104 protein-coding genes, 1 tRNA gene, 2 pseudogenes and 1 riboswitch are annotated in these 183,102 nt (G+C 42.0%); of the genes and pseudogenes, 32 read left to right on the forward strand and 75 right to left on the reverse strand.

The features are described 5' to 3' along the window. Window positions 1-320 (reverse strand): transaldolase family protein (locus tag OCK74_RS13500; protein ID WP_279297575.1); only part of this gene is annotated, 320 nt, incomplete at its 3' end. A 727-nt stretch (window positions 321-1,047) separates the two neighbouring features. Here OCK74_RS13500 and OCK74_RS13505 point away from each other — a divergent pair. After that, complete coding sequence (locus OCK74_RS13505) at window positions 1,048-2,082, forward strand: LacI family DNA-binding transcriptional regulator (RefSeq protein ID WP_279297576.1); 1,035 nt, start codon at window positions 1,048-1,050, stop codon at window positions 2,080-2,082. Between the two features lie 24 nt (window positions 2,083-2,106). On the opposite strand, the gene uxuA is transcribed toward OCK74_RS13505, so the two are convergent. From uxuA to OCK74_RS13520, 3 genes are all read right to left on the reverse strand, one after another. After that, window positions 2,107-3,276 (reverse strand): mannonate dehydratase, encoded by a 1,170-nt coding sequence (gene uxuA, locus OCK74_RS13510; protein ID WP_341483195.1) that lies wholly within the window; start codon window positions 3,274-3,276, stop codon window positions 2,107-2,109. Between the two features lie 398 nt (window positions 3,277-3,674). Further along, the gene (locus tag OCK74_RS13515) at window positions 3,675-5,633 is read right to left on the reverse strand and encodes a RagB/SusD family nutrient uptake outer membrane protein (RefSeq protein WP_279297577.1); all 1,959 of its coding nucleotides are present in this window, start codon (window positions 5,631-5,633) and stop codon (window positions 3,675-3,677) included. A gap of 12 nt (window positions 5,634-5,645) precedes the next feature. Beyond that, the gene (locus OCK74_RS13520; protein ID WP_279297578.1) at window positions 5,646-8,756 is read right to left on the reverse strand and encodes a SusC/RagA family TonB-linked outer membrane protein; all 3,111 of its coding nucleotides are present in this window, start codon (window positions 8,754-8,756) and stop codon (window positions 5,646-5,648) included. A gap of 287 nt (window positions 8,757-9,043) precedes the next feature. On the opposite strand from OCK74_RS13520, the gene OCK74_RS13525 reads away from it, so the two are divergent. From OCK74_RS13525 to OCK74_RS13585, 14 genes are all read left to right on the forward strand, one after another. Then, entirely contained in the window at window positions 9,044-10,072 is a 1,029-nt protein-coding gene (locus OCK74_RS13525; RefSeq protein ID WP_279297579.1) for a LacI family DNA-binding transcriptional regulator, read from the forward strand. Window positions 10,073-10,143: 71 nt separating this feature from the next. After that, complete coding sequence (locus OCK74_RS13530) at window positions 10,144-12,288, forward strand: alpha-glucuronidase family glycosyl hydrolase (RefSeq protein WP_279297580.1); 2,145 nt, start codon at window positions 10,144-10,146, stop codon at window positions 12,286-12,288. A gap of 42 nt (window positions 12,289-12,330) precedes the next feature. Next, complete coding sequence (locus OCK74_RS13535) at window positions 12,331-13,080, forward strand: SDR family NAD(P)-dependent oxidoreductase (protein ID WP_279297581.1); 750 nt, start codon at window positions 12,331-12,333, stop codon at window positions 13,078-13,080. Between the two features lie 53 nt (window positions 13,081-13,133). Beyond that, window positions 13,134-15,710 (forward strand): glycosyl hydrolase 115 family protein, encoded by a 2,577-nt coding sequence (locus tag OCK74_RS13540; protein WP_279297582.1) that lies wholly within the window; start codon window positions 13,134-13,136, stop codon window positions 15,708-15,710. Continuing rightward, window positions 15,707-16,888: an endo-1,4-beta-xylanase gene (locus OCK74_RS13545; RefSeq protein ID WP_279297583.1), complete on the forward strand. Its 1,182-nt coding sequence runs from the start codon at window positions 15,707-15,709 to the stop codon at window positions 16,886-16,888. The genes OCK74_RS13540 and OCK74_RS13545 overlap by 4 nt, the downstream gene beginning before the upstream one ends. A 37-nt stretch (window positions 16,889-16,925) precedes the next feature. After that, entirely contained in the window at window positions 16,926-18,437 is a 1,512-nt protein-coding gene (locus OCK74_RS13550; protein WP_279297584.1) for an MFS transporter, read from the forward strand. 57 nt (window positions 18,438-18,494) lie between these two features. Beyond that, window positions 18,495-19,511 (forward strand): glycoside hydrolase family 43 protein, encoded by a 1,017-nt coding sequence (locus tag OCK74_RS13555; protein ID WP_279297585.1) that lies wholly within the window; start codon window positions 18,495-18,497, stop codon window positions 19,509-19,511. Window positions 19,512-19,524: 13 nt separating this feature from the next. Beyond that, window positions 19,525-21,486 (forward strand): sialate O-acetylesterase, encoded by a 1,962-nt coding sequence (locus tag OCK74_RS13560; protein WP_279297586.1) that lies wholly within the window; start codon window positions 19,525-19,527, stop codon window positions 21,484-21,486. A 37-nt stretch (window positions 21,487-21,523) separates the two neighbouring features. Next, on the forward strand, window positions 21,524-23,722 hold the full coding sequence (locus OCK74_RS13565; RefSeq protein WP_279297587.1) for a polysaccharide deacetylase family protein: 2,199 nt from the start codon (window positions 21,524-21,526) through the stop codon (window positions 23,720-23,722). Beyond that, window positions 23,698-23,775: a hypothetical protein gene (locus OCK74_RS27975; protein ID WP_423803162.1), complete on the forward strand. Its 78-nt coding sequence runs from the start codon at window positions 23,698-23,700 to the stop codon at window positions 23,773-23,775. Before OCK74_RS13565 ends, OCK74_RS27975 begins: the two co-directional genes overlap by 25 nt. Before the next feature lie 46 nt (window positions 23,776-23,821). Continuing rightward, entirely contained in the window at window positions 23,822-26,488 is a 2,667-nt protein-coding gene (locus OCK74_RS13570; protein ID WP_279297588.1) for a glycoside hydrolase family 3 C-terminal domain-containing protein, read from the forward strand. Window positions 26,489-26,630: 142 nt separating this feature from the next. Continuing rightward, window positions 26,631-28,010 (forward strand): putative oxidoreductase C-terminal domain-containing protein, encoded by a 1,380-nt coding sequence (locus tag OCK74_RS13575; RefSeq protein ID WP_279297589.1) that lies wholly within the window; start codon window positions 26,631-26,633, stop codon window positions 28,008-28,010. Next, entirely contained in the window at window positions 28,007-29,095 is a 1,089-nt protein-coding gene (locus tag OCK74_RS13580; protein WP_279297590.1) for an alpha/beta hydrolase, read from the forward strand. The genes OCK74_RS13575 and OCK74_RS13580 overlap by 4 nt, the downstream gene beginning before the upstream one ends. Before the next feature lie 43 nt (window positions 29,096-29,138). Continuing rightward, entirely contained in the window at window positions 29,139-30,092 is a 954-nt protein-coding gene (locus OCK74_RS13585) for an SMP-30/gluconolactonase/LRE family protein (protein ID WP_279297591.1), read from the forward strand. 1 nt (window position 30,093) lies between these two features. On the opposite strand, the gene hxpB is transcribed toward OCK74_RS13585, so the two are convergent. The 8 genes from hxpB to OCK74_RS13625 form a co-directional block, all read right to left on the reverse strand. Beyond that, window positions 30,094-30,759, reverse strand: a complete 666-nt coding sequence (gene hxpB / locus OCK74_RS13590; RefSeq protein ID WP_279297592.1) for a hexitol phosphatase HxpB — start codon at window positions 30,757-30,759, stop codon at window positions 30,094-30,096. Between the two features lie 79 nt (window positions 30,760-30,838). After that, on the reverse strand, window positions 30,839-31,570 hold the full coding sequence (locus tag OCK74_RS13595; protein WP_279297593.1) for an MIP/aquaporin family protein: 732 nt from the start codon (window positions 31,568-31,570) through the stop codon (window positions 30,839-30,841). Between the two features lie 12 nt (window positions 31,571-31,582). Beyond that, window positions 31,583-33,079: a glycerol kinase GlpK gene (gene glpK / locus OCK74_RS13600; RefSeq protein WP_279297594.1), complete on the reverse strand. Its 1,497-nt coding sequence runs from the start codon at window positions 33,077-33,079 to the stop codon at window positions 31,583-31,585. Next, entirely contained in the window at window positions 33,048-34,655 is a 1,608-nt protein-coding gene (locus OCK74_RS13605) for a glycerol-3-phosphate dehydrogenase/oxidase (RefSeq protein ID WP_279297595.1), read from the reverse strand. Before OCK74_RS13605 ends, glpK begins: the two co-directional genes overlap by 32 nt. Window positions 34,656-34,713: 58 nt before the next feature. Next, entirely contained in the window at window positions 34,714-36,945 is a 2,232-nt protein-coding gene (locus OCK74_RS13610) for a glycoside hydrolase family 2 protein (protein ID WP_279297596.1), read from the reverse strand. Window positions 36,946-37,004: 59 nt separating this feature from the next. Then, window positions 37,005-39,767, reverse strand: a complete 2,763-nt coding sequence (locus tag OCK74_RS13615) for an alpha-d-galacturonidase (protein WP_279297597.1) — start codon at window positions 39,765-39,767, stop codon at window positions 37,005-37,007. A 684-nt stretch (window positions 39,768-40,451) separates the two neighbouring features. Continuing rightward, complete coding sequence (locus OCK74_RS13620; protein ID WP_279297598.1) at window positions 40,452-41,978, reverse strand: RagB/SusD family nutrient uptake outer membrane protein; 1,527 nt, start codon at window positions 41,976-41,978, stop codon at window positions 40,452-40,454. A gap of 44 nt (window positions 41,979-42,022) precedes the next feature. Next, window positions 42,023-45,187, reverse strand: a complete 3,165-nt coding sequence (locus OCK74_RS13625) for a SusC/RagA family TonB-linked outer membrane protein (protein WP_279297599.1) — start codon at window positions 45,185-45,187, stop codon at window positions 42,023-42,025. A gap of 509 nt (window positions 45,188-45,696) precedes the next feature. Here OCK74_RS13625 and OCK74_RS13630 point away from each other — a divergent pair. After that, window positions 45,697-49,053, forward strand: coding sequence for a VCBS repeat-containing protein (locus OCK74_RS13630; RefSeq protein WP_279297600.1), 3,357 nt, complete (start codon window positions 45,697-45,699; stop codon window positions 49,051-49,053). 47 nt (window positions 49,054-49,100) lie between these two features. Here the strand turns inward: OCK74_RS13630 and OCK74_RS13635 are convergent, their stop codons facing one another. Both OCK74_RS13635 and OCK74_RS13640 read right to left on the reverse strand, forming a co-directional pair. Continuing rightward, a complete protein-coding gene (locus OCK74_RS13635; RefSeq protein WP_279297601.1) occupies window positions 49,101-50,033 on the reverse strand; it encodes an RraA family protein in 933 nt (310 codons plus the stop codon). A gap of 32 nt (window positions 50,034-50,065) precedes the next feature. Further along, on the reverse strand, window positions 50,066-50,998 hold the full coding sequence (locus OCK74_RS13640; RefSeq protein WP_279297602.1) for an RraA family protein: 933 nt from the start codon (window positions 50,996-50,998) through the stop codon (window positions 50,066-50,068). A 223-nt stretch (window positions 50,999-51,221) separates the two neighbouring features. Between OCK74_RS13640 and OCK74_RS13645 the strand changes: the two genes are divergently transcribed. After that, entirely contained in the window at window positions 51,222-52,340 is a 1,119-nt protein-coding gene (locus tag OCK74_RS13645; protein ID WP_279297603.1) for a Gfo/Idh/MocA family protein, read from the forward strand. 2 nt (window positions 52,341-52,342) lie between these two features. After that, the gene (locus OCK74_RS13650; RefSeq protein ID WP_279297604.1) at window positions 52,343-54,511 is read left to right on the forward strand and encodes a glycoside hydrolase family 20 zincin-like fold domain-containing protein; all 2,169 of its coding nucleotides are present in this window, start codon (window positions 52,343-52,345) and stop codon (window positions 54,509-54,511) included. A gap of 68 nt (window positions 54,512-54,579) precedes the next feature. Here OCK74_RS13650 and OCK74_RS13655 read toward each other — a convergent pair whose 3' ends face one another. The 28 genes from OCK74_RS13655 to OCK74_RS13790 all read right to left on the reverse strand — a co-directional run bounded on the left by OCK74_RS13655 (window position 54,580) and on the right by OCK74_RS13790 (window position 107,537). Further along, window positions 54,580-56,298, reverse strand: a complete 1,719-nt coding sequence (locus OCK74_RS13655) for an IlvD/Edd family dehydratase (protein WP_279297605.1) — start codon at window positions 56,296-56,298, stop codon at window positions 54,580-54,582. Window positions 56,299-56,325: 27 nt separating this feature from the next. Continuing rightward, window positions 56,326-57,903 (reverse strand): aldehyde dehydrogenase (NADP(+)), encoded by a 1,578-nt coding sequence (locus tag OCK74_RS13660; protein WP_279297606.1) that lies wholly within the window; start codon window positions 57,901-57,903, stop codon window positions 56,326-56,328. A gap of 1 nt (window position 57,904) precedes the next feature. Further along, on the reverse strand, window positions 57,905-58,741 hold the full coding sequence (locus OCK74_RS13665) for a fumarylacetoacetate hydrolase family protein (protein WP_279297607.1): 837 nt from the start codon (window positions 58,739-58,741) through the stop codon (window positions 57,905-57,907). Between the two features lie 34 nt (window positions 58,742-58,775). Then, window positions 58,776-60,074: an MFS transporter gene (locus OCK74_RS13670; RefSeq protein ID WP_279297608.1), complete on the reverse strand. Its 1,299-nt coding sequence runs from the start codon at window positions 60,072-60,074 to the stop codon at window positions 58,776-58,778. 26 nt (window positions 60,075-60,100) lie between these two features. Next, window positions 60,101-61,591, reverse strand: a complete 1,491-nt coding sequence (locus OCK74_RS13675; protein ID WP_279297609.1) for a mandelate racemase/muconate lactonizing enzyme family protein — start codon at window positions 61,589-61,591, stop codon at window positions 60,101-60,103. Window positions 61,592-61,869: 278 nt separating this feature from the next. Then, window positions 61,870-64,053 carry a beta-glucosidase family protein gene (locus OCK74_RS13680; RefSeq protein ID WP_279297610.1) on the reverse strand — a complete coding sequence of 728 codons (2,184 nt, stop codon included), beginning with the start codon at window positions 64,051-64,053 and terminating at the stop codon, window positions 61,870-61,872. A gap of 21 nt (window positions 64,054-64,074) precedes the next feature. Beyond that, the gene (locus OCK74_RS13685) at window positions 64,075-66,243 is read right to left on the reverse strand and encodes a glycoside hydrolase family 3 C-terminal domain-containing protein (protein WP_279297611.1); all 2,169 of its coding nucleotides are present in this window, start codon (window positions 66,241-66,243) and stop codon (window positions 64,075-64,077) included. Between the two features lie 2 nt (window positions 66,244-66,245). Beyond that, complete coding sequence (locus tag OCK74_RS13690; RefSeq protein WP_279297612.1) at window positions 66,246-68,618, reverse strand: glycoside hydrolase family 31 protein; 2,373 nt, start codon at window positions 68,616-68,618, stop codon at window positions 66,246-66,248. 25 nt (window positions 68,619-68,643) lie between these two features. Further along, complete coding sequence (locus tag OCK74_RS13695) at window positions 68,644-70,872, reverse strand: glycoside hydrolase family 95 protein (RefSeq protein WP_279297613.1); 2,229 nt, start codon at window positions 70,870-70,872, stop codon at window positions 68,644-68,646. A 235-nt stretch (window positions 70,873-71,107) separates the two neighbouring features. Next, on the reverse strand, window positions 71,108-73,534 hold the full coding sequence (gene galB, locus OCK74_RS13700) for a beta-galactosidase GalB (protein WP_279297614.1): 2,427 nt from the start codon (window positions 73,532-73,534) through the stop codon (window positions 71,108-71,110). Window positions 73,535-73,888: 354 nt separating this feature from the next. Continuing rightward, on the reverse strand, window positions 73,889-76,750 hold the full coding sequence (locus OCK74_RS13705; RefSeq protein WP_279297615.1) for a TIM-barrel domain-containing protein: 2,862 nt from the start codon (window positions 76,748-76,750) through the stop codon (window positions 73,889-73,891). 256 nt (window positions 76,751-77,006) lie between these two features. Continuing rightward, window positions 77,007-77,327 carry an acetylxylan esterase gene (locus tag OCK74_RS13710; protein ID WP_279297616.1) on the reverse strand — a complete coding sequence of 107 codons (321 nt, stop codon included), beginning with the start codon at window positions 77,325-77,327 and terminating at the stop codon, window positions 77,007-77,009. A gap of 73 nt (window positions 77,328-77,400) precedes the next feature. Further along, window positions 77,401-79,215 carry a glycoside hydrolase family 2 protein gene (locus OCK74_RS13715; protein WP_279297617.1) on the reverse strand — a complete coding sequence of 605 codons (1,815 nt, stop codon included), beginning with the start codon at window positions 79,213-79,215 and terminating at the stop codon, window positions 77,401-77,403. A 56-nt stretch (window positions 79,216-79,271) separates the two neighbouring features. Then, window positions 79,272-80,528, reverse strand: coding sequence for a DUF2264 domain-containing protein (locus tag OCK74_RS13720; RefSeq protein WP_279297618.1), 1,257 nt, complete (start codon window positions 80,526-80,528; stop codon window positions 79,272-79,274). Between the two features lie 28 nt (window positions 80,529-80,556). Beyond that, on the reverse strand, window positions 80,557-82,500 hold the full coding sequence (locus tag OCK74_RS13725) for a glycoside hydrolase family 97 protein (RefSeq protein WP_279297619.1): 1,944 nt from the start codon (window positions 82,498-82,500) through the stop codon (window positions 80,557-80,559). 110 nt (window positions 82,501-82,610) lie between these two features. Further along, complete coding sequence (gene lacZ, locus OCK74_RS13730) at window positions 82,611-85,778, reverse strand: beta-galactosidase, LacZ type (protein WP_279297620.1); 3,168 nt, start codon at window positions 85,776-85,778, stop codon at window positions 82,611-82,613. A 28-nt stretch (window positions 85,779-85,806) separates the two neighbouring features. After that, window positions 85,807-86,964 (reverse strand): glycoside hydrolase family 88/105 protein, encoded by a 1,158-nt coding sequence (locus OCK74_RS13735; RefSeq protein WP_279297621.1) that lies wholly within the window; start codon window positions 86,962-86,964, stop codon window positions 85,807-85,809. Between the two features lie 12 nt (window positions 86,965-86,976). Then, window positions 86,977-88,296, reverse strand: a complete 1,320-nt coding sequence (locus tag OCK74_RS13740) for a BNR repeat-containing protein (protein WP_279297622.1) — start codon at window positions 88,294-88,296, stop codon at window positions 86,977-86,979. 104 nt (window positions 88,297-88,400) lie between these two features. Further along, a complete protein-coding gene (locus OCK74_RS13745; RefSeq protein WP_279297623.1) occupies window positions 88,401-90,023 on the reverse strand; it encodes a RagB/SusD family nutrient uptake outer membrane protein in 1,623 nt (540 codons plus the stop codon). Between the two features lie 20 nt (window positions 90,024-90,043). Continuing rightward, window positions 90,044-93,082, reverse strand: a complete 3,039-nt coding sequence (locus OCK74_RS13750) for a SusC/RagA family TonB-linked outer membrane protein (RefSeq protein WP_279297624.1) — start codon at window positions 93,080-93,082, stop codon at window positions 90,044-90,046. A 380-nt stretch (window positions 93,083-93,462) separates the two neighbouring features. Continuing rightward, on the reverse strand, window positions 93,463-94,518 hold the full coding sequence (locus tag OCK74_RS13755) for a UDP-glucose--hexose-1-phosphate uridylyltransferase (protein WP_279297625.1): 1,056 nt from the start codon (window positions 94,516-94,518) through the stop codon (window positions 93,463-93,465). Window positions 94,519-94,560: 42 nt separating this feature from the next. Beyond that, entirely contained in the window at window positions 94,561-95,607 is a 1,047-nt protein-coding gene (locus OCK74_RS13760) for a glycoside hydrolase family 43 protein (protein ID WP_279297626.1), read from the reverse strand. 95 nt (window positions 95,608-95,702) lie between these two features. Further along, a complete protein-coding gene (locus OCK74_RS13765; protein ID WP_279297627.1) occupies window positions 95,703-99,881 on the reverse strand; it encodes a two-component regulator propeller domain-containing protein in 4,179 nt (1,392 codons plus the stop codon). A gap of 69 nt (window positions 99,882-99,950) precedes the next feature. Next, complete coding sequence (locus OCK74_RS13770; RefSeq protein ID WP_279297628.1) at window positions 99,951-100,970, reverse strand: family 43 glycosylhydrolase; 1,020 nt, start codon at window positions 100,968-100,970, stop codon at window positions 99,951-99,953. A 192-nt stretch (window positions 100,971-101,162) separates the two neighbouring features. Further along, window positions 101,163-103,922: an alpha-L-rhamnosidase gene (locus OCK74_RS13775; protein ID WP_279297629.1), complete on the reverse strand. Its 2,760-nt coding sequence runs from the start codon at window positions 103,920-103,922 to the stop codon at window positions 101,163-101,165. Between the two features lie 125 nt (window positions 103,923-104,047). Next, on the reverse strand, window positions 104,048-105,184 hold the full coding sequence (gene ald / locus OCK74_RS13780) for an alanine dehydrogenase (RefSeq protein WP_279297630.1): 1,137 nt from the start codon (window positions 105,182-105,184) through the stop codon (window positions 104,048-104,050). A 79-nt stretch (window positions 105,185-105,263) separates the two neighbouring features. After that, a complete protein-coding gene (kbl, locus tag OCK74_RS13785; RefSeq protein ID WP_279297631.1) occupies window positions 105,264-106,463 on the reverse strand; it encodes a glycine C-acetyltransferase in 1,200 nt (399 codons plus the stop codon). An 81-nt stretch (window positions 106,464-106,544) separates the two neighbouring features. Continuing rightward, window positions 106,545-107,537 carry an NAD-dependent epimerase/dehydratase family protein gene (locus OCK74_RS13790; protein WP_279297632.1) on the reverse strand — a complete coding sequence of 331 codons (993 nt, stop codon included), beginning with the start codon at window positions 107,535-107,537 and terminating at the stop codon, window positions 106,545-106,547. A gap of 284 nt (window positions 107,538-107,821) precedes the next feature. Between OCK74_RS13790 and OCK74_RS13795 the strand changes: the two genes are divergently transcribed. The 11 genes and pseudogenes from OCK74_RS13795 (at window position 107,822) to OCK74_RS27980 (ending at window position 117,531) form a co-directional block, all read left to right on the forward strand. Further along, window positions 107,822-108,424, forward strand: coding sequence for a trimeric intracellular cation channel family protein (locus OCK74_RS13795; protein WP_279297633.1), 603 nt, complete (start codon window positions 107,822-107,824; stop codon window positions 108,422-108,424). 113 nt (window positions 108,425-108,537) lie between these two features. Next, window positions 108,538-108,648, forward strand: a riboswitch (SAM riboswitch). Window positions 108,649-108,770: 122 nt separating this feature from the next. Beyond that, window positions 108,771-110,024, forward strand: a complete 1,254-nt coding sequence (locus tag OCK74_RS13800; protein ID WP_279297634.1) for a homoserine dehydrogenase — start codon at window positions 108,771-108,773, stop codon at window positions 110,022-110,024. 330 nt (window positions 110,025-110,354) lie between these two features. Next, on the forward strand, window positions 110,355-111,068 hold the full coding sequence (locus OCK74_RS13805) for a pirin family protein (protein ID WP_279297635.1): 714 nt from the start codon (window positions 110,355-110,357) through the stop codon (window positions 111,066-111,068). Between the two features lie 21 nt (window positions 111,069-111,089). Continuing rightward, complete coding sequence (locus OCK74_RS13810; protein WP_279297636.1) at window positions 111,090-111,479, forward strand: hypothetical protein; 390 nt, start codon at window positions 111,090-111,092, stop codon at window positions 111,477-111,479. Between the two features lie 55 nt (window positions 111,480-111,534). Beyond that, entirely contained in the window at window positions 111,535-113,820 is a 2,286-nt protein-coding gene (locus tag OCK74_RS13815) for a glycoside hydrolase family 20 protein (RefSeq protein ID WP_279297637.1), read from the forward strand. A gap of 81 nt (window positions 113,821-113,901) precedes the next feature. After that, a complete protein-coding gene (gene nagB / locus OCK74_RS13820) occupies window positions 113,902-115,803 on the forward strand; it encodes a glucosamine-6-phosphate deaminase (RefSeq protein WP_279297638.1) in 1,902 nt (633 codons plus the stop codon). Between the two features lie 159 nt (window positions 115,804-115,962). Then, a tRNA-Arg gene (locus OCK74_RS13825) sits at window positions 115,963-116,036 on the forward strand. A 274-nt stretch (window positions 116,037-116,310) separates the two neighbouring features. Beyond that, window positions 116,311-116,544, forward strand: coding sequence for an Arm DNA-binding domain-containing protein (locus OCK74_RS13830; RefSeq protein ID WP_279297639.1), 234 nt, complete (start codon window positions 116,311-116,313; stop codon window positions 116,542-116,544). Window positions 116,545-116,718: 174 nt separating this feature from the next. Continuing rightward, window positions 116,719-116,997: pseudogene (locus OCK74_RS13835) on the forward strand (phage integrase SAM-like domain-containing protein); the annotation flags it as partial. Window positions 116,998-117,015: 18 nt separating this feature from the next. After that, the gene (locus OCK74_RS13840) at window positions 117,016-117,336 is read left to right on the forward strand and encodes a site-specific integrase (RefSeq protein WP_279297640.1); all 321 of its coding nucleotides are present in this window, start codon (window positions 117,016-117,018) and stop codon (window positions 117,334-117,336) included. Between the two features lie 15 nt (window positions 117,337-117,351). After that, window positions 117,352-117,531, forward strand: coding sequence for a site-specific integrase (locus tag OCK74_RS27980; RefSeq protein WP_423803163.1), 180 nt, complete (start codon window positions 117,352-117,354; stop codon window positions 117,529-117,531). Between the two features lie 70 nt (window positions 117,532-117,601). Here OCK74_RS27980 and OCK74_RS27985 read toward each other — a convergent pair whose 3' ends face one another. Both OCK74_RS27985 and OCK74_RS27990 read right to left on the reverse strand, forming a co-directional pair. Continuing rightward, entirely contained in the window at window positions 117,602-117,739 is a 138-nt protein-coding gene (locus OCK74_RS27985; protein ID WP_423803164.1) for a transposase domain-containing protein, read from the reverse strand. A 59-nt stretch (window positions 117,740-117,798) separates the two neighbouring features. Then, entirely contained in the window at window positions 117,799-117,936 is a 138-nt protein-coding gene (locus OCK74_RS27990) for an IS66 family transposase (RefSeq protein ID WP_423803160.1), read from the reverse strand. A gap of 317 nt (window positions 117,937-118,253) precedes the next feature. Here OCK74_RS27990 and OCK74_RS13845 point away from each other — a divergent pair, with 317 nt between their 5' ends. Further along, window positions 118,254-118,844, forward strand: coding sequence for a dihydrofolate reductase family protein (locus OCK74_RS13845; RefSeq protein ID WP_279297641.1), 591 nt, complete (start codon window positions 118,254-118,256; stop codon window positions 118,842-118,844). Between the two features lie 212 nt (window positions 118,845-119,056). Here OCK74_RS13845 and OCK74_RS13850 read toward each other — a convergent pair whose 3' ends face one another. The 31 genes and pseudogenes from OCK74_RS13850 to OCK74_RS13995 all read right to left on the reverse strand — a co-directional run bounded on the left by OCK74_RS13850 (window position 119,057) and on the right by OCK74_RS13995 (window position 180,344). After that, window positions 119,057-120,478 carry a sialate O-acetylesterase gene (locus tag OCK74_RS13850; protein WP_279297642.1) on the reverse strand — a complete coding sequence of 474 codons (1,422 nt, stop codon included), beginning with the start codon at window positions 120,476-120,478 and terminating at the stop codon, window positions 119,057-119,059. 48 nt (window positions 120,479-120,526) lie between these two features. Next, entirely contained in the window at window positions 120,527-120,652 is a 126-nt protein-coding gene (locus OCK74_RS13855) for a hypothetical protein (protein ID WP_279297643.1), read from the reverse strand. 29 nt (window positions 120,653-120,681) lie between these two features. Beyond that, a complete protein-coding gene (locus tag OCK74_RS13860) occupies window positions 120,682-121,893 on the reverse strand; it encodes a glycoside hydrolase family 27 protein (RefSeq protein WP_279297644.1) in 1,212 nt (403 codons plus the stop codon). A 138-nt stretch (window positions 121,894-122,031) separates the two neighbouring features. After that, window positions 122,032-122,610, reverse strand: a complete 579-nt coding sequence (locus tag OCK74_RS13865; RefSeq protein WP_279297645.1) for a T9SS type A sorting domain-containing protein — start codon at window positions 122,608-122,610, stop codon at window positions 122,032-122,034. Window positions 122,611-122,635: 25 nt separating this feature from the next. Continuing rightward, a complete protein-coding gene (locus tag OCK74_RS13870; RefSeq protein ID WP_279297646.1) occupies window positions 122,636-124,618 on the reverse strand; it encodes a retaining alpha-galactosidase in 1,983 nt (660 codons plus the stop codon). Between the two features lie 304 nt (window positions 124,619-124,922). Continuing rightward, window positions 124,923-129,035 carry a hybrid sensor histidine kinase/response regulator transcription factor gene (locus OCK74_RS13875; protein ID WP_279297647.1) on the reverse strand — a complete coding sequence of 1,371 codons (4,113 nt, stop codon included), beginning with the start codon at window positions 129,033-129,035 and terminating at the stop codon, window positions 124,923-124,925. Window positions 129,036-129,110: 75 nt separating this feature from the next. Beyond that, entirely contained in the window at window positions 129,111-130,964 is a 1,854-nt protein-coding gene (locus tag OCK74_RS13880; RefSeq protein ID WP_279297648.1) for a glycoside hydrolase family 97 protein, read from the reverse strand. Between the two features lie 77 nt (window positions 130,965-131,041). Beyond that, on the reverse strand, window positions 131,042-133,009 hold the full coding sequence (locus tag OCK74_RS13885) for an alpha-L-arabinofuranosidase C-terminal domain-containing protein (RefSeq protein WP_279297649.1): 1,968 nt from the start codon (window positions 133,007-133,009) through the stop codon (window positions 131,042-131,044). Between the two features lie 91 nt (window positions 133,010-133,100). Beyond that, the gene (locus tag OCK74_RS13890; protein ID WP_279297650.1) at window positions 133,101-133,229 is read right to left on the reverse strand and encodes a hypothetical protein; all 129 of its coding nucleotides are present in this window, start codon (window positions 133,227-133,229) and stop codon (window positions 133,101-133,103) included. A 253-nt stretch (window positions 133,230-133,482) separates the two neighbouring features. Beyond that, the gene (locus OCK74_RS13895) at window positions 133,483-136,095 is read right to left on the reverse strand and encodes a glycoside hydrolase family 31 protein (protein ID WP_279297651.1); all 2,613 of its coding nucleotides are present in this window, start codon (window positions 136,093-136,095) and stop codon (window positions 133,483-133,485) included. 35 nt (window positions 136,096-136,130) lie between these two features. Beyond that, complete coding sequence (locus OCK74_RS13900; protein ID WP_279297652.1) at window positions 136,131-138,062, reverse strand: glycoside hydrolase family 97 protein; 1,932 nt, start codon at window positions 138,060-138,062, stop codon at window positions 136,131-136,133. Between the two features lie 25 nt (window positions 138,063-138,087). Further along, window positions 138,088-140,508, reverse strand: coding sequence for a glycoside hydrolase family 31 protein (locus OCK74_RS13905; protein ID WP_279297653.1), 2,421 nt, complete (start codon window positions 140,506-140,508; stop codon window positions 138,088-138,090). 213 nt (window positions 140,509-140,721) lie between these two features. After that, window positions 140,722-141,258: pseudogene (locus tag OCK74_RS13910) on the reverse strand (beta-xylosidase family glycoside hydrolase); the annotation flags it as partial. A gap of 12 nt (window positions 141,259-141,270) precedes the next feature. After that, a complete protein-coding gene (locus OCK74_RS13915) occupies window positions 141,271-142,329 on the reverse strand; it encodes a glycoside hydrolase 43 family protein (protein WP_279297654.1) in 1,059 nt (352 codons plus the stop codon). A 25-nt stretch (window positions 142,330-142,354) separates the two neighbouring features. Further along, window positions 142,355-143,803 carry a family 43 glycosylhydrolase gene (locus tag OCK74_RS13920; protein WP_279297655.1) on the reverse strand — a complete coding sequence of 483 codons (1,449 nt, stop codon included), beginning with the start codon at window positions 143,801-143,803 and terminating at the stop codon, window positions 142,355-142,357. A gap of 68 nt (window positions 143,804-143,871) precedes the next feature. Beyond that, the gene (locus tag OCK74_RS13925; protein WP_279297656.1) at window positions 143,872-148,737 is read right to left on the reverse strand and encodes a glycosyl hydrolase family 95 catalytic domain-containing protein; all 4,866 of its coding nucleotides are present in this window, start codon (window positions 148,735-148,737) and stop codon (window positions 143,872-143,874) included. 23 nt (window positions 148,738-148,760) lie between these two features. Further along, the gene (locus OCK74_RS13930) at window positions 148,761-150,419 is read right to left on the reverse strand and encodes an alpha-L-fucosidase (RefSeq protein ID WP_279297657.1); all 1,659 of its coding nucleotides are present in this window, start codon (window positions 150,417-150,419) and stop codon (window positions 148,761-148,763) included. Between the two features lie 96 nt (window positions 150,420-150,515). After that, the gene (locus OCK74_RS13935) at window positions 150,516-152,060 is read right to left on the reverse strand and encodes a glycosyl hydrolase family 28 protein (protein WP_279297658.1); all 1,545 of its coding nucleotides are present in this window, start codon (window positions 152,058-152,060) and stop codon (window positions 150,516-150,518) included. Between the two features lie 123 nt (window positions 152,061-152,183). After that, window positions 152,184-152,627 (reverse strand): DUF4488 domain-containing protein, encoded by a 444-nt coding sequence (locus tag OCK74_RS13940; protein WP_279297659.1) that lies wholly within the window; start codon window positions 152,625-152,627, stop codon window positions 152,184-152,186. 46 nt (window positions 152,628-152,673) lie between these two features. Further along, window positions 152,674-153,369 carry a DUF4998 domain-containing protein gene (locus OCK74_RS13945; RefSeq protein ID WP_279297660.1) on the reverse strand — a complete coding sequence of 232 codons (696 nt, stop codon included), beginning with the start codon at window positions 153,367-153,369 and terminating at the stop codon, window positions 152,674-152,676. 79 nt (window positions 153,370-153,448) lie between these two features. Then, window positions 153,449-154,648 carry a DUF4959 domain-containing protein gene (locus tag OCK74_RS13950; protein WP_279297661.1) on the reverse strand — a complete coding sequence of 400 codons (1,200 nt, stop codon included), beginning with the start codon at window positions 154,646-154,648 and terminating at the stop codon, window positions 153,449-153,451. 24 nt (window positions 154,649-154,672) lie between these two features. Then, window positions 154,673-156,622 carry a RagB/SusD family nutrient uptake outer membrane protein gene (locus OCK74_RS13955; protein WP_279297662.1) on the reverse strand — a complete coding sequence of 650 codons (1,950 nt, stop codon included), beginning with the start codon at window positions 156,620-156,622 and terminating at the stop codon, window positions 154,673-154,675. A 39-nt stretch (window positions 156,623-156,661) separates the two neighbouring features. Next, window positions 156,662-159,886: a SusC/RagA family TonB-linked outer membrane protein gene (locus tag OCK74_RS13960; RefSeq protein WP_279297663.1), complete on the reverse strand. Its 3,225-nt coding sequence runs from the start codon at window positions 159,884-159,886 to the stop codon at window positions 156,662-156,664. 1,154 nt (window positions 159,887-161,040) lie between these two features. Further along, window positions 161,041-161,466, reverse strand: coding sequence for a response regulator (locus OCK74_RS13965; RefSeq protein ID WP_279297664.1), 426 nt, complete (start codon window positions 161,464-161,466; stop codon window positions 161,041-161,043). 300 nt (window positions 161,467-161,766) lie between these two features. After that, the gene (locus tag OCK74_RS27995) at window positions 161,767-161,976 is read right to left on the reverse strand and encodes an HTH domain-containing protein (RefSeq protein ID WP_423803161.1); all 210 of its coding nucleotides are present in this window, start codon (window positions 161,974-161,976) and stop codon (window positions 161,767-161,769) included. A gap of 145 nt (window positions 161,977-162,121) precedes the next feature. After that, window positions 162,122-168,976 carry a LamG-like jellyroll fold domain-containing protein gene (locus OCK74_RS13970; RefSeq protein WP_279297665.1) on the reverse strand — a complete coding sequence of 2,285 codons (6,855 nt, stop codon included), beginning with the start codon at window positions 168,974-168,976 and terminating at the stop codon, window positions 162,122-162,124. A gap of 105 nt (window positions 168,977-169,081) precedes the next feature. Continuing rightward, the gene (locus tag OCK74_RS13975; RefSeq protein WP_279297666.1) at window positions 169,082-171,124 is read right to left on the reverse strand and encodes an alginate lyase family protein; all 2,043 of its coding nucleotides are present in this window, start codon (window positions 171,122-171,124) and stop codon (window positions 169,082-169,084) included. A 60-nt stretch (window positions 171,125-171,184) separates the two neighbouring features. Further along, a complete protein-coding gene (locus OCK74_RS13980; RefSeq protein WP_279297667.1) occupies window positions 171,185-172,660 on the reverse strand; it encodes a glycosyl hydrolase family 28 protein in 1,476 nt (491 codons plus the stop codon). Between the two features lie 260 nt (window positions 172,661-172,920). Beyond that, window positions 172,921-177,225, reverse strand: coding sequence for a hybrid sensor histidine kinase/response regulator transcription factor (locus tag OCK74_RS13985; protein ID WP_279297668.1), 4,305 nt, complete (start codon window positions 177,223-177,225; stop codon window positions 172,921-172,923). Between the two features lie 34 nt (window positions 177,226-177,259). Further along, complete coding sequence (locus OCK74_RS13990; protein ID WP_279297669.1) at window positions 177,260-178,870, reverse strand: glycoside hydrolase family 43 protein; 1,611 nt, start codon at window positions 178,868-178,870, stop codon at window positions 177,260-177,262. Window positions 178,871-178,892: 22 nt separating this feature from the next. After that, window positions 178,893-180,344, reverse strand: coding sequence for a family 43 glycosylhydrolase (locus tag OCK74_RS13995; RefSeq protein ID WP_279297670.1), 1,452 nt, complete (start codon window positions 180,342-180,344; stop codon window positions 178,893-178,895). Window positions 180,345-180,697: 353 nt separating this feature from the next. Here OCK74_RS13995 and OCK74_RS14000 point away from each other — a divergent pair, with 353 nt between their 5' ends. Together OCK74_RS14000 and OCK74_RS14005 are read left to right on the forward strand one after the other, a co-directional pair. Then, window positions 180,698-181,024 carry a helix-turn-helix domain-containing protein gene (locus OCK74_RS14000; protein WP_279297671.1) on the forward strand — a complete coding sequence of 109 codons (327 nt, stop codon included), beginning with the start codon at window positions 180,698-180,700 and terminating at the stop codon, window positions 181,022-181,024. An 859-nt stretch (window positions 181,025-181,883) separates the two neighbouring features. Continuing rightward, window positions 181,884-182,630 (forward strand): SDR family NAD(P)-dependent oxidoreductase, encoded by a 747-nt coding sequence (locus OCK74_RS14005; RefSeq protein ID WP_279297672.1) that lies wholly within the window; start codon window positions 181,884-181,886, stop codon window positions 182,628-182,630. Window positions 182,631-183,102 lie beyond the last annotated feature (472 nt).

A 183,102-nucleotide genomic window follows, 5' to 3' on the forward strand; every position in this document is an offset into this window, starting at 1 on the left:
TTGATGCCGTTGTCGCTGAAGTATTTGATGGCTTTGATGCCGTCTTTGATCATGGGCACTTTGACTACGATATTAGGGTGAAGGGCCGCCAGGACCTTGCCTTCTTCGATAATGCCCTGGAAGTCTGTGGCAAGCACTTCTGCAGAGATGTCGCCATCCACCAGTTCACAGATGGTTATATAATGCTGTAAGATGGCCTGCTCCCCTTTGATGCCTTCTTTGGCCATCAGCGAAGGATTGGTGGTTACGCCATCTAAGATGCCTAAGGCATTGGCTTCTTCTATCTGGGAGAGATTCGCCGTGTCAATGAAAAACTTCATGTAATTGGTTGTTTTTAGTTATCGATTTTATATATTATTTATCAAGAAACTATTTTCGTCTACTTATAAAGTATATTAATTAAGCGGCTGTATTTTAGAACCGCAAAGAAATAAAATTCAAAGGAAATAGGGTGTATTTATTAATAAGATTGGAAATTCCCGGCATGCTTGATGTAGTTAAACAATTCACTTTGTTAAGCATGAAGCACCCTTGTTGCAACATTATTGATGCAGTTTCCGGCAAAACAATCTTATAATTTTTCAGTAACATTCAATCCCAGCAATTAGTTGATTTTAGAACCTTTCGGTATAAAGGCACACGGCTCATCTATAAAAATTAATCACAAGCATTTGATTCTCAATAAAGTAAAGTTTATCCTTTATATGTACTATCATTACGAACGCTAATTTAAATGTATTTTTTACAATTATAAAAAATATGTAGAAAATTTTATAATTCGACAGTAATTCCAGATTACGATTTTTATTGGAATTTAACCTGTGAGGCAGAGATCTCAAGTAATGAATTCAATTTATGAAAATCAAGTGAGCATTACAGATAGTACCAGGATGTCGGGCAAAGTCACCTTGAGTTAACCCTAATTAATTGTTTTCTTAAGTATATACAACCGATTACATATTTTTTAATTATATTCCATCTATAATTTGTATACCCTACCAGTAAACAGTTTATACTTAATTTGTAAAGTTGTGGGAGCAGTATAATATGAGTACAGAAAAAGAGGTAACTATTTATGACATAGCTCGTAAGCTCAACATTTCAAGTGCCACGGTAAGCAGGGCATTAAATGATGATCCAGTTGTTAGTAAAAAGACCAAACAAAAAATTTTTGACCTTGCTGAACAAATGGGTTACCGTACGAACCTGTTCGCGCGCAACCTTCGAAATAATCGTACCAATACAATTGGCGTAATTATCCCACGTATCAATAGCTTCTTTATGTCCAGTGTCATTTCAGGCATGGAAAAAGTAGCTAATCAAAGTGGATATAATCTTATCATCAGCCAATCATCCGAGTCTGTAGAAAAAGAGATTAAAAATGTCAAAACTTTATACAATAGCCGTGTTGATGGGCTTCTAGTTTCTTTGGCATACGATACTATTGATACTTCTCACTTTGATGTATTTTTTAAAATGCGTCTTCCTCTTATTTTTTTTGACAGAGTAGTTGAACATGAACATGCGACTAATATTATAATTGATAATAGGAAAAAAGCATATGAGGCCACGCAACATTTAATTGACCAGGGTTGCAGGCGGATCTTACATGTAACTGCAATTCCCAGACAAACTGTTTATGTTGAAAGGTTAGCAGGATATAAACAAGCTTTAGCTGATCATAACATTAAGTTTAAAGAAGATTATGTTATCATTAATGATCTGAGCCATAGGGCAGGCATTGAAACGGCAGCTATTATTCAAGCAATGAACACCATGCCTGATGCTGTTTTTGTATCAAATGACGATTGCGCTATCGGTTGTATGATCGCCTTGAAAAAAGCAGGCATCCGCATACCAGATGATATTGCATTTGTTGGGTTCAACAACGACCCTATCAGTACAATTGTTGAACCCAACTTAACGACCATTGATTATCCGGGCTACGAAATGGGGGTTGTGGCTGCAAATAATCTTATTAATCACTTACACTTAAATGGTGTTGCTCCCATCCATACCACCAACACCATTATTATTCGATCGGAGCTCATTATCCGTGCCTCATCTCTAAAAAGGAAATAAGTAACATAACAAATTTTGAGATAGTCAATCTTTCAGACTCCTAGAAATTCCCAACTCCAACCCTCTTAGCTCTGCCAATCCCCTCAACCTTCCAATAGCTGAATATCCCGGGTAAGTGGTCTTCTTCAGGTCATCCAGCATTTGGTGCCCATGATCAGGACGCATGGGAATAGAAAACCCTCTCCTACGCATTACCAAAACGACCTCTTTCACCACTTCGTACATATCTACATCTCCTGCCAGATGGTCTGCTTCGAAAAAATTACCTTCACTATCTCTCTTCGTACTGCGCAGGTGAATGAAATGAATGGAATCGCCCAGTCTTCTCACCATCCCTGGCAGGTCATTGTCAGGCCTCACGCCATATGATCCCGTACAATAACAAAGTCCGTTGGCTGGTGAAGGCGCCGCATCCAGCAATTCTTTGGCATCTTGTTCCGTACTCACAATTCTTGGCAGACCAAGTATGGGATATGGAGGATCGTCCGGATGAATGGCCATCTTTAATCCTACTTCTGCTGCCACCGGAACCACCTCACGCAAAAAGTGAAACAGGTGTTGTTTCAACTTTGCTGCATCGATACCCTCATAGGTCTTTAAAGCCGTCAGGATCTGCTCTTCCGTAAATCTTTCTTCGCTACCCGGCAGCCCAAGCAATGTATTACGGTACAACGTTTCTTTCTCCTCCAAGCTCATGGCTTCCAGCCTAGCCTTCGCCTTTGCTATTTCTTCAGCGGTATAATCTTGTTCTGCCCCCGGCCTCTTCAGCAAGAACAGGTCAAAAGCAATGAAAGCAGCCTTCTCGAAATACAAAGCCTTGCTCTTGTCCGGCATTTCGTAAGAAATATCCGTACGCATCCAGTCCAGTATTGGCATGAAGTTATAGGTAACCACTTGAAGTCCACAAGCAGCCACATTCCTCAGACTTTGCTTGTAGTTTTCAATATATCGCTGATAGTCACCGGTTTGCTTTTTAATATCCTCATGAACAGGCAAACTTTCAATCACCGTCCATGTCATCCCAGCTTCTTCCACCAAAGCTTTTCTTTTATTGATCTCTTCTATTGTCCATACATCGCCCACAGGTATGTGGTGCAATGCAGTAACCACACCGGTACATCCTGCTTGTCTGATATCCCACAGGCTTACCGGGTCATTGGGGCCATACCAGCGCATGGTTTGTTCCATTAACATAGTCTTGTTGTTTATATTAAGATAAAGGTATCTATTGAATGCTCATAAGCTGAGGCTTTTTACGTTTTTTAGTTTTTCTCACTACCTGATTAACTTTTTATTACCCGCTAATAAATTACTAAACAATAAAAGCGCACTTGTCATTTTCTGTTGGGCCTTAGGATTTAAAGATTGAGTGCTCAAATGTGCATAAAGCAATGGCAATTAACCCTTATCATCATTTAAGTTCCTCATAAAGGTTATATCTTGGTCAATACTAATGAAAAATAATAAAAAGGAAGGATGAATAATCATCCTTCCCAAACATGACCTTGAAAAAAAGTTAGTATCTAATACCCAGGAATTTGGGGAAAGAACAACTTTCTGTTACACGATTTATTTCACATTGTGGAATTGATCTAATTATATCCGGGATTCTGATATGCTTTCTTATCCGTTTCATTCAATTGCAAAGCATCCATTTGCCCTTGCGGAATGGGACGTAGATAGAGATATGATTGAATGTTGCGTGTTATTGTTTGCGGCGTATGGTCTCCGTAGTTGCTTCCGCTAATTTGATAAGTAGAAGCGAGTGCAATCCATTTTTGCGTACGTACCAAATCGTACCAGCGATAACCTTCGCCGTAATATTCTCGCGAACGTTCTGCCAAAATATAATCTATATCTATTGATATGGGTGTAGCAGCAGTCATATCTGCACTATGGTCTTCAACTTTGGCGATATTTCCATTATTGTCCCAACGCCATTTTCCAGCACGTGCACGAATCACATTGATCAATTCTCTGGCACTTTTACCAGCTTGCGTAGTTGCACCTTTCGCAGCCGCTTCGGCTGCGATGAAGTAAAGCTCCGAGAATTTGGCAATATTGTAAGGACGTGTACTGGCTGCATTAGGCTGTCCCAATCCGGTTCCATTATCGGTACGGTAAGTGCCAAGCTTCCAAAGCCCTGGATATACGATTCTGCTGATGCCGTTCGGCGATACCACAAAATCGGCTCTTCCGCCTAGGACACCTGCACCTATATTGCTTTTATAAGCTGAATTTGAATAATCAATAGGTGTAGCCGGTTCCTCGTTCAGGAAAGTGAGTATTGCCTCACCTGGTTTAACCTGCATATTGTTTGCATTATACAATATAGTATTAGAAACACCGCCTTTAGGCCAGTTGCCACGGTAAACCGTCACAAAAGTACCATCGTAGCGGGAATCATTGGTTTTGTCGGCGAAGGTGCTTTTAATAACTGCTATAGTGGGACACATACGGGTCCATGGACGTCCCAGATGTTGTTCAGCTTCACGTTGTACAGAACTTACACCCGCCCATGATGTATTGGAAGTACTACTTCTAATATTTGTATAGTTCCACTGCATCATCCAGCCGGCAAAATTTTCCGGAGCTCCGCCATTGCTATATGTAAGGCTGGATGCGTTATAAAGCTCACTTGTCTCCGTGTGGTCGGCAAACAAAAGCAATTCTTTGTTACGGTCGTTTGTCCCCACATTAACGTCATAGAATGTTGGCTGTAAGGTGAAAGGACCTGGATTACTAATGGCTGTTGTTGCCACATCGTATGCCTGCTGAAAATACCACTGAGCATCATGTCCGTCAGGATCAATACGGGCAGTTTCCGGATAAGTAGGAATATTATTTGGATTTTGCAGCCACCAGGCATAAGTCAGGTAAGCTTTTGCCAAATAAAGACGGGCAACTGTTTTAGTTACAGCACCGGTAACACGAGGGTTGTCCGGCAAATCGTTTACTGCAGTCTTCAGATCCGGAAATATAGCTTTAGTGTAGACCTCTGGTAATGTATTACGCACAGAAACTCTTACGGGCGCGGTATTAAACTTCAATACACCAGCCCCTAAATCCAATGGCACACCGCCGAAGGTCTGCACCAGCTGGAAATAATCGAAAGCGCGGAAGAATCTGGCTTCGGCAATCAACGCATTGGAAATAGTTCCTACAGCCGTAGCATTTTCAATGATACCGCTCGCGGTGTTGATGTTAGGGAACGCAGCTCCCCACAATACATCAGCACGGCTGTTAGTGGGCGTAATATTCCCCTGACCAGAAATGTCCATGACCTTAAAGTTTTCATCTGCACTCTGGGCGTACGTAACTTCATCAGTACCAGTTTCGCAGGTGTTATAATAGTAGGCCTGTCCGTATATATACCTTAAGTGGGCGTACAACGAGGTTAGACCTCCATTAACACCATTTTCGGTTTTAAAAAAACCAGGCTCATAAATACTGCGAGGCTGTTCTTCCAAAATTTTAGAACACCCAGCTAAGAATACCATCAGCATTACAATTGCCGATCCTTTAAGTGTCTTTATATATTTACTTTTCATATTATAATGATTTTAGAATGTCAAATTAAGACCAACTACGTAGTTGCGAGTTGAAGGTGAGTTAGTACCTATTGTCAAGATACGACTCTGGTAAGCAGTTGTAACTGCAGCATTTTCATTACCAAGCGAGTTGGTTTCCGGATCCATACCAGATTCTTTATGGTAAGGAGAGATAAGCACAAATGGGTTTTGCACGGTGAAGTACATCCGCATTTTAACATTCTGATTTTTTATCAGACTTTGGTTGAAGTCATACCCAAGTGAGATGGTGCGGATCTTCAGGTATGATGCATCAAAGTAACCCAAGGTACTTCCATACTTTGGATTGTCACCGCTTGCTAAGCCACCAGGCTTTGGATACTTGGCATCTGTGTTCTCCGGAGTCCAATAGTCCACTTTAACATTGCCCCTGCGTCCGCTCATCATATTGAGGTAACCAGAAGATCCGTAAAGGGTGCTGACAAGAATACCACCGCTTTTAAACGCAGCTACAGTACTGAGATCAAATCCTTTATAAGCTACGCGGGTGTTGAAGCCCCCCAGAAAATCAGGATCTACATCCATAACTTGACGGTCGCTGGGTCCTATCGCCCTTGTTGGCTTACCATTGGCATCATAGTCGCCTGTATATTTCACTTTGATCATTCCCACATTTCCACCTGGTTCCAGGACATCACGATACTGATCTTTCTCTTGCCACAATCCTACTTTCTCATAATCATAAATTGCATTAATGTTGTGACCAACAAACCACGCATTGCCTTCATCCCGAGTCTGTCCTGAGGCAAGCGCGACCAGCTTGTTGCGGTTGGTATAAAGATTGACACCGGCGTCCCATGTCCAGCCATTATGGTTGTCCAATATAGTCCCGTTGAGACTGAATTCCCAACCTTTATTTTGGGTTTCGCCAATATTTGCAGTATAGCTAGTCACGCCAGAAGTAGATGGCAGGCTAACTCCCAGAAGAATATCCTTGGTATTTGTCACATAGTATTCTACGGTACCGGACAAGCGATTGTTCAGAACAGCGAAATCCAAACCATAGTTACCAGTAACAGAGTACTCCCATCCTAAATTATCGTTAGGTAATTGAGATACATAATATCCAACGGCATAATTATTAGGGCCAAAGTTGTAAGGTCTGGTGCTCAATCTTCCAAGGGTAGCGTAAGGGGAAATAGCCTGGTTTGAAGTTTGTCCAAAACCTGCACGCAGTTTCAATTTATTGATCACACTGATCCCCTTCATAAATGATTCATTCCCGATATTCCATCCGGCCGACACAGCAGGATAAGTATGCCACTTATGTCCCTCTGCCAACCTGGAAGAGCCATCAGAGCGCAATGTAGCCGAAAGCATATAGCGATTGTCGTATGAGTACATCACACGTCCCATCCATGACATTAAGCCCCACAACTGGTAGTCCTGGTTGTTGGGATCAACAGTAATTTCGCCGGTAGCCTGGCCAAGATTGTAGAATTGGAAAGCATCGGAGGGAATATCCTTTGCCGACATAGAAGACCTGTTGTATTTGTTTTGCTCGGCGGAATACAGGGCAACAACATTCACAGTATGTTTTTGTGCAAAAGTTCGGTCATAGGACAATAGGTTTTCAAGTGTCCAATGATAAGTCTGAGAATTGCTGATACCTGCAGTAGAAGGGGTTGTAGCTGTGGTGCTGTTTATTCCCTTACCTGTATAGTTACCATTATTATTCTGGATGAAATCCAGGCCAAGGTTAGTACGATATTTCAAGCCATCAATCCATGGTATTTTCACTTCTCCATAAATAGCATTGTATGTTGCATATCCTCTAGTTTCGTTTAACCATTGGTCCTGCAAATCTTCTATCCTACTTCTTGTGGATACCCACTGTTCATCTAAAGGCATTTTCACAGTTCTTTTCAATGTGCCATCCGTGTTATAAGGATTAGCAATTGGAGACATACTCAACACACCATACAACCCTACCTGATTGCCTTCACTTATATTATAGTTGTTGTTTGTAGTAAAACCAAAGCGGAAAAATTTACCTACCTGCTGATCTATAGAACCACGTAATGAATAACGTTTGTATTGCTGGGTAGGAATTACACCTTGATTCTGATAGTAACCCATTCCGAAGTTGTAGTTGCCTTGTTGGGTACCACCGGAAAGACCTAAGTCGTGACTTGTTACTGCACCGGTCCTATAAAACATGTCTTGCCAATCAGTATTTATACTATCGGCTTCATCAACCCCGTTTGTGTACTGACCGGCGGCTTTACGGAGCGCAATAAACTCCTGGGCGTTCATCATGGGGTATTTGGCAAAAACAGTTTGCGCGCCATGATAAGCATTGTAAGATATTCTTGGTTTTTGACCTCTTTGTCCCTTATTTGTTGTTACTAATATTACACCGTTAGCACCGCGTGAACCATAAATCGCAGTTGCCGAAGCATCTTTAAGAATCTCAATGCTTTTGATGTCGTTTGGGTTGAGATCCGCTATAGAGCCGGGAAATGGAATCCCATCAAGCACCACCAACGGGTCATTGCTGGCAGTCAGTGACCGTGTTCCACGAATACGAATCTGCATTGACGCACCCGGTTTAGTTGAAGTCTGCGTCATATCAACACCAGCTAAACGTCCTTGCAAGGCTTGTGCAATATTAGGTGCTGGTACATCACGCATCACATCTCCGCCAATTGAAGCAACCGAACCAGTAACGGCTTCTTTCCGCTGTGTACCATAACCAACAACAACCACTTGTTCCAACTCCTTGTTTTCGGCAGTTAGAATAACATTAATTGACGTTCGATTATTAATTTTTACTTCTTGCGAGCTGAACCCCACAGAAGAAATCACCAAAGTAGCGTTGCCAGGAGCCGCAATTTCAAATTGGCCATTGGCATCACTAGTCACACCTTTGGAAGTTCCTTTTACAGAAACAGAAGCCGTAGGTACAGCTTCGCCCTTATTAGAAGTAATTACGCCCCTTACTGTAATATTATTTTGAGCATGAAGGGGCAGGCTCAAAAATGAAATAGATAATAATAAAAAAGCAATCGTGATCAAATTCCCAGGCAAGCGTCCCAGAAAAACTGACCCATGCAGATAACGGCTTGTAACCGATTCTTTCATAAGTGATGGTTTTAAAAGTTTAGACTATAGTTATTAAATGCAGGAATGACAAAAGAATATTGAGAATCTGGAAGGAATAACCGAAATAAAAAAGCAGTCAGTGACTTTTTTTAGGAGCAGTTCCTTATTAAACATAAACAATCGTTTTTAGATGAATGGAGGCAAGTTTTTTTTGCTTTGGCAGTACTAAGATCGTAAGATTTTTTAAAAATGCAACCGATTGCATAATTTTTTTTAAAAAATATTCTACATTAGCATACCAATCAAAGGCAAATGATTGTCAATCGATGGAAAAAGAAGTAACCATATATGACCTTGCGCACAAGCTGGAGATCTCTCCCGCTACCGTGAGCCGCGCCTTACAAGACCACCCGGCCATCAGTAAGAAAACAAAGAAGAAGATATTTGAATTGGCCGAAGAAATGGGCTACCGTACTAACAACTTTGCCCGGAACCTTCGGAATAAGAATACAAATACAATAGGTGTCATTGTTCCCAGGCTGGACAGTTATTTTATGTCCACTGTCATTGCAGGTATTGAAAACACTGCGGGTAATCTTGGCTATCAAATCATTATCAGCCAATCATCAGAACAGGTGAAAAAGGAAGCTTCAAGTGCCAATACACTTTTTAATAGCCGTGTAGATGGGCTATTAGTTTCCCTGGCATATGATACGGAAGACCTTAGTCACTTTGATATTTTTCTTAAGAAAAAGGTACCTATCATATTTTTTGACCGGGTAACAGATTATGACGGCTGTATGAATATTCTTATTGACAACCGCAAAGCGGCCAATGAAGCAACCCGGCATTTGATACAACAAGGATGTCGAAGGCTTGTACATCTTACAGCCATCCCTAAAAGGAACGTTTATATTGATAGGCTGGAAGGATTTAAGCAAGCATTGGAAGAAGCAGGACTTCCTTATAGCGAAGACCAGGTAATAATAGATAACTTAAGCCAGGAAGCTGGCGTGAGAGCCGCAGAAATTATCAGCAAAATGAAGCCGCTTCCTGACGGGGTGTTTGTTTCCAACGATAATTGTGCAACCGTTTGCATGATTACACTCAAAAAAATGGGGATTCGGATACCTGAAGACATTGCTTTCGTCGGTTTTAATAATGACCCTGTATGTAAGGTTGCTGAGCCTAACCTGACAACCATCAATTATCCCGGTTATGAAATGGGACAGGTAGCTGCCCGTAGCCTGATCAGTCATTTAAGTGGTGCAGTAAATATTCATGCCACCACGGCTATTACGTTAAGAGCAGATCTTATTGTCCGTGCATCTTCAATGCGTATCAAATCAAGCTGATCCATATTGAATTTAAAAATCACTGACAATAATAAATTGATCATAAACAACCTTTATTTTTTTCTGCCATTATGAAAAAAGCTGTTCTACTTTTTTATTGCCTTTTTCTTTCATTTGTTGTTTTTGCAGAAGACGGCTACCAGCTTTGGCTCCGCTATTATTTAATAGATAATAAAAATCTTCTAGAGCAATATAGAGCTGCCATTACAGGGATTCAAATCAACGGCAATACACCAGGTTTGGAAGCAGCAAAAGAAGAAATCATAACTGGACTGAGCGGTCTTCTAGGCAAGAAAATTCCCCTTCAAAAAGAATTTACTACTGGAACTCTTTTAATAGGGACACCAGCTTCTTCAAACCAAATCAAATCATTGTCACTGCCACAGTTACAAAAAACTGGTGATGAAGGTTTTTCCATTACTACTTTAAAACGCAACGGCAAGAATATCATTGCAATAGCAGCCAATACCGATGCGGGTGTATTGTATGGTGTTTTCCATTTTTTAAGACTGCTACAAACACACCAGGGCATCCAAAATTTATCTATAGTTTCTGTTCCCAAGGTACGGAACAGAATACTTAACCATTGGGACAACCTAGACAGAACTGTAGAGCGCGGTTATGCAGGATTCTCCATTTGGGATTGGCACAAACTCCCAGATTACATTGATCCTAGGTATAAAGATTATGCAAGAGCTAACGCTTCTATTGGAATCAATGGAACAGTCCTGACCAATGTCAATGCCAATGCTTTAGTATTGACACCTCAGTATTTGGAAAAAGTAGCCGCGTTAGCGAGCATCTTCCGTCCTTATGGCATAAAAGTTTATTTAACTGCACGCTTTAGTGCACCTGTTGAAATAGGGGGATTGAAAACTGCAGACCCTTTAGATCACCAAGTGCAGCAATGGTGGAAGGATAAAGCAAAAGAGATCTATCAATATATTCCTGATTTTGGAGGTTTCCTGGTAAAAGCAAATTCTGAAGGCCAGCCTGGTCCTCAAAACTATGGCCGTAACCATGCTGAAGGAGCCAATATGCTGGCTGATGCCCTGGCTCCGTATAAAGGAATCGTTATGTGGCGAGCGTTTGTCTACAGCGGTGAAACTCCGGAGGACCGCTTCAAGCAGGCCTATTCTGAATTTAAACCCCTGGATGGCAAGTTCAGGCCCAACGTGATGGTTCAAGTGAAAAACGGGCCAATCGATTTCCAGCCGCGTGAACCCTTCCACCCACTGTTTGGAGCCATGCCACAGACACCGCTGATGATGGAATTCCAGTTGACTCAGGAGTACCTGGGTCAAGGGACAAACCTGGTCTATGAAGCACCTATGTTCAAAGAAGTTTTGGATGCAGATACCTACGCTAAAGGCAAAGGGTCAACTGTAGCCAATGTAATAGATGGCAGGCTGGATGGGCATACATTAACAGGCATGGCCGCTGTTTCTAACATTGGTACTGACCGCAACTGGACCGGTCACTTATTTGGACAGGCAAACTGGTATGCGCTGGGAAGGCTGGCGTGGGATCATACGTTGACTTCAGAGAAAATTGCAGATGAATGGGTGCGCCAAACTTTTAGCAATAATACAACCCTGTTGAATTCCATCAAGAGTATAATGCTCTCTTCACATGAAGCGATGGTGAACTATATGACGCCTTTAGGGTTGCATCACATCATGGGGTATAGCCATCACTATGGTCCTGCTCCCTGGTGGGACAAAGCTCCCCGCGCTGACTGGAATCCTGTTTACTTTCACAAAGCTGACTCATTAGGCATTGGTTTTGACAGAACATCCAAGGGAAGTAATGCTTTGGCCCAATATACTCCTGAAGTCCGGAAAAGGTTTGAGGATATTTCAACCTGCCCCGAAGAATACTTGTTGTGGTTTCATCACGTCAGCTGGAAATATAAAATGAAATCAGGCAGAACACTTTGGGAAGAGATGTGCTATAAATACAATGAAGGCGTAAAAGCTGTAAGGGCGATGCAGGCGCAATGGGCCGGGATGGAAAAAGCTATTGATAAAGAACGTTTTGAGCATGTAAAAATGTTGTTGAACATTCAGGAGAAGGAAGCTGTATGGTGGCGCGACGCATGTTTATTGTATTTCCAGACTTTTTCCAAGATGCCCATCCCCGCTCAGTATGAACAACCTGCTCATACTTTGGAATATTATGAAAGCTTAAAGTTCCCAAATGCACCGGGGATATAAAATCATCTGATAGTTCAAACATTCATTTATAAAAAACACATAATGAATTCATTACAAAATAAAGTTGCCATAGTTACCGGAGGGGGTTCAGGCATTGGATTGGCTATTGCTGAAAAATTTGTTGAGCATGGTGCCCGTACCATCATTGTAGGCAGGGACATGCAAAAGCTTAATTCTGCAAAGGAGAAACTGGGAGCACTATGTGAACCTATCAGCTGCAACTTGAACGATCTTGAATCTATTCCTCAATTGGTAGAAGATATCTCTAGTCGATATGGGCATATTGATGTACTGGTAAACAATGCTGGTATCAATATGAAAAAGGAGTTCACAGATGTAACTAATGAAGAGTTCCAGAAGGTCTTACTTACTAATGTTACTGCCGTGTTTGCGATTTCGAAAGAAGTTGTGAAAAACATGCTTCAGAATAATGGCGGTTCCATCATCAACATCAGTTCCATGGCTTCTCAGTATGGTATTCCTAAAGTAATTGCCTATACGGCTTCAAAATCCGCCATAGAAGGCATGACAAAAGCAATGGCAGTTGAATTGTCCCCTAAAGGCATCCGTGTCAATTGCATTGCACCTGGTTTTATAGCAACTGAAATGTCAGCAAAAGCATTAAATAATGATCCTGAAAGAAAGCATAAAGCTCTTTCCAGAACGCCAATGGGAGTATTAGGCCTTCCTTCCGATATAGGTGACTCAGCTGTTTTTCTAGCGTCTGACGCTTCTAAATACATCACTGGTGTCGTACTGCCTGTTGATGGCGGAAATTCAATCGGGTTTTAATGACCATTTGAAGATTCCAAACTTCATTATGCAATCCTTTTGTAATAAGTACAATGATGCAAAAATTTAATCTCACGGTTCTTGCCATATTTTTTTCTGCATTACAACTCTATGCACAAGAGATTGTAACCAATATCAAACAGTCTGGTACTTTTCCGGTTGTAACTGCAACTGTAGCTACTCCTATTTATACTGATGGCAAGGATCATGAATTAGTAATAAAAGCAGCGGCCCTCCTCCAAAATGATATAGAAGCGGTGACTGGCAAAAAGCCAATTATTCGAACTTCATTTCCTATTTCCAATACTCAAGTTATCATCATAGGCTCCCTGGATCATTCATCTCTCATTCAGCAATTGATCAAAGAAAAAAAACTGAATGTAGAAAAGTTACAAAACAAATGGGAAGCATACCAGATACAGGTCGTTAACAAACCATTTAAGGGAGTTGAACAAGCATTGGTAATTGCCGGGAGTGACAGAAGAGGCACTGCATATGGTGTATTTGAACTTTCCCGCCAAATGGGTGTGTCGCCCTGGTACTGGTGGGCAGATGTACCGGTAAAGAAACAGACACAGATCTTCATAAAAAATGGAATATTCACAGATGCACCTAAAGTAAAGTACAGAGGTATCTTTATCAATGATGAAGCCCCAGCTTTATCCAATTGGAGCAAAGAGCAATTTGGAGGTTTTAACCACAAATTTTATGAAAAGGTATTTGAACTCATCCTCCGCCTCAAAGGCAATTACCTTTGGCCTGCCATGTGGGGGAGCGCCTTTTATGATGATGATTCCCTCAACATCAAGATGGCTGATGCCTACGGCATTGTTATCGGCACATCTCACCATGAGCCACTTATGCGTGCACATGATGAGTGGAGAAGATATGGCCAGGGCAAATGGAATTACGACAGCAATGAAGTGCGTCTAAAGGAATTTTGGCGTAGCGGGATGCAGCGTGCAACCAATGAAAAAATTGTCTCTATAGGTATGCGGGGTGATGGCGATGAGCCTATGAGCAGGGAAACGGCTACTGCATTATTAGAAAGAATTGTAAAAGACCAGCGCCAGATCATTGAAGAAGTAACCGGAAAGCCTGCATCTCAGACACCACAACTCTGGGCCTTATACAAGGAAGTACAGGACTACTATGATAAAGGCATGCGGGTGCCTGATGATGTGACACTGCTTTTGTGTGATGACAATTGGGGTAATATCCGTAAACTTCCAAAACTGAATGAAAAGCCTCGTAGTGGCGGCTATGGTATCTATTACCATTTTGATTATGTAGGCGGTCCTAGAAACTACAAATGGATCAATACAAATAACATTGCCCGGGTGTGGGAGCAAATGCACCTAGCCTATGAGTATGATGCCCGCCAGATATGGATTGTGAATGTAGGAGACATCAAACCTATGGAGTTTCCCATTTCTTTCTTTCTTGATTATGCCTGGAACCCGGAAAAGTGGAATACCGACAATCTTAGAAGCTATTATACCTCCTGGGCGCAAAAGCAATTTGGTGCCCAACAGTCAAAAGAGATTGGCGATATGTTACGTCTCTACTCCCAGTACAGTGCCCGAAGAAAGCCGGAACTGCTGGATGCCCGTACCTACAATTTAGAGGAATGGCAAAGAGTGGTTGGTGAATGGAACCAGTTGTTGCAAAGAGCTGAAAAAGTCAATGCAATGTTACCCTACAGCTACAGGGATGCTTTCTTTCAGTTGGTGCTGCATCCAGTAAAAGCAATCACTAATCTGCACCAGATGTACCATGCAGTGGCCTTGAATCACTTTTATGAAGAAAAGAACAATGCTTTAGCCAACGGCTATGCAGATAAAGCTAAAAAGCTTTATGAACAGGATTCGCTCATCACCCTTCACTACCACAGTATCGCTGCAGGTAAATGGAACCACATGATGAGCCAGACCCATATTGGTTATACTTACTGGCAGCAACCACCGTTCAACAAAATGCCAGAAGTAAAATATGTGTCCTCTACTGCTGCCGTGCAGGAAACTGTGAAAACAGAGCCAGTAAGAAAAACTGCAGAACACCTTTTACCCGCTACAGCCAAAGGCTATCTCTTTTTTGAAAAAGACGGCTATGTTTCCATCGAAGCAGCACATTATACAAGGGCTATCAGTACAGGTGGTATACAATGGAAAGTGATTCCAGATATTGGCAGGACCGGATCTGGCATTACTCCTTTTCCTGTAACTGCTACCAAACAGCAATTGCAGATTCAAACACCACATACAGAATATGACTTTTATGTGTATGATAGCAGTAAAGGGGTACTGAATGCCTACTTCTCTCCTACTTTAAACTTCACAGGAGAAGGTTTACAGTATGCAATATCCATAGATAACGAAGAGCCACAGGTTATTACACTGAACAAAGAAGAAAACAATGCAAGTATATGGAACAGCTGGGTTGCCAATAACATCATCATCAAAAAAACCGAGCACAAGATTCTGAAGCCCGGGAAACATACACTTAGGTACTATATGGTGGATCCAGGAATAGTACTGCAAAAACTGGTTATCGATTTAGGTGGATTAAAAACATCTTATCTCGGACCTCAGGAAACCATTTATCAAACTAAAAAAACAATTACCCCATGATAAAAGCTAGCTCATTCTTCCAAGCTGTTGCTTTCTCTACTTTTTTCATTACAGGCTGCTCTAATATGAAGAAAGTGGGAAGTTCAACACAAATACCGTCACTACAGGAAACTTATAAAAGTGATTTTGTTATTGGCACTGCACTCAATGCATCGCAAATAGAAGAGAAGGAGCCCAATGCGGCCCGGCTCGTGCCCCAGCAGTTTGGGGCCATTACTCCAGAAAATATAATGAAAGCAGAAGTGATCCACCCAGAGTGGAACCGCTACAATTTTGACCTGGCAGATAAACTGGTAGCCTATGGTCAAAAGCACCACTTACCGATCAATGCTCATACCCTGATCTGGCACAGCCAACTGCCCCCATTTATGCGCAGCATGAAAGATGCAGATTCTGTGCGTAAATTCTTTACAGATCATATTACCACAATTGCCTCCAGGTATGATGGGAAAGTCTACTCATGGGATGTGGTGAATGAAGCCCTGGAGGAAGATGGTAGCCTACGTAAATCTATTTTCCTGGAAAAACTGGGTGAAGACTACATTATAGACGCCTTTCGCCTGGCTCAAAAGGCAGCACCGAATACCAAACTTTACTATAATGATTATAATATTGAACAACCCCAAAAAAGAGCCGGTGCCATTGCCCTGATCAAAAAGCTCAAGGCAGCCGGCGTGCGCATTGATGGTGTAGGCATTCAAGGACACTGGAGGGCTTACAATGTACCACTTCGGGACATTGAACAAAGCATCCAAGAGTTTTCTGCCCTGGGTGTTGAGGTGATGTTTACGGAGCTGGATTTAGGTGTTTTGCCTAACCCGTGGGATGGCAACAGCGCAGATGTAAACCAAAAGGCAGCCTACAATGCAGGGATGAATCCATATGCAGCTGGCCTTCCTGACTCGATGCAGGCAAAACTTACAAAAGGCTATGAAGATCTCTTCCGCCTGTTTGTCAAATACAGTGATCAAATCAGCCGTGTAACCTTCTGGGGTGTGAACGATGGTCAGTCCTGGCTCAACGACTGGCCCATTCAAGGGAGGACTAATTACCCTTTGCTATTCGACAGGCAGTTCAAACCCAAGCCAGCTTTTTATAAGGTCATTGAAGTGAAGACCAAGAGCATAGCAGAACAACCTAATTCTTCAGAAAAACGCTCCCAAAATAAACCGGCATAATACACCGGGATTAACACACTAGTAAATCCAAATTAAAATGAGTACAAGTGCACAAGATATCTCTCAAACTATTAACGCTCCGAAAGAGCAAGAGCGTTCACAGAAATTATCCGTACTGGAGAAAGTAGGCTATAGCTTAGGTGACCTGGCCGCCAACCTGATCTTCCAAACCTTGATGGCCTTCCTGGCCTTCTTTTATACCGACATCTATAAAATTCCTCCTGCCAAAGCAAGCCTGGTGATGCTGGTAGGTGGTGTTGTGGGTGCCTGCTTCAATTTGGTGATGGGAGCCATTGCAGATCGCACCAACACGCGTTGGGGCAAGTTCCGTCCCTGGGTGTTGTGGACTGCCATTCCATTTGGCGTGATTTCTTTGTTAGCTTTTTCAACGCCCAATTTCTCAGAAGGCGGCAAAGTGGCTTATGCCTTCATCACTTACTTTTTGTTGGTGATTGTATACTCTGCCAACAACCTGCCCTATTCAGCCTTAAGTGGTGTTCTCACCGGAGATATGAAGGAGCGCAACTCACTTTCTTCCTACCGCTTTGTAGCCGTGATGGTGGCCCAGTTCATCATCCAGGTGCTGCTGCTGCCTCTTGCGCTTTCCTTAGGCCATGGAGACAAAGCCAAAGGCTTTGAACAGGTGATGCTGGTATTTTCCCTCACCGGGGTGGTGTGCTTTCTGATTACTTTTTTGACCACCCGCGAAAGGATCACCCCACCACGGGAGCAAAAGACACCGGTCAGCCAAGATTTAAAAGACCTAGTGCGTAACAAACCCTGGCTGATCATGCTGGCCCTTACGGTGATGGTGTTCATTACCCTGTCCATCAAGGGGGGCATGAACATCTTTTACTACAAGTATTACCTCACAGAAGCAAGCCAGACCCAATTTTTGGATCGAGTGGGTTTTAATAGCATCATAGCCGGATTAAGTAAAGTGTTCAATCCAGCAGCCTTTGAAGAGTTTTCCAAGCCGGGCAGTGCACCTTATGCAGCCTCCTCCTTTACCAGTGCATTTTCTACCATTGCCATGATTTTGGGCATTTTTCTGTCCAAGCCTTTGGCGGACCGCTTTGGTAAAAGAAACATCTATGGCGTGTTCCTGACCCTTTCAGCCCTTTGTCTTTTAGTTATTTATTTCTATAGCAATACGGCAGTGATGGCAGTGTTCCTCACACAGACCCTGCATGGCTTTATTTACGGGGTCACCATTCCGCTTTTGTGGGCTATGATTGCCGATGTGGCGGATTACAGTGAGTGGAAGAACAACCGCAGGGCCACCGCCATCATCTTTTCTGCCATGATCTTCGGACTGAAAATAGGGCTCAGTGTAGGGGGAGCACTATCCACCTGGCTATTGAGCATCTTTGGTTACCAGGCAGATACAGCCGTGCAGACCGCCAGTGCCACCAATGGCATCAAGCTATTGGTGAGCACCATCCCAGGACTGATCTTTATTGCAGGTGCAATATTGCTGTTCTGGTACTCCATTGATAAGCAAACAGAACTGCAGCTTGAAAGGGAGCTGAAGCAAAGAAGAAAATAATAAAATAGAAACCTACAAGGTTGATTGCCTCACATCCATTAAATAACTTTTTCAATTATGCCAGAAGAAAACATTGCCCACATTGACTTTGATGAACTCAATAGAAAAGCCATTTCTCGACCCTTAGTTTCCCATATCTATACTGCCGATCCCTCAGCCCACGTATTTGAGGGCCGTATCTATATCTATCCATCCCATGACATTGAAGCCGGCATTCCCTTTGATGACCTGGGCAGTCATTTTGCCATGGAAGATTACCATGTACTTTCCATGGAGCACCCTGCAGGTGAAGCCACCGACCATGGTATCGCCCTACATGTTCGGGATGTGCCCTGGGCCCAACGCCAAATGTGGGCACCGGATGCCGCAAGTAAAGATGGGAAGTACTACTTATATTTTCCGGCCAAACGTGCGGATGACTTTTTCCAGATTGGGGTAGCCGTGAGCGACTCACCGACGGGCCCCTTTAAAGCAGAAGCAGAAGCCATAAAGGGCAGCTACTCCATTGACCCGGCGGTATTCCAGGATGAGGATGGTCAATACTACCTGTATTTTGGAGGCCTTTGGGGCGGACAGCTGCAGTGGTACCGGGGTAATGAATACAATGAAAATTATGCAGAACCGAATGGACATGAAGTAGCGTTGGGCCCAAGGGTTGCCAAGCTGAGTGCGGACATGCTGCAGTTTGCCGAGCCTGTCAGAGAAATTGAGATCCTGGATGAGGCAGGCAATCCTTTGCTTGCAGGCGATAACGAGCGGCGTTTTTTTGAAGCCTCCTGGATGCACAAGTACAATGGCAAGTATTACTTTTCTTATTCCACAGGTGATACGCACAATATCTGTTATGCCATTGGAGATTCTCCTTATGGCCCCTTTACCTACAAGGGAGTGGTACTCAACCCTGTGGTTGGCTGGACCAACCATCACTCCATAACAGAGTTTGAGGGCAAGTGGTTCCTGTTTTACCATGACTCGAGTTTATCCAAAGGAGTTACCCACCTGAGGAGTGTGAAAGTCACAGAGCTAAAATATAATGAGGACGGCACTATCCAAACCATCACTCCTTACCTGTAAAAAACGATCCTCTATGCGTATCAGAACGGTTGTGCTCTCTGGCCTATTGTTCCATGCAATGATATCAACAGCGCAGGTAAAACTGCCACAGTTGGTCCGGGATAGCATGGTGTTGCAAAGGGAAAGCAAGGTAAAAATTTGGGGCTGGGCCTCTAAGGGTGAAAAGGTGACCATTCGTTTCAACGGCAAGCAATTCAGAACAACTACAGGGTCTGATGGCAAGTGGTCCATTCTTTTGCCACCCATGAAAGCGGGTGGCCCTTACCAAATGGACATATCTTCGTCTAACCACCTTACCCTCAAAGACATCCTGATTGGTGATGTATGGCTCTGTGCCGGTCAGTCGAACATGGTGCACCAAATGGAATTGCATAAGGAAAGGTATGCAGCCGATATTGCCAGTGCCAACTATCCTCAAATCAGGCATTTTTGGATTCCTACCCTTACGGACCTGCAAGGCCCCAAAGAGGATTTGCCAACTGGCTTTTGGAAGTGGGCAAATCCTGAAGATGTAAGACAGTTTTCTGCAGTTGCCTACTTTTTTGCCAGAAGCATTTATGAAAAATATAAGGTACCTATTGGCCTGATCAATACCAGTGTAGGAGGCACTCCTATTGAAGCATGGACCAGTGAAGAAGGGCTCAAGGAATTCCCTGAAGTAGTGCAGACCATCCAAAAGAACAAGGATACAGCCTATACCAATAGTATGGCAAGGGCAGTTGCAGCATACAATTACACCAGCAGTAAAAGAAAAGAGGCAGATAAAGGATTGACCGGACCTAAACCCTGGTTTGATGCATCTTATGTTCCGAAAGATTGGCGCAGGATCAATATCCCCGGCTACTGGGAAGACCAGGGCATCAAAGACCTCAATGGAGTGGTATGGTATAGAAGAGAGATAGAGGTGCCACCATCAATGACAGGTGTACCAGCCAAAGTCTGCCTTGGCAGAATTGTAGATGCCGACTATTTGTACGTAAATGGAAAGCTGGTAGGCAATACCACCTACCAGTACCCACAAAGAAGGTATCTGTTGCCTGCCGGTGTGCTCAAGCCTGGCAAGAATATATTTACGATCCGGGTGATCAATCAGTCAGGTAAAGGGGGCTTTGTTCCGGACAAGCCTTACTGCCTGGTAGCGGGCCGGGATACACTTGACCTGAAGGGATATTGGGAGTACAAGGTAGGAGATGTATTCATTCCACAAAATAATGTGGTTACGGGTTTGTCCGTTCAGAACCAACCGACAGCCTTGTTCAATGCCATGGTCGCACCCGTGGTAGGTTATAACATTAAAGGAATGCTGTGGTACCAGGGAGAAAGCAACGCAGGTAAACCAGAAGAATATGCGAAGTTGCTACCTGCCCTGATTAGAGATTGGCGGCAAAAGTGGAATCAGGGTGATTTACCATTTTTGTATGTTCAACTGCCCAATTTCATGGAGGTAGCTTACTCGCCTACTGAAAGCAATTGGGCCTTGATGCGGGAAGCACAACTTAAAGCCTTATCTGTGCCCAATACTGCCATGGCAGTGGCTATTGACCTGGGAGAGTGGAATGATATCCACCCGGATAATAAAAAAGATGTGGGCTTACGATTAGCATTATCTGCACAAAAACTTGCTTACGGAGGGAAAGATATTGTTGCTTCAGGTCCACTCTACCAATCCTCAAAAGTGGAAGAAGGTAAAATTGTGATCACATTCAATAACGCGGGCAGTGGTTTGATCTCCAATGACGGAGAAGAACTGAGTGAATTTGCCATTGCAGGCACTGACGGGAAGTTTGTCTGGGCTAAGGCAAAGATAGAAGGATATAAAGTGATCGTATGGAATGAAAGCATACCTGATCCTAAGTATGTCCGTTATGCCTGGGCAGACAATCCTGATCATCCCAATCTTTACAATAAGGAAGGATTACCCGCCTCTCCTTTTAGAACTGATGTTACAGACAAGTATACTGCTATCAGTAAATAATGATAATTCATGATCTTTTCATTTTAAAATGCATGTAATGAATAGATTCCTATCACTGTTCATTGTAGTTATTATTTCATATTCCAAATCTCATGCACAATTCAATCAGCCCTGGCAGGGTAAAAAGTGTGCAGTTGTACTTACCTATGATGATGCGTTGAATGTTCACCTGGATAATGCTATTCCACTTTTGGACTCATTGGGATTAAAAGCAACATTCTATTTGTCGGGCTATTTTCCTGGTTGCAGAGAGCGTTTAGCGGACTGGAAAAAAGCAGCAGCTAAAGGATATGAATTGGCTAATCACACTTTGTTTCACCCTTGTATTGGTAATATACCCGGAAGGGAATGGGTAAAACCAGATTATGATATGAGCCGCTATACAGTACAACGCATGGTAGATGAGATCAGGATGAACAATGTGTTGCTGGAAGCATTGGATGGAAAAAAGAAAAGAACATTTGCTTATACCTGCGGTGATATGAAAGTAGGAGACTCTTCATTCATACAATATGTAAAAAATGATTTCCTTGCTGCAAGAGCAGTACGTTCTCAAATGCACCGAATTGATCAAATAGATCTGTACAATGTTGATTGTTATGCTGTTAATGGAGAAACAGGAGCGCAAATGATTGAATGGGTAAAAAAGGCTATGGAAACAAATTCATTGTTAGTCTTTCTCTTTCATGGTGTAGGCGGTGAACATTCTCTAAATGTAAGCTTGCCCGCACACAGGCAACTCCTGAACTTTTTAAAGCAAAATGAAAAAGATGTATGGATTGCTCCAATGATTGAAGTTGCTGAGCATATCAAAAGTTGGAAATATAATGACAGCCTGAAAACAGCTATTCAAAAGGCCACACAAGAAGATTACAACAGGATGCTGGGCAAGTTGAACATTCAATCAACCAGACCGGGACCATCGGGGAATCCTCAGGCTCCTAATGCATCTAATACCGATGAATCGAAAGCTTCACCATACACCTCATTGCCAGATCCTTTAGTGCTCAATAATGGAATAAAAGTAACCACAGCTAAAATGTGGTGGCAAAAACGTCGCCCGGAGATCGTTGAACTATTTGATAAAGAATTTTATGGACGTGTGCCGGCACATACGCCGAAAGTGAGCTGGAAAGTTATTTCCTCAAAAGATACTACTATTGGCAGTATTGCAGCTGTAACTAAAAACTTATTGGGTCATGTTGATAACAGCAGTTATCCTGAAATAAATGTAGATATACAACTTACTTTAACCACACCGAAACAAATCAATCAACCCATACCAGTAATTATGGAGTTTGGATTTGTTTTCCCTCCAGGTTTCAGGATGCCCCCCAATCCACCGGGAACTGCTGTAGCTAAAAGCTGGCAGGAACAGGTGTTGCAAAAAGGCTGGGGCGCAGCTGTCATTGTACCAACAAGCTACCAGGCAGATAATGGCGCCGGTCTTACACAGGGAATTATTGGCCTGGTCAATAAAGGCAAACCGCGCAAACCCGATGATTGGGGTGCTTTACGTGCATGGGCGTGGGGAGCCAGCAGGGCTATAGATTATTTTGAAACAGATCCATCGTTAGATGCCAAAAGAATTGTCATTGAAGGACTTTCCAGGTATGGTAAAGCCGCAATCGTAACAATGGCATATGAACCACGGATCGCCATAGGTTTCATTGGCTCATCAGGTGCCGGTGGAACAAAGATCTTAAGGCGTGTTTTTGGTGAGCAGGTGGAGAATTTGGCTTCTTCTGCGGAATATCACTGGTTTGCAGGAAATTTTATCAAGTATGCAGGACCGTTAACACCTAATGACTTACCTGTAGATGCACATGAACTAGTGGCTTTGTGTGCGCCACGTCCAGTGTTCATCAGTTCAGGTTCTCCCACTGTGGAAGGCCAATGGGTTGATGCAAAAGGTATGTTCCTGGGCGGTGTTCATGCCAGTCCAGTTTACCAGCTGTTAGGGCAAAAAGGACTAGGCACTACAGAATTTCCACCATTGGAAACAGCACTCACAGATGGAGAAATTGCATTTCGCCAGCATGCCGGGGGTCACACTACCGGACCTAACTGGCCAACATTTCTGGAGTTTGCCAGCAGGTATTTTAACAGCAGTCAGACAAAATCAAAAAACTTCTATGAGCGGGAATGGTTCAAGAAGTTAAAGTTGAATCAATATGAGTGGGTAGCACAATTGGACTGTATGCCACATCATTGGGTAAGAAAAGCAATGCGATAGCTTACTTTGATTGGTTTGAATATACTGGAAATGACGAAGTGTACCGGAAGTGAGGTTAAAATTGTAAACTACAATATATTAAATAGAAATAACAAAACAATGAACAGTTTAAAACCTGCCATTTTCTTCAGAAAGTTTTTACTGAAAGCAATACTCAACATATCAGCATTAGCTGTTACAGCTATTGGCGCTGCTCAAAACAGTAACTATAAATTTCCTTTTCAAAACCCTAATCTCTCTTTTGAGCAGCGTGTAGATGATGTCGTATCGCGGTTAACTCTTGAGGAAAAAGTAGCTCAAATGCTGAATGCTGCACCAGCAATTGAGCGATTAGGCATACCCGCTTACGATTGGTGGAACGAAGTGCTTCATGGTGTGGCGCGCACTCCTTTCAGAGTGACCGTTTACCCGCAGGCCATTGGTATGGCCGCCACTTTTGATACGACTTCCTTAAAGATCATGGCAGATTATTCAGCCATGGAAGGACGGGCTATTTACAACGAAGCGATGAGTATGGGGAAAAATGGCCAACGCTATGTAGGTCTTACATACTGGACCCCAAACATCAATATTTTTCGCGATCCCCGATGGGGACGTGGACAAGAAACCTATGGTGAAGATCCTTTTCTAACGGCCATGCTGGGTAAAGCTTTTGTAAATGGCTTGCAAGGTAATGATCCAAAATATTTGAAGGCAGCCGCTTGTGCCAAACATTATGCGGTGCATAGCGGCCCTGAGCCTTTGCGTCATGTATTCAATGCAACAGTTAGTGATTATGATCTATGGAATACCTATTTGCCAGCTTTCCAGGAACTAGTAGTGAATGCAAATGTTGCTGGTGTTATGTGCGCCTATAATGCATTCAGAGGCCAACCCTGTTGTGGCAGTGATGTATTGATGACTGATATTTTACGCAACAAATGGAAGTTTACAGGCTATGTAACTTCAGACTGCTGGGCTATTGATGATTTTTTCAAGAATCATAAAACGCACCCAGATGCCGCTTCAGCTTCTGCTGATGCTGTATTACACGGAACCGATATTGATTGCGGCACGGCTGCCTACAAAGCACTGGTGCAGGCGGTAGCACAAGGAAAGATCACTGAAAAGCAAATTGATGTTTCTGTTAAGAGGCTTTTTATGATCCGCTTCCGCCTGGGCATGTTTGATCCTGCTTCAATGGTTCCATATGCACAGACTCCAACTGCTGTTCTGGAAAGCGCCGAACACAAAGCGCATGCACTAAAGATGGCCCGCCAATCGATTGTATTGTTAAAAAATGAAAATCATACATTACCATTAAGCAAAAACATTAGAAAGATCGCAGTGCTTGGACCAAATGCGGATAACTCCATTTCTGTTTTGGGCAATTATAATGGTATCCCATCGCAAATTGTTACAGCTTTACAGGGTATTAAGAATAAGGTTGGGACTGGTGTTGATGTTGTTTACGAGCGAGGTTTAAACTTTACAAATGATACATTACTGGAATATGCAGATGTCAGCTACCAGTATTCATTTGAAGGGAAAAAAGGGTTCAAAGCAGAATACTTTGGCAACAAAGAGTTAAGCGGAGTTCCTGTACTTACCCGTATTGAAGACAATGTCGACCATCTTTGGCAGGAAGGTGAGATCGTAGTTGGCAATTTGAAAGCCTATGATTTTTCTGCACGCTACACAACAGACTTTACAGCCAACAATACCGGAGATATCACTTTTGAATTAGATGCAGATGATGGCTATCGTTTTTTTGTTGATGGTAAGGAGCAGCTCAACGCCTGGACAAGGAACAGATGGGGAGCAAAAACTTTTAAACTGCCAACTGAAAAAGGAAAAACATATCGACTGGTTGTAGAATACTATCAGGGAGATGGAAAGGCGAACGTTAGACTTAGAGCTGGTCATTTTAAAAAATCTGATTTTACTGCACTTTCTAATCGCATTAAGGATGCAGACGCTATTGTTTTTGTAGGAGGCATTTCCCCCCAGTTGGAAGGAGAAGAAATGAAAGTAGATTACCCAGGATTCAATGGTGGAGACCGTATTTCGATATTATTGCCAAGTGTTCAGACCGAATTGATGAAAGCCTTGAAATCAACTGGTAAGCCAGTAGTGTTTGTAATGATGACGGGTAGTGCAATTGCAATTCCATGGGAAACTCAAAATGTCCCTGCTATCATCAATGCCTGGTATGCTGGTCAATCAGCCGGTACCGCAATTGCTGATGTTTTGTTTGGTGATTATAATCCTGCAGGAAGATTACCTGTCACATTCTACAAAGGGGATAAAGATTTACCTGATTTCAACGATTATTCCATGGAGAATCGTACCTATCGTTATTTTAAGGGCGAGCCGTTATATGGGTTTGGTTATGGATTAAGCTATACAACCTTCACTTATGACAACCTGAAAGTGCCTGCTACTGTCAATGGTCGGAATAATAATACAGTGAGCGTAAGAGTAACCAACACGGGTAAAATGGATGGAGAAGAGGTAGTACAATTATATATTTCTAGTGTAGATAAGAATGTGAAAGCTCCCATCAGGTCATTGAAAGGCTTTCAACGGATTTTCTTAAAAGCGGGAGAAAGCAAAGTGGTTCAGTTTGAGTTAACGCCACAGAGTTTATCTATTGCAGATGACAAAGGTATTTCCAAACCAATCCCAGGCAAGGTTTTGATTAGTGTAGGTGGCTGTCAGCCAGATAAACTAACAAAAGCGAGTAAGAAAACAACAGAAGCAACAATACAAATAAAAATGTTATAAAAGTTTTTCAATTGGTATAAATATACCTGTATAAGCAAACTTGACCACCCTGAATTTCTACCAGACTCTGCCCTGATTCTGGTAGAAATTCAGGAAATTAAAAGGACACCAGCGGCGATATGATCATCCAACAAATCAACAAATGAAAAGAATATATTTTACCACTGCTCTCATTTTGCTCTTTGTAATTTCCTGCCTATCGCAAAAAAATAAAACTGTGCAAAATATAGCCAAGGTACGACTCATTACATTGGATCCTGGTCACTTTCATGCTGCACTGGTACAAAAGACCATGTATCCCATTGTTGACCCAGTTGTTCATGTGTATGCCCCCAATGGATCGGATGTACAGTTACACTTAAACAGGATCAATGCTTATAACAGCAGGAAAGAGGAGCCAACAAAGTGGAAAGAAAAAGTGTATACTGGAAGTGATTTCTTAGAGAAGATGCTTTCTGAAAAAGCAGGTAACGTAGTGGTGATTTCAGGCAATAATAAATTGAAGACAGAATATATTGACAGGTCCTTACAAGGAGGATTTCATGTGCTTGCCGATAAACCGATGGTGATCAACAGCCAAAATTTTGAATTATTAAAAAACGCCTTCCAAACAGCAAAAGACAAAAACCTGCTCCTATACGATATCATGACAGAAAGGTTTGAAATAACTACCATCCTTCAAAAGGAATTGTCTATGATACCTGAAGTGTTTGGCAACTTACAAAAAGGAACGCCAGATCAACCCGCAGTAACCAAAGAAAGTGTACACCATTTTTATAAATCAGTGTCTGGTGAAATATTAACCCGGCCGGCCTGGTTTATGGATGTAGCACAACAAGGTGAAGGGATTGTAGATGTAACCACACATTTGGTAGATTTAGTACAATGGGAATGCTTTCCTGAACAAGCTTTGGATTATACAAAAGATGTCCAGGTGCTCTCTGCAAAACGCTGGCCTACAGAGATGACAATCAGTGAATTCAAGAAGATCACCAAACTGGATACATTCCCCAATTACCTGAAAAAGGACATTGTCGGAGATACAATTTTGAACATTTACAGCAATGGAGAGATAAATTATACTTTACGTGGTGTACATGCTAAGGTTAAAGTTGCCTGGAACTATAAAGCGCCAGAGGGTGCCGGAGACACACATTATTCCATCATGAGGGGAACAAAAGCAAATTTGATCATACAACAAGGTGCTGAGCAAAAATATATACCGTCACTTTATGTTGAACCTGTAAACAATAATCCAGAATATGAAAATAGCTTAAAAGAAAGATTTAAGACAATCCAAACCAAATATCCCCGATTAGGTTTGAAGAAAACAGAAAAAGGTTGGGAAGTAATCATTCCCGATCAATACAGGGAAAGTCATGAAGCCCATTTTGCCAGGGTAATGCAAAACTTCCTGGACTATTTGAAAAATGGAAACATGCCTGCCTGGGAAGTACCAAATATGCTTGCTAAATATTATACTACAACCAAAGGGTTAGAAATAGCTTTAAAAAATAAATGATGAAAAAAGCAACCGTAATCTTCATTATTGTTTTATTTGTGCAATTGCATGGAATAGCACAAATGCAGCGTGTTGAAATTGCAGGTTCCCAGGTACAAAGGATTACCTCATCCATCAACAACCAGGAATACGAGCTACAAATTTTCTTACCTTCTGGTTATGAGAACAGTCAGAAAAAATATCCTGTTTTATATTTAATGGATTCCCAATGGGACTTTCCCTTAGTGACTTCTATATACGGCGAACAGTATTATGACGGCTTTATCCCTGAAGTTATTATAGTTGGCGTTACCTGGGGTGGAACACATCCCAATCCAGATAGTCTCCGGGCCAAAGATTATACAACTACCAATCACAAAAGCATACCTCAAAGTGGAGGCGCTCCACAGTTTCTAAATTTTTTGAAGAAAGAATTGATACCGTTTATTGAATCCAGATACAAGGCAAATAGCCAGGACAGAAGTTTAATGGGATGTTCATTTGGTGGCTTGTTTACCCTCTTTGCACTATTTACAGAACCAGAATTATTTCAACGATATATTGCAACCACTCCTGCTATCGGTTGGAACTACAATGTTATCTATCAATATGAAAAAAATTATTTTGAAAAGAAACCAATAACTCCAGCCAGGTTATTTATGACCATGGGTGAAGTGGAAAGAGGATTACCGGAATTTGAGCAATTTTCAAAACATTTAGCCAGTCGTAATTATCCTTCATTATATTTTAAAACAAGGATATTTGAAAATACCGGACACTCTGGTAATAAGGCGGAAGGGTATGCACGTGGACTTCAGTATGTTTTTGAAAGACCATCTTTACAATTGAATCCAGAACTGCTTACTAAATATGCAGGTCGATATCGTATCAACAATTCAAAAATTATAGAAATTAAAAATGAAGGCGGAAGATTGGCCTTATACGTCGATCCTGGCAACAAATACATTTTACATGCTGCCAGTGAGACCGATTTTTATGCAACAAGTGAATTCCTTAAAATAAAATTTACAAAGGATAAGGAACGAGTCAACGGTTTCCAATTGGAGCGGTTTGACGGAAAACAGTTTATCACAAGATTACAATAATGTATTTCCCATCGATTATTTACTTTCATTCTTAAACTCTTTTATGAAAGCCTTTCTTCCAATTCTTACCATTATCATTTCATCCAAAATATTAGCACAAAAAGATCCTTTACCCTCAAGTGTTGTTGATTGGGAGGGCACACAAACTACAGATACACAAGTTAAGGATACTAGCAGCATTATTGCAGATGGTGCTACATTGAAGTTAGTATCCAATCAATTCAAGTTTACTGAAGGTCCAGCAATAGATAAACAAGGCAATGTATTTTTCACAGACCAACCTAATGATAAGATCTGGAAGTATGATACCGAGGGTAAGCTTTCTGTCTTCCTGGATAAAACAGGGCGCTCCAATGGATTGTATTTTGATCATAAAGGAAATTTACTGGCTTGTGCGGATGCACAAAATGAACTTTGGAGCATTAGTCCGAAAAAAAAGATCAAAGTTTTATTAAAAGATTATAAAGGGAAGAAATTAAATGGTCCCAATGATCTATGGGCAGACTCAAAAGGAGGAATTTATATTACAGATCCCTATTACCAACGCTCTTATTGGACAAGGAAAGAACCTGAAATTATCGAACAAAGAGTCTATTATCTACCGAAAGGAAGAAAGGAATTAGTTATCGTTGCTGAAGACTTAAAACAGCCAAATGGCATTGTAGGCACGCCTGATGGTAAGTACCTGTATGTTGCTGACATCGGCGATAATAAAACCTACCGGTATACGATCAATCCCGATGGAACATTAAAAGACCGCCAGTTATTTGTAGAGCAAGGCTCTGATGGAATCACACTGGACAATAAAGGCAACCTATACATCACGGGTCATGGCGTTACAGTTTATAATTCAGAAGGGAAAAAGATAGAGCAAATACCTGTGCCTGTAAACTGGACGGCAAATGTCTCTTTTTATGGTAAGGAAAGAAACAAGCTTTTCATCACTGCATCGGAATCGGTTTTTGTTTTGGATATGAAAGTAAGCGGAGTGGAATGAATTACCAGTTATTGAGCTTTTCAAAATGTTGTTCAGTAAAGTGCAATAGTGAGGGCAATTTCAGATCAGCAAGTGCATAGCGCTTGTCTTGTTGGTTATGTGCTTCAGGTACGGCCACCACTTTCATCCGTGCTGCTTTTGCTGCCACCATTCCGTTTATAGAATCCTCAAATGCAAGGCAATGAACCGGATTCGTTTTTAACGCTTTAGCACACGAAAGGTAAACCGCAGGGTGTGGCTTACCATATGGCTCAAACTCGGCTGAATAAACTTGCTGGAAGTAAGATTTAATATCTAGATGACTCAATACACAATCGATCAAATTTTTAGGGGAAGATGAAGCCAAACCTAATTTCAGGTCCTTTGCCCTGAAAAAGTCCAATATATAGTGCAATCCTTCCATTGCCGATCCTTCCGAAACAATTTTATCAGTTACCGTATTGATGATCTCTTCACAAACATCGTCTGTACTTTTGGCTGAATCCCATTTAAAATAGTTCTGCCAGTAATTAACTACTTCCCTTGTCCGCAATCCCCTGGTTTGAGCTGCCAATTCTGAGGACATATCAATACCAAGGGTGGCAAAAACTTCCTGCATAGAGACATCCCACAAGGGTTCAGAATCGATCAATAACCCATCCATATCAAATATTACTGCATCAATCATATGCAACTTTGTTTTTAAAGCTGCAAAAATACAGGGTAAACGATGAATGGTAAGCCCGAATATACAATGGCTACATTTCTTAGCCTTTCAATAACAGATATAACATTGCCGCCAAAACTCCACCTATAAAGGGACCCAAAACAGGTACCCAGGCATATTTCCAGTTGGAGCTTCCCTTTTCTTTGATGGGTAAAAAAGCATGGGCAATCCTGGGACCTAAGTCCCGGGCAGGGTTGATGGCATAGCCCGTTGTCCCCCCTAATGAAATCCCAATTGCCCAAACTAAAAACGCAACCGGAAGAGCTCCTAAAGATCCCAGGCCTACTGGAGTTTTGTCTTCACCCATTTCAGCGCCGGTAAAATAAAAGATCACAAATATCAAGACGAAGGTTCCTACGATTTCACTTAATAAATTAAAAATGCGATTCTTTATGGCCGGCCCTGTGCTAAATACGGACAATTGCGCATCGGGATCACTGGTAGTATTAAAATGATCCCGATAAACAGCCCACATCAATAAGGCTCCAATAAAAGCGCCAATTAATTGAGCAATAATATAAAGCAACACCTTGCTCCAGGCAAACTTCCCTGCGATTGCCAATGCAAGGGTTACTGCAGGATTTAAATGAGCGCCACTATAAGGAGCGGCAATCACTACGCCGACAAATACAGCCAGGGCCCAGCCCGTTGTAATGACCATCCAACCTCCACTGTTACCTTTCGTTCCTTTCAACACCACGTTAGCAACAGCCCCGTTACCTAATAAAATAAGTAGCATTGTTCCAATGAGTTCTGCAGAAAATTCACTCATAACTGAAATTTTTTATGGATTAAAGTCTGCCCATGCCTTCGCTGCAAATATGGCTCTTTGCCAACCTTTGAGTAAAGCATGGTTATTACCTGAGGCAGGTTCAAAATTCTGGTCCAGTTTCCAATGTTCTTTTATTTCACCGATATCCTTCCAGAAACCAATTGCCAGGCCAGCTAAATAAGCGGCTCCCATAGCTGTTGTTTCTGTGATCCGGGGCCGTACCACTTTGGTGCCCAGCATGTCTGCCTGCAACTGCATCAGTAAGTTGTTACTGGTAGCACCACCATCTACTCTTAATTCCTTAATAGATACGTTCGAGTCGCTTTCCATAGCTTTTAATACATCAACAGTCTGATATGCAATACTCTCCAGTGCAGCCCGTGCAATATGTGCTGAAGTGGTGCCCCTTGTCATACCTACCAGGGTACCTCTTGCATGGCCATTCCAATAGGGAGCGCCCAAACCGGCAAAAGCAGGAACGAGATAAACACCGCCATTATCATTCACTTTCCTGGCTAAGTCTTCAATTTCGGATGATGAAGAAATGATGCCTAAACCATCACGCAGCCATTGTACTACCGCACCAGCAATAAAGATGCTTCCTTCCAGTGCGTAATTCACCTTCTCCCCTATTTTCCAGGCAATTGTAGTTACCAGGTTATTTTTTGAAAGAATAGGTCTTTCGCCTATATTCATCAACATAAAGCAGCCAGTACCATAAGTATTCTTCACCATTCCCACATCGATACACATCTGTCCAAACAGTGCAGCCTGCTGGTCCCCAGCAATACCAGCAATTGGTATTTTACTTGCCAGAAGCCGCCCTGCAGTTTCTCCATAAACTTCACTGGATGAACGGACTTCGGGGAGTATATTTTTAGGAATGTCGAAGAGCTGCAAGAGTTCGTCATCCCAAGTAAGGGTATGGATGTTAAATAGAAGTGTCCTGGATGCGTTCGTGACATCCGTGATATGTACCTTTCCCCCGGTAAGATTCCAAACCAGCCATGAATCAATAGTACCGAAAAGTAAACGGCCTTCAGCCGCCATCTGCCGGGCATCTTTCGTGTGATCCAGAATCCACTTGATTTTAGTTGCGGAGAAATAAGCATCTACAATTAGTCCTGTCCGCTCCTGGATAAATTGTCCTTGTGTTACTTTCAACTGATCGCAATAATCGGCGGTACGACGATCCTGCCATACAATTGCATTTCCTAATGGTCTGCCCGTTTCCTTATCCCAAATTACAGTGGTTTCTCTTTGATTGGTAATACCAATGGCTGCAATATCTTTCGCAGTAATGCCTGCTTTAAAGATGGCCTCTGTAAGCACACCAGCCTGGGTAGACCATATTTCAGAAGCATCGTGTTCTACCCAACCGGGTTGAGGATAAATCTGTGCAAACTCTTTTTGTGCAAGCGCCACTATATTTCCCTGCTGATTAAAGACAATGGCCCGGGAGGAGGTGGTACCCTGGTCAAGCGCTAAGATGTAATTGGGCAAACTCATTCGTTAGATTATTATTTGGAAATAAATACTGTTTTGCCAATCTGGTAAAGTTTTCCACCTGGCTACTTTCCCAATCTTTGTCATATTGAAGTTCTTTTGCCATTATTTTGGCCACTCCAGCGGCAGCCTTCATTGCGGCCGAGGCATCCAAAAATAAGATCCGGAGCCTACGTGCTAAAACATCTTCCACTGTTCTTGCCATTTCATTTCTGACCGCCCAAACCACTTCGGCTTCGGTATATGGCAATGAATTAACCAATGTATTGTTTAAAGCTGGATTTTTCCCAGTCAATTCTTTGATTTGCTCTGCATCACTGCCATAGACACCTAAATGACTTTCGCATAATGAAGTAGTAAATCCATGTATTTGCACACCTTTTGTTCGACAAGCGACAGGTACTAAGTTCCCTGTTATGATAGCCATATCAACTGTCTCCTCCGCCATTTTCCTGTAGGTGGTCCACTTACCTCCGGTAATGGTTATTAGTCCGGAATCACTGACAAAAAGCTTATGATCTCTAGAAATCTCTTTTGTATTGTTTTTGCCATTCTGCGCTGCCAAGGGACGAAGACCTGCAAAAACGCTCAAAACGTCCTTTCTTTCAGGAGAGCGGGATAAATACTTTTGCATTGTGTCTAGAATAAAACCGATCTCTTGTTCGAGGGCAATTGGCTCTAATAAAGTTTCATTTATAGGAGTATCAGTAGTACCAACCAACATATGGTCATGCCAAGGCACAGCAAAGAGCACCCTGCCGTCAGCTGTTTTTGGTATGAGTAAAGCGGTATCTGTGTTTAAAAAAGATCTTTGCAACACTAAATGCACGCCCTGGCTTGGCCTTACTAATGGTTTACTTTCCGGGTGATCCATTGTAAGAATATCATCAACAAATACCCCAGTTGCATTTATCACTACTTTCGCCTGCAATTGATATTCTTTATCTGATTCCTGGTCAATAGCTATGACTCCACAGACCTTTTGATCCGTTTTCAGTAAACCAGTAACCTTGAAATAGTTAAGGATAACACCTCCTTTTTCAGCGCAGGTTTGTGCAAGGTTTAAGGCCATTCTTGCATCATCGAATTGCGCATCAAAGTATTTTATGCCTCCAACAAGTCCAGAGCTCTTAATAGCTGGCAAATGTTGCAAGACTTCGCGCTTTGTTACAAATTTGGAACTTCCCAAACTATATGAGCCAGCCAGCCAATCATAGATCTTTAGACCTGTAAAATATTGGAAAACAGAAAACCAGTTATAGCAAGGAATAACAAAAGCCTGTTTTTTCACCAGGTGAGGCGCATTCCTTAGCAACAATCCTCTTTCCTGTACGGCATCATGAACCAATGGAACATTGCCTTGTGCGAGATAACGGACACCACCATGGATCAATTTCGTACTACGACTGGAGGTTGCTTTAGCAAAATCAGATTGTTCCAGCAAGACCACTGAATAACCGCGGCATGCGGCATCGAGTGCAATTCCCAAACCAGTAGCCCCACCGCCAATTACAATCAAATCCCATTCCCTGGGGATTTTGATCTGATCAATCATCTGGTCACGGTTAAAGGTATTCATCAAACCGGGTTTGGGATTACTTAATTATAGTTTCAACAAGAAGTTTCTATAAATTTAACTAAAACGTTTTGCTATCCGTTACAGGTAACTCATAAAAATTATATTCCATCAATTGCCCAACCTTAATGTAACGTCTGCTCATTTTGCTGCCTTGTGCACCTTCTGCATGGAAAGATGTTTTTAATAAATATCCACCGGGCACTTCTGGCAATTTGAATGCATAAGGAATAGTCATTCTATCTGAAGCTGGTAGAGCTATTTGCAAACTATCATTAAAAACTGCCTGTCCTTTGGAATTGATCAACTGGATGTTCAATTTTCCGTGTACTTCATTTTGAAGATCATTCAAGCCAACTAACGTAAAATGGAGATCTTCTCCGGGAATATGTGACTTGACATCTTTAACATACCGCTCGTCTTCAAGGTTAATAAATACATTCACTGGTGCAAAACAATCCTTGAACCAGTAAAGGACAGGGCTGGGTTGCAAATCTTTGACATCACCAATAAACCAGTCTCCTGTATAGCCATAATTATTTGTAAGGTAGCAAAAAGCCAATACCCCTGCAAAATTCCTGTTACTTCTTAGCCATTCTGTTTCCAGTTGAAGCCAATAGGCTTGTAAGGCAAATCTTTGTTCTGTAGTTGAGTTCTTGCCTAAATAATGCTCATACATCCCCACGGTCAGTTTGCTGGGCTGTCCATTCCGCCACAGCCAGATCCATCCGTATTCATTCACTAATTGTGCAGACGAGGCTTCCTCTGATTGCTTAATAATATCGGGTTTGTAACTCAGATCACCTAATGGATATTTCGGTGGGTTAGCATCTGCCGAGAAGTTAACTCCTTCATAAGGATGAGGTTCATCCATGTCGTCATTGTGCATGGAAGTTGAAGTCATATAGCCTGCATCCCATATTCTAGTAGGATCCAATTGCTTCAACTCAGGGATAAGAACATTACCAATGTAGTTGTCCCAGTTTTCATTAATTCCATCCCAAATTGCGATACTGGGATGGGAACCATCAGACCATACCCAATTGGTATATTCTTTTTTGATCTGTTCATCCCAGCCATGATTTTGCCAGTAGAGCCATTCATTTTGAAATAATAAACCATATTCATCAGCAAGATCATACCAAAAGCCTGGAGCAATACCCACACATATACGCATTGCATTCCAATCCAATTTCTTAGGAATTTCTATAAGCATCTTTTTTACCCAGGTTGTATCCCACGCCAAGTTGCTGCAATCTGGATCTTCAAAGAACCTTTGTAGTGTAATATTAGAACCACGCAACAAGTATTTATTTCCATTCAGGTAAAAGAATTTTCCACGCCTTTCAAAGTCCCGCATGCCAAACTTCTTTTCTATTCTATCGGATAATGAGCCTTTGTAATAAACAGAAATCTCTGCTACATATAAGAAAGGGTCTTCGGGTGACCATGGATGAACATTTCTTATAGGAATATTTAGCGTTAATTCATTATTCCGATCTCTAATTGATACGAATGGTAACTCTTGTCCGGCTACAAGTTTCCTTGTTCTGTTTTCGTAAATTTTTACTGCTACCACAGATGAATCCTGCATGGTTTCACCATAAAACACTTGTGCATGGTTTAAATTCCAAAGAAGCAGTTTAGCAGTTACTTTTGATTCTTTCAGGCTTGGTAGAAGGAGCGCTCTATTTACTTTTATTTTATTGGTAAAAGAAATTATGACATCATCCCAAATTCCAGGCAGGTAATGTTCCTTTTCTTTATCAGTGCCACCAGCAGCCTGACTAGGCAGCCAATACCTGTCACCTACCTTGATCAGGATTTCATTTTCTGCGCCAAATTTCAGGGCCCGTGTAATAGCAATATCAATAGGTGTATAACACTCTATTGAACTCCCTAAATCAATACCATTCACAAAGACCTGGGTTACATACTGGCTCTTTTTGATGGTGAGCACTACTTCCAATCCTTTTACATCAGCAGGTATAATAACTTTTTTTCTATACCAATTATACCTCGGAACATAATCTATCTCATAAACACTATGTTCCATTTTAGCATTTACCTGCTCCGGCCTTTTAAAGAATTTGTGATATTCTTCTACTTTAGGATTGGCCAAATGGATAAGTCCTGGTACAGGAATTTTCCTTGAAAAACGTGAGGGTGGAAATGCTGATTTGGTTTGCTCAAATTCCCAGGTTCCATTCAATAATATGGGCTTATTCCTATTTTGAGGAAAAGCGCAGACAGCGATAATAAAAAAGGACAATCCAAGCAGCAATCGATACATGGGAAGTAGTTATGATCAAAGCAAACTGCTTTGCATAACTAATGTAATATTATTTATGGTTAATCAAACAACCAGTCAATGTCTTTTTTATCTGAAGCACCCAAACCTGCATCGCGCATCCGGACAACCTGGTTACCATCGATAAATCCTAAAAGCAGGCACATTCCTTTGCCAAGTGTCAATGTATGAGTTCCTTTATTGAAGGCATAGGTATGAACATTTATCGGAGGAAGGTCGCCGGCCACTACTGCATTACCTATCTTAATCTCATCCTGTCCATATTCATTTGCATTAGCATCCGTTTCCAGTTCAGGAGCTTTCAGGTAATTGGTATTTTTTACCGTAAAGTAACCGACTAAAAGTTTTACAGGTTTTGTTGTGGAAAATGTGATTGAAGTTCCTTGTTCTATTTGCTTTGCTTTATCCATTTTAATACCCTTCAGCCCTTTTAATTCTCCTGCATATGCTTTAATAAGTAAAGCTGTATCGGCATATACCTGCTGGCCTTCATTAATGGAATAAAAAGCTGTATTTCCAGGTAAGGTAACATTCGCGTTTTTTAAAGCCAGAATTGTATTTTCAACAGAAGCATACTTGATAGATTTCAAGGAATCAATATTCTTCCTGAAGTTATCCAACTCCTTCTTGAACACAGGCAATACTTCTACCCATGTTTTGAAAGTGCCATTTACTCCCCTGATGGGAATTTTCCGTTGGGCTGTTTGCATACTGTTGGCATACAGGTAAGTTTCCTTTGTCAAATCAGTCAATTGACTATAGAAGACTACACTTTTCTCCAGGAAGGGTAATGCTTTTTCCAGGTCATTGATATCATTGGAATATTTATAATGCAATATCCATAAAGCAGCTTTTACCTTTTCGGCATAAAAGTTAGCCAAGGCATTATAACAATAGACATCATTCTTCAGCCTGGTAAATTCTTCCCTTTCCATTTGCACGGATGGAGCAGCCTTTTCAACTGCTTCAACAGCTTTTTGCCCGTGGGCCACTACTTCTTTGGCTACTTGTACCGGTGTTTCACCAATATGACCTTGTTTCTTCCACTCTTTATCAGCGTATTCAATGATCATCTCGCCTTCCGGCGCCTCAGAATTATACAACAATGTAAACAAGCTGTACTTAAAGGGATTGATCAATTGGCTCATCAGCATACCCAATGTCAATGTTTGACGATTTCCATCGGTTATTCCATAACGGCGCAATAGTTTTGGTGCAATTTCCCCGGTTTCTTCGTAAGCAGTTAAGATGTTTTTACCTTGCAGCGCATCTGTCCCAAACTTATTTCCCAACAAGTTGCTCCAGTAGGAAATTTCATTATTCCTGTCGCGGCGGCAGTTCCATGCATACCTTGCCCAGGCTTTATACCAGATCCAGTCGCGCTCTATTTGCAGCAGACGTTTTCCTGTATTATCTGCAGCATATGGCCAATCCCAATAGGATGCCTGGGGATACAGATGTAAACCATTAGATCCATATATATCATGCATTGCCTTTACACTTTTCTGTATAAAATCTGCTGAACCATAGCGAAAAGGTTCCAGGTTTGCGAGGATGTGCACATTTTGGATATGTACTGTGCCAATAGCACTTAAACTTCTGTGTAATTCGGCCCATGGACCGCGGGGCGTATATGTAGTTAGAGCTTCCCCATTGTATTTTGCCATGGTGAATAAATTCTTATACAAGGGAAGAGCAGCTTTCATCACTCTTGGGGCATCGGTATCGTGAGCACGTAAAACAATTGGAGGTTCGTCTTTTCTACCTAAAGCTCTTAAACCATCCTGAACGCCGGGAATTATCGTCTTAGTGAACCAATCCACATCATCCTGTCCAACACCTTCCATAGCTTCTCCAAGCGTAATGAGTAAACCCACATTCGGGTATTTTTCTACAAAAGCGGCAATGGACTTCTGAGTGTAGTCGGCGATAATGGGGATAATTGGCCGATCCCGGTCCTGGGTCTTTAAGCCATGCTTTTCAGCAAAGGGTTTAGGAATAATGATGTTGTAAAACATCTGGATCACCCAGATACCACGTTTGTTGGCTTCTTCGGTTAAAAAACGGAATATTTCTTCATTCTTTTTAAATGTGGCATCATCCACTTCAACAGCATATGGGTAATCTTTCAAGCGCACCAGGGATGAAAAGGGATGCCCATTCCATAAGTAGAGCGAGTTCATCCTATTCTCCACCAGGGAATCCAAGTAACTAATCCAAAGAGCTTTGTCGTATAACCAAGGGAAGGTTTCCGGAGTGTATGGGTATTCATATACGCCTCTTCCAGGTAAATAGGTTGGTTTTTGAACGCCGACGCATGCTCCACGCAGGACCATTTCTGGTTGATCTGTAACGGATATTGAATCAGGTAGGATGCCTTTCTCTTTTACCTTGTCTGCCAGTTCCAGGCAACCATAAAGAGTTCCTGTTTCATCTGCCCCTCCTATCAAGATGGCATTTTTCTTTTCCACAATGGTAAAGCCTTCTTTACCCGGGACTTTTTCAAGTTGAACACCATAAGTAGCAGCGCTTTTTTTCCAAAGTTCATCTCCGAGCTTTCCAATCACGACTATCTCTCCCCTTTTGGGTAATTTATCACTGTGTTCCTGCTTTACAGTGTACCCTGAGTTTTGCAAGATAATAGATAGCTTTTCAGCCCCAAATTGGATCCGGGGATGAGCCGAAGGAGGAATTACTAACGTAATGGTCTTTTTATCACCTGTTTTTTGAGCATGAACAGTTTGGAATTTTGAGCAATAAAGCATTCCCCAAAAAAGTAATATGGAAATAGCAATCTTTTTCATTTCAGAAGGAAGGTTACTTTGGAATCTTAATGAAATAGTTATCAATCTATGTAAAAATATTTTGCAACCGAAGCAAAGGAAATCATCTAAGGCTGAAAAGTCAATGTCATATCATGTTAAATACCTTCACTATTCGGTTAAAAGGGAATGTAGGGGATGAGGAATGGGGAATGGTCAATGGTGAATTGTGAATTGTGAATTGGGAGAAAGGTAAAGTGAGGGGGCAAAACTTGGAAAGCGGGGGTTGGTTTTGTACCTTTAGGACCAGTTCCATTGACTCCGTTTAGGCCTTTGAAGGCGTTCTGCCTGTAGGCTGTTTTCCCCCCTTATTTATGAGCATTTGCTCAATTCAGATCGAAGCATAGTCGAAAGATGGTCGAAGGATGATCGAAGGATGGTCGAACTAGCATCGGCTTAGGTATGCCTAAAGTACGGCTATGGTACGGCTTAGCTATGGAGTAAGTATGGGGTAAGTAGAGGGAATGGAGGGATGCTGTTGGAATACCCTAGCCCTACTTTAGGTATACTTATGGTATACTGAAGCTGCGAAGGATGATTTTTCTAAGCCTGGATTTTAGGTGTTTTCCACATTATTTAAAGTAGTAAACTGTATTGTATAAGTACAAAAAAACCCCACAAATCATAAAATTTGTGGGGCTTTAAGTGAATGGTTGGGGTTAATTCTTATTGAAGCAATGGATTTGCGGCTGTTTCGGAAGAAGGAATTGGCAATAAATCCTGTTGGCCTTGTCTTGGATCAGGCATAATGGATGGGAAATAGCCTTTCTTTCTCCATCTGAGGATATCTATATTGTTCGATCCTTCAATGGCCAATTCAACGGCTCTTTCCTTCATGATGGCTCTTATTGCCTGGTTCTTTGACGTTAAAGTAAGCGGAGGCATGTTTACACTGGGACGAGCACGAACCATATTCAGGTATTCAGCTCCCTTCGCAAGGTTTCCTAATTCAATTTCACTTTCTGCCAGCATCAAAAGGACATCAGCATAACGAATAAGGCGCTGGTTCACACCACCAGGATGGAAGCCATTATTGTCCCAATCGTAAATTGAATACTTGCGAAATACTCTTTTTACAGTTACGCCTTTCCGTGTACTTGCGGCCACGTTCATATCAGCGGCGGTCAGTGCTTTACCAGGTTTTGTTCCTTCAAAGGTCAAAATCAGATCTCCTGGTTGATAAAAGGTATATTTTAATCTTGGATCATTGTCGTCAAACTCGTCCAACAGACGGTTGGATGGGATCACATTTCCCCAAACAATGCCATACTCCTGGTTATGCACGGTACTTACAGGACTAGAAATTCCCTCTCCATTATAAGCCCAGTTAAAATTATTATCTCCCTTATCTACAAAGGCCACTTCCAGGACTGATTCTTCATTGAATTCATGACCATCGGCAACTTTTGAACCACTAGACATCACATCCCCATCAAAATTTTGCAGGAATTTATCAATCAGTTTATACTTTCCTGAGTTTACCACTTGCAGCAGCGCTTCTTTGGCAGCGGCATAATCACCTTTCTGCATTTGCACTTTACCTAATACAGCATTGGCAGCACCTTTTGTTACCCGCCCTGGCTGGGATGGAGATACAGGCAAAGCCTGAACAGCTTCTGTTAAATCCTTGATAATAAGCGCATAGATATCTGCGGCAGGAGACTTTGCTTTATAATCAGTATTAGAAAGAACTGGTTCTGTATATATTGGCACATCACCCCATTGTGTCACCAGTTCAAAATAAGCCCAGGCCCTTAAAAACTTTGCTTCTCCCACCAATATATCTCTAAGGGATGTGTTATCATTCACTCCCGGAGCTTTCGAAAAGACCGTATTGGCCCTATTGATCATCTGGTAAGCGCCATTCCATACATTTGTCAGTACGGAATTTGAAGGAGCGCCATTGGTTTGGAGCAATAACTCTGCTCTTGGAGCCTCCAACTGAGGACCTCCCGGAGCTGTTTCCCCTCCCCGCATATCGTGTAAAAAGAACCACTCCCTACCCACAAGTTCAGCAGATCTTAAAGATGAATAAATAGCGTTCACACCATTCTGAAGTTCTGCTGCAGTTTTAAAATAAGTTTCAGTAGTAGGATTGTTCTGATCAGTAACATCCAGCTTATCTGTACAGGCATTTATGCCTAGCAAAGCAAGAATTACTGTAATTAATTGTTTGAATATTTTTGGGTTCATAATCAGAGATTTAATTGATCAACATTGGTTGATTAGTTTCCACCTTAAAAGCCTACCTGGAGGCCTACCTGGAAAGCCTTTGGTTGTGGATATACAGCGTAGTCAATACCATTGGTTAAATATGATGTAGTAGGCGTTCTGTTACCCACTTCCGGATCATAGCCTGAGTAATCAGTAATGGTAAAAAGATTCTGGGCAGATACATATAAACGCAAGTTGCTCACAACACCTTTTGTCCATGATTGCAAGGACGAATTAGGAATATTGTATCCAAGAATTATATTTTTCAAGCGCAGATATGATCCATTTTCCAGGAAACGAGTCGAAGGCCGTGAATTTTGGTTTGGATCGCCTGAAGCGGCTCTTGGAATATCTGTATTTTTATTTGTAGGTGTCCATGCTTTCAATACCTGAGTACCTGCATTAAAGAAACGAATCATACCTTCAGTAATTACCCTGGTTGCATTGTATATCTTGTTGCCTTGAACGCCCTGAAAGAATAGGCTCATGTCGAAATTGTGATAATTAGCACCCAGGTTCAATGAATAACTGTACTTAGGAAGGAAAGAACCTAAAAACTGACGGTCATTGGTATTGATAACACCATCCTTATTGATATCCTGGAATTTAAGGTCGCCAGGCCCTGTTCCATCTCTTTGTTTGGCATGGCTTTTCACTTCAGCAGAATCCTGGAAAATGCCTTCCACTACATAGCCATAGAAAGATTGAATGGCCTCGCCAACTTCTGTTCTTGTTATATTTTCTGCACCAAAATCATTATCAGCCCCGGCTTCAATATTGGTAACTCCAGGGGCTAAAGCTGTTACTTTGTTCCTGATCCTGGTAAAGTTGCCTAGTGCATTCCATTGGAAATCGCCTTCCCTGTCATTGTACCCCAACTGTAACTCAAATCCTTTGTTTTCCATTGCTCCAGCATTCAGTGATACTGAACTAGTGATGAAACCCATAGAAGGAGGAAGTGGAACACTTAAGATCAGATTATCCGTCTTGCGATTAAAAAACTCAGCTGATAGGGTAAACTTGTTTCTAATCAACCCCAGGTCCAGACCTATATTCAATTGTTTTGTTTTTTCCCATTCCAATTCCGGATTCCCTAATTTTTGTATGGAAGAAGCTGAACCAGTGGAAAGGCTGTTACCAAAAGGATAAATGGCACTGTTCGCATTCACTGTTACTAACCAGGGCGTATTGCCTAATACAGTTCCATTTAAACCAGTAATACCATAACCAGCTCTTAACTTCAACTCAGAAACTGTGGTCAGGTTTTTCATGAAATTTTCCTGGTCTAATCTCCAACCAGCTGAGACAGAAGGAAAGGTAGCCCACTTATTACCAGGCGCCCAAACAGAAAGGCCGTCACGACGAACAGCAGCGTTCACAAGGTATTTTCCTGCAAAGTCATAACTCACACGACCCAGAATGGATATCAAGGTATTTTCACCATAAAGCGTTTGAACAGCTACATTGCTGGCATTGTTTAATGTCTTCAGGTCGTTGGATGCCTGTTGTCCGCTTGCATTCTCGTTTCTAATCTTTTGCCCCTGCTGTTCATAAACTGCAATTGCATTTATATGATGGTCGCCAAAGGCTTTATCAAACGTAAGTTGCTCAGTATATAACAATACAGTAGAAACAGCACGATTATTCGTTATCGTAGCCACAGTTGCACTTGAACCAGCAACAGTACCATTATCATTAAATATCGGAGAGAAACGATAATCCAATCCATTTGCATAGTCAACGCCAAAAGCAGAACGAAGCTTCAGCCATTTTGTAAAATTAATATCAAGATAAGCTGTCCCTAAAATTTTTGCCGTCATCCTGTTACCAGGATTCTTTAATTCTGCATCCTCAACAGGATTTGTTGGGTCGCCACCATCCAAAACGCTATTCGCTCCTCTGTATCCTCCATTTGATGTAGGGTCATAGACAGGCAATTGAGGGAAAAACCTGATCACATTCACCAGATTCGTTCTTGATCCAGTTTCATTATTATCATAACGTTGATCACCATAGGCAGCATACAAATTTTCCCCAAAGGTGAATACTCTACTAAGGATATGGTCTGAATTGAGACGGAAGTTATAACGTTTGTATTCTACTGTTGGAGCAGTCCCTTCCTGGTCCATATAACCTGCAGAAACGTAGAAGCGAGACACATCATTTCCACCACTTAAACCAATATTGTGTTGCGTCATAAAACCTGTCCTGAAATATGCATCTTGCCAGTCAGTATTTGTCTGACCATAAGTTTGCGTTGCGCCTGCATAAATAGGCTTGTCCACCTCAGGAGGTAACAGGCGCGGAACGATGCTTCCCCTATAGGCTTGTGCATATTTTTTAAATCCTTCCTGATCCAAGAGGTCGAGTCTTTCAGTTACTTTCTGAAAACCAACATAAGAATCCAGGCTTACATGTAATTTCCCATCCCTTCTACCTTTTTTGGTTGTGATCATGATCACGCCATTTGTTGCCCTGGAGCCATAAATAGCAGCAGCGGAAGCATCTTTTAATACGTCAACAGACTCAATGTCCCTGGTATCAATCGTTGACAGATCACCGGTAGGAAATCCATCTACGACATATAAAGGGTCAGAAGCAAATGAAATTGAACTGATTCCCCTGATTCTTACAATCGGTTGTGTACCAGGGCTTCCATTGTTTGTTACCTGAACTCCGGCTACTCGGCCCTGTAATGCCTGAGAAATATTTGGCACAGGAAGTTCGGCTATGGTTTTTGCACCAACAGAGGCAACGGCACCGGTAACGGTAGCCCGTTTTTGGGTACCATACCCTACTACTACCACCTGCGCTAAACTTGCATTGAGCGGTGTCATGCTAATGTTGATATCATCCTGGGTAGTAACCGTAATTTTTTGTGTTTCAAAACCAACGAAAGAAATAGATAGAACAGAATTTGCAGGCACTGCAATGGAGAATTTGCCATTATCATCGGTAAATGTTGCAGTTTTAGTTCCTTCGAGAGCCACCGTAACGCCACCAAGACCGGCGCCAGCCTGATCTGTTATTTTACCTTTTACGTTTAATGGTGACTGAGCTAAAACCTGTAGTGGTAAATAGAAGCTGAGAAGAAAAATAAGGAATAAGGTGAAAAAGCGTGGTTTTCGTTTCGCAGTAATTTCACAAGCATGTTGACTGGAGTGTACTGGCGTTAAAAATCTCTTCATAAATGTAATTTTTGTCTGTAAAAGCCTTAAATAGTTCTGTTACAACACATATATGATCTGACATTCTAAAAGAAGTACCTATAACGTATTCATATGTATTATTTTAAAGGGTTAGTAATTGTTTAAAGAGTTTAAACGTTGTGATAACATGGAATGTTTTTGAAGCAAATTGTTCTCGAGGGTAACCAGGAAAGAAGAATTATAATAAAGTGTAGAATTTACAAAAATAGACGTGATATAGTCCAAGCTATAAGTACATATGGCAATACTAATTAGTTGGCTCCGTTTCATAAAGCAATCATGCATGATTTACACCATACTAATTTAATAATAATCCTAATAACAAAAAAAAATAAATTGCAACCGATTGCAACTATCTTTTTCATGTGCTATTTTCATTAATAAAACAACATTTATGATTATTTAAATATGAATTGAAGTTCATTATCTTTAACAAGAGCTCAGATATAGATCAGTCGTCATCCCTTCCATCCAAATAACTAAACTCCATGATCTTGCCATCCTTTTTTAATCGTATCACTGTCTTCCTGTTACCACTGATTTTATTACAAGCCTGTTCTGGTAAACAAAGCCTATTTACACCATTGCCAGCACATAAGACCGGTATCTATTTTAAGAATACCATTACAGAAAACAATAATGATAGCACCCTGATCAGTGAGTTTGCCTACATGGGAGGAGGTGTAGGTATCGGTGATTTCAATAATGACGGGAAAAAGGATATTTTTTTCTCTGCCAACCAGGTGAGCAGCCGATTATACATTAATAATGGTCATCTTCAATTTCAAGACCAGACAGAAAAAGCAGGCGTTGCTACCCATGTTTGGGCGACCGGTGTAAGCATTGTGGATATCAACAATGATGGCTTTGATGACATTTACCTTTGTGTTTTCGGCAAAAACCTAAAACAACCCTCCAAGAATCTCTTATTCATCAATCAACACGATCTCACCTTTAAAGAGCAAGCTGAAGAATATGGCTTAGCAGATACCGGTTATTCGACACAAGCTGCCTTCCTTGATTATGACAAAGATGGTGACCTGGATATGTACCTGCTTAATTACCGTTTGAACGGCCCCAATGCCAATGATGTTTTTCCAAAAGATCTCAGCGGTAAATCAGTTGCCAATGACCGGCTGTATCGCAATGACGGAGATTCACATCACCAAGGGCATCCCCATTTTACGGATGTAAGTGCAGCAGCCTGTATAAAGGAAGACGGGTATGGATTGGGTGTTGCTGTGAGCGATTATAACGGTGATAACTGGCCGGATATATATGTTGCCAATGATTTTTTATCCAATGATGAATTATGGCTGAACAATAAGAATGGCACCTTTACCAATTGCATCAGCAGAACACTCAAACACCAGAGCTATTCGAGTATGGGAGCCGATGCGGCTGACATCAACAATGATGCTTTGCCAGACGTGGTCACACTGGATATGATGCCAGAATATAATGAACGGAAAAAACTGACTTACTCTTTTATGAATTACGAGCGTTACGAACTCGAGCGTTCTTTAGGTTATGAGCCAGAATTCATGCGTAATATGCTACAGTTAAATAATGGTGTACAAATACACCAAGACACTGCTCTACCCTTTTTTAGTGAAATAGGACAACTGGCCAACATATCGGAAACGGATTGGAGTTGGAGCGTACTCATGGCTGACTTTAACAACGATGGCTGGAAAGATATGCACATCACCAACGGGATCGGCAGGGATTATATTAATGCAGATTTTATACAGTACTCGGCCTCCCTGCAAAACCTAAGTTCAGAAATTGAAAAACGGAAATTGCTCAACAAGCGATTAGCAGCCCTGGAACATGTAGAGCTCAAAAATTATTTATACCTCAACAACCGGGATTATACCTTTAAAGATCAATCTATTGATGGTGGTATTGGTGAGCCATCCTTATCAGGTGGGGCCGCATATGCTGACCTGGATAATGATGGTGATCTAGACCTGGTGGTGAATAACATCAATAAAGATGCATTTGTATTGCTCAACAACACCATTCAAAAGAACAAGCCAGAAACCAATCATTCTTTACAGGTCATTTTACGAGGTAACAGCTTCAATAAAGATGGAATTGGAAGTAAGGTGCTGGTGTACCAGAAAGGACTGGTACAAATGCAGGAACAAATGCCTGTCCGGGGTTATATGTCTTCAGTGGACAGAACCCTGATTTTTGGTTTGGGTAGTGATATCAAAGTTGATTCATTGGTAGTGACCTGGAGCAACGATAAAAAACAAACCCTTACGAATATAAGATCAGACCAGGCAATTACGCTATTTCAAAATAAAGCAGTTGACGCCTTCTCTCCTGCCCCCTTACCTACCGCTCATTTATTTACGGATGTAACCTCACAAAGGAATGCACTCTATCAACACAAGGATGTGCCAGTAAACGACTTTGCCTGGCAACGATTGCTACCACAAAAGTATTCGCAATTGGGGCCATTTATAACTACAGGAGACGTGAATGGAGATGGGATGCAAGATTTTTTTGCAGGTGGAGGATTTAACTCCAAGGGCCAACTCTTTCTCCAGGATGCTCATGGAACCTTTCAATCCATCGGCCAAATTGCCAAGGATCCAATGCAGGAAGATTCGGACTGCCTCTTTTTTGACGCAGATGGAGACGGAGATCAGGATCTATTGATTACATATGGTGATATCCGGTACGAGGACACATCCGGGTATTACACGCCTCGTTTGTTTATCAATGATGGGAAAGGCAATTTTCAGCCAGATCACACAGCAATTCCGGGTTCCGTCAAAACTATTGCCGGTTGCGTCCGGGCTGCGGATTTTGACAAGGATGGAGATTTGGATCTATTTATTGGCGGAAGGGTTTCGAAAAGTTATCCTGCATCGCCACAAAGCTTTCTATTACAAAACGATCATGGAAAATTTACCGACGTCACCCTAAAAGTTTGTCCGGAATTGAAAAAGGCCGGTATGATCACATCAGTAGTTTGGGCAGATGTTGATCAAGACCAACAGCCAGAAATCATTATTGCCGGCGAATGGATGCCCATACGTTTTTTTAAGAACATCAAAGGGAGATTTAAAGAAATCACCAATATGACAGGCCTGGATCAGAATAGTGGCATGTGGAGAAGCCTAATTGCGGTTGATGCAGACAAGGATGGAGATCTGGATTTAATTGCAGGCAATTTGGGTCAAAACTGTAAATACCATATTTCTCCTACAGAGCCGATGATCCTATTTGCAAAAGACCTGGATAAAAACGGGAGCATTGACCCAATACCATTTTATTATATACGAGATGGTGAAAAAAGTAAGCATTTGTATCCTGCGATCAACAGAGACCTATTGGCAGACCAGGTACCAGCAGTAAAAAAGAAATTTTTAAAACATGAGAAATATGCGATGGCCGCCTTTCAGGATATCTTTCAAAACCAGGAAGGAGTCATAGAACTTATGTGTAACGAAACCAGCAGTTGTTATTTTGAAAATACAGGCAAAGGGAAGTTTATCAAGCATCCATTGCCGAAAGAGGCGCAGTTTGCTCCCGTCAATGCTATTCTTTGTGACGATTTTGATGGAGACGGCATCAATGATTTACTTATTGCGGGGAATGAATATCACACAGAAGTCATGACAGGAAGGTATGATGCATCTTATGGGCTTTTTTTGAAAGGAACAAAAAAGGGTTTTATACCGGTGCCGCCAATTCGAAGTGGATTTATCGTCAATGGAGACGTGCGGAGTATGACTATCGTAAACACAAAAGACAAAAGCAAGCTGGTTGTTGTAGGCATTAATGACGATTCTCTAAGGATCTTCTCAGTAAATACTGGTCATTAGGTAAATAGCCTTTCGTTGTTTGAAATGTACATTTCTATAGAAGCAGGCTACCAGGTTCTTTTACTCATTAATTTATCCAATTGAGCCCTGGTCATCTTGCCTAGTTCAGGATGCAGTTCCAGCCATTTCAAAAATTCAGCCTTGATCTGGTCGTTCCACTGGCTATCTATCTGGCCAGCCGTGTAGTGGCCGGATTTCACCATTTCAAAACCGAATTTATCCTTCCGGATCACAAATTCGGCCGTATTCACTACTTGTTCCGCTAAATGAGCTGGCACGAAAAGAACGCCTTCTTTTTGGGCTATCACCAAATCGCCGGGCAAAACCATTGTATTTCCAATACGAATAGGGGTATTCAGTCCCATCAGGACCATATCTTCCAAGAAAGAGGGATGGAAATCACGAACAAAAGCATTAAATCCATGAAGCATTCTTAACTCTTGCAAATCCCTGGCAGCGCCGTTAAAAATAACTCCATTGCCAGTTTTGGTATAGATCGAATTAGCCAAGGTAGCCCCTATTAAAGTTCCTCCCCCTATTTTACCAAAGCCATCTGCTACATAAACATCGCCTTTTGACAGCACTTCTATAGGCCAGGAATTCGTATTACCCTTTCTACCTTGTTGGGTCGTTCCACGTTCTTTTATCATTTTCTCCACATCGGGCCTGCTAGGCATGAACATAGCCGTAACAGCCCGCCCAGTTACGGGTGTTGTATCATTCACTGTTTTCCAGTTACTTTCAAACTGGTTTGTATACCCTTCATTTTTGAGTACAGTCCAGGCATCATCAATCATTATATGTTTCGCTCTTTCCAATAAATTGTCAGCAATTTTAGGCCGACCATCCGGAAACCTTTCCCCTTTCCACTCTGCCGTCAAGAAGATGAGCTCCTCTTTCGGAATGGTTTGTGCGCACAATGCACCTCCGCACCCAAGACTAAAAAGCAGTGATGATATAATAGCCAGATTGCATTTCATTATTTGATCTCTGATTTAAATTGAAAATGAAATTACTGATCGCCTTTACTCAAATAAGCTTCTATATCTTTTGAAGTGATGGCTAATTTTTTTGGATATTTAGCCACCCAAGCCCTGAATTCATTTTTGATCTTATCTGACCAGTCACCATGAATTTCTCCTGAGGGATATTTACTTTGTTGCAGGAGCACTCTTTCAAATTCATCACGCAGGGCCGTCATTTCAGATGCAGCCACGAGGCCTTCCACCAAGTGGGCAGGAATAAACACAGCACCATATTCATTAGCGAAGGCAATGTCACCAGGAAATACTGTAACCTCACCAATGCGTATTGGGGTATTAATGGCAGTAGGTGTCATATCCTTGATGTAAGATGGATCATGTCCTTTTACCCAGGCATTGAAACCTTTTGTATCTTTTAACTCCTGCATATCCCTGACAGATCCATAGAAGATCACCCCTTTCCCGGTTTTACCATAAATGGCATTACCCAGACTTGAACCTATTAAAGTGCCATCTTTCACTTTTCCAAAGCCGTCTGCTACGTAAATATCACCTTTGGTCAGTATATCAATGGGCCAGATATTGATCCCACCTTTCTGAGAACGTCCTTCGGCTTTACCTTCAGCCCTTATCAAGCTATCCAGGTCTGGCCTTGAAGGCATAAATTGAGCTGTTACCACCCGACCTACCATAGTCTCACCAGGCTTGAGGATGATCCAGTTCTTTTCTACCTGGTTGCGGTATCCTTTCCGACCCAAATAACCCCATATTTGCTCCAGGGTACAATATTGCAGTCTTTCCAAAACCAGATCAGACACCATGGGACGCCCATCAGCGAAACGTTCACCTTTCCATTCAGAAGTCAACATTTTGACGTATTCAGGAGTTGCACCTATACGTTGTGCGTGTGCATACAGATTGCATAAAACAAATGCAATCATGATTACTGCTGTTTTATTCATAGCTGGCAAGTACATTTTGAAATGAAATATATCGATATAAATTCTAACAAACAGTTTTCATCAATCTACCTTCATAATTTAGAGTGTATACTGAAATGAATATCCCCTAAATAAAAAAGAAAAAATTTTATCTGCCTTATTATGAATGCCAAAAAATAATTATCATAACTTGTATAGATAAATCATCCAGAACCATTCATACTCCTTATCCAAAATCCCTGTTATGAGTTCACGACGTGACTTTTTACAAAAGATTTCAGCATCAGCATTTAGTCTGCCTTTTTTAAGCTGGGCCAGTTGCACTGACAATAAAAGTTCACAGTATCAAACTCAAGAAGGCCCGGTATTACGGGTTGCCATTATGGGCCTGGGAAGTTATGGAAACCGGGTAGCAGAAGCTATGCAATCCTGTAAAAGAGCTAAAGTAGCGGGCGTTATTAGCGGCACTCCTTCTAAAATTAAAGACTGGCAATCCAGGTACAACATTCCAGACAAGAATTGCTACAATTATGAAAATTTTGACCGCATCAAGGATAATACAGACATAGATGCTGTTTACGTGATCACTCCAAATGCCTTACACCATGACCAGGTGATCAGAGTAGCCAAAGCCGGAAAGCATGCGATATGCGAAAAACCAATGGCTATTAACGCCAAAGAAGGGCAGGAAATGGTTGATGCCTGTAATAATGCCAATGTAAAGTTGCTTGTAGGCTACAGGATGCACTTTGAACCAAAGACACTTGAAATTATCCGGATGCGTAAAGAAGGTGAATTGGGTAAAATCATGTTTTTCCAGGGTTTATCTGGCTTTAGAATTGGTGATCCTAACCAATGGCGGCTGAATAAGCAACTTTCGGGTGGAGGTGCTATGATGGATATTGGAATTTATTCCATCAATGGTGCACGTTATATGGTAGGTGAAGAACCGGTATGGGTCACAGCACAGGAAACCAAAACCAACCTGGATAAATTCAAGGAAGGTGTTGATGAAACCATTCAATTTCAATTAGGTTTTCCCAGTGGAGCAGTCGCATCCTGCTTATCCACCTATAATATGAACTTTTTGGACCGCTTTTACTTAAACGGGCAGGAAGGTTTTGCTGAGTTGCAACCGGCAACCGGATATGGTCCCATCCAAGGGCGCACAAATAAAGGTGAGCTGACCCAGCCTCATATGACACACCAAACAGTGCAAATGGACGAAATGGCTGCAATTATCCTGGATGGCAAACAACCTATTGTAGCTGTAGATGGAGCAGAAGGAGTAAAAGATCTCAAAATTATCGACGCTATCTATTTGGCCGTGCAAACTGGTAAAAAAATAGATGTAAAGTTGTAGCAATGAAAAGAGTATTGCTCCTTATTACCCTTGCTTTTTTCTTTCTGAACCATTCAGCCTTTTCTCAAACTTTTGACCTGATTTTTGATCCATCCCTTCCACAGTCTACTTATGCAGCTGAACGACTTAAAAACAGTCTTTTGCATCATGGTTATGCTTTACAAAAAGAACAAGCTGAATACCAGATCAGCCTTGATACAAGCGATCACCAATTAGGTACAGAGGCATTCTCTATACAGTTGGAAGGCAAAAAGATCATTATTCATGGTGGGGACGCCAGGGGGCTCATCTATGGAGCTCTTTCACTTGCAGAAGATATCAATAACGGAATTCGACTTCAACAAATCAAACCGAAAAGCGAGCGTCCAAATCTTATGTTCCGTGGTATCAAGTTTGACTTGCCATGGGATACCTACCGACACAGTTATGCGCTCGATCTACATCAAGAGACCTGCAAAGATTTGAATTATTGGAAAGAGTTTTTGGATATGATGGTGGAGAACCGCTTCAATGCCCTTACACTTTGGAATCTTCATCCATATACTTATCTGATCAGGCCTAAAAACTTTCCGGAAGCAAGTCCTTTTCATGAAAAGGAAATGAAGGAATGGCAGCACCTGTTCCGCAGTATATTCCAGATGGCCAGGGAAAGAGGTATTGACACCTATCTCGTTCCCTTTAACATCTTTGTAAGTCCTGAATTTTCAAAAGCCTATCATGTAGCCATGGATAACCTGCAGCATGATTATTTTGTAAAAGGCGATACTTCTGAAATCATTAAACGATATACACGTGAGTGTGTCGCACAGGTGCTCCAGGAATATCCAGATCTTACAGGATTTGGTCTTACCCTTGGTGAAGGCATGGGAGGAATGACTCCACAGCAAAGAGAAGATTGGATGGAAGAAACGATTATTGAAGGCATGCGCATGGCCAAGCGTAAATCAAAATTGATCCATCGCATACCATTTTCCAGTACTAGCGGGTCGTTAGGACCTACGAGTATAGAAACAGAAAAACTAACCAGGAAAAGAATTGAAGAACAAGGTGCATTAGATTTTATTGAGGGGCCCGTATGGGCAGATCTGAAATACAACTGGTCGCATGCACATTCTACTCCAAAGTTGGTAAAAGTACACGGCGGAAAGTTATACGATACTTACTTTACACCAGAACCAAAGGAGTACAAGATCATCTGGACAGCGCGGAATGAAGATTTCTTTTGCTTGCGCTGGAGTGTTCCCGACTTTATCCGTAAACATATTGCTACCAACAACCAGTCTTATGTAGGTGGTTATTTAATAGGTTCGGAAACCTATATCCCTGCCAAAGATTATTTTACCAGGATCAATACAGGTGTTGATTGGAAATATGCTTTTCAAAGGCAATGGCTGTTTTATAAACTCTGGGGTAGATTACTATACAACCCGTCAACACCTGATGAAGTTTTCAGCGCAGAGTTTATTAAGCGATATGGAAAGCAAGCTGCTTCCTTATTAGAAGCAAACGCTCTTGCCGGAACCACTCCCCTACGTTTAGCTTCTTCGTTTGACTTTACCTGGGATTTTACCTTGTATAGTGAAGGATTTATGGCCCTGGACAATACAACCAGGAGAGCTGAGTATATATCTATTGACAGGCTCATTAACCAGCCTCCTACTGACCCGGACTTTATATCTATAAAGGATTATGTTGCCATAATAACAACTGGCGGAACTTTTGATTCCAACAAAATCACCCCACTTATCCTTGCCAGTATGCTGGAAAAAGATTGTCATAAAGCCCTGGAGTTGGTAAAAAAAATAAATACTTCACGGAATGCTTCACTGATGTATGAAGTGGCAGATGTGAAAGCCTGGTCCAATTTAGGGTTGCATTTTGCTGAAAAGTTAAGAGGAGGTGTAGCACTTCAAATCTATCGAGTGAAAGGAGGTGAAGAAAATAAAAACAATGCCGTAAAACACCTAAAAAATGCACTGAGTTTTTGGGACAAGGTTATTGATATAACACGACCTTTATACAACGATATGCCCCTGGTTCATTTTAGTGAAAGTGACAATAAAAATTGGAAAGAAAACGACCATCTTCGTTTCCATTGGGAAAAGCTCAGACCTGATGTTGCCAGGGATATTGAAACGGCAAGAAATACAAAGGAGTATGTGGCTAAATAATTTTGATAATAGTTTATAAATAGAAGCGAATCCCCTAAAAAAGGAAAAAAAATATATTTGTTTCAGTTTTAATGCAGGTCACGGGTTACTTCCGAGCCCGATCCGCCACGCAGAATATCTAAATCAGCTCCGAGATTCGCTTGTTGAACATGGTCGATATAAAATTTCACATAGCCCCTGGTTGCCAAAGGTTCCGGAGCCGTCCAGGCAGTTTTGCGTTTGGTTAATTCTTCTTCGCTTATATCCAGATGGAGTGTTCTACCTTTTACGTCCAACTCAATGAAATCACCATCTTTCACCAATGCCAAGGTTCCGCCAATAGCCGATTCAGGAGCTACATGCAATACGACTGTACCGGCAGCTGTACCGCTCATTCTGCCATCGGAAATGCGCACCATATCCTGAACGCCTTTTCTTAATAATTTTTCAGGCAGGTCAACGTTGCCCACTTCGGGCATGCCCGGATAACCTTTAGGCCCAACGCCTTTTAAAACGATAACTGAGTTTTCGTCTATTTCAAGATCAGGATCGTCTATCCGTTGATGATAGTCTTCCATACTTTCAAACACAACAGCCTTGCCCCTATGCTTCATTAGTTCCGGGGAAGCTGCTGAAGGTTTAATGATCGCACCACCTTCACAAAGATTTCCTTTCAACACAGCAATACCCGCCTCTTTTTTAAAGGGTTGATCAATAGAAGCAATTACATCTTGATTGTAACAAATGTTATTTGCATTATTATCACCAAGCTTACTTCCATTCACTGTTATAGCATCATTATGCAAGTAATCTTTTAACTCTTTCAACACGACAGGTAATCCTCCTGCATAATAAAAATCCTCCATTAAATATTTACCTGAAGGTTTGAGATTAACCAGCAATGGAATTTTACTTCCTATCCTGTCAAAATCTTCCAAACTCAGGTCAATGCCAATTCTCCCTGCAATTGCCAGCAGGTGAATGATAAAGTTGGTTGACCCGCCTACTGCAGCATTCACGACAATAGCATTTTCAAAAGCTTCACGAGTCAATATTTTAGAAATTGCCAGGTCTTCTTTTACCATTTCCACGATCCTTCTTCCAGATAGTTGCGCCATCACTTTTTTACGAGCGTCAACGGCAGGAATAGCGGCAGCACCTGGCAAAGTAAGCCCTAATGCTTCCACCATGCAGGCCATCGTAGAAGCGGTACCCATGGTCATGCAGTGGCCCTGACTTCTTGCCACCCCTATTTCCATTTCCAATATATCAGCTTCGGAATAATTACCTACTTTTTGTTTTTCCTTTATGGCCCAATTAAAAGATCCTGAGCCAACACATTCTCCTCTGAATCTCCCATTGAGCATCGGACCACCTGGAACAACAATCGTCGGAAGGTCAACACTACAGGCTCCCATGACCGTAGAAGGTGTTGTTTTATCACAACCCGTTAAAAGCACGACACCATCCAGCGGATTTGCACGAATAGATTCTTCTACATCCATGCTTGCCAGATTTCTAAAGAGCATGGTAGTAGGCCGCATAATCGTTTCACCCAAAGAAGTTACCGGGAACTCTAATGGAAATCCACCTGCTTCTACAACACCCCTCTTTACAATCTCTGCAAAATCCCGCAGGTGTCCGTTGCAAGGTGTCAATTCAGACCAGGTATTACAAATTCCAATTACAGGCTTGCCTCTAAAATAATCATCTGGGTAACCTTGATTGCGCAACCATGACCGATGTACAAAGCCCATTTTATCAGACTTTCCAAACCAATCATAGCTTCTTAGTTTTTTATCTGCCATAATGCGTGGTACAATAAGGAGCGTAATTTATTTTTTTCTTTCACCATTCACTAATCGCCAAATGCTTAAAGAATTATCATCCTTTAATTCTGCAGGCAATAAGCTTTGGGGAAAATCCTGATAACATACAGGACGTGTAAAACGATGAATAGCCAGTGTTCCCACAGATGTTGTTCTGCTGTCTGTTGTAGCAGGAAAAGGACCCCCATGCACCATAGCATGACAAACTTCCACACCTGTAGGATATCCATTGATCAATACTCTACCTACTTTTTGTTCCAGAATTGTTACTAATTCTGCGTATTCATTTAAATCCTCCTCTGTGCCTTGAATGGTAGCCGTAAGATGCCCACTCAATTGTTTTGCCACCTGTAATAATTCTTCTTTGCTATCTGCAGTAACTGTTAGCGTGGAAGGTCCAAAAACTTCTTCTTCCAATTCATGCCTTTGCTGAAACAAAGCTGCTGTTGCATGCAAAACATGTGGTGTACCACGAACACCTTCACCATCACTTTTCCCTTTAGCTAAAATACTTACACCATCGATGCTGCTTAACTTTTCTATGCCTTTCTGGTAGTTGTTTTGAATACCTGAAGTAAGCATGACACCGGCATTTATTTCATTAACCTGCCTTGATAATTGATCTATGAATTTGCTTTCATTTTCTGTTTGCCCGATAAATACCAGACCCGGATTTGTACAAAATTGCCCTACTCCCAAGGTTACAGAAGCAGCTAATTCCTGGGCTATCTTTTCTCCTTTCTCATTTAATATGCGTGGAAGGATAAAAACAGGATTTGTGCTGCCCATTTCTGCGTAAACCGGAATTGGACTGGGTCTTTTATTTGCCTCATCAAACAGAGCCTTACCGCCATAATATGAGCCGGTAAAACCAATTGCTTTAATTAAAGGGTGACGTACAATGGTCATTCCAACATCTGTGCTTCTTCCCTGTACCATAGAAAACGTTCCCTCCGGCATACCTGTTTTCCTGACGGCATTTTGAATAGCCAGACCAACCAGTTCAGAAGTTCCCGGGTGAGCGGGATGTGCTTTGAAAATTACAGTGCAACCCGCAGCGAGTGCAGCAACCGTATCTCCGCCAGCTACCGAAAAAGCTAAAGGAAAATTAGAAGCGCCAAATACACCTACGGGTCCCAGGGCTTTTTGCATACTACGTATATCAGGCTTCGGAAGTGGTTTACGATCAGGGTCTGCAGTATCAATCCTTGCATCTACCCATGAGCCTTCGCGAAGCAATTGAGCAAATAGTTTTAACTGGCCAACCGTTCTTCCCCGCTCCCCTGTCAATCTTGCTTCGGGCAAACCACTTTCTTCCATTGCCCGTACAATTAATTGATCATTTAAAGCTAAAATCTCATCAGCTATAGCTTCTAAAAATTCAGCCTTTTCCTTTCCTGTCTTGTTACGATATTGTTGAAAAGCATGGTTTGCTTTTTCAATGGCTTCATTAATTTCATTTGGTGAGGCTTCATAAAAAGCAGGTTCCAGCTTTTTGCCGGTTGCGGGGTTTTCACAAAAGAAAGTTGCGTTGCTTTCATTGGAAAGCTTATTGCCGATCATATTTTTTCCTGTCAATTCCATACTACTTAACAGTGTTAACGAGTGTGCCTATAGGTTGAATTGTAATACGTATCTCATCATCTTTTTGCAATGTAAAATCCGAGGAAGGAACAATGCCAGTTCCAGTCATCACCAGACAACCATAAGGAAATGAAGTTTCTCTATAAAGGTAAGATACCAGATCCTGAAATTTCCGTTTGATCTGATTGATGGCGATCTCTCCTTTAAATACAACATTTCCCTGGCGTATAATCTGCATTTGAATCAACGTGTCAGTAGGCAGAGGTTCTTCAGAAACATATATACAAGGACCGATAGCAGCACTACCATCGTAGGTTTTCGCCTGGGGAAGGTAGAGAGGATTCTCGCCCTCAATGCTTCTTGAGCTCATATCATTACCTACAGTATAACCTATGATCTTTCCTGAGGAAGTTACCGCTAATGTCAATTCAGGTTCTGGTACATCCCAAGTAGAATCTTTGCGAATGGTTACTTTTTCGCCAGGTCCTACAGCACGGTATGGAGCTGATTTAAAAAATATCTCCGGACGATCGGCTTCGTATACCCTGGCATAGAACTCACTGCCGCCGGTATTTTTGGATTCTTCCTGCCTTCCAACCTTACTTCTGTAATAAGTAACGCCGCATGCCCATATTTCCTGGCTTTGTATAGGTGCCTGAATATCTGATTGAATAATTTTTTTGGCTTCCGGATCCGGGTTTAAAACTTTGATTGCGTTTTCCAGTTTTGAATAAAGCTGGTCATCATTTACATAAGTATCCCAGCACTGGTCTTTGAGCAAATAATAACTATCCAATTTTTCTACGACAATTCCTTTTTTTGTTTTATACAATTTCATCGTCTTGTTTTATTAAGAATTAAAAATGGCATGTTCATCTTTCGAAAGGTAAAATGGTGCTTGATTTTTGCGTTAATTTTTGCTTGCGTGCATTCTTTTCATTCACTGCAAAAATTGTAAACATTGCCGATAACAAAACTGAACCAGCCATGAAAATATAAGATGCACCGAAACCTCCGGTTGTTCCATTTAAATAACCAACAAAATAGGAACCGGCAAATGATCCCAGTGCTCCAAAACTATTGATTATTGCCATAGCTCCACCAACGACATTAGCAGGTAATATTTCCGGTATGATCGCAAAGAATGGACCATAAGGAGCATACATTGCAGTACCTGCAATAACAAGCAATATAAACGATAACCAGAAATTAGTGGTTCCTACTAAATACGAACCGTAAAAAGCAAGTCCTGCGATCAAGAGAAGTGGCCAGACAAAGGATTTTCTCTTTAGACTTTTGTCAGATAAATAGGAGGTGCACAGCATGCCAAGGATTGCGAAAATATAGGGTATTGATGCCAGCCATCCAGTTCTTACGATATTCATATCTGGTGCTGCTTTAATAATAGAAGGAAGCCACATAACAAATCCATAAACACCAATACTCCAAAGAGCATATTGGAGACATAATAAAATTACTGTTCTAGATTTGAAGGCTACTACATAGTTTTTAACTGGCTTGATTCCTTGTTGCTCATTCAGCAATTGTGTTTCAAGTTCTTGTTTCTCGTTCTGGGTTAACCATTTTGCATCGTTAGGTCTGTCATCTACCAGTCGCCACCAAAAGAAAGCCCAAATGACAGCAGGTAAGCCTTCCAAAATGAACATCCACCTCCAGCCTAAAGCATCGATCAAATACCCGGATAAGATGGACATCCAGAGAATGGTTGCTGGGTTGCCCAGAATTAAAAAAGTATTGGCCCGCGAACGTTCAGATTTTGTAAACCACCGGCTTAATAAAATGAGCATGGCTGGAAATACAGCACTCTCCACAATACCGAGTATAAAACGAATAGCCATTAAAACGGTTATATTACTGATCATTCCGGTAGCAGCAGCGCATATACCCCATAGGATCAATGACCAAAATATCAACTTCTTAGCACTTTTCCTGGCTGCATAATGTGCTCCAGGAATTTGGAAAATGAAATAGCCAAGAAAGAAAAGAGAAGCTAACAGAGAAGACATGGCTGCAGTAATGTGCAGGTCCTCAGCCATTTTACCAGCCGCAGCGAATCCGAAATTGGCACGGTCAAGATAAGCCATACTATAGGTGACAAAAACAAATGGAATGAGACGGTACCAACGGGAAGGAGCAATCGCTTTATCCATGGATTATTGATGAAAAAGGAATACTATTAACTGAAAATGCGGTCGTGTGAATTTTTATCATTCCAATCAGGTGTAGGAGCAAAATAGCTTTTATCACCTGGATGAAGATGTTGTTTCACTACGTCTTCATTCAATTCGATTCCTAATCCGGGTGCTGTAAGCGGAAGATTTGCAAATCCTTTTGTGATTAATTTCCTACCATCGGTAGTTTTCACCAGATCCTCCCACCAGGTTAAGTCTACAGAATGGTGTTCCAAGGCTAAAAAGTTTTGTGTTGCGGCAGCACAATGCACATTGGCCATAAAAGAAACAGGAGTGCCTGCCTGGTGCATGGCCATTGCAATTCCGTGCTCTTCAGCATAATCGCCAATTCTTTTCGTTTCCAGAAGTCCGCCAGATGAAGCCAGATCAGGGTGAACAATATCCACTGCACGTGCATCTATCAACGGTTTAAAATTCTTCAACAGATAAATATCTTCACCAGTAAGTGTAGGAGTTTCCAAGGCATCTGTCATCATTTTCCACTGGTCAGTATATTCCCATGAAACTATATCTTCCAGCCATGCGAGCCTGTATTTTTCCAATGCCCGGCCCAGACGTATGCCATTATTATAATCAAAATGCCCATAGTGATCTGTTGATAACGGAATGTCGTAGCCTACCATGCCACGCACATTCTCTACAATTCGAGAAAGTTCTTCAAGGCCTTTATCTGTAATTTGTATTTGGGTAAAAGGATGTAGTGTATTGCCATAAGACATATAATTGCTTAGATCTCCCCACTGAGCTAAAACTCCTTGTTGATTTTGCCAGAATTTTGAGTTTACCAATGTATCGGGTTTGCCTTTTAATTCGCCGATTGAAACATCCATCTTCAGCCAGGTATATCCCTGATCATTTACACGATAATTAATCAGCTTTTTTTGTTCTTCAGGGGATCCTGCTTCCGGCGTATCGGCATATAATCTAATTTTATCCCGGTACATTCCACCCAGCAATTGCCAGGCAGGAACATTATATGCCTTACCACATAAATCCCATAGTGCCATTTCTATAGCACAAACTCCTCCTGCCTGACGAGACTGGCCTCCAAACTGCCTGATCTTTTTAAAGATCATTTCTACATTACAGGGATTCTCACCCAGTATCCGGCTTTTTAAAATCAATGCATAGCGTACATCTGCGCCATCTCTTACTTCACCTAATCCATAAATCCCCTGATTGGTATCAATTCGGATAATGGCAGTACGACCCAAAACTGTTGTAACACAATACCGCAAGTCTGTGATCTTCAAGTCTGTTGGTTTGGAAAAACGGCTTACTTTGGAAGTACTTTGTGCAACCACTTCTTCTATAGGCGAAAACATAAAGGCTCCACCCAAGGCTATACCACCCAAAGCAGTTTTCTTTAAAAAGGAACGCCGGCTATTTTCCTGTACGTTTTCTTTATTGACTTCTTCCTTGTTGTCCTGTTCTGTGATACCAAGTCTGGATAAGAACCTTTGTGATGGAGACATAATTGATACTTTTTATGGTTATGGTTAATAAAGTAGTCATTAGCATTCCTACCATTTAGCAATCACACTTCCAGAGGTTACCAAAATAACAATAAAATTATTAATACCTTCAAAAAAAATTATGATCCCAGTAGCATAAATGAACGCTATTTGCTTAAAATTTGCGGTCTTCACTTAATATTTATCGTGTTTGAAAGAAAAAAACCTCCATACTGGAGGTTTTAGTCATTTAGAAATGTGAGCATAAAAATTAAAGAGGAAAACGGATTACTTTCCTATTACAATTTCAACTTACCTGTCAACCGAATATCCCTGGATGAACTACCAACAAATAGTGTAAAGCCTCCTTTCTCTAACACCCACTGCTGTAGCATATCATTATAATACTGAAATGCTTCTTTAGTAAGATTCACTGTTACCGTTTTGGACTCTCCTGGATTCAAAAAAACCTTTTGAAAGCCTTTCAGCTCTTTTTCCGGACGGCGGAGTATTGACTCATCATCTTTTACATACACCTGTGCTACTTCTGCACCTGCTGTTTTGCCCACATTACTTACAGTGAATGTAACTGTAGCACTTTCATTTCCTGGCTCTACTTTCAGGTTGCTGTATTTGAATGTGGTGTAAGAAAGCCCATGACCAAAAGCAAACTGCGGTTCCACATTATAAGTATCAAAGTAGCGGTAGCCAACAAAAATGTCATCATTGTAATGAACCATCACACTATCACCAGGATATTGCCCCAGTGCATGTGCGGGACTTTGTGATAATGTTTTAGGGAAGGTCATGGGCAATTTGCCTGAGGGGTTCACTGCTCCAAAGATAATTTTGGCCAAAGCATTGCCGCCTTCCATTCCCGGATACCAGGACTGTATCACAGAAGGTGTATGATCAATCCATTTACTTACATCAATAGGACCGCCTCCCATTAAAACAACTATTGTTTTAGGATTTGCTTTCACAACGGCGTTGATCAGTTCATTTTGTCCAAAAGGCATATCCATATCAGGTTTATCAGTACCCTCAGCATCATAAGCATTGTCACTCCAGTCATATTTATTATAACCATGTGTCCATCCACCTACTACAATTGCAATGTCAGCTTTTTTAGCTGCTGCTACAGCCTCATTGATCATTTGCTGGTCGGGGCCAGCACCTTTTGTGATGGAATAACCAGGAGCATATGAAATCTTTATTTTGCCAGCAGTTATTGCTTTAAATCCTTCTAAAGGTGTGATTTCATAGCGAGTACGCACCTGCGAGCTGCCTCCTCCTTCTGATTGCAGCCTGTTAGCATTAACACCAATTACTGCAATGGATTTTATAGAGGATTGCTTTAAAGGCAACAAGTTGCCGTTCTTTAAAAGGACAATACCTTCTTCTGCAACTTTCAAGGCTGTTTGAGCGTGCTCCTTTGTACTAAAAGTGCCCTGCTTTCTTTTACCAAACATGTCTGTTTTGTGCATCACATACAGTATTCTTCTCACCTTTTCATCAATCAGCTTCTCATCCACTCTGCCGGCTTTCACCAAAGCAATGACTGTATCACCTAGATAAAATTTACCGTAATTTGGATTGGGAAGCATATCCAGATCGGTACCCATTTCCAGGTCTGTACCATTCCAGAGTGCCTCCATGGTATTGTGCACTGCACTCCAGTCACTCATTAGCACTCCTTTGAAACCCAACTCTCCTTTCAATATTTTGTTTACCAGGTAATCGTTATGGGTACAAAACTGCCCTCTGAACTTATTGTAAGCGCCCATTACAGTATAGACACCACCTTCCTGAACAGCAGCCTTAAAGCCGGGAAGATAAATTTCCCGCAATGCCCGTTCACTCATGAGTACATTGATGCTGCCTCTTCTTGTTTCCTGGTTATTGGCCAAGTAATGCTTGGCACAAGCAGCTACTCCCTGATCCTGAACACCTTTGATGTATCCCACTACCATTTTTGAAATGAGATAGGGATCTTCACTCTGGTATTCAAAGTTTCTTCCGTTTAAAGCTGAGCGGATAATATTCAGACCTGGGCCGAGGATCACATCCTTTCCTCTATAGTTTGCTTCGCTGCCCAATACGGAACCAAAAGCATAGCCTAATTGAGGATTCCATGTGGCAGCCAGACAAACACCTGTTGGCAGGTAAGTGGCACTATCAAATACATGATCATTATCATGTTCCATGCGGACACCATGGGGACCGTCGCTCATCGTTAACTCTGGTATGTTTAATCTTTTTACGCCAGCAGATGTAAAAGTAGAATTGCCATGGATCATGCCCACTTTTTCTTCCAGGGTCATTTGCTTTATTTGCTGTTCGATTTTCTGGTAGATAGCATTATCTCCCTGGAAAATAGCTGCATCGACATTTGCTGTTTGCGCTTTTGCCTGCCCACCAGCCGTCATCAATGCATAGACTATAACCAGTGAACAAGATGCTTTAACAATGTTTCCTTTCATTTGTTTTCTTTTGAGTGAGATTTATTTAATTACACTAAGTACTTTTTGGAATTTTATATCAGCAGAAGAAGTTCCTACCATCAGTTTTACCTTGTCTTCCTCCAAAACAAAACTGTGCGTTGTTTCGTCCCAATACCTTAATTGATCTGCTGTCAGTTTCAACTGAACGTTCTTTTGTTCTCCTGGAGATAAGTTGATTCTCTGGAATGCTTTTAATTCTTTTTGTGGTCGTGCTACTTCTGAATTCAAGTGCTGTATATACAACTGAACCACCTCGTCTCCTTTCAGCTTCCCTGTATTCTTAATTCGTACGTTTACTGTAATGACTCCATTCCTTTTGATATCATTAGCAGATGTATTGAAATCTGATAGAAAGAATGTGGTATAGCTGAGTCCATAACCAAACGGATATAAAGGTGTTCCTTTAAAATACTGGTACGTTCTCCCATTACGGATATTATAATCCATCATAGGTGGTAACTGCTCCATGGAACGGGGCCATGTTTGCACTAGTTTACCACCCGGGTTATAATCTCCAAACAAAACATCAGCTAGAGCTGCTCCCTGTTCCTGGCTGTTGTGTGTCATGTGCAAAATTGCAGAAATGTTATGCTGTGTCCAGGTAATTGCATAGGGAAAAGAGGCCAGCAAGGCAACTATCACTTTCGGATTGATCCTATATACCTTTTTGATCAGTTCTTCCTGTTCCAGGTAAATAAACCTCCGATCTACAGCCTCTTTTCCATCGCTTGGCGTAGGGCATAGTTCCCAGCCGGCATTGCACCAAGTGTGGTTACCTACTACCATCAATACATAATCAGCTTTAGAAGCCAGCATCTGAACGCTGTCTGTATTTTGCCCTGTTGTCCATTGGACATCAACACCTGCACCCAACTTTTTTCTGATGCCTTCTTCAACTGATATTGTATAAGGTGGAGTGCCACTGTACCAATCCAATAATACTTGGTTGGCATAAGGGCCAATTATGACAATTGATTTTATGCTGTTTTTATTTAGAGGGAGGAATCCATCTTCATTCTTCAGCAGTACAATTGACTTACGGGTAACCTCTCTTACCAATTCTTTGTTTTGTTCTGATAGCCAAGGCTCCGCTCCGTCTTTTATGCTGGCGTAAGGCACCATACCAGGTGGATCTAATAAACCCAACTTGATCATCACTCTGAAATTGCCCCTGATTACTTCGTCTATATCACCTTCTTTCAGTATGCCTTCCTGTATCGCTTTTTGAATAGAACCTGTGTGTTGATCCAGAAACTGGTTGATGCCAGCTTTTACACCGGCAGCTGCGGCCCAGGTACTATCTGGATAATATTTATGCTCTTTCCATAACAATCGCAAAGCACCACCGTCGGTACAAATAATTCCATTCTGTCCCCATTCTTTTACGGTGACCTCTTTCAAAATAGGATGAACCATCATAGGAATCCCATTGTACTTATTGTATGCAGCCATGTATGCTCTAGAGCCAGCCTCGATTCCCATTTTAAAGGGAAGTGCATAATATTCCCTGAACAAACGTTCATCGAAGTCGGACGTAGAACGCACCCTGTCGTTCTCGTTACTATTGGCCAAGAAGTGTTTCATGAGAGAGGCCACCTGCCAATATTTTGGGTGATCGCCTTGGAGGCCTTTTACATAAGCTTGCGTCATCAATCCATTGAAATAAGCATCTTCGCCATAACACTCCTCTGTTCTTCCCCAACGGGGATCGCGGCCCAGGTCTGCATTGGGTGCCCTCACCACTAAGCCACCAGTATTGTACTTTTCAGATTGAAAGATATACCTGGCCTCATAACCTTCTACATTTGCAACCTTACGCACCAAGGCTGTATCCCATGTTTCAGCCATGCCATAAGCTTGAGGAAACGTAGTTGTGGTCACTAGTTTACGCCGCCCCCAGCCGCCCGGACCACCTAAGGCAACGCCGTGTAATCCTTCAATATGACCAGAGCCTTTTATGCCTAACCTGGGAATAGATGGATTTGTACCCAGACAAACGATTTTTTCATCAAGGGTCAATAAGGAAATGATGTTATCAATCCTTTTTTCTGCTTCTAAGTCGGGGTTTTGAAACGGATACAGGTATTGTGCATGTATGGCTGTGCGAAAAAGAATACCTGCCAGCAATGTCAAACACAAAATGACCTTCGTTCTATAAGTGGAGTTCATCGTTATTTGTTATAAGCATGAATATTCCACTGCACTGCACCTTTGAAAGGATCCTCAGCTAGTGTATTGTTGTTGATTGAAACAGGACGTAGTACATTTTCAGATGGCAGGCACACATATCCTTTTGCTGTTGTATTGTCCGTATTGTATACAATTAACTCCAGATTGTTCCAGTCCATATCCTTGGTGGATTGCGCCAGTTTTATGTGTGGGATAACCGCTCCGTCTCTCACTAATATTACTGCAGGTATCTTTCCACCTTTGATCCTGCTCCACCCCCCATTGTATACTTCGCCGCTTTGATAGTTGATCCATTTACCCTTAGGCAGGTAAACATCCCTTTCATAAACACCATCCTGGAAAAAAGGTGCTACTAACATATCTGAACCAAACAGGTATTCATCTTCTATAGTCCAGGCGCCCGGATCATCAGGATACTCCACAAATAAGGCTCTAACCATTGGAAGTCCATTTTCGCTGCAATGTTTTGCCTGGGCATAGACATACGGCATTAGCTTATATTTCATTTCTGCACTCAGTCGGAATTCATCCAGGAAAGCCTTGCTGTATTCCCAAGGCTCTTTGGGAGGTGCACCATGGCTGCGGGTATGAGAAGTCAGGAAACCAAAGGGTGTCCATCTCCGGTATAATTCTTCGGGTGTCTTTAAAACAAATCCGCCAATATCATGGCTCCAGAAAGAAAAGCCGGAAACGCCAAAGGATAGGCCACCCCTTAAAGAAGCCAGCATGGCATTGGAAGTGTTTTCAGCATCACCACCCCAATGCACAGGATAACGTTGACTTCCGGCCCATGCAGCTCTTGCCCAGATGATATTATCGCCAGTAGCTTGTTTGGTGATCTCAGCCACAGCTTTGTTATACCTGATGGGATACATATTATGCTCGTAAAAACCGGTTTTCCCTGAAGCATATAAACCAAAAGGTGGTGCTGCTTCACCAAAGTCCACTTTGATAGCACTTACGCCCAAACGCAGCAAAGTATCCAACTGGTTCTTGTACCAGGTAACGGCTGAAGAATTGGAAAAATCAAGTACTACATCATCGTAGGGGGAGTCTCCTTTTGCATTATGCACAAAGAGTTTCTTATTTACAATTTCCGGATACAGGCGGTTCTTTGGTACAAAATAAGGTAATTGCCAAAGTGAAATACGGTGGCCGGCATTCTTCAGATCACTGATCATCTTGCCTGCATTGGTAAAACGGCTGGTCGAGAACTTGTAGTCTGTTCTCCAGTCAGTTTCAAACCAACCCACATCCAGGTGAATCACATCACTTGGTATTTTATACTGGCGTAGTTTGGCTGAAATATCCCTTACTTCTTTTTCAGATGAATAAGTGATTCGGCTCATCCACAAGCCAAAACTCCACAGTGGTGGCATAGGTGATTTACCTGTAAGGTTTGTGTACTCATTGAGTATTTCCTTAGGATTGCCAATAAATATGAACAGGTCTAATTCATCGTCGCCGATCATTATTGAGTTGACCTCATTGTAGGAAGCGCCAATGTCACATGTTATGGGTGTAGCTGTATGCATGAACATACCATAACCATTGCTGCTCATAAAGAAAGGAATGGGTTTGTACATGGTTGGATTTTGCACACCATTAGCATCATCTGTCCATAATACCACTTTTTGTCCCCGCTTATCCAGTCTTGAAAAGCTTTCACCACAACCGAAGATCTTTTCTCCGGCAGAAAGGGTAAAAGAAGCGGCAAAGCTTTTAGAGAAGTCTGTAGAGCGCTGCATAAAGGAAAAAGGAACTACAGGTGTAAAAGTTCCTTCATTGTCCTTGTTGTGGTTGGTAGCGGTGAGCAGTCTGCCTGCAGCGTTTCTCACTTCAATACGAAATGGATAATCGTGTATCATAACAGATCCATAAACGCTGGTGTAAATATGTGCCCCTTTAGCTGTTGCGTATTTCCAGGAACGATCTGTTGCAGGTTCTTGTACCAGCATGAGGCTATCTACTTCATTGACTGGCTGATTCCTAGTTTGAACACGTAACCGTATTGTACGCGGTGATACAAACTGGATGGAAAATGGTAATACGGGATTCACATCGTACTCTCCTTCCGGGAATACGACACCACTTTGAGCGCGCAGGACAGCCAATTCATTATTAAAGGCCATGCGTCGGAAGTAACGGGCCCTTTCCCACTTTATGGTACCTGAAGCTGTTGAAGAGTTGAAGCTAGCAATGCTATCACCCAGGAAATAAGTATTGGCAAAGTTTCGGAAATCAGGACTTATATCGATGGGTTCATTGATCAATGCAGGCATTTGAGCATGCACATTTTGAATCATTAAAATGGCTGCTGCAATGAGTCCTGTTTTACAATTAATGAATGGCATGATAATCTCGGGATTTATTCTTTGTTTAAATACTTTTCTTATTTAACTTAGAATCGAACTGGTACCACTTTCCTCTCTCTGTTTTGATTTCAACTACCTGGTTTCCATACCTGATCTTACAGTTGTTGCCTAATTTGGATAAGATCTTTACTTCTTTGAGGTTTCCATCTTCCCAGTCTAGATCTACTTCAAATCCGCCTCTACCAACAATCCCATGGATCATTCCTTTTTGCCATGCCTTAGGTAGTGCAGGTAACAGGTTCAATTCCCCTGCATGGCTTTGCAGCAACATTTCTGTAATACCAGCAGTGGCGCCAAAATTTCCATCAATTTGAAATGGAGGATGTGTATCAAACAGATTGGGCAGTGTCGATTTCTGCAGTAAGGCCATCAGGTCATTGTAAGCAGCTTCACCATTCTGCAAGCGGGCAAAGAAATTAATGATCCATGCACGGCTCCAACCCGTATGTCCCCCACCGTGAGCCAGCCTGTACTCAATTGTTTTCCGGGCAGCTTCTAGTAAATCTGGCTGCTGACTCGTGATTTCTTTACCCGGGTAAAGACCATACAAGTGAGATATATGTCTGTGGCCTGGTTCGGGTTCTTCGAACTCTTCTGTCCATTCCATGATGCGTCCATCACTTCCTATTTTTGTAGGCGCCAGTTGAGCCAATATGGAGCTCATTTTTTTCTGGAATGCAGCATCTTTATCCAGCACTTTTCCTGCTGCAATTGTGTTTGTCAGCAGATCGCGAATGATCATGTGGTCCATTGTAGGTCCCATGACCATTGTTGCAATGGCGCCATCTTTTGTTTTAAATGTATTTTCAGGAGAAATGGAAGGGCCTGATACTAATTTTTTAGTAACGGGGTTTTCGATCAACCAGGCGGCACAGAATTCGGCTACATCTTTCATTGCCGGGTAGGCTAAAGTAGCCAGATAGGTTTTATCTTCTGTAAACAAATAATGCTCCCACAGATGCTGTGCACTCCAGGCTAGCCCCATAGGCCACATGGCCCATTGTGTTTGCCCGTAAGTTTCCGTAAAATGCCATGCGTCAGTAGTAAAATGGGCAACGGCACCTGGCATACCATACATTTCTTTAGCTGTTTTACGGCCATCAGCCCGCAAGTCGTTGATAAAATTCAGGAATGGCAAGTGCATTTCAGAAAGATTGGTAATCTCGGATAGCCAATAATTCATCTGAATGTTGATGTTGATGTGGTAGTCTGCACTCCTGGGTGGATACAGGCCATCAGCCCAAATGCCTTGCAGGTTGGCGGGTAAACCTCCAGGTCTTGAGCTACTGATCAATAAATAGCGGCCAAACTGGTAATAAAGAGAAATGAGATGCGGGTCAATATTACCCTTTTGTATTGCAGTAATCCTTGTATCTGTAGGGAAATAGACTGCGTCAGTGGTGCCTAAGTCAAATGTTACCCTTTTGAAGTATTTCTGGTAGTCGGCAATATGGTCATTTTTGATTTCATCATAATTTCTCTTTTCTGTGGCCGCTAACTGCTTTGCTGAAACTTGTAAAGGATCTTCACCGCGGTAGTCAGTAGCAGCGGTCAACAGCAATGTTACTTTATCAGCTTTTTCAATGTGTATCGATTGTCCTTTTGCCTGAAGTGTTCCTCCGTCTGTTAATAGTTTCACTCTTGCAGCCATTATCACACCTACTCCATCACCTACATGTTCTGTCATTGTGATTTCATTGCCAGAGACTTGTATAGTAGCTTTATTACCCGGCCTGCTTAATTGTAAATCGAAAGTGATAGCACCTAACTTGCTGGCAGTGAGTTGCAATACCAGGGTTTGGTCCGGCGCACTGGAAAACAGTTCGCGGGTATAGGTAGTATTTTGAGCACGATAGCTAACTCTTGCTATGGCCGTTTCCAAGTCCAGTTCCCTTCTGTAGTCTGAGATCTCTCCGTTTACTACAAAATTCAAGTGCAGGTCGCCCAGGGTTTGGTAGTTGCTTCCTACCTTTTTATCTCCCATCATTTTATCCTGGGCCAGCTTCTGAGCAGCTGCATATTCACCAGCAAACAACAATTTTCTTACTTCAGGCAGGGCCGCCTTGGAAGCAGGATTTACAAAATCGCTTCTATTGCCTGTCCATACGGTTTCTTCGTTCAACTGCAATCGCTCGGAAGTAATTCCACCAAAGATCATAGCTCCTAACCTACCATTTCCTATGGGCAAAGCTTCATTCCAATTTGTCGCGGGATGATTGAACCAGAGTTTCAAATCGTCGGGTCTTTGTACAGTTTGGGCATGAAAGCACAAGTAACAACACATCATTAAAAACAGCAGACAAAATTTTTTCGAAAATGAACTTAGCATAACTATCAAATGTTAGGGTTTTTAAGACTCAAAAAAGGTAAAAAGGAAAAAGCACAGGCACAATAGACATTGACCCGTGCGTGCTTGCCTAAATGAAAAAACGGGAACCATGAAATGTAAAACGTCAATATTATTATTATCAATTTGCATCAACTTCTATCGTGCTTTCCAGTAATCCGTCTCCATGAGCTGTGACTTTAATTTTCCCTTTCTTACCGTTGGATTGCAAGATCACAAGAGCAAGTCCGTTAAATGCTTTACGGATGTTGGATTTAAAGGATTCGTGACTTGTTGGGCCCCCATTATCTACAGCATTGATAAAACCCTCACCGTTCACTGAAAACTTTAATTGGTTATTAGCCTCAGGTACTAAAGTACCATCTCTATCAACTACAGTTGCCGTGATGAAAGAAAGATCTTTCCCATCTCCTTTTATCTTATTTCTGTCAGCCTGCAATATGATTTTAGCTGGTTGACCGGCAGTTTTGACTGCTGATGTCAGCACTGTTTTACCATCCTTTTTTGATATAGCTTTCAATGTGCCTGGTTCAAAAGGGAGTCTCCATTTAATATGCAGTTCATTGTCTTCTTTTCTCTTTGTACCTAAAGCCCGGCCGTTTAAAAACAATTCAACCTCGTCTGCATTGTTGTAATAAACAACAACATCTACTGTGTCCCCTACTTTCCAGTTCCAATGGGGATATAGATGCAAGACTGGTTTATTCGTGAATTGGCTTTGGTATAGGTAATAAACGTCTTTAGGGAAACCTGCCAGGTCAATAATACCAAAATAGGAACTGCGTGCCGGCCATGGATATGGCGTAGGTTCGCCTAAGTAATCGAAGCCTGTCCAAACATACATACCCGAAACATGTTCGTTTTTGATCAACTCTTTGATGCTTTCTTCATGTGTCGATCCCCAGGGGGTGCTCACATGATCATAAGCAGAAACAGTAAAGTCAGGATTACCATCTTTGAGTGATTTATCCCAGGCTTCCGGCCAGCGCCGTATGGTATCGAAAGGAACCTTGTCATAGTGCCCCCTGGTCTGTAAGGCAGATGTGCTTTCTGTGACAATGAACTTTTTACCAGGATAGTCTTTAGGAAAGTTGCCCCATTTCTGGTGATTGTAATTATAACCAATCATATCAAAAGCACCTGATTGAATCAGATTATTCGAGGGATTTGTTTCATTATTAGCGGTAGTTATAGCCCTGGTGGTGTCCAGGCTTTTCACAATGGCCACCAATTCTCTTGCGATGCCTCTTCCTGTTGTATCTCCTTTACTGATATCGCCCCATTGTTCTTGTATTTCGTTGCCAACGCTCCAAATGAAAACAGATGGGTGGTTCCTGTCACGCAAGATCATGTCTTCCAGGTCTTTCCGGTGCCATTGGCTCCAGGTTAAATGGTAGTCAAATGGATTCTTTTGTTTCGCCCACATATCAAATGCTTCATCCATAACAATGAACCCCATTTTGTCACATAGCTCCAGCAGTTCAGGCGCAGGCGGATTATGTGAAGTGCGGATGCCATTGCAGCCCATCGCTTTTAATATCTCCAACTGGCGTTCTAATGCCCTGGTATTAATGGCAGCGCCCAATGCTCCAAGATCGTGGTGATTGCACACGCCCATAATTTTCAGGGGTTTGCCATTCAGGACAAAGCCTTTGTTTATATCAAAATGAAAATCACGAATACCAAGGGGTGTGCGATACACATCAACCGTTTTTCCATTCAATAGCACTTCGGACACTGTTTGATACAAGTAAGGCTCTTCTGTGGACCATAAATGAGGATTGGTAACAGATAATGACTGATCAATAGATACAACACCATCTTTTCCGGCCTTTCCTTTTGCATCTTTTCTCGCGACTTCTTTCCCTTCCCGGGTGTAGATAGTTGTTTTCAGTATAAATGGCAGTTCCGATTTATATTGATTTTTAATTTTTGTTGTAATATGAACTGTAGCAGATTGATTCGTTACTTTTGGTGTAGTGACAAAAGTACCCCACTGATCTACATGTAACCGGTCAGATACAGTCAACCAAACGTTCCTGTAAATACCTGATCCGGAATACCAGCGTGAGTTGGGTTGTTTTGAATTGTCCGCCTTTACGGCAATGATGTTTTTTTCGTTACCATATTTCAGGTAAGGAGTCAGTTCATACCGAAAAGAAATATATCCATTAGGCCGTATGCCCAAGGAATGTCCATTGATCCAGACTTCACTGTTGCAGTAAACACCATCAAAGTCAATGAAAATTAATTTGTTTTTATCTGACAACGGTAACGTAAAAGTTTTGCGGTACCAGCCTATTCCTCCCGGCAATGCCCCTCCACCAGGAGTAGCCGGATGATCTTTACTGAAAGAACCTTCAATACTCCAGTCATGCGGTAAATTCAGTCTTCTCCAGGAAGCATCATTATAACCAGTATTGCTGTACGTTTGAATGCTATCCAATTTAAACTTCCAACCTTCATTAAAACTTTTACGTGTAGCATGTTGAGCATTAATTTGCAACGAAACACAAAATAGAAACAGTAGCAATCTTATTTTTAGCATATAGGAATTAATTCTCTGAATAAATATTCTGTAAAAATATCTCTCAACATATAAATAAGGGGTGGTCAAATGTTACTGATTAAGGTTTGAAATGTTGCAAATGGCGCATTTTCATACGGGCTGCCGCTAACACCCATGTATGGTATCCCTCTTTGGTTTTGAGCATTGGTCAGCCATGCATGTTCAAGGTCATCATATAACATTCATGCCCGAACCCGGCTGGCCCGACACCACTACATCCTCCATCTTGGTAAAGTCCTCATCAAACTTTACGTTAATATCACTGGATGTACCAACTTTAATTTCCTGAGACTTAAAGCCTATTGAAGTTACCACCAGTACATCACCGGGAGCTTACATCTTGATAGTCAGTTTTTTTCCTTCATAAATGAGCTCTTGATTAGACTTCCTTTCTAAGTCTAAAGTTTTTGGAGCGGAAGGTGTTAACCATACGATGCGTAAGGTTCTTTTTGTAAGCATACCCGGATAAGAGCCTTTCCGGTCGCCTATTGTTAAAGTCTTTTTTCCCTCGTTATATTGGAATGGAATGGTTGAATACAGTCCCTTCTCGTAATCATAGGTGGTACCCTGGTCTTCATACAACTGGAAGGAAGCATTCTTTCCTGTATATACATAAAGTGTAAGGGTATCGGCAGGTTTTTCAGCCGTGTATTGCAAATCTGGTCCAAAGGGAACAATAGAGCCTTCTTTCACGTAAACCGGCATGCGTTCGTAAGGAGCGTCGGCTATAATTTTTTGTCCCCCCTTGGTCCACTTTCCGGTGTACAGGTCATACCAACCTTGTCCATCGGGCAGGTAGAGTTCCCTTGTCCGTTGTTTGTAGTTGTACACTGGGCTCACCAATAAGGATGGTCCGAACATAAACTGGTCGCCAATATTTAAAACGGCTGTGTCTTTGGCGAAGTCCATTACCAGACCACGCATGATCGTATAGTTATGATGATAGGTGCTGCCCGCTAAGGAGTAGATATAAGGCAACAGTCGATAGCGCAGTTTGTTGTAGTACAACATACTTTGGTAGGCGGCGTGTCCTTCGGGAGCGATGTTGTAGATCTCCCGGTAAGGGAATTGGCCGTGCACGCGGAAGAGCGGAACAAAAGCTCCAAATTGGTACCAGCGGGTATTCAACTCGCGCCATTCTTCAAGATCTGTTGCATTGGGTTTTTCAAAACGACTCTCCACCACAAAGCCCCCAACGTCCATGGTCCAGTACGGAAGGCCAGACATCGAGAAGTTGATGCCTGCAGGGATTTGTGCTTTCATATCCTGCCAACGGGAGCCAATATCACCACTCCAGATGGCTGCTGCATAGCGCTGAGAGCCAGCAAATCCGGAGCGAGTGAGTAGGAACACCCTTTTATTGGAATCAACAGAGCGTTGTCCTTCATAAATACCTTTAGCGTTTTGCAGTGGGTAGGCGTTCAGGTATTCTGCTGCTGCCCCGAGTGCCACGCCTGTCATCTGGTCTTTTCTTTTCTGAGGCGACACGTTGGAGAGGATATCCGGTTCACTGGCATCCATCCACCAGGCATCGATCCCTTTTTTGTATATCTTCTTATATATGAGATCCCAGAAGCCCTTACGCGCCTCTTCATTGAAGGCATCATAAAAAGTAGACACATAGCCTTTACCGATCCAATCCCTCTGCCTGTCAGCTACATTCTTTTTATACAACCAGCCCTTTTTGTCCATTTCATTATAAGCGGGTATTCCTTCATAAAACTTTGGCCATACCGAAATCATTAAGCGCGTATTGTATTGCTCATGCAATACTTTGATCATGCTATCGGGGTTTGGAAACCTGGTGGCGTCGAAATCCTGGCTGCCCCAGTCATTTTCCTTCCAGTAACTCCAATCCAGAACAATATTGTCAATGGGAATCTTACGCTTGCGGAATTCTGCGACGGTTTCCAGGATTTCCTGTTGCGTTTTATAACGCTCCCGGCTTTGCCAGAAACCAAGGGCCCATTTTGGAACGATGGGGGCTTTACCGGTCAGAAACCTGTAGCCGCTGATCACTTCATCCATGTTGTTACCATAGATGAAATAATAGTCCATTTGCCTGCCGGCTTCAGAAGAAAAACTAAAGCTGTTTTGGTCGGCAGTTGGTAAGGGCTCTAACCATTTTAAGGATAAATAAGACTCACGATCCTCAGGAATCCACTCTATTTTCAGGGGAATTTTCTGGCCCTTCTGCATGGATAGATCCAACAATGCAGGAGCTGGATTCCAGGCTTTTCTCCAACGATCGATCATCAGCTTTCCATTCATCCATACCTTAATTGAACCACCATAAGTGAACCTGAATTTGTGAACACCAGTGAAATCACTGCCGATATTACCATCCCAGGTAACCACACCATTTGCCGGCTTGAATTCAGCAGGCAGGATTTGTTTGGAATCATTCAGGTATTCCATGTTAATGGCGGTTTCGGCCCTTTGGAGTATAGCCTCGGAAGGATTGTTCCTATTGTTGCTGTAAGTAGCTGTCAGCCAGCCAACCTGACCATCTTTTGAGTACAATTTCAGGTCAGAAAGGGAATGATATGTCCTGGTATCACCAGCTTTGGTCAGGGAATAGTTGTCCCAAAGAAGGCCATAATTTTTATTGGAAACCAGGAAAGGAACTCCAACTTCTGTATTGTTCTGGAATAAAAAGACCTGCTGACCTTTATAATTAAATACGTCGTCCTGATGCTGGCCAAGGCCATAATAAGCATCATCAGCAGCAGTTTGGAAGGTTTGTTTTATAGAATATGAACGCTGACCTTCCACAATGATCGGTTCAAAGGAACGTCCTCCAATCCCTTTTTCAGCAAGTATTTTTTTACCAGCAGCATCGAAAAAAGTTACAGCACCTGTTTTTAACTGAACTACTGCCGTTAATGCTTTGGTTTTCAAGGTTACTTTTTCTTTATCTGAAGTTGTTGTCCAAACCAATGAAGGATTTCTTCTATAAACTGTGATCAGACTTTTAGAAGAGGCTAACTCTTTTCCTGGGGCAGCCAGGACCCTGATTATATAGTCACTCACCACTTCCAACTTGACAGCTTTGGAATTGCCGGTAACCAACGAATCAGTGTATACGATAATTCCATCCGGGGTTTTTATGAAAGGGTCTGGTGCAGCAAAGGCTTTGTTGGTGAAGAATGATAAGAAGCCTAGACAAAAAAGAAATAATCTACTGTTCAACATATGGCAATAAATTTTTGATTCAGTGTCCGGGTGAACGAGTATAAAAGTATAGAGCAGTTATGAAATGTAGTAGATGAAATGTTTATGATTAGGGTATGAAATTATAACCACCGTTCTAACCACCTGATATTCAATAACTAAAAAATTAATGATTCCAATATTCACAGAAATGAAGAATGATTTTAAACATAAAAAAAAGTGACCAGTAAGGAGCTGGTTAACACCTTACCGGTCACTCATCGTTCGTGCTCTTTTATTATTTCTTCAGTTGCTCTTTCATCCATTCTATGGACTCGGAATTGGTCTCTTCAAAACGCCAGTGGCCGGAAATCGGAGTAATCACAATGGTCTTTGGTGCTTTGATGGTATTGACTGCGGCAAAGATTGAAGTAGGTGGACAGGTATTGTCATTGTATCCCCAGGAATAGAAGCCCGGAACTGAAATGTTGCGGGCAAAGTTGACCACGTCATAATAACTGATGGTCTTTAGTTTTTCGGGAGTGTTGTTGATTGCCTTGAAACGGGGACTCAAGAGGTGTGGCCACCCTCCTGCCCTTCCATGTATGTAACCTGTCATGTCGGAAAGGGCCGGGTAAAAAAATGCCGGTCAACTAAATTAGTGACCGGCATTACAAAGTCATTTGCAAAAGCTATTTTTTGTAATTCTTTTCCATTTCGTCGTAATAGGCTTTCAGCACGTAAAAGGCTTTCTTTTTATTTCCTTTCTGATCAAAGAGTCCTTTGTTGTTCCACCCTTCCTGGTATTCAGGATTGTTACGGCGTGGAGAACGGAAATCATTTAAGATCCAGGGCGATAATCCTACAAAGTTTTCCGGCATCCGCTTCATCATCTCCACTTGCTCTTTATAATACCATTCCTGGAACTCTTCACTCCAGCGGGTCAGGCTGTCGGCATGATAGCCGCCTAAAGCCTCTGCACCAGTTTCGCTAAAGAAAAGAGGTTTGTTGTACTTCACCTCCCATTTGGCTGTCCTGGCATTACTGGGTAAACCGCTGTACCATCCTAAATATTCATTTACAGCTACCAGGTCGGTATACTGGCCAAGGGGATCATCAATTACCTGAACGCCATTGGTATTGTGCACCTCAAGGGCTGCAGAAATCAACCTTGTACTATCAAGTAGTTTGGCTGTTTTTACCAGGTTGCTCATAAAAGCTGTCCGAGCTTCATGCACAGGTGTTTCATTCCCTACCGACCAGATCATAATGCTTGCCCTGTTCCGGTCGCGCGTGATCATGTCCTTTAGCTGACACTTTGCTTTTTCAAGCACTTCGTTGCTTGTAAAATTGATTGTCCAGTAAACAGGAATTTCTGACCATACCAGCAATCCTAAAGAATCTGCTGTACGGGTCATATGTTCATTGTGCGGATAATGAGCAAGACGTACCATATTGGCATTAAGTTCTTTTGCCTGGCTCAATAATTGAATGGCGTCGGCCGGGCTGTTTGCCCTGCGGATTTCCTGGGGAATTTCCTCGTGTATGCAAATTCCTCTTAAAAATACAGGTTTACCGTTCAGTAGTATTTTTGATCCCTGTACTTCCACGTTTCTGAAACCAATCTTATCTTCTACCCTATCTGAAGCGGATTGTATAACAACATTATAAAGTTTAGGATTTTCAGGAGACCACAACTGGAGCTTAGAAAGTTTAAAATTAAAGGCAATGCTATCACCTGTTGCTGCAAGTTTTTTCCTGAACTTCAGTTCCGGGATTTCCAGCGTAATGGCTTCATTGCCATTATTACTCTTTTTGATCCAACCTTCAATTTCATTTGTAGAGCCTTTTTTGAGGTGAACGAAATAATCACGGATATAGTTTTGCGGTACTTCTACAAGCAAAACATCACGGGTGATGCCACCATAATTCCACCAGTCTGTATTTAAAGTGGGGATCTCATCAGCCTTACGTTTGTTGTCGACTTTTACAACAAGGAAATTATCCTTTTGCTTCAGCAGGTTATCGGGGACTTCAAACTGAAAAGGGCTAAATCCTCCTTTATGCTGCCCCAACTTCTTACCATTCAGATATACATCTGATTGGTAGTTAACTGCTCCGAAATAGAGAAACACTTTATTGGCTGTATCTGACTTTGTAAAGTCAAAAGAACGCTTATACCAAACAGACCCCTCGTAGTATAAAAATTTAGGATCCTGTGCATTCCAGTCACCTGGAACATTCAAAGTATATTTATCACTATAACCATGCTCCTTGCGGTCTGTTTTATTTTCAGGAATATCACTGTTCCAATAAGCTTCACGATCATTCTCATTACGTTCCTGGTAACGGTAATTGTAAAATCCCGTTTCGTATGGATCAACAATGTATTGCCATTTACCATTGAGGCTGGTTGTTTTCCGGGAAGGAATGTTTGTAATTAAATCTGCTTGCGCATATGCTGACACGTTACAAATAAACAAAAAAAGAGGTATTAGTTTTTTCATCTTTTAATTGTAAAGGATAGAATTCTATCAGGGTTTATTAGTGAGCAAATATTTGATTAATGAAGTTCCAAAGCGTGATCCGCAGGAGCATCCTGGCCCGTCCATACCTTCACCGATGTCCATGGCTGCGCTGGTGCTGACCAGAACTCGTCAGATTCGGGAAGACCGAGTGGCAAGAAAATCGTGGAACAGAGATACAGACTACCTGTTGTAATGTAAGAGTCAGCCAGGCCTGGTTGGTTCCCATATACCCCCATATTCAACCAGCCATCTTTTGTAAAAGTTAATGGTGCCCCTATAGTTTTCTTAATAACTGCTGTTAAAGCCCCACGCACCTGTGATGGCTGCAGTGAAGCTGGTAACTGTTTTCTTAACACCATGTCGGCAAGGTGATGAAAAGCTGCACCCCTGTAAACAATTGAACGGCCGGTAACCGGGTAGCTGCCATCTGCATTGATCAAACGTTCCTGGATCTCGGCATAGCGTTTACTGATTTTATCCAGCTTCGGCAGAAAGAAATCGTAAGATTTCGTTTGTTTTGAAGTCACTTCGAGTATACATGCCAGGTAGGGTTGTATCACAAAACTGTTATAATAATCAAAGTTGAAGTTCATACCATCAGAAAACATTCCATCGCCGGTATACCAGTGTTGTGCAAATTCCCTGATGCCGTATTCAACGCGAACCTTATCATATTCAAATCCATATTTACAGAAAAAGGCTTCGATCATGCCAGAGAATAAGATCCAATTGGAATAGACCGGAACAAAATTCCGGGTAAGCTTCAACGCATCCACAACCTGCCCCTTCACTTTTTGATCCAGGTGCTCCCACAACCAGGGACTCCGTATCAATGCAAATGCAAGAAAAGAAGCATCCACCAATTGTTGACCGGCAACGTTCCAGACCATATAATCCATAGCAACCGGATTGACAGCATTTGCAATTGCCTTTAATGTCCATTCACGGTATTGATTACGCAGGGCAACTTCTTCTTTTGTTCCCCCTTCTGTATTCAACCAGGGAGCTATACCACAAATGGTTCTTCCGAAAGCTTCCAGGTAAGCAACCTTTGCCCTCGAAGCAGCGTTGTCAATCTTTGGAGAAAGATTGACCGACATAGCTTTCTTTAGTTGATCAGCTGCCAGGTTTTGCATGACAGGTCTTGCGATTTTGTCCATGTAATCCAGCCATACTTTCCTGTCACTCAAATTTTTTGTAGCCTGTGCATGGGAATTGCTAAAGAGGATCAAACAGCAAAGCGTTGCCAGAAAGGTTCTAACAATCGTAGATGTACGTAAATGAATGCGCATTTAGCTCTATAAAGTTTAAAAGAATGACCTATTCCAATATCATGACAAAACCGCCGGAGGGCTTCAAGGTCAATTGTTTAGTTTTTCCAGTAATATTTTTTTCTGTAGCAAATGTTAACGGTTCTGCACCATCTGTGATCAAGGTTGCTTTCTTTTTTCCAAAAGAGGAAAGATCCAAGGAAATGTCTTTGGCTGTATTTTCTGCGTTGATGCCAGATATGTACCACTTTGATCCACTTTTTCTTGCCAGTATCACATATTTACCAGGGAAGCCATCTATGAATCGCACATCATCCCATTGTGTTGGCAGGTCACGTAAGAATTGCTTTACATCATTGGGTACATGAGCCATACCTTCCGGAGATTCTGCAAAATGCTGAATACCTGATACGAAAAGCACAGCAAGCGCCAATTCAAAACCACTGCTGGTTTTCCTTTGTACTTTGGTAGGAATTTTAAACAAATTCATTGGTGTGAAATCCATCGGGTCAAAAGCGTTGCGTGTAAATGGCAACATGGTACAATGGGTAGGTTGCATATCAGCATCCTGTTGTCCAAAGGTGACCATTTCAAACCCCCTGATCGCTTCTGTGGTCATCAGGTGCGGGTAAGTCCTGTTCCATCCTCTTGGCAAAGTAGCGCCATGAAAATTGACCATCAGATCGAATTGTGCGGCATCCTTTAAGATATCAATATAGTATTGTATCACGGACCGGCCATCACCGCCAAAGAAATCAATCTTCACCCCTTTGATGCCCATTTCTTTAAGTCTGCTGAATTCTTTTACCCTGCTCTCATGCGTCAGCAACAGACCTTTTGGAGTATATTTTACCGTATTCCAATTTCCAGCAGAGTTGTACCAAAGCAGTAGACCTACATTTTTCGTTTTTGCATAGTCGGCCAATTCTTTTATTTTATCATAACCAATCTTCTTATCCCAATCGGCATCAACCAGGCAATATTGCCAGTTCATTTCAGCGGCAAAATCAATATATTTCTTCTGCTCAGGATAAATAATAAAATCATCTTTTGAGTTGATCCAACTCCATGAAGCCTTTCCTGGTTTAATAAATGATCGGTTCATTGCGGTTGCAGGAGCAGCGAGGTCAGTCCCCAATGTAGATTCAGCTATTGTTTTTAGGCTTCCAATCGTGATGATACGCCAGGGCGAAGCAAAGGGTAATGTTGAAGTGGGTAACAGACCATTTTCAGAAATGACTTCCCTTGAGTCAGGAAATGCCAGGCTATATTCACCATTTGGCGATTCGGAGCTGAGCCTGCTTGCACAATATTTGCCATCCATTGATGCCTCAGTGAGCAGCACCCAGGTGTTTTTATATTGAAATAAGGCGGGATACACCCAACCTGCTCCATACGTTGATGGTGTACCTACGTTGATTGCTTGCTGGTAATGCTCCTCATAAGCAGGGTTGCTCTGCTCCCATCCTGATTTAGCCACTTGCGCTGGCTGCAACCAACCTTTGGCAGCCGTTGGAAAATGGAATGTGGTTGCTTCAGATGTTATTGTCTTTACATCTTTTGATGTGCTGGGAAAATAATACCGGAATGCCACACCATCATTGGATACCTGGAATATAACATCAATAGCATCATTGCCAGCATTACGGAAGTGGAATATCTTTTTATTGGCCAGGTATTGATTCTTTGTTCTCTTCCCACTTACCAGCTGATAAGAGTCGGTGACTTTTTCGATTGCTGAAGAAGAAACCAGGCTCAGGCCAGTTGAAAAATCAGCATCCTGTCTCTTTACGCCCAGTTTTGATGGTTCCAAAACTGTCTCATTATTGTATGTAATCGTATAGAAGGCTTGTTGAGCAGGATCCAGAGACACATTAATCCTGATCTTTTTATCCGGACTGCTGATGCTAGTTGAAGATAACTGGGTCCATGCAGCTTTACATGCCAGTATATGCAACACTAGTAAGGCAATCTTATTTGGCAAGATTTTCATAAATCGGGGGGGTATTATTGAGCTGCAAACTTCAGTCTTTGTTTTGAAGTTTGAACTGATTAAATGCAAGAACCTATAAAGATGTCTTATAGGTTCTTGCAGAAAGTGCATTATTTATCAATTAAGCGCATCACATAACTATAAGAATATTTCTTTTCCAACAAGCGGTATTGATCGTGCGGTAGCGCGCCCCAACTGTTATCGCCACCAACTCCTCTTTGTTTTAAGTCGATGTTCAGGTAAACCTCATTCCTTGGCTTAATATCGGTTGGGTGCTGTTGTTTTTTGGTCAGGCCCGGATCAAAGTCCTCTGTCCTGTTGTTCAGTGCGCTAAAGCAAATAGGTTGCACACCTTCAATCCTCAGCCCTCTGCCTTTACTATCGGTTAAAGACATCCAGCGAACATCGGTCTTATATCCACCTTCCTGCGGACGAATATAGTTCCAGGAATACTGGTTCTGTACTTTGTCATGATACAAACCAACAAAAGAAGAAGTGTTGCGGTCGCTGTAATTTTCCCAGGGACCACGTCCATAATAACTCAGGTGATCATAATCAGCTGGCAATTGCAAGCGCATGCCGAAGCGAGGCAATTCAGGTAAATCCCTGCCCGTCATGTCTATTGATGCTGTCACCTTTATTGAGCCATCATTTTGTACCAGGTACTCAACTGTATAGGGAACACCGATACCTGTCAATTCATAATCCACTTTAATCGGCAAACCATTAACTGATTGTTCACCAACAGTAACATCCTTCACTGTGCGATTTACGTGGGCAGTGCGCCAAATGCCCAGGTTCACCTGCATGTTGTTTCCAAAGTCATTGTCAGTTGGAGCGCGCCAGAAGAAAGGCTCAGGATACTGTGCAATGACCCAACCTGCGTTTCCAATTTCATAACGGGTGAATCGTCCCTGGCCAAGATCAAACTCCCCTTTCAGGTTGCCAGATGTAAATCTCAAACGATTTTCATCCTTTTGAATGCTTAGTTTTCCAGTTGCAGTATTACTACGGGCAAAATAATCACCGGCAGTTTTGAATTGCTCCCTGGCTATTTCATGCCCTGCTGGTACCAGTTCTGTTGCATTTTTGGTAAAGGCATACACATTGAGGAAGAACTCACTACCTTCAACTGCCTTGAATTGCGGTATATTCAGTGCCACATCTTTTTGGCTATGGGGGGCCAGGCTTACGGCAAACGTACCCTCTTTAACTTTGTCCCCATTTTGGTACAACTCCCATTTAAAATCATACTGATCCAGGTTCGTGAAGTCAAAAAGGTTCTGTACAGTAATGACTCCTTTAGATACATCTTTGGCTGAGAACTGAATCTTAGCATATACTTTTTTCACTTCAAATAATCCAGGATGTGGTGTTCTGTTCGCTGCCACCAATCCATTGGAGCAAAAGTTTTCATCATTCTGCAGATGATAACCACCCAGGTCACCACCATATGCCCAATAAACCCTTCCATCAGGCAATGTGGTTTTATAGCCCTGGTCTACCCAGTCCCAGATAAAGCCACCCTGCATATGCTTGCTGCTCCGGATGATATCAAAATACTCCTGGAAGTTTCCATTGCTGTTGCCCATTGCATGAGAGTACTCACACATAATATAGGGCCTTGTTTTCGTTTGATCATCTGCATAACTTTTCATGTGCCTGATCTGAGGATACATTGGGCAAACAATATCCGTATTCCAATCTTCACCAGACTGTTCAAACTGGACTGGCCTTGAATGATCCCGTTGCTTCATCCACTTGTAGCCATCATGAAAAACCTGTCCGTTACCACACTCATTCCCTAAAGACCAAATGATCACTGAGGGATGGTTTTTATCCCTTTCCACCAGGCGTTGGAAACGGTCCATGTGAGCCGGTGCCCACTCGGGAGCATAGGCAGGATGAATCAACGAATCGGCGCCTCTCACCTGGAAAGATGTACCCATGCCATGAGATTCAATATTAGCCTCATCTACCAGATACAGGCCATACTGGTCACAGAGTTTATACCAGAGTGGATCATTGGGATAGTGAGAAGTGCGAACAGCATTGATGTTGAATTGCTTCATCAGCTGGATATCTTTGATCATCAGCTCTTTGCTGGGCACATGACCTTCCACTTCATCATGCTCGTGCCTGTTGACACCGTGTACATATGTAGCCACACCATTAATTAAAAGTTGGGCGTTTCTGATCTCAACTTTTCTAAAACCAATCTTAGTACCGGTAGAAACGAGTAAGTTTCCTGTCTTGTCTTTCAAAGTGATCACAGCATCATAAAGGTTAGGAACCTCAGCACTCCACTTCAATGGGTCTTTTACAACGCCACTAATATTTACTGTCTCTATTTCAGCAGCACCTGTTGTAAATGACTGTTGTTTACTAAAAACAGTCTTGCCATTTTTGTCTTGTATTTCAAAAACCAGGGAGCCAGCCTTTGTTAGGTTGCCAGCAAACTGACGCAGGTCTATTTCAGCACTAAAGAGACCGTCTTTGTATTGTTTGTCCAGGTCTGCTTTTAAAAAGAAGTCCCATATAGTCAGTTTCGGAAGTGCGGTCAAATACACATCCCGTTCAATACCGCTTAAGCGCCAGAAATCCTGGTCTTCCAGATAGGATCCATCATGCCAGCGAAATACCTGAATAGCAAGCAAATTATTCCCCTTCTTCAGGTATTTTGTTATATTGAATTCGGCAGGAGATTTAGAAGCTTTCGTCATGCCCACCTTTTCACCATTGACATATACAAAAGCACAACCTGTAATCGATCCAAAATGGAGCATCACTTCCTTTCCATCCCAATTTTGGGGTATAGTAAAGGTTTTGCGATAGGTACCAACGGGATTGTTCTCACCTATGAATGGTGGATTCTTTGGGAATGGATAGGTGATATTGGTATAGATAGGAATACCAAAACCTTTTCGTTCCCAATTAGAAGGCACAGGGATGTTGCTCCATCCTGCATCATCAAGATCCGTCTTGTAGAAATCCAATGAGCGGTTTGCATACTTATCAACATAAACAAACTTCCAGGTACCATTTAAAGATTGGTAATAAGGTGAACGGGTATAATCATCGGCTATAACATTTGCCTTATTATCAAAGATCATAAAGGTTGCATGGGGCTTCTCTTTATTCTCTTCAAAGAACAACGGGTTTTCCCAGGCGTTATTCCGGGAGAAATCCTGAACAGGCTTGCTCCCCAAAGAGTTTGTGCTGTTCTGAGCAAAAGCAAAATGGGTTATTAGACAGAGAGATATTAATATCTTTTTCATTGTTACATTTTTAAATATGGGATGATCACTATTTGCTAAGATAACGGTACATTTCACAGGCTGCTAATAGAAACGCACCAACACCAAAATTGGAGGTCGAGTTTTTGTCTACCACTTGTCCGGGAATGGCACGTTCACCAATAGGTTGTACATAACCAATTTTACCATCTGGCTGCAAAGCTACTGTAGTTAGATAGTTCCATGCTTTTGACGCAACAAGGTTATATTCTTCTTTTTCTAAATAGCCATTATTAATGCCCCATAATAAACCAAATGTGAAGAATGCTGTTCCACTAGTCTCTGGTCCCGGGGCATGCGCCGGATCCAAGATACTTCTCGTCCAGTAGCCTTCCGGTTGTTGTGAAGCTTTAATAGTCTCTGCTATCCCCTTGAATTTGGTTATGTATTCTTCCCTGTGTACATCATTCTTTGGCAGATCCTCCAAAACCTTGGCCAGTCCGGCAAACACCCAGCCATCACCCCGGGCCCAGAAGTCCTTCTTTCCATTAGCGCTCTTGTGCTTAGGATACACGTATTTCGAATCCCTGTAATACAGTTTTTCTGAGCTGTCATACATGATACTATTTGCATAACTGAAGTACTCATGCAGCTTTTCCAGGTACAATGTATTACCGGTCACTTTATGGAGTTTTACCATTACGGGCATAACCATATAAAGGCAATCAGCCCACCACCAGTAATCATTCCTGGGTGTACTCATTTCATATTCCATTACCTCGCGGGCACGCGATATTTTTTTTTCATCCTTAATAAGATCCAGATTGTATAAGTCTATATAGGTTTGAAAGCAGATCTGCCAGTCACCAAAGAGTACATGGTCATCAGTTTCACCATAACTGTATTTCCATTCTTCTTTATTTCCTGATTTGGCTCCTTTCCATTGATTGTGTTCAGCCCATGCCTCTGAATATTTTTTATAAGTATCCTTTTTGGTAATGTCATATGCTTCCATATTGCCAGTATGGTAAGCCGCAACATCCCAGAATGCTCTTTCTGCAGGCGCGTGATTCGACTGCCAATACCCATTCACCTTATTGATAATACCCAGAATTTCAGATTTTGAAGTGGCAAGAGAAGAACCATTTTTTTTCTGAGTTGTGCATCCTCCCAGGAAGAGTGTGATCAATGTAATGATCCTCAGTAAGCTTATTTTTATACGTATCATATTATAGTCAATTTAAAAATCAGGTTGCCATTCCAGTACTTCCACCATTTGAGGTGCTGTATTTGAGATGCCTTCGGCATCCACCTGAACTACGTTTTGTATAAAGAGGTGTAATCTTCCTTTATTCTTCCACAACTCCGTATCATAGGACGGCTCCCATGACCCTAAAGTATGTTCACTCAGGTCTTTGATGATCCATTTCTGTTTTTGAAGATTTTTATTAATGGCTATAGAAGCTTTGTTCCCTCTTTCTTCATCACGGAAGATAATAGCTGCCGCAAGTTTGCTTCCTCTTTCCTTTGCAATGATCTGAGGTCTGGCAATTGGGATACTTTTGCTACCTGCACCGCTCAAACTAAAAGGTGTGGAGCGAAATAGAAGATTTTGCGTATGCCAATTTGCACCGGCATTGTAAACCAGGTGATATTGAGGAAAAGAAGTATTCTGTTCTCTCCAATAAGTTGCTATATAGGGGTTTCCTGCTGCATCGGCAAACATGGATGTCTGGTTGATCAACTCACTTTTTTGAGGTATAGCACAGGTAATTTCTGCTGTTGCCGCTGTAATTGGCAGTATGTACTTTTCTCCTGTTGATTTTTCCCATGTTTTGCCGCCATCTTTAGAACGGGCATAACAGAGGTCATGGTTGGAAGCGACATCAGGCGATTCCCGCCATACCCATGAGATATGAATCGTACCCTTTGTGTCTGTGCAAGCCTGCCAGTAAGCATTTCGTTGTCCTTCACCATCAATCAGGTTGCTATGTAATTGGGTCCATGTCTTTGTCGCGGTATTGTAATGATTGATCACGAGATTACCTTGACCAGAGCCACCATCCCGGTAAAAAAACAGTAGATTACCATTTTGCAATTTGTAAAATTCAGGATAGGACACCTTTCCTTCAACCTTGCCAGTCATCGGTAGTTTCTCTGTCAATTGCAATGAACCAGGATAAAGGCCCCTTGCATAACGTAAAGGATTGTTATGATGATCCCAGGAAAGATGAAGATATCCTTCTCCATCTACCATCATGCTTATAGTATTGTGCGCATCAGCCGTATTACCCTGATAAGGTGTTTTCTTCAACTCCCACTTTTGTGTACCAAGTTTTCTTTTACCCAACACAACATATCGGTCTTTATCGTAAAATGAGATGAATTGTGTATCACCAAATGTTACTAATGAGTTTTTTCGAAAAATAACTGTATTAACAGAGTTAGCAGCCCAGCCAGTGTCAACAGGTACAAAGCTAACCTTAGCTTTTTTCAACTTTTGAGCATTAACCGTTATCACACAAAACATCAAAACGGTTAAAAGAGTTCCTTTATTCATTTTACTTCAATTCTTATCCTACTAACATACAACTTTTTAAAAGGCAACAGCTGATTACAGCTATTGCCTTTTTCTGTTCTGTTATCAGACTTGATCTATCATGATCAATATCCGGGATTTTGTTCCAATACAGCGTCTTTGTTCAGGTTAATTTCAGAAAGAGGAATTGGCAACAGCAGATGCTTGTCCTCTAAACCTGACATTTGGTTAATTGGACTTGTTGCATTGAGACGTTTTGCTCTTGTTACCAGGGTTTTTGTACGCATCAGCGTCATGCGCCTGTTTTCCTCACCTACAAGCTCTCTGGCCCTTTCATCAAGAATAAAGTCCAAATTAACCTGTGAAGCGGTAATCGGAGAAGCATTTGACCTTGACCTGAGTGTATTCAGCGTTACTGCCGCTTCAGCTGTTTTACCTTGCATAAATTGAGCTTCTGCCAACAACAAATACGTTTCACCTAAACGCATGATGATAATATCCTTGATCATGTCATAACCAAATTCATCTTTGGGATCAAACTGGTACCATTTCGTAGTATGTGGATTAATCCTGAATATGGTGTCATATCCTGAATATGGCACCTTCTTTCCTAACAGATCTGGTTTAGCGGGATCATTGTACCAATACTGCCTTCTAAAATTGTAATGTGAATTCCGGATGTCGTTTTGCTCGTACAAACCGTAACTTACCCAGTCGCTCAATCGCAAACGGGCAACGGCCCTGCCACCGGTACTATCGGAAAGTTTCATGCCTGAAATCTGGTAGTAAGCCGCGCCCCATACCCTGCGTTGTTGAGGATTACCCGTGTATCCATCTGGCACACTTGCTTTAGGCTCCAATTCAAATGTCCAGATCACTTCCTTATTACCCTGGCTTCTCCTTTGGTTTCCATAAATGAACATATCAGCAAAAGGGTCACCAGCTTGATTGGCCTTTGAACCAAAGCGGGCATTCACAAGACCGAATTTGCCACTATTGATAATTGCTTGTGCTTGTTGTTCTGCCTGTACGGGCTTATTCATTCTGAGAGAGGCTTCAGCCAATAATTGCATGGCCATGTATTTATTGGCCCGGCCTGCAGGCTTGCCCATACTATTGGTTTTAGTAGACACATTACCAACATCTGGCAGGTTTGCTGTAGCATAAAGGAGATCTGACTCGATCAATTTATTAACTTCATCCAATGGGGCACGTACAAAATCCGTTTTGGGTGATGAAATGGGTTCTGTTACCAGTGGCACCTTACCATACAGGGTCGCTAATGTATTATAAGCATACGCTCTAAAGAATTTAGCTTCACCACTTGCAGCTTTTTTGCCGGCCTCAGACATCGCTGTTAAAGAAGGATCTTCCGCATTTTTAATGATGATGTTTGCATTATTGATCATCTTATAACACCATGTCCACATCCAGGAAGCACCTGCATCTGACGAATTGAGTAAGGAGTAATTATAATAAGGAACTTCAATACCCTCTTGCTGTGCAGCATTGGCGATATCTGTTCCTACCTGCCACACACTCGACCATCCCTGGCGGTCACTCCTTGTATAGAAATTGCTATAATGATTATACAATCCAATCAGAGAGGCTTCTAATCCTAAGGAATCTTTAAGTGTTTGTGGGGCATAGGATGAATACACGGTTTCATCCAGAAAGCTTTTTTTACATGCCGGCAATATAAATAAGAGTAATAAAGCCGGTAAAAATTTATTTGATATTTTTTTCATTTCAATTCAGAGTTTAACAATTAACGAAGTGTGATATTGGCGCCAAATACAATCGAACGAACCGGAGGATAGTTATTCACCCAGTCACCAGAACCTCTGAATGTAAAGTCTTGTTCAGGATCCCAACCTTGCCAGTCTGTAAATGTGTACAGGTTTCTGCCACTTGCATACAGCGTTAAGCTACCCAGTTTGATCTTATCCAGGATCGACTGCGGCATGGTGTAGCTCAGAGTTACATCTTTGATACGCGTATAAGAAGCATCTTTAGGATAAGCATACCCCCTGGCGCCAGCACGAGCTTGATCACTTAGAGATGGACGGTCATTGATAGGATTTTCCTCTGTCCAATAGTTAATTTCAGACGGTATATTAATCCGCCAGCCTTCATCTGCAAAGGTCAGGTTCACATTATTTCTTAATGCGCCTTGTGAGGTTTGGATAAAGATATTCAGGTGAAAATTCTTATAATGAAAGGTATTGGTCAAGCCACCAGTCCATTTCGGAAGCCGTGAGCCCAAAACACTTTTATCCTTATCATCAATTAATTTATCACCATTGATGTCTTTGAATTTCAGGTGACCTGGTTTCGCGGTTTTATCAACAGCAGAAGGATCCTCTCCTTTTTGCCATACACCTTCCATAGTATAGTCGTAGATCACTCTCACTGGTTGTCCAATAAACCAACCATTGCTGATGTCATCTACCTCCTTACCGGTAACGGGGTCTATATTACCATACAAGCTGGCGATCTCATTTCTATAGGAAGCAAAATTCAGATTTGATTCCCATCTGAATTTATTACCAGGAATATTTACAGTATTTAATGTTACTTCTATGCCTTTATTCTTGGTTTTACCAAGATTATCCAGAATATTGCTATATCCGGTAATATTCGGGATATTACGTTTTAACAATAAATCCTCAGTATTCGTTCTGAAGGCATCGATTGTACCACTGATCCTGTTGTTATATATAGAAAAGTCAACACCAATATTCAACCCTTTGGTAGATTCCCAGTGCAAATCGGCATTTCCTAAATTACTTGCCAGTACACCAATGGTCGTTACACCATTAAATGGAATTCTGTTCGTTCCTGCTGTTGTTTGGGTACCATTGATAGAAATCGCTTCGTTACCTGTTTTACCATAGGAAGCTCTCAATTTCAAACTATTGATCTTCTCAAAACCCGACATAAACTTCTCGTTATGTAGATTCCAGCCAAGGGCTACTGATGGGAAAACGCCATACTTTGTAGTGTTTGCGCCAAATACGGAAGCGCCATCTCTTCTTGCAGTCACAGTAAACAGGTAACGGCTGTCGTATGAGTAATTGATACGCCCCATTTGAGATAATTTGTTACTCCCATCCTGGTAAGAACCTGCAGTTTGTGTTGCACCCGCACTCAGGTTATAAAACGATGAATAATCATTAATAAATCCACTGGCAGATGAATTATTCTTGTAATAGACCTTTTCTTGGGCACTGTATAAACCTGTAAAATCTACATGATGTTCGTTCCAGTCCTTTGTATAACTCAGGATATTTTCGATGATCCAGTTTTTAGCTTCAGTGTTTTGTGTAGTTGCGGAGCCTAACTGGTTATTAACACTTCTGCCCTCATAAGTGCCATTGCGGCTGGTAAGTAAAGAGTATGAAGCATTCATCCTGTACTTCAATCCTTTGATAAATCCTGGTTTGATTTCAGCATAACCTGTACCAGTCAGGTTATTACTACGCTCAAGGCGATCAGTTGTCAAACCAAGTAAAGGATTGAGGTATAACAATTCAGGATACATCGGGTAAAGAGTATATTGTCCATTTGCATCATATAGTGATCCATATGGGCTCATTGTATGGGCCAGGTAGAAATTGGCGCGACCACCGTCAGAATTGTTGTTATTGTAGAAAAAGGAAGTTCCGGCCGAAAGCCAGTCAGTGATATTTACATCAAGGTTAGAGCGAAGATTAATCCTTTTATATTGGTAACCTTTTACAGCACCTTTTTGGTTCAGGTACTCTCCTGAAATATAATATTTTGCATCTTTTGTACCACCTGAAATACTCAGGTTATGATCTGTAAGTACGCCTTGCTGTGTTACAGCATCTACCCAATCGGTAGTTTTACCAGCGTAATAATTATTCCTTTCATAAAGATTGTTCAGAATACTTGTATCACTCAGACCATTCTGTTTTTTATAATCAGCCCATTTTTTTACATAACGCTCCGGACTGCTTGGGTTCAGCGTTTCAATAATGTTTTCAATGCCTGAATATACATTGTACCGGATAATCGGTTTGCCTGTAGTACCACGTTTCGTAGTAATAAGTATAACACCATTGGAACCTCTTACCCCGTAAATAGCAACAGCAGAAGCATCTTTCAAAATTTCCATAGATGCGATATCATTGGCATTGATATCGTTGGTACTAGCATCATCGGGCAAAGGAACACCATCCAAAACAATAAGAGGTGAATTGTTGGCTGTAATGGAGTTCATCCCCCTAACTTGTAAACTTGCCGTTCTTCCTGGAACAGGGGAATTCACAGAAACGTTAACCCCGGCTACTGCACCTTGTATCGCCTGCATGACATTGGTAACAGGTAATTGTGAGAAACGGTTTTTGGGCACAGAAGCAACAGAACCAGTTACATCAGAACGCTTTTGTGTACCATAACCCACAACAACCACTTCCAGCATACTCTGGGCAACAGTAGGTTGTAATTGAACATTCACTTTCCCGGAACTGGTAACTTTTGCCTCTTGTGATACATAATTGATATGCGTAATCACAATTGTAGCACCAGGAGTTGCATTAATGCTGAAATTTCCGGAAGAATCCGTAACTGCAGCCGCATTAGTTTCCTTTACCTGCACAGTGGCACCACTAACTCCACTTTCACCGGCAATAACTCTACCTGTAACTCTCTGCTGAGCAAAAAGTGATGCAGAAACCAGGGAAAAGATCATTAACATAAGAATCTTGAGTTTCTCCAGAATCGGCCAGGAATGTCCGGGTTTGTACGAAGAATACTCCATTTGGAGCAATCGAATTTTCATGACAGTTAATATTTAATGATAAAAAAAGAGACGGTTTTAAAAGTGTAAAAAGCACACTTATTGACTGAAGTAAATAAAAAAACAGGAATGCGGATTTTATAAGGGAGCCTGTTTCTTATTAGGGATGAAAGAATGATAAAATAAAGCATAGAGCAATCGTTCGATTGATAATTCTGAAATCCAGAAATCTTGATTTTCTTAACAACCGAACGAAAATAGAAGCAATAATCCAGTCGTTTAAGGGGGGTATTCTCATAAAAAGGGGGACGATTTCATAAAAATTTTAGAAATCACCCCCCTTTTTACTTAAAAAGAAATGGTGTTCTTTTCTTGAACACCATGTATCTAATTATTCCATCATTCTATTTGTTTTGCCAGTTCTATTTAGCCTGGCTTACCTTCTCTTTATAGTGCACCTCGCTTAAGCTCCTTAAACGTTCGGCAGCCCATTCTGCTGTTACGTCCCTTTGTGGATTGGCCAGCATTTCATAGCCCACCATGAACTTTTTCACCGTAGCTGAACGCAACAAGGGAGGATAAAAGTGCATGTGCCAGTGCCACTCAGGATGCTCCTCGTCATTCACAGGCGCCTGGTGCATGCCGGCAGAGTAAGGAAAAGAGATCTCAAATAGGTTGTCGTACTTGGCCGTTAGTTTCTTCAATATATCAGCAAAGGCGGTCTTCTCTTCATCCGTGAACTGCAGGATGTTTTGCAAATGGCGTTTGGAGACAATCATGGTCTCATATGGCCATACCGCCCAGAAAGGCACCAAAGCTACAAAGTGCTCGTTCTCCAGCACGAGTCTTTCTTTTTGCTTTAACTCTAATTGGATGTAATCTGAAAGCAGGCTCCTGCCCTTCTCTTCCCAGTATTTCTTTTGCTCCCTGGTTTCTTTCACCAGTTCGAGGGGCAGAGAGGAAGAGGCCCAGATCTGTCCATGAGGATGAGGATTGGAACAGCCCATGATCTCACCTTTGTTCTCAAAAATCTGGATGTAGCGGATAGAGGGATCTGAGGATAAGTCCTTAAATTCTTTCTGCCACAGCTCGATTACTTTTTCAATACCTTCTACACTCAACAAAGGCAGGGTCAGGGAGTGATCCGGTGAAAAGGAGATCACCCTGCAAATGCCTTTTTCACTTTGAGCTTTGAGCAGATCGTCGATGTTGATCTCGCCATGCGGTGTATCGTAAAGTAAGGCAGAAAAGTCATTAGTAAAGACAAAAGAGTCTTTGTAAACTGGATTGATGCTGCCATCAGCACGTTCATTGCCAGGGCACAGGTAGCATTTGGGGTCATAAGAGGGACGGTTATCCGGGGGAAGGGTCTCAACTTTTCCTTGCCAGGGCCGTTTGGTTCTATGCGGAGAGACTAAGATCCAGTCACCTGTCAACAAGTTCAAACGTGTATGCGGATGCTCATGTAAATCAAACATTTGTGATATTTTCCGGGTTTAATTAATAAGTAAAGTTTATTGTTATTTATTGACTGACTTGGCGGTTTGTGCGCTAAAATCAATTTTGCCCCATTTTTCCTGCAATAATTCAGCTTCTTTGGCTGTAATTGGCATCACAGTACCATGGCGGGGATGAAAATCCATGGTCATTTCCTCATCTATGACAGCAAAATTCTGAAGATCACTACTTTTGGTAAACTGGTATTTGCCCTTGGTATACACATCATACATCAGTATATAATCATCTCCATTATTTAGTTTAAAAACGCCTGAACCTTCCACGGGATCTTTTGTTTGCTGCACATAACGATCTTGTAATACATAACCTTCGGTCAGTTGATTGGAAACAGCGATCTTAATGCCAGCCCCTTCACCTTCGGTTTTAAAGAATAAATAATATTTACCACCCTTACTAATAATATCACCATCTATACAAGCGCCATTTGTAGGACTGAAAAAAAGTTGCTTAGGGATCGTTTCCAGGGCTGTAAAATCTTTGTTGGCGTAGGCATAATAAATTTTATCCGGATCCTTACCATGTTTCATTGACCAGTAGATCATATACTTACCCGCATGTGGATCATAAATGGTTTGAGGCGCCCAAACCCGTAATAATTCCTCATTTCCCGGGAACTGCTTTTGTATATTAACAACATTGGATGTCCAGTTGATAAGATCTGTGGATTTTAAAAGCACCATTGCCCTGTTAGAACTCCACCCATTAGCCGAAACCATATCAGTCGCTACCATGTAAAAGGTTTTTCCATCCTCTCCGCGTATAATATGAGGATCGCGCACTCCACCGGTAGAGCTGATTGCTCCGGATGAAATCACCGGGTTGTTATTGTTTAAAGCTTTATAATGATAGCCGTCATAACTCAAAGCGAAACGAATGGCTTCTTCACTAATTTTATTACCTGTGAAATAGGCAAATAAATAAGCTGAATACTTTTGTTTTTTAGCCTTGTAAATAGCATGCTTCTGCTTCTTTTTTTCTCCATTGCCCTGTGCCCATGGTGTAAATGGGCAAACAAGCAGCAACAAAATGATCAAATTAATCGCCTTCATTGAAATAAATTACAATATTATTAAACTTGCATTATAAACAAATATGATCTTGATTTGCTTTTAGTAAAAACAAATCGATTTTAATTGTATTCGATTTAGTTTTCCATTTTATGTCCATCTTCATTCAATGTGTAAGATTTTCCAAAAACCTTACGGTACTTTTTAATATATTCTGAAGGATTCATACCAAATAATTTGGAAAATTGTTCCCTGAAATATTTAAGATCATTGAACCCAACTTCGGCAGCAGTTTCATTCACGTTATGGTTTGTATTGATCAGAATTTCTGCAGCCTTCCTCAAACGAATGAACCGGATGAAAGCATTTACAGATTGCCCGGAAATCGATTTAACCTTCTTATAAAGATTGGAGTGGCTCATTCCTAATTCTGTCGCTAATATTTTAATATTGAAATTATTATTATCGATATTATGTTCCACTATGGCAATACATCTTTCTAAAAACTCTTTATATTCTACAGATATTTTCAAAGTATTTTTTTGAAGTGTGACTTCATTGTAAAAATATTTCTGAAGATTATTTTTACTCTTTAACAAGTTTGCCACCCTTGCTAACAATAATTCTTTTTCAAATGGTTTCGTGATATAGTCGTCCGCACCACCTTCAACGCCCATAAGTTTTATTTCAGATGATGAGCTGCCTGTTAATAATATGACTGGTATATGGCTTAATGAAGGATCTTCCTTAATTGTTCGACATAAGTCAATTCCATTCATACCATCCATATTCACATCACTGATGATAATATCTGGAATATGCTGACTTGCAAGCCTGAATGCTTCTTCTCCATTACGCGCCTGATAAACAGTAAAATCATTAAAAACCTTCGCTATGTATTGACTTATCTGCTCATCGTCATCTGCTACCAACAGAGATTTATTTTCATTAATTAAAGGTTCGAATTCAGTCTTACGCTCATTCGAAGTATTATTCTCTTTAAGAGTTTCCCCTCCTTCAACTAATTCCTTCAGGAATGCAGTATTATGGATTGTTTCTTCATGAATGGGTAATTCACGTAAGTGCTCCTTCCCTTTCTGAAGTTGAATATAAAATGTAGTTCCTTCACCTTGCTCACTGTAGTAACATATCTTCCCTTTATGATGATCAATAAAATTTTTAACCAGGTAAAGACCAATGCCAAATCCCGATTTGGAAGGAACTCCTTTTTGTTGCACCTGGTAAAATCTTTCAAATAATTTGTCACCAGTTTCTTTAGGTATGCCATAACCATTATCTGATACAGCTACATCAATGGTGCTATCCCCTTCTGTTATTTTTAAAACTACTTTTCCTCCATGAGGTGTATATTTCAAGGCATTTGAAATCAGGTTATAGAGAATGATCTCAAGTTTCTCACGATCACCATACACTTCTAAAGTTTCATAGGGACAATCAAATTCATATTTAATATTTAATGCTTTTGCCTGATGAACAAAAGCCAGGTAAACTTCATTGCATAAACTACAAAAATTCAAACGTGAAATTTTCAACTGGTCAGCGCCTTCATCAGCTTTTCTGAAAAGCAGCAATTGGTCAACCAAACTATGCAATCGACGTGCATTCCGATAAACAATGTTTAATTCATTTATATCAGCTGTTTTACCCTGAACATTTTTATCGATGATGTCTTTTAAAGGATTAATGATCAAGGTCAAGGGCGTTCTGAACTCGTGTGAAATATTCGTAAAGAACGAAAGCCTTTTTGCATTGATTTCCTTATCTCTTTCAATAATGATGCGTTCTGTTTCCCGCTCAGCTTTTTCTTTCAAATATTGCGCTTGCGTCTTTTCTGCATTCAGTTTGGCAAGACTCATTTCAAATGCAAGCTTTGCCTGCCTTGTCCTGTATTGCAGGTATTTGTAAATGGCAACGCCTGCCAAAATCAAATAGATTACATATGCCCACCAACTCCTGTACCAGGGAGGCAAGACAATGATTTGTAGCTTTACCTCCTGCGGGTTCCATATTCCGTCTGCGTTGGTGGATTTGATGCGCAGCAAGTATGTTCCTTCGCTGAGATGCGTGTAATTTGCTGTTCGTAATCTTCCGGAATAATTCCAATCTTTATCCCAGCCTTCCAGGTAATAGGCATAAGAAATTTTCCTGGGTGCCGTATATTCCAGGGCTGCAAAGTCAATAGAAAGCACCGCCTCATGAAAAGGAATTGTCAGTGTCTCCATTTGATCACCACGGACCTTAGTAACATACCGGCTTTCCAATGCTGTTGGTAAATTGTTGATGCGTAAACCAGTGATCTTTACAGTAGGAGTTCCTTGACGGGTAGTGATGCTATCCGGGTAAAAGATGTTAAAGCCCTTAATGCCACCAAAAACAAATTCCCCTGACTGTAACCGGTAAGCTGCATTGTATACAAACTGGTTACTCTGTAACCCATCATCCTGGAAATAGTTCTTAAAAGTTTTACGCACAGGATCAAATTGGGAAAGTCCGTTAAAGGTACTCAACCACAAATATCCTTTATTGTCTTCCAGTATGCTGAGCACTGCATTATTACTCAATCCATTTGCATCTGAATACCTTACACTGATTTTGCCTTGTTGCCTGTCAAATAAAATCAATCCTCCGCCTTCCGTTCCTACCCAGAAATTTCCGCCCCTATCCTCAAATATTGCGCGGACAGGCTTTCCTAAATCAAAGTAGGTAAGTTTTTTACCATGTTTATCAATTTTGATCAATTGACTTGGATTACCGGCCCACATGGTCCCGTATCTGTCTTCAGTTAAGGAGACCAGGTCATTAAGTTGCTGATCAAAAACTTCGAATCGATCCTGTTCCCTGTTGAAGCGATACAACTTTCCCTGGCGAAAGGTAGTTACCCAAAGATCCTTATCCCGGTCTTCATAAATTAGTTTTGCTACTTTATTCTCTGTTCCAGTAACATCATTAATGCATTTATAATGCTTAAACGTTCCTGTAGCCTTATTGAATTTATTGATCCCGCCACCGTAAGTGGCAATCCAGATATCATTTAGGTAGTCTTTCCTGATGCAGCTAACCAAATTATTACTCAACGAATAAGGATTGCCAGGTTCATATTTGAAATTGTCAAATCTATTTTGTTTCCGGTTCCAAATACTAAACCCGCCACCATCCGTTCCAATCCATAGGTTTTTGTCAGCATCTTCATAAAATGAATAAACAAAATTATTGACCAGGCTGTTGGTGTTTAATGGATCATGTGCAATTGTTTGGAATTTGTTGTTGTGAGCTTCAATTTTAATGATCCCATCATTCAGCGTACCCATCCATTTCCGGGATTCTCTATCCTCATAAATGGTAAATACAGATTCCCTGGAAGATTCATTTTTGTTTGCTCCGAGTAAAAGGTAATTGATCTCTTCAGTTTTGGTGTTCAGAATATTAACTCCTCCCCCTTCTGTGCCAATCCATAGTTTATGTTGTTGATCATAATAAAGGCTGGCAATCATATCTGAAGTGAGTTTCTTTGATTCTTCATTATAAAGCTTAACCAGGGAGTTCGATGCGATAGAGTACTTGTATACTCCATTAGCTGTTCCTATCCAAAGGTTATCCTGGTCATCAGACTCCATGCAATTGGATGTAACCAATGAATTATTGACCAGTCGCATTTGATGGGAACTGTTATCCAATAAACATAAACCAACGTCCCTGATAAATAACCATGTGCGCTGTTTTTTATCAATTTTTATGGACTGAACAGAATAGTATGATTTTCCTTGTATATAATTACAGGGGATCTGTACAGCTATGTCGGAATTCTTATAACGAATGATCAATCCCCGCCCATCAGTCCCGATTAATACGTTTCCCTTCGTGTCCGTCTTTATTGAATTGACTGACCATGTGATCTTTTCCTCTTTCCTGCTACCATAAGGTAAAAAATAGGCAGGCTTAAACCTGGAAGTGAGTTGATTATAAATTCCTATCCCCTGGCCTGTACCTATCCATAAATTATTTTGAGTGTCTTCACTGATCGTGTATATATAATTATGAGGTAGAGAACTGGTATCACCGAGCTTATTTCTAAAAACTTTAAACTCATAACCGTCAAATCGGTTCAGACCATCATAAGTACCAAACCACATAAAACCGTTATGATCCTGGTAAATGGATCTTACTGAATTGTTGGATAGCCCACGTTCAATTCCCAGGTAAGAAATTGGTGGATGATCCGTTGCCTGTAAATTACCTGTATAAAGAAGCTGAATGATGATAAAGACAACAACATATACCTTACATTCAATTCTCATACATCCAGTTATCGTAAGCCTAAGCCCCGCCACTCCTAAGAAAAACAACGAAGCTTAGTAATTTTAGAATTAATTATTCTTCACTGTTTTATGATCATTCTTATTCAATGCAGACATTGCCATTTTGTTTTTCTTCACTCTAATTGTGACCGGCTTTACCCTTTCAAAAACGTCTACCGGCAAAATATTCCCCTCCTTGTCAAACCTCATAGGCGAAATACAGGTTTCCCGGTTATATCCATTACCATCCGGGATTTTAAAACGGTGGTAAACAATATACCATTCATCCTTGCCCGGAACTTTCACTACCGAATGATGTCCTGCTCCTTTCACTACGCCTTTACCTTTTAATATAGGATTCAAAGTGGCCTTGGTAAACGGTCCCATTGGAGCGTCAGCAACAGCATAAGCTACAGAATAGCGTGGATCTCTTGTGTCATACTCGGACCACATCAGGTAATATTTCCCATTTCTCTTAAAAACAAATGATCCCTCATTATAACCATCAGGCTTGAAGGAGATCATTTTAGTGGAATCATAAGAGATCATATCATCATTCAACTTCACCACATTACACTGTCCCTGGCCAAAATATAAATAAGCAGCTCCATCATCATCTACAAATACCATTGGATCAATCATTTGTCCTCTTCTGCTGCCTTTTGCCACAAGGGGCTTCCCCAGTGGATCCTTAAAAGGACCAGTTGGCTTGTCTGAGACAGCTACCCCAATGTTTACATCAGCTGAATAGTAATAATAATATTTGCCACCCTTCTCTGCTATGGCTGGCGCCCACGCCCTTTCTTTAGCCCAACTAAGATCTTTTGGCAGGTCTAATATGACGCCTTCGTTCTTCCAGTTCACCAAGTCGGGAGACGACCAGCAAGTGAAATAGGTAGACATCCAACCCACGGTACCATCTGTTGTTGGATAGATATAAAACTTATTATTTAATGCAGCAATATGAGGATCTGCAAAGACACCAGGCAATACAGCAGGAGGAGCGTTGAGCGTATCTATTTGCCGTTTCTGACCAAAAACAGAGGATGTTACGAAAATGTAGCAAATGATGATTTTAATGGCTTTCATGTGCAAGACAATTTTTCAAATAGACCTTCTATTTGCTTTTGAGGGGGCAAATTAACAACATTAGCAAGGAAATAAGAGGGGGTAATCCTTATTAAAAGGGGGCATTTTGGTAATTTGCTACAGAATCACAGCCTTGCATTAAAATTAAATTAAGATAGATCAGCGGGTCCAGAGCCCCGCTGATGATTTGTATTATTTATTGGAAGAAGAATTCAATGCCAGTTCATTTTTCCAATCCGTAGTAAATTGATACTTCCCGGATCCGACTTTGATGACCGCATACCCCTGTTCCATTTCAACTTTACCATTCTGATTCAAAGTTGCCAATGCTTTTCCACTCTCCCTGACCAATTCAGGTTTTTCTGCCTGGATATATATAACCGCTGTTGTATTGGCAGGTATTTCAACATCCAACACAAACTTGCCATTTTCTACCTTCCAGGCAGATCTCAACAAACCATACCTGGTCTGCAGGCTTGCATCAACATTCGTAAACCCAGCTCCTGCCTGTGGCTTGATACGGATCTTTTTATAACCGACACCCTCATTATCAGTATCTATCCCTGCCATCACCTGGTACATCCATTCACCAATGGCACCATAGGCATAGTGGTTAAATGAATTCATAGAAGCCGGCTCAAAAGTACTGTCTGGTCTGATACCATTCCAACGCTCCCAGATGGTGGTGGCTCCCCTTTTTACCGGGTATAGCCATGAAGGAAATGTTTCCTGCAACAACAAATTATAAGCAACGTCTGTTTTACCATATCTACTAAGTACATGACAGATGTAAGGTGTGCCCAGGAAACCTGTTGATATATGATTACCGTAGCTCCTGATGTTGTCGACCAATCTATCCGCAGCCTGCTGCCTCAGGTTTTCAGGCAGCATATCAAAATGGAGCGCCAAAACATAGGCAGTTTGTGTGCCGGACACCATCCGGCCATTAGGGGTAACGTATTCCTTTACAAAAGCGTCTTTGATGTTTTGCAGCAATGCTGTGTATTTTGAAACATCCTCCATTTTGCCCAATACTTTCGCGGCATTGATCAGCAACTGGGTGGAATGGGCATAAAAACATTGGGAGATCAGGTATTTATCAGTAATTGCAGTTCTCCCTCCCAGGTCATTATCCACCATAAAGGAAAGCCAGTCTCCAAAATGAAATCCTTTGTTCCACAAGTAATTTCTGCTGGAATCGGTCATATACCGCACCCAGGCTTTCATGCTGGGGTATTGCTCTTCCAGCAATCGTTTGTCACCATAGGCCAGGTACATATTCCAAGGAACAATGGTAGCAACATCTGCCCAGCCGGCTGAACCACTACTTCCAGGTCCCAGTACATTTGGAATAACAAATGGTACACTACCATTAGGCAATTGGTCTGCTGCCACATCTTTGAGCCATTTGGCAAAGAAATTATTGACATCCATATTGAAAGAGGCTGTACGGGAGAATACCTGGGCATCACCGGTCCAACCCAGGCGTTCGTCTCTTTGTGGACAATCCGTTGGAACATCCAGGAAGTTGCCTTTCTGGCCCCATTCAATATTATGCTGCAATTGGTTGATGAGTGGATTTGAAGAAGTAAAGCTACCTGTAGGCTGCATGGCAGAATACAGGGCAATAGCCGTAAAATCTTCCGGCTTCAGTTCACCGGGATACCCAGTCACTTTGATATAGCGAAAGCCATGAAATGTAAAATGAGGCTCAAAAACTTCATCTCCCTCTCCCTTCAGAATGTAGTTTCCTTCAGATTTAGCGGCCCTCAGGTTCTCTGTATAAAAGTTGCCCTTTTTATCCAATACTTCAGCATGATTGATCTTGATGGTGTCACCACTTTTACCCCTTGCTTTGACAATAACCCAGCCTACCAGGTTCTGACCAAAATCAATAACCTGTTCTCCTTTGGGGGTTGTGAAAATTTTAATGGGTTTAAAGGTCTCATGCTTCTGAATGGGCTCATTAAAAGTTGCCACCAGTACATTCATAGGATGGTTCACAACCTTTACACCCGACCATTCTTTATCGTTATATCCTGCTGTGGCCCATCCTTTTTTTTCCTGCCGGGCATCAATGGTCTCGCCATGATAGATCTCTGAAAAACGGATGGCTCCTGTTGATGACTTCCAGCTTTCATCGGAAATAATTGTCTCGGATGTTCCATCATTATAGCTGATCTGGAGCTGAAAGAGTAGTGCAGCATCTTTCCCATATGAATTTTTATTACCACCCCATGCTAAAAAACCTCGGTACCACCCACTACCTAATGTTACGCCCACTGCATTGGCTCCCTGTTGAAGCAGGTCCGCTACATCATACACCTGGTACTGGAGCCGTTTGTTATATGAAGTCCACCCAGGTGTCAGGTAGGCATCTCCTACCCTTTTGCCATTTATTTGAGCTTCATACAAACCATGTGCAGTGATATAAGCCGTTGCCCTTGAAATTTTCCTGGAGGTAGAAAACTCCTTCCGGAAAATCGGGCTGGGCCTTAGTACTGAATCCTCTACAAACCCTGGTTCAATCCATTTAGCCTTCCAATCGGAAGGATTCAATAGTGCCATCTGGAAAAAAGCTGGTTTACTCCAGTCAGATGCTTTACCAGCATTATCCCAAACCCTTACCTGCCAGAAATAGCGTTTTCCCGATTGTAGTGGACTACCTTTATAAACTACATGAACTGAAGAATCTGAAGCGACTTTGCCTGTTTGCCAATCCAAACCGGATTCTTTTGATAAAGAAGATTCATGACCCAGGCGAATTTCATAAGCTGCTTGCAGCACATTTCTTTTTACGGAATTGAGTTGCCAGCTAAAACGGGGCAGCACAACATCCAAACCAATTGGATTATCCCTGTTTTCCGTTTTCAGGTGCTCTACCTTCACTTGTGCCAGACTTATCATGCTGAAGAACTGCATTAGGATGTAAAGGGCGATCAATCTTTTCATAATGGCAAATTAGAATTGCCAACAAGATAATCATAAATCTTTTTTATTGTAAGGTGAACAAAAAAAGCCGCATTCTATAGGTACAGAAATGCCTATAGAATGCGGCTTTAGAAAAATTTAGAAATTTATTGATAGCTAAACTTCACCTTACTCAAAATATATGATGCATCAACAAACTCCAAACCTTGTGCTTCAGCCACGGCTTTATAAGTAACATACCCGTCTAATGTATTGAGACCTTTACATAAAGCTTCATTTTCCCGGCAAGCGGCACGGAAGCCTTTATTAGCGATCTGTACAGCATAAGGCACTGTAACATTGGTCAATGCAATGGTAGATGTCCTGGGAACAGCACCCGGCATATTCGCTACAGCATAATGAACTACATTATGTTTTACATAGGTGGGATCATCATGGGTAGTAATCCGGTCTGTAGTTTCAAAGCTACCGCCCTGGTCAATTGCGATATCAACAATAACAGAACCAGGCTCCATAGTTTTTACCATTTCTTCATTTACCAGCTTTGGAGCTTTCGCTCCCGGAATCAACACAGCCCCTATAACAAGGTCAGATTCTTTCACTGATTGCGCAATGTTGTACGGACTGGACATTAAAGTAGTTATCTGGTTTCCAAAAATATCATCCAGCTCACGGAGCCTTTCAGAATTAACGTCCAGGATGGTAACATCAGCACCGAGGCCCACAGCAATTTTTAATGCATTTGTACCAGCTACACCACCGCCGATGATGGTTACCCTACCACGTTTTACACCTGGCACTCCACCCAGGAGAACCCCTTTCCCTCCATCTGGTTTTTGTAAAAACTGTGCTCCCAATTGAGCTGACATTCTTCCAGCCACTTCACTCATAGGTGTCAATAAAGGCAGTGATCCGTTGGGTAGTTGAACAGTTTCATAGGCGATACCTACAACCTTATTCTCTGTTAATGCCTTTGTCAATTCTGGCTCCGGTGCAAGATGCAGGTAAGTAAACAGGATCAGGCCTTCACGGAAATAACCATATTCTGAAGCAATTGGCTCTTTCACCTTCATCACCATGTCATTATCCCAGGCTTCTGCAGCGGTATCGACAAGCGTAGCACCAGCTTGCTGATATTCTTCATCCCGGAAACCGGAACCAAGACCTGCACTTTTTTGGATGAATACTTCATGGCCAAATTTAACAAGCTGTACCACACCTGCCGGTGTCATCGCAACCCTGTTTTCATTGTTCTTTACCTCTTTAGGTACTCCTATTCTCATGTGATTCGATTTGTAATTAAAAATAATGTACTATTTGGAAGACCAGGAAGGTGAACTAATCATGCCTGGTCCTAATCATTTAAGCTATTTGCTTACCAACCACACCCAATTCCTTGCCGATCCTTGTAAAAGCTTCAATAGCCTTATCCAGGTGGTGTTGTTCATGTGCTGCACTTAACTGCACCCTGATGCGCGCCTGTCCTTTGGGAACTACAGGGAAGAAAAAGCCGATCACATAAATTCCCTCTTCCAACAAGCGGGTAGCAAAAGTGGCGGCCAGCACAGCATCATAAAGCATAATGGGAACAATCGGATGTTCACCTGGCTTAATGTCAAAACCAGCCTCAGTCATTTTGCTGCGGAAGTATTTTGTATTTTGCTCCAGCTTGTCGCGCAATTCTGTAGTCTCGCTCAGCATATCTAAAACAGCAATGGAAGCTCCCACAATGGATGGCGCCAAACTGTTCGAGAATAAATAAGGACGGCTTTTCTGGCGTAACATATCAATGATCTCTTTCCGTCCGCTGGTGAACCCACCACTGGCGCCACCTAAAGCCTTACCCATTGTCCCAGTAATGATATCAATACGACCCATCACACCACGGTATTCATGGGTCCCTCTTCCTGTTTTACCTAAAAAACCGGAAGCATGACTCTCATCAATCATCACGATGGCATCATATTTATCCGCTAAGTCACATATGGTATCCAGTTGGGCAATCGTACCATCCATACTGAAAGCACCATCTGTTACAATAATGCGGCTACGGGCATTTGAAGCTTCCTGGAGCTTGTTTTCCAGGTCCTGCATGTTATTGTGCTCATAGCGATAACGCTGTGCCTTACACAAACGCACACCATCAATAATGGAAGCATGGTTCAGCGCGTCTGAAATGATCGCATCCTGCTCATTAAACAGCGGTTCAAACACACCACCATTGGCATCGAAGGCCGCAGCATATAAGATTGTATCTTCAGTGCCCAGGAATTGCGACATCTTCTCTTCCAGTTCTTTATGAATATCCTGCGTACCGCAAATAAAGCGGACAGAACTCATTCCATAGCCGCGTTCATCAATGGTTTTATGTGCAGCTTCAATTACAGCTGGATGTGAAGAAAGCCCCAGGTAATTGTTTGCACAGAAATTGAGAACAGTTTTTCCTCCAACCTCTATTTCTGCTCCCTGCGGGGATGATATGATGCGTTCAGATTTATATAATCCGGATTTTTTGATTTCTTCTATTTCAGATTGTATGCGTGTAACAAATTTTTCATTCATAACTTAATAATTATTTTATAGAAATAATTTTCCCAAATCAATTACTAACTTCCATTAAATACCATTACAAATACACCAGGCCTACTTTACCATTGACCATTCAGCATTTACGTCTGACGTTTCTTGTTTCACTTTTGACAAATTGTAAAGCATGTCCTCAGTCATCCGTTTCAGATCATATTCATGTTTCCATCCCCAATCGGCTCTTGCTTTCGAATCATCAATGCTCTTCGGCCAGCTATTCGCAATATCCTGCCTGTAATCAGGCGCATATTCCATAGTAAATTCAGGTATATGACGCTTGATTTCTGCAGCAATCTCCTCAGGAGAAAAACTCATTGCCGCCAGGTTATACGATGTACGGATTTTGATTTCTTCAGCTGGCGCTTCCATTAATTCGATTGTAGCCCTGATCGCATCTGGCATGTACATCATTGGCAAACTGGTACCTGGCTCTAAAAAGCAGGTATACTTTTTCTCTTCCAATGCTTCATGAAATATTTCCACAGCATAATCAGTGGTACCACCGCCAGGTGATGATTTATAACTGATCAAGCCAGGATATCTAATGCTCCGGACATCTACGTTATACTTGTTGAAATAATAATTGCACCAGAACTCACCCGCATATTTTGAAATACCATACACGGTAATGGGTTCAATGATTGTTTGCTGAGGACAAGCCTGTTTGGGTGATGTTGGCCCAAAAACGGCGATACTGCTTGGCCAATACACCTTACTCAATTTCTCTTCTCTTGCAATGTCCAGAACGTTCAGAAGGCTTTGCATATTCAGATGCCATGCAAGTGCAGGATTTTTTTCACCCGTTGCAGAGAGCATGGCTGCCAGTAAGTATATTTGAGTGATGCCTTGCCTGATTACCTGCACATGAAGCATTTCCTTATTCATCACATCTAAGGATACATAAGGACCTGTACCTTTTAATAATTCATTTTCTTCTCTTAAGTCAGAGGCAATTACTGCGCTTGATCCATACATCTTTCTTAAGGCTAGTGTCAGTTCTACTCCTATTTGTCCGGAGGCACCAATCACTAAAATTTTCTCTTTTACCATATTTTAATGTTGAGCAATTATGTGTGTGTGAAGCACTTATCCAAAAGTAAATATTTAAAAGTATGAAAACAGTGTGCAATCGTTTGATCTGTCTGAAAACAGATTGATACTGCGGGCATCGGCAAAAGAAAAGAATAAATACCTTTTTTTTGTTCCTTATTCCATAAATGGTTGTTAAGATCATTGTTTAAGTGAGACAAGATTTATTAGCGGCATTCATACCTGGATTACTTTGACTTTCAACCTAAACAAATACTTATTTAGTTATAATGGTCACAATACATATGAATTTTATTGATGTAATATTGTATATCGGGATTTTTGTATTTGGTCTTACAGGTGCACTCAAAGCAAGGTCAAGTTCTATGGATATATTTGGCGCTTTTGTCATGGCCTTTGCTACTGCTTACGGAGGTGGAACTGTAAGAGATGTATTGATAGGCAGGTATCCGATTGGATGGATGAATGATTATTTAGCTTTCCTCCTGATATTTTTAGCCACTTTTATAGCTTTTTTATTGAAAAGAAACATTCGTAAGTTTCACCGCATCTTTTTTTTAACAGATGCCATTGGCTTAGGCTTGTTTACCATCGGGGGCATAGAAATAAGTCTTGACAATCATATCAATAATGTTTACGCAGTCTTGATGGGAGTTATTTCATCCACTTTTGGAGGGCTCGTAGCTGATATCATCAGCAATAAAACGCCATCCCTGCTCAAGAAAGGAGAATTGTATGCTACAGCATCTGCAATTGGGGGAACTGTTTACCTCTCCTTAAATCATCTCCTTCCCGACCCCAATATTCGCATGATAATTTGTGTGGCTTTAATAGTTTTCATCAGGTACATTTCGAAATGGAAACAGATCAATCTTCCTGAAATTTAAATCCTGTAATACTTAACCTTTAAATCTTTACCATAGTTTTTGCAATTCATAAAATTTTAATCATTATAAATATGTAAACATTTCCATTATCTTTGCCGCAGTTCTTAAAAACATCCTTATCAAGAAAGGCTGAGGGAAATGGCCCTTTGAAGCCTTGACAACCTCTCTCGTTTTGAGAAAAGGTGCCAACTCCATCATGGTAAAAAAATCATGAAAGATAAGTGGGATCAAAGCCTAACGAAATCTCTCTAAAATATTCGAAGCTCTTCCCCTTATCCCGGAAGAGCTTTTTTTTTCCTTTAAACATCCTTTTTGGTAAGTGTTATAAAATATCAAAAGCAAAGAGATGAATAACAAAAAACTGGTTATTGGCCTTTTCGGATTTGGCGTTGTTGGCGAAGGCCTGTATAAAGCATTGCAGCAAACTCCTACCCTGCAGGCAACTATAAAAAAAATATGTATCAAAGACCCGGGTAAAAAAAGGGCTGCTCCCGCCAGTTTATTTACTACGGATAGGGATGAATTATTATATGATCCTGAAATTAATGTGATTGTTGAAGTGATCAATGAAGCAGATGCGGCTTTTCATATTGCTTCCACTGCTTTTTTGAACGGAAAGGCTGTGGTAAGTGCCAGTAAAAAAATGATCGCCGAACATCTCACCAAACTCCTTGAACTGCAGAGACAGGTAGATCTGCCCTTTTTATATGAAGCGGCGGCCTGCGCTTCCATTCCGGTGATCCGTAATCTGGAGGAATATTACGATAATGACCTTCTTCATGGTATCCGTGCCATTGTAAATGGTTCAACCAATTATATCCTGACCAGGATGTTTGAAGACAAGCTTACTTTCCCTGAAGCCTTACTTTCCGCACAATCCCTGGGATTTGCTGAAAAAGATCCAACACTTGATGTTCAGGGCTGGGATGCTGCCCACAAATGCTGTATTTTATTGATGCATGCTTATGGGATCATTACTTCTACAGACCATCTGCTCTTTAATGGTATCCAAAATATTTCCGCACAGGATGCCAAGGTTGCAGGTGAAAAGGGTTTAGGAATCAAGCTGGTGGCACAAGCCCGGAAATTGAGAAGTGGAAAAATAGCGGCCTGTGTATTACCCCAGTTTGTTCAGGCTTCTGATTCCCTGCATTTTGTCAGGAATGAATTCAATGGCGTTGAAATAGAAAGCCATTTTGCTGATAAGCAGTTTTTCTACGGGAAAGGCGCCGGCTCCTTCCCCACGGCCTCCGCAGTCCTGAGCGACATTGCCGCTTTAAGATATGATTACAAATATGAATATAAAAAGCTGCACCAGGCGCCAGCAGAGCTTACGGAAGAATATTACCTGAAAGTTTACGTTCGCTTTCAACATTGGAAAGATATTCCCAAACAAAAGTTTGAGAGCATTGATGAAGTTCATGAAGATGGAAAAGGCAAGTATTTAACAGGGCTGATCCATTATAAAGAATTGAAAAACAGTGATTGGTGGAAACTCAACCATACCTCGCTGATTCTTTTACCAGATGCTATTGAAGAAAGCGTTGAAATCAGGAAAATTAAAAAGAGAAGCCTGGAACTGGGCGGAGTTGTATCCTGATTAATTTTTAATTTAATTTATTCCATAGGTAAATACAAGAAAAAATCTTTGCAAAAAAACATTGAGTATTGGATCATAATTTGTCCAATACTCAATTTCCAAACCTTGAATCCTTTCATTTTTCCCGACCTTATAGTGACCTTTTAGAGACCTTATAGAGATGTTATAGAGACCTTACTGCGGTCTAACTGTATAGGTACTCCGTATCTACTCCCAATCAACATCGCTCCAACAGCCCTCCAACTCTCTATCTAACAGCCCGGTTCTCACAACCTTCCCCTTAAGAAAAAAACACTTCATCTTAACTTTGTTCATAGAAAACTTACACCCATGACCCCTTCCCTTCATAAATCAACCACCCGTGGCCATGCTAACCATGGTTGGCTCGACTCCTGGCACAGCTTCAGCTTTGCCGATTATTATGATCCGGCCAGAATGAACTTTGGCGCATTAAGAGTTTTAAATGATGATGTAGTAGCGCCGGGAATGGGCTTTGGCATGCATCCGCATCAGAATATGGAAATCATATCCATACCCCTGGAAGGTGAATTGGTTCATAAAGATAACATGGGCACACGCCAGGTTATCAAACAAGGTGACGTCCAGGTAATGAGTGCAGGCATTGGCATCACTCATTCTGAAAAAAACATGAACCAGGACAGCCTTGTGAAATTCCTTCAAATCTGGATTATCCCCAATAAGCAGAACGTACTCCCCCGCTATGCACAGAAATCATTTTCTACCGATGAATTGAGAAACAAGCTATTGGCAATCGTTGCTCCAATGGGCGATAAAGAAAGTTTACAGATTTACCAGGATGCATGGCTAAGTATGGGCAAACTTGATCAGGATATTGAACTTATTTACGAAATAAAAAAGAATGGCAATGGCGTTTACGCTTTCTTGTTAGAAGGGGATGTAACCATCAATAATATCGTTTTGAATCGCCGGGATGGACTTGGATTAACAGAAGTTGATTCTTTAAACATCAAAGCTAATGTAGCATCAGATCTTTTATTAATAGAAGTGCCCATGGAATGGTAAAACATAGAAAAACTCAGTGCCATGTTTCAGACAATTACAATTCCAAAGCTGCATCTTGAATATAATTCATGGATAGCAGAATTGAACTTTTGCAAAGAGGAAATAAAATTTTATGAAAGACATTTGGAAAATATTATTTCTAAACACAAAAGCACAGAAATCACATCACAGGTAGAACATTTCCAAAACCAGTTCATTCGGCACAAAGAAGTGATCGATGAATTGAAACATGACCTTCACCTGGCAGAAAAACAACTGGCAGCATTTGCAAAGGATTTATCAGACGCCGGCCTCGTGAATATCAAAATGGATAACCATACTAAATTGCGGGATGCAGTACATACACAACGTTGCATATTCGATGACCTGAAAAAGGACTTCCGTCATTTTGAGGCATCCTGCACAACGTAAAGATGTTTTACTTCATTCAAAACTATAGAGTAATTTCAGGTTGAAAATTGAAGAAATGCGATTGATTTATTCCTTAGTCTTTGTTTTATTTACAGCACCTTTATGCTTTTCGCAATCTTTGAATATAATCCCTCAGCCGGCAAGTATCATTAAGGGAAGCGGAAGTTTCGAACTCAACAGGCAAACTGCTTTAGTTGTCCCGGATGAAGAAGACCGGAAAGCTGCACAGTTCTTTAATGATTACCTCAAAGAATATTACGGCTTTAAATTGGGCTTAGCCAATAAAGCACAAAAAAATTCGATTCGCCTTACCACCCGGAAATTTATTAAAGCTCCTGAAAAGGATGCTTACCAGCTTACTGTTAACAGCCAGGGAGTATCCATTGAAGGGGATACCTACCCAGGCACTTTTTATGGCATTCAAAGCCTTATCCAACTCCTCCCCGTCCCTAAAACCCAGTCCCAAGCAACTGATTCCAAATTCGTCATTCCTCATCTAACGATCCAGGACACACCACGGTTTGCTTACAGAGGGCTTCACCTGGATGTTGGCAGGCATATGTATCCCGTTTCTTTCATTAAGAAATATATTGACTATATAGCCCTGCACAAAATGAATTACTTCCATTGGCATCTTACAGAAGACCAGGGCTGGCGCATTGAGATCAAAAAATACCCCGGACTGACGAAAGTAGGTGCATGGCGCGATGGAACGATTATAGGCCGCTACCCTGGTACTGGTAATGACAATACCCGTTATGGAGGTTATTATTCACAGGAAGAAGTAAAGGAAATCGTTCAATATGCAGCTGACCGGCACATTACAGTGATACCTGAAATAGAAATGCCAGGGCATTCTTCTGCTGCATTGACGGCTTACCCCTGGTTAGGTTGCCCTGGTTCAGGGCCTTATAAAGTGGAGCAAACATGGGGTGTTTTTGATGATATTTACTGTGCAGGAAAAGATTCCACCTTTCAATTCCTACAGGATGTTCTGGATGAGGTAATCTCGCTCTTCCCATCCAAATACATTCATATTGGAGGCGATGAATCCCCTAAAACGAATTGGAAGGCGTGTCCTCTCTGCCAGGCCCGCATCAAGGCTGAAGGTTTGAAGGATGAGCATGAGTTGCAAAGCTATTTCATTCACCGTATGGAGAAATATGTGAACAGTAAAGGCCGCACCATTATTGGTTGGGATGAAATATTAGAAGGCGGACTCGCCCCTAAAGCAGTTGTGATGAGTTGGCGTGGAGAAAGTGGAGGTATAGCTGCAGCAAAGGAAAATCATTATGTCATCATGACGCCGGGCAGCCATTGCTATTTTGATTATTCCCAGGCACAAAATGAAGATTCGGTTACTATAGGCGGTTATATCCCTCTTGAAAAAGTTTATAGTTATGAACCCGTCCCCAATGTCCTGGACAAGGATCAGGCTAAATACATTTTAGGCGCACAGGCTAATGTTTGGACAGAATACATGCGGTATCCCAGTAAGGTAGAATATATGATCTTTCCCAGGTTGAGCGCAATCAGCGAAGTTTTATGGACAGCAGCAGCTAAAAAGAACTGGAGTGATTTTGAAAGACGGATGCAAACACAATATCTACGCTACCAACTTTGGAAGACAAACTACAGCAATGCCTATTTTGACATTAAAACAGCTTTACTTCCTGCTCCTGGAAATAAGGGTGTGTTGGTAAAGTTTGAGTCCAAGGATAAAACCGGCAAATTGATGTACCGCATTGCAGGAAAAAGCGCTGCCAAAAACTATACGACACCTTTTGTAATCAATGCAACATCTCATATAACAGGCATCTATTATAAAAATGGCAAATTATTGGATTCAGTCACCATTCCATTACAATTCAACAAAGCAACAGGAAAGAAAGTAACATTGAATGAACCTCCTTCCAAAAATTACCCTGGAGACGGTGCTTTCACTTTAACAGACGGTATTATCAATGATAAAGGATTAAACCGGAGCCGCGAGTTCATTGGTTATAATGGAAATGATATTTCAGCAACCATTGACCTGGGTACTGCTCAAAAAATTGATACGATTGTTGTTCATTCATTATATTCTGCCGGCAGCTGGATATACCCTCCTCAAAGCATAGACGTATCCATTTCAACTGATGGCAAGAGTTTCAAAAAAGCCGGCAGCTCAGATGCTTTTATCAAAATGAATGGTGGAAATGGTAAGCTGATGGTAACCATTTTACCTACATCTGCTCGTTATATCCAGGTTGACATAAAAAACCTTGGAAAAATTCCTGAAGGCAAAGCAGGTGCAGGTGAAAAAGCATGGCTATTTCTTGATGAAATAGAAATTTTGTAAATTATAGTATGATGATGAAACACATCTTTTCCCTTTTGAAAGCAATTACACCATATCAATAAGAACATAAAATTCCTTAACATGGTCGAAGCTTTTGAAAAAATCCCCTGTTTCATTTTCCCGGATATGAATGAAGGCTCTTACTACGCAGCAAAGATCATTGCGCAAACCATCCGTGAAAAGCAGCAAAAAGGAGAAAACTGTGTATTGGGCTTAGCTACTGGTTCTACTCCAAAAGTCCTCTATAATGAACTTGTCCGTATGCATAAGGAGGAAGGCCTGAGCTTCAAAAATGTAATTACTTTCAATTTAGATGAGTATTATCCTATGGAGCGTGAAGCTATGCAAAGCTATTATAACTATATGCATAGGATACTATTTCACCATATTGATATTCAGGCAAAGAACATTCATATTCCCAATGGCGAGCTTCCTAAGGAACAGATCAAACAACATTGCATAGAATATGAAAAACAAATAGAGGAAGCAGGTGGTATTGACCTTCAGATCCTTGGTATCGGAAATAACGGCCATATAGGATTTAATGAACCAGGCTCAAGTATCCATTCAAAAACAAGATTAACCAATCTTGAAAACTCAACACGACTTGCCAACGTTTATGAGTTTGCCAATATTTCAGAAGTACCGCGCTTGGCAATTACTATGGGGTTAAGCACTATTTTAAAAGCCAGGAAAGTTATCTTATTGGCCTGGGGACCAGCAAAAGCTCCAGTGGTACAGCGTGCTGTTGAGGATCATATGTCAGAGCAGGTGCCTGCCAGTTTATTGCAACAACATAATGATTGCATTTTCATCCTTGACAGTTCTGCTGCGGCAGAATTGACCCGTTACAAAAGCCCATGGCTCACAGGTGATATTGAATGGACTCCTCTTATGATCAAGAGAGCTGTTGTCAATACCGCCTTAAAAATCCAAAAGCCAATTTTATCACTTACAAATGTCGATTACAACGAGAATGGGTTAGGAGACCTTATAGTAGAAAAAGGTGATGCTTATGATATAAACCTCCAGGTATATTATATGTTAAGGGATTCCATTACTGGCTGGCCGGGAGGAAAACCAAAAGCGAATTTACCGAACCACCCGGAACGTTCACTTCCTTATCCCAAACGATGTCTTATTTTTTCACCCCATCCGGATGATGATATTATCAGTATGGGTGGAACTTTCCAGCGCCTTCACGACCAGGGACATGATGTTCATGTGGTATATCAAACATCAGGCAATATTGCAGTGACCGATGAATTTGTAACCCGCTTTCTTGATTTTGCAGTTGGCTTTGAAGATATAGCCGGCATCAATAATGAGAAGTCTGTTCAAATACTACAGCAGGTGCGTAGTTATTTATCAAAGAAAAAAGATGACCAGGTGGACACTGCGCAAATCAGGGCTATTAAGGGATTAATCAGAAGATGCGAGGCAAGAGCCACTTGCCGATATGTTGGCATCAAGGAAGAAAATATACATTTCCTCGATCTGCCTTTTTATGAAACAGGCACTATAGAAAAAAAACCTATGGGTGAGGATGATGTAAAAATTACTATTGATAAACTACAATCAATTAAACCTCACCAGGTATATTGTGCAGGTGATTTGGCCGATCCTCATGGTACACACAAGGTTTGCCTTGATATAGTAATGGAATCACTTCGCCGATTGAAAAATGAAGGAGTCAATTGGATCAATGATTGTTGGGTATGGTTGTATAAAGGAGCATGGCAGGAATGGCGCATTGATGAAATTGAAATGGCTGTACCAATGAGTCCCGACCAGGTATCTAAAAAAAGGTATGGTATATTCATCCACCAATCGCAAAAAGACATGGTTCCTTTCCAGGGTTCCGATGCAAGGGAATTCTGGCAAAGGGCCGAAGAACGGAATGCGGCAACAGCCAATTTGTATGCCCAGTTAGGATTGACACAATATGCCTCCATGGAGGCATTTGTGAGGTGGAAGTATTAAAATCATTTCAGACTCTATTTTCAAGAAGTGGAACATTGTTCAAGCTATCTGTTCCTTTTCATAAAAAACAGTAAAAGCTGAAAGGTTTTTACTGTTTTTTATGAAAAATATTTGGCTGATATACAACTGCGTCTTACTTTTGCACTCCACAAAACAAATGGCCCCGTAGCTCAATTGAATAGAGCATTTGACTACGGATCAAAAGGTTTCAGGTTTGAATCCTGACGGGGTCACGAAAAAGCGAATCAAATCGCACCAAAAGCCAGCAAAACATTGATTTTGCTGGCTTTTTTGTTTTTTAACCTACCAAAAGATTCAAATTTTCGCAACGTGTAGGTAAACTATTCGGTGAACCAGGAATTTTTCCAAAATCTGGTTCACCGGATTCCGCCGAAAGCCTTATCCACTGCAGATTTGAAAGGGGTCAAAGTGCACGTTTCTGCCTAATTTTCTTCACCGTTTCCAATATGAGTTCACCCGGAATTTTTAACCCAAAAAATGAAGTGTATGAATCGGAAACACACCTTTTCACTACTCCCCTTTGTCCGGGAGCACAAGAAAAACAAAGAGGGACAAATACCCGTGTATCTACGTATTACTGTGGATGGAAAAAGAAGTGAACTCTCCACCAAAACTTATGTCGATCCTGGAAAACGGAATGAAGGTAAGGGAAGGGTTAAGGGTACCAATGAAGAGAGCCGAAGATTAAACAACGCTATTGAAGCCTTTCGGGGCTCGTAACCTGTACAATCATTTCCTGGAAAAAGGAAAGATCATCACCTCGGAGCTCATTTAAAATGAAATGACAGGCCTGGAGCATAAGAAAAGAACACTAGTCCAGTCCTTTGACCAGTTTGTGCGCGGAATAGAACAAAAAATCGGCAATGAGTATGCAGCAGGTACCGTCAAAACTGGAAAGTAACTCAGGGGCATTTAAAAGAGTTTATGCAAAACAGTTATGGGATCACAGACATTGCAATTAAAATACTCAACCTACAGTTCCTCCTTGATCTTGAATTCTATGCACGTACAACCTGGAATTGCCAGACCAATGCGGTAATGAAACACATCCAGCGCATAAGAAAAATAGTGAACAAAGCTATTGCCAGTGAGTGGTTAGACAAAGATCCTTTTATTGGTTACGAGGGTAAGCAGGAAAAAACCAGCCGAACCTTTTTAACAGAAGAAGAATAAAAATGGGTGGAGAACAAAATGATCCGAATGGAACGCCTGGAAAGAGTACGCGACATTTTTGTTTTCGTTTGTTATACAGGCCTGGCATATGTGGACGTAGAACAACTTACGCAGGACAACATTGTTATTGTCATTGACGGCAAAAAATGGATTTACACTATGAGGGAAAAAACAGATGGAAAATCCAACATCCCTCTCCTACCCAAGGCTTTAGCCATCTTAGAAAAGTATAGGGATTATCAAAGGGCAAAAAAGAATGGAAAGTTATTGCCAGTAATCACGAATATCAAAACGAATGAATATTTAAAAGAAATAGCGGATATATGCGGGATCAAATAGAACCTCACCTTTCACATAGCGCGGCATACATTTGCAACCACGGTGACTCAAACCGATGGCGTACCCATTGAGACAATGAGTAACATGTTAGAACATACGAAAATTACCACTACTCAGATATATGCGAAAGTGCTGGAAAATAAGGTGAGTAATGATATGCTTATATTAGAAAACAAATTGGCAAATGTCAATTGATTATTATTTTATTTCATCGTATCCCTTCGGCTAAGTGCATATTGTTGAGCTGGTCTAAAATCCGTAAGGATTATTTTTTATAGTGATGAGGTAGTAGTTCTTGAACTCGGTTTACAGGGTGGTCTGCAATTTTGTGAAGAACATCTTTAAGCCAGCTATATGGTTCTATACCATGCATTTTACAGGTGCCTAGTAAGCTGTAAAACATTCCGCTTCGCCTGGCTGCTTCGTGGGATCCGGCAAACAAATAATTTTTCCTGTCCAAGGCTACCGGGGTATGCTGTTTTCAACCGGATTGTTGTCAATATTCAATCGGCCATCAGCGGTATATATGAACAATTTATGCCATCGTTCTATACTATAAGCGAGTGCTTTGCCAATCGCGCTTTTGGGTAGTACATGCAATTATTGCTGTTGCATCCATAGCCACATTCCTTTGAATATCGGATCAGCTTTTTTGTTTCGAACAACTTTTAGTTCTTCAAGGCTCAGACCCGGCGAGGCACAGTGTCCTCAGGTTAATAGTTGGGTAACAGTCAATCCGATCAAATGTTGAAGTGCAAATTATATGTCTACTAAAAAGCCCTCTGTATAGGAGGGCTATCAATAAAAACTTTCAACAAAGGTAGGATCAAGTCGCAATCGCCCCTTCAGATTGTCGTTTTAGCCCCCCATAGCTTGAGATGGTGCTCGGTACATTTGTGAAAACAAATCAGTTAAATATGCGAAAGTTGATAATGAAGATGTCGGTCTCGCTCGATGGTTTCGTAGCCGACTCTGATGGCCAAAAGGATTGGCTTTTCAAGACTGGGGACGAAGAGTCATTGGCTTGGAGTGTCGACAAAATCCGCCAAGCAGGGCTGATTATTATGGGTAGGAAATCGTTTGAGACGATGGCCCCTTACTGGCCGACTGCGACCGGACCTTTTGCCGCACCGATGAACGAGATCCCCAAGGCCGTTTTTACAAAGAATGGATTTAAAAGCATCGATTTTATGCAAACGATTTCTAGGGAGCAATCGCCCGCCGTGGCTTCCTGGGCCGAAGCGCGGGTTTTCGATGGCGATCTTGCTGAAGTGATCAGGGAACTTAAAGCCGAGCCAGGGAAACCGATCGTATCATTTGGTGGTGCGGGATTTATGCAGAGCCTAATAGCAACAGGTCTCATTGACGAATACCACCTGGCCATCCATCCTGTCGCATTAGGTTCGGGGTTGCCAATCTTCACCGGTCTAAAAATACCGCTTTACTTGAAGTTGGGCGAGGTAAAGGTTTTTCCGAAGGGGGTCATAGCACAGACTTACCGTGCTTAAGTTTACATTCTATCAACACTAAAAAGTCAACCAGAAAGAAGAAAAAAACATCAGTAACAAAAATCAACTTCTAAAAACCAGGTTTTTAGAAGTACCCATATAATAAAAAGTAAAAAGCGCAGTTTTAATGACTGCGCTTTTTTTAATGCATTTTTTGGAAAACCATTCATGCGGTTAACCTCCAATGGGCATGTTGCCAATTGGCTAATTGCCTATTTCTTAACAACAGGGGTATCAACCGGCCAGTCATCCGTACGGAATAAATTGACGGGTAGCCCATCTTTGGTGAACAGGTTAGGCATCGCCCCATTGCTAAAACCGAACCGGACAGCCACAGGCTTTTTTACTTCTTTGTTCCATACAACCACTGAACTGCCTTCAATTTTAGCCTGGGCCGGAACAAATTGCTGATCCTCCCCTGCAATATAAAACTCGGTAGGCGCTCCCCCTTTGCTGATAAGCCCACTGCCAACCTGGTCAAAGGAAATGCGGATCTTGTCCTTTTCAACACTCATGCTTTGATATACCGGGCTTTTATAGGGCAGTCCGCTTTTTCCATACGTCTGCACTAAAGCATAATTCGCTAATCGCAGACCTACTTCCTTTTTCATCTTTGGATGTATGTCATTGACATTATCCACCAGGTCGCTGACCACCACCATCCCGGTGTTGGGGTATGTCCTGCTTTTGGTTTGCGACTCCCTGAGCAAGGGGGCAACATTCATGTTGCCGTAACCTGCAAAAGGAGCGATCTGCACATAGTAAAAAGGAAACTCCTTGTGCCAGGCTTTACGCCAGGCACCAATCATTGTGGTAAACAGCGACTGGTAAGAATTCGCAACACCCGTATTGCCTTCCCCCTGGTACCAAATCGAACCAGCAATCGTATAGCTGGTAAGCGGATGGATCATGGCATTGTAACTAAAACCTGGCTGCACGGGCCACCATTGCGAAGCATTCAGCAGTTGGGCGGCCTGTTTCAGGATGGGATCCTTTTCCACCGGCTCTTCCGGCGTCCATACTTCGGCGGGTGTACCCCCCCAACTGGCATTGATCAATCCTACAGGTGCATTTAATTCCTGTTGGATTTTCTTGCCAAAAAAATAACCAACCGCACTAAAGCGCTTCATATCCTCCGGATTACAAACAACCCACTTTGCAGCCACATCATCCTGGGGATATGCAGCCGTTGCTTTTGGAATATGAAAGAAGCGGATGCTTTTGTTGTTAGCATGGGCAACCTCGTCTTGGTAGGGTAGCCCCCAGTTCACGTTCATTTCCATGTTGCTTTGCCCACTGCAGACCCAAACTTCGCCAACCATTACATCATCTAACTCTATAGAACTGTTCCCCTGAATAGATATCTTATAGGGCCCTCCTGCAGCAGGTGTTTTTACCGTCACACTCCACTTTGCGTTGCCCGAACCAACCGCAGAATAAGTGGTTGTGTCCCAAGTGGTATTGATCTTGATCTTTTCACTGGGAGCACACCAGCCCCACAATTTTACGTCACTGTTTTGTTGCAATACCATATGACTGCCAATAATTGCGGGCAAACGCAACTGCGCAAATAATGTTGGCAAACCAGCCAACAAGGAAAACATTATAGTAAATAGGTAACTTCTTTTTTTCATGAGATTTGGGAATGAAATTTAATGTATGATAAATTAATTGTAGTGAAATTATGTCATTGTAATAGCTTCCTGAAAAATGGCTGCTTCATATACCTGTGGCATAGTAGGACCATCACTATTCCAATTACGATAAACTCCAATACCGCTCGTAAAAGTTTCAAAAATATATAGCATTAGCCTTCTCCGTTAATAAATAAGTACAATCATTTGGTACTGGAAAGACGCAACATTAATACATCATGTGCCGGAACCATTGTTTTCATATCTTTTTTGGTAGTACCAATATCTTTCTTCATCCACAAATCACGGATCTTATAAACAGTATGTTTCACATCAAGTTGTTTATGGAAGATCGTATCAGCAACTTCTTGCGCGCTCCATTTGAATTCTATAGTTTGTGGCTTAGTGCCTCTGTTGAGAAAACACAAGGCCCAGTCATCATTCTTCAAAGGTTTAAACCAGGTTTCCACACTGTCTTTCACTGCATACTGAAAACCCTGAATACCCAAAGAATCCTGGTTTACAGCAATGACCTCCTTATTGGTTAGCACTTCAATAGTTTCACTCGTCATGCTGCGTAAATCATTACCGGCAATCAATGGAGCGGCTACCATGGCCCACATGGAAAAATGAGCTCTGTCTTCACTAGGCGACAATTTGCCGTTTCCGATTTCCAGCATATCCGGATCATTCCAATGCCCGGGTCCTGCATACCTGCGCAAATTTTGCTGCATATCAAGTATTTGCATCACCCCCCAGGATTTCCAGGTACCATGGTCTTCAATACAATCGAAGCAATTGAATATATCGCCTGTAGTGCGCCACAAATGTCCCACAGTTCGCCCCCACTCCCACGGTTGATCATTGCCCCATTCACATATACTCAACACCACAGGCCTTCCCGCCCTACGTAAAGCAGCAGCCATGGTCTTATAAGCGCCTTCTGCTTTCAAGCCTTCTGTGTTGCACCAGTCATATTTCAGATAGTCCACACCCCAACTGGCATAGGTTTGGGCATCCTGGAATTCATAACCCCTGCTACCAGGTCTGCCGCCACAGGTTTGCGAACCTGCATCAGAATAGATACCAAGCTTCAACCCTTTTGAATGTACATAATCGGCAAGGGCTTTCATACCCGAAGGAAATCTTTTGGGATCAGGATGAATGAAACCAAGTGAATCACGCTCTCCATGCCAGCAATCATCGATGTTGATATAAGTATAGCCAGCATCCTTCATTCCGGTGGAAACCATAGCATCTGCCATTTGCCTGATCATATTTTCATCTACATGGCAGGCAAACCTGTTCCAGCTATTCCATCCCATAGGCGGCGTAAGAGCAAGCCCCTCAAATTTATTATAGTTCTGTGTGTAATTATTTCCCTGGCTGAAGCCGACATCAGCAATCAGTAGCATAGCTATTATTATCAAACAGTATTTATTCATCTTGCTTACTATTTCATTTATTTTCAAACAGATGTTTTAAAAGTCCTTCCCCGAAGGGAAGGACTTTATTCCATAAGATGTATGGATTGAAAAGATTAACGTCATTGTCTATTTCCTGACAATCTTTTGCGCTAGTGATTTTGTACCGGCAACAATTTTTAAAACATATACATCTGCGGGCATATTGGTCATGTCGATCGTAAGCAATGTATTAGTTGCTTTCCCTGCAAAAACGATCTGCCCTGCGGAGTTGAACAGGTAAATTTTACCGCCTTTTAATTCTTCTGTTAACTGTACTGTGAGCTCACTGGTAACCGGATTGGGATATGCCGAAACTTTAAGAACAGGCACATCCGGCTGCGGGATAATATTTGTAAGAGCTCCATTGGCACCCGCTATACTGCCAGATTCAATATAAACAATTCCTCTGCCGGCTGTGCTCATATAAACACGCCCATATGTGTTCATGTCTCCCACAACAAACTGACCATTACCAGGTCCGCCCCACTCGTGCGCATCGTCGTTTATTCTTGTCCAGGAAACACCCTGGTTGGTTGAGCGGTACAGCCCTTCTACGCCACTGATGGTACCCCAGATATAAATCGTAGGATAGCTTGCGCCTGTTGCTGTTTTACCAAAGCCTACCGCTGAACATGCAGTAACCGAATTTATTTTTATTTTGTCCAAAACTTCTATGCTATGATGGCAATAATTACCGAACTGGATAAATCCTTGCTGCCCAGCCCCCTCCACTTGCCAGTTGGGCTTTCAGCTGATCTTTTGAGCTAACCTTTACCACCTCGCGCTTATAATCTGTCCCATTTTTATCGGCATTAATGCCGTCTTTAAAGATCACAGCTTCATAGTTGCCATTTCCCAAGAAAGACAGATCAATTGTTAGCGTTCTTGCATCCCAGTTTGTCATGGCTCCAACATACCATGTATCACCCTTTCTTCGGGCCATTGCCAGGTATTCTCCTACTTTTCCGTCCAATGCAACATTCTCATGGAATGTTGTGGGAACACTGGTAATAAAATTTGTACATTCCTGCTCTTTCCTATACTGATCAGGACTGTCGGCAAGCATTTGTATGGGCGCTTCATAGATTACATACATGGCCAACTGGTGGCACCGGGTGCCTTTGCTCATGGGTGCAGCTTCAATGGCTCTAAAGTTTTCTTTATTAGCATTTCTCATGGCCCCCGGTGTATAATCCATAGGCCCTGCCATCATTCTGATAAATGGAATACTTACTGCATAACGAGGTGCATCTTCATCAGCCCACTTTACATTTTCCAAACCCTTCACACCCTCGTAATTAACTACATTCGGATAGGTCTTTTGCAAACCTGTGGGTTTAAAAACACCATGATAATCAAGGATCAGCTTATGCTCGGCTGCCTTCTTTGCTATTTCAAAAGTGGATGCTACGGCTATCTGGTCATCACGATCAATAAAGTCTACCTTGAATCCTTTCACACCCATTTTGGAATACAAGGGGAAGATGGTATCTATAGTTCTGGTTAATGCCTGCCAGGAGGCCCAGAGGATTACCCCCACGCCTCTTTCATTCCCATATTTAACAATTTCCTGAATGTTCATACTGGGGTTTACTTTGGTTAAGTCAGTTTTCTCTGACCAGCCCCAGTCAATAATGATGTATTTAATGTTATTGGTGGAGGCAAAATCGATATAATGTTTATAGGTTGCCGTGTTCATGCCAGCTTTGAAATCCACTCCGGTGATATTCCAGTCATTCCACCAATCCCAGGCAACCTGACCAGGCAGTATCCAACTTACATCAGCTATTCTGGATGGAGAAGCAAGCTTTTGCACCATGTCATTGTCTAATAATTCTTTGTCGTTTTCGCTGATCACAATAGCACGCCAGGGGAATACCCGGGTGCCATTGGTGTTGGCGATGTAGTCAGCACGTTTGGTAGGAATTAAATTCATGTTTACATAGCCACCTACTTTCACTTCTAAAGGAAAAGGAGCAAATACTCCTTTGAATCCTTTTCTGGTATCATTGATGTCGAGGTACATGCCGGGGTAGTCTTCCAGATCTGCTTCCAGGATCACCACTTTCTTGTTCTGTCCAACATCTACCATGAGTGGTAAAAGTGCCAGGGAGTCTTTGGCAAATTCTGATATCCTGTGTTCATCATAAAGGGCTTCAAAAGAAGAATTGAATATTTTACCCTCTCTGTAGTCCCACATATAAGGAATAAGAGCTTTATGATCTGCAGTAAAATTGAAATTGGCTGCTTCATTTTTAATAACAGTTTTACCTTTTCTCCTGGTGAAAAACCGGTAAGCTACTCCTTCATTATAAGCCCTGAAGATCACCCCATAATCTCCCCGGAAGTTAAGGGTGAGCTGGTTGTACTGATCCTGAATAATATCCTTCTTATAAAAGTTAGGTTTGATGGTGTTGTTTACTGTTTCAGGCTTTGAAGAAATTACTCTTACATTTTTACCAAGGGTTTCGTCCCCTTCCAGCTTCATTGCAATCGGAGAGGGAGCAATCACCAGCTGTTTGTCATGCCACATCGACCACTGCAGCTGTCCTGCTGCATCAACTAGTACCTGGATCTTGTTATTGGGAGAACTTAATTGATACTGCTGGTTCTTTTGTGCGCTAACCATAGCAGCAAACAACATCATCAGATTTACGAAAGATATTCTTTTCATTGTGTTATTTGTGTAAAAAGCAACTTTATATAGGATGTTCCGAGTTCGATTTTGAGTAATAACATGTTGTTGAATAGTTTAGGCTTTATTGTTTGTCAGTCAATAGTAAAAGCAAACTTAATTTCCACATACAGCAATTCATTCAAAATGGGGTTGGTTGAACCCGGGGTAAAACTAGGCGCTCAAGCCCTTCAGCGGGGTATCCAAATATCTCTGATTAGGTATTCATTTGTCTACGCTCCTTGATTTTCAGGCATTTGTGAAAAGCTGTACCGCCTCATGCCGCAGGGCAGGCCGGGCACATTTAGGATGCTTTTTGCTTACTCTTTTCCTGGAGGTAGTGGGAAGGGAGCACCCTGAACTCCTCTTTGAAACACTTGGTGAAGTGTTTTGGATTGTTGTAGCCCACTTCGTAGGCAATCTCGGCCACCGTCTTGCCGCTTTTCTCCAGCAGCTGGGCAGCCCGCTTCATGCGGATGGAACGGATGAACTCCAGAGGCGTCCTGCCGGTAAGGGAAAGAATCTTTCTATACAAGGCCGCACGGCTCAGGCACACTTCCTGGGCTAGATCTTCCACCGAAAAGTCCGGGTTGTCCATGTTTTTTTCCACGGCAGCCAGCGCCTGTTTAATGAACTGTTCGTCCAGCGAGGTCACGGTGATTTCACTGGGATTGACCTCGATCTGCTTTTGGAACTTTTTCTGCAGTAGCTTTTGCTGGGCCAGCAGGTTGCGGATACGGGAGGCCAGGATCTCGAACGTAAACGGCTTGGTGATGTAGTCGTTTACCCCGATACCAAAGCCCTCCACCTGCTTTTCCTCGCTTCCCATAGCCGTCAGCAGGATCACAGGGATGTGGGCTGTAAGGGTGTCGGTCTTGATCTTTCGGGCCAGCTCAATGCCGTCCATTACCGGCATCATGATGTCGCTGACTACCAGCTCGGGGTTGAGCTTCTGAATCTTCTCCCACCCCTCCGATCCGTTCACCGCTTCTTCCACGTGGTACGACCCTTTCAGGTTTTCCTTAAGGTAAAAACGCAGGTCCTCGTTGTCTTCCACCACCAGGATGGTCTTTTTGTGGCCTTTGCCAGACTCCGGTTCTTCTGTCGGCACTTCCTTATTGGTAATTGGTATGTGCACGGGTTGATCTGTTGACATCTGTTTAAAGATTTTATATGCCGGAATAGTTACCGTAAAACAGGTCCCCTTTTCCGGCTCGCTCTCTACAGAAATGTCTCCGTTGTGCAGTTTCACAAATTCCCTGGTAATGGATAAGCCTATACCCGTACCTGTGTTGGCCATGCTTTCCGGTATTTCATTTTGAAAGAAATGCTCAAAAATGCGTTCATGTTTATCAGCCGGAATACCAATGCCGCTATCTTTCACCTGAATACTCAGCGATCCGTGCTCTGCTCCTTCTTCTGGCGCTTTATAAACCAGGTTCACATCGATGGTGCCACCATCCGGTGTAAACTTAAAGGCATTGGAAAGCAGATTGAACAGGATCTTTTCAAGCTTATCCTTATCAAAATAGATTTCTAACTTTTCAATGTTGGAATCAAAAGATAGCCGAATGCTTTTTTTATCGGCAATATCTGTAAAAGAACAAGTAATGTCTTCGGCAAATTGAACTATATCGCCAATAGCAGGATGAAGCTTGATTTCCTGTACTTCCATTTTTCGAAAATCAAGCAGCTGGTTTACCAGGTTGAGCAGTCTTTTGGCATTCCGGTGAATTAACTGGTATTGTGATTTTAATGCGGGCTCAGTTGCCGAACCTATCATTTTTTCGAGCGGTGTTAAAATCAGCGTCAAGGGCGTTCTGAACTCATGACTTACATTGGTTAAAAAATGGATCTTCATCTTGTCCAGTTCATGCATATGCTGCGCTTCCTTTCTTTCCTGCTCCAGGGCAAAACGCATTTTGGCCCGCTGAATGATCATTCTCCGGGCAACATATAGAATAACCAGACCCACCAATACATATAGCATATACGCCCAAGGCGTTTTCCAGAAAGGAGGCAATATGATGATGTTCACTGCAATACCTTTTTCATTCCAAATGCCATCTTCATTAGATGCTTTTACGTAAAAGGTATATTTTCCGGGATCAAGATTGGTATAGGTTACTTTGCGTGAGTTACCGTCGGTGAAAAGCCAGTTGTTGTTAAATCCTTCCAACCTGTATGCATACTTGTTCTTTTGAGTATTCATATAACTGAGCGCTGCAAACTCTATAGAAAAAATATCCTGATCGTATCGAAGGGTAATCACGTCTGTTTCACTGATGGCTTTTTGCAACACAACACGGTTACCGATCTTTTCGCCGGGCGCAACCATACGGTCAAACACCTGCAGGCCGGTTAATACCACTGCAGGTTCATGGGTATTGATCTTTAAAATTGCCGGGTTAAAAAGATTAAAACCATGAGCACCACCAAATATGATTTCCCCGCTACTGGTCCGTAGGGCTGCATTTAAATTGAACTGTTTTCCTTGCAGGCCATCAGCCCGGTCGTAATTCAGGCAATTGATGGTGTAGCCTTTTGCTGGCGAGCCATTGTATGTTATTCTACTAATGCCGTTGGGTGTACTGATCCATAAATTTTGTAATTTATCTTCAACAATATTCAAAATGGTATTATCCGGCAAACCGTCTTCTTTTCTAAAGACCTGAAAACTATTATTACCGGGATTATAGATGTTAAGACCATCCCTGGTTCCCACCCAAACTGCACCCCGGCTATCCTGGAGAATCGAATTAATATTATCGTTGCTTAATCCGGTACTTGATGAAAGCAACTGCTTGAAAGATGCTGAATTGTTGAATTTCACATCAATACCGTAGGAGGTCCCTACCCACAAATTGCCTTGCCTGTCTTCTGTTATACAGGAAATATATCCTGCATGTACTGAATTAGGCACATTCGGTCTGTAATGAAAAAAGCTATTGGTATTCGGATTAAATCTTTCCAATCCCGCTTCGTAGGTGCCAATCCAAAGATTGTTATTTTTATCTTCATAAATTTCCCAAATGCGGTCATCGGCCAGGCTGTTTGTGTCTTTGTTATTATGGCGATAATGTTTAAAGGTTTTACCATCATAACTATCCAGCCCGCCGAAATAGGTACCTATCCATAATATATTGTTGTGGTCAATGCAAAGGCTCACAATCACGTCGTTGCAAAGGCTGTTATCGTTGGCGGGATTATGCCTGAACTGTTTAAAGCTGTTAGAAGTGCGGTCAAAGTAGATAAGCCCGCCCCCGTTGGTACCAATCCAGATATTGCCCCTGGCATCTTCTGCAAAACGGTTTACATCGTTGTACGGAAGACTGGAAGCATCTGATTCCTGGTGATTGTATAAAGGAAATTTGTTAATGCCCTCATGATAAAAATTGATACCCTGCTTATATGTGCCAACCCACATGATGCCGAGATCATCTTTATATACTTCTGTAATACTGTTTTGAGATAAACTTTTATCATCCCCCTCTTTATTAACCAACACCTGAACACGCATGTTTCTTTTATCCAGAATATTCAATCCGCCATGATCGGTAGCTATCCACAAAAGTCCTTTATTGTCTTCCGCCATGCTCATTATGATATTACTGCTTAATATCGACTTCCCTTCATCTTTCGCAATATGCTCAATCGTATTATTTTTAATATTAACCCTGTACGCGCCATTGAATACACCTCCTGCATAGATCCAGCATTCATCCTGTGAATCAACAAAAAGACGGTAAATATTTTTTTTGTCATTCAGTTTTTGTTGCAGCAAGGTTGTTCGGGCAATAATTTTTTTTGATGCAGCATCTACCTTTTCAATAAGGCCATTGCGATATACAATCCAGATATTATTTTTTGAGTCAGTTTTTATATCTGCTATGGTAACCGGTGGCAGGGATTTATTCGGGCGTAAAGAAACAACCGGTTTGTTATTTTCAAAATAGTAGATACCGCTATCTTGATAAACAAACCAGTATCCGGTGCCTGCCTGAACTATATCGCTGAGGCCGTTGCCCGGGAGACCCAATTGTTGCAGGTATTTATTTGCACGGCGGTCAAATCTTTCAGTTACAGGGTCGTAAATATTAAAGCCGGTTCTTAACTGAATCCATAATTTATTAAAAGGGCCGACTACAATTTTTGAAATATAATCATCACTCAGTGAAGTGGAATCTTTAATAGAATGATGGAATGTTTTAATTACATAGCCATCATACCGGTTGAGGCCACTGAAAGTGCCAAACCACATAAACCCGCGGCGGTCTTTATAAATCGCAGTTACCTGATTATGCGACAAACCCTGGCTAAAATCAAGATGTCGAAAATGATAAGCAGGCTGCTGAGCCCGTAAATTACCAGTACAGAAAAGGCAAGCAATCACAATTAACTTAACAAACAAGCGCATACAAGACAAATGTCGTGTAATTAAGGTAATTAAATGCTTCCCATTTCTCGTTTAATTGAAAGTTGCTAAGTGGCATTATTGAGGTCCTTTAGACTGCAACAAAATACATGCTCCGCCTCCTGGAGCCAATTTTACCTCAATCGTTTGGTTGTTGTTTACCACTCTTGTTGCACTTAAATAACTTTCCTTGTTGGTCCGGAAATCTGCATCTGTACCATCCTGAATAATGAGCGCTTCGTATTCCCCTTTGCCCAGGATGGACAATGGAATTTTAATGGTTCTAGCTGTTTCATTCGTAGCAGCAGCGATCAACCAGTTTCCATCTGCAGCCTTCCGTGCCATTACAATATATTCCCCTATGTCACCGCTTATGGTCTTGCTTTCCTGCCAGGGCATTTTTTCTGCACTGATAAACCTCAGAAGCTCAGGATGTTTGTTATAGTACTCCGGTATGTCCGGAATAATTGTAGCACCCGAAAAAGTAATCAGCGTCCGGGCAGCCTCCGCTGTAATAGTGGAAGGCACCGGCATTGGGTTATCTATCCTGCCCTGCTGTGTCATCTCCATCGTACCATTGTTCATATCAAGGGGACCTGCCAGCATATTTACAAAAACTGCCGTAACAAATGTCCTTGGTTGGAATACACGGTGGGCATCCAATTGAGCCTGACAATACTCGCGTGTTACCGCATTGGGCCAGGTGCGCATCTGTCCATAAGGATGAACAGGATCATCATGGAAATCAACCAGTAAACGGTTTTCAGCACATAACCGGGTGATCAGTCGTGTCCGCTTATTTTTTTCTTCATAGTTTCCGCTCATGAATCCATATTTCACTCCAATAGCTCCCCAACTTCCATACTGTCTGATGGTTTGCTCCATTGGGAAAGCCTTCCCGCCTACGTCATTCAGATACAGCCAGATGCCTACACCCTTTTGCTTTCCGTAAGCAATCAACTGATGAACCTGATCTACCTTACCGCCTTTTAAGGGATCTGATTGCTTGTCAAATTCAGGTCCATACCAGTTGGCATCCAGCACCAGCGAAGGAAAACCATTAGCGGCAGCAAAATCCACCATGCGTTTCCAGGAAGGCAGCGACATTTCATAGGTAAATCCATTTACCTGCGCTCCGTTGATACGCCAGTCCCAAACAGCCACGCCAGGCTTTACCCAGGAAAAATCTGTGCCGGCAGCAGGCTCAGGATTCAGAAGTTCAAGTAGGTGAGCATCTATCAACTCCCCGGGTGTTCTTCCATACTGGATCACACGCCAGGCTTTGGCACGCTTGGAAGGCACACGAAATAAGGTCGTTCCTTTCTCAGACAACAATACCAAGGGTTCACCGCTTTCCAGTGCAGCTTCATGAACAGCCATATAGCGGTAGTCATCGGCCTTAATGGTCATAACAGGCTTACGGATGCCCTCTGCTTCTTTTAGTTTTTCAGGGCCGATGTTATGAGCTTCCACTTTATAATACCATGCCGTGAAATTATCCGCAAAGTGGAACTGCGTCAGTTCTTGCTCAGCTTCTGCATTTTCATATCGAAATGCAAAGCCATTATTATAGAGTCTGGCCTTAATGGTATAGAGATCAAAAACAAGGGTAAGCTCCCGGTATACGTCAGGCACTGTGCTGCGCTTGCCCCAAACAGGTTTCCATACTTTGTTCACCGACCTGATCTGATTGCTTTTGTAAACAGGTTCCCCCTGCATATCAAGGCCAAGTCGGGAAGGCTGAAGCAATAGTTTTTTATCAGCCTGAAATGTATAATAGATATGCCCTTGCTGGTCTTTTAAAAATTGCACACTTAGTTTCTGATCAGGTGATTGAAAAGAGACCAGCCTTCCTGTTGGTTGTGAAAACAATAACAATGGAGCTATGAAAAAAACAAAAAGCCAAACGAACAGTATAAACTTGTTATTCATTATGTAGGGATAATTTAGATGGTGAATCACACGAAAACTATAAAAGTCATTTTGATTACACAGTTTTATACACTTGCCTAATTTGACTTTTTATTAAAAGGTAGACTCAACACATTAAAAGAAGAGGGTTGCAAAAGAACTTTCAGCCGGGAGCCAGATGCTTTTACTGGGGTGGAAATAGGAACAACATAACTTGGTTTATCGAGTGTATTATAAGCCAAAGGATCGGTGGCAGATAATACCTGCCAAACCCCACCCCTAAAAACAGAAGCACCTTCAATTGTGATCATGAAGCCCTTTGCCGCAGAGGATGCATTTACAATTTTTAATTGAAGTATCTTTTTGTTTTGGTCAATGGTGGCACTGGCATAGATACTGTCTTTTCCTGTTAATACATGACCATACTGTAATATAGGTACTGCGAGTGTTCCTTTATTGTTGGCAAATAACTTTTGTACATAATAATTAGGAGTTCCTACACTGCGCAGGTTATCAAACCAGATCAAATCAGGTCTCCATTGCCAGGCTTCCACGTGAGCAAATAGAGGTGCGTATGAAGCCATTTGTACAATATCGGCATTGCGCTCCAGACCAGTCATGAAGGCTGCTTCAGCTAAAGCGCTGATCCAGGTGTTTTTTGATTCGGCGTCTTTATCATCTTTACTGTGGGCGGCATATTCACCAGCAAAAACTTTAGGTCCTTTGCGGTCGTAATTGTCATAGCGGGTAGCATTTTTAAAGAACCATTCGGGGCTTTGATAATAGTGCTCGTCCACTAGACCTGCCTTTGATTGTTTAAATTCTTTCCAGGCATAGTCAAAACGAGGACCATTGGGCGCAGGACCGGCAGAACCCACCAATACAATTCCTGGATGCTTTTGCTGTAATACCTTTTCGAATGCTCGGTAGCGCTCAACGTATTGTTCGTCCCACTGCTCATTGCCTATGCCCAGGTATTTCAGGTTGAATGTAGCCGGATGGCCCATATCGGCCCGCAGCTTGCCCCATTTCGTGGATGTGTCACCATTAGCAAATTCGATCAGGTCCAAAGCATCCTGGATATAGGGATCCAGTTGGTCCATTGGCGCTACTTCTCCGGTGTTGTACTGACAAGCCATGCCACAATTGAGAATAGGCAGTGGCTCGGCGCCAATATCTTCCGAGAGTTGGAAATACTCATAAAATCCCAAACCAAAGGATTGGAAATAATCAGGTGTGGAGCGGCGCGGGAACTCTGTATTCCAGCGGTTGATACTGAGTTGCCGGTCTTCAGGCAGGCCCACTGTTTTCTTCCATTGGTATCTTGTTTCCAGTTCTTGGCCTTCCACAATGCAACCGCCTGGAAAACGTATAAAGCCTGGCTTCAGGTCAGCCAGCATTTGTACAAGGTCAGCCCTTAATCCATTGGGCCTGTTCTTCCAGGTGTCCTGAGGGAAGAGGGAGATCATATCTACATCTATCATCCCTTTGCCTTCAAAGAAAACATTTAGCAAGCCTTTGCTGGCAGTATCCGTTGTTATAAAAGAAACCGTGTATTTTTTCCAGTCATTGGAAAAGCTGGTGAGGGAAGCCTCTCCGATCTTTTTACCAGCAGTGTTTACCAGTTCCACTTTCATGATTAGGTTGCCTTCGCCACTTTTGGCCCAAACAGAAAAGTTGTACTGCTTGCCTTTTTGTATGCCCATACCCCGAAAGCCTTCATTGGACAAACCGTAACTTCCGCTATCAACAGTGATGCGTGCAAAGCGGGGATTTTGAGGCTTTTCATTTCCCTGGTTGATGATGAGCGTTTTGCCTTTACCAGTTTGCCTTAATTCTTTCCAGCCCAACATCGGCTTGAGAAATTCAAACGAGCGGTTTTTCACCAGTTCGGCATACAGACCGCCATCAGCGCCAAAGTTGATGTCTTCAAAGAAAATACCCCACATGGTAGGTTGCACTGCTGCAACGGGCTTGTTCACCTGTACTACCAGGTCTTGAGCACTTACTGTAAATAAAGTGCAATTCAGTGCCACCATAGCGACGGTTACTTGCAATTTCCTCATAATCGAAATTTTGTTGAACATTTTGTAAATCTATACAATTGGTCATCCGCTTCAGCTTCACATCATAGGGGCTGTAAATTTGACTAACATGTTATTGTAACAGTTTCAAGACTGCAGCAAAACCACCCCGGCGCAGCATCCTGACATCCACAGAACCGGATTGATCCACCACCAAGTATTTTGTTGTAAACTCATTGTCGTGTTGTCCATCTGCGATCAATGTCAGTTTATCAACGTAGACGAACTTTGATGCAATTCATCAAATTTTGAGAGCATGATTTTACAATTAATGTAAGCTATATCTTCCATCCCTTCCATTGGCAATTTCTGATCAAAAAGAGTCAAAGCCCTGCGGAACTTGCTTTTCAGGAGGTTGTGCGTTCACCAGATTGACCAATACAGTAAAAACGGCAATGAAGTTCAAGAAATGTTTCTTCATTATTTTAAGATTTATACATAAATCAGTTGAAAGGTCACTTTACTACCACTTTGGTCTTTTCACCTTTATAAATTACTTTCTTGGTAGCCGGGCTCATTTTGATTCCATGTCCTTGTGACTCCTTTACCAGAACAATGTTGAATATATATTGCTGCAGTGCTCCAGGATATATTCCCTGCCGTTTTCCAATCGTAAGCGTTTGCTTTTGTTCGTTCCACTGAAATGGGACCAGGACATAATTGCCTTTTTCATAATTATAATTATCCCCTTCATCACTGTACAAATTGAAATGGCCATCAGCCCCGGCATAGATTCTTATTTCCAATGTATCTATTGTTTTTTCTGACGAGTACTGTAAAAATTTACCCATTGGAACAATAGAACCGGCTTTTACAAAAACCGGTATCCTGTCCTTCGGCGCAGCAACAGGTAAGGTTTGTCCGCCTACAAAACGCTTGCCCGTCCAGAAGTCGTACCAGGCAGTTGTTTTAGGTAAATAAACATTCCATGTGGAGACACCTGGCTCAGTGATGGGCGCTACAAGAAAAGATTTACCAAACATGTATTGGTAAGGTTGCCCCATGGCCGCTGTATCCTTTTTGAAATCCATCACCAAAGGGCGCATCATGGTAGAGCCTTTGCTGGATACCTGCCATGCCTCTGAGTAGATATAAGGCAGCAGCCGGTAACGGAGCTCAAGCATGCGGCGCATATTAGCTTCAACAGTATCTCCATACTTCCAGGGTTCTGTTTCTGTCTGGTATCCGTGCATGCGGAATATAGTATTAAAGGTGCCCCATTGAAACCAGCGGGTAAGCAGATCATGGTATTTTTCATCCGTATATTGGGAACGGCCGGGACGGAAAAAGCCACCGATATCTGTGGTCCAATAAGGCATCCCGGTTAATGAGTAATTGAGCCCGGCAACAATCTGCCTTTTATATGTATCCCAATCCCAGCCAATATCCCCGGACCAGTTGATCGTACCATAACGCTGTTGGCCGGCAAAAGCAGAACGGGTCAGGATGGCAACCCTTTTTTGGGGGTTCGTTTTCCGCTGCCCCTCATAAATTGCCTTACTGACAAATAGCGGGTAGGTAAGCCTGTAGAAGTTGCCTGGTCCAAAATAAGTCTGCTTTCCTGCCAATGCATCATTTTCCGGTTCAGTGGCATCCATCCACCAGGAGTCAACGCCATTTTGAAACAGGTTTTTGTTTATAGCATTCCAATGCGTTTGCCGGGTTTCCGGGTTGTAGATGTCAATCCAGGGACTATTGGGAATGTACAGGTTTTTGGAAATATAGTCTTTAGCAACATCAGAGTTTTTATCCAGGTTTTCCCAAACCGAAACAGAGAAGTGAGCATTCAGATCATGCAATTGCTGGATAAACTTGTCAGGGTTTGGATAGTTTGTTTCATCAAATTTCGGCACACCCCATCCGTATTTACCCCAATATTGCCAGTCCTGGACAATCACATCCATGGGCAGTTTTCTCTTTCTGAACTCTTTTACGGTTTCAACCAGGTGCTTGCCGGATGTATATCGTTCGCGGCACTGCCAGAATCCGTAAGCCCACAAAGGCAGCATGGGTACATTCCCAGATAAATTACGATAATCAGCAATCACCTCATCCGCATTTTTCCCATAGAAGATCACATAATCCAGTGATTTTGCATGGGGAGAGCGGAAAGTGGTTTCATTGCCTGCCTTTTTCCACGATAATTTTGGCGTATTTGATGTCCTGCATACCACTTGTACGGTGTGTTCCCCGGCCTTTAAATGGATCATTTTTCCAACAGCCGGAGGGAGCCATAAGTTTGACTGGTCTATATGAGGAGTACCATCTATGGTTACTAAGTGACGGCTATCCATGCCTCCCAGGTCCAGCATCATGGTATATGCACCATCTTTATCAACACTAAATTTCCCAGTGTATAATGATTGTTGCTGGGAAACCCTTTGTGTACCCGTGGTTGTGGTTACTTCTGCCTCCTGCTTTCCACCAGTTGCTGTATCTTTTTTTGAAAGTGCGATCACATGATCGGCAGGGTTGAAATCCGTGAGGCCATACTGATGCCATAAAATCCCATATCCCCTGCTCGAGTACAGAAAAGGAATGGCGATCTGTGAGTTTACCTGTATCAGTTTACGGCTGACATTTCTTAAGTTATACTGTCCATCCTGGAACTGCCCCAATCCATACAAATATTCATCAGCAGGGGAATCAAAACTTTGTTCCGCAATAAAACAGGGTTCACCCTGGATAGAATCCCGTATCAATTTCCTGCTCCCGGCTTTTTCACTTAAAAAGACTTTGCCTGTTTGATCAATAAAATCAATATTGCCAGTGTTTTTATCAAAAAGCACAGTAACCTGTTTAGTACTGAGCTTTAATTTTGATGGAGTCTCTGAATATTGAAATGCAGGAACCGGATGTTTATTGATCAATACAAATTCATGTGTCTCTTTCATCTCTTCTTTTTGCCATTGTACTCTGATCGCATTTTCGGATAAAGGGACAATATGCAGCAAGCCTTCGGATAACTGAATGGAAAGCCGGTCTTGTTGTAAACTGTGCTTTTGATAAACCTGCCCCCTTACTATGGCAGGTATCAATGCAATTAATAAAAGTATTTTTGATTTCATAGTTCTGTTTGATATATATTTTTTAATAATTCGCACTACGGTATGGGTATTAAAGAAGCGGCAAACCCACCCCGGCGCAGCATTCTGACATCAATGGCACCAGCCTTATCAACTACTCTGTATTGAGTAGAAAAACTTTTATCATGGTCGCCATCGGCTATTAAGGTCAGCTTATACTTTACTCCTGTTGGTAAAAAATCAAACCTGATTGTTTTTCTTTTTTCCCTGATTTCAGCATTGATGCATCCAAGGTACCATGCAGCTCCTTTCCGACGGGCCATCAGCACATCCCGGCCGGGATAGCCTTCTAATAACCTGGTCTCATCCCAGGCATTAGGAACCACTTTGAGGAAAGCTTTAGCAGCATCGTTTAATTCATAATAACCCTCCGGCCGGTCCGCCAGGTGTTGCAAACCCGACTCAAACAAGACGCTCAACGCCAGCTCGTGTCCATAGGAGGTCAAATGCGGAAACTGCGAATTGGTAAAGGTCACGGGGGTATAATCCATAGGGCCCACTACATTACGGGTAAAGGGAAGAATGGTATTATGCTCGGGAGCTGTCGTGGTAAATTCCGGTCCGTTGTTGTACCACTCGGCACCCCGGACGCCTTCATAGGTCATCAGGTGCGGGTAGGTCCTGGACCAGCCCCTGGGCACCAGGCAGCCATGGAAATAAACTAACATCTGGAATGGAGCTGCGTCTTCCAGTATATCCAGGTAATACTTGATCATGTCCTGTTTCTCACTTTCAAAAAAATCGATCTTCACCCCGGCAAATCCCAAATTTTTGAGTTTGGTAAATTCCTCCACCCGGCTTTCGTGGGTCAGCATGCGGTCTTTGGGCGTGGAGGATACCCAGGTATGGTTGCCACCTGAATTGTACCAGATCAAAGGCTTCACACCTTTGGATACAATATACCTGGCGGCGTCTTCAACTGTGCCGCCATTGGACATGGCATCCCATTCCCAGTCCAAAAGCGTATAGGGCCAGTTCATGTCGGCTGCCAGGTCGGCAAATGCGGTAACTGTTTTATAATCTTTTGTACCATGGTTGCTGGACCAGTAATTCCAGGACACCAGGCCTGGTTGGATCCAACTGGTATTTTTGACAACAGAAGGCGTAGCCACATCATCCACCAAAGTTGAGGATACGATATCTGAAAGGCTGCCCATGATGATCACACGCCAGGGAGACTTCCAGGGAAGGGTAATGGTAGGCGTTGATGCGCCCATTCCTCTACCATCTTTTGGGTTGGGGAAGGTGATTTTATATTTTGATCCCTCCTCAAGATTACTCAACTTGGAACCACAATAACTCTGGTTCACCTCCGATTCGTGCAACAGGAACCAGCAGGCACTGTCTTTTAACTGGAACAGCGCCGGGTAACCCCACTGCTGCTGTTGCACCTTATCCCCACTCATAGCTGTATACAGACCTTCATTGGCAGGATTCCATTTTTCCATCCACCGCATGGTTTCTGCAGGAATTGTATAAGCAGTGAGTTCATCCTTGACCACAAAAGATCCCTGCTTTTCCGGGAACTCATAACGGAAGGCAATACCATCATTGTAGGCCCTGATGATGATGTTCAATTTGGCTTTAGAGGGGTTTTCAAGTGAAACAGTTACTTCATTGGCCGAGTTGCTGCACACGGATTTTTTGCCATGCAGAACAGTATATTGTTCTTGAATGAACAGGGGTTTACCGGCCTTGATGAATTTCAGCTCTTTCGAAAAATCCTGGTCGCTTCTCGACAGTCCCAGGTCGATACGAGGAAGCGCTTCCGACGTTTTTACATTGTTATTGTACGACGCTTTGATGTACCATTCACCAACATCGCCATTTTGCTGACAGAAAAGTGCGACATTAATTTTTTGATTGGGTGATTGAACCGTTAGCTTCTGGGCAGATGCAATGCATGAACTGAGTGCACAAAAAAGAACTGAAACAATTGTTGACTTCATTACAATATTTACTGTTATGTTTTCTTTAGAATTTAAAGGCAACTTTTTTTCCAGTATAGGTTATTACTTTATCAGATTCACTAGCTGTATTTTCTCCAACGCCTTTATCAGTATTGATAATTACTATATTGAACTTTCTGCTTGCAAGCATGCCGGGGAAAGCCCCCGCTCTGTCACCAATGATTAAAGTCTTCTTTTTATCATCCCAATGAAACGTGATGGTAGCATAAACCCCTTTCTCATAATTGTAATTATCCTTCTCATCTTCATACAGTACAAATTCACCATTAGCCCCTGGATATACACGTATCTCCAGGTCATCCCATTTCTTCTCTTCAGCAAATTGAACCTCGGGACCAACAGGTATAATAGAACCGGCTTTTACATAAAGAGGAATCATATCCAGTGGAGTTTGCTTGCTTACTTTATTCCCTCCGGAAAGTTTTTCTCCGGTCCAGAAATCATACCAATCCGTACCAGCAGGCAAATAGGTTTCTTTAGATTTTACGGAACTGAAGTCTTCCTCTTGCATGGAACCTTGCCCGCCCGTACCAGGTTTTATATACATAGCTTCTGTAACAGGGCTTACCAAAAGTGATCTACCGAACATAAATTGGTCATTGATATCTAATGCTTGTTTATCTTTTGCAAAATCCATCATGAGTGCCCGCATCATACTTGATTGATTTGCCGTTACCTCCCATGATGCAGAGTAGATATAGGGCAATAACCGGTAACGCAGATGGATGAACTTCTCAATAGCATCATAATACTTACTTCCTTTTTGCCCAAACTGGTAAATCTCGCGTGGAGCATCAGCACCATGTGAACGCATCATTGGACAGAAGGTACCAAATTGCAGCCAGCGCACATACAACTCCCGGTATTCCGGATCCTCTAATTTCCTAGGGTATCTTGACAGGAAAAATCCGCCAATATCACTATTCCAGTAAGGAATGCCTGTGAGTGAAAAATTCAATCCTGCAGATATCTGGTTCCTTAATGCTTTCCATGATGCTGTTACATCTCCCGACCAGGTATTGGCACCATACCTTTGCTGGCCTGCAAAGGCGGAACGTGTTAAAATAAACACTCTTTTACTGGAATCAACTCTGCGCTGATGGGTGTAAACCCCACCCACTGTCATTAAAGGAAAAGCATTCCGTACTTTCCTGAAGGAACCCAGGTAAGTTTTATTGTCTAAGTCAGAGGGCTTAAAATCAAGATGGTCAGGCTCTGAGGAATCCATCCACCAGCCATCCAACCCAAGCGAATGCATTTTGCTTAAGTAGTTCCAATAAATATTTCTAGCTTCCGGATTGTAGGGATCATACACCCTTACCCCAGAGGGATAATCCCTGTTCGGCGGCCATTTTTCAGAACCGGACTGGGGCCAGGTGGTAAAATTGAAAAGTGCATTTATTTTATCTAACTCCCGGTATTGTTTTGTATGCGGGCCAAATGAGTTCCAGATAGATATGATCATGTGTGCATTCAGGTTGTGCACATCATTCACCATTTTCTGCGGATTGGGAAAATCAGCGTTCAAAAACTCCATGGCATTCCACAGGTAATTATTACCCCAATACTGCCAGTCCTGGATAATACCATCAATGGGAACTTTTAATTTGCGGTATTGCTTTATGACATCTACTAATTCATCCTGGCTTTTATAGCGTTCTTTACTTTGCCAGAAACCATACGTCCATAAAGGAAACATGGGTGCTTGCCCCGACAGATCCCGCATGCAGGCAATCACACCATCGGCATTGCCGCCATACATAAAATAATAATCAATACTTTCTCCTACTTCAGATGTGAAAGACGTAGTTTCTTTATTATCAACAAACTGGGTTGGCGAATAATTATCCCAATAGATACCGTATCCTTTTACGGATTGAAAAAAGGGAATATAATCATCCGTATTCCCCTGCACCATATTCAGCGAAAGATTGCGTTGCACCATTTTACCCCCCTGTTGCTGGCCCAACCCGTAGATAGATTCATCATGATCCAATTGAAATGCTTGGGAAACCTTGTAGGTCTGGTTGCCGGCATCATTAAAGGGAGTAAACATAACACCTTCTTCCTTTTCTTTTAAAAGCTGGTCTCCCGAATGGGAATAATAAATAATGGCTCCGGAATTCATATTCAGGTTCACATTTAGCTGATTCGTTTTCAGATAAAGCACATCGCCTTGTTGTTGAACACTGAAGGTTGTTTTTCCAGGCTTTTTTATAACAGTAAGGCTCTCTTTGTTTAGGCTGCTTCTGGCTGGCGATTTTATCACCCTGATGATGCTGGGGCTGTAAACCTGCATCTCTAATTCTCTACCCTTAATTGAGATCTTAACCCCCAGGTCCGTTTTTTGGTAAGACTGTGCACTGCTATTTATGCCTGTAAAAAGGAGTATAAACAAAAATGTATAAACACTGCATTTCGCCATCTTTTTGATTTTATTATTTTGCAATTCAGCTCCAAACCTAACTTGGAAAATTTAGTTTCGGTCAGGAATTTATTCATAAAATGAGTTTTTATTGTGCGCATGGAAAAGGGCGAATTGCTTTGAACAAATTTAGATCAGCTACCCGTCTGTACCACTGCATGAAAAAGACTTTGTTTTATCCAAATCCGACATTTTCCAAAGCACCATCCATGATCACTTCCCGTAATCATTTCGAAACCAGTCAACATCTACATACCCCTTATCTTCTTTACAATTGAAATTAAAAACTCCAATGCGGTCCCCCCGGTAGCTGCCCCAGGTCAATTGATAAGTGCTCCCAAAAGGTTGATAAGACTTACCATCAATACTAAAAGCATAACGACTAATGCCGCCTGCATCCCAGGTGGATCGCAGCCAGATCGATTTTCCGTGCACCCTTATTCCTGAAGTATCCTTTCCATTGTTGTCATACACCAAAGTCCGGATGCCCTTTTCCTGTTTGATGCCCAATAAGCTATAGGTGGTGGTGGAAAAATAGGTCAGTCCGGCAAATTGACCTTCAGCCATTTGGCTAATGTCTATTTTCACGGTTGCAACATTGGAAGACGTACGCATACTGCGTTGTGTGAGGGTGTTTCCTGCCCGGAGTATAACGCTTCTTTTATTGTTTGAATGAATAGGCGTAAAAGCATACAATCGAAGAACCCCCCTGCGCTCTGTTAAAGACCATTTGTCTGCTCGTGGTTGATAGTTCCATTCCCATTAAACGTTTAGCCTGTTGGTTTTGAACGCATCACTGCTTTGAATGGAAATCTTCCTTTTAGATGATATCGGTTTTGCTCCACTCCAAACCATGCGGCCTATGGTGTCAGCACCTACTTCGCCAATGATCGGCCATCCATCAATCCAGTGAACTGGCAATAGACTGGCAGGGCGCCCTTCCCAATTTCCATTGCCATGATGGGTGAAAAAATACCACCTTCCTGACGGTATTTGCATAAGTCCGCCCTGGTTCGGCTCTCTATCAATCTTTTGATCTACATGGTTTAATTGCCTGATCTCCCAGGGACCGTAAATATTTTTCGAACGTTCCATCATGATCACCCGCCCTTCCGGTTTCACTTCACTGAAATAGTGGTAATACAGTCCGTTGATCTTATACAGCTTATTGGCTTCACTGCCCTGTGACTGATGGATAATGGAGTCCGATTCCATGATCAGGCTTTTCCCATCAGGTGTCATTTTAAATAAATGAATGTTGTACTTTTTATTGCTTTTCGGATCAAGGGCAAAATTGGTGGCAATAAAATATAACTGGCCATCGTCATCACAAAACGAACAGCAGTCGTCCCATCCCCTTACCTTCCAGAGTTGATGCACAGGCTCCCAGGGTCCTGCAGGATTGGTGGCCGAACTCATAAAAAAGCCATCATCCGGTGTACCAAAATATACCCAGAACTTATTTTTATAATACCTGATGGAGCCCGCCCAGATGCCCTTGCCGTAACAATTCATCCGGTCCCAGTTCAACTGTGGACTGATGCGGGTAAGATCATCCACCACATGGCCGATGATTTCCCAGTTCACCAGGTCTTTGGAATGCAGCACCACCATGCCGGGGGAAAACTGCATGGTAGAAGAGATGGCATAATAATCCTCCCCCACACGGATGGCATCAAGGTCGCTAAAATCGCCAGGAAGCACCGGGTTCACATAAGTGCCATTGCCCTGGTCGCCCCACTTTCCGGACATTTGCGCCTTTAAGCCTAAACTTGCCAGTTGCAAACAAAATAAGGGCAATAACAATCTGAACTGAATCATGCTTCAAATAAATGTTGTTTACTTTTTAATAAATATGCCACTCCCAAACACCAGGAACACCCCTTACTATTCTTACTCTTAAATAGCGGGCTTTAATATTCAAATTGTCAATATGTGGCGATTGAATCATTACCTGCGGATGCCCGCCACAGGGCTTCCATGTTTTGCCATTGGCGGAATACTCCAGCACATGCGCATGTCCTGCTGTGGGACGGACAAAATACACTTCACTGCCTTTGATATGCCTTGCCTTACCCAAATCGGCCACGATCCAAGAAGCTGTGTCCTCCGGAGCAGCCATCCACCTGGAGCCGTTGGCCGCATCGAAAGCAAACTGCGATGAAAAGGATTCTGTTCTTTGAAACAAAGAATCTTGATTACGCTTAATGATCAGATCGGAGCGCACACTGGAGGCTTTTGAGTTGACAACCTGGATCCTTTTTTTGTGCGGTACAGCGTGAAGAGCGCCTACGCCATTGAGCGTTAGATCCACCGGACGAATGGTTCCGTCTTCATTAAATTCCAGCTTGTTCACATAGGTTTGCCGGTTGGTGCTCCTGCGGCCAAACTCCAAATACGCAAAATAGTAATCATCGGTGCCCGGCACGTTAAACACACAACCATGGCCCGGACCAAATACTTGACGTTCGTAATTGGTCGTGGCAATAATATCGTTTTTAGGAAAGTCGAAGGGTCCCAGTGGTGAGGTTTTGCTCATACCATAAGCATACTGGTATTTTTCATCCCCACCCAGGGTGTAGAGGTAGTAGTAGATGCCTTTTCGTTTAAAAAAGATGGGGCCTTCCGAATACCCTTCCCGCTTTGTAGCAATTTTAATGATGGAGGCGGTATCTACCGTAACCTTATCCGGGTTCAGTTTAGCCGCCCACCTGCGCTGCCAGAAAACATAAGCCTGCCCATCATCATCGATAAAAATTTCTGCATCGATACCGGCCGGACCTTTGGGATCTTTGGATTGTAATAAAGTCGCCGAAGTAAAGGATCTAGAAAAAGTGTCTACACCTTTTGCCAGTTGAAAAGGTCCATCAGGTGAACCAGCAACAGCCGGATACATAAAACCATTGACCGTTGGATAAATATAATATTTGCCATTAGCGGCAATAGCCTTGCTGGGAGCCCAGTATTTATGTCCCACTGCCGAGGGAAAATAAAACCCGGCAAAACTCCAGTGCACAAAATCTTTCGACTTCCAGACTACCGGGGGCCCCGAGGTGGCTAAACCCTGATCATATCCATCGGTTGTGGCATAACAGTAAAACGTTCCATTGATCTCCTGGATACTGGCATCTGCAATCATATCAGGGATCAGCGCATTGCCGAAGGGATTTTCCCTCTGGGCTTTTAGGGAAAGAACAAAAAGTAATAAAAAGCAGTGCAATAATGCTTTGATTGTAACAGGAGTGAACGCTGTTCTTTTTTCCGAAAAAGGCAATGCTTTAATAGTAGTTTTCATTTTTTCTAATTCAATTAGTTTACAATTATTAGTTTACAATTAGTTGTGCCTGACCGGCGTAGCAAAAATCACCAGCTATTCATTGATACGGCATTATTTGTATCGGAAGCTACTTCCATAGCCTTGATAACAGCACCATTTACGGTCTGGCGTAAGCCCATTACAATGACGTTAGGTTTATTTCCTGAATGAAGCCAGCATTCAGGGATATAATATTCCCTTTGCTGGCCGGCCTCCCAATGTCGACCAATATTATGACCGTTCACATAGATATACCCGTTTCCCGAAGCATTAATGAGTAACCTCCATGTATTATTGATTGTAGCACCCTCAGGCAACTTAAATTCGGCTCTGTACCAGGTAAACATTGCATCCTGCTTTCCTTTAGGCTGAATATTGTTCCCTTTACGAGCGATATTACTCAACGTATCTAATGAAATGGTCTGCCACTTGCGCGGCTTGAACGAGGGCCGGGTAAAGCCATTTTGTACCCCGGCTAAATCTCTGGACACCTGCCAGTTTAGTTTTTTCAGCAAGGCCGAGTCCGCCTGGCCCAAACCCGCTACCCGAATACCACACAGCTCTTCCATCGGAAAATAGCCATGCTCGTGCCCGATATTTTCATATACCAATACAATTTCATTTTCGCCCGGATGCAACAAACTTTTTACATCAAAACGGTTCAGGTAATCTGTTTCTTTAATGAAGGTGAAGGATTTATCTCTTGGCCTGGTAACTTCGGCAGCCCAGGTTTCTGAAGGGTATTCCCGCTGAGCCAGCTTGCCATTAACCTGGACATTGATAATATCCCTGGAGAAAGTATTAAAAAGCAAGTGCTGATATTTCCCGGCTTCCTCCGGAGTTAATTTGAAATGGGAACGATAAAGTACATACCTGACGTCATTGATTCCCACCTCGGGAAGTGAAACACCTTCCTTTAGCGGCTGCCATCTGGCTTTAAAATCTTCATCACACTTCTGAACTTCTTTTATCCGCACCACAACAGGTTGTTGCTTTTCCATTTCCGGACTTTGGTACGTCCACCACTTCCCCTGATCCGGATTTGAACCCGAAGCAATGATCAAAACCTTTGTTTCCATCGGCTCCAGGCTATAGTTAATGCTTAAATCGGCTAATCCGGCTAAAGCCGCATTTTTACTTGTGTTCAGATGAATCAATACCTTGTTTTCGTTCTGATCAAAATTGTACATTGGCTTACCGGCGTCAGCGCTTTTATCCGGCTGAATCAGCATCGTTCCGGAGGCTCTCTGCGCCGAACTGTTATGCAAAAAGACAAACCTGGTTCCATTCTGTGCAACACGGATTCCGCCTGCCACTTCGAACGGGATATTTTGAATGACACAAACACCTCCCCGTGAATGGATCAACAGGGAACCATAGGTTTTGATAAAATGACCCAGGTTGCGGGCAGCGTAATACTTGGGGGATAAGGCTCCGTTTTCCCGGATCGCAGCATTGTAATCATAAGAAGTGGTTTGCCCGCGGGCACCCCAGCCGGCAAAATGAGTCCCCCCAACAAAAACATACGGGAATATACCTGTTGAACCACCAAGGATGGACATCATCCCTAATGCATAAAAATGTTTGTCGTCGGAATAATGCTCTTCGCTTAATGCCCCTTTAACAGTCGAAAACCAACCGCCTTGCAATTCGGTTACAAAACCCGGAGCATTCGGCTGTTTCAGTTTTAGGTCTTCCATTCTCTTTGCACAGGTAATGGCATCTTTTTTTCCCACATAATAATTATCACAATCAAACACCTGAGACAACAGACTGTCCCTGCTACCACGGCTTTCCGTAGTCATACAGGTAAATATTGGGATATCTACCCCTGCATGAACAGCAGCCTTGTACATGCGTTGTAAAGCATATACCTTGTTGTTCGTTTTGTGATAGTCATATTCATTCTCGATTTGCATTAATATAACACCCTTCTTCCCTTTGGGCTTCGCTGTAATTTGCTCTTTAGCTATCAGTTTGCAAATTGCTTTATACCAGTGGTCGCACCAGTCCAGGTATCGAGGGTCAGCGCTTCGCAACCAGAAATCCTTAACGTCATCCGGGCGATATTTTGCTAACCAGCGGGGATAACCGCCCCCGGCAAACTCTGCACAAATAAATGGCCCGGGACGTAATACGGTGTAAAAACCGAATTCGTTTTGTGCCATGTCCAGCCATTCCTTCAAATCGGTAAAATCAATTTGGGAATAATCATTTATATCCCTGGGCATATTTAATTCACTCAAATTCCACGGTATATATGTTTCGATTGTATTGAACCCTGCTGCCTTAATTTTGATAAAACGATCACGCCACAGTTCCTTAGGAGTCCGGAAATAGTGAAATGCTGCACTATAGATAAAGAAGTCTTTTCCTTCAATTTTCAAACTTGATCCGTCATAATATATCCTATTGTTAGCAATCACATCATAAGCTTTCCCCTTTTGTGTTTCAAAAATTGTAAGATATCCGTTGCCAGTTTCATTCACCTTGGCTTTCACGCCATTAACCGTTACAGGCATATTTGTTCTTAAAACGCACGTTCCGCCTTGTAATGACTTGATAACACTATTTGATAATAAGCCATTTGCCCAATTGATGCTTATTTCAAAAGCTCCTCTTGCTTTTAATCCTTTTATCGATCCTTCTTTCCATGCAGATGGCAATGCAGGCAAAAGATGAATTTCACCGAGATGACTTTGCAACAGCATTTCTGTAATGCCCGCCGTACCTGCAAAATTTCCGTCAATCTGGAAAGGCGGATGAGCATCAAAAAAATTCGGATAGGTTCCACCGCCACCTTTACTGTCAGAGCCTGAGTAATTTAAGAGCTGCCTTAAAAGTTTGTATGCATGATCACCGTTAAGTAACCTTGCCCACCAGTTAATTTTCCACCCCCTGCTCCATCCCGTACCTGCATCTCCACGTATCTCCAATGATTTTCTAGCGGCCTCAAAAAATTCCGGTGTATGATTAGCTGATATTTGCCTTCCCGGATAAAGCCCGAATAAATGCGATGCATGTCTGTGCAATGGATCCGTTTCTTCAAAATCCATATACCATTCCTGCAACTGTCCTTTGCTGCCAATGTGAAGCGGATATAGTTTATTTCTTTTTTCGATCAGCATATTTCTAAAAGCGGTATCTGCTTTCAAAACATTACTTGCATCAATGAGATTGGTAAATAAATCCCAGATAATTGACATATCCATTGTGGTGGCTACCGACACAGATTGTGGTTTCCTGTTCTTATCTCTGAATTTATTTTCAGGTGAAGTGGAAGGAGCAGTAACCAGATAACCATCTTTATCTTCCACCAGCCAATCCAATGAAAACATTGCTGCTTCTTTCATAATAGGATAAGCATATTGAGCAAGAAAGTTTTTGTCTTTTGTAAAAGTATAATGTTCCCACAAATGCTGACAAAGCCAGTTACCGCCCATATACCAATTGGCCCACACAGGATCACCTGCCCCCACATCTCCTACCGGATTGGACGTGCACCAGATTTCTGAATTATGGTGCGCTACCCATCCATTGGCCCTGTAAAACTCTTTGGCGGTGTTGGCCCCCGTTACCGACAGGCCTTTGATCCAGTGGAGTAAAGGCAGGTGCATCTCCGAAAGATTGGTCATCTCTGCGGGCCAATAGTTCATTTGCGTGTTGATGTTGATGGTATAGTTGGAACTCCAGGGTGCTCTTAATTCCTTGTTCCAAATTCCCTGCAAGTTGGCAGGCGGCCCGCCGGGTCTGGAAGAAGAAATCAGCAGGTAACGGCCAAACTGAAAATACAAGGCCTCCAATTCTGGATCATACGCGCCTTTGGAATAGGCCTGTAAACGCTCGTCAGAAGGCAAGCTATGATTGCTGTTAGTTACAGCCGTGTCTTTCAATGTAAAGGAGACACGGTTAAAATAATGTTGATAGTCTGCGGTGTGTGCTTGTAGTAAAGAAGGATAAGTTTTTTTAATGGCATTATTGATCAATGAAGCGGCCATTGCTTTTTCATCTTTTCCCTGGCTGTCAGGACATTTGTCAAACCCATTAAAGCTGGTAGCGGCCGCTACATAGAGAACGACTTCACTGGCATCACGTACCTGTATCCCTGAGGTATCGGCAACCACTTGACCATCTTTGCTTATGGCTTTAATGCGATACTGAAAACGCATGCCGTTACAACCAGTGGTGTCTTCATAAACCACAGGCTCCCTGCCTTTGGGATTGTAATATCTGGGATCCACGTGAGCCGGAGCTTTTCCATTGACCAACAGTTCATTACTACCATGAATTGATAACTGGTAACGCAACTGGCTTTGGGTAGAAACATCAAAGTTCAAAGCACCTTTACGGCTGGCTGTAATGCGCACCAACAGCACATTGGCGGGTGCGGAGGCAATCACTTCCCGCTTATATTCTATACCGTTTACTGTAAAGCGGGTGGTGGCAATGGCTTTTTGCAGATCCAGGTCCCGGTAATAAGCAGAAGGAGTGGCCCCCTGAAAGTTTTGCTTGATTACAAGATCTCCCAAAGGCATATAAGACTCGGTAAACAAACCTTGCATTTTTCTGGCTAGCTGGTTGGCCTTGGAATAGTCTTCTTCTTTCAATAAGGCCTCTCTGATTTGCGGGAGGTAAGTAGGAGCTTCCGGGTTGATGTTTCTTTTTACCGGGCCACCGCTGTACAGGGTACTTTCATTGAGCTGGATGAGTTCTTCTTCCACCCCGCCGAAAATCATTCCTCCGATGTGTCCATTACCTACCGGCAAAGCCTCTACCCATTGAGTAGCAGGCTTATTGTACCATAACTTTAAAGTAGACTGGGCGAGTGTAGTAAAAGGAAACCCCGAAAAAAGAAATAGATGTACAATGAAATTAGTATGCGTTTTCTCTATTAATCTTTGAAATATTTTCATATCAATTCTGTTGTAGAACCACCTCAAACTATTTTAACCACGTTAGCAAAAGAATCCTCTGGTTTGATATCAGGTAAACTTACTACCAATCCATCCCCTGTCCTTTCAAAGGATAATTGTTGTTTGTTCGCCACCCATTCCACTCTTGTAATTTCCTGTGGATAGTTTGCACTTCCTTTGGCCAGAGTTTTAATGAGTAGCTTTCCGTTTTCCGGCCAGCCCAAAGCAGTAGCATACAATGCTTCTCCTTTTGTAACAAAGCGGATATCTTCCGAGGTGAAGGGCTTTCCCTTTCCTTCGTTAAAACCCTGAGCGGTCAGGGCTGCGGCTGCTTGTTGCGCTGGCCCTTCCCCAAAGATTTTCCATGGTCTCGTTCCAAAAACACTTTCGCTGTTAGCATTTATCCAGCGGCCGATTTCTTCTACTATCTTTCTTTCCTTTTCATCAATGGAACCATCACCCCGTACCGGAATATTCAACAGCAGGTTACCATTTTTACTTACAACATCCACCAGCGTCTGAATAACGGTTTTAGCGCTTTTGTATCCATTACGGTCATATATTCCGCGTTCATAGTGCCAGCCACCTATACAGGTATCGGTTTGCCAGGGAAGTGGCTCAATGTTATTACTCTGTCCTCTTTCAATGTCCCACACCATGGCCTTACGCTGGTCCTCGTCCAGTATTTTCCCGTTAATTACCGCTCTTAACTGGCCATAATCTTTGATGCTTTTGTTGTAGAGGTGAGCAGCAATACGTAGCCCGGCATCAGAAACAGGCCACATGGGTAATTGCGAATCGTCAAAATAAAGAAGATCCGGCTCATACTGATTGATCAGGTCAATCGTGCGGTTGAAGAACTTTTCAATATAGGCTTTGGTTGGTTGCGCTACGCCATTGCCCCAGTTCCATTGCTTGTGTATCCTGCCGTTATCATGGCTGTTTTCACTAAGCGGGTGATTTTGTGCATACAGTTCCTGCGGGTCTAATCCCTCCCACCATGTTCCTTTGCCATCGGCCTTGGTAAGATTGCCATCATAAGGCACACCTGCATATGGTCCGCTTTTATCGGAACGTTGTGCCACTTCGTACCAACTCCAGGCATGAGAAGCATGTATGCTTACGCCAAAGGGCAGACCTTGTTTTTTAGCAGCTTTGGCCCATCCGCCGATCAGGTCTTTTTGGGGTCCGATCTTCGTTGCGTTCCAGTTCTTTTGGTATTTGCTGTTGTACAAATCGAAATTATCGTGGTGATTGGCCATAGCCACAAAGTATTGGGCACCTACACTTTTGTACAATGCCACAAGTTCTTCCGGATCCCATTTCTCGGCTTTCCACTCGTGAATCACATCTTTAAATCCAAACTTTGAAGGATGGCCATATTTCTGTAGATGGTATTTATACTGACGGGAACCTTCCAGGTACATACCCCTGGCATACCAGTCGCCGGCTTCCGGCTGACACTGCGGTCCCCAGTGGGCCCACATGCCAAATTTGGCATTTCGGTACCACTCTGGTGTCTGGTAATTCTGTAAAGAATCCCAGGTGGGCTTAAATGGCCCTTTTGCAATAGATTCACCTAAGTGTTGCTCACTAAATATATAATGACTTCCTAATGCCCTGGATAACCAAAAAGAAGGAATAGCAGCAGCCATTCCCTTAATCAATGTTCGCCTTTCCATAAATTGATTTTATTGAAGTTTATGATTGCCCTCAGTATCAGGCCAAATCCCGCCGGGACGTATCACAGACTGACGCTGTGCAAACAACATGGAAACCTATTGAGTATTCGCTGTATTTGGGACCGATTGAGTAAGGTTTTCATCTTCTGAACCGGCTTTACGAAAAACAATTCCTTCCACAAATTCCCCTGTAAAAATTCTAGCCATATCTGATGTCTTGTACCATGTTGGTTTTCCTTTCATATCATCGGTAATCGGTTTTCCGTTGATTACCAGGTTTTCAAAAATTATGTTCTTTACTTTCCTGTCTTTGTCATAGCCGGAGATTATGGATAGTTCAGCATGATTTCCGTTATAGGTGACATTTTTGAACAGCACGTTTTCGATTCCTCTTCCTGGAGCAGTACAATATTTAGAGTTGAAGAAAACACGAAGATTCAAAAGTTGCCCCTGCCGGAAATCTTCTACCCTAATATTTTCGAAATGAACATTGCGCACAAGGTTGTTATCTCCCGCATTGATGCTCATACAGCCCTGGTAATCTAATTGAGCTTCTTTATGATCCAGAATATCGATATTGCTATACTTTAAGTTCTCAAGCGTTTCCGGAACAGGCGTATTTCCATGCGTGCCAATCAAAATCGGGTGGGCAACATCCGCCCACAATGTTGAATTCCGCATGGTTATGTTTTTTGAACTTCCGGTAAAGCCTAACCGTGTGCCATATACAGTTGTACAATCATCAGAATTTCTGTTAAACACGCCATCGATTAAAACGTTACTGCTACTGATCACATTCATTCCGTCGCCCCAACCGAAATAACTTACCGATTTTACATTGCGGATGGCAACACTATCAGATCCGCCAGTAAAACACTGGGTACAAAAGATGCCCTCAACACTCACATTTCTTGAATTGGCTATGCGGACACCCATTTTCACAGATTGATCCACCATGCCACTGCCCAGTACACGTACATTTTTTGCATCATTGATCAATAGCTGCCCTTTTAGAACCGCACCGCCAGCTAAGTAAACGGTCTTTCCTGAGGAAATGTGCAAACTTCCACCCGGCAATTCATGCATTCCCGGCCCGTAGTAAATAATGTTCGTATCAGCTTTATCAGGCTTGAAATTGTCAATCTGATTGGCGAACAAGTGAAGGTTGTGAAAAATATCACCGTTGACCTCCACAGAAAGGTTCATAGGTTTGCGTAGCTTAAACCGTATCGTGTTGTTTTCAGTTACCTGTTTGATGTTGTATGATAATGGGCGAATGCGTGTACTTTTAATCTTACCCTTAACGAAATTAACCGCAACTTCAACTTCGCCTGAAAAATCAAAATAAGCCATCGAAGCATTTTCTGTAGAGTGTTTCGCATCTTTCACCTGGTCAACTTTAATAAGGTAAGTAGGAATAGTTTGCCATGATTGGCCTGGAAGTCGGACCTTAACAAGAAAATCGTGATTTAATAATGCACCAACTGGTGCCTGGTAGGCCTTCAAATTCCCAATCTGCTCAACCTGCGCACAGGTAACACCCGTTGTTAATACCATTGACAAACAACAAATGACTCTGACTCTTCTAAAAATTGCCAGTTTTCCGATGGGATATAAAAAAAATATTCTGAGTAATTCCATGGGGCAGGTTTATTTACCAACTATCGTCACTGTTTAATTCTTAAGTTCATTTTCCAGGTTGTAATAGGAAAAGGAGTTTCTACCCCTTTTCCTATTGTTCTGTTTTGTCCGCTTGAGGTCAAATCATTCCGGGATCTCCACTTTCCTATATGTGTGTGACCATTTCAGGGAATCCTTTCCATCTTTAGAAAAGACAACGCCGCTCAGCACCAGCCACTTCTTGTCCTTACTGAGCTCATAGCTATTAACAAACTCCTTATTCTTCAGATCCCATTTGGCGTTAAACCGCAGATGAGTTACTTTTTCTTTATAATGGCCCTCATCCAATATTTTATACTCCCCTTTATGTGTCATAATTGTGTTTCCCTTTTCAAAACCCACATTATAATAACTCCCGTTTTCCTCAAATACCTTCATATGGGAAGGTGCATTCGGATCGGCCGGGTTACCAGTAACCCAAAAACCGGCAATTGCAGAATTAGAGATATTACTTCTATTGTCTTTAGAAAAAGACAATATCAAAAAAGAAAAAATCACAAAGCAGATTACTGGGAAGTACTTGTTCATTTTATTAGTTTTAGTTTGAAGAGATAGAAGCGTACAGATAAAACTTTTACCGCACAATATATTGAGTGGCAAATGTGTCAATACTGGTAGAATCAGGACGGTATATGGTTCTATAAGTAAACTTTGATGTTTGATAATTGAATCCTTTTAAACCAGTTCTTGCATTTGTTGCTGATGTAATCACCGTCACAGAATCACCATCTGGATTTTTTGGATACTTTAACTCTGTGTGTAAGGCTGTTTTTACATCAATAGCATCCCAATTTATTGTCGTACTGTCAGTAGCCGCAACATAGGTAATGGACGAAATCAAACGGTTATTGATCGTTCGACGATAGGAATCTCCATAAGAAACCCCGGTTACCGTTACAGGAACAGAAGAGTTACCTTCTGCATCATACGTAAAGATGGTAAAGGTTCTTACACCTTCAGCTACTGTAAAAGTCTGATCAAAAAATGCTCCGTTACTTCTTTTAATTTCATAAGCTACTGAATCCGCTTTATTATTCCAGAAGATTTTCAAAGCTACGATCTTTGGGTCTGCATTCAACTTACCGGTGATGCGAATCCTGTTCATACCTGAAAACACTGAAATCGAGTCTAGTCTACCAGTATACAGGATTTCTCCATCAGCAGTATATTTTTTAAAATCATCCCATTTTGAACAGGATAGAAGGGTTAGAGTTACCAGAAAAACAACGGGTAACCTCCTCATGTTTATTTTATCAAATGCTATTTTCATTTTGTAATGATTGTGAGTGAACTAGCAGCGGTACAGTAATAAGGTACCGCTGCCAGTAATTGATTGTTGAATTCACTGATTAACGCGGATCTCCATACACTTTAAGTTCATTGATACTTTGGGCAGTACCGCCGGCAAAGTTTTCCAGGCACCTTATTCTTAGAAACTTAACTTTTGGTGCATCCAGGCGGATCTCCCAATTGAATCCGGCACTTGCTGTAGCCTGGTCCAGGGCATTATCCGTACCATAAGGAAGACCAGAGGGTTTCACAACCTCATAACTTCCCAGCAAAGTCCAGCTATTGTCCAATGTGCCATTAGTAGATGGATTGTCAGAGCCATAGATCTCGAATCTCTTCATTGTTGTTAAAAAGTAATAGCGCGTACCTTCCGGGTATGGACGGATCCAGATACGACTAAGCTTGGCCGTTATCCCCATATCAAAAGTAATCATGTGCGGCTGGGGTCCTCCATTCACCTGGTGCGTAAAGCTGGTATAAGGCCATCCTAAACGGTTATCCCAGGCATACTCCAATTTGGCGCCATTCGTTACCTGTGGAGCATCTCCGGGTAAAACAACACCCCTGAAATTTACCGGGTTTAGCTGTGTTTCGAAAATCGGGTTGATATCTCGATACATCGTATCCGTTGTGTTGCCCCACCGATCTTTTACTAAAAAACCAAGCCGGGTGGTTACAGTATCCATGCCTTTGACCTTATTCAATATATTTTTTTCATTGGTAAAAACACTCATATTGTTATTGATCTCATACTCCTTAAATACATTTTTAGTCAGCACAACGATTGAGATGTTGTCTCCGGTTGGGTTACTTGCAGTTAAGTTAAAACCTCCAAAGGCATTTACAATGTTGATGCTTTTAAAAACCTGCCAGATAGGCGCTTCCAATGGTTTTATCTTGATTACTACTGGTGCAGACTGCACTCCGCTCCTGGATACAGAATATAGCTTCACTTCATGCTCCAGTGTATCTGCAAAACCTTCCAGGATGAGAGAATCCTGGTAATAGGATGCCTTAGTTTCTGCTAATTCACCTGAAGAGGGGAGATATTCCGCTTTTACATACAGCAGATTTTTATCGCTGGGTATAGAATAGGTGATCTTTGCCTTTCCTGGCCTGTTTTCCACCTGCACATTGCTTACAACTACAGGAATTGATTGATCACTACTGACAGGCTGATGGCCTTCGTCTTTCTGGCAAGATTGTAAAGCCACAAAAGCCGTAACAAAAAGAATCAAATGTTTTATGCTAAAGTTCATATCATTAGTTTTTGAAAGTAAGTACTACCATCCCGGGTTTTCCACTAAAAAGGGATTTCTTCTGGTATCAAAATTTCCAATGGGCCACAGGTAATCACGAGGGGCAATGAACCGTTGACTGAAAATGACCCGCTCCTTATAGTATGTATCAGCAGTTTTACCTATAACGTTCCATCCGGTAATGTCTTTGTTATATTCTTCATATGCCTTCTTCCACCTGCGCAGATCCCAGAAACGATGCCCTTCAAAAGCAAGCTCTATCATCCGCTCACGCTGAATGATTTCTCTGAGTCCTTCCTGGGTGGCAAACTTTCCTGGGTTGTTGGAATAGTTGGTCCAGGATTCTACAACGCCTTTCAATCCGGCTCTATTTCTTACTTTGTCAACATAAGCAATTGCAGTAGCAGAAGCAGGCTCAACTTCGTTCAATGCTTCTGCATATAACAGGTATAAATCGGCGAGCCTGATCTCTGGCCAGGGATATTGCTTCCATACCGGGGCAGATGTTCCTGCTGTTGTTGATTCCCAGTGAACCAGCTTTTTGATAAAATAGCCCGTTTCATTCCAGTTTTTAAAATCACCAAATCCAGCTTTATCTCCATTTTTAGCTTTTACATAAAAAGTGTTTCGCTCGTTTCCAGTTGATGTGGCATCTTTTTGATACCAAACGCCACCATCAAAGCCCAAAGAAGCATAAAAACGAGGCTCCCTGTCATAGTTCAATCGTGCCGTAGAAAAACCTGGCTCAATATAATTTCTTTCATTTGTTGCAGCAGTTCTCAATTGTTCGTAATTGTTAAAGTTGAGTGTTTTATCCTCTTCAATGGGTACTCCGTTATGCGTGTAGTACATTTTTGCAATTTTCAGCGGGGCTGCCCACACGCCCAGCAATTGCCCTCTGTTGGTATTGCTTCCTCTTTCCATTGGAGGCATACAAATGGATTCATTGACAAAGTACATCTGTGAGTTGGCCCATACATGCTCCCTACTCCATCTTTCCGTTACAGCATTCCTGATATTCAACTGGGTTTTCGTGGTATCAGTCAGGCCTAAGAAATCTACTTTGTATTCATAAAGGGCATGTCCATTAGCTTCTGCGGACTCGATAGCGGCCTTGACAGCATCCCTGGCTTTTACCCACTTATCAGCATCAAAAGTTGGATTGAACAAGGCCACTCCTTCTTTATCTTTAAAGCTGGCATAATCAGGATTTCCGTTAAAAAGAGGACTTGCTGCCGTTACCCATAATTTAGCTTTTACAGCCAGCACAATGGGTTGTGTGATCCTTCCCAGTTGCGTGTTTTCTTCCGTGATTTTAGCAGGTAACTTTTCATAAGCAGCATCCAATGTCCTGGAAATGTAATTGACTACAGAATCTACTGGCATGCGCCGGGAAAACGAACCATCTACATCAGAATCGATGCCTATATTTTCATCTATAATTGGAATGGGACCATACATCCTGAACATATAGAAGTGGTAAAAAGCCTTTAAAAACTCAGCTTCGCCAATCCATCTTTCGCGTTCAGAAGGTGCAATGTCCGGAACCTTGGAAAGATCGCTTATGTTCTCCAAAAAGATATTACACTGACGGATACCTCTCCAGATTTTTTGATGATCAAACTTGGTACCATTGCCTTTACGTTCACCAGCCCATTCATCAAATAAAGGAGCATCTTTATTTTGCTGCCCCTGTGCGATCCTGAATATTGGATGCCAGTGCGCCTGGTCATTCTGGGGATACCAGATCTCATCACCGCCTGTTAATCCTACATTGTACCAGCCATCGCCACTTTTCGGGAGAAAAGAGTACAGGGTAAATAAATATTTTTCCGCTTCATTTCTGAGTTTAAAAGCATGTTCTATGGTTGCTACGTTATCAGGGACCACATCCAGGTATTTTTTACAGGAAGTTCCCCCTACTGCTAATGTTGTAATGAGTATAGCGAAACCAATATATTTGTTCCATTTCATGGTGTAATGATATTTGTTCATGATTGTGAATGTGCGCACTTAAAAATTAACCTCAACACCTAAATTGTATACAGATTGGATAGGATATGCCAAGCCGTTGCCTCCCATTTCGACATCCCATAATTTAAAATTACTCAGGATAAAAAGGTTGGTAGCAGAGACATAAACACGCCCACTGGTTAAGCCCAATTTTTTCACCTTGCCCACCGTATAGCCCATATCTATATTTTTGAGGCGCAGGAAATTGCCATTACGCATCCACCAGGTAGACTTTTCGTTATTGGGCTTTACCCTCCAGGTACTCAGGCGTGGCCAGAACGCATATATATCCCGGTTGTCTTCGCTCCAGTGGCTTTCACTGATTACTTTCAACAAATTGGTTTGGGAGCCACCGTCCTGGTAAAATGGCTGGATCTTATTTGGATCAATAAAGAAGGATGAGCGGGCAGACCCCTGGAAGTAAAAGCTGAAATCAAACTTCTTATACCGCATAGAAGAACCGAATCCGTAAATAATTTCAGGTTGTTGAGGAAACCCTATGGCTACCTGGTCGTCAGTGGTAATGACACCATCTCCATTGATATCCCGGTACTTGATATCACCAGCCAGCAAACCCCGATCATTGAATTGAGTCGGGGAGTTGGCGACTTCCTTTTGATCAATGAACAACCTTTCGGCTATATATCCCCAGGCCTGGGAAAGTGAAGAACCGATTGTTCTTAAATGAGCCAGGCTGTTGTCATATAGCAGTTCATCAGCCACTACTTTTTTGCTGGTAGCATAGGTAAACGTACCTCTTACATTGGCATACCAGTTTTTATTCAGGTTCTTTTCGTATTTGGCCGTAAGATCGATGCCCTGGCTTTCTGCCTTGCCATAGTTGGAGCTTGGAACGGCCATCAAGCCCATTGCAGATTCAATATAGGTTTTAGGCTGTAATATCTGGGATCTGTATTGCTTAAAGGCATCAACGATCAATTCAAAGGAATTGAACAGATTAACATCCATTCCCAGGTTGATTTGCCTTGATCTTTCCCAGGTAATATTGGGGTTGGCATACCTGGATATCGAAATACCATTTCTTCCATAAATCGCGGCACCATCATTTCTACCGAAGCTGGCATTAAAGGCGCCATCATTTAAATTAACATTTGACAGGTAGAAAAAGCGGTCTTCCACTTTTCCGATCTGGTCGTTGCCCACAATGCCGTAGGTAGCCCTGAATTTAAGGTCACTGACTACACTCTTGAGCGGATCGAAGAACTTCTCATTTGAAATTTTATAACCCAAGCCTGCAGAAGGGAAAAAACCAAAACGATGGTTGGCATCAAAACGCTCAGAGCCGTTGTATCCAAAATTAAACTCGGCTAAATACCTGTCGTCATAACCATAAGTAAACCTTCCGGATATACCATTGTTTCTTTTTGGCAGAGAAGCCGTCACACTCCCGGCATTTCCAGACTCATAACTTGATATATATGATATTAGCGAACCACCTACCCTGTGCACATCTCCAAAAAGCCTGTTATAATTTAAGGAACCTTCCAGCCAAAGCCTCGAATCAACTTCTTTCCCATTCTCAGTATAATCGAGGTATTCGGTACCGGCAGTGCCAATAGAAGTAGCAGAACCGTCATTCAATACCATGATGTCATATGATTTACCATCCTGACCGATCAAAGCATTATAGAAAAATGGATTATACTTTCTTTCCACAGCATAATAAGAATACCTTCTGAGGTATGCCATTGAACGGAAGCTTAATCCTTTCGTAATGAAATCAAGATTCTGTTTCAGTTCGATCTGGGGCTGTATATTGGAGGTTTTATACTGCCTGAAGCCCCTTACCATCTCGGCATAAGGATTCACATATAAAGTAGAGGTCAATGCTCCGTTTGCCTGCGTTTGGGCAGAGCCAAACAAAGGGTGGCCCACATAAGGACGCTTTTCCCGGGGATAAAGGGCAGGGAAAGCAACAGGATTCGATCCAAGTGCCAGATTATAAATATACGCCCCTCCTTCTTTAAACTTAGTACCTGCAATGGGTCCGTTATAATCATCAAATTGGCCATACATAGCGACAATCAATTCAGATGATTTGGTCAGGTTCAAATTAACCCTGGAACGCAGCGAATATTTAGCCAGCCTGATATTACTGTTGAAATCATTGATGGGATCGACTTTTAAAATACCGTTATCCTGGCCATAAGAAGCAGAGACGTGATACGTTGCTTTCTGGGTACCACCATTGACGCTTACATAATAGTTTTGGTTGATGGTGTATTTTTTCAGCAATTGATCTATCCAATTATTATTCGGGTAGAGAACAGGATCATCACCTGCCGCCGTATGATTGATCTTATTCTGGGTATAAGGCAGGATGGCGTTAGGAGACCTAGTTAAGGTAGCTTCGTTGGCCAATTGCATGTAGGTGACGTTATCAGCAAATTTGAAATTCCTGGTGTTGGAAGAAACACGCGTTTCACTCCTGGCCATAAACTTTGCTGCGCCCACTTTTCCCCGTTTGGTGTTGATTAATACCACACCATTGGCACCCCTTGCACCATATACCGAAGCAGCCGATGCATCCTTTAAAACGGAAAAGTCAGAGATGTCATCAGGCTGAAGACGGGCCATGTCTGTTGGTGTGGATTCCACACCATCAATAAGAATCAAAGGATCCTGTTTACCAGTACCAAATGTGGATAAGCCCCTGATATAGAAAGTAGAGTTGTCTGTTCCCTGGCCAGGCTCACCACTTTGCTGGAAGGAGATCATGCCTGCCACCCTGCCTGCAATGGCATTGGTGATGTTGCCGGTAGGTGTTTTAAGGTCTTTTACACTGACTGTAGTAATAGAACTTACCAGGCTGGCCTTTTTTTGGGTACTGCCAAAACCAACCACAGTCACCTCGCTCAGATCTTTTTCTTCAGGAAGCATTTTTATGGCCAGTTGAATAATACCATCAACAACCTTCTCCTGGCTCAGTTGAATGAGTTTCTTTTGATAACCAGTAAAAGTAAACTCAAGAACTGCATTTCTTGGAACTGTAAGTTTAAAACGGCCCAGTTCATCTGAGATCAGTTTTTGATTTTTCCCAACAACAGAAATGTTAACAGTTGGAAGTCCGCCAGAACTGTCGACAACGACACCCTGGACTGTTACCTGCTGCTGTGCTATGCTTTGATTACAAAACAGGAGCAGGGCAAAAAAGACAAACAAATTGCTTGACTTTTTTAAGATCCAGTATAAATTTTCTTTCATAATAAATGAGTGGTTAATAGTTTTATATGCTAAACATGATGGCAACAGGAATAAGGATCCATGTAGTTGCATCCGAGCGATTGCAACCGGCTCAATTACTTCTTGTTACCTGAAGAATGATACAATGGAAGAAATAGGAATTATGTAAGCATCAATAATTTTTCCTAATCAGTTTGATTGACTACACTTTTTGCGCATGGACAAGCATTATTTTTAAAGAATAAAAAACATTTTCAGACTGAAAAGAGAACTTAACAACGCAAAAGCTTAACGCTAAATCTTTTAAATCTTACACTTATATTTTACCGGCTGAAGAGCAATGCTACTTGCTAGAGTACAATTTTCAGGTGTACGTAACTTATTTAGGGACTGAATGAACTTATTATGGGGACGCTCATCGGAGTTTTTAGTAACTCGCTGGTGGAAACTGTTTTTGAATCAGTCTTCGTCGTGTCGGTCACCTGTGCCTGTGCGGAAGGAAATAGCCACAGCATGCCGGAAAGGAAAACGACGGCAACCTTAGCGTAAATTTGCCTCATTTTAGTGGTTGTTGAATTGGTTATAAAAATTTCTTTCTCAGGATTTTTCATCCAATCTGGGAGGTGACTTATTAAAGACGCCCTGAACTGAAACTCATTTGGTCTTTTCCATTTAAAGATGATGAGTCTGGAAATTGATGGTAGATAAGCAATCATTTTAGTAACTGGCAGATTTTTTTGGTCTTTTGTTTTATTGACAATGTAAAAGTACAGGGGTAAATGACGACACATGAGAGAGGTAATTGCCAAATAAAGGCGGTAAATCCATCATTTTAACGAAAAAATGGGTAAAAGGAAGCGACCGTGAGGCAAAAGCGCTCAGGAAGGGATATTCACTTTTTTTTATACAGTGTCAGCCCAAATTCAATGTTAACACCCGCAAGACCCCTCAGCATAAATCTAAATCTTGAAAAATGGTGGTTGAACCTCAGTTGACCAAATGTTACAAATTATTTTCATTTACAATGAAGAGTAGTCTGGTAATTTGCTTCACATGGGATATTTAATGATTACAATAGTTTGGAGTGAATAGAGTAGATAAGTGCAAAATGACCTTTTCTTTGGTTGGATCATTTAACTAGCAGCGATTATATACTAGTTATGATTAATAGCTTTTTAAAAAAGTAGAGTTTGCTCCTCCCTCAATGCTGTCATTCTGATAATCTTTTGCGAGGCAGCCACCATTCCTTTATAATCAAATGGCTTTTCCAAATAGAGTTGGGCCCCGGTACTATAAGCAGTATTTACATTTTTAATTATACTGGAGGTGCTCCAAATCACAACAGGTATGTCTTTATAGCCTGGATGATCTTTAACCATCTTTAGGATTTCAATACCGTTTCTTTTCGGCAGGTAAAGATCAATAACGATCATACAGGGTTTGCAATCTTCTAGCACTTCCCAAAGTCTGTCGGCATCGGACAAACAGATTAGCGACATCTGCTCAGACAGTTTCGTCAAGGCTTGAATCAATAACAGGCAGTCGTCCTCATCATCATCAATGAGCAGGATGTTTCTTGTTTGGTGAACATGGTGTTTCATATGTTATTCTTTAAGTTTGAGAATCTCTAAATGATTTGGCTCCTATGACCAGGGCCCTTCATATCCCCTTAATGAAAGGAGAAGAGGAAGGGGTAGAAAACCCCTTCCGATGATTGCCATATGAAAATTTCGAAAAGAGTGATATTTTTCCACTTTTATCACAAGTTGCAAATTAGTCAGGCAAAAGAAAAACCTACGGGTAAATGTCAAAAAAGGGGTATAAAATAGTCTTTTGAAGAAAAAAGACATAATACTGGCCCAAAGTTTTAAAGTCTGGTGAAAAAGCAACCGTAGCCATCCTCAACCAGATGAACCGGATGAACACATTGATCTCTTGCTTTTAACACAATAACATAATGGGGTACCCATCTTTTTTAACAGGTTGAGATAGTTGTGTAATTGCCTTTCAGAAACCTTCATTCTTTTTGATAGTTCCGAAGGTGTGCCAGTTTTTTTGTTGGCAATTAGTTGGTCAATACGTTCTAATCGTTCTATAATTTTAAAAGACATGTAGTTAGTTTTAGGTTGGTATTTTGGTTAAATTATTACATAAGAGAAAAAGCGTATATTAAGAAGGAAGGGGGTAGAAACCCCCTCCCGTTTTTCGCATATATGCGAAAATCCCTAAGTTTAAATCATATTGTTAGTCGGTTGATCATTGCTTAATGATCTTCTGATACATCTGCTGATTGCCGTTCCTAACCTGTACATAGTATATACCCGCAGCCAATCCTTTCAGGGAAATAGCTTGTGTAGCATTAGTGAGGCGTTGGCTGAGTACCATGGCACCATTTGCATGATACAGTTGTACGGTAGCACCTGCTTCCAGTTTACTTACCTTGATAGTTGCTACTTCGCTAGTTGGGTTAGGATACACCACCACGCTATAGTTGGTAACCTCTTCCAATACACTACCCTCACGGGCCAGGGCAACGGAAGACGAAGTGCAGCCACCTAAATGATCACCATGGTTCAGATGATCCTGCACCGCTGCGGAAGCCACACAAATGGTATTGTTGTTGTGGCAAATCATCACCTTGTCGTTGTTGTTACCGCATCTTACATCCAGGACATTGATAGCAATAGATGCTGTGGCCGAACAGCCTTTGCTATCTGTTATGGTTGCTGTGGAAATTCCTGCTACACTTACAAGTTTTGATTGTGTTGTTTCCCCAGTATTCCACTGGTAGCTGTAGGGCTCAGTACCACCCGACGTAGTTGCAGTTACCGTAAGTGATGTTGAACCATATCCCAAATACAAAGTATTCTTCGCATCAACTGCAGAATCCATTGCATATACATCCGGAATGCTCGCAATAATTACCGGGTTCACTGCTACAGTCATTGTTGCGGTGCTTACATTACCATGAACGTCGGTTACCTCCCAGGTAATTGTAGACTCACCCACATTAAAAGAACCACTTGCATCAGTTCCTGAACCACTCCTTGAAGTAGCTCCGTTTACACTGTAACGCACAGTAGCAATACCACAATTATCAGAAGCATTCAATGCAGGAATCGAGTAAGAACCGCTGTTGCTGTAGCAGAAGAACTGTGCAGCCGGTGCTGTAATTAATGGGTTGGTGTTGTCAACAACAGTCACCTGTGCTGTACCTGCATTTGAATGTCCATCTGCATCAGTTGCCGTAAGTGTTACGGTTATCGGAGCACCAACATCAGAGCAATTGAATTCGGTTTTATTCAAACTCAATGTCAATGCGCCCGAATAGCTCACGGAACCATCATCTACTTGCTGTGGTGTGATAGACACATTTCCGTTGGCTTCTACCGCTGCAGTGATGTTTTTGGTTATTACCATTGGCGGCATGTAAACAGTAAGTTGTTGTGAAACTGATGGAGCTGCCTGGTACGTGTTATCTCCATTTTGTGAAGCAGTGATGGTAGTAACGCCTTTGCCTACAATATGGATCATACCATTGACAATTGTTGCTACATTTTCATCTGAACTGGTATAGGATATGGGCAATCCTGAAGAAGCAATGGCACCGGCATTAAAATCCTCATCTCCTACCTGTTTTTGTGAAAGAGCTTTAAAGGTGATGGTTTGGCTTTCTTTCATATTTTCTGCAATCTCCGCATCGCTTAAAGCCCTCTTGTAAATCTTAAATTCATCAATGGAACCTCTAAATAGCGGATCATTAAATTGAGATTTACCCAGGTAGTTTAACGTGGTGCCGCTAGTAGTGCCCGCAGGGGTAAGTTGCGAAGGCTTGATATTGATCGCTGTATTGCTTGATACCAAAGCTCCGTTGATATACAGGCGGGCGGTATTGCCTGATTGGGTAACCGCCAGATGCACCCACGTGTTTAACGGGAAGACATAAGGTGAACTTACGTTTAACTCTGTGCCTCCGTTTTTAATGGCATAACGAACGATTGATGATGTTACGCCATTTACAGCAGTAGTTCCTGCCTGAACAGTAAGGAACATGTATTGTGTCGTACTGTTCCCAAAATCAAACACCCGCATCCAGTTTCCAAGCGCATCCATTTTCACCCAGGTGGAAACGGTAAAATCGGATAAAGAACTTACGATTCCGGTTGGCAATGTAGCATAGGAAGCAGCCGTACCATTCAGTTTAAGTGAAGTTCCGTATTTCCCGGCATCGCGAGCTGCTGCGACCGCTAATGTGCCGTGAGCAGCACCCCAACTATCAATAGCACGTGTTCCGCTTGCTTCATCAAATTTCAGATACGTAAGCTGACCATCATTAGGCAATGCCAGTACTTCTGTGCTCAGAGGCATTTCCCCTACACTATCAACTGCGGCAACCACATAGTAATAAATAGTTCCATTACTAACATTGGTATCAGTAAACCTGGTAGTACTCGCACTTCCGATAGTAGTATAAGGTCCGCCTGGTGTAGTTGAACGCTTAACGTTATACGTAAGGTTCTGAATAGCATCCCATTCCAGGATGTTTTTAGCATCTCCTGCTGCAACTATAACATTGCTTACCATATTATTCTGTACCGTTAACGTGATGGTTTGTGTACCAGAAATACTGTCATTGGTGGCACCTATAACTACAGAAAAACTGCCATATTCCGTAGGTGTACCTGATATTACACCTGTAGTTGCATTTATGCTTAAGCCGGCAGGCAACCCTGTTGCTGTAAAATTGCTGTATGGCCTATCCGTAATGGTATAGCTAAATGGCCTGCCCATTAAAGTAGTGAGCTCAGTATTATTGGTAATACCAACCAGCAACGTTCTTGCCTGTGATGTTGCTCCATAAACGTCATCTCCTGCCTGTGAAGCCGTAATGATTGTCGTTCCGGCAGTCAGAATATGTACCTTTCCGTCTTCTACCGTTGCAACTGATGGATTTGAACTGGTGTATTCTACCGGAAGTCCTGAAGAAGCAGTAGCGTCAAGATCAAAATCCGCATCACCCATTAATTTGGGAGCAATGGGGTTGAACGTAATCGTTTGGCCTACCATCATACTTTCTGCAATTTCTGAAGCACTTAAAGCTCGCTTGTAAATCTTAAACTCATCAATTGAGCCTTTAAAAAACGGATCATTGAATTGCGATTTACCAAGGTAGTTTAAATTTGTGCCGGTAGTAGTACCCGTAGGGGTAAGTTGTGAAGGATTAATACTAAGTGCTGTATTAGTTGATTTCAGAACTCCGTTGATATACAGTTTGGCTGTAGTTCCGGATTGAGTAACAGCCAGGTGTACCCAGGTATTCAATGGAAAGGCATAAGGAGAAGTTACACTCAACTCTGTCCCTCCGTTTTTAATTCCATATTTAACAGTTGATAATGTTACCCCATTCGCTGTAGTCGTTCCTCCCTGAACGGTGAAGTACATGTATTGAGTAGTACTGTTACCAAAATCAAACACACGCATCCAATTCGCAAGGGCATCCATTTTTACCCAGGCTGAAATGGTAAAATCAGTTACATTATTAACAATTCCGGCGGGCAGTGTAGCATAAGAAGTGCTTGTCCCATCCAGCTTAAGTGCATTTCCTGTTTTCCCTGCATCACGTGTTGCTGTAGCTGTTAAAGTACCATAAGTAGTTCCCCAGCTGCTGACACAACGGTTTCCGCTGGTTTCGTCAAATTGAAGATAAATCTTCCCTACATTCCGCGAGGCCAAAACCTCCGGACTGGAGGCAACACCATCCGGCGAAGCGACTATGTAGTAATAAGGTGTTCCATTATTCACTGTAGTATCAGCGAACGCTGTTGTGCTCACCGTGGCGATAGTGGCATAAGGCCCGCCTGGTGTTGTTGAACGTTTGATATTATATGCAAAATTGGCGATAGGATCCCATTCCAGGATGTTCTTTCCATCCGCCGCCGAAGCAGTCAGGCTTATCGGAACAGTTCCAACCGGTACAAAACGGAACGGAAAACTATAGGGAACCGGATCGTTATCACTTCCAAGTACAGCAAGTATTTGATTGCCACTTTTATACCAGTACCCGTTTCCAGCATTTTGTGCCCGTTGAACCGCATGCGAGGTACCGTTAGAGTAAATATTAAATGAATTGTAAGTGTCTGAGTAGGCAATGACATTACGGCCAAATAATGCGTCCTCATAGATATAATTGCTAAATGCCGCAGGCGGTGCGCTCAGACAAGTAATTTTATACCTGCCGTTTCCCTGCTTTTTCACATTCCACATTTGCACTAAGGGATTGGGATTCGACACATCAAATAAAGGCTTGTTGGTCTCATTCCTGGTCCATAACGAATCACTGGCAAGGGGTTTGATATAGTAATTCCCGTCAGCAAGTGTATTCGTATAGTAATACATAGAGGCCTTATACCGTTCCATAGCATTCTCCAATATCGTAACGTAGTCATTCATCTGAAAAACTGTTGATTGCGGATTGTACAAGGACTGCACATACGTGATGCTATCATTCAACTGTACTTTGGCCGCTACCGGAAATTTACCTCCCACAATTGAGTCGCTCGTTTGGGTGGTATCGCGTAGTTTTATGGCTTCAGCCAACTTTTTAAGGTAGGAGGAGTCCATGTCTGATGGCGTGACGGGCTCTATTCTAAAAATCTGGTTTGGATTATCAAGCCATCTGTTCAGATTTATTGCGGCACCGTCTAAAGTACTTGAACTAGCAACATCAAGCGCTTTCTGGCTTTGTTTGCCAACAATGCTGAACGTCCCGTTTTCCCGGTCCTTAATAGACCATACCTGGGCTGAATCTGTAGCCGAATAAGTGCGCTGTTCAATAAGTGCACCATTGGTTATGGCATTGTTCACTACATCCATCGCTTTTCCACTCCGCAGATTTACAATCTTATAATCGGTACCGGATATAGGAGTTATTCTCCAATGCTGGTTACTTGAAGAAGAATAGGTATTTTGTCCCAATAAGGCCCCTTCGGCTGTTGAACTATTTTTAACCTCTACTGCTTTATTGCTATGAGTTACTATAATTCGGTATATCCCATTGAAACTATCGGAATTCAATACCTGCGGAACCGGCGGCGCTTCCGGAATACCTCCATCTCCTGGTGAATCCGGACTGGTGCCCGCAGAATTTACCGCACAAACCTTATAATAATAGGTCTGACCGTTTGATAAATTATTATCCAGAAACGTATTTCCTGAAAGGCCTGTGGCAATGGTAGAATAGGTACCGTTTTCAGAGGTCGAGCGTTTAAGCGTATAGCTAACTGCACCAAAGGAGGATAGCCATCTTACCCGCATCTGTTTATCTCCGGGATAGGCATATATAGAATGCGGAGCTTCCGGTGCAGTAACCACTCCACCTTGCCCTCCGGTAACACTTACATTGCTAAAAGTAGAGGTGTTTAAAACACCATTGACAACGGAACAAACCGCCAGGCCAATGTAGGCCTTGCCGGTAAAGCCCGTATACCTGCCCTCGTGTGACGCCGCCCAACTTACACCATCAGGAGAATAATAGGTGGCAATCATCTCCCCTACACGTTCAATTTTCACCCAATAAGGAATGCCAGGTATGGGCCTGGACGCTTTCTCATAATAAGAACCGCCCCTTAGTTCTGACCATCCATGCATAAACGACTCGGCTTTCACCCCCGGAGTTACCGCTATCCATGCCCTTTGCGCTGAAGTAGAGGTCAGATCGGAACGGATCATTACCCCCGCCTTGGCATTAGAAGCAGTGCCCTCAACTGATTCCACTTTAGCGATGATGGAACAATTTCCGGTCACTTCCTTATACACGAAGTGCAAAGCATCCGCTCCATGGGTCCATATATCCCCACTTCCTTTTACCGTCCACACATTGTTATTGTAGGAACTGCTTCCGGCAGGGGATGCCGTGCCTATATCCAGAGAGGTTAAGCCCCCTGTTCCAACTTTGGTAGGCTCAGGGACAATTTCTGTTTGCGGTGGAACAGTAGCCGTAGAGTTGTCTTCCGACTTATAGAACCAGGTGATTACCGGGTCAAAACGTCTGGGGATGGCATTTAGCAGTTTGTTCAGGTAAACCGAACTTTGCTTCTTTCGGACTACATAAGCCCCGTGAGCCAAAGTAGGGCCAAACCTTCCCATATCCCAGGGGTTGGTTATATCTGTTAAATAATAGGCATCAATAGTACCAAAAGGGACGAACCCGATGGGTAAGCTTAAATTTTTCCTGGCAAAATATTCGGCATTTGCCATAATCCGGTCCTCCAGGTCGGAATAAATGTCGATACCCTGTTTATACAGCACTTCTGCCGTGAAGGCCAGATTGTTCCATGTGCCGTGGGCGTGTCCCTGGTCCCTTAAACTTTCTCCATTCTGGCCACTGGGCAAGGTATTTTTAAGCCCGCAAGAAGCAATATATCTCGACAGGTAGACAATATGAGCTATTTTAGCAGGATCATCGGAAAATGCGGCGATCACGACACCTGCGGCCATACTCAAGTTACCTTTATTGGATGGCCCTATAGCATAAAAAGAACAGCCTGAAGCCGGCCAGTATACGTTGTTAAACAGGTTTTTTACGGCTGCAGTATTTTCAGCCGTCCAGCCACTCCAGGTTCCGCGAAGAATAGAGGCCGCTCCGCCGTAGGCATACGCGTAATCCCCTAAGTCCAGGTTTCCCAACTGTCCTCCAAACTCCGTTTGGGTAGTGGCCCATGCTATTAAAATATCCCTGGCCTTTGCAGCATAGGCCTCATTTTCCGTAAAATACCACATCAGTGATAAATTAAAGGCTGCCGTCATATCGTTTCTCCAACGGTAAAGGTTGACATCAGGACTACGGGTAACCGTAGCAAAAGCCTGATAAGTATAAGTCAACTGTGACTTGCCATCGGCAGCCATAATATCATAAGCCTGTTTCCAGGGATAATCTCCGGCCTTAATATGAGCCTTCAAAACTTCAAGGTCTGACTTGGAAAGAGGAATTCCTGGATGCGTAAAGGTTTGCCCTGTTGCATTTGAGGAAAGCAAAAAGATAATAATTGTTACCCAAAAGCAGTTGAGCATTCTGATCTTTGGTAAAGTACCATGTGTAAAAAAATTCATCATACTGGCTGTTTAATCGGTTAAAAACTGGTATTGTTTGTTGGTTCTAAAAAGATTTATTACGCCTGCAAGCTTTTCATTCACTTACCGGGCTGGTACTTGTTGATTTTATTTTTTATGGTTTTTTCGCTTTGTAATTGACCCGCTTGTTACCATTACGCTATCATATGTAGCAGTGTTTAAATTGGAACTGTTGGAGGAAACAGCCAATCCAACGAAATAAGTGCCGGCCATTGCTACCGTAACAGGAGAACCTACAGCAAACCATGTTCTTCCATCGGTTGATTGATAAGCAGTGAATTTATTGCCGGCTCTTTGCAAACGAAACCAGGTAGGAGCACGGGTATATAGATTACCTGTTTGAAAATCCATAGAACCGCCTGTGGAAGTGCGGCTTCCAAATCTTGCTTCCCGAACACCTCCATCTCCTGAAGTCATACTGAACGCGATAGCATTGGAAGAAAGCGATTCACGGATCATGATGCCCGTTTTTTGGGAACCACTACTGCCCCATGTACTTATTGCAAGACGTGCAGTGATCGTGGCATCGCCGGTTACAGTTTTATATACATAACTCAAACCATCTGCAGCGCCACCAATACCTGCACCGGAGCCATTCACAACAAAAGTTCCATTACTCACATTAGCATAACCGGCACTACCTGCAGTGGCAACGGTTCCAATATCCTGATGCGACCAACCAGAAGGCAATGCACCGGTAGCTTTTGGAGTGGCACTTTCCTGTGATGAATTGCTGCTTGTACCAGCCTGATTGATTGCAGATACGACATAGTAATTGGTAGTGCCATTCGTTACACTGGCGTCTTCATATAAAGGAAAGGTCCCTCTGTACGTTGCAATCGTAGTATAGGGTCCACCACTTGTTGTTGAACGCAGTATATTATAACCGGTTGCAGAAGTAACAGGATTCCATCTTAACCATACTTTTCCCACGCTTGCAGTTGCTTTCAAACCTGCAGGTGCAGAAGGAGCAGGAGATGCGGGATAAGGTGACGCCGATGCATTGAGTGTGTAACAGAGTGTACCAAAGCCAATATTATCATCATGCACAAATCCTTCCGGCCGGTTCACTTCTGCCATTGCTTTTACATTGGGAGCGCTTAAGCCTTTTCTTACCACATAATGGTTATAAATCATTTCCCAAATGGGACGTTGCAACCTTCCGCGGCCACCACTGTTTTGTTCTGAAGCCCAATAGTTCTGGACGTTATCACAGTTGTTGTAAGTGGTATAAGGAACCTCTTTCCAGAGATTGTATTGAGCGGTATATTCAGCTCCTGCCAACAAACGGTTGTTATCATAGGCGTACATATCCTGACCCTGGTTCCATGCTATCTGGCAAAAGCTTGCAAACATGCCTACACCTAACAGCGCATGCTCCTGGTCGCGGCCCGTCTCCTGCCACTGGCCCAGGCCTCCCGGATGTAAAAAAGGAACTGCCTTAGTAATGTTGCCGTTGCCTGCCCCGGATTTAAAATAGCTAATTGCTTCATTGAACTTAGTTGTATCATCGCACAATACACCAATGCTTAAAATAGCTGTCATGTTACATATATCCCAATTAGCCCAATAATGACTGATACAGGTATTGTTGTGACGCGTTAAAAAATCATGGCAATTTGGATACAGGTAGGTGGTCATCATGTTTTTGAATTGATTGAAATCTGCCTGTGACCAATTGGGATAAAGACGCAGAATCTCTGCCGCAACAGCAAATTCATAAATCGCTATGCCCATTAAGCCGGGAATATCATTACCGCTTGGCACCTGGTTCACCGCATAGGCCCATGCGTTTAAAATTTTTCGTGAACAGGCTGCATAAGAAGTATCGCCAGAGATGTACCAACGTAAAGCGTTAAGATAAGCCGCCACAGCATCGGCAGAAGCTCGTTGACGGCTGACTCCCATGTTGGCCTTTGCCGCTGCAGTGTATGTATTTTGTGCTTTTGGGTGAGCAATCAATGCGTTCCAGCTATCGATCCAGGGGTGCGCTCCGGCTGCCACTTGTGTTTTCATCCGGTCTAAATCGGTTTGCGTATGCAAGCCGCCGGGATGAACGAAGGTTTGTGCTGATGCAGTAATGATGCAAAAAAGCAACAGGAAAAATGACAAGTGTTTCATTTGATTCATGGCAAGACTTTGGTTTTACCGTTATTGGCTATTTGTATCGTTTATAATTTTTCTTCGCCTTTAGTTCGTTGCACTCGTTAAACTCTTTTTTGTTGGCTGTGAATTTTTGAATGTTATATTTTTTGCGAATTCACCTACTTTAATGTTTGCCTCTTCAATATTGGTGATCAGCTTTCCATTGATGCGAAGATTTTCAAACGTTACTCCCTGCACAAGATGGTCTTTATCCAAACCATTGATGATGGAAGGAGCATTATTAACGCCGTTATAACTGATGTTTTTGAAATAAATATTTTCTATTCCTCTGCCCGGAGCAGCATTGTATTTCTCATAGAAGGCAACTCTTAATTGCAAAAGCTTCCCCTCCTGGAAATTATCCACCTGTATATCTTCAAAGCGAACATTGCGTACCAGGTTCATGTCGCCTGCCTGAATGGCCATGCATCCCTCGGAGACCGGATCGTCTTCATCAAGCTCCAGTATCTCAATGTTTTTAAACAGTAAGTTCTCAATTACCTCACCCGTTTTTTCCGTGTTTCCGTGAACGCCGATGTTGATGGTATGTGCTACATCAGCCCAAAGAGTAGAATTCGTAACCGAGTAATTTTTGGCATCGCCATAAAATTCCCAGCGATGTCCATATACAGCGATACAATCATCAGAGTTGCGCATGAACACATCATCAACCTTAACATCGCTGCAGCTCATAAAATCCAGCCCGTCGCTCCAGGGATTTGCACTGAATGATTTCAAATTGCGGATGGTAATTTGATCCGATCCCCCCGAAAAAATTGTATAGTGTTTTGGATTGACTACAATGATTCCGTCTACGGTAACATTGCTGGAGTGCCTGATCTCGACTCCTCTTTGTGGCTGGTCAATAATTCCTCGTCCGAGGATGCGAACATTTTGCACTTTATCACACAGCAATTTTCCTCTCACTATAGCGCCTCCGGCAATGTAAACCGTTTTACCTGAGGGAATGTTGAATGCGTCTCCAGGCAGGTCTTTCGGCATGTGAACACCGGGACCGAAATAGACAACATTGGGATCGCTGGGATCGGGACGAAAGGTTTCAATGGGATTGGCAAATAAATGCAGGTTGTGCAATTTATCGCCATCAAACTCTATTGATATCTTTTTCGGATCGGTTAAAGTGAAAGTGATGCTATTACCATTTAAGATTGGTTTGATTTCATAAGAAGATGGACGGATTTTCACAGAATGCACATTGCCGTTATTTTTTTGAACAAATACTTCTACGGTTCCTGAAAAATCGAAATACACCATGGAGGCATCCTGCGGTTTATCGAGATCCACTTTTACATTGTATTCATACAAGTCCTGCCACTCACCTCCTGGCTTTCGCACTTTTACCGTGTAATCGTCGTTATGCATCGAGTAAACAACAGCCTGGGGAACAGGATAAGTAATCAATTGTTGTGCAGTTGTTTTTAAACAATAAAAACAAGAAAGAAAAAATAGGATGAGAAATTTTTGCATGTTTTTCTTTGTAATTGAAAATTGTGTTTTCATGCTTTCAATTTTCTAAGTACAGGACAATAACAATGCTGCTACTGCCTGCATTGGAACAATTGCTGCCTGGTTTATGATAAATATTATATATGGTATTATTGTGAAAGTTCCAGCGGCACTTTCACAACATTGCCCGAAACCTAGATGTAAAACTACGGGGTGAAATAAAGATCATTAAGCGTTGAAAACTTCAAAAAAGGGGGGTAATCTCTTCATTTTTGGAAACATATGAAGCAATAAATTAATAACAAAGCAACCAATCAGCTATTAGGTTTGATCGACTCTTTATTTACCGTATACTGCCTTCCATGTATATTGCGATACTTCTTTATGTAGTCGGATGGATTCATTCCAAAAAGCTTGCTGAATTGTTCCCTGAAATATCTTACATCATTAACGCCAACCTTGAAAGCCACTTCATTTACATTGTAATTTGTTTTAATAAATAACTCAGCGGCTTTGCGGAGACGAATGAACCGGATGAATATATTTACAGTTTGCCCCGATACTGATTTAACTTTTCGGTATAAATTGGAATGGCTCATGCCCATTTCGGAATATAAAGTTTTTACAGAAAAATCGTCATCTTCCAGGTGATTTTCGACAATTGAAATGCATTTGTCCAAAAACTCTTTGTATTCATGTGAGATTTTGAGATTGCTTTCATTCAGCGTTATTTCATTATAAAAATATTTCTGAAGTGTGTTGCGGGTTTTTAAAAGATTGGTAACTCTTGCAATCAACAACTCGGCATCAAAAGGTTTCATAATATAATCATCAGCGCCTCCTTCTACTCCACGTAATTTTAATTCATTCGAGGTTGCACCAGTAAGAATGATCACCGGGATATGGCTTAACTGCTCATTTTCTTTAACGGCTTTGCAAAGCTCAATTCCGTTCATGCCCTGCATGTGAATGTCGGAGATGATTAAATCGGGTAAATATTTTCGAGCAGTATTCAAACCTGTAGTTCCATCTTCAGCTTGATGAATTAAATAATGATCCTTGAACAAACGAACCAGGTATTGCCGGATGGATTCATCATCATCAATAATTAAAATAGATTTCTTTTCAGATACTACTTCAGTTATGGGCTCAGCCTCTTCGATCTTTTCTTCTATTAATGGCTCCACTTTAAACATCTGTATGAAAGCCGGTGAATCATCGGTTTCAGAAATGGTCACTTCAGGACCAAAATGCTCTTTTCCTTTTGGCAGCGTTAACATAAATGTAGCACCCTGCCCTTCCTGGCTTTTGTAGGAAACCAATCCGCCATGTTGTTCTGTAAAATGTTTTACGAGAAAGAGGCCGATTCCAAAACCGGCTTTTGAACTTGTTTTACTTCTTTCCGCTTTGTAAAATTTATCGAAAAGCTTTTCACCAATTTCTGAAGGAATGCCGGCGCCGTTGTCTTCAACTTTGATCACAACATCTTCCGCACTGTCATCAATAGATAAACTGACATCACCTTTAGTAGGTGTATACTTCAATGCATTAGATAAAAGATTGTATAAAATAATTTCAAGCTTTTCCCTGTCTGCATAAATCTCCAAATTTTTATTTGGACAATCGAAAACATAATTCATGTTCTGGGATTTGGCTTGTTGCACAAAACATAAATACACTTCGTAAGCCAGATCATGTAGATTGAGTTTAGAAGGCCTGAGCCTATCCAATCCACTTTCCGCTTTTCGGAATAAAAGCAATTGGTCAACAAGACTAAGCATGCGCCTTGCATTGCGGTAAACAATGTTTAACTCACCATCATTTTTTATTTGCTCATCAGGATTTTTTTTCAGCAGGTCCCTGACCGGGTTGATAATTAATGTAAGCGGCGTTCTGAACTCGTGTGAGATATTGGTAAAGAATGAAATCTTCTTTTCATTGATCTCTCTTTCTTTTTCATTTAAAATTCTTTCTTTCTCTCGTTCCGCATGTTCTTTTTCCCTTTCCGCCCTTTCCTTTTCTAACTCCGCTTTTTCTACGGCCAGTTCTGCAAGGCTTTTTTCTTTCTCTGCTTTTTCAAGAGCGAGTTCGGTTTCACGCTTTTCCCGCTCAAATTTTTCTTTTTCCAATTCTGCCTGGCTTCTTTGCCTTTCCGAACGTTCATTAGCTGCATTCAATTTTGCAATCTTTACATCGTACTGAAGCTGTGTTTGTTTTGCCCTGTATTGCAAATAGAAATAAACAGCCGTACCAACCATCATTGCGTAGATCAAATAAGCCCACCAGCTTCTGTACCAAGGAGGCAGGATCATGATTTTGATTTGAACTTCATCTTTGTTCCATTGTCCTTCCGCATTGGTACTCTTTACCCTGAAAATATAGGTACCCTCGGAGAGGTGTGTATAAACAACTTTTCTTGTAGCTCCAGGGTAGTTCCATCCCTTATCCCATCCCTGCAAGTAATAGGCATATTGAATCTTTGCTGGCGATGAATATTCCAATGCGGCAAACTCAAATGAAAGAACAGCTTTGTTGTAAGGAACTCTAACAAGTTCAATACGATTAAAAGATGTTTTTGTTTTGAGTGAAGGATCTTCTTCCACCGGAATATTGGCAACTTTCACATCAGTTATAAAAATTCTTGGGTTGCTATTTATTGCATTAATATGCTCAGGTTTGAATAAAGTAAATCCCTTGATACCTCCAAATACAAACTCACCTGACCTTAATTTCCATGCTGCATTGTAATTGAATTGATTGCTTTGCAGCCCATCGCTTTGGTAGTAGTTTTTAAATGTTTTACTTTTCGGATTGAATTTGGCAATGCCATTGAACGTGCTCATCCACAAATTACCTTCCGAATCTTCCAAAATAGTCAATATGGAATTGCTGCAAAGACCTTCATTGGTGGTATAACGGGAAATGATCTTACCCTGTTTTCTGTCAAACAAAATCAATCCCCCTCCCTCAGTGCCTATCCAAAAATTACGGGAGCGGTCTTCCAATATGGCCTGGACCGGTTTACCAATAAAATAAGAAACATGTTTTTTGCCGGCTTTATCAATTTGAACCAGGTGCGATAAACCACCAGCCCAAAAAACATTGTTCCCGTCTTCCTTCAATGTATACATATCCCTGAGCCGGTCGTCAAACAATTCAAAAACCTTTTTCTGCCTGTTCAATTTAAAAAGCCCGTACTGCTGTGTACTTAGCCAGAAATTCTTTTCGGCGTCTTCAAGAAGATTCGGGCCCAAAGGATGTAAAGTGAGCGTGGTGTTATTGGGGTCAACGCAGGAATAGTGTTCAAACTTTCCGTTGTTAAAACGATCAACGCCCCCGCGATAGGTGGAAACCCAGATGTTGTTTTGAAAATCTGATTTAATGTGGTTAACAAAATTGTCGCTAAGGGAATACGGATTTCCTGCTTCATGCTGGTAATTGGTAAACTTGTTCAGCTTACGGTTCCAAATACTCAAACCTCCGCCATCCGTACCAATCCATAAATTATTGTCTGGACCTTCATAAAACGACAGAATATAATTGTTGATAAGGGTGTTTTGTGTGGCAGGATTGGAAGCAATCGTTTGAAAACGTTCTTTATTGGGATCGATTACATTGATACCACCCCTTAAGGTTCCAATCCATTTTCTTGAATGCTGGTCAATCCAAATAGAATAAACGGCATTGCTGGATAAAGAATTAGGATCAGTTGTATTCGTTAATAACTTAGTTTGATCCGTTTCAGTATTCAGAATAAAAACGCCGCCCCCATTTGTTGCAATCCACAATTCATTGTTCTTATCTGCAGTAATACCAACAACACTATTGTAGCTTAACTTTTTATTTGCTTCATTGTAAATTTTATCAAAAGAATTCGAAGAGATATTAAATCTTGAAACTCCCTCATTCGACCCTACCCATAAATAGCCATTAGTCGATTCAATGCAATTGGCAGACTTTATAGCTGTATTTATAAGTTTTAATGTTCCGGTTTTATAGTCATAAGCATACAAGCCTCTATTAGCCGCAAGAATCCAGACTTTATGATCCTTTGTTGATTTAATGGCAGTTACATCATACGGAACGTTTGCAGCATCAGCCAATGATATTTTATAAGCAATGGTATCTCCTTTTGGGAAAAAAAGTAAGCCCAGATCTGCAGTTGCAAGAAACATATTGCCCTGCTGATCTGTTTCAATATCCCTGATGACTGAAACAACTTTTTCTACTTTCTTATTAGCTGTATAATAATAAAGAGGAGAAAAACTGTTAGAAAGATTTTGATAGATGCAAGCACCTTGCCTTGTCCCTATCCAAAGATTCCCCTTTGTATCTTCATTTATTGTATTGATCCAATTGTTGACGAGTGAATGATTGTTCTTGAAATTATTTCTGAAGATTTTGAATTGATATCCATCGTATCGATTCAGTCCGTCATAAGTTCCAAACCACATAAAACCGCTATGATCCTGGTAAATACAACGCACTGAATTATTAGATAAACCCTGGTCTATTCCAAGGTAAGTGCTAATAGGATAACCTGATGCAAATGACGCATTATAAATAATGAAGTGTAAGAATGCAATAGCACAAATTTTTCTTCCAAAGGGACTTTTCATATAACAACGCAGTTAGCAATCTATAACTGAAAAATTATTTTGAATATCGATACCTAAAGAAATCTACATCCACATACCCTTTTTCATCCTTAGAATTGAAATTGAAAATACCAACCCTGTCACCGCGGTAACTGCCCCAGGTGAGTTGGGTAGTGCCGCTAAAAGGTACAAAATTTTTTCCGTCGAGACTATAGCCATAGCGGTTGTTTCCCTGGTAATCCCAACTTGATTGTAGCCAGATAAAATTTCCAACTATTTGTATTCCAACCGAATCCGCATCATTGCTACTATATACCAGTTTGCGGGTCCCATTTCCCTGTTTGATACCCAGTGAGCTATAAGAAGTTGTCGAAAAGTGAGTTAAACCTGCATATTGACCGTCAGCCATTCCAGTTATATCAATCTTGACGGTAACAATATTTGCTTTTGTACGCATGCTACGCTGTGTAATGGTATTGCCAGCCCGGAGCAATATTTTTTTATGTTCATTGGGATTAATGGGCTTAAAAGCGTAAAGCCGGAGAAATCCTTTGTGGTCGTGTAATGACCATTTATCAGCTCGGGGCTGATAATTCCATTCCCATTGAGGAAGCAGTGTCTTTGAATTGAAATCGTCGTCGGTCTGTATCTTTATTTTTTGCTTCTGAAGAATAATTGGTTTTTGAGCCGTCCAAACCATACGGCCTATGGTGTCGGCACCTACCTCCCCAATGATGGGCCAACCGTTAACCCAGGTGACAGGCAAAAGACTGGCAGTGCGGCCCTCCCAATCGCTTGAACCATGATGCGTAAAGAACCACCATTGTCCATTTTTTAATTGCATGAGTCCGCCCTGGTTCGGCTCTTTATCCTTGCTTTTATCAACATGGTTTAATTGCCTGATCTCCCAGGGACCACAAATGCTTTTCGAGCGTTCCATCATGATCACCCGCCCTTCTGGTTTCACTTCGCTGAAATAGTGGTAATACAATCCATTGATCTTATACAGCTTGTTGGCTTCACTACCGTGAGATTGATGGATGATGGAGTCAGATGCCATGATCAGGCTTTTCCCATCAGGTGTCATTTTAAATAAATGAATGTTGTACTTTTTATTGCTTTTCGGATCAAGGGCAAAATTGGTGGCAATAAAATATAACTGGCCATCGTCATCACAAAACGAACAGCAGTCGTCCCATCCCCTTACCTTCCAGAGTTGATGCACAGGCTCCCAGGGTCCTGCAGGATTGGTGGCCGAACTCATAAAAAAGCCATCATCCGGTGTACCAAAATATACCCAGAACTTATTTTTATAATACCTGATGGAGCCCGCCCAGATGCCCTTGCCGTAACAATTCATCCGGTCCCAGTTCAACTGTGGACTGATGCGGCGGAGGTCATCCACCACATGGCCGATAATTTCCCAGTTCACCAGGTCTTTGGAATGCAGCACCACCATGCCGGGGGAAAATTGCATGGTAGAAGAGATGGCATAATAATCCTCACCCACCCGGATGGCATCAAGGTCGCTGTAATCTGCCGGAAGCACAGGGTTCACATAGGTGCCATTGCCCTGGTCGCCCCACTGTCCGGACATCTGAGCCTGTAAGCATAAACCTGCAAGTTGCAAATAAAACAAGAGCAATAGCGATCTGAGATGAATCATGCGAAAAATAAATGTTGTTTCCTTATTGATAAATATGCCACTCCCAAACACCAGGAACGCCCTTTCCTATCCTTACCCTTAAATAGCGGGCTTTAATATTCAACTTGTCTGTATGGGGCGATTGAACAACCACCTCCGCATGCCCGCCACAGGGCTTCCATGTTGTGCCGTTGGCGGAAGACTCCAGCACATAGGCATGCCCTGCAGTGGGACGAACAAAATACACTTCACTGCCTTTGATATTCCTTGCCTTATCCAAATCGGCCACGATCCAAGAAGCTGTGTCCTCCGGAGCAGCCATCCACCTGGAGCCGTTGGCCGCATCGAAAGCAAACTGCGATGAAAAGGATTCTGTTCTTTGAAACAAAGAATCTTGATTCGGCTTAATGATCAGATCGGAGCGCACACTGGAGGCTTTTGCGTGGACCACCTTGATGCTTTTTTGGCGCGCTACAGGGTGAAGAGCCCCTACGCCGCTGAGGGTTAGATCCACCGGGCGAATGGTTCCGTCTTCATTGAATGCCAGTTTGTTCACATAAGTTTGCCGGTTGGTGCTCCTGCGGCCAAACTCCAGATAGGCAAAATAGTAATCATCGGTGCCCGGTACATTAAACACACAACCATGGCCCGGACCAAAGACCTGGTGTTGGTAATTGGTAGTGGAAATAATATCGTTTTTAGGAAAGTCGAATGGTCCCAGTGGTGAGGTTTTGCTCATACCATAAGCATACTGGTATTTTTCATCCCCACCCAGGGTGTAGAGGTAGTAGTAGATGCCTTTTCGTTTAAAAAAGATGGGGCCTTCCGAATACCCTTTTCGGGGTGTAGCAATGTTAATGATAGAGGCGGTATCTACAGAAACCATATCCGGGTTCAGTTTAGCCGCAAACCTGCGCTGCCAGAAAACATAAGCCAGCCCATCATAATCGATAAAAACTTCTGCATCGATACCGGCCGGACCTTTGGGATCTTTGGATTGTAATAAGGTTGCTGCAGTAAAGGGTAAAGAAAAACTGTCTACACCTTTTGCCAGTTGAAAAGGTCCATCAGGCGAACCAGCAACAGCCGGATACATAAAGCCATTGACCGTTGGATAAATATAGTATTTGCCATTGGCTGCAATAGCCTTGCTGGGCGCCCAGTATTTATGTCCTACTGCCGAAGGAAAATAAAATCCGGAAAAACTCCAGTGAACAAAGTCTTTCGACTTCCAGACTACCGGTGGACCCGATGTTTTTAAACCCTGATCGTATCCATCTGTTGTGGCATAACAATAAAATGTGCCGTTAATTTCCTGGATACTGGCATCTGCAATCATATCAGGGATCAGCGCATTGCCGAAGGGATTTTCCTTCTGAGCTTTTAGGGAAAGAACAAAAAGTAATAAAAAGCAGTTCAACAATGCTTTGATTGTACCAGCAGAGAACGCTGTTCTTTTTTCCGAAAGGGGCAATGCATCGTTAGTAGCTTTCATCTTTTCCAATTCAATTAGTTTACTGCTGATGTACAGAATTGATCATGCTCTGCGCTATAGAGAATGATCAAATAGCCAACAAGCTTATAACAAGTTCATAAAGATCATCCGCTGTTTCAACAGCAGATGTTTGCTTTGCGAAAATCTGGTTTATTAAATGAAAGGAGAAGGGCGAATTGCTTTAAGCAAATTTATATCAGCTACCTGCCTGAAGCATTGCATGAAAAAGACTTTGTTTTATCCAAATCCGACATTTCTCTATAAATCTGATCAGTAAAAATCAGGTATGAGCAGAAGATTGTTAAAGCATTTTTTTCGCTGCTACATGTAGACTATGTGAAATTGAATCAGAAATGGTACAATTAGATCCTGGATGCCATCAGTTACATCCAGGTCCACTTAAACCAGGATTTAGCGGTTGCCCATCTTGCAGAAAGAGCCAATCAACACCAGGATTATTTTTCAAGACTTTTTTTCAGTATACGGGCATAAGACCACTTGCCTGTCTTCATGAAAAAAGAATTGAAAGGGCACAATACCTGCTTACCACAACCAATATGTCTTATGTCGAAGTAGCCACAGAAACAGGATTTGAAAACCTGCCTTATTTCTCCAGATTCTTTAAAAAGGTAACCAGCCTGACCCCAGTGCAGTACAAACAGCAAAATAAATTAGATTGATTAATCTGATTGTAGACTAGCATTTCAACAAATACATTAGATTTTCCTAAAATTAAAGTAACCAAAAAGAATAGCAACATTCTTTTCCTATCACCGGTATTCAATGTTTTAACCATTAATGTTGCTAATGTACAAAACACCTTCTCACCATTCGATAACACTTACTGTTCGTAATGCAGAAACAAATGTCTTCTAATTTCAAAACTATTTGATAGCTTTTACGGGTAATTGATTCGTAACTTCTTTCTTGAATAATATTACTCTCAACATCTTCATATCCTCACTTACTTTTTGATCCAACACGGGTCCATACATCAAAAGTGTATTGATTGTAAATAAAGAATTGACATCAAAATTAAATTCTGCTAAAGTTCAGATAAGTACAATAATTTCACATCCAATCAGTATTTTTAAGCTGATTTTAAACGAGTGAACTACTCGGTGAACTGAATATCAGGGATCCTCTAAAATCCTTGCTGGATAAGACTTACACCGATTAGGTTTGAATCCTGACGGGGTCACCAAAAAGCGAATCAAATCGCACCAAAAGCCAGCAAATCATTGATTTTGCTGGCTTTTTTGTTTTGGGGACCTGTCAAAAGATTCATACGGTGATTATAGTTGACGCAAAGACCAGCGCTGTAGTCAAACACATCCTAACGGACAAAACGCCGATCAACATTTAGTTAGCCGAACGTTTTGCTTTTGTGTTGCATGCACAAGACAAGCACATCACGCAGATTGATTTGCCTACCTTTACTGTGTCGAAGCAGATTGACGCCACCGGCACCAACGGGCTGTTGCTTGTGACACAGCCAGTGATCGATGTTTTCAAGCCTTCGGCAAACAGAAACGAACCATGGATTGGAAAAACAAAATAGCCATCATAACCGGTGCCGGTAGCGGCATCGGCCAGGCAACAAAAAATCTTTTGCGAAGCAAAGGCTGCATTGTTTACAACTTGGACCTTGCAGTGACAGACAACGACGAAATGAAATACTTTGTGCCCTGCAACGTGCGTGACCGCAAGGCCATCAAAGCTGCCGTGGATGAAGTCTTCAGCAAAACCGGCCGCATTGATTTTCTTTTTGCCAACGCCGGCATTCACCTTTTTGCCGACATGGAAGAAACGACCGACGAAGAATTCGACAACGTGGTGGCCACTAACATCTACGGCACGTTTTACACGGTGCGTTCAGTGCTGCCTTACATGAAGGCGCAGCGCAGCGGCAGCATTGTGCTGATGGGCAGCGACCAAACCTTTGTAGGCAAGGCGAAAAGTTCGGTTTACGGCCTCACCAAAGGCGCCATTGGTCAGTTGGCAAAAAGCACGGCGATAGACGTCGCGCTGTTTAACATTCGCGTCAATTGCGTTTGCCCCGGCACCACTGACACCCCGCTGCTGCACAAAGCTGTGGACCGTTTTGTGTCGCTCACGTCCCAAAACAAAGAAGACGTTTACAAAAGTCTCGACGCCATGCAACCCTGGGGCCGTGTCGGCCGACCGGAAGAGATTGCGGCTGCCGTGGCTTTCATGCTTTCCGACGAAGCTTCTTTCATGACGGGCAGTTTGGTGTCGGTGGACGGCGGTTATGTGTGCCAATAGCCTTGTATCATATAATACTTTTTCTATTTGGCAATTTGGATTAAACCCATCACTTTGTTTGCTATTACGAGCTTTATGAAGTTTGCTTCGGAAAAGATTAATCTGAATATTTTAATAACATAATCTCGAATGCGTAAAAGAATCAAACTTTCTCTAATTGGCTATGTCGCATCTGTGAAAAATAGTCCAGGAGAAAATGAAAATTAGGGCAGTAATTAAGAAAAAAAGGGGTATAAAATAGTAAAATGTATTTTCTTTAGCTTGTTTCTTACATATAAATGCCTATTGTATTTATGGATAAGGATATTGGCCTTTGTAATTCCTGCCGCCATCCAATTCCCTTTTGAGATTTGACTATAGAGTTGACAAAATAAAAAAGATTAAGAAGAAAAGGTTCTGTATTCTAAGATTCCACCAAATGTTTTTTGGAGACCCTAAAAAGTTGTGTAAATAGGAAGTAGTAACTGTATTT

Origin of the sequence: Paraflavisolibacter caeni, from assembly GCF_025628885.1 — a bacterium.
Lineage (GTDB): Bacteria > Bacteroidota > Bacteroidia > Chitinophagales > Chitinophagaceae > Flavisolibacter > Flavisolibacter caeni.

Coding starts and splice junctions, on each gene's coding strand:
- OCK74_RS13920 (WP_279297655.1), bottom strand. CDS start 143,803: ATGAAAACTACTATTAAAGCATTGCCTTTTTCGGAAAAAAGAACAGCG.
- OCK74_RS13550 (WP_279297584.1), top strand. CDS start 16,926: ATGAGTACAAGTGCACAAGATATCTCTCAAACTATTAACGCTCCGAAA.
- OCK74_RS13710 (WP_279297616.1), bottom strand. CDS start 77,327: ATGACAGGTTACATACATGGAAGGGCAGGAGGGTGGCCACACCTCTTG.
- OCK74_RS13775 (WP_279297629.1), bottom strand. CDS start 103,922: ATGAAAAGATTGATCGCCCTTTACATCCTAATGCAGTTCTTCAGCATG.
- OCK74_RS13680 (WP_279297610.1), bottom strand. CDS start 64,053: ATGAAAGGAAACATTGTTAAAGCATCTTGTTCACTGGTTATAGTCTAT.
- OCK74_RS13995 (WP_279297670.1), bottom strand. CDS start 180,344: ATGAAAGCTACTAACGATGCATTGCCCCTTTCGGAAAAAAGAACAGCG.
- OCK74_RS13545 (WP_279297583.1), top strand. CDS start 15,707: ATGATAAAAGCTAGCTCATTCTTCCAAGCTGTTGCTTTCTCTACTTTT.
- OCK74_RS13850 (WP_279297642.1), bottom strand. CDS start 120,478: ATGAAAAAAAGAAGTTACCTATTTACTATAATGTTTTCCTTGTTGGCT.
- OCK74_RS14005 (WP_279297672.1), top strand. CDS start 181,884: ATGGATTGGAAAAACAAAATAGCCATCATAACCGGTGCCGGTAGCGGC.
- OCK74_RS13615 (WP_279297597.1), bottom strand. CDS start 39,767: ATGAAAAAGATTGCTATTTCCATATTACTTTTTTGGGGAATGCTTTAT.
- OCK74_RS13760 (WP_279297626.1), bottom strand. CDS start 95,607: ATGAAGGCGATTAATTTGATCATTTTGTTGCTGCTTGTTTGCCCATTT.
- OCK74_RS13650 (WP_279297604.1), top strand. CDS start 52,343: ATGAAAAGAGTATTGCTCCTTATTACCCTTGCTTTTTTCTTTCTGAAC.
- nagB (WP_279297638.1), top strand. CDS start 113,902: ATGGTCGAAGCTTTTGAAAAAATCCCCTGTTTCATTTTCCCGGATATG.
- OCK74_RS13560 (WP_279297586.1), top strand. CDS start 19,525: ATGCGTATCAGAACGGTTGTGCTCTCTGGCCTATTGTTCCATGCAATG.
- OCK74_RS13515 (WP_279297577.1), bottom strand. CDS start 5,633: ATGAAAAGTAAATATATAAAGACACTTAAAGGATCGGCAATTGTAATG.
- OCK74_RS13605 (WP_279297595.1), bottom strand. CDS start 34,655: ATGAATACCTTTAACCGTGACCAGATGATTGATCAGATCAAAATCCCC.
- galB (WP_279297614.1), bottom strand. CDS start 73,534: ATGCTAAAAATAAGATTGCTACTGTTTCTATTTTGTGTTTCGTTGCAA.
- OCK74_RS13640 (WP_279297602.1), bottom strand. CDS start 50,998: ATGAATAAAACAGCAGTAATCATGATTGCATTTGTTTTATGCAATCTG.
- OCK74_RS13965 (WP_279297664.1), bottom strand. CDS start 161,466: ATGAAACACCATGTTCACCAAACAAGAAACATCCTGCTCATTGATGAT.
- OCK74_RS13945 (WP_279297660.1), bottom strand. CDS start 153,369: ATGAAAATAGCATTTGATAAAATAAACATGAGGAGGTTACCCGTTGTT.
- OCK74_RS13815 (WP_279297637.1), top strand. CDS start 111,535: ATGCGATTGATTTATTCCTTAGTCTTTGTTTTATTTACAGCACCTTTA.
- OCK74_RS13990 (WP_279297669.1), bottom strand. CDS start 178,870: ATGATTCATCTCAGATCGCTATTGCTCTTGTTTTATTTGCAACTTGCA.
- OCK74_RS13725 (WP_279297619.1), bottom strand. CDS start 82,500: ATGAAAATCTTGCCAAATAAGATTGCCTTACTAGTGTTGCATATACTG.
- OCK74_RS13750 (WP_279297624.1), bottom strand. CDS start 93,082: ATGAAAATTCGATTGCTCCAAATGGAGTATTCTTCGTACAAACCCGGA.
- OCK74_RS13535 (WP_279297581.1), top strand. CDS start 12,331: ATGAATTCATTACAAAATAAAGTTGCCATAGTTACCGGAGGGGGTTCA.
- OCK74_RS13980 (WP_279297667.1), bottom strand. CDS start 172,660: ATGAAAACACAATTTTCAATTACAAAGAAAAACATGCAAAAATTTCTC.
- OCK74_RS13525 (WP_279297579.1), top strand. CDS start 9,044: ATGGAAAAAGAAGTAACCATATATGACCTTGCGCACAAGCTGGAGATC.
- OCK74_RS13960 (WP_279297663.1), bottom strand. CDS start 159,886: ATGAAAGAAAATTTATACTGGATCTTAAAAAAGTCAAGCAATTTGTTT.
- OCK74_RS13555 (WP_279297585.1), top strand. CDS start 18,495: ATGCCAGAAGAAAACATTGCCCACATTGACTTTGATGAACTCAATAGA.
- kbl (WP_279297631.1), bottom strand. CDS start 106,463: ATGAATGAAAAATTTGTTACACGCATACAATCTGAAATAGAAGAAATC.
- OCK74_RS13950 (WP_279297661.1), bottom strand. CDS start 154,648: ATGAACTTTAGCATAAAACATTTGATTCTTTTTGTTACGGCTTTTGTG.
- OCK74_RS13925 (WP_279297656.1), bottom strand. CDS start 148,737: ATGAAAATATTTCAAAGATTAATAGAGAAAACGCATACTAATTTCATT.
- OCK74_RS13610 (WP_279297596.1), bottom strand. CDS start 36,945: ATGTATCGATTGCTGCTTGGATTGTCCTTTTTTATTATCGCTGTCTGC.
- OCK74_RS13900 (WP_279297652.1), bottom strand. CDS start 138,062: ATGAAGTCAACAATTGTTTCAGTTCTTTTTTGTGCACTCAGTTCATGC.
- uxuA (WP_341483195.1), bottom strand. CDS start 3,276: ATGTTAATGGAACAAACCATGCGCTGGTATGGCCCCAATGACCCGGTA.
- OCK74_RS13520 (WP_279297578.1), bottom strand. CDS start 8,756: ATGAAAGAATCGGTTACAAGCCGTTATCTGCATGGGTCAGTTTTTCTG.
- OCK74_RS13740 (WP_279297622.1), bottom strand. CDS start 88,296: ATGAATAAAGGAACTCTTTTAACCGTTTTGATGTTTTGTGTGATAACG.
- OCK74_RS13940 (WP_279297659.1), bottom strand. CDS start 152,627: ATGAACAAGTACTTCCCAGTAATCTGCTTTGTGATTTTTTCTTTTTTG.
- OCK74_RS13635 (WP_279297601.1), bottom strand. CDS start 50,033: ATGAAATGCAATCTGGCTATTATATCATCACTGCTTTTTAGTCTTGGG.
- OCK74_RS13765 (WP_279297627.1), bottom strand. CDS start 99,881: ATGAGAATTGAATGTAAGGTATATGTTGTTGTCTTTATCATCATTCAG.
- OCK74_RS13565 (WP_279297587.1), top strand. CDS start 21,524: ATGAATAGATTCCTATCACTGTTCATTGTAGTTATTATTTCATATTCC.
- OCK74_RS13690 (WP_279297612.1), bottom strand. CDS start 68,618: ATGCCATTCATTAATTGTAAAACAGGACTCATTGCAGCAGCCATTTTA.
- OCK74_RS13665 (WP_279297607.1), bottom strand. CDS start 58,741: ATGAAATTGTATAAAACAAAAAAAGGAATTGTCGTAGAAAAATTGGAT.
- OCK74_RS13685 (WP_279297611.1), bottom strand. CDS start 66,243: ATGAACTCCACTTATAGAACGAAGGTCATTTTGTGTTTGACATTGCTG.
- OCK74_RS13915 (WP_279297654.1), bottom strand. CDS start 142,329: ATGATTCAGTTCAGATTGTTATTGCCCTTATTTTGTTTGCAACTGGCA.
- OCK74_RS13800 (WP_279297634.1), top strand. CDS start 108,771: ATGAATAACAAAAAACTGGTTATTGGCCTTTTCGGATTTGGCGTTGTT.
- OCK74_RS13595 (WP_279297593.1), bottom strand. CDS start 31,570: ATGAGTGAATTTTCTGCAGAACTCATTGGAACAATGCTACTTATTTTA.
- OCK74_RS13530 (WP_279297580.1), top strand. CDS start 10,144: ATGAAAAAAGCTGTTCTACTTTTTTATTGCCTTTTTCTTTCATTTGTT.
- OCK74_RS27995 (WP_423803161.1), bottom strand. CDS start 161,976: ATGTCTTTTAAAATTATAGAACGATTAGAACGTATTGACCAACTAATT.
- OCK74_RS13930 (WP_279297657.1), bottom strand. CDS start 150,419: ATGGAAAGGCGAACATTGATTAAGGGAATGGCTGCTGCTATTCCTTCT.
- ald (WP_279297630.1), bottom strand. CDS start 105,184: ATGAGAATAGGAGTACCTAAAGAGGTAAAGAACAATGAAAACAGGGTT.
- OCK74_RS13660 (WP_279297606.1), bottom strand. CDS start 57,903: ATGGAATTGACAGGAAAAAATATGATCGGCAATAAGCTTTCCAATGAA.
- OCK74_RS27985 (WP_423803164.1), bottom strand. CDS start 117,739: ATGTTTTACAGCTTACTAGGCACCTGTAAAATGCATGGTATAGAACCA.
- OCK74_RS13955 (WP_279297662.1), bottom strand. CDS start 156,622: ATGAAATGGAACAAATATATTGGTTTCGCTATACTCATTACAACATTA.
- lacZ (WP_279297620.1), bottom strand. CDS start 85,778: ATGAAAAAGATATTAATATCTCTCTGTCTAATAACCCATTTTGCTTTT.
- OCK74_RS13905 (WP_279297653.1), bottom strand. CDS start 140,508: ATGGCGAAATGCAGTGTTTATACATTTTTGTTTATACTCCTTTTTACA.
- OCK74_RS13805 (WP_279297635.1), top strand. CDS start 110,355: ATGACCCCTTCCCTTCATAAATCAACCACCCGTGGCCATGCTAACCAT.
- OCK74_RS13860 (WP_279297644.1), bottom strand. CDS start 121,893: ATGCTACTGATTGCTGATGTCGGCTTCAGCCAGGGAAATAATTACACA.
- OCK74_RS13735 (WP_279297621.1), bottom strand. CDS start 86,964: ATGATACGTATAAAAATAAGCTTACTGAGGATCATTACATTGATCACA.
- OCK74_RS13620 (WP_279297598.1), bottom strand. CDS start 41,978: ATGAACCCAAAAATATTCAAACAATTAATTACAGTAATTCTTGCTTTG.
- OCK74_RS13645 (WP_279297603.1), top strand. CDS start 51,222: ATGAGTTCACGACGTGACTTTTTACAAAAGATTTCAGCATCAGCATTT.
- OCK74_RS13670 (WP_279297608.1), bottom strand. CDS start 60,074: ATGGATAAAGCGATTGCTCCTTCCCGTTGGTACCGTCTCATTCCATTT.
- OCK74_RS14000 (WP_279297671.1), top strand. CDS start 180,698: ATGGTACAATTAGATCCTGGATGCCATCAGTTACATCCAGGTCCACTT.
- OCK74_RS13985 (WP_279297668.1), bottom strand. CDS start 177,225: ATGAAAAGTCCCTTTGGAAGAAAAATTTGTGCTATTGCATTCTTACAC.
- OCK74_RS13810 (WP_279297636.1), top strand. CDS start 111,090: ATGTTTCAGACAATTACAATTCCAAAGCTGCATCTTGAATATAATTCA.
- OCK74_RS13880 (WP_279297648.1), bottom strand. CDS start 130,964: ATGAATAACAAGTTTATACTGTTCGTTTGGCTTTTTGTTTTTTTCATA.
- OCK74_RS13790 (WP_279297632.1), bottom strand. CDS start 107,537: ATGGTAAAAGAGAAAATTTTAGTGATTGGTGCCTCCGGACAAATAGGA.
- glpK (WP_279297594.1), bottom strand. CDS start 33,079: ATGAGTTTGCCCAATTACATCTTAGCGCTTGACCAGGGTACCACCTCC.
- OCK74_RS13770 (WP_279297628.1), bottom strand. CDS start 100,970: ATGAAAGCCATTAAAATCATCATTTGCTACATTTTCGTAACATCCTCT.
- OCK74_RS13935 (WP_279297658.1), bottom strand. CDS start 152,060: ATGGAATTACTCAGAATATTTTTTTTATATCCCATCGGAAAACTGGCA.
- OCK74_RS13830 (WP_279297639.1), top strand. CDS start 116,311: ATGAATCGGAAACACACCTTTTCACTACTCCCCTTTGTCCGGGAGCAC.
- OCK74_RS13840 (WP_279297640.1), top strand. CDS start 117,016: ATGATCCGAATGGAACGCCTGGAAAGAGTACGCGACATTTTTGTTTTC.
- OCK74_RS13540 (WP_279297582.1), top strand. CDS start 13,134: ATGATGCAAAAATTTAATCTCACGGTTCTTGCCATATTTTTTTCTGCA.
- OCK74_RS13745 (WP_279297623.1), bottom strand. CDS start 90,023: ATGAAAAAAATATCAAATAAATTTTTACCGGCTTTATTACTCTTATTT.
- OCK74_RS13795 (WP_279297633.1), top strand. CDS start 107,822: ATGAATTTTATTGATGTAATATTGTATATCGGGATTTTTGTATTTGGT.
- OCK74_RS13585 (WP_279297591.1), top strand. CDS start 29,139: ATGAAAGCCTTTCTTCCAATTCTTACCATTATCATTTCATCCAAAATA.
- OCK74_RS13675 (WP_279297609.1), bottom strand. CDS start 61,591: ATGTCTCCATCACAAAGGTTCTTATCCAGACTTGGTATCACAGAACAG.
- OCK74_RS13755 (WP_279297625.1), bottom strand. CDS start 94,518: ATGTTTGATTTACATGAGCATCCGCATACACGTTTGAACTTGTTGACA.
- OCK74_RS13625 (WP_279297599.1), bottom strand. CDS start 45,187: ATGAAGAGATTTTTAACGCCAGTACACTCCAGTCAACATGCTTGTGAA.
- OCK74_RS13975 (WP_279297666.1), bottom strand. CDS start 171,124: ATGAATCAAATGAAACACTTGTCATTTTTCCTGTTGCTTTTTTGCATC.
- OCK74_RS13580 (WP_279297590.1), top strand. CDS start 28,007: ATGATGAAAAAAGCAACCGTAATCTTCATTATTGTTTTATTTGTGCAA.
- OCK74_RS13875 (WP_279297647.1), bottom strand. CDS start 129,035: ATGCGCTTGTTTGTTAAGTTAATTGTGATTGCTTGCCTTTTCTGTACT.
- OCK74_RS13705 (WP_279297615.1), bottom strand. CDS start 76,750: ATGTTGAACAGTAGATTATTTCTTTTTTGTCTAGGCTTCTTATCATTC.
- OCK74_RS13655 (WP_279297605.1), bottom strand. CDS start 56,298: ATGGCAGATAAAAAACTAAGAAGCTATGATTGGTTTGGAAAGTCTGAT.
- OCK74_RS13505 (WP_279297576.1), top strand. CDS start 1,048: ATGAGTACAGAAAAAGAGGTAACTATTTATGACATAGCTCGTAAGCTC.
- OCK74_RS13715 (WP_279297617.1), bottom strand. CDS start 79,215: ATGAAAAAACTAATACCTCTTTTTTTGTTTATTTGTAACGTGTCAGCA.
- OCK74_RS13970 (WP_279297665.1), bottom strand. CDS start 168,976: ATGATGAATTTTTTTACACATGGTACTTTACCAAAGATCAGAATGCTC.
- OCK74_RS13895 (WP_279297651.1), bottom strand. CDS start 136,095: ATGAAATCAAAAATACTTTTATTAATTGCATTGATACCTGCCATAGTA.
- OCK74_RS13720 (WP_279297618.1), bottom strand. CDS start 80,528: ATGCGCATTCATTTACGTACATCTACGATTGTTAGAACCTTTCTGGCA.
- OCK74_RS13885 (WP_279297649.1), bottom strand. CDS start 133,009: ATGAGGAAATTGCAAGTAACCGTCGCTATGGTGGCACTGAATTGCACT.
- OCK74_RS13870 (WP_279297646.1), bottom strand. CDS start 124,618: ATGAAAAGAATATCTTTCGTAAATCTGATGATGTTGTTTGCTGCTATG.
- OCK74_RS13855 (WP_279297643.1), bottom strand. CDS start 120,652: ATGCTATATATTTTTGAAACTTTTACGAGCGGTATTGGAGTTTATCGT.
- OCK74_RS13570 (WP_279297588.1), top strand. CDS start 23,822: ATGAACAGTTTAAAACCTGCCATTTTCTTCAGAAAGTTTTTACTGAAA.
- OCK74_RS13630 (WP_279297600.1), top strand. CDS start 45,697: ATGATCTTGCCATCCTTTTTTAATCGTATCACTGTCTTCCTGTTACCA.
- OCK74_RS13845 (WP_279297641.1), top strand. CDS start 118,254: ATGCGAAAGTTGATAATGAAGATGTCGGTCTCGCTCGATGGTTTCGTA.
- hxpB (WP_279297592.1), bottom strand. CDS start 30,759: ATGATTGATGCAGTAATATTTGATATGGATGGGTTATTGATCGATTCT.
- OCK74_RS13575 (WP_279297589.1), top strand. CDS start 26,631: ATGAAAAGAATATATTTTACCACTGCTCTCATTTTGCTCTTTGTAATT.